The organism is Synechococcus sp. CBW1004 (assembly GCF_015840715.1).
In the GTDB taxonomy this organism is placed as follows: Bacteria; Cyanobacteriota; Cyanobacteriia; order PCC-6307; family Cyanobiaceae; genus Cyanobium.
On sequence record NZ_CP060397.1, the window covers coordinates 1,516,391 to 1,742,719 of the forward strand.

Below are 226,329 nucleotides of genomic sequence, written 5' to 3' on the forward strand. Positions count from 1 at the left end.
TGACCGCCGCCGTGGGGCACCTCGACCTGATAAGCACCGATGTGCTGCGTGATGCCACCGGCCTCGCCGGCCGCCACCCGTGTCTTGCGGATCGCGTCGAGCAGGCTCGTCTTGCCGTGGTCGACATGGCCCATCACCGTGACCACGGGCGGACGTCGGATCAGGTGCGCGAGATCGCTCTCCTCGATCATCTCCACGGTCTTGGCCGCAGCGGACTGGACGTCGTCCTCGAGGACCGGCACACCGAATTCGTCAGCGACGGTCTCGATGGTCGGCAGATCAAGCGTCTGGGTGACGGTGGCGCTGATCCCCTTGAAGAAGAGGGATTTGATGATCTCGGAACTCTCGACACCGAGACGGTCAGCCAGCTCCTGCACCGTGAGGTTGCCCTCCGGCACGATCAGCATCTCGGGCCGCTGGGCCTTGAGCTCGCGGGCCGCCCGCAGCTCCATGGCCCGGCGACGCTGGCGCTGGCGGGTGGTCTCCTTCTTGCGCTTGCGCACCGCGACGGTGGGCTTGGTGCCACTGGGCTGGGAGGCGCGGGGCTTGGCGGGCCGAGCCAGGCTGGCCTGGAGCACGACCGCATCGTGCTCGCCGGCGTAGCCGCTGGTCTCGGCCGTGAGCGCGTCATCGTTCTCGCCGATGATGTGCACCTTCTGGCGCTGTTTCTGCGGCGTGCGGCTGCGCAGGGCCTCGAGCTTGGCGCTGTCGTCCCAGTCGGGGCGGCGGGCACGGGCCGGGCCGGTCGGGGGCTGTGGCGCCCGGAAGCCTGGGCGACGCGGAGCCGTGGCCGTGGGCCGAACGACCGCTTCGGTCTCGCGGGTGGGGGTTTCTCCCTCCTCACCGGGACGGCGGGGCGGCGGCGCGGTGGGGCGGCCGGGCGGCTTCTGCAGCTGCATCAGCTCGCCGGGGGCCATCGGCTTGCGCATGCCCGACGGCATGCCCGGGCGTCCCGGCGCAGCAGGGCGTCCGGCGGACGGGGTGCCCGGGCCGGCGGTGTCGCGGCGGATCGGCTTGCCGACCAGCTCCAGGGGCGTGGCCGCCGGGCGGCCGCCACTGGCGGGACCACGGCCGAAGGGCGGGGTGGGGCGACCGGCACCGGGACGCACGGGAGCCGGGGCACCGGGGCGCTGCGGGCGCGGCGTCGGCACCGCCGGACGGTTGGCGCCACCGGCGGCCGGGGCCGCGGGCTGGGGACGCCCCACCAGCTGAGGGCGACCGGCGGGGGCGCCGGCCGCCGGGCGAGCCGGCTGCGCGGGCCGGGAAGGGCCACCGCGCTGCGGCGCCTGAGGCAGGCGGGTGATCGTGGGGCCACCCGGACGGGTGGGAGCGGCACCGGAGGTGCCACCCTGAGCCCTGGCTGGAGGGGCGGACGGACGAGGGGGTGGGGCCACGGGTTTGGCCACCGGTGGCGTCGGGCGGGAGGCGGGCACCGACCCGGCGGCAGCCGGCTTGGACGGGGCTGCCGTCGGCTTGCTGGGCGCGGGGGCGGCGGGCTTGGCCGAGGTGGGAGCCGGACGGGCGGGAGCCGAGGCCGCGGGCTTGGCCGCGGGAGCGGACGGGCGCGGCGCCGGCCCACCGGTGGCGATCACCACGGGCTTGGAAGGTGCGCTGGCGGCCCGCGCCACCGGGGCAGCGGGCCGGGCCGGGGCTGCGGCCGCTGGGCTCACAGGCCTGGGTGCGGCGGCTGGGCGGGGCTGAGCCGGAGCGGCCGCCGGCTTGGCGGGCGTGGCAGCGACAGGCCTGGCGGGAGCGGGAGCAGCGGGCTTGGCCGGCCCCGCCACCGGACGGGGGGCTGGGGCGGCAGGGCGGGCGGGAGAGGCCAGCGCCGGGGCCTCGGCCTCGGTGGTGGCCTTCTTCACCGACAGAATCGCCTTGGCGGGCTGGGCGGGAGCGGCAGGAGCCGCGGCGGAGCGGACCAGCACCGCCCGGATCCGGGCGGCTTCGTCGTCGCTGATCGAGCTGCTGTGGCTCCGGACCGCGATCGACAGCTTCTCAGCGGCATCGAGCACGTCCTTGTTGTCCAGTCCCAGGTCCCGGGACAGCTCATAAATTCTGACTTTGCCGCTGCTGGTCATTCAGGTCTCCAATGGAACGGGGCCGCGACTCGCATCCGACCGGGGATCCCGAAGGAGACCACCGTTCGGGGCAGCGACTGCCACCGGGCCGCACGCACACGGCGACCAACATTCATCTTGCCTCAACGCTTGCGCCCCCCGCCTCCGCCAGGCGGGCAGCGAGGCCGTCCAGGACGGCCTCGGGGACGGGACAGCGCAGACCCTTCTGCAGCCGCTTGCGGCGGCGCGCTTCCTCCAGACAGTCCCGGCTGGGGCAGAGATAGGCGGAGCGGCCCATGCCCCGATCCAGGGCCAGGCCCCCCTGCGCCAGGCGGATGACCCGCCAGAGCTCACTGCGATCCCGCAGGACCCGGCAGGCGACGCAGCGACGCAGAACCGGCCGTGCTGCGACGGTGCGGCTCACCCCTCGGCCGCCTCCCCGCTCTCGGCCTGGGTCTCCTCCACGACGACCTCCTCGCCTTCGGCGGCCCCGTCAGCAGCCTCTGCGGAGGGCTCTTCCGCATCCTCGGTCAGCGGCCCGTCAGCCTCCTCCAGGTACTCCTCCTCGTCCTCGGGCAGCGGATAGAGCTCGCGAAGGCGGGCGTCCTCCTCGGCACGGGCGGCCTGCTCGGCAGCCAGGCGCGCCTCGGCCTCGGCCTGCAGGGCCTCCTCCTCCTGGCGCTGAGCGATCAGGCCGGCGACCACACGATCCTCGGACTCCTGGTCGTACTCCTGGGAGTTCTTGATGTCGATCTTCCAGCCGGTGAGGCGGGCCGCCAGGCGGACGTTCTGCCCCTCACGGCCGATCGCCAGGCTGAGCTGATCGGGCGGCACCAGCACGTGGGCGTGGTGTCCTTCAGGATCCACCAGCCGCACCATCTCCACCCGCGCCGGGCTGAGGGAGTTGGCGATGTACTGCCCCGGATCGGCGGACCAGCGAATCACATCGATCTTCTCGCCACGCAGTTCGTTGACCACCTGCTGGATGCGGGAGCCGCGAGCGCCGATGCAGGCGCCCACCGGATCCACCTCGCGCTCGACCGAATCGACCGCCACCTTGGTGCGGGGGCCGACGGCGCGGGAGGGGGGATTGGCCTCGCGGGCGACAGCGACGATGCGCACCGAACCCTCCTGGATCTCGGGCACCTCGTTCTCGAACAGATACACCACCAGACCGGCGTTCGAGCGGGAGACGAACAGCTGCGGACCGCGGCGGGCCACCTCGCTCACCTCTTTGAGGAACACCTTGAAGGTGGCGTTGGCGCGGTAGTTGTCGTTGGGCAGCTGGTCGCGGCGGGGCAGCTCCGCCTCCACCTCAGGCCGGCCCAGGCCGGAGCTGACGCCCATGATCACGCTCTGGCGCTCGAAGCGGATGACCCGTGCCGTGAGCACCGGATCCTCCAGGTCTGCGAACTCCTCCTGGATCATGCGGCGCTGCTGATCGCGCAGCTTCTGAGCCAGCACCTGCTTGGTGGTGGCGGCGGCCATGCGGCCGAAATCATCTTTCTCCGGGGTGACATCGAGCACCACGGTGTCGCCGATCTGGGCGTCCTCGGCCACCTGCCGCACCTCCTCGATCGCGATCTGGTGGTCCTCGCTCTCCACCTCCTCGACGATGATCTTGGAGGCGAGCACCCGGTAGCCCTCCTCCTCGAGGTCGAGGGCAACATCGAAGTTGCTGAAGTAGTCCTCCTCGAACGGATCCTCGCTGATACCCAGATAGAGGGTGCGGCGATAGCGCTCGTAACCCTTCAGCAGCGCCTCACGCAGGGCCGCCTCCACCACGGCGGGAGGCAGTTTCTTTTCTTCGCTGATGTCCTCGATCAGGTTGTTCAGACCGGGGAGCAGAACCAGGGCCATGGGCGGGCGTGAATGAAGAGAACGGAGAGGGGAAAGGAACGGCCCTACAGGCCGGTGGCAGGGTCAGACAGGCGGCGGGGAACCGGCGCTCAGGCTTCACCAGCCGGGGTCACGAGGCGCACCTGCTGCACCTCCGGCCGGGGGATGCGCACGGTTCGGCCGCGCACGTTGAGCAGCACCATCTGCTCGTCGCGCCCCAGCAGCAGCCCCTCGCGGCGCTGTTCGGGGCCTTCGGCAGGTCGCCACACCACCTCCACAGGGAAACCACGGAAGCTGGTGAAGTCGCGATCGCTGCTCAGCTGCTCCGCGATTCCTGGGCTGCTGATCTCGAGCACATAAGCGCCGGAGAGCAGCGCGGCGGCCTCGAGGGCCTCGCCCAGAGGTCCGCTGAGGGCGGCGCACTGATCGAGGCTGACATCGCTGCCGTCGCCTCGCTGCACGAACACCTGCACGGTGAGCGGCAGGCGATGCGAGAGCAGGTGCACGCCGAGCACCTCCAGACCGGAGGGCTCGGCCACCTGACGGGCCAGCGATTCGATCGCTTCGGGAGCGGGGAGAGACACGGCGACAGGGCCGGGATGGACGGGGAAGCATCCCGCCGGTCCTGCAGTTGTGGAACTGCTCCTGCCTGAAGGGATCACCCGCCTGAACGGGGATCGGGCCGGGACGATCAGGGTGTGATCGCCGGAACCTTCGAGAAGGGCTGGTGCCCGCGGGGCACTGAGGTCACCCTACAGCCCGGGCCTCCACGGGTCCAAGGTTGAGAGGAGACCGCCTCCGCCGTTCACCCACCGGTTCACAGCGCACCGCAGCGGGCCAGCCAAGACCGCTCAGAAACTGGGCGCCACCGGCCCGTCGGAGGCCTGGGCGCACCAGAGGGTGTTCCGTCGCGGGGAGCCGGTCAGGGGGGAGTCTCAACCCCAGTCGGCCAAAGGGACAGTGGCGCAGGCCCGCTGGACTCCGTGACGGTCTCGGGCGCCGGGATGGGGTTCAGCGGTCAACCGCACCGGCCGATCGAGGACGCGCACCGCAGGGCAGTGCCCTGCAGCCTCAGCCCTGGGCTTCGCCGCCGCCTGCAGCCCCACCAAGGCCGGCCCCACCGAGGCCCGCAGCCACATCCACCTGCGGCGCTTCGGCGTAGTAATCGGTGCTGCGCACCTCTCCGCGCAGGGCAGCGTCCTGGTTGAGGCACTGGCCGGTCTGTTCGGGGGTGCGCAGGTACTGGCACACCCGGGCCCACAGCTTGGCGCGGGTCCCCGGGGCCCCCATGCTGAAGTGCACCAGATCGGCGCCGCCCACCATTCCCTGGATCTCCACCTTGCAGAGGCTGCAGCGCTGACGCGTGCCGGGGGGAATGGAAGCCATGGCCGCTCGCGGGTACTGGGGGCAACTTAGGCGGAGCTGTCGGCCCGGATGCCCCTTCGGGCAGGAACGCAAAACGCCGGTCACAGGAGCCGCCCCCGCAGATCCTGCTCCCGTCCCACCCAGGCACCTGCAACGACCGGGAGCGTCGGTTGCCCCTGAGTCGACGCCGCGTGGCCCCGAGGAGCCGACTGCCATGGCGATGGTCGTTGGTGCCCGCCACCCCGGTTGCCGGACCGATCGTCGACTGAAGGCGCGGCCGGAGATCTGCAGCAAGCCATCAGCGCTGGCCAGGTGGAACCATTGACGAGACGATGGGGGCCGACGCAACAGGCTTCCCGATCGCCATGCGCCTGCTGCAGCTCAGCGACCCGCACCTGCTTGGCGATCCCAACGGGCTCTGCCGCGGCCGCCCCCCCCTGGCACTGCTGCGCCACGCCCTGCGCATGGCCCACGACCAGCTGCAGGCCGCAGACCAGATGCCCAGTCGGCTGCTGATCAGCGGCGATCTCTGCCAGGACGAGAGCTGGGGCGGCTACCGACGCCTGGCCGAGGCGCTGGCGCAGTCCCCCTTCGCGGCGCTGGAGCCGCCCCTGCTGCTGGCCGGCAACCACGACCACGCCCTGGCGCTGCGTGCTGCCCTGGGCCGCCAGGCCGTTGTCGCGCCGGCGCTGCTGAACTGGGGCTCCTGGCAAGTGCTGCTGCTGGACAGCCATGTGCCAGGGCAGGTCGGGGGCCGCCTCGGGCCGCACCAGCTGGCCTGGATCGCAGCCCAGCTGCCCCGCTCGGAGCAGCCCCTGCTGGTGGCCGTGCACCATCCACCCCTAGCGATCGGCGATCCCGGGCTGGACGCCATCGCTCTGGCGGATGGCGAGGCGCTGCTGTCGCTGCTGCGTCGCTGCGGACGCTGGCGCGGCCTGGTGTTCGGCCACATCCACCAGCACTGGAGCGGCTCGCGGCCGGGGGCGGATGGCCACCGGGCGATTCCGCTGCTGGGCTGCCCTTCGACGCTGGCGCCCTTCGCCGCCGTTCTGCCCTGTCCACTGGGCCGTGAGCAGGATCCGGGGGGGCGCCTGCTGGAGCTGGGCACGGACGGCGAGCTGCGCCACCAGCTGCTGCGCTGGAGCGCGCCAACCGCCCACGGGACGGCTGCCACCGGCTTCTCCCTAGCGTGAGGGCCGTGAGCTGGTTGGCGCCCTGAACCCCCGACGTCCTCGCCTGCTGAAACAGGTCCCGGCCGCCCGCATCCCAGTGGCCCTGGCCGCGGCGCTGCATCGCTGGCTGGCTCCGGCCCTCGTGGCACTCAGCCTGCTGCTGATGCCGTTGATGGGTCCAGCCGTGGCCGCCGCCGCTTCGGTGGATCCGCCGCGCGACGCCCCGGCGCCATCCAGCGCCGATGCCACGGGCAGGCCAGGCGAGGGCAGCGCGGCCTCTGCGGCGGCTGAAGCCACCCTCGAGCGGAGCGGCCTCACGGCCAGCGGCGCACCGGCCGCGGATTCCCAGGTCACCGCCGGCGGGCTCGCAGCAGTCACCCCGACGCCCAGCGCCTCCGGCCTGGAGGCGGTTCTGCCCCTGGCCACAGCCGTCCCCGGGGCGGTGCCCCACAGCTTCGTGGCCCAGGCTGTGCGCCGGGTGGCGCCGGCGGTCGTGCGCATCGACACCGAGCGCACCGTGGGCCGGGATCCCTTCGATCCGTCCATCCTCGATCCGCTTCTGCGCGAGCTGTTCGGCGATCCCGGCCAGGGCCTCAGGGAGCGCGGCCAGGGCTCCGGCGTGGTGTTCGACGCCCGCCGCGGCCTGGTGCTCACCAACGCCCACGTCGTCGATCAGGTGGACAAGGTGGCGGTGACGCTCGCCGACGGCCGCCAGCTCGACGGCAGCGTCATGGGGGCCGATCCGGTCACCGACCTGGCCCTGGTGCGCCTCACCGACCGCTCCGCCCTCAAGGCGGCGCCGCTGGGAGATTCCGAGGCCCTGGAGGTCGGCGACTGGGCGATCGCCCTGGGCAGTCCCTATGGCCTCGAGCGCACCGTGACCCTGGGCATCGTCAGCAGCCTGCACCGCGACATCAACAGCCTGGGTTTCGCCGACAAGCGTCTCGACCTGATCCAGACCGACGCGGCGATCAACCCCGGCAACTCCGGAGGGCCACTGATCAACGCCGGCGGCGAGGTGATCGGCATCAACACGCTGGTGCGCTCCGGCCCCGGCGCCGGACTCGGCTTCGCCATTCCGATCAACCTGGCCCGCCGGGTCGCCGATCAGCTGGCCGATGGCGGCACCGTCGTGCATCCCTATCTGGGCCTGCAGCTGGTGCCGCTCACCGCCCGGGTGGCACGCGAGAACAACCACGACCCCGACGCCCTGGTGCAGCTGCCCGAGCAGGACGGCGCGCTGGTGCAGCGGGTGCTGCCGGACAGCCCGGCCGAGAGCGCCGGGCTCCGCCGGGGCGATCTGGTGATTCAGGTGGCCGAGGAGCGGGTGCGCACCCCCGCGGCCCTGCTGCAGCAGGTGGAACGCTCGCAGGTGGGCCAGCCCCTGCCGCTCACGGTGCTGCGCGGGCGCAAGGAACTGCAGCTGTCGATCAAGCCGGCGGCCCTGCCCCACCCAGGCTGATCGGCGTCGGCAGGGCCGGCTGAGCCGGGGCGAGGAGCGGCGCCTCCGGCGAACCGCTGCGGTGCACGCGAGCCATGGGAGGTCGCTGTCGGCTGAGCTACGGTCACTCCCCTTCCCAGGACAGACGCGGATGTCGGATCTGCAGGATCAGATGAAGCAGGCCGTGGCGGCCGCCGCCACCGAGCAGATCGAGAGCGGCATGATCGTCGGCCTGGGTTCGGGCTCCACCGCCGCCCTGATGATCCAGGCGCTTGGCGCCAAGCTCAGGAGCGGCGAGCTGCGCGACATCACCGGCGTCACCACCTCCTTCCAGGGAGAGGTGCTGGCCGCTGAACTGGGCATCCCCCTGCAGAGCCTCAACGCCGTCGATCGCATCGACCTGGCGATCGACGGAGCCGACGAGGTGGATCCCGCCTTCCAGCTGATCAAGGGCGGTGGCGCCTGCCATGTGCAGGAGAAGCTGGTGGCGGCGCGGGCGAAGCGCTTCGTGGTGGTGGTGGACGCCAGCAAGCTGGTGGACACGCTCAACCTCGGTTTCCTTCTGCCGGTGGAGGTGCTTCCGGGGGCCTGGCGTCAGGTGCAGGGCCAGCTGAAGGAGATGGGTGGCGAGGCCGCCCTGCGCATGGCCGTGAAGAAGGCCGGCCCGGTGGTGACCGACCAGGGCAACCTCGTGCTGGATGTGAAGTTCGCCGGCGGCATCGCCGATCCGGAGGGCCTCGAGAAGGCGATCAACAACCTGCCGGGCGTGCTGGAGAACGGCCTGTTCGTCCATCTCACCGACCAGGTGCTGGTGGGCGAGATCATCGACGGCCAGGCCCGCGTGCGGGACCTGGTGCGCCGCTGAGCGGCGCAGGCGCGAGGAACCGGTCGATCCCCCTGGAGGAGACCTCCTCGCGCAGGCGTCCAGCCCACGGCCGCCGCTGATCAGCGCGGCAGAAACACCAGCGCAACGCCGTTGTTGCAGTAGCGCTTGCCGGTGGGCCGGGGGCCGTCGTTGAACACGTGCCCCTGATGGCCGCCGCAGCGGCGGCAGTGGTATTCGGTGCGCGGCACGATCAGCTTGAAATCCAGCTTGGTGGCCACCGCGTTCGGCAGGGGCTGCCAGAAGCTGGGCCAGCCGGTGCCGCTGTCGTACTTGGCCTTGGAATCGAACAGCGGCAGCCGGCAGCCGGCGCAGGCGAAGATCCCGGAGCGCTTCTCCTTGTCCAGCGGGCTGGAGAACGGCCGTTCGGTGCCCTCACGGCGCAGCACGGCGTAGGCGGCAGGACTGAGCCGGCGTTTCCACTCGGCATCGGAGAGATTCCAGGCAGCCTCGCCGGCCGGGGAGGCGGCAACGGCCTGATCGGCGCGCAGCCATGGAGCCAGAGCGACCAGAGGAGCCGGGAGGGCGCTGAGCAACTGGGTGAACAGGCGGCGACGCGGCAACGCCATCAGCGGGGACCTTCGGGGTAGGGAGCGGAACCGGCGGACTCAGCCCACCCAGCCCGCGCTGAGCACCACGGCCAGGCCGAGGAACAGGGCCAGCAGCGTCCAGCTGATGCGGTTGAGCGTGGCCTCGGCGCTGCGGGCGCTGGTGAACATCGAACCACCGCTGGCGGCCAGGCCACCCATGCCATCTCCCTTGGGGCTGTGGAGCAACACACTGATGATCAGCAGCACACCGCTGAGCATCCAGATCGAAGAGAGGATCGTCTTGAGCATCCGCAGGGCCCTGATTGCGTGAGGCTAGCGGGGAGCCGTCAGGCAAGTGGGGCAGGCGGCACTCAGGTGCCGGCCACCTGGGGGATGCAGCCGCTGCCGGCTTCCTGGCTGACGGGCATCACCAGGGACAGGCCACTCATCCGCTCCGGCTTGGGGAGGCCAAGGATCTCCAGAAGGGTGGGGGCGATGTCAGCCAGCCCACCTCCCTCACGCAGGCTGGCGTGGGCACCGTGCCCGGGGAGCTTGCGCTTCTCGCCCTCCACCAGGATCACCGGCACCGGATTGGTGGTGTGGGCCGTCCAGGGGCGCCCATCAGGGGCCTCCATCACCTCCGCGTTGCCATGGTCGGCGGTGATCAGCAGCGTGCCGCCCATCCGGTTGGTGGCCTCCACCAGGCGACCGACGCAGCGATCCACCATGGCGATCGCCTCGGTGGTGGCCTGCATGCGGCCAGTGTGGCCGACCATGTCGGGATTGGCGTAGTTGATCACCACCAGCGAATAAATGCCCTTCCGGATCGCAGCGATGCAGCTGTCGGTGAGCTTGCCGGCCGACATCTCGGGGGCCTGGTCGTAGGTGGCCACCCGTGGCGACGGCACGAGGTGGCGGTCCTCACCGGGGAAGGCCTGCTCGATGCCACCGTTCATGAAATAGGTGACATGCGGGTATTTCTCGGTCTCAGCGGTGCGGAACTGCCGCAGACCGTGCTGGGAGACCACCTGCCCCAGCAGCCCGTCAAGCGACTCGGGAGGGAAGGCCACCTGCACCGGCAGGCCCTGCTCGTACTGGGTGAAGGTGACGACCTGAAGGGGATCGATGCGCTCCCGTGGAAAACCCTGGAAGTCGTCAACCACGATCGCGCGGATCAGCTGCCGCACCCGGTCGGGGCGGAAGTTGAAACAGATCAGCCCGTCGCCAGGCTTGAGATGGCCGGGGGCCAGGCGCACAGGCTCGAGGAATTCATCGTTGATCCCCTCCTCGTACGACTGCTGCAGCACCTCTTCTGGGGTGAGATCGGCGAGGGGGCCGTCTTCGCTCAACAGCCGATAGGCCTTCTCGGTGCGATCCCAGCGGTTGTCCCGGTCCATGGCCCAGTAGCGGCCGCAGAGGGTGGCGATGCGGCCCACCCCGGCCTCCTGGATCTGCTGCTTCAGCTGCTCGAGATAGACCGGCGCCGCATTCGGGGGAGTGTCGCGGCCATCGGCGATCGCATGAACGGCGACATCGCCCAGACCCCGGGCCTGGGCCCAGCGAAGCAGGCCACCGAGGTGGTCGAGATGACTGTGGACGCCGCCATCGGAGCAGAGGCCCACCAGATGCAGAGTGCCACCGCCGGCGATCAGCACATCCGCCAGCTCGTTGAGCGAAGGATTCGCGGCCAGACTGCCGTCGCGCACGGCCTGACCGATGCGCACCAGCTCCTGGCGGATGATCCGTCCCGAACCGATGGTCAGGTGGCCCACCTCCGAGTTGCCCATCTGATCGTCGGGAAGGCCGACGGCACCACCGCTGGCCTGGATCAGGGTGTGGGGATAGGCCTCCCAGAGGGCATCCATCACCGGCGTCTCAGCCGTACGAATGGCGTTGTGGGTGACCTCAGGGGAATAACCCCAGCCATCGAGGATAACAAGAACGACCGGGGCGATCGAACCCGAATCGGCAAGACTTGCGGGACTGGGGGGAAGGCTCTCGCTGCGTTCCCGGGAGGCAATCGGGCCGGAGGCGGCCTTCTGGGAGGAGGAAGTGGCAGTCACACGATCATCCCGGAATACATGCTGGCTTCACTGCCGGCTCCATGCCGAACTTCGGCCGTGCCATCTACGCGGCGACGACCTGATCTGGTCAACTTACAGCGTCCCGGCACATATCCCCCCGAGCTGGACGCAGTGGGGTCAGCTTTCGAGGACACACCGCATCCAGCCGCCTCTCCGTAGCATCGATGCACCTGCCGATGCTCCATGGCCGGCCACGGCGGTGACACCATTCCGCAGCTCCCGGCCGGGGCCGGCCCATCAGCGGACGACGACACCGGTGCTCCGGGGGCGCAAGGCTGGCCAAGGCCACGCCTGGAACTGCTGGGGGCAGAGGATCTGCGACGCACGATCGATCGCCTGGCCTCCCAGGTGCTGGAAAAGGTCCCGGCCAGCTCGACGCTCGTGCTCCTGGGCATCCCCACCCGCGGCGTGGCCCTGGCGCGGGTACTGGCGGAACGGCTCGAGCGCCTCTGCCGCCATCCGATCGCCTGCGGCAGCCTGGATCCGACCTTCCATCGCGATGACCTGGCGCGGGTGGGCACACGCATGGTGGAACCCACCCAGCTGCCCGTCGGGATCGACGACGCCGAGGTGGTGCTGGTCGATGACGTGATCTTCACCGGACGCACGGTGCGTGCCGCCCTGGAAGCCCTGCAGGCCTGGGGACGGCCGCGCCGGGTGCATCTGGTGGCCATGGTGGATCGGGGCCACCGGGAACTGCCGATCCAGCCCGATTTCTGTGGCCGTGTGGTGCCGACGACCCGACAGGAGAGCATCCAGGTCTGCCTGCAGGCGATCGACGGGGAGGAGGGGGTGTTTCTGCTGCGTCCGGGCGGAAGCGATTCGAGCGCCATCCATGGCAGGGCGTCAGCCTGATGCCCCAGGCCATCGACGCCCGTTCGCATGGCGCCTGCGTGGTTCCCCGAACCGCGCGGGGGATTCGCCTGCCGAGCTCGTTGAGAGCGAGCGCCCGCTCTCGGTCCCGATCGCCTCAGACGGCCTGCAGCTCGTCGGGACGGAAGTGAGCCCGGAACTTTCCGAAGGCCACCACCACCGGCAGGGTCGGGCTAATGGTGCGCCCTTTCCAGTCATGCAGCACCTGGAGCACCTCGCCCTGTTGCCCCTTGAGATCAAAGGCCTCACCACGGTGCTGGGGATGGTGGTACACCACCACGCTCTCGCTCACCGTCACCTGATCGCCTGGTTGCATGGACATCGATCTCGCCTGGCGGGCAATCCTGTCACGCGCCCCGATCGATCGGCGGGAAGGGTCGAGCGGCGTCCTCAGCGCTGGCAGGCGCTGTCCGGACCGGCCTCCACCACCCTGCCACCCAGCTCGCGGCACGACTCCTCGAAGGCCTTCCACTCCTCCATCCCGGCGGCGATGCGGCGCTGCACCAGGCCATCAAGGCGTGCCATATCCACGGAATGGGGCAGAGCACCATGCACGTCGTGCTCCTTGTGCCTGGCCTCCAGACTGGCGACCCCCTTCTGCACACGGTCGCGCACGGCGGCGCTCCGCTGGCGCCACCAGGGATGATCGATGCGGTTGAGGGCATCGAGGGCCTCCCACCAGCGGGCCTGACGGCTGAGCCGCTCGGCGCGCTGCAGCTGCAGCCGATTGCGCTCCCAGATCTGGCGCAGCTCATCGGCGAGACCGCCGCGGCCGCCGGAGGCGGGTGAGACGGCAATCGGCTCGAGACGCCGCAGGGCCCCTTCGAGATCACCGGCACGGAACCGGGAGATCGCCTGATCCCGCAACGTCTCCTGCCACTCGTTGAGGCGCTGGCGATCCGCAGGTTCACCGGCGGGGGACTGGACCAGCTGGCGCTGCAGCTTCAGCGCCTCTTCCCAGCTGTCGCCCTGCCAGAGCTGCTGGGCCCGCTGGCGGCGGCAGCGGCCCTGCTCCTGGGGCACCCCACCCGGCAGCCAGCTGAGGGCGGACAACTGATCGCCGTAGCGCAGGCAGTCCTCGAGCCGGCCGGCTTCCACCGCCTGCTGGATCCGGGCCGGCAGCTGTCGTTCCCACCAGTACACCAGGCCCACCAGCAGCAGCACCGGGCCAAGGGTGAAGGCCAGCCAGAAGCGGGGCAATCGGTGCCGGCGCAGGGCCACGGGCGGGGACGTCAGCGAAGCGATCCCCCCTCTTTTACAGGCACAGAGGGGGTGACGCGACAGGGGGCGGCCGGTTTGGTGCCCAGGCTGTGCGGGGATGGTTCACCCCGCCGAAGGTGCGCACCGGTGGGAGGGGCCGCGGACGGGCCCGTGAGGTCGGCCGGGGCAGGCGTCGCTCAACGAACGGGACCAAGATTGAAGGGCCCGATGGGCTCTCCATCGCGAAGGTCCTCGCCATCCAGGATCAGCTGGCCGCCGGGATCGATGCGGAAGCGCAGCCGCAGGGTGTCCTCGCCGGCGCGGCCGGGTGATCGCAGGGGAAGGGGCGGCAGCGGAGTGGTCCAGGGCTGGACGGCGGCTGAACCGGCCGGGCGGCGCCGCAGCACCGGCAGACCGCCCTGAAACACCACCTCCCCCCGCTCCTCCGGCAGGGGCTCGCCGAGCACCAGCTCCAGTGCCTCCTGCCCGTCGCGGCTGCAGGCCAGCAGCAGCTCGAGGGGCCGCTCGGTGGGCCAGGTCTGTCCCGCAAGAAAGAGTGAATGCCAGTGATGGTGAGAGCTGCGCCGGTCCCAGCAGCGCAGCGAAACGCCCCGGGCCAGCACGTCACGCAGCTGCACCCCCGGCGTCAGGGCGAGCGCCCCGAGGGCCACCGCCTCCACGGGGCGCTCCCCGCGCAGGGGCACCGCCGGCAGGCGCTCGCTCAGCCAGCGGCGAATCAGGGGGATCCGGCTGCTGCCGCCCACCGGCAGCACCGCATCGATCCGCGCGAGGTCCACCCCCTCGCGGCGCGCCGCGGCGGCCACCGCCTCCAGCAGGGCATCGAGCTCCACCAGCAGCCCCCGCTGGTGCAGCAGCGCTTCGAGGCGACGGCGGTCGAGGCGCAGCTCCAGGGGGACTGATCCGCCCCCGACACTGACCAGTTCGAGCAGCTCTTCATCGTCCCGCTCGCAGGCGCTCAGGCGGCACTTGAGCCGCTCCGCGGCCTGCAGCAGGGGCGCATCCGGAGGCTGCTGGGGCGCCAGGGCGGCCGCGATCCAGCGATCGAGGTCGCGGCCACCGAGCGGCAGCCCCGCCTTGCCGATCACCCGGGCCGTGCGCAGGGCCTGACGGTCCGGCTCCAGGTCGCGGCCCGCGAAGCGCAGCAGCTGGGCGATGGGCGCCGCACGCCCTTGTCCCCCCTCCAGGGCCACCAGGGAGAGGTCGATCGTGCCACCACCCAGATCGACCACCAGCACGCGGCTGCCCGCCGGCAGGCCGGCCCCGATCGCGGCCGCCGTGGGCTCATCCACCAGCGCCACCTCCGGCACGGGCAGGCTGCGGCTCATCTCCTGCAGCCAGGCCCGGTAGCCCCGATAGGTCTCGATCGGAGCGGTGAGCACCAGCCTGGCGGGCTGCACATCGGCGGGCAGGGCCTGCCAGAGACGTTGCACCAGCAGGGCGGCCGCGGCCTCAGGAGCCAGCCAGGCCCGGTCGGCCCGATCGGGGGCCTCCTCCGCGGTGGCACCGATGCGGCGCTTGAAGTCGCGGCAGAGGCCTGGCCCCGCGTGCTCGAGGAGGTCGGCATCCAGCACCTGCTGACCGAGCAGGGGACGGGGATCATCCGGGGCCCGCAACCAGAGAACGCTGGGCACCAACGCCGGATCGTCAGCGCTGTAGGGAGGAAGTGCCAGGAGTCGCGGTGCCTGATCCGGAGCCTGCCAGGCCACCACCGTGGTGCTGCTGCCCAGATCGAGGGCCAGGGTGCCGTTCATGCCGGAAGGCCCATCGCCGCGCGCCGCCGGGCCGTTCTAGCGGTCGCCGGGCATCGCGGAGCGGCCCTGACCTAAGCTGGCCTTTCGGATTCATCCGTTCGTGAAGGCCAGGTTGCTGCGGTCGTGCAGTCCTGCCGGACCCGCCGTCCTCATTCGGCGCTCCATGTGTCATCTCGACGGAGCCTGCGGGCTGTCTCCATCCCATCAGGGTCATCACCCCGATGGCATGAGGTCCACCCCCGCAAGCCTGACCGGGCTTCCCAATCGTTCCGCGACGCCACCATGATCAGTCCCTTCGACCTGCAAGGCCGAGCCGGTCTCAGCGCCAAGGAGCTCGCCCAGCGCGCCGAAAGCCTGATCCGCCAGTCGAGCAACCGCTATCTGACCACCGTGCGCATCGCCTACCGGGCCAAACAGCGCCGTTTCGATGATTTCGACGGCCTGCTCGAGGACTCCCCGATCAAGCCGGTGCAGCGGGCGGTGATCGAGCTCAGCGACGAGCAGGATCAACCCGATCTGCTCCCCGGCTGACGCTGAAATCCCGCCAGGCTCCTCTGGACCGTTTCAGGCCGCGATGCAGATCAGTGAGGGCGACGGCTGGCGTCTGCAGCTGGCTCCCGGGCGACGCCCCTACAGCGCCCTGATCGGCGGCATGGGCTGGGCGGTGGAGCTCGATCCATGCGAGCTCAGCGCCCTGCGCCACGGTGTGGTGACGCTGCTGGCCCAACGACGCCAGCTGCTCGATGGCCTGATGCCGGAGGAGGAGCTGGATCTGGAGCTCGATCTGAGTCTGCCCGCCACCGATGGCGACATCCGCGCCGCGGGGAGTCTGTTCGTGGCCCTCAGCGGCAACGTCAAGCAGTGGACGCTGCGCTTCGTGCTCACCCCCGGGGATGGATCCCGCGCCGCCGAAGGCGCCTGGTCAGCGGCGGCCAGCCCACCCCTGGCGGCAGCCCTTGAAGGACTGGCGGACCGGTTCGCAGAGACCCTCTGAAGGCACCCAGGGGGCTGCTCCCTTCTCAGCGGCTTTCGCCGAGGAGATCGAGGATGCGTTCGGCGCTGGCGTCCGGGAGCGGCAGGATCGAAAGACGATTGCCACGCCGCAGGACCGGCATGGTGTCGGGATCGAACTGCTCACGCAGGTCATCCAGACTGAGCATGCGCCCGAAGGTGCGGCGATAGCCCATGCGCACACAGTCCCAGCGAGGGGCCTCCGGCTTCGAGGCCGGATCGTGATACTTGCTGGCTGGATCGAACTGACTGGGATCGGTGAGACCGGTCTCCAGCACCTCCATCAGCCCGACGATGCCTGGGGGTCTGGCGTTGGAGTGGTAAAAGAAGGCCAGCTCACCGGGCTGCATCGTGCGCATGAAATTGCGCGCCTGGTAATTGCGAATCCCATCCCACAGGGTGCTGCCCTCCTGCTGGAGATGGTGGATGCCATAGACATCCGGCTCGCTCTTCATCAACCACCAGGTCATCGTTCAGCCCGGGTCGGCACCCACTCGGCCGGAGCCTACCGGTGCGCCGGCAGGCCTGGATGACGCCATACAGACCGCGACCCCGGCATCGCAGGCGGACCTGCACCGTGGCCGCGAGAGCATCCAGCGACCCGCGACTCACCCTCCTGCCGCGCCCGGGAATCAGTCCTCCGCCGGCAAGGCCAGCACCAACTGGCGGAAGTGATCGCCACGGGCCTCGAAATCCCGATATTGATCGAAGCTGGCGCAGGCGGGTGAGAGCAGCACACCACGGGCGCCGCAGGCCGAAGCCAGGGAAGCCGCCAGCGGCACCCCCTCATCGAGCCCCTGGCAGCGTTCCAGCGGACCGCCGTAGCCACCCTCGCGGAGCAGGGCCGCGAAGGCCTCCTGCGCCGCTCCGTAGAGCACCACAGCAGAGGCCTGCCTCCGCAGCTGCTCCAGCCAGCCACTGGCGTCTCCCTGCTTGGCCTCACCGCCGGCCAGCACGACCAGCGGGCCGTGGAGCGCCTTGAGCGCCACCTCGGCGGCGTCGTAGTTGGTGGCCTTGCTGTCGTTGAACCAGGCGATCCCGCCACGCTCACGGATCCGCTCGAGCCGGTGCGGCACGCCGGGGAAGCCGCGCAGGGCCGCTTCGATGACGGCGGGCTGGAGGCCGGCCTGCAGAGCCACGGCCGTGGCCATCAGCATGTTCTGGAGGTTGTGGTCACCCGGCATCGCCAGGGCATCGGCGGCGAACAGGGGCCCCTCCGGTCCCTGCACCTGCCCCTGCTCGATCCACAGGCGAGGCCTCAATACCGGCGGCAGCTCCGCCTGCGGTCGGGCGGTGATCCACTCGGCCGCATCCCAGCTGCCGGCACGGGATCGGAGGTCGGGGTCGTCACCATTGAGTATCCGCACCGCAGCGTTCTCGAGCAGACGGCGCTTGATCGCCCGGTAGTGATCGAGGGTGCCGTGCCGCTCCAGGTGGTCCGGCGTGAGCGTGGTCCAGACGCCGATGGCGGGGGCCAGCTCGGGGGACTGCTCGATCTGATAGCTGCTCAGCTCGACCACCAGCCAGTCGGGGATGGCGCCCTCACCCCGCAGGCTCTGCTGGGCCACTTCCGCGGCGGAGATGCCGACGTTGCCGCACAGCGGCGCCTGCAGACCGCCCTGGCTGAGCAGGTGATGCACGAGATGGGTGACGGTGGTCTTGCCGTTCGTGCCGGTGATGCCCACCCAGGGGATGGCGCCCGTGGCCCGGGCCGCCACCGTCATCTCACCGAGAACGACGATGCCCGCCGCGCGCATCCGCTCCAGTTCCGGATGGTCCCAGCGGATGCCCGGGCTGACGACCACGGCGGCCGGTCGCGGCTCAGGCAGCGCGTCGAGCGTCAGGGGGACCCCCAGACGTACAGCGATGCCCTCAGCCTGCAGGGAGGCGGCTGCGACCCGCTGCTCGGAGCCATCACGGCTTTCCAGAAGCGTCACCGGATGCCCCTGGCTGTGGAGGAGCCTGGCCACACCGATGCCGGTGCGCCCGAGACCGACGATCGCCACCGGACTGCCGGCGGGAAGCGGCACAGAGGGGGGAACCGGGATGGCGCGCAGTGAGTCGCTCAAGCCGGCAGTTGCCATCACAAAATGGGCGATACTGGAATCGAACCAGTGACTCCTACCGTGTCAAGGTAGTGCTCTACCTCTGAGCTAATCGCCCTCAGAGCGAACCGCAACCGCAAAGTGTCGCGGCCGTGGCGAGGCTTGAACTTAGCAGCCGACCGGACGGCGCCCCGCAGGCGCGCTGCGATCGACAGGCACCACCACAGCCAAGTCCACCGGCGCCTCGCAGGGCTGGCGGCGCGAGCCTGGGGCATCAACCGCTCAGCGCCGGCTCATCTCCACCCGCCAGCGGCCGCGCTGGGTCGGATGGATCGCCTCGATCGTCAGTTCACCGCGCCCCTCCAGCTGCACCCGCTCCCCCTCGGCCAGCTCGCGGCTGGGGCTGGTGACCGGCTGCCAGTCGATCCGCACCGCCCCCTGGCGGATGCGCTCGGCCATGCGGCTGCGCGACAGACCGAAGCCCGCCGAGCCCACGGCATCGAGGCGCAGCGAGGCCTCCACCGACTGCAGCCGTTTCGGCAACCGTTGCGCCGGCAGCTGCAGCTCGGCGATCGGGCGCGCCGCGAAACGCACCGGCACCGTGCGCACCAGGCCCTCCCGGGCATCGAGGCGGCGAGCCAGGGCCGCATCCACCAGTCCCTGGCCGCCGCGGTCGCCGCGCATCCAGAGATCGCCGAGCTCTCCCTCGGCAGCCCCCGCAGCCTCCAGGCCGGCGCGCAGATCGGCCGCCTCCGCAGGGTCGAACAGGAAGTTGCCGCTGATCTCCAGACCCAGCAGGCCCGCCTCCAGGGCCTCCAGCGGCAGGGCGGCCTCGCGACGCTGCAGCAGCAGGCGCCGGCGCTCGGCCCCCGGGTGGCCTCCCCAACTGACCAGTTCCAGCTCACTCAGAGCCCCCAGCCGTTGCTCCGCTTCCTCGCGCAGGGGTGGATCCAGCAGCGCCGTCCATTGCGGCTCCCAGGTGCGCAGGGCCGCTTCGGCAGCGGCGATCACGGGCCTCAGCTCAGCGCGGCGCTGGCTGCCCTCCAGCAGGGCCTCTTCCGGCAGCAGGCTCATTCCTCGCCCAGCCGCACCACCGCCTTCGGACGCGCCTGCTGCACCAGCGGCCAGGGCATGGACTCGGAGTCCGCCGGCTCCACCAGCAGCAGCCAGTTGCCCTCCTCCAGCCGGTTCCGCAGGATCCGCAGCCGGTCGTCCTCCTCGGAGGCGACGCTGGCGGCCGCCGCATAGCTGCCCATCAGGCCGGAGACCATGCCCAGCAGCCCGCCGACCACCGGCTCCCCCCAGGGGCCGAGGGCAGCGAAGGTCTGCAGGTCGGTCATCTGGGTGAAGGTGAGGCCGGCCAGGAAGCCGAACGGCATCAGCCAGCGGGCCATGGCCTTCTGGCGGCGGCGGCGGGCGGTGGCTGGGTTGAGGCGATCGACCGCCGCGAAGGCCGTCTCCCCCTCGCCGATCAGCACCAGCGTGGCCGGGGCGGGCTGGTGCTCGGCCAGACGATCGCGCAGCTGTAGCAGCCGCTTGCGGTCGTCCAGCACCACCACCACGTTCAACGTCACCTGCGGCCTCCGGGAAAGGGCTTCATCGTCGCTCTATACACTGCACCTCCGGCCTTCCCTGCGCGTGCCCTTCTGCCGCCGCCGCAGGGCGCTACCTCCATCCAGCGCCAGCGGGGCGCCTCTTCACACGCCGGGTTCATGACGAAGGTTCTGGTTTCCGATCCCATCGATCAGACGGGGATCGACATCCTCTCCCAGGTGGCCCAGGTCGACGTGCGCACCGGGCTTTCGCCTGATGAGCTCAAGGCCTGCATCGGCGAGTACGACGGTCTGATGATCCGCTCCGGCACCCAGGTGACCGCCGACGTGATCGAAGCCGCCACGAAGCTGCGGATCATCGGCCGCGCGGGCGTCGGCGTCGACAACGTCGATGTGCCGGCCGCCACCCGCCGCGGTGTGCTCGTGGTCAACTCACCCGAGGGCAACACGATCGCCGCGGCCGAGCACGCCCTGGCGCTGATGCTGTCGCTGTCGCGCCACGTGCCCCACGCCCACGCCAGCACCATGGCCGGCGGCTGGGACCGCAAGACCTACGTCGGCAACGAGCTCTACAAGAAGGTGCTCGGCGTCGTCGGCCTCGGCAAGATCGGTTCCCACGTGGCCCGCGTCGCCCGCGCCATGGGCATGGATGTGGCCGCCTACGACCCGTTCGTCTCCCCGGAGCGTGCCCAGCAGATGCAGGTGCGGCTGCTGCCCCTGCCCCAGCTGTTCGCCGAGGCCGACTACATCACCCTGCACCTGCCCCGCACCCCGGACACCGAGAACCTGGTGAACGCGGAGCTGCTGCGCACGATGAAGCCCACAGCCCGCCTGGTGAACTGCGCCCGCGGCGGCATCGTCGACGAGGCAGCCCTGGCGGAGGCGGTGGAGAACGGCGTGATCGCCGGCGCCGCCCTCGACGTGTTCTCGAAGGAGCCCCTGGTGGCCGATTCGCCGCTGCGCACGGTGAAGGAGCGCCTGATCCTCACCCCCCACCTCGGAGCCTCCACCGAAGAGGCCCAGGAGAACGTGGCCATCGACGTGGCCGAGCAGATCCGCGACGTGCTGCTCGGCCTGCCGGCCCGCAGCGCCGTCAACATCCCCGGACTCAACGCCGAGCTGATGGAGCAGCTCAAGCCCCATCTGCAGCTGGCGGAAACCCTCGGGCAGCTGATCAGCCAGCTGGCGGGCGGCCCGATCAACGAGCTGGAGGTCCGCCTGCAGGGCGACTTCGCCGCCCATCCAGCCCAGCCCCTGGTGGTGGCCGCCCTGAAGGGCCTGCTCTCCACCGCCCTGGGGGACAGCATCAATTACGTCAATGCCGGCATCGAGGCCAAGGAGCGCGGCATCCATGTGCTGGAGGTGCGCGACGACGCCAGCCGCGACTTCGCCGGCGGCTCTCTCCAGCTGGTCTGCAGCGGGACCAAAGGCAAGCACAGCGTCACCGGCGCGGTGTTCAGCGACGGTGAGCTGAGGATCACCACGATCGACGAGTTCCCGGTGAACGTGGCGCCGAGCCGCCACATGCTGTTCACCCGCCACCGGGACATGCCCGGCATCATCGGCCAGCTGGGCTCGGTGCTCGGCGAGCACAACGTCAACATCGCCTCGATGCAGGTGGGTCGGCGCATCGTGCGCGGTGACGCCGTGATGGTGCTCAGCCTCGACGACCCGATCCCGCCGGCCCTGCTGGCGACGATCCACCAGATCAACGGGATCCAGGAGGCCCACCCGGTCACCCTCTGACCAGAACAGGTCACTGGGCACCCTGGTGCTCCGCCCGGTGCGCGTGCTGCCACCTCCGTGCCATCGGGCCGATCTCCGGGATCCACCGGACACGTCGGTGCGAGCCACCCCGGGTCCCGGCCAGGCGGCGCATCGGTACAGCGCAGGCAGCTCCCTTCAGGCTGCCGCTGCCCCTGGATGCGCCCGCAGCCGGCGGGCACCGGCAACGCCCTGCCGCCCCTCTCCTCTTCTTCCCCCTCGCCGGCGGCGGCGCCGCCCCTCCCCCATGACTCTCGCCTGGTGGCGCCTCGAGCTGCTCTCCCTGCCGGAACTGGAGGAATCGCTGCTCTGGAAGCTGGGAGACCTCGGCATCCCACGGGTGGCGGTGCGGCACCGGCCGGAGTGCCCCGAGGAGCGCCAGCTGGTGGCCTGGCTGCCTCAGGCCGACTGGCCGGAGAGCGACCTGTCGCGCCTCCAGGCCGCCCTGGAGCCCCTGGCAGCCACCTTCGGCCTGCAACTGCCGCCCCTGAGCTGGCAGGCCCAGGACGATGAGGACTGGAGCCTCAGCTGGAAGCAGCACTGGCAGGCCGACCCGGTGGGCGAGCGACTGCTGGTGCTGCCCGCCTGGCTGCCCTGTCCGCCTGACCATGCGGACCGCCTGGTGATCCGCATCGACCCCGGCAGCGCCTTCGGCACCGGCAGTCACCCCACCACCCGCCTCTGCCTTGAAGGCCTGGAGCGGCTCGCGGCCGCGCCCGGCGGCCTGACGGGGCTGCGGGTGGCAGACCTCGGGTGCGGCAGCGGCCTTCTGGGCCTGGCGGCACTGCGGCTCGGCGCGGCCTCGGCCTGCGGCGCCGACACCGATTCGCTGGCGGTTCGCGCCACAACCGACAACGCGGCACTGAATGGGCTGCCCCTGCCGGTGCGGCAGGGCTCCGTGGAGGCGCTCGCGGAGCTGCTGGAGAACCGCCCGGCGGATCTGCTGCTGTGCAACATCCTGGCGCCGGTGATCGAGGCGCTCGCCCCTGACTTCGTGCGGCTCCTCGCCCCTTCCGGCGTGGGCCTGCTCAGTGGCCTGCTGGTGGATCAGGCGCCCACCCTGGCGCGGGCGCTGGCGGCGGCAGGCTGGCAGGCCGAACTCAGCGCCCAGCGCGATCCATGGGGACTGATGACGATCCGCAGGGGCTGACTTGTTGCATAAGGCACACTGATCTGTGCCCTCGGTTTGATTGGCCTTCCCGGGCCGGAGCCCTGAGAATCGTTGGAACGGCCCCTGTCGGATGTAGGACAGGCGAGTCCTGCAGGTCCCTGGAAACGGGGGTCCCTGTGAGCCCCAATCTCTTCCATGGCTTCCTACAAGGTCACCCTCATCAATGAGAGCGAAGGCCTCAACAAGACGATCGAGGTTCCTGACGACCAGTACATCCTCGACGCCGCCGAGGAGCAGGGCATTGATCTGCCCTATTCCTGCCGCGCCGGCGCCTGCTCCACCTGTGCCGGCAAGATCACCGCTGGCACCGTGGACCAGTCGGACCAGAGCTTCCTCGATGACGACCAGATCGAAGCCGGTTTCGTGCTGACCTGCGTCGCCTACCCCACCTCCGACTGCACCATCAAGACTCACGCCGAAGAGGAGCTCTACTGAGCCTCTTCCGCTGGGCCGCCCAGGGCCCTTCGGTCGATTTGTCCCTGTACCCTGTCTGCCCCTCGGGCCCAGGGCCATTTCTCTCCACGCCACCCCCCGGGGTGGCTTTTTGATGACCCACCAGGTGCACACCGTGCTGGCCTGCGGCAGCGAGCAGACCAGCCCCGGCGGTCAGTACAGCTATCGCATCCTCGGGCCCTGCTGCCGCCTGTTCGACCGTGAGGAGCTGCCCTGGCCCTGCTGCCGGCTGGCCTGGCGCAGCAAGGAGCCGAGCTGGCGACGCATCGGACGACGCTTCGTGCCCGACCTGGCCTCGCGCCGCTGCCCCTCCTACGCGGTCGAGCTGCTGCAGCCCGGCGCCCGTCCCACCCGCACCGTGATCACCCTGTTCCCCCAGCGCCTGGCGCCCGCCCTGCAGGAGTGGTGGTACAGCAAGCAGCCGGCCTCTCTCGATCCCGCCAACGCCCAACCGCCATCGCCCCCTGAGGCCGACTGAACCGCCAGCACGCCCAGCCGAGAGGCATGGGCTCAGGGCCAGGCGGCACCTGTGGGTCCATTCCACCCATCCCCCCAGAGAGGTCTGCACTCTCCTCTCAGGCCTGGGGGCGGGGCCCATCGCGGAGCTCCGGAGATCTGCCCCCGGCAGGTCTGCGACGGCCTGGAGGCCAAACCGCAGCCCGAAGCGCCTCCTCTCCAGGTGAACTGCAGGGTGCGGCACGGCGGCAACGTAGCCAGGCCCGCGACGAACTCTCGGAGGGGCACCGGAACACCCCCGGAGGCCGCCGTAACGGGACTGGGCAACGGCTCCATCGTTCCCGGCGAGAGCAGCGGCAATCCGCTCGCAGACCTGCCGCGGGGTGAAGGCGGTCGGCTGATCAGGGCGTGCTGCGAGACGCACCACGATCAGCGACAAAGTCAGACAAAAAAGCCCCCCTCTGAGAGGGGGGCCGCAGAGAGACGCTGCAGAGGTTGGTGCTATCAGAAGTAGATCTTGCCACCACCCCACTGCTGGCCCTGCACCTTGGGAGCCACCAGGATGTAGCCGGCCATCAGACGCAGATCCTCATCATCGAGATTGCGCATCTGCACGAACACGTCGCTGCTGCGCAGGCTGGGGTGCACATCGGCGATCGAATATTCACCGTCATAGGAGGTGGGATCCTTCAGGTAATCCACCAGGGCCGAGACGGAATCGCGGGGAGGGGTGGCCAGGGCCAGGGTTTCGGGGTCGAGGCCGACGTTCTGGTTGGTCTTGGTGATGCCGCCGGCGTGGCAGGTGCCGCAGCTGGTGTTGAACAGCTTGCGACCCGCCTTGATCTCCTGCTCGCTGAAGGTGACCAGCGCACCGTCGGGGCTGGCGGGCACGGTGAGCTGCTCGCTGGTCCACTGGGCGGCCTGGGCCGGTCCGGCGAAGCAGACCAGCCACGCCAGAGGCAGCACCAGCAGAGTCCGGACGGCGACGCGAAGGGCGGAGCGGAGGAAGGGGGCCATGGAGGAAGCCGGCGAAATGGCGGTGAGACCGCGACTGAGACCTTGTATCACGGCCAAAGGGCCCCACGGTGCGGAATCACGCGAACTGTTGCAGGCCCGGACGGCCCTTCAGGCAGCGCTGTCCGGTTCCTCCGGGAGCACATCGATGGCGAGAAAATCACGGGCCACGTCGGTGGCCGGGAAGATGGCGCGCGCCTCCGCCAGCAGATCATCGGGAGTGATGGGGTTCCCCGGCAGGTAGCGGGGACTGAGATGGGTGAGCATCAATCGCTTCGCCCCGGCCTCAAGAGCGGTCTGGGCCGCCATCGTGCTGGTGGAATGGCCGCGGGCGATCGCCAGCTCCGCCTCTCCGTGGCAGAAGGTGGACTCGTGGATCAGCAGGTCGGCGCCACGGGCCAGCTCCACCGCCGCCTCGGTGAACACGGTGTCGGTGCAGTAGACGACGCTGCAGCCGGGCCGCTCCGGCCCGCACAGGGCCTCACCACGAATGATGCGGCCATCCTCGAGGGTCACCGTGCGGCCGGCCTTGAGCTCCGCATAAACAGGCCCGGGCGGAATGCCGAGGGCGCGGGCCTGTTCGACATCGAAACGACCGGGGCGCGGTTTGCGCTCCACCCGGTAGCCGAAGGCCGGAACCCGGTGGGTGAGCGGGGCGCAGCGCACCAGCAGCTCGTCGTCCTCATGGATCGGCGCGCCGCTGCGGGCCGCCTCCTTCACCTTGTGGATCTGCAGGGGATAGCCGATGCGCGTGGAGGAACTGTGGAGCGCACCCTCGAGGAAGTTCCGCAGCGGATCCGGGCCGTACAGCGCCAGCCCCGGGCAGGTGCCTGCCAGGCCCAGGCTGGCCAGCAGACCCGGCAGGCCGAAGACATGGTCACCGTGCATGTGGGTGACGAAGATGCGGCGCAGCTGCGAGACGCGCAGCTCGCTGCGAAGGAACTGGTGCTGGGTGCCCTCGCCACAGTCGAACAGCCAAAGCTCCGAGCGCTGAGGCAGGCGCAGGGCCACCGCCGAGACGTTGCGCGCCCGGGTGGGAACGCCCGAGCTGGTGCCCAGAAAGGTGACCTGCACGCCCGCGGCGACGACTGGGCCGCATGCTGCCACGGCCCTGGGGCGCCGCCGGGATCCGGCATCGTGCGGCCGATCAGGGGGTGCGAGCGCTCCTTCCGGCCCCCTCCATCAGCCTGCCACCGTCAGAGCGGGAAGCGTCCCCACCCCGCCTGGCGCACCTCAGGCACGCTGGTCACAATGATGCGCCCCGGTCCCGATCGGCCGTGTCTCCTGCCCCGCGCCGCGTCCAGTCCTCCACGCTCCTGAGCGCCTTGATGGCGCCCCTGCTGCTGACCGGTGCCGCAGCGCCGGTGATCGCCCAGATGGGGCGCACGGGGCTCAAGGCCCTGCCGGCGGCACCGACGGGCGGACCGACGGTGCGGGTGCTGCTGGCGGCCGGTTCGAACTGGGCACTTCCGGCCCAGGCATTCCCACTGCGCCTGCTGGATAGCCGCGAGCAACCGCTGCGGCGTCTGTCTCCGGACGAACGCCTCCGCCTGACCACCAATGCGGCGGGCGTGGTGGCGGAGGTGGTGTCCCCGGACGGGGCAACCCGTCGCCTGCCGGTCCAGGCCGGCGGCCTGTGGCTGGAACCGCAGGCGGAGAAGGGGGAACAGTCCTTCCTCGCCTTCGGCAAGGAGCGCTATCGCGGCCGCGTGCAGATCCGCCTCAACCAGGCAGGCAGCCTGATGGCGATCAACCACCTGCCCCTGGAGACCTATCTGGCCAGCGTCGTGGGCAGTGAGATGCCCGCCAGCTGGCCGCAGGCGGCGCTGCAGGCCCAGGCGGTGGCGGCCCGCACCTATGCCCTCAGCCATCTCAAGCCAGCTGCGGCCTACGACGTCAAATCGACCGTCGCCAGCCAGGTCTACCGGGGCCTGGCGGCCGAGACCGACTCGACCCGCGCCGCCGTCGCCGCCACCACAGGGAAGGTGCTGATGCAGAACGGCAAGCTGATCCTGGCGGTGTTTCACAGCAGCAGCGGCGGCAGCACCGAGGACAGCGGCCAGGTGTGGAGCCGCCAGCTGCCCTATCTGGTGAGCGTGCCCGATTTCGACAAGGACTCGCCGGTGAGCCGCTGGAACCTGCGGCTTGAACCCGATCAGCTGCGCAGCCTGTTTCGCGAAACCGGGGGGGTGCGCCGCATCGATGTGCTGGCCACCAGCAACACCGGCCGCATCAGGCGGGCGCGGGTGATCGGCCCGGCCGGCTCCCTCGACCTGAGCGGGACCGAGCTCCGGCAGCGGCTGGGCCTGCGCAGCACCCTGGTCAGCTTCTCGCTGCAGCCGCTGGGCCCCGGCAATCAGACGGGCGTGATCGATCAGGCCGTGCGCGGATCCCTGAGCGCACCGGCCCTCAGCCGTGGCTGGAGCCAGCCGGCCGCCACGGCTGCCGCGGCCCCACGCCCTGCACCGCCCCCCTCCCGAACCGAGCCGCTGGTGGACTCCGCCACAGGCGCCGTGATCGGGGACGACGACGATGGGCCGGAAACCACCACCGCCGCTGCTCCCACGCCCCAGCCCGTGTTCCGGCTGCCGGCCGCTGCCACCCCCCCTGAACCCCGCTACGCCCTCCTGGTGGAAGGGCGCGGCTTCGGCCACGGCGTCGGCATGAGCCAATGGGGCGCCTACGCGATGGCCCAGCAGGGCCGCAGCTATGAGCAGATCCTGCGCCACTACTACCGTGGCGTCGAGCTGTTGTCCTATCCCAGCCCTTGAGCCCGGCCGCTGATCCTCCCGCAGCTCCCCAGACGAAGCAATCCGGCTGGACCTTGATCGAGCTCCCGGATGCGGCAAGCGTGAGCGAGCAGGTGGCAGCCCGGCTGCTGACGGAGCGGCGTTTCCGGCCCGAGCAGCCCCTCGGGCTGGCCACGGGCCGCACGATGGAGCCTGTCTACGCCTCCCTGGTGCGCCAGCTGGCCCTGCTGCCGGAGGCCGAGCAGGAACGTCTGCGGGAGCGCTGGCTGAGTTTCAACCTCGACGAGTACGTGGGGGTGCCGCCCGGCACTGCAGGCAGCTTCCGCCGCGTGATGCAGGAGCAGCTGGTGCGCCCGCTGGGACTGGATCCGGAGCGGGTGCGCCTGCCCGACGGCCTGGCCGCCGACCCCGACGCCGAGGCACGGCGCTATGGCGAAGAACTGGCGGCAGCCGGCGGCATCGGGCTGCAGCTGCTGGGTCTTGGGCTCAACGGGCACGTGGGCTTCAACGAGCCTCCCTGCGAGGCGGACGTGGCCTGCCGCTGCGTGCCGCTGTGCGCCACGACGCGGCAGGCCAATGCCTCAGGCTTCAGCGGCGACCCGGGGGCGGTGCCACGGCGAGCGATCACCCTGGGCCTGCGGGAGATCCTGGCGGCCCGCAGCATTCTGCTGGTGGTCACCGGCACCAGCAAGGCCGGAATCCTCAGGCGGCTGCTCTCGACCTCTCCCAGCCCGCAACTGCCGGCCAGCTGGCTGCGGCACCACCCGGATGTGACCGTGTTCGCGGACCCGGAGGCATTGGGGTAAGAGCCGGCGGCAGGCGGGGATCACGCCCTGCGGGATGCATCGCCGGCGGATGCCCCTGGAGCATGGGGATGCATCCGGCACAGGCTGGCCAGGCAAGGCTCTGCGACCTCCATGGCTGCCGACCCCAGTTTCAGCAACGACATCCCTCTGGACGGTGACAAGGCAGGCAAGCGTTGCCCCTTCACCCCATCACCGCCTCCATCAGCGCCTCATCCGCCTCCAGATTCGCCGTGACGCTGCGCACGTCATCGAGCTCCTCGAGCACATCGAGCATGCGCAGGCAGCTGCGCAGCAGCTCGGGATCCTCCAGGCGGCAGCTGGTGGAGGCGATCCAGCGGTGCTCCCACTCGCTGACGTTCAGGCCCTGGCGGCGCAGACCGTCCTGCAGGGCTTCCAGATCGGCATAGGCGCCGACCACCTCGGCGCCGGCCGGATCGAGGCTGTAGCTGAACACAGTCGGGCCGCCCTCCTCCTCCAGGGCCAGCAGCCGCTCCAGCAGGGCCTCCTCCTCAAGGCCCGGCTGTTCGATGCGCACCACCGAGCGCTGCTCGAACAGATAACTGACGCAGCCGGTCTCGCCGAGGTTGCCGCCGTGCTTGCTGAACGCCAGCCGGATCTCGGCAGCGCTGCGGTTGCGATTGTCAGTGAGGGCCTCCACCAGCACGGCCACGCCACCGGGGCCATAGCCCTCGTAGCGGACGGCCTCGAAACGATCGGCCTCCCCGCCCCCCTGACCGGAGCCCTTGGCGATCGCCCGATCGATGTTGGCGTTGGGCACACCGGCCGCCTTGGCCTTCTCGATCGCCGTGCGCAGCTGGAAGTTGCCGGCGGGATCGGCACCGCCCCGGGCCGCCACCATGATCTCGCGGCCCAGGCGGGTGAACACCGCACCGCGTCTGGCGTCGACAACGGCCTTGGTGCGCTTGATCTGAGCCCATTTGCTGTGGCCGGCCATCGGGAATCAGGACAAAAGCGAAAAGATCGTCACCAGCGTGAGATGGAGCCGGAGTGCCTGGATCACGCGGCCATCGGCTCGGCGAACAGCGGGCTCAGCCGGCGGGATCGAGCACCAGCCGGGGCTGGAGCTGACCGGCACCGTCACTGCGGGCCAGACCCGCCAGAGCCCCGTCGGGATCCAGGATCACCACCGCCTGCTCCGCAGCGGCGCCGGTGTCGTCCGGCAGACGGCGACCACAGCGCCAGGACGGCCATTCATCCTCGCGGAGCAGACGCTGCGGCAGGTGGCCGAGGACTTCGAGCGGATCCCGCAGCGGCGGGAGCGGCTGACCTTGCAGAGCCTCCAGCCCGCAGGCCTGGTCCAGACGGAAGCCGAGGGCAGCGGTGCGGCGCAGGCTGGCCAGGGCACCGCCGCAACCGAGGGTCTGACCGAGATCCCGGGCCAGGGAGCGGATGTAGGTGCCGGCGGAACAGTCGATGTGCAGCTCCAGCTGGCCCGTGGCCGGATCCCAGCCGAGCAGCTCGAGTGCCTCGATCGTCACCTGACGCTCCGCCAGCTCGAGCGCCTCGCCGCGGCGGGCGCGGACATGAGCCCGCTCGCCGTCGACATGCACGGCCGAGACCTGGGGTGGACGCTGCAGGATCTCGCCCCGGAACGGCCCCAGGGCCTGCTCGAGGCCGGCCGCATGGAGCCGAGGCACGTTCTGGCGCTCCAGGACCTCGCCCTGCAGATCGTCGCTGGCGGTGCGAACCCCCAGCTGGATCACCCCCCGGTAGCTCTTGCCGCCGCTGAGATAAGGCAGCAGGCGGGTGGCGGGCCCGAGCGCGATCGGCAGCACACCGGTGACCGCTGGATCGAGGGTGCCGCCGTGGCCAACCCGACGCAGGCCGTAGGCCCGCCGGACACGGCTGACGCAGTCGTGGGAGGTGAGCCCGGCGGGCTTATCCAGCACGAGAAAGCCAAATGGAGTGTCCCCCACGCCACGCGGAGCGGGCGCAGGGGACAGACCGGTGGACACCGTCATCGCCGACGACAACCGCCCGTCGTCAGGCGACGGCGATGTTGATGCGTTTGCGGTTGCGCAGGCCGCGCTTGATGCTCTCGAAGGTCACTACACCGTCGACCAGGGCGAACAGGGTGTCATCGGAGCCGCGACCCACATTCACCCCGGGGAGCACGGAGGTGCCGCGCTGACGGATCAGGATCGAACCGGCGCTGACGGTCTCGCCGCCGTAGCGCTTGACGCCAAGGCGCTTGGAGTTCGAATCGCGGCCATTACGGGTGGAGCCTGTGCCTTTCTTGTGGGCCATGGGAACGAAGGGGAAGGAGGGGAGGACGGGTCACCCCGGCGGGATGCTTCCAGAGGGCGCCCGGCGGAATGGCCCTGATGACGGCAGTCTGCCGATGCTCAGGGGTGGATTCAGGAAACGGCCTTGCCGTTCAGCTGGATCGACTGGACCATCACCCGGGTGAGCTCCTGGCGATGACCGTTCTTGCGGCGCGTCTTTTTCTTGGGGCGCATCTTGTACACGATCAGCTTGGGACCGCGGCGGTGAGCCATCACCTTCAGCTCGACGGTGGCGCCTTGAACGAAGGGCTGGCCAAGGGTGGTGCCCTTGGAATCCTTCACCAGCAGAACCGAGTCGAGGGTGACGGTTTCACCCTCCTCGGCATCCAGCCGGTCGAGATCGACATAGCGATTGGGCTGCAGCCAGAACTGCTGGCCGGAGGCGGCAACGATGGCGTAGGGGCCGGCAGCGGTGTCGGCGCTGGTGGCGGGAGAGGCGGTCATAGGCGCTGGGGCACGGCCAGGCTGGCGCTCGGAGAGTTGCGGTGTCGGCTCCAGGCAGGGCACCCGCCTGGAGCGTTTCGGCAAACCCGAACAGCCATTGCGCCTGGCGCGCGGCAATCGAAAGACAAACAAAGACTTTGCACGCGCAGCCTCACTTCCGTCAACATTCAGCCAGTCCCGGGGTCCCCCCCACCAGCCAGGCTCGATGCCCGAACCGGTCCTCCAGATCGCCAGCCTGATCCAGGATCCACGCCTGACGGAGGCCTGTGGTCAATGGCTGCGGGGAGGCCGCTATCTGCTCGTGCCGATCGCTCCGGATCAGGATCCGGTGGCGGCCCTCGACGGCCGCCGCGAGGACTTCGACGCCGTGCTGCTCGAGCAGGGCGCCCTGGCCCAGGAGGTCTACGCCGGTCTTCAGGAACGGGGTCTGCTGCTGCCGGCGGTGGTGATCGGTGAGGTCACAGGCCGCACGGAGTACCACGACGCCGAGGTGCATCTGCCGCCGGACCAGCTGGAGCAGCTCAGCTACAGCTTCGATGCGGCGCTCTCCCGCTTCCTGCGCCGCGGCCTGCAGGGGAGCGGCACCCCGGGGGCGTCCGGCGACCCGGAGGTCGCCGACCGCTGGAAGCTGGCCAACCGCCTGCAGGGCCGCCTCGGCTACCTGGGGGTGTACTACAAGCGGGACCCGTCCCGCTTTCTGCGCAACCTCGTTCCCGCTGAGCGGGACGATCTGGTGCGGTCGCTGACCCGCACCTATCGCGATCTGCTGCTGAGCTATTTCCGCGATCCGGCTGCGGCGAACCAGGCGCTGGAGAGCTTCGTCAACACAGCCTTCTTCATCGACCTGCAGGTCACCAGAATCGTCGAAATCCATGTGAACCTGATTGACGACTTTTCCAGCCAGCTGAAACTGGAGGGCCACAGGATCGAGTTCCTGCAGGACTACCGCCTCGCCCTGATCGATGTGATGGCGCATCTCTGTGAGATGTACCGCCGTTCGATCCCACCTGACCCTCCCATCAGTCCAGGCGACAGTCCACCTGCACGTTCGCCGGCGACCACGAACCTCTCGATCACGCACCCCGCCCCTCCCATCCACTCCAGCCCAGTCACCCGATCGACGCCCAAGGACACCTGAGATGGCCTACCGCAAGACCTACATCCTCAAGCTCTACGTGGCCGGCAACACGCCCAATTCGATGCGGGCGCTCAAGACCCTGCGCAACATCCTCGAAACCGAATTCCGGGGTGTCTACGCCCTCAAGGTGATCGATGTTCTCAAGAATCCCCAGCTCGCCGAGGAGGACAAGATCCTGGCCACCCCGACCCTGGCCAAGATCCTGCCGCCGCCGGTGCGGCGGATCATCGGCGACCTCTCCGACCGCGAACGGGTGCTGATCGGCCTCGACCTGCTCTACGGCGAACTGAGCGAGGAGGGCTTCGAATTCAACGAGCAGGACGAGGACTTCGACGCGACAGACGCGGGCGCCGGCAACGACCCGACAGGTGACAGCTCAGGTTCCTGAACCGTCTGCAGAGGCTGGTCTCTGCACCCCATGCCCCGCGAGCCTTCCCGCGAGCCTTCCCACGATCCTTTCCCTTCCCCGTTTCCCCCGCCCACCCCTTCGATGCAGGACTCCAGGCTCAGCAGCAGCGCACCGATGCAGGTGCAGAAGCTCCCGACCGGGATGGAGGGCTTCGACGACATCCTGCACGGCGGCCTGCCGATCGCCCGCTCGACCCTGATCAGCGGCACCTCCGGAACCGGCAAGACGGTGTTTTCGCTGAATTTTCTCTACAACGGCATCCGCGACTTCAACGAACCGGGGATCTTCGTCACCTTCGAGGAGTCGCCGCTCGACATCCTGCGCAACGCCGCCAGCTTCGGCTGGAATCTTCAGGAAATGGTGGAGCAGGACAAGCTGTTCATCCTCGATGCCTCACCGGACCCAGAAGGCCAGGATGTGGCCGGCAGCTTTGATCTGTCAGGCCTGATCGAGCGCATTAACTACGCCATCCGCAAGTACAAGGCTCGCCGGGTGGCGATCGATTCGATCACGGCTGTCTTTCAGCAATACGACGCGGTCTCAGTCGTGCGCCGCGAGATCTTCCGCCTGATCGCCAGGCTCAAGGAGATCGGCGTCACCACGGTGATGACAACCGAGCGCATCGATGAATACGGCCCGATCGCCCGTTACGGCGTCGAGGAGTTCGTCTCCGACAACGTCGTGATCCTGCGCAATGTTCTCGAGGGCGAGCGGCGCCGGCGCACGGTGGAAATCCTCAAGCTGCGCGGCACCACCCACATGAAGGGGGAATTCCCGTTCACGATGGGGGCCCATGGCGTCAGCATCTTCCCGCTGGGCGCCATGCGCCTCACCCAGCGTTCGTCGAACGTCCGGCTCAGCTCCGGCGTGCCGCGCCTGGACGCCATGTGCGGCGGCGGCTTCTTCAAGGATTCGATCATCCTGGCCACCGGTGCCACCGGCACCGGCAAGACGCTGCTGGTGTCGAAGTTTGTGGAGGATGCCTGCCGTAACAAGGAACGGGCGATTCTGTTCGCCTACGAGGAATCACGTGCCCAGCTGCTGCGCAATGCCACGAGCTGGGGCATCGATTTCGAGCAGATGGAGCAGGACGGCCTGCTCAAGATCATCTGCGCCTATCCGGAATCGACCGGCCTCGAAGATCACCTGCAGATCATCAAGACCGAGATCAGCCAGTTCAAGCCCTCACGCATGGCCATCGACTCGCTCTCGGCCCTGGCGCGGGGAGTGAGTCACAACGCCTTCCGACAGTTCGTGATCGGCGTTACGGGCTATGCCAAACAGGAGGAGATTGCCGGCTTCTTCACGAACACCTCCGAGGAGTTCATGGGCAGCCACTCGATCACCGATTCGCACATCTCCACCATCACCGACACCATCCTGCTGCTGCAGTACGTGGAAATCCGCGGCGAGATGGCCCGCGCCCTGAACGTGTTCAAGATGCGCGGCTCCTGGCACGACAAGGGCATCCGCGAGTTCGTGATCACCGGCAACGGCCCTGAGATCAAGGACTCCTTCTCGAATTTCGAGCGCATCATCAGCGGCGTGCCTCATCGCATCAGCGACGAACGCAGCGATCTGGCCCGCATCGTGCGCGGCGTCAGCAGCGAAGAGAACCTCTGAGGCGGGGACAGGCTGAAGCCGGGTGCTTCCAGGGGGGTACCGCCTGGCAGCCCCAGGGAGTCGAGCGGCGCTCCGGCGGACCGGCCCGAACGGGCGGTCAGCTCAGCCGATCGTCAGCAGATCGGCTGAGCTGACCTGAGCGGAGCGACTGCGTTGTTCCGCCTGCCAGCGCTCATCAGCCAGCCGCAGCTCGTCCTCGTCGGCCTGCTCCAGCGGCAGATCGAACCAGAAGGTGGTGCCCACCCCCGGTTCGCTGGCCATCCGGGCCGTGGTGCCGTGCTTCTCGAGGATGCCGCGCACGATCGAGAGCCCAAGGCCGGTGCCCACTTCCGTGTGGACCGCATTCTCGACGCGGTAAAAGCGCTCGAAGATGCGTTCCTGATCCGCCTCGGAAATGCCGCAGCCGGTGTCGGCGATCTCCACCCGCAGACGGGGCAGCGGCGCCGTGAGAGAACAGGTGGGGTTCTCGTCATTGGGGCAGGTGCCGGGATCCAGCTGACAGATGTCGGGCCACGGGTAGGCGCGCAGCACCAGCTGACTGCCCCGGCCGGAGAACTTCAGGGCGTTGCCCACGAGGTTGTCGAAGACCTGCAGCAGCAGATCCCAGTTGCCGCGCACCTGAGGCAGCTGTTCCTCGACGTCGAGGTGCAGCTGCACTCCCTTGTCCTCCGCGTTGAGGCGGTAGGTGCGCAGGGTCTGCTCCATCGCCGGCCGCAGATCCAGGGGCTCCATCGTCCAGATCCGGTCACTCTCCAGCCGGGAGAGATCGAGCACGTCGTTCACCAGGCGGGTCAGTCGATCGGTCTCGGCGTTCGCGATGCCGAGGAACTCCCGCTTCTCCGCCTCGCTGAGCTGGTCGCCCAGATCGTGGAGGGTCTCCACATAGCTCTTGATGTTGAACAGCGGCGTGCGCAGCTCATGCGAGACGTTGCTGATGAAGCGGCTCTGGGCGGCATTCAGCTCCACCTCGCGCGTCAGGTCCTGCACGGTCACGGCGATGCCCTTGAGCGTCTCTCCGCTGGCGTCACGCACCGACTGGAGGACGATGCGCAGGGTGCGAGGAGGCTCACCGCAGCTGCAGCGCACATCACTGCCATCGCGCTCGCCGCTGAGCAGGGTCTGGAGAACGGGCTGGAGCTCCTCGCTGAGGGCCTCCGGCAACTGATCGGCCAGGGGGGTTCCCTCCAGATTGCGCCCCTCCCAGCGGAACAGCCGCCGGGCGGTGGGGTTCACCAGCACGATGCAGCCGTCGGCATCGAGCAGCACCGCCCCGTCGGCCATCGTGGCGATCAGGGTCTGCTGCTTCACCTGAGCCGCCTGCAGCTCCTCGATGTTCGCCTCGTCGTAGGCCTCCAGCCGATCGGCCATGGTGTTGAACCCCTCCAGGAGCTCGCCGAGCTCACCCCCCACCGGCAGAGCGATGCGGGTCCCGAAGTCACCGCCGGCGATCTGGCGCACCCCCCGCAGCAGTTCCTTCACCGGCCGGGTGATCGTGAGGGCATTGAACACCGAGCCCAGGATCACAAGCACCCAGATCGAGATGAACACCGCCACGGTCACCTCACGGCTGAGGGCGGCACTGGCCAGCACCGTCTCATTCGGGTTGACGCCCAGCGCCACCACTCCGAGATAGCGGTCGCCGCTGAGCAGCGGCACGAAGACATCGGTGACCTGGCCGTCGGGCGTCAGGTGCTTGCGGATCAGCGGGTTGTCGGGCCGCCGCTGCAGGTCGGCCGGCAACTCCAGACGGCGGCTGAGCAGCTCCTCTCCACCATTGCCGCTCCCCCCCTGGCCCATCGGAATGCCGAGATAGATCACCCCCTCGGCGTCGGCGAACACGATGTAGCGGAGGCTGCGGCTGGAACGCCAGAAACGCTCCGCCACCGCCGCAAGCTCACGGTCGTCCCCCTGAGCCACCAGGGGCGTCACGTTGGCCGACAGCAGCAGACCCAGATCGCGGGCGTAACGGGTGTCGCTCTGCTGCACATCCCGCTGGATGCCGCTGAGGGCGACGAACGTGATGCCGGTCATCAGCAGGCTCACCACCAGGGTGGCCACCGCCAGCAGTTTGGTCTGCAGGCTGAACTCGGCCCACCAGCGCGCCAGGCGCCGGCGCCAGTCCAGCCAGGGGGCGGTGGCGGCACTCATGGCCGCATCCCCGGCGCAGGACGGCGGCGCACCTGGTGGCCGATGTCACGGCGGTAGGTGATCCCCTCGAAGCGCACCTGCGCCAGCCCCTCATAGGCCCGCTCGAAGGCGGTGTCGAAATCCGGCGCCTGAGCCACCATCGCCAGCACCCTGCCACCGGCGGTGCGGCAGACGCCCTCCTCATCCAGACGGGTGCCGGCATGGAACAGCTGCCGGTCGTCGCCGGACTCCAGGTCGATCTCGATCGCGTCGCCGCTGCGGGCGCTGAGGGGATAGCCCTCGGCGGCGGCGATCACGCAGGCGCTGCAGCCCGGCAGGGTCGTCAGCGGCGGGGCATCGCCCAGGCGTCCGCGGGCGCAGGCCAGCAGCACCTGCGCCAGCTCCGGCCCGAGCAGGGGCATCAGCGTCTCGCACTCCGGATCACCGAAGCGGCAGTTGAACTCGATCACCTTCAGGCCCGACTCGGTGAGCATCAGACCGGCGTAGATGACGCCGCGGTAGTCGATGCCCCGCGACTGCAGGGCCTGGAGGGTGGGCTCCAGCACAAGCCGACGTGCCTGCTCCAGCCCCTCGGCATCGAGCAGCGGCGCCGGCGCATAGGCACCCATGCCACCGGTGTTGGGTCCGGTGTCCCCCTCCCCGATGCGCTTGTGGTCCTGGGCCGGCGGCAGCAGCACCAGCTGGCGGCCGTCGCACAGGGCGAACACCGAGACCTCCGGACCGCTGAGCATCTCCTCCAGCACCAGCGAGGCACCGGCCTCGCCGAAGCGGCCGGCGAACACCTCGGTGATCGCGGCCCGGGCCTCCTCCATCGTCTCCGCGACGGTCACCCCCTTGCCCGCCGCCAGGCCATCGGCCTTCACCACCAGCGGCCTGCCATGGGCCTCCAGGGCCGTCAGGGCCTGCTCCTCGCTGGAGGCGCTCCAGTGCTCGGCGGTGGGGACACCGGCCTCGCGCATCAGCTGCTTGGCCCAGCTCTTGCTCGCCTCCAGGCGGGCACCGTCGCGACCCGGACCGAACACCGGCAGACCGGCCGCCCGCAGCGCGTCGGCCAGACCGGCGGCCAGAGGGGCCTCGGGTCCGATCACAACCAGCTCGATGGCGAGACGCGCACAGGCCTCTGTCAGCCCCTCCGCATCGCTCTCCGCCAGGGGCAGCCGTTCGGCCCCGGGGATGGCCGTGCTGCCGCCGTTGCCGGGCGCGATCCACACCCGCTCCACACCCGGGCAGCGGGCCAGAGCCCAGGCGAGCGCATTCTCGCGGCCGCCACCTCCGACCACCAGGATCCGCGCCGGGCCGGAGGCAGGGGAGGGGGAGGCGTTCATGGGCGGGTCAGAGGCGGCGCGGACAGCGGGGGACGGCAACGGCTGCAGCCCCGGCGACGGCACCGCCGGTAAGTTGAGCGACGTGCCGTCAACCCTGCCATTGTCCGTGACCGGCTCGAACGTCGCGATGCCGCCGGCACGGCGCAGGTCTTCGCGGGCCCTCCTGCCGCTTGGAGCCACCTTCCTGGCCACCTGGCTTCTGCCGGCCGCCGGGACTGTCGCGCCGGCTGCCGAGCGGCAACCCTCCGGCGCGGCCCTGACCGCGTCATCCGCACCGGCGATCAGCCCCTCCCGGTCAGCCGAGGGTCCTGCTCAACCGCCAACCCCTGCGGGGCCTCAGGAGCCTGGCAGCCTGACTCCGGACGCTTCTGGCGCCGTGCCTCCCCCGCTCATCAGCGAACCGGAATTCCAGGAGCTGCTGCGCACAGCCGGCCTGGACCGACTCAATGTGCTCTGCCGCCAACTCGTCGATGCCGGCGATGACATCCGACTGCGGCAGCTCCGGGAGCGCCTGCTGACGATCCATCCGGCTCCGCAGCCGCTGGCGGTGGTGCTCGCCAACGCCGAGGTGATGCTCAGCTGCCGCATGCCCGACGGCGCCCTGACCGTGCTCGATCGCATCGGACCGGCCCGCGGCGCCGAACGGGTGCAGTGGCTGACCCTGCAGTGGCGGGCAGCCAACGCCGCCCTGGATCACCGCCGGGCGGCCCTCGCCCTGGAGCGCCTGGCAGCGGAACGCCCCGCACGGCTGGAGACCCTGCTGCTGCCTCTCCAGCAGCGAACCGACGGCAGCTGGGCCACTCGCTCAGCCCTGGAGGTGCTCGCCTCCCATCTCGAATCGGCCGGCCAGACCTCCGAGGCGGCCGGCCTGCTGCTGCTCTCCCGCAACAAGGACGCCCCCGCGGCGGAGCGGCTGGCCCAGGCTGCGCGCCTGCTGGCCGGCCTGCCGCCTGAGCAGCGTGAGCCGCTGTTCGAGCGGGCACTCGAGCAGGCGGCGGCGGCAGGCTCCTGGGGCCTGGTGGGCGAACTGCTCGCTGCGCAGGCCTCGCTGCCGTCCAGCCCCGAAACGGCGGCCCGCACGGCGGAACGGCGTCTCCGCCTCAGCCGCCGCCTCGATGACGCCTACGGCGAATGGGGCGCCCTGCGGGATGCCGCCGACCCGGCCAGCGCCGAACGGCGCCAGGCGCTCCGAGGGCAGCTGCGCTCGCCCCGCAGCCCGGGGGGACATGCCGAAGGCCTGCCGGCACCGGCGCCGCTGCCACCTCTGTATTCCGGCCGTCCCGGCCGATCGGGGAACGCGCGCACCGGCGCACCTCCCGCTACCGCCCCGACCCCGGGACCAGCGCCCCTCCCCTCATCCGGCCTCCCCGTTCCTTCCCAGCCATGACCGCTCTTTCCATCGGCGCGCTGCTCCATGAGGGCAAGGCGAAACGGGTCCACGCCACCGACCGCCCCGACGTGGCGGCGGTGGAATACAAGGACGACGCCACGGCCTTCAACGCCCTCAAGAAGGCAAGCCTGCCCGGCAAGGGAGCGCTCAACTGCCGCATCTCAGCCCTGCTGTTCGAGCATCTGGCCGGCCGGGGCGTGCCCACCCATTTCCTGGGCGTGCTCGACGAGCTCTGGATGGTGGTCCGACCGGTGCGGGTGATCCCGGTGGAGGTGGTGGTGCGCAACATCGCCGCCGGCTCGCTCTGTCGCCAGCTGCCGCTCGAAGCCGGCACGCCCCTCGATCCGCCCCTGATCGACCTCTATTACAAGGACGACGCCCTGGGGGATCCGCTGCTGAGCGAAGCGAGGCTGGAGCGCCTCGAGCTGGTGAGCGCCGAGCAGCTGGCCACCATGCGCGATCTGGCCCTGACGGTGAACCGAGAACTGCGCGAGCTGTTCGCCGCGGTGGGGCTTGAGCTGGTGGATTTCAAGATCGAACTCGGCTTCGATGCCGAGGGGCGCATCCTGCTGGCCGACGAGATCAGCCCCGACACCTGCCGCCTGTGGGACCGGGCCACGGCGGATCAGCAGGAGCGGATCCTGGACAAGGACCGCTTCCGCCAGGACCTCGGAGGCGTCATCGAGGCCTACGGGGAGGTCCTCAAACGGGTCCAAGGGGTCTGCCCGCCGCCCCGGGTCTACGGGTAAGGTCGGCGCACCTTGCGGCGCGGCCGCTCCACCGACGATTCCCATGGTTGGCCCTGGTTCGCGCAGGTCATACAACGCCTCCAACCTTGCCCTGCCCTTCCTGGCCGGAGCCCTGCCGCTGGGAGCCCTGACCCTGCTGGTTCCTCCCGCGCGGGCGCAGGACTCCCCCCCACCCGGTCGCGACGCCATCGCGCTGGCCGCCGGTCCGGTGGCGCCGCGATCGACCACCGGCCTCAGCTGGCCTGAGCTGACCGCCCTGCCGCCCCTCCCGTCGGAATCGGCCCCATCAGCGTCAGCCTTCGCCATGCCCACGGCGGACCCCGATGCTCAGGCGCTTCTGGCGGCACTCCCCGGGGACGGCACCTCAAACGTCACCGCCAGCAGCTCCACCTCCATCGGCGATCTCGCCCAGGCAGCCCCTGAAGCCGCTCCCCCCACCGATCCGCAGAGTCCAGCCGGCGATCCCCTGAGCCCTGCCGGCGATGCGCCGGAGGCAACCCCCACCCCGGCGCCGACTCCCGCTCAGCCCTCTCCCTCCCCGTCGCTGGAGCCGCAGGCGGCCCAGGAGCCGAAGGTGCTGATCAGCGAGGTGGTGATCGAAGGCCTCGATGGCCATCCCGAGAAGGAACGGCTGGAAATCGCGGCCTACGCCGCCATGAGCGTCACCCCCGGCAGCGAGATCACCCGCAGCCAGCTGCGCAACGACCTGGCGGCGGTCTATGCCACCGGCTGGTTCGCCGATGTGCGCATCGAGCCGGAGGACAGCCCCCTCGGGGTCCGCCTGAAAGTCCAGGTGGTGCCCAACCCCGTGCTGACCTCGATCAGCCTCGATCCCGCCGACGCCGAGGTGCCGAAGCAGGTGGTGGACGACACCTTCGCCCCGGATCTGGGCAAGACGCTCAACCTCAACACCCTGCAGACCCGCATGCAGGAGCTGCAGAAGTGGTATGCGGATCAGGGCTACTCCCTCGCCCGGGTGACTGGACCGGGACGCATCAGCCCCGACGGCAACGTGCAACTGGTCGTCCGGCAGGGAACCGTGGCCGGCGTCGAGGTGCAGTTCGTCAACAAGGAAGGCTCCACCACCAACGACAAGGGCCAGCCGATCAGAGGCAAGACCAAGCCCTGGGTGATCAGTCGCGAGATCTCGATCAAGCCCGGACAGGTGTTCAACCGCCGCAACCTCGAGGAGGATCTCAAGCGGCTCTACGGCACCGGGCTGTTCGCCGATGTGAAGGTGACCCTGCGCCCGGTGGCCGACAACCCCGGCGAGGTGACGATCGTGCTGGGGGTCGTCGAGCAGTCAACCGGCTCTCTGTCCGGGGGCCTCGGCTACAGCCAGAGCCAGGGTGTGTTCGGTCAGATCCAGGTGCAGGACAGCAACCTGCTCGGACGGGCCTGGGACCTGGCCACCAGCTTCACCTACGGCCAGTTCGGGGCCCTGGCGGACATCACCTTCACCGATCCCTGGATCAAGGGAGACCCGTTCCGCACGGCCTTCCGGCTCAAGGCGTTCATCAGCCGTGATGTGCCGCAGATTTTCCAGAGCCAGGACAACGGCAGCATTCTGACGGCCACCAATTTCTACGAAGCACCAGGCACGAGTGTCGCCTACAACATCAACGCGCTCAACAACCCTGAGGGCAAAGTCTTCGGATCGGTGCAGGAGGCTCAAAATGCCAACAGCAGCCTCAGCTGGTTTGACTACAACGGCAACTCCGTGGTGATCCAACGGGTGGGAGGCAACCTTCAATTCGTCCGGCCTCTCAACGGCGGCAACCCCTACAAGCGCGTGCCCTGGAGCGTCATCGTCGGCCTCAGCGGCCAGCAGGTGACACCGATGGATTTCTCCGGACGTTCCAATCCCTTCGGCATCGCCAGCAACAACTTCAACTTCAGTGGCTCTGAGGTCCCGATCAATTCCGTGATCTGCCTCGCCTACAACTGCGCCACCAATAACCAGTTGTTCGGGGTTCGCGTCGCGGCCACGATGAACAACCTCAATGACCCCCGCAACCCCACGCAGGGCAACTTCCTCAGCGTTGGCACCGAGCAATTCTTCTCGGTGGGCCCCGATTCGCCCACCTTCAACCGGATGCGGGCCAGTTACACCCACTACATTCCGGTCAACTGGCTGAAGTTGTACAAGGGCTGTCGCCCCAAACCCGGCGAGACCGCCGACTGCAAACAGGCGCTGGCCTTCCAGGTGTCGGCGGGGGCCAATGTCGGCCAGCTTCCGCCCTACGAGGCCTTCTGCCTGGGGGGCGGCAACTCGGTGCGCGGCTACTACGACTGCGATCTCGGGGTGGGCCGCAGCTTCGGCGAAGCGACGATCGAATACCGCTTCCCGATCTTCAGCATCATCAGCGGCGAGCTGTTCATCGACGGCGGCACCACCTTCGGCAGCCAGGCCAACGTGCCCGGCAACCCTGGCGGCCTGTTGCTCAAGCCCGGCCAGGGCTTCTCGGTGGGCACCGGTCTGATCGTCACCACCCCTGTGGGGCCGCTGCGGCTTGAAGTGGCCAGCCAGGACTTCACCGGCAACTGGCGCTTCAACCTCGGCGTCGGCTGGAAGTTCTGAGCCGATGCGCTGGCCGAGCGACTACAGCCGCGCCTGGACCCTGTCGGGCACCGTGGAACGCAGCGGCGTGGGGCTGCACAGCGGTGCTTCCGCCCGCGTCAGCCTGCGGCCCGGCGCCAGATCGGGGTACTGGGTGGGCTGGCTAGACGATCCCGCGCTGCCCCTGCAGCGGCTGGAACCCGGCCAGGTGAGCGAGACACGTCTGTGCACCGCCCTGCAACTGGCCGAACGCCGGCTGGCGACCGTGGAGCACCTGCTGGCGGCCCTGGCGGGCAGCGGCGTCAGCCAGGCCGAGATCTGGGTGGAGGGCAGCGAGATTCCCCTGCTCGACGGCTCAGCCCTGCCCTGGGTGGAAGCCATCGCCGAAGCCGGCCTGGACGAGATCGGGCCCCGTCCCATGCCGGTCCTGCACGGTGAGCCGATCACCCTGCGCCACGGCCAGAGCTTCGTGATGGCGATGGCCGGTGAAACCCTTCAGCTGGGCGCCGCGATCGAATTTCCCCAGGCCGCCATCGGTCGTCAGCTTCACTCCCTGGAGCTCACCCCGGAGCGCTTCGTGCGGGAGATCGCCCCGGCGCGCACCTTCGGCTTCCGCGATCAGGTGGAGGCCCTGCTGGCCGCCGGACTCATCCGCGGCGGCGCCCTCGAGAACGCCCTCGTCTGCGATGGCGACCGCTGGCTCAACCCACCGCTGCGTTTTGAGGACGAACCGGTGCGCCATAAGCTCTTGGACCTGATCGGAGATCTGGCATTGGTGGGCCTGCCTCAGGCTCAGGTCTTTGCCTATCGCGGTTCCCACGGCCTGCACACGGCCCTGGCAACTGCCCTCCAGCGACAGACCGGAGCTGCTGCCCCCCTGTCCACCAACACGTCCGCCGCCACCACTCCTTCAGCATCCGTCCGCCGCCCTTGACCGCCACCACCCTCTCCTCCACCGGATCCCCCGCGCCCGAATCCGGGGCCGCCCAGGCCACCACCACCGTCGCGGCGGAGGCTCCGGCAGCCGCCTTCGGCAGCGGGGCCAGCGTCGAACCGGCCGTCCTGGCCTGCGAACAGATCCTCAACCTGCTACCCCATCGCTATCCCTTCGCGCTGGTGGATCGGGTGGTGGCCCATGAGCCCGGCCGCATGGCCGTGGCGATCAAGAACGTCACCTTCAATGAGCCTCATTTCCAGGGGCATTTCCCCGGAAGGCCCCTGATGCCCGGCGTGCTGATCGTCGAGGCGATGGCCCAGGTCGGCGGCCTGATCGTCACCCAGATGCCGGATCTGCCCAAGGGGCTGTTCGTGTTCGCCGGCATCGACGGCGTGCGCTTCCGCCGGCCTGTGGTGCCCGGAGATCAGCTGCGCATCCGCTGCGAACTGCTCAGCCTCAAACGCAGGCGCTTCGGCAAGGTGCAGGCCGAGGCCACCGTGGCAGGTGAGCTGGTGTGCTCCGGCACGCTGATGTTCTCCCTGGTGGACTGAGCCATGACCTCCGCAGCCATGGCTCCCACGATCCACCCCACCGCGGTGGTCGATCCCCAGGCGCGCCTCGCCGATGGCGTGCAGATCGGCCCCTACGCCGTCATCGGTCCGGAGGTGGAGATCGGCGAAGGCAGTCGCATCGGCCCCCATGTGGTGATTGACGGCCGCGTGCGCATGGGACGAGGGAACCGCATCTTTCCGGGTGCCTGCATCGGCCTGGAGCCCCAGGATCTCAAGTACAGCGGTGCCCCCACCGAGGTGATCCTCGGCGATGAGAACACCATCCGGGAGTGCGTCACGATCAACCGCGCCACCCATGACGGGGAACAGACGAGCCTCGGCAGCGGCAACCTGCTGATGGCCTACAGCCACATCGGTCACAACTGCCATCTGGGGGATCGCATCGTGATCGCCAACGGCGTCGCGGTGGCCGGCCATGTGGTGATCGGCGATCGGGCCGTGATCGGCGGTGTGCTGGGCATCCACCAGTTCGTGCAGATCGGCACCCTGGCGATGGTGGGCGGCATGAGCCGCATCGACCGGGATGTGCCGCCGTTCCTGATGGTGGAAGGGCACCCCGGGCGGGTTCGTGGCCTGAACCGCATCGGCCTGCGCCGCAGCGGCCTGGCGGAGCGGGACGGCGGCGCCCAGCTGCGCCAGCTGCAGGAGATCTGGTCGTTGCTTTACCGGAGCGATCTGGTGCTGGCCGCAGCTCTGCAGCAGGCTCGCCGCCAGCCCCTGCTCGATGCCGCCGAAGAGCTGGTGGCCTTCCTGGAGGCCTCCCTGGCGCCCGGCCGGCGCGGTCCGCTGCCGGCCGGGCGCTGATGGTGCGCCTGCTGATCAGCACCGGCGAGGTCTCCGGGGATCTCCAGGGTTCCCTGCTGATCCAGGCCCTGTTCGCCGAGGCCCGCAGCCGCGGCCTGGAGCTGGAGGTGGTCGCCCTCGGCGGCGAGCGGATGCGTCAGGCCGGAGCCACGCTGCTGGCCGACACGCTGGGGATGGGAGCGATCGGGCTCTGGGAGGCCCTGCCGCTGGTGCTGCCCACCCTGCGGCTGCAGCGCCGGCTGCGCCGCTGGCTGGACCTCCATCCTCCGGATGGTGCGGTCCTGATCGACTACATGGGCGCCAACGTCAACCTGGGCCTGCGGCTTCGCCGGCGCTTCCCGCAGCTGCCGATCCTCTATTACATCGCCCCGCAGGAGTGGGCCTGGCGCCTGGGTGAGGGCGGCACCACCCGCCTGATCGGCTTCACCGATCTGATCCTGGCCATCTTCCCGGAGGAGGCCCGCTTCTACGGCTCCCGCGGTGCTGCCGTCACCTGGGTGGGGCACCCTCTGCTCGACACACTCGCCGATCTGCCCGACCGGGCCGGGGCGCGCCGGGAGCTGGGGCTCGATCCTGACGTCCCGGTGCTGCTGCTGTTGCCGGCCTCGCGCACGCAGGAGCTGCGCTATCTGCTGCCGCCGATGCTCGAGGCCGTGGCGCGGCTCCAGCGGACGCTTCCGGCCCTGGAGGTGCTGCTGCCCGCCGCCCAGCCCGGCTTCCGGGAGCGGCTGGAGTCCGCCGGCGCCGAAGCGGGGGTGCGACTGCGGGTGATCCCCGCCGATCAGGCCGACGCGCGCTGGCCTCTGCTCTGCGCCGCCGCCGATGCCGCCCTCACCAAGTCGGGCACCGCCAACCTGCAGCTGGCCCTGCGCGGGGTGCCGCAGGTGGCCGGCTACCGCGTCAGCCGTGTCACGGCCCTGGTGGCGCGCCACCTGCTGCGCTTCGCCGTCGATCACATCTCACCGGTGAACCTGATCCTGCACGAACGTCTGGTGCCGGAACTGCTGCAGGACGACTTCCAGGCCGAAGCGATCGTGGCGGCCCTGGAGCCCCTGCTGCAACCGGGGAGCACCGCCGCGGCCATCCAGCGGGAGGGTTACACGCGCCTGCGCCAGCGGCTCGGTGAGCCGGGCGTCACGCGACGGGCGGCCTGCGCCATTCTCGACCAGCTGCAGATGGCCTGTGGCAACGCGGCCGCTCCCCTGGCGGTCTCCTGACTCCCAACACCATGCGCTGCTTCGCCCTGCTGCTCAGCCTGCTGCTCCTCCTGTTCGGACCGGCCCCGCAAGCCCTGGCCGCCACCGAGGAGGCTGTCCTGGCGGGCGGCTGTTTCTGGTGCCTGGAGCACGACCTGGAGGAGCTGCCGGGGGTCCTGGACGTGGTCAGCGGCTACAGCGGCGGCAGCCTCGAGCGGCCCAGCTACCGCCAGGTGTCCGCCGGCGGCACGGGCCATCAGGAGGCGGTGCGGGTGCGCTTCGACACCGAGAAGATCCGCTACGCCACTCTGCTGCGCGCCTATTGGCGCAACATCGATCCCTTCGATGGCCGCGGCCAGTTCTGCGACAAGGGAGACTCCTACCGGCCGGTGATCTTCACCGCCAATGCCCAGCAGATGGTGGAGGCCCGCAACAGCGCCGTGGCGGCCGCCCGGGAGCTGGGACGGCCCGTCTCGGCTCTGAAGGTGGCGATCAAGCCTCTGAACCGCTTCTGGCCGGCGGAGACGTACCACCAGGACTACGCCGAGCGAAACGCGCTCAAGTACCGCTACTACCGCTTCGCCTGCGGCCGCGACCGCCGCCTCGATCAGGTGTGGGGCGCGCGCGCCCGCAGCGACCAGCCCTGGAAAGGCAAGGTCTGACGAGACAACGCTCAGGCGCGGTGATGTCGCCTCGAGCGGACCGGATCCAGGCCAGTCTCCACGTGAGGGCGGCTGGCAACCGGCATCCCCGGCGCCCTGCTCCCAGGACAGCCTGGAAGGAGCCCTCCCGACGCAGGCACACGCCCCCCGGGAAGGCGACACCCCAACCGAACCGAAGCACCACAACCACACGGGAGGGGCTCGGGTGGGCAATTCCGTCTGAAGGTCCTAACCTGGACTCTGCCAGAGCCCTGTGCGTGTATGTATCTGCTGACCATCCGGGACGGTCTCCAGACGCGTCACATCGGTCCCTACGACAGTCCAGCCCACGCGGCGGCTGATCTTGACACCCTGCTCGGCCCCAACCGGGAGCGGGCGCGCTGGTGGATCCACGAGCTCGAATCGCCTGCCGACGCTGGCCGCAGCGAGGAAACGGAGCAACGCAGCGATCGGCCTGCGGCGCTGGCAGCCTGAACAATCGACAGATCGTGCCCTCAGAGCTTCGGCTGGCGCGGGTAGCCGCGCAACAGCCCGCTCTCGATCATCAGTCCCACACCGGCATTGATCAGAACGAGCCCCAGGGTGCCGTACCAGAACCAGGGCCCCGCCTGGGGAGCCCCCCCACTCCCTCCCTGGGCGGCCGCCAGGCTCGCCCACTGCTGCAGGCCCTTGCGGATCACCGCCTCACCGAACAGACAGAGGCCTGCAGGCAGCAGCAGGACCCCCAGCTGTGCCTTCACATACCAGCGGATCTTGGGAACAGCCATGGCGCTCCGGGCAGGGGACCAACCTAGGCGGCGGCGCCATCGACGATCCAGTTGACCAGCGTGGCCACGCCGAAACCCGTGGCGCCGGCAGGGTGCTGACCCCGCTCCTTGTCCGCCCAGACGGTGCCGGCGATGTCGATGTGGGCCCAGGCGATGCCCTTCGCGACGAAGTCCTGGAGGAACAGGGCGGCGGTGATCGAACCACCCGGGCGGGGGCCGGTGTTCTTGAGATCGGCCAGGGTGCTCTTGAGACCACTCTTGTAGGAGGCCTGCAGCGGCATGCGCCAGAGGCTCTCGCCGCCGAGTCGGGCACCGCTGAGCAGGCCATCGGCCAGCAGGTCGCTGTTGGCCCACAGACCGGCGATCTCCTCACCCAGCGCGATCACGCAGGCACCGGTGAGGGTGGCGAGATCGACGATGGCGTCGGGCTCGAGCTTCGAGGCGTAGACCAACGCGTCGGCAAGGGTGAGGCGCCCCTCGGCATCGGTGTTGTTGATCTCGATCGTGGTGCCGTTGGAGGCGGTGAGGATGTCACCGGGATGGATCGCCCCGCCGCTGATCATGTTCTCGCAGCTGGCGACGATCACGTGCACCTCGACGCCCTCGGGGCGCCGCTGGCCGATAGCGCGGGCAGCCCCCAGCACCGCCGCGCTGCCACCCATGTCGTACTTCATCATCTCGATCTGGGAGCCGGCGGTCTTGAGGTTGTAGCCGCCGGAATCGAAGGTGAGCCCCTTGCCGACGAGCACCACCCGACGCTTCACCTCACCGGAGGGCCGGTAGGTGAGATGGATGAACCTGGGCGGCAGGTCGGAACCCTGGGCCACTCCCAGATAGGCCCCCATGCCCAGCGCCTCGCACTCGTCACGCTCGAGCACCTTGAGCTCCAGATCGAAGCCCTGGGCAATCGCCGCCGCCACATCGGCGAGGGCCTGGGGGGTGGCGATGTTGGGGGGAGCGGCCACCAGCTGGCGGGCCAGCTCGACGCCACAGCAGAGCGCGTCGTGATGGAGCAGCCCCTCCCAGCCGTCCTCGCCAAGGCCCAGCAGGGCGATGTCCTCGGGCAGCCGCTGCGGTTCGGGCTCGCTCTTGAAGCGCTGATCGGCGTAGAGGGAGAGCCGGGTGGCCTCGGCCATGGCCGCTGCCGCCGCGGCGCCACCGAAACCCTCCACCGGCATGCGCAGTCCCAGCTGCTTCACGCCGAGCTGGGAGGCGCGCCTGGCCACCTGACCGCAGGCCTGCCGCAGGGCACTCAGATGGAAATCAGCAGCTTCACCCAGCCCCACCAGGATCAGCAGCGACGGACTCTGATCGAGCCGTTCGATCGTGACCAGATCACCCGGCCTGGCCTGGAAGCGCCGCTGCTCAAGGTGGGCATCGAGGGCGGAACCGAAGCGCTCGCGCAGCTGGCGCCGACCGGGATGCTCCTCGTCGCTGAACAGACCGATGGCCAGCCCATCGCCACTCCAGCCGGCCAGCAGATCGTCTCCGGTGGACGGCACGCAGCGGAATTCCATCAGCCCGGTTCAGGAAGGGGCGATCGTAGCCATCCCCTTCGCCCTGTCCCGGAGGCTTGCCTCAGTCGGGGTCAGCCGTGAACGGCGTTGCCCAGCGCTCACGCGTCTCCTTGTTGAACGGCGGCCACCAGCGGCGGATCAGCGCCTGCTCCAGGGCGCGGCGCTGCCCGATGGCCAGCGGCACATCACACCAGAAGCGGATGCTCAGGGCCATCGGCAGGGAGGCCTTGCGCAGGGCCTCGCCATAGGCCGCCAGGTAGCGCTTGCAGTCGTGGTCGCCCTTCCAGCGGCGGTCGGCCCGGCCGGTCTCGCCCACATAGAGCAGCAGAGGATCGGCATCCGGAGCGGAGCGATCGATGACGAGATAGATGGCGGCACCGCGGTGGGGAGCCTCCGGCCAGCGCCAGAAGGAGAGGCTCTGGGGCTGCAGCGACAGCGGGTCGAGGGAGACGGCTCGCTGGAGCGGATCCTGCGGCTCCGTTGCGGAAAACAGGCTGGCCTGGGCCGCGCCGGCGGCCTGGCCGCGGAAGAGGGGCCCCTGATGACTCCGGAGCCGCTCCTGCCACGCGAGCAGCTGACCGCGCAGCAGCGGCGGCGGCGGCGGTGACGGCCCGGAGAGGCCGCTGAGGTCACCGCCCGAGCCGAACAGCTCGCCCTGGCGCTGGGAGAGCTTCGTCATCGGCCCGGGCGGCGGGCCGCCCGCGGCAGGCGCGGCCCCGGCGGCGGCGGGTCGAAGCTCACCCTGCCGATCCAGCTTTCGATCACGGCGGCCGGCAGTGCCAGCCGCTGCTGCAGATCGGCCAGATCACGGAACGGCCGGCGGATCCTCTCCTGGAGCAACCGAGCCAGCTGGGCCTCTCCCAGCCCCTGGAGGCGGCGCAGCTGCTCGGCCGGAGCGCCATTGACCGCCACCGGCGCCGGAGCCGCGGCGGGCGGTGAGCCGTACCAGCGGAACTCCAGAAGCGGAAGCCAGCCGCGCAGCCGCTGCGGATCGATCTGCAGCACCCGTTGCAGATCCTCAGGACCGCTCAGCTGCACCCCGCCGGCCTGCAGGCGCTGCAGCAGATCCGCCTGATCCGGGCTGCAGCCCGGCAGACGCAGCCAGTCGGCGGCCATGGCGCGGTTGACATCCAGACGCCAGCCCAGGGCGGCGGCACGCGCCACCTCCTCGGCACTATTCAGACGCCGGCCGGGCTGCTGGGCCAGCTGCAGGGCCAGCAGCTCACGCTCGATCGCCTCCTGCTGCTCCCCTTCCGCAGCCAGGGGATCAGCGGCCGCCGCCGCAGGGGCGACCCTGCCGCTCTGCCACCAGCCGTGCCGGAGGGCGGGAGTGGCAGCCCCATCCTGCTCAGAAGCCTGCTCCGGCCCGGACACCGGGCGCTGAGGGCGGGGCAACTGCCCGGTGGCGATCAGCAGCTGGCGGGCCAGCGGATCCAACCAGTGCCGCTGAGCCATCGCCGATCCGGAGCGTGCGCAGGACGCCACGGAACCTAGCGGCGGTCGCGACCGCGGGGAGCCGGCCCGGCAGCCAGCGGCAACCTGCCTCGCAGCCGGGAGGCCGTGGGATCCGCACCCGCGAAAGAGCCGGCGGGCGGCTCAGAATCGTCGTCGTACGCCGCCTGCCGCTGCTGCGCCATGGCCTTCTTCGACTCCGAGATCGTCCAGGACGAGGCCCGAAGCCTGTTCGGCGACTACCAGAACCTGATGAAGCTGGGCAGCGACTACGGCAAGTTCGATCGCGAGGGCAAGAAGCTCTATATCGAACGCATGGAGGCGATGATGGATCGCTATCGGGTGTTCATGAAGCGCTTCGAACTCTCCGACGATTTCCAGGCCAAGCTCACGGTCGAGCAGCTGCGCACCCAGCTCGGACAGTTCGGCCTGACGCCCGAGACGATGTTCGAGCAGATGCAGCGCACCCTGGATCGGATGAAGGGCGAACTCGAGAAGACCGCCTGACGACCCACACCGGGCCGGTCGGGAGCCTCCGCCCATCACCGCTGCGTACGATCCGGCATCCCGCCCCTGAGGCCTCGGCGCCCCCATGGTTGAGCAGCCCAGCTCCGCATCCCCCTGCCCCGAGCTGCCCGCCTGGCTGAGCCGCGGCCTGGCCGATCTCTTCCCTGCCGGCAGCGGACCCGCCGATCCCGATCAGCAGCTGGCGGCCCGCCTGGTGGAGGCCGCCGATCAGGTCCGGCCGCTGCGGGTGAAGCTGGGCATCGACCCCACCGGCTCCGACATCCATCTGGGGCATTCGATTCTGTTCCGGCGCCTGCGCGCCTTCCAGGACGCGGGGCACACCGCCGTGCTGATCATCGGCGACTTCACCGCCCGCATCGGCGACCCCACCGGCAAGAGCGCCACCCGCGTGCAGCTGAGCGCCGCCGAGGTGGAGGCCCACGCCGAGACCTATCTGGTGCAGCTGGGGCTGGGGCAGGCGCCGGAGCGGGCCCTGCTCGACTTCGAGACGCCGGGGCGGCTGGAGGTGCGCCGCAACAGCGAATGGCTGGCGGGACTGGATCTGCCCCAGGTGATCGACCTGCTCGGCACCAGCACGGTGGGCCAGATGCTGGCCAAGGAGGACTTCGCCAACCGCTACGGCTCCGGCACGCCGATCTCTCTGCACGAGTTCCTCTACCCACTGCTGCAGGGCTACGACTCGGTGCAGGTGCAGGCGGACGTGGAGCTCGGCGGCACCGATCAGAAGTTCAACGTGGCGATGGGCCGCGACCTGCAGCGCCATTTCGGCCAGCGCCCCCAGTTCGGGATGCTGCTGCCGATCCTGCCCGGCCTCGACGGCGTGCAGAAGATGAGCAAGAGTCTCGCCAACACCGTGGGCCTGAGCGAAGACCCGCTCTCGATGTATTCGAAGCTCGAGAAGGTGCCCGATGCGGTGGTGGACGACTACCTCACCCTGCTCACCGATCTCGATCTGGCGGCCCTCCCTGCGAATCCGCGCGAGCGCCAGAAGGCGATGGCCCTGGAGATCACCCGTCAGCGCCACGGCGAGGCGGCCGCCCGTCAGGCCCAGGCCGATGCGGCGACCCTGGTGGCGGGCGCCAGCGGCAGCGCCGAGGCCGAGGTGCCGGAAGCCTCCCTGGCGGGGGTGAACTTCCCGGCGAAGGCCTTCTACCTGCTGAGCGCCGTCAAGATCTGCGCCAGCAGCAGCGAGGCGCGCCGCCAGATCCAGGGCGGCGGCGTGAAGCTGGATGGCGAGAAACTGCTGGACCCCAGTCAGGAGTTCGCCACCGCCGCCGAGCTCGATGGCAAGGTGCTGCAGCTCGGGAAGAAGACCTTCCGGCGGCTCGTGGCTGGCTGAGACCCACGCTTGTGTGCGAAGGAGGGCAGGCGATTCTGGCCTCCCTGACTTGTGTTGCGCAACGAAACGGCTCCTCAGGATGAGCGATGGCGGGCGGACATCAGAGACTGCGCAACACCTCCAGATCTTCGTCATCCAGCGGTGCCGGAATACCACGCTCAAGCATCTCCGAGAAGCCCGCATCCCGGCTCAGCACCGTGAGCAGATAGAGGCGCCCCGGACCTGGATTCTGCAGATCGTGGATGGCATCCTCCGGCACCACCACAAAATCGCCCCCGCAGGCTGTGATCGTGCGATCACCCACGTGAAAGATCACCTGTCCACGCAGCACGAAATAGAGCTCGGCAGCGTTGTGATGGGCATGCAGAGGCACCTGCTCCATGGGGTCATGAACCTCCACGAAGATGGTGAGCGGCGTGGAGGCGGGGCCGACATCATCGCGCCGATCTGCATCGCGGGGCGACGACAGCAGTGCCAGGCGGCAGTGATCGCCCTCACTGAAGCGGAACCCGTGCAGATCCTCGGGTCTCAACAGGCGAGGCAGCATGCGGGGCAGGGCAATCTCCTGGCATCCTGCCGGCAACCAGGACGCCGGCAACGCTGGGGCGGAGTCTGGCCACCGGCGGCCCGGGGACGTCACCAGCCGGATCGCCGCATCGCCGGCCTTGCGCCTCCGGCGCTCCCTCCCGCACCCTGGGGGAACGACGGTCCCGCCGATGGACTCCCTGGAGCTGCGCTTCCGCCCCAGCGGGGCCGGCCGCTGGATCGAGGCCACCTTCCTCTCGGTGTGGCTCCTGGGCTGGGCCGCCGCCGAGATCATCGTGCTTGGGCTGCTGGGTGGCGGTGCCTGGGCCTGGCTGCAGGGGCGTCCCCTGCCGGGCCAGCCCCAGGCGCTGGTGGCGGTGCTGCCGGTCGCGGCGTTCCTGGTGGTCTGGCTGAGCTTCTGGACCCTGGGCGGAGTGCTGGCGCTGCGGCAGTGGCTGCGCTGCTTCTGGGCGGAGGACCGGCTGACGCTGACGGCCACGGACCTGGAGTGGCGGCAGCGGCTGGGTCCCTGGGTGCGGCGGCGGACGCTGCCCCGCCGCGCGATCCAGGCGGTGCGACTGGCCCAGCGCCGCAGCGACCGGTCCGGCCCCCTGATCGCCCAGCTGGAGGATCGTCAGCTGGAGCTCACCCAGCTGGGAACCCCTGAGCAGCGCCGTCAGGCGGCCGAGCGGCTCAGCGAAGCGTTGGAGAGCCAGGCGATCAGCCCTCCTGCCGAGGAGCGGGCCGCCCTCCCCCGGGAGTGGGAGTGCGTGAAGATCTCCTTCGACTGTGCAGTGCTCGTGCCCAACCGGCGGATGCGCCGGCGGAGCGGGCTCGCGATGGCTCTGATCGCCCTGCCTGTGGATGCAGGTTGGCTGCTGTTGCTGACTCAGATCGGTCCCCGGCCGGAGCAGCTGCCTCTTCTCCTGATGCTGACGCTGATCGCCACAGCCGCGAGCTGGAGCGCGCTCTAGCTGGGCCTGGGTCGACGGGAGTGGCGCCTCGACCGCGGCGAGCTGGTGGCGCAGCGGCGCTTCGCGGGCAGGGTGACACGGCTGTTCGCCGCCCGGGCCCTGGAGCTGCGCGAAAGCAGTGATGAGGATGGCGATCTCTGGTACTCCCTGCAGGCCACCGAACTGCGCTCCCTCGGCGCGCGCATCGGTGCCCCGCAGGTGCTCTGCCGCAGCCTGCACGACCCCGATGAGCCCAGGGCCCTAGGACGGTGGTTGATGCAGCGCACCGGCATCGCCTTCCGGGATCAGGTGCCCAGCGAGGCCGAGCGGCAGGCCATCCGACAGGAGGCGCTGGAGCACCTGCGCACCCAGCTGCGCAGCAGCGGCCGACTCGGCCGCTGGGTGGCCGATCGGATCGAGGATCGCCGCTGAGCGCCGTTCACCGCGTGCCACCGCGCCCGTGCAGAGCGGTGGCCCATCCCGCCGGCCGGCCGTGGACGGAGCTGCCGTCGTCGGCGACGCTGGAGAACGGAAGCGACGGAGGCGGGGGCATGACCCAGCGGGCAGCACAGGTCGACCGCGGAAGCGAGCAGCCCGCGGAGCGCGTCATCCTGGCCCTCGATCGCCCTGACGTCGCGTCAGCCCTGGCTCTGGTGGAGGCGATCCCCGAGCTGCGCTGGGTGAAGGTGGGGCTGGAGCTGTTCAGCGCCACCGGCCCCGAGGTGGTGTGGCGCCTGCGGGAGCGGGGCCTGCAGGTGTTCCTCGACCTGAAGTTCCACGACATCCCAGCCACCATGGCCGGGGCCTGCCGCAGCGCCGCCCGGCTGGGGGCCGGGCTGATCACCGTGCACGCCTGCGCCGGCGCCGAAGCGCTGCGGGCCGCCCAGGATGCCGCCCAGGACGCCGCCGCCACGGCCGGCCTGACCGCGCCCACCCTGCTGGCAGTGACGGTGCTGACCAGCTGGGACGCGGCCCGCTTCGCCGGTGAGCTGGCGATCGCGGAACCGATCGAGCACTACGTGCCCCGGCTGGCGGGCCTGGCGGCGGCGGCCGGCATCGGCGGCTGTGTGTGCTCGCCGCTGGAGGTGGCCGCCCTGCGGGCTGCACACCCCGAGCCCTTCGCCCTGGTCACGCCCGGCATCCGTCCCGCCGGGGCGGCGCGGGGCGATCAGCAGCGGGTGATGTCCCCCGCCGAGGCGATCGCAGCCGGCGCCAGCCAACTGGTGATCGGCCGACCGATCAGCGCCGCCCCCGATCCGGCGTCGGCCTTCGCCGCCTGCTGCGCCGAGCTGCCCTGAAGCCTCATCCGTTGCGAGGCGATCGCCTGTAGAACCCATGGGCTCCCGCTGGCGTCGGCCGCACCCATGGATCCCAACGCGCCACCCACCGCTTCGCTGACAGCCACGGTTCGCCAGCACCGCAGAAGGGCGCTCATCCTCCGCGTCGGCATCACGGCCGTACTCAGCCCGATCGGTGTGGCCACGGCTCCGGCGCACTCCGCTGACAGCGCGCCGCAGAAGCCGCCGGCCGCGATCGCTCAACAACAGGCCGAAAGCCCGTCGGGCTCAACGACCGAAGCCGGCCCCGTCGCCTCCCCATCACCAGCCGGCACCATCCCGGCCGCATCGGCCGCGCTTCCACCCCAGGCACAGCCACAGCCCGAGGGGAGCGAGCCAGAGCGGGGCCCCTATCTGCGTCTGGGGGGCGGCCTGGACTGGTCCGACCCCAGCCGACTGCGCGACCGTGACTGCGCGTCCTCAGCACCTCCGGCCCTGTTCGGCTGCGGGATCGGTGACAACGGCCGCAGCCTGCAGGCCCTCGGCTCCTTCAGTCAGACCCCGGTGCTCGATGGGGCGGTCGGCTATCGCTTCACCCCCTGGCTGCGGGCCGAGGCGCTGCTGAGCTGGCGCCCACACCTGCAGTTCGACGGCCGCAGCAACTTTCTCGGCGCTGGTCCAGGCCAGAGCGTGAGCGGCAGCGGCAGCTCGCTGGCGGGCTTCGCGGTCGCCTACGTCGACCTGCCACGCGTCGCCGGGGTGCGTCCCTTCCTGGGAGCGGGCATCGGAGCCGCCCGCAACCGGTTGGAGGGCCTTGACTTCCGCTTTCCGGCGATCGCCGCGGACGCCACGACACGCACCACCGGCGGCAGCAGCAGCGGCCTCGCCACCCTGCTCACCGCAGGAATCGCAGTGCCGCTGAGCGAGCGTCTCAGCCTCGATCTCGCCTACCGCTTCACTGATCTGGGAACGGTGAGCGGCAGGTCGGGCAAGGCCACGGTGGTTCGCCCGCGGGGCACCCGCAGCCTCACCATCGCCGGCACCGAAACCGAACTGCAGACCCAGGGCCTGCAGATGAGCCTGCGCTACTCCTTCTGACCCCCATGGCCTCCGCATCCGCTCAACCCCCTCCCTCGCAGGAAGCTGCACCCCAAGGAGCCGATCCAGCGAGGCCTCCCTTGCAGGAGGCCGTCGATGTGGTGGTGGTGGGGGCCGGCCTGGCGGGCCTCACGGCAGCCGGCGCCCTGCAGCGCGCGGGCCTGAGCGTGCGGGTGCTGGAGGCGGCGCCGCGGGCCGGTGGCCGGCTCCGGCGAACCCGGCTGGAGTGGCCGGGGGGCAGGGCCTGGGTGGACCTCGGCGGCCAGTGGGTGGGGCCGACCCAGACTCGGATGCTCGCCCTGCTGGATCGCGCCGGCCTGGAGCGCTTCCCCTCGCCCCACGGCGGGGAGACCGTGCTGCACTTCAGCGGGGAGCGCTGCACCTTTTCCGGCTTCTTCCAGGGATTCCCGGAAGGGCAGCCGCCGGCGGTGCCGCAGGAGGACTGGGACGACGCCATGCAGGCCCTGGAGCGGTTCAACGCCCTGGCGGCGGCTCTGCCCGCCGATGGGCATCCCCACAGGGCGGCCGGCGCGGCCGAGCTGGATCGCCGGAGCTTCCAGGAGTGGATCGACGCCAACACCCGGACCCCCTTCGCCCGCTGGTATTTCGCCTATTTCTGCCGCGCCGTCGGCTTTCTCGGGCCGGCCGAGCCGGAGCAGGTGTCGCTGCTGCACGTGCTCTGGGGCCAGCGCAGTGCTCCGCAGGCCGAGCACCCGGAAGAGGAGCTGATCCACGGTGGCGCCGGTGCCCTGCTGCCCCATCTGCTCGGGGAGCTGGGCGCCGAGAGCGAGTTGGACGCAGGGACGGTGCGGCTGGAGGAGCCGGTGCAGCGGATCGTGCAGGACGACGCCAGTGCCGCTGGCGACGCCAGCCCGGCAGCGGCCTGGCCGGTGCGGGTGGAGAGCAGCCGGGCCAGCCACCCCTGCCGGGCGGTGATCGTGGCCATGCCCCCCTCCCAGGCCAGCGCCATCGCCTTCACCCCGGAGCTTCCCGCCGATCGCCGGGCGCTCCAGGCCGGCATGGCCATGGGGTGTTGCGCCAAGGTGCTGATCGCCTATGCCAGTCCCTGGTGGCGCGAGCAGGGGCTCTCGGGCATCGGCATCGGCGACCTGCCGACCCTGGAGCTGTGCGCGGACAGCAGCGATCCGCGCAGCGGGGCGGGTGTGCTGGCCACCTTCGTGGTGGGCCATCGCCACGGCGTCTGGTCGGTGCTCGATGCGGAGCGGCGCCGGCAGGCGGTGCTCGACGACCTGGTGGCGCTGTTCGGCCCCCGGGCCGCCTCACCCCTCGCCTACCAGGAACAGGACTGGCCAAGGGAGCCCTTCGTGGGCGGCGCCTACGCGGCCTGGATGCCCCCGGGACTCTGGAGTGCGGCGGGCGAGGCCCTGCGGCGCCCCCATGGACGGGTGTACTGGGCCGGCACCGAAACGGCGACGCGCTGGGCCGGCTTCTTCGACGGGGCCGTGCGCAGCGGTGAGGCGGCCGCTGAGGCGGTCAGGCAAGCCCTGAGCGACAACGGCCAGCGGATGGCCTCGGGGTGAAGGGCGGCAGCCCCAGGCGCCGTGCCTCTGTCCCAGCTGCCGGACTGGCAGGAGCCGGCGGGCGTGACCAGTCCCGTCGTGAGACGTTGGGGCGACGATTCAGGCAGGTGGCCCGTGGACGAGAGCCGAGCCGCGTTGATCCTGACGCCGACGCAGAAGTCGGTCGATCCTGAACTCCTGGAGATTGCCGGATCCTTCGCGCTGCCCGCACCGGTGCGATCGATAGCACCACTGGGGAGCGGCAACGTCAACGACACTTGGCGCGTGGATCTGCCCCCCGCCTCCGAAGGCCCTCAGGCACTGGTGCTGCAGCGCCTCAACACCCGCGTGTTTCCCCGGCCCGACCTGGTGATGGCCAACATCCGGCGGCTGGGCGAGCACCTCGACCGCCCCGGCGCCCTGGCCGCCGCCGGCGGACGCTGGGAGCTGCCCCGGGTCGTGCCGGTGCGCGGCAGCGGTGCCCCGTGTCTTGAGCAGGGTGGCCAGGTCTGGCGGCTGCTCACCTTCATCGCGCGCTCCCGCTCGGTCGACACCATCACAGGCCACCGCCAGGCGCTGCAGGTGGGTCGTGCCCTGGGCACCTTCCACAGCCTCATCCACGACCTGCCCACCGCCGAGCTGGCCGACACACTCGAAGGCTTCCACGTCACCCCCGGCTATCTGGCCGCCTTCGAGCGGGTGCTGCGCCGCACCGAGGTGCCGCTCACACCCCAGGCCCAGCACTGCATCGCCTTCATCCGCGACCGTGAGGCCTTCATGCCGGTGCTGGAGGAGGCTCAGCGTTCCGGCAGGCTGCGCCAGCGGCCGATTCACGGCGATCCGAAGGTCAACAACATCCTGTTCGACAGCGACAGCGGCGACGCGATCGCCCTGGTGGATCTCGACACCGTCAAGCCTGGCCTGATCCACTACGACATCGGCGACTGCCTGCGCTCCGGCTGCAACCGGCTGGGCGAAGAGACGGATGACTGGCGCTCGGTTCGGTTCGACCTGGAGCTGTGCGAGGGGGTCCTGGAGGGTTACATCAGCCGGGCCCACCGCTTCCTGGAGGACGCCGACTACGACCACATCCCCGACGCGATCCGGCTGCTCAGCCTGGAGCTGGGGCTGCGCTTCTTCACCGATCACCTGGCCGGCGACGTCTACTTCCGCACCAGCCGGCCGCGCCACAACCTGCAGCGCGCCCTGGTGCAGTTCCGCCTCACCGAGAGCATCGAGACACAGCAGGGGGAGATCCGCTCCCTGGTCGAGCGCCTGCGCCGGCAGGCGAGCGCGGCCTGATCCCGATGCCGACGCCGGATCCTGCCGCCGCCACGGTTCCCTACGAGCTGAGTCCCTTCCCGGGGGAGCCGGCGCCGGAGGGCCTGGGGATCCGCGGCAGTGCCGGCCGCGACGGTGAGTGCCTCACCCTGCGCTACACCCTGAGCGGTCCGCTGCAGCAGCTGCGGATCCCGGAGCGGGACGCCACCCCAGGGCGGCTCGATGGGCTCTGGCAGACCACCTGCCTGGAGTGCTTCCTGGCCCTCCCCGAGGATCCGGGCTACTGGGAGCTGAACGTCTCTCCCACGGGCGACTGGAACCTCTATCAGCTGGACGCCTATCGCGAGGGACTCCGCCCGGAACCCGCCTGCCCCGAAGCCCCCCGGCTGCAGCGCAGGGATCACTCCGGGGTGCTGGAGTTCGAGGTCTGCCTGGTCCTGCCGCCGCCGCTGGCGATGGCGCCCGCTCTGGAGCTCGCGGTCACCGCCGTCGTGGCGAACCGGGATGCTGCAATCAGCTACTGGGCCCTGCGCCACCCCTGCCCGCAGGCCGACTTCCACCATCGGGGCGGCTTCGCCCTGCGGCTCTGAGCCCGCACACGCAGGCAAGCGCAACCAGCGGCGCCACACCCCATCGTCCTGTCGTCGGCCGCCAGGGCCTCAGGCGTCCAGGCCCCCGGGAGTGGGGGAAGGACCGCGCAACGCCTCCGCCAGCACCTGCCGGCGGCAGAAACTGCAATGGCCCCACCGAGCCATCTCGCCGGCGGGGGCGGGGCGGCCGCAGGCGGGGCAGTCAGCCAGGCCATGCACATCCACGCGGCTGGGATGGAGGGCCCAGGCCTCCTCTTCCTGGCTGCTGCCCGGCGGCGGCAGCGGCGTGGCATGCACCTGGCGGAAACGCAGATCACGCAGGCTGAAGCCGGCACCGCGCAGGGATCCCAGCAACTGGTGGCGGTTGTACTGCAGGGCCTGCAGCCAGGGGCCGGGGGCGGCCCCCACCGTGAGCAGATCCCCCTGCAGCTGCAGCGGCCGGCAGTGGGGCGCCAGCTGGGGGCCGGCGATCGTCGGCCAGGCCTGCCACAGCGCCGCGATCCGCCCCTCCTGCTTCCACTCCTGCTGCAGCCCGTCCAGGCAGGCGGCCAGGGGGGTGGCGGGGGCCCGTCGCGGCGGCAGCAGCAGCGACAGGTTGCCGAAACGACGGTTTTCCGCCCCCGTCTCGCCTCCGCGGCGACGGCCGGCGGCGATCCGGCGCGGACGACCGGACGGGCCGGAGACAGGCTGGTCTGAGCGGCCGGGTCGGTCCATCGGCGCAGGCTAGGGCGCCCCCCCGGCCAGGGGCGGCAAACCGCTGCAACCCGCACCGGCCGCTGCCCGCCTCGGTGGCTACTGTCGGGGCCTCGCCCCAACCCTCGACCATGGGCTTCTTCGATCGGCTCAGCCGCCTGCTGCGCGCCAATCTCAACGACCTGGTGAGCAAGGCCGAGGACCCGGTCAAGATCCTCGACCAGTCCGTGGTCGACATGCAGGAGGACCTGGTCAAGCTGCGCCAGGCCGTCGCCACCGCCATCGCCAGCCAGAAGCGCCTGCAGAACCAGGCGGAGCAGGCCGAGGCCCAGGCCGGCCAGTGGCAGCAGAAGGCCGAGCTGGCGGTGCGCGAGAGCCGCGACGACCTGGCCCGCGAGGCCCTCACCCGCCGCAAGACCTACGCCGACACCGCCGCCTCGCTGAATGCCCAGCTGACAGCCCAGGCCGGCCAGGTGGACACGCTCAAGCGCAGCCTGACGGCGCTCGAAGGCAAGATCGCCGAGGCCAAGACCAAGAAGGACATGCTCAAGGCCCGCGCCCAGGCGGCCCAGGCCCAGGAGCAGCTGCAGAGCGCCGTGAGCGGCCTCGGCACCAACAAGTCGATGGCCGCCTTCGAGCAGATGGAGGAGAAGGTGCTGGCGATGGAGGCCCGCAGTCAGGCGGCCGCCGAGCTGGCCGGCGCCGATCTGGAGAGCCAGTTCGCTGCTCTGGGCGGCAGCAGCGTCGACGACGAGCTCGCCGCGCTCAAGAACCAGCTCGAGGGCGGCAAGCCCCCCATCGCCCTGCCGGCTGACAACGCCCCGGTGGCTCAGCTGGAGCCCGCCAAGGCCGCCGAAGTGGATGCCGAGCTCGAAGCGCTGCGCCGCTCGATCGACAAGCTCTGAGCCACGAACCGGGGCCTGCGCCCGGGCACTGGTCCCCGGACGCACCCCCGCCGCGGCTGCGGGCCCCCGGCAACAGGCCGTTCGGGCGGCGGCTGCGCCCGCCCCATCCCGCTCCATACAATCGGCCCCACAGCAACCGGGAACGCCGTGTCGAGCGACAGCAACACCGCCCAGGGCTCAGCCGTTCTGACGCTGAGCGACGCCAGCTTTCCCACCGACGTACTGGCCGCTCCCGGCACCGTGCTCGTCGATGTCTGGGCCCCCTGGTGCGGGCCCTGCCGGCTGATGGCTCCTCTGATGGACTGGGCCGCCAGCACCTACGGCGAGCAGCTGCGGGTGGGCAAGCTCGAGGCCGACCCCAACCCCGCCATCCGCGACACGTACAAGATCCAGGGCCTGCCCACCCTGATCCTGTTCCGGAACGGCGAGGAGATCGCCCGCCACGAAGGCGCCATGGCCAAGCCCCAGCTGCAGGCCTTCCTGGATGCCCATCTCTGAGCGCGTCTCCCAGCGGGTGAGCGGGCGGGTCGCCCGACTGGGAAGCGGCGTCTTCGCCCGCAACGACCTGCGCAAGCTGGCCTACCGCCAGTCCTGTGAGCGCAACGGCCTGCCGCCGCTGCTGGATCTGTCGCTCGGCTCCACCGATCTGCAGCCGCCCAAGGTGGCCCTCGACGCCATCGCGGCAGCCCTGAGCGAGCCCGCCAGCGCCTCCTATTGCCTGCATGGCGCCACCCTGCCCTTCCGCAAGGCCGTGGCCGCCTGGGCCCAGCGGCGCTTCGGGGTGCAGGTCGATCCGGAGACGGAGGTGCTGCTGCTGGTGGGCTCCCAGGAGGGGACGGCCCACCTGCCCCTGGCGGTTCTCGATCCCGGCGACGCGGCCCTGCTGCTCGATCCCTACTACCCCTCGCACATGGGCGGCCTCCATCTGGCCTCGGCCCGGCCGGTGCTGCTGCCGCTGGAGGCCGATCAAGGCTGGCGGCCGGATTTCGGGCGTGTGTCAGACGCCGACTGGGACGCGATTCGGCTGATGGTGCTCGGGTTCCCCCACAACCCCACGGCCACCACCGGCGAGCAGGCCTGGGTGGATCAGGCCGTGGAGCGGGCCCTGCGGCACGGCGCCGTGCTGGCCCACGACAACCCCTATGTGGATCTGGCCCTCGAGGGCGAGGCGCCGGCCCTGCTGCGCCACCCGGCCTGGCGGGAGTGCGGCATCGAATTCTTCTCCTTCTCCAAGAGCTGGTGCCTGGGCGGCTACCGGCTCGCCTTCGCCATCGGCGCCCCCTGGCTGATCACTGCCCTGCGCCAGCTCAAGGGCGTGGTCGATTTCAACCAGTCGCTCGCCCTGCAGGCCGGCGCCATCGCCGCCCTGGAGCAGGCGGCCGACTGGCCCGCGATGCTGCGCGGGGTGTACCGCGAGCGGCGCGACCGGATGGCATCGATCCTCGAAGCCCTGGGCTGGCCGGTACCGCTGCCCTCGATGGCGCTCTATCTGTGGCTGCCCGTGCCGGAGCGGGCCCGCGGCATGGATTCAGAAACGTTCTGCGCCGCCCTGCTGGAGGGCACGGGGGTGTGCCTGACGCCGGGCAACGGTTTCGGACCCGGCGGCGAGGGCTGGCAGCGGCTGGCCCTGGTGCACCCGATCGAGCAGCTGGAGCAGGGCGCCGAGCGGATCGGCCAGTGGCTGCGGCAGCTGTGAGGCCAGCAGGATGAACGGGGCGCTGGCGCGCGAGCGGCGGCGCCTGCGCCATGGGCCGGACCATCGGGCCGACGTGACGCTGCAGCCGGCACCGGCCTGCCCATCGGCGACGCCGGTTACCTGGCGGCTGCGAAGCCTGCCGGTGTGCGCCAGCACCGAGATCGAGCTGGACCGCTGGCTGCACCGGCTGACACCCGACCCGGACGATCCGTTGCCCGGCCCGCTGGCGGTGATCGCCCGGCGGCAGCGCTTCGGCCGCGGCCAGCAGGGGCGCCACTGGAGTTCGCCGGCCGGAGGCGTCTGGCTCAGCGCCGCCCTGCCCTGGCCGAGCCATCCATCCCTCGCGGCGGCCCCGGGGCTGGCGGTGGCGGTGGGCCTGGCGCTGCAGCTCGAAGCGCTCGGGCTGGAGCTACGGCTGAAATGGCCCAACGATCTACTGCTGGCGAGCCCGGACGGGCGGCCGGCCAAGCTGGCCGGCCTGCTGCCGAGGTTGCGTCTGCGGGGAGGCACGATCCGCTGGGCCCGCATCGGCATCGGCCTCAACGGCTGCAACCCGGTGCCGGCGGGCGCCACGAACCTGCGATCGAGCCTCGGCCTGAGGCGGGCCCAGCCGCACCGTCTGGCGACGACTGTGCTGATGGCTCTCGAGTGGGCGATGGCTGCGGCGGCGGAACCCACCTGGGTGCGGCAGCTGGCCGAGCAGCGCCTGCTGGTCACCCCGCAGAGCTGGCAGGCAGCCGGCGACGGGTGGCAGCCCCACGGCCTGGCCGACGACGGCGCCCTGGTGCTGGCCCGCGGTGACGAACGGCAGCGTCTGCACCGGCGGTTTGAACCGGACTGACCTCCGGCCGAGCTGCGGCCGCCACGGGCCGGTGGCGGCACACCTCCGGCGCGCCATCATCACCCCGGTTCCGGGCAGCCTCCGCGCGGCCAACGGGGAGGGATCGCGCTTCGGCACCGACGTCACACCCAGGGCTGGCCAGCGCCGGTTGCCCCTCCGGCGGCCACCCGGGCCGGATCCGGGGACCATTCCTTAAATTGCGTGTCACATCTCGCCGGCAGACTGGCGGCGCCTGTTCCGTCACCCACCAGCCTTCCTTCGACCGATGCCAGCCAACCCCCGTACGCTCCTGCCCGCTCTGGGGGCCCTGGCGATGGGCCCCGTTCTCTCCGGTGGCCTGGTGCTCGCCCAGAGCGAATCGGCTCCGCTGATGCCGTCTGCCCCGTCGCAGGAGCCTGCCTCAATCTCCGCGACGGAGCCCGCCCTCAGTGCCCCCACCCCGGCTCCCGCCCCACCGCCGGCTCCGGTGACGGCCGCTCCCGCAGCGGTTCCCGCACCCTCGCCGCTGCGACCCGGCGCGGAGCAACGACGGGCTCAGACGCCCCAGCGTTTCGACGCTTCCCTCGATGCCCTGGTCCGCGAAGGAATCGTTTCCCCGAATGAGCGCGTGCGGGTCCACCGCGGTCTGCTGGGGCCGATGAACGCCCAGCGCCGTGAAGCCTGCAGCAGTGGTGCTCTCTCCCAGCAGGAATGCAGCACTGGCGTGGTGATGCGCGGCCGCGGGCGCGGCGACCTCCCCGGCGGACTGGAGGGTGGTGATCTGCCCGGGTCCTCCGGCACCCTCACCGCCGCCGGGTTCCGCACCGACGCGGCCCCCCTGCCCCCGATCTCGGTGCCGGTGTCGGCGCTGCTCTCGGGGGCCGCTGGCAGCTTCCGGCTCACCGATGTGTTCGGCCGCACGCCACGGCCGGCGCCGATCGCCGGGAACGGCAACCTGGGACTGATCTTCCCGCTGATCGGCTCGGCGGTCACCAGCAGCGAGTTCGGCTGGCGCCTGCATCCGGTGCTCGGAAGCTGGCTGATGCATGCCGGCAAGGATCTGGCGGCCCCGGAAGGCACCCCGGTCGTCGCCGCCCTGAGCGGGCGTGTCGTGATGAGCGGACTTGCCGGCGGCTACGGCCTGGCAGTCGAGGTCGAACACGCCAACCCGCGTCGCCGCACCCTCTACGGCCACCTCTCGGAGCTCTATGTCCGTGAGGGGCAGGTGGTGCGCCAGGGCGAGGTGATCGGCCGTGTGGGCAGCACCGGCCTGAGCACCGGCCCACATCTGCATTTCGAGCTCAGACTGCCCCAGCAGGGCGGCTGGGTGGCGGTGGATCCCGGCCCGCTGGATCCAGGTGGCATGTTCCCGCCCGGGCAGCCGGGCCTGCCCGGGGCGATGCCCAACGATGCAGTGGCCATGCTCGTGGGTCAGCTGGTGCAGACCCTGGAGCGACCACGCAGTCCCCTCGGCAACGCCGCCGCCGCCCCGAGCCCCAGCCAACCGCTGCCACCGCAACGCAGCCTGCCGGCGCCTGCTCCCCTGCCGCCCCGGAGCCAGGGCTGATCCGGGCTGTGGCCGTCCAGGGCCCCGTCAGCCCTTCGCCGCCGTCCCCAGGGAGAGGAAACGGCCTGGAGACTCATCCAGGGCGTGCGCGACAGCGACCGGGATGGGGGGAGCGGACGCCGCTCCTCAGACCGTGCGCAGCCAGTCCCCCAGGGCTTCGGTGATGCGGCCGTCGCGGAACTGAATCACCCGCTGAGCGCGATCGGCGACATCCTTTTCATGGGTCACCATCAGGATCGTCATGCCCTGATCGTGCAGTTCGTCGAACAGATCGAGCACCTCACGGGTGGTGCTTGAGTCCAGCGCTCCGGTGGGTTCGTCGGCGAGCAGCAGGACGGGCTGATTGATGATGGCCCGTGCCAGGGCCACCCGCTGCTGCTGGCCACCGGACAGCTGATTGGGGCGGTTGTCGAGACGCGCCGACAGTCCGACACGGATGAGAGCTTCGGTCGCCCGTTCCCGGCGCTCCTGGCGGGGAACATTGGCATAGATCATCGGCAGCATCACGTTCTCCAGAGCCGTGAGCTGGGGCAGCAGATGGAACTGCTGGAACACGAACCCAAGATCCTGATTACGCAGATCGGCCAGCTGGTCCTCGTTGAGATCCTGGACCGGCGTGCCGTTCAGCAGGTAGGTACCGCTGGTCGGACGGTCCAGACAGCCCAGGATGTTCATCGCGGTGCTCTTGCCCGAGCCCGACGATCCCATCATCGCCAGGTAATCCCCACGGTTGACCCTCAGCGACAGGTGGTCGAGAGCACGCACCTCCGTGGGACCACTGCCATAGACCTTGCAGATGTCGCGCATCTCGGCGACGGCAGCCGCTTCCTGAGCGTTGCTGTGGTGTTCAGGCTGCTCCTGCCTGGATGCAACAGCGGCAGGGGCGGAGCCGGCCGAGCGGATTGACAGGGGTTCCTTCGGCTCTTGCATCGAGAATCAGCCCACAGGAAGCGAGGGGATGTTGGCCAATGCCTGCTGGAGAATCGGTGTCCCGGCAACCGTGGAGCTGGCCCAGTCGAACAGAGGGCTCGAGAGGATGCCGCCAACGGCGGTCACCACGACACAGGTGACAAGGCCGGCGCGCAGAGGCTGCATGCCAGCGAGATTCCAGGTGATCGCGGGATAGTTCTTGACAGCGTCGGATGCCTCCTGAGGCTCCTTGACCACCATCATCTTGATCACCGAGATGTAGTAGTAGATCGAGACCACCGAGGTGATCAGGCCAACCACGACAAGCAGATACTGATGATCGGCCCAGCCGGCGAAGAAGAGATAGATCTTCCCGAAGAAACCGAGCATCGGCGGGATGCCACCGAGCGAGAGAAGGCAGAGGCTCAGACCGAGGGTGATCAACGGATCCTTCTGATAAAGGCCGGCGTAATCAGCGATGCGGTCACTGCCGGTTCGCAGCGAGAACAGGATGATGCAGGCAAACGCCCCCAGGTTCATGAACAGGTAAGCCGCCATGTAAAGCACCATGGCGGCGTATCCCTCTTCCGTGCCGCAGACCAGACCGATCATCACGAAACCGGCCTGACCGATGGAGCTGTAGGCCAGCATCCGCTTCATCGACGTCTGAGCCAGAGCCACCACGTTGCCCAGCACCATGCTCAGCACGGCGAGCACGGTGAACAGAAACTTCCACTGCTCATCAAAGCTGGAGAAGCAGCCCACCAGGATGCGCAGGGCAAGGGCGAAACCGGCGGCCTTCGAACCCACCGACAGAAAGGCGACGACGGGTGTGGGCGAGCCCTCGTACACATCCGGCGTCCACTGGTGGAACGGCACGGCTGCGATCTTGAAGGCCACCGTGGCCAGCACGAACACCAGGGCCAGAGCCGTGATCGGGGTATCGGCGGTGCGCAGGGCAAGACCGATCGTCTCGAGGCTGGTGGAACCGCTGACCCCGTAGAGGAGGGAGGCGCCGTAGAGGAACACGGCGGCAGCGGCGGATCCGACCAGCAGGTACTTGAGCGCTGCCTCGGAGCTGCGGGCGTCGCGCTTCATGTAGCCCGCCAGCAGATAGCTCGAGACCGAGAGGGTCTCGAGGGAGATGAAGATGCTCACCAGGTCTGTGGCGCCGCAGAGAATCATTCCTCCGAGGGTGGCCGCCAGCAGGATCGCCGCGTATTCGCCCACCGGCGTGCCGCTGCGCTCCACATAGCGCCAGCTCAGCAGCAGGGATACAAGCGTGGACGCAGCCACCACCGCCCGGAACGCGATCGCGAGGTTGTCGGCAAGGAAGGAGCCGAGGAAGGCCGCCTCGGGCTGGACGTTCCATTGCAGCGCCAGCAGCACCAGGGCGCTGCCGAGGCCCGCGTAACAGATGGGAGGCACCCAGCGGCTGGCCACCTGCTCGCCGGCCAGATCCACCAGCAGGCAGATCAGCAGGGCCACCAGCACAGCCCCCTCCGGCGCGATCGCGGCCGCGTGCAGGGAAAGGTTCAGGCTGCCGGTGCTCAGACCAGCGGCAATGGCGGCGCTGGCTTCGGCGGCCGTGGTGGCAGCCAGGGGCAGAACGGCCACTTGGGGAAGGGCTTTGGTGGGCGCGACTGTAGCGACCCCAGCCGGAGGGGACGGGTGCGCGCGGCGACCGCCTTCCACACCCCGGCAGCCGGTGCGATAAAGAAGGAAGCGGTAACGCCCCTGCCCGTGGCCCACACACTGGTCATCGTCGAGAGCCCTACGAAGGCACGCACCATCCGGGGGTTCCTGCCGAAGGATTACCGCGTCGAGGCCTCGATGGGTCACGTCCGCGATCTGCCCAACAACGCCAGCGAGATTCCCGCCGCCCACAAAGGCGAGAAGTGGGCCAACCTCGGCGTCAACACCGCCAACGACTTCGAGCCCCTGTATGTGGTGCCGAAGGACAAGAAAAAGGTGGTGAAGGAACTCAAGGACGCCCTCAAGGGAGCCGACCGGCTGCTGCTGGCCACGGACGAGGACCGCGAGGGCGAATCGATCAGCTGGCATCTGCTGCAGCTGCTCCAGCCGAAGGTGCCGGTGAAGCGGATGGTGTTCCACGAGATCACCAAATCGGCGATCGGCCGTGCGCTCGAGGAGACCCGCGACCTCGACATGGAGCTGGTCCACGCCCAGGAGACGCGTCGCATCCTCGACCGGCTGGTGGGCTACACCCTTTCGCCACTGCTCTGGAAGAAGGTGGCCTGGGGCCTCTCCGCCGGCCGTGTGCAGTCGGTGGCGGTGCGGTTGCTGGTGCAGCGCGAGCGGGCGCGCCGCGCCTTCCGCAGCGGAACCTACTGGGATCTCAAGGCCCGCCTGGAGCAGGCCGGCAGCAGCTTCGAGGCCAAGCTCACCCACGTCAACGGCAGCCGCATCGCCGGCGGCTCCGATTTCGATGAGAACACCGGCGCCCTCAAGGCCGGCAGCAAGGTGCGCCTGCTCGCCGAAGACGAGGCCCAGACCCTGCGCCAGGCGATCGAGAGCGGCAGCTGGACCGTGGCGGCGGTGGAGGAGAAGCCCACCACCCGCAAGCCGGTGCCGCCCTTCACCACCAGCACCCTGCAGCAGGAATCGAACCGCAAGCTGCGCCTCTCGGCCCGCGAGACGATGCGCTCCGCCCAGGCGCTGTATGAGCGGGGCTTCATCACCTACATGCGCACCGATTCGGTGCACCTCTCCGACCAGGCGATCAACGCCGCCCGCAACTGCGTCAGCGAGAAGTACGGCCAGGACTTCCTCAGCCCGGCGCCCCGCCAGTTCTCCACCAAGGCGCGCAATGCCCAGGAGGCCCACGAGGCGATCCGGCCCGCCGGCGACAGCTTCCGCACCCCCGCGGAAACCGGCCTCGATGGCCGTGAACTGGCGCTATATGACCTGATCTGGAAGCGCACCGTCGCCAGCCAGATGGCCGATGCCCGGCTGACGATGCTGGCAGTGGATCTGGAGGCCAGCGCCCCGGGCTCGCCTCTCGCCCCGGCCACCTTCCGGGCCAGCGGCAAGCGCATCGACTTCGCCGGCTTCTTCCGCGCCTATGTGGAGGGCAGCGACGATCCCAACGCCGCCATCGAGGGCCAGGAGGTGCTGCTGCCATCGCTGAAGGTGGGCGACAGCCCCGCCTGCAAGGCGGTGGAGGCCCTCGGCCACCAGACCCAGCCGCCGGCGCGCTACAGCGAGGCCGCCCTGGTGAAGATGCTGGAGAAGGAAGGCATCGGCCGCCCCTCCACCTACGCCTCGATCATCGGCACCATCGTCGACCGCGGCTACGCCACGCTCCAGAACAACAGCCTCATCCCCAGCTTCACGGCCTTCGCCGTCACAGCCCTGCTGGAGGAGCACTTCCCCGATCTGGTGGATACCAGCTTCACCGCCCGGATGGAGAGCACCCTCGATGAGATCTCCCATGGCAAGGTGTCGTGGCTGCCCTACCTGGAGGCCTTCTACAAGGGCGAGAAGGGCCTGGAGACCCAGGTGCAGCAGCGCGAGGGTGACATCGATCCCGGCGCCTCCCGCACCGTCGCTCTCGACGACCTGCCCTGCGTGGTGCGCATCGGCCGCTTCGGCGCCTACCTGGAAGCCAAGCGCGTGGCGGACGACGGCAGCGAGGAGCTGCTCAAGGCCACCCTGCCCCAGGAGATCACCCCCGCGGATCTCGACGCCGAGAAGGCCGAGCAGATCCTCCGCCAGAAATCCGATGGCCCCGAAGCGCTCGGCGAGGATCCGGAGACCGGCGACGCCATCTACCTGCTGTTCGGCCAGTACGGCCCCTACCTGCAGCGCGGTCAGGTCAGCGAGGAGAACCCCAAACCCAAGCGCGCCTCGCTGCCCAAGGGCGTCAAACCCGAAGATCTCACCCTCGAGGATGCCCTCGGCCTGCTGCGGCTGCCCCGCCAGCTCGGCGACCATCCCGATGGCGGCAGGGTGGAGGCCGGGCTGGGGCGCTTCGGCCCCTACGTGGTGCATCACAAGGGCAAAGGCGAGAAGGACTACCGCTCCCTCAAGGCCGAGGACGATGTGCTGGTGATCGGTCTGAGCCGCGCCCTGGAGCTGCTGGCGACACCCAAACGGGGCCGCGGTGGTCGCACGGCGCTGAAGGACCTGGGCACCCCCGAGGGCGGCAGCGAAGCGATCCAGCTGTTCGATGGCCCCTATGGCCTGTATGTCAAACAGGGCAAGGTCAATGCCTCCCTCCCGGAGGGCAGCACCGCCGAGACGATCACGCTGGAACAGGCGGTGGAGTTGCTGGCGGCCAAGGCTGCCAGCGGCAAGGGGAAAGGTCGCGGCACGAAGACCGCCGGCACCGGTAAGGCGACCAGCGCCGCCGGGAAGACAACGGCCGGCAAGACCCCTGCTGCCCGCGCCAGCAAACCGCCGGCCACCACGAAGACCGGCCGCCTGCGCGCCAGCGCCGTGCGGGTGATCAAACCCGCGGGCAGTTGAGCAGCCCCCCACCGCCCGCCGCGTCACGCCCCAGCCCTTCGGCCCGCCGCCGGGGAGCCTGCCTTCTGGCGCTGTTGTTGCTGCCGGGCCTGGCGGGATGCAGCGGCACCCGCTTCGGGGATGCGCTGTCGCGCAGCTTTTCCAGCGCCCCTGCCGCCGATCCCCCCACAGCCGCGCCCTCCGGCACCAGCTCCCCGGCCCCGGCAGGAACGGCCACACCCCAACCCGCCGCCTCCACCGGGCCCACCTCGACGGGTATTGGGAATGGGGCGACAGCGGCCGCCGGCACCTCTACCAGCGGGGCCGGAAGCGACAAACCCGACGGCACCGCCGCCTCCAAGCCCGTCCCTGCAGCAGGCCCTGCCCAAGGCTCCCGCCCATCGAGCGGCAAGCCCGGCGCACCCGCCGCACCCCCGTCATCGAGCCAGCCTCCCCGGCCTGCCCCCTACCGGGTGACGATCCTGCTGCCCCAGGCCGATTCCGCCGCCCCCGCCGAAGTAGTCACCCAGGCCCTGCGCGCCGCCGGTGTGCCCTTTGAGGTGGAGACGATCGAACGGCTCGGGCGCGAGGGCACTCCCTCCGTCCCCCAGGCGCCCGTCAGCCGGCCGGCTCCGGAGCCCCGCTGAGCCATGCCGCCCCACCGTCCCGACCGTCAGCTCAGTCCCCGCCAGGCGCGCCAGCTGATGGACACCGCCTACCTGGCTGCCGCCACCGCCCTGCTCTGGCTGGCGCTGTACTACCTGCCGGTCGGCGGCCCCCTGTTCCGCCTGGCCCTGCCGTTGCCCCTGGCGCTGCTTCAGCTGCGCCACGGCTGGCGCTGCGCCGTCGAGGGAGTGCTGGTGGCGTCCCTGCTGCTGCTGGCGCTGATGGGTCCGATCCGCGGGCTGCTGATGCTCTTCCCCTATGGCTGTCTGGCTCTCTGGCTGGGCTGGGGGTGGCGGAAAGGGCTGAGCTGGTGGCTGACCCTGTCGCTCGGCGGGCTGATCGGCGCCCTCGGCTTCCTGGTGCGGGTGGCGGTCTTGTCGCTGCTGCTGGGTGAAAACCTCTGGGTGCTGGTCACCACCGCCGCCGCCGGTCTGCTCGAACGGCTGCTGTCGCTGCTGTCGCTGGGCCCCGGCTTCGATCTGGGCCAGGTGCAGCTGATGGCCCTGGCCCTGGTTCTGGTCCAGAACCTGCTGGTGGTGCTCTGCCTGCATGCGGTCGCCTACTGGATCTTCCCGCGCCTGCAGGCGCCGATTCCTCAGCCGCCGCGGGCGCTGGAGGCCCTGGTGGCACTCGATCCCCTGTGACATCGGAGCGTCCATGAGCGCGGCGCGCCGCCTCTGTGGCCCCATCGACGTCGCCACCGCCTGGCAGCGGGCCTGGGCACCGGACAGGTCGCTGCCGCTGCCCCTGCTGCTGCTGGCGGCCACGGAGACCGCCGCGGTGGAGGGGATCTCGGCTGCCGGCTCCACACCCGAGAGCCGTCGCCGCACCGCCGCCGCCGATGCCGAGCTGCTGCTGTACGGCCCCCTCGCCCCCCGGCCCCATGCCCTTCCCCCCCTGCCGGCGGGCGTCAGTCCCGCCCTGATCAGCCATGTGGTGATCGAGGCCCTGGGGCTGGAGCCTCTGGTGATCGACCTCGGCTGCAGCGAGGCGCCGGCCGTTCCCCATCTGCGGCCGACGGGCGCTGCCGGCGGCGGCGTGGCCGCCTGCCTCAGCGGCGGCGCTGCCCTGCCACCCCAGCGGGTGGAGGCCCTGCTGCAGCTCGGCCGCCGCTGGGGACAGCGGCTGGTGGCTCGGGGACGGCCGCTGCTGCTGGCCGAATGCGTACCCGGCGGCACCAGCACGGCCCAGGCGCTGCTCAGCGGCCTGGGGCTGGAGGTGGAAGGGCTGGTGAGCGGCAGCCTGCGGGAGCCGGCCCATGGGCTCAAGAGCATGCTGGTGCGCCGTGGCCTGACGGCCGCCCGGCTGCCAGCCGAGGCGACGCCCGCCGCCGTGGTGGCCGCCGTCGGGGATGCGATGCAACCCCTGGCAGCGAGCCTCACCCTCACGACCGCCGCTGCCGGCCTGCCGGTGCTGCTGGCCGGGGGCAGTCAGATGGCCGCGGTGCTGGCCCTGGCCCTGGCCCTGGCACCGGCCGAGCAGCGCCAGGCCCTGAGCCGCCATGCCGCCGTGGTCACCACCGCCTGGGTGGCGGAGGAAGCCGGCAGCGATCTGGAGCGGCTGCTGGCACGAATCGGGGAGCGCTGGCAGGTGGAACCGCTGGCCTTCGCCGCCGGACTGCGCTTCGGCGCCGGCTGCCATCGGGCCCTGCGCGACTACGAGCGCGGTTATGTGAAGGAGGGGGTGGGTGCCGGCGGCCTGGCACTGCTGTGGCAGCTGCGCGGCGGCAGCCCGGCGGATCTGGCGGCGGGCTGCGACCGGGCCTGCCGGCAGCTGCTGGGCGAATGACCACGCCGTGGGGAGGGACCCCAGCGAACGATCCGCACAACCTCCGTCTGGGCGGGGAAGGCGGCAACCGATGGAAGGACCCCGCCGAGCGGATCCAGCCCGGCTGGTGAGCCGCCGCGGCTCCGGTGAGGAAGCGCCGCCGCTGAACCGACGGCGCGCCCAGGCCGTGGCGACCTACGGTCCGGCGATGGCCGTTTCCCCCCTGCCCCGCCGCCAGCTGCTCCAGCTGGGAGCCGCAGCTCTGCCGCTGCTGCTGGGCGGCTGCCGTCAGGACCGCCATCGCCTGGCGGCAAGCCGCAGGGACCTGCCGGCGCTGTGGACGGCTCGGCTGCCGCGCGACTGGACCCTGCAGACCCTGGAGGAGCCGGCGGCGGTCAGCCGCAGCGTGCTTGGCGCGGCGACAGCACGTCCGGATCTGGCGCAGCTCTGGGATGGCTGGGCCACCGCCCTGCCCGCCTCCGTGCTTCAGCCGTTCGGCGCACCCGAGCTGCTGAGCCGCCTGGCCCCCCTGGCGGGCCCGGTCAGCCGCCTGTTCGCTCCGGAAGGCGCCCCGGCTCTGGCCTTCCCGTGGGCGGTGGATCCATGGGTGCTGCTGCTGCGCGACCGCCCCGACCTGGCCCGGCGCCATGAGGAGGGCTGGGGCCTGCTGCTGGACCCCAGCCTGCGCGGACGGCTCGTGATGCCCTCCAGCCCGCGCCTGACGATCTCGCTGGTGGAGGCAGACCCCCAGAGACTGCGCCAGCTGCGCCGCGCCACCCTGGCCAATGACGAGCGCGACGGCCTCAGCCTGCTGCTCACAGGGGAAGCAGAGGCCATGGTGCTGCCGCGCCGCCGGGCGGTGCCACTGCTGCGCAGTGATCCACGCCTGGCCGTGGTGCTGCCGGTCCAGGGTGCCCCTCTGGGCTGGAATCTGCTGCTGCGACCCGCCGGCTCCTCGGCACCATCTCCCCTGACCTGGCTGGAGGCGGCACTGCAGCCCCCCCTGTTGCCGCGCCTGCTGGCCGCAGGCTGGGTGCCCCCTTTGCCAAGGCCGCAGCTGGAGGCTGCGGCCGCTTCCCTGCCGGGCGAGCAACGGCAGCTGCTGGTCCCGCCCGATGCCGTGCTGCAGCGCTGCTGGAGCCTCCCGCCGCTGACGGAGCAGGAACGCCGGAACCTGCAACAGCTCTGGGATGAAGCGGCACCATCCCCGCCCTGAGCCTCCTCCGGCCCGCCGTGCCCCCTGAGCGAGCGATTCGGGCAGCACAGGACCGTCCGCCGGAGAGCAGCGGGGGCGTTGCCGGTGAGCACCATCAAGACGCCCTCGGCCCCCGGAGCCGGCGGCGCCAGGACGGGAACCGGGCCCGGGCCAGCCCGACCGGGACGCAACCCTGGAGGCCGACGGAGCGACTCAGGTCACACAACCCCGAAGCGGCTCACCCCCAGAGACGTCGCCGGGGCGGTGCCGCCAGGAGGCGATGGGTGTCGGCCAGCAGCTCGGGAATCGGCAGCTGCAGCGGACAGCGCGGCAGGCAGTCGCCACACCGCTGACAGGCGCTGGCATCGACCTGCTCCCACCAGTGACCGGCACGGCCGATCAGGCTGTAGCGCTCGCTGGTGAACGGCACCATGCCATGCCCCACCGCGAGATTGCGCAGCCGCAGCAGCGACGGGATCGGCACCCCGTTCGGGCAGGGGAGGCACCGGCGGCACTGGCCGCAGAGGCTCTCCCCCAACCGCTCGCGGCCGGCCGCCGCGAGACGCTCCAGGGCGAGGCGCTGCTCCGGGCTCAGCCAGGCCCCTGGCGCGGCAGGAGTGGCCGTGATTGCCCGGGCCCAGGCCAGATCGGCGGGCTGGGCCGCACCCAGGGTGAGGGTGGAGATCCCCTGATCCAGCAGGAATCGGTAGGCCAGTTCGAGGGGATGGAAGGGAGCGCAGTCGGCCAGCAGCTCCGCCGGAGGGTCGTAGAGACGCCCCCCCTTGTCGGCCGGGGAGATCGCCATCACGCCGATGCCCTGCGTCAGCGCGGCACGGGCCAGGGGCAGCCGTTCCTGGTCGAACAGATGCAGATGCAGGCTGCAGAAGCGGAAGCGCCCGGAGACCAGCGCTTCCTCGATCAGGGCCGTGGCGCCGTGGCTGGAGAAGCCCACCTGGCCCACCAGCCCCTCGCCTTCGGCCCAGGCGAGCAGCTCGCGGCCATCGCCCCGCAATGTCCACTCCAGGTGCTCCGGAGTGTTGAGGCCATGCACGGCCAGGTTGTCGAGGCGGGGGATCGCGAGCCTGGCCAGCAGGGCCCGCAGCTGCTCGCGCGCCGACTCCACGGCCGTGCCGGGCAGCAGCTTGCTGGTGAGCACCAGAGCGCGCCGGCCGATCAGATCGCGCTGGGCCAGTCGCTGCAGGGCAGCACCGAGAAAGACCTCCGCAGGGCCGTAGGCAGGGGCGGTCTCGACGTGGTTGATGCCTGCGCAGACGGCAGCGTCGAGCACCGCCGCCATCTGCGCTGGACTGTCCAGCGCCCGCATCGTGCCCAGGGTGAAGGGGCTGACCGGAGGCCCCGCCCCGAAGGGACGCGGCTCGGGTCCTGACACCTGACTCCCCTCGCCGGGCTCCGCAGCTCCGCTGTGGTCACCGCCCTCGGGGGCGGCAGTGCGGTGGTCTTCAGGCACCCTCAGGACACGTCCGGGGCACCGCTCTCCCCCTCCTCTCCACCGGGCGGCTCCTGACCGCCGGAGCCGGGTTCGGCATCGACATCCGGTCCGGCCTCAGCTCCGCCGCTGCTGCGCAGATGCCGGATCAGCTCGGCGGGGCTGGTGCGTTCGAGGAAGCGGCGGAAGTCCTCCTCCTCCTCGGCATCGGCCTCGGCATCGACGGGCATCGAGGCGTCCGCCACCACCTCCTCCAGCATCCAGATGCCGCTGCCGGTGCGCAGGGCCAGGGCGATGGCATCGCTGGGGCGGGCATCCAGCTCCTGCGGCTCATCAGCCGCATTGCGCAGCTTGAGCACGGCCCGGAAGGTGTTCTCCTCGATCGTGTGAATGATCACCCGCTCCAGCGTGAGCCCACCGGCCTCCAGCAGGCTGACCATCAGATCGTGGCTGAGGGGGCGGGGGGGGCGCTCATGGTCGAGCCCGGCGAGGATATTGTGGGCCTGGGCCTGATCGATCCAGATCGGCACCTGACGGCGCCCGGAGGGGTCGCGCAGCAGCACGATCGGACTGCGGCTCGCTGCATCCAGGGCGATTCCCGCCACCCGCATCTCGACCATGGTCGCTTCGCTCCTCGGCGGTGTCGCAGCGCGTACGGTGATTATGGCCAGAGCGGATGGCACGGCGGATGTTCACCGGTCTGGTGCGGGCTCTCGGGCACCTCGAACGCTGCACCGGTGGCGTGCGGGTGCGGCTGGAGACCAGCGGCGCACTCGGAGCGATCGCGCTGGGGGACAGCATCGCGGTCGATGGCATCTGCCTGACCGTGGCCGAATGCCTTCCGGCGGGGGATGGCGGGGTGGCCGGCTTCCGGGCCGATGTGAGTGAGGAGACGCTGCGGCGCAGCGCCCTGGCGCAGCGGGCCGCCGCCGGCAGCCGCGTCAATCTCGAACCCGCCCTGCGCCTGGCCGACCGGCTCGGTGGCCATCTGGTCAGCGGCCATGTCGATGGACTGGGGGTCGTGAGGGAGATCCGCCGCGAGGCGGGCTCCTGGCGGCTGGGCCTGGCCTGGCGCGATCCCTCCTTCGGCCGCTACATCTGTTCCAAGGCCTCGGTGGCGGTGGACGGCATCAGCCTGACCGTGGCGGGCTGCGAGCCGGATGGCGGCGCGTTCTGGATCGCGGTGATCCCCCACACGTGGGCGAGCACGACCCTCACGGATCGCCGCGAAGGCGATGCGGTGAACCTGGAGGCCGACCTGCTGGCCAAGTACGCCGAACGGCTGCTCGCCGATCGCCTGAAAGGAGCTGAGACCAGCGCAGGGGAAGGGGATCTGTCCGCCGGCTGGCTGGCGGAGCACGGCTGGGGCAGCTGACACCCCTGACAGGAACCGGAGGCGCACAGACCCCTCCCCTGCTCATGGCTGAACAGCAGGACCGGCGGCGGGAGCAACGGCGCCAGGACCGCTCTGCAGCTGATCACCGCCGGAAACGGCACGGCCTGCACCGGTGGAGCACGGCCGTTCCATCGCGGCATCGATCCCTCCCAAGTGACCGTTCCAAGCCGCCATCCATGGACGGGGCGCCCGATCCGGACGCACCAGGCCGGGGTGGCGCCGGATCACCTCCAAGCCCCCCGGCGAGGCCCTCGCGCAGCGGAGCGCAACAGCGGCGTTGCCGCTCAGCCCAGTCCTTGTCAGCCTGTCGGCAGCTGTTGCCGGGCGCCATGAACGCCGAACTCCCAGACCCGAGGGCCAACGCCGAAGACACCCTGGCCGGCCTCACCCTGGCCGAGGGCATCCTGCTGCTGGTGCTCGGGGTGCTGGCGCTCGCCTGCCCGGTGCTGGCCTCGAAATGGATCGCCGCGATGCTCGGGATCGCCTTCCTGGTCGGTGGACTGGTCAGCTGGGTGAGCACCCTGGCTCGCGCCAGCCGACTGCAGAAGCTGGTGTGCTTCTGGCGGCTGGTGGTGGCCACCCTGTTCGTGATCACCGGCTCCTGGATCGTCACCCAGATCGCCTCCGGTCCGGAGGGCGCGGCCCGACAGGTGGCCAGCCTTGCCCTGGCTCTGGGGGTGGTGTTCCTGGTCGAGGGGCTCGTGGCCTGCGTTGTCGCCCTGGGCAACCGTCAGGTCAGAGGCTGGGGCTGGGGACTCACCAACGGCATTGTCACCCTGATCCTCGGCCTGCTGATCCTGACAATGAAGCCGCTTGCCCTGATGGGGGTCCTGGGTCTGCTGGTGGGCATCAGCTTCCTGTTCAGCGGCATCGATCTGCTGGTGTTCAGCGCCAGCTTCCACCGCCGCAGTTCCTGAACCGGTGGGGTGAAGGATCCGGGGGGCAGGAATCCTGTGAAAGCCCTGCCCGTCCGGGCGGACGACCAGCTCCCTCTCAGTCCTGAGATCCGTTGTCCTCGAGCGGGAGCAGCCAGATGGCGCCTGTCTCGTGGTGGATCTCGATGCGGAACTCCTGGCCAGGTTCCAGACCCATGCGACGGGTGTAGGCCTGCCCGATCAACAGATTGCCATTGCCGTGCACACGGGTGCGGAACTCGGCCTGGCGCCCCTTGCTGAAGCCTCCCCCGGCCAGGGTGCTGGGGAGGGTGTAGCCCTTGGCCGCGACCAGGGCCCTGTAGAAGCTCTTCTTGAGCACCCGGCCGCTGGGGCCGACGTACCCGCAGGCCCGGGCGATCTGGTCCTCGGGACGATTGCTCAGGGAGCGTGCCTTGTCGAGCAGGGCCTTGCCTTCAAGCATCGGGCCCGCCCCGTCCGCGCTTCTGCCAGCAGCCATGGGTCGGTGGCGACAACTGCCGGATTGTGGCGGAGAACGGCGCGGACCGCCAAGGTTTGCCGTGCGCTGGAAACATGGAACCGGCCGGGGCATCGACGGCGCCAAGCCTGAAGCGGCTCAGAGCAGATAAAGGATGCCGTAGAGGACAACCCAGATCCCATCGACAAAGTGCCAGTAGAGCTCAGCTGCCTCAAGGCCGAAGTGCTCGGAGGCAGTGAGACGACCACCTGGCCGCGCCTGCCACCAGACGATCAGGATGCAGATCACACCAAGCGTGACGTGCAGGCCGTGGAAACCGGTGAGTGCGTAGAAGGTACTGGCGAAGAGGTTGTCGGTGAGCCCGAAGGGAAGGTTGAAATACTCCACCATCTGACCGGCCAGGAAGGCAGCCCCGAGGCCGACGGTCAGGAGCAGCCAGGTGCGGCAGCCCGAGGACTCCCCACGCCGCAACGCCGATCCGGCCCGATGGAAGGTGAGGCTGCTGACCAGCAGCAGAACGGTGTTGATCGTGGGCAGCAGCAGCTCCCGATCGAAATTGGCGCCCTCGGGGAGCGGATTGACCGCGCGGAAGGTGAGATAGGCCGCGAAGAAGCCGGCAAAGGTCATCGCGTCGGCCATCAGGAAGGTGGCGAGGCCGAACATGCGGGCGTCGACGTGTTCTTCAGCGTGGCCGGCTGCATGGGCCGGAGCCAGGGCAGGGTCGCTGGCAGCCAGGGGGGCGGAGGTGGATCCCGGGGTGGTGGTGCTCATCGCTGATCTCCGCTCCAGATCTGTTCGGCGCTGGCGGCACGGATGTCGAGCGCCGCGGCGGTTTCGCCATAACCGTAGGGATGCTCCACCAGGGGCGCGGCACCGATCCAGTTCTCGACCGGGGGCGGTGAAGTGGTGAGCCATTCAGGCGTACGCGCCTTCCAGGGATTGTCGCCGGCGACAGCGCCGTTGAAAGCGCTGACGATCACATTGATCAGGAAGGGCAGGGTGCTCAGGGCCATCAGCAAGGCACCGACGCTGCTGACCTGGTTGAGGGTGGTGAAGCTGGGGTCGTACTCAGCGACGCGGCGCGGCATTCCGTTGAGACCCAGCCAGTGCTGGGGAGCAAAGCAGAGGTTGAAGCCGATGAAGGTGAGCAGGAAATGAAGCCGGCCAAGGGATTCATTCAGCATGCGGCCGGTGAACTTGGGATACCAGTGATAGATGGAAGCGAAGATCACGAAGACCGTGCCGCCGTAGACGATGTAATGGAAGTGCCCGACCACGAAGTAGGTGTCATGCACGTGGATGTCGAACGGCACCTGGGCAAGGGCGACACCGGTGATGCCACCGAACACGAAATTGACGATGAAGGCACAGGAAAACAGCATCGCGCTGTTCAGTGCCAGCTTGCCGCCCCAGAGTGTGGCCAGCCAGTTGAAGAATTTGATGCCCGTTGGAACGGCAATGAAGGAGGTGGCGATCGTGAAGAACAGGCGCATCCACGGCGGCGTGCCGCTGGTGAACATGTGATGCGCCCAGACGATCAGGCCCAGCACGACGATGCCCATGATGGAGTAGACCATCGTCGTGTAGCCGAACAGCGGCTTGCGGGCATGCACCGGCAGGATCTCACTGACCAGCCCGAAGGCGGGCAGGACCATGATGTAGACGGCTGGGTGTGAATAGAACCAGAACAGGTGCTGATAGACCACCACATTGCCGCCTAGCGCCGGATTGAAGAAACCGGTGTGGGCGATGATGTCAAAGCTCAGCAGCACCAGCGTGCCGGCCAGAACCGGCGTCGACAGCACGGCCAGGATGCTGGTGCCGAGCATGGCCCAGCAGTACATCGGCAGCTGCATCATCTTCAGGCCAGGACGCCGCAGCTTGAGGATGGTGGCGATGAAGTTGATCGCGCCGAAGATCGAGCTGCCGCCGAGCAGCAGCACACTCAGAATCCAGATCACCTGACCCAGCGCCGGCGTGGTCAGGCTCAGCGGTGGATAGGCCGTCCAGCCGGACTGGGCGGCTCCGCCCGCCAGGAAATAGCTGCTGATCAGCAGCAGCCCGGCAGGAGGAATCAGCCAGAAGGCGACGGCATTGAGCCTCGGGAAGGCCATGTCCCGGGCGCCGACATAGAACGGGATCAGATAGTTGCCGAAAGCACCGTTGACCACCGGCACGATCCACAGGAAGATCATCACCGTGCCGTGGAGGGTGAGCACCTCGTTGTAGGTGTCGCGGCTGACGAAATCACTGATCGGACTCGCCAGCTCCGTGCGGATCACACCGGCCAGCGCACCACCGAGGAAATAGAAGAGAAAGCCGGTGACCAGATACTGAAGGCCGATCACCTTGTGATCGAGGCTGAAACTGAAGTAACGCAGCCAGCCCTGCGGCTGCAGGCCTGGGCCTTCGAAGCTGCCGGGAGTGGCGACGGTCATCGGAAAGTTGTGTGTACGACAGGGAAGGATTCGGGAGAGCTGCCCGGGCGGGCTCAGGCCACGGGAGCGATGGGCGCAGCGCTGGCCACGGTCGCCGGTGGCGGGGGGGCCGGGGCGTTGCGCTGCACCCAGGCATCGAACTCATCGGGCTCATGCACCACAACGGTGGAGCGCATCCCTCCGTGATAAGGGCCGCACAGCTCTGCGCAGACGATCGGATAGCTGCCGGGCTTGGTGGGCGTGAAGGTGAGCACGGTGGTCTGGCCGGGGATCACGTCCTGCTTGAGCCGGAACTGGGGCACCCAGAAGGCATGAATCACATCCTTGGCCTCCATGCGCAACTCCACGGGCCTGTCACTGGGGACGTGAAGTTCACCGCTGATGATGTCCGAACCGGGATAGTGGAACAGGAAGGCGAACTGCATGGCGGTGACGTCGACAGGCAGCGCCACCTCACCCGGATCCAGCAGTCCGATCCCGCCCCAGACGCGGGGCTCTTCCCCACCCTCGGACGCGGAGACGGAGGCCTGCTGAGCGGCCATCGCCTGCACCTGATGAGCCATGTGGGCGGAGTGATCATTGAGGGGAGCCATCCCCCCCATGCGCTCATAGATGTCGTAGCTGTAGATACCGACGAACAGCACAACGATGGCCGGGATGGCCGTCCAGACGATTTCCAGGGGCAGATTGCCCTCGATCGGCAGGCCGTCACCGTCATCGCCCTGCCGACGACGGAAACGGATCAGGCTGAACACCACCAGCCCGACAATGCCGATGAAGAGGATGGTGCCGATGACGAACAGCACCCGGAACAGATCGTCGTAGACAGGGGCGTTGCTGCTGGCATCCAGTGGCAGCAGATTCACGTTCTGCCCCACCCAGAAACCGATCAGCACCAGGGCCATCCCCAGCAGCAGGGTGATCAGGGAGGAGGGGATCGCCATCAGGAAAGCGTCGACCGACCTAAAGGGTATGGGGGTGGACGCGGCGGCGAGAGCGGCTGCCAGCCCATGCGGACAAACGGCGGGAAATGTAACAATCAGCTCCTGAGATGTGCGGGATCGCCCATCAGCACAAACTCGCTACCTTGTGACCCCGTTCGGTTGAGGCGTCACCAGTGGACTTCGCACCGGCAGGCACGTCTCAGGCGCATGTCACAGCGCCTCCCACCGGGGACAGCCTGACCGCGGCCCCGGCCGGAGTCCGCCGGGCGCTGACCCTGCTCAGCTCCCATCTGGTCGTCGCCGTGGTGGCGCTTGTGGTCATCGGCGGAGCCACCCGGGTGATGGAGGCGGGCCTGGCCTGCCCTGACTGGCCCCTCTGCTATGGGGCCCTGCTGCCAGGCCGCCAGATGAACCTGCAGGTCTTCCTCGAGTGGTTCCACCGGCTCGACGCCTTTCTCGTGGGGCTGGCACTGATCGCTCTCCTGGCCGTCAGCCTGCGCTGGGCCGCCGTTCTGCCCCGGTGGCTGCCCTGGCTCAGTGGCCTGGCTCTCCTGCTGGTGGCCGCTCAGGGTGCCCTGGGCGCCCTGACTGTGATCCAGCTGCTGGCGGCCGGCACCGTCACCGCCCATCTGGCCACGGCGCTGCTGCTTCTGCTGGTGCTCAGCAGCCTGCATCAGCTGCTGACAGCACCGGTTGCGGCTGTCAGACCACCGCTGTGGTGGGCTCTGCTGTGTGGGCTCGCAACCCTGTTGCTGCTCGGCCAGTGCGTGCTGGGAGCCTCGATGGCCAGCCAATGGGCCGCTGATCTGTGCCTGCAGGCCGGCGAAGGCTGCCGTTGGCTGCTGGCCCATCGGCTCGGCGCCTATCCCGCCGCCCTCGCGATTCTCACCCTCGCGGTGGGCTCGCTGTTCACCGGACCGGCTGCACCAGGCCCTCGCCCCCTGGCGCTGACCTCGGGCCTGCTGGTCATGGCCCAGGTCGTGCTCGGTGTCCAGACCCTGCGCCTGCAGCTGCAGGTTCCGGCCGTGACGATCGCCCATCAGCTGCTGGCGGGGCTTCTGGTGGCCCTGCTCGGCGCCCTGCTGGGGCGCTGCCTGCTGGGGCTCGCCCCGCTGCGTCAACCCACCCTGGAGGCTGTCCATGGTTAGCGCCACCGCCCTCAGTCCCGACCGCGATCAACCCATTTCCCCGCCTGCAGCCGGCTCCGCTGCCGGCTCGATCCGCCCCTCCGTGCGCCTGCCTGCCTGGCTCGAGGTGGCGAAACCCCGGCTGATCCCCCTGCTTCTGGCCACCACCCTGGGAGGCATGGCCCTGAGCGCCGGTCCACCCCCGAGCCCCGGCACGGTCATGGCCACCCTCACCGGGGGTGCGCTGGCCGCCGCGGCAGCAGGCGTTCTCAACTGCCTCTGGGAAGAGGAGCTCGATGGCCGCATGCAGCGCACCAGCCGCCGTGCCCTGCCCTCCGGCCGCCTGGCCAGGCGTCAGGCCTTCGCGCTGGCGGTGCTGCTGACCCTGGCGGCCACCTCCCTGCTGGTGCTGGTGGTGAATCCGCTGGCCGCCTCCCTCTCCCTGCTGGGCCTGTGCAGCTACGTGCTGCTGTACACCGCCCTGCTCAAGCCCCGCACGCCGCAGAACATTGTCATCGGCGGGGTGGCCGGCGCCATCCCCCCCCTGGTGGGTGCAGCGGCGGTCAGCGGCGTCCTGGGCTGGTCGGCCTGGTGGCTGTTCGCCCTGGTCATGGTCTGGACGCCACCCCACTTCTGGTCCCTGGCGCTGCTGCTGCGCGAGGACTACCGCTCGGTGGGCATCCCGATGCTGCCGGTGGTGCACGGCGTGCCGCTCACCGTGCGTGAGATCCAGCGCTACAGCTGGGTGACAGCAGGCCTCAGCCTGCTCGGGGCCATGGCCCTGCCGGCGGGAGGACTGCTCTATGCCCTGCTGGCGATCCCCTTCAATGCCCGCCTGCTGCAGCTGAGCGGCCGCCTGGCCGACGATCCCCACGACAACCGCCGGGCCCGCGATCTGTTCCGCTGGTCGATTCTCTATCTCTTCGGCCTCTGCCTGCTGCTGCTGCTGGCGCGGCTGCCCCAGGCCCAGGAGCTGGGCCTGTCCTTGCTGACCTCAAACTGGCCCCCGCTCCCGGCCGGCATCGCTGCCTAGATTGCGGCCCCCGCCGCTCAGGAGAACTCCCGGCTTGATCGAGCTGCAGCACCTCAGCAAGCGTTACGGCGGGCGCAAGAGCCAACCGGTCCAGGCCCTCGACGACCTGTCCCTCAGCGTTCCCGCCGGCTGTCTCTACGGCCTTCTCGGTCCCAACGGTGCCGGCAAGACGACCGCCCTGCGCATCCTCTGCACCCTGCTGGCACCCGATGCCGGCTCGGTGCGGGTGGCGGGGCTCGATGCCCTGGACGCCCCCCGCGGCGTGCGCCGTCTGCTGGGTTATGTCGCCCAGGAGGTGGCCCTCGACAAGATTCTCACGGGCCGGGAACTGCTCTCCCTCCAGGGCGATCTGTATCACCTGCGCCCGGCCGAGCGGGACCGCCGCATCGCCGAACTGAGTGACCTGCTGGGGATGGGCGACTGGATCGACCGCCGCTGCGGCAGCTATTCCGGTGGCATGCGCCGCCGCCTCGATCTGGCCGCAGGCCTGCTGCACCGGCCCCAGGTGCTGGTTCTCGACGAGCCCACCGTCGGCCTCGACATCGAGAGCCGTGCCGCCATCTGGCAGGTGCTCAGGCAGCTGCGCGACCAAGGCACCACGGTGCTGCTCAGCAGCCATTACCTCGAGGAGGTGGATGCCCTGGCCGACCGCCTGGCGATTCTTGAAGCCGGCCGCGTCATCGCCGAAGGCACGCCGGCGGAGCTCAAGGCCGACCTGGGTGGGGACCGCGTCACCCTGCGGGTGCGCGAGTTCAGCGATGAAGGCGAGGCCACCCAGGTGCAGAACCTGCTGCGCAGCTGTCCTGGGGTGCGCGAAGTGGTGATCAACCGTGCCCAGGGCCATTCGCTCAACCTGGTCGTGGAGAACGGCGAGGCGATCGAGACCCTGCGGCGCCAGCTGGCGGAAGCCGATCTGCCGGTGTTCTCGCTGGCCCAGAGCCGCCCCAGTCTCGATGACGTCTACCTGCGGGCCACCGGCCGCACGCTGATGGATGCCGAGCTGTCGGTGGCCGGCCTGCGCGACCCGAAGACCGAACGCAAACAGACCATGCGCTGAGACAGCCTGCCGAGACACCACCGAGACGGTTCTGAGACAGCTGACTGGACGGGGCCTGCCGGTGTGAACAGCGCGGCGTGACCGGTCAGAAGCAGGGCAGCCCCAGGCCAGGGGCTGTCCCCGGGCCTCCCGGAAGGCCACCGCCCACGCCCAGAATCGGAGCCACCCCGTGCAGCGTCCCCAGCAGCCCGGCCGAACCGGTCCCTCCACAGGACGGCTCCGGCCCTGAACGCCTGCCTTTCGCCAGATCCGATCGCCTGCCATGACGAGCGCCTCCCCCAGCCTTGCCCCCCTGTCGGACGCCGCAGAGCTGCCGCAGTCGGCCTTCGCGGAGATCAGCCAGGAAACGCTGGCACTGACGCGCAGGCTCTTCGTCCAGCTCGCACGGCGACCCTCGACCCTGGTGGCCGGCGTGCTGCAGCCGCTGATCTGGCTGATCCTGTTCGGCGCCCTGTTCGCCAACGCCCCGGCCGGTCTGCTGCCCGGCGGCATGAGCTATGGACGCTTCCTCGGGGCCGGCGTGATCGTGTTCACCGCCTTCAGCGGCGCCCTCAACGCCGGCCTGCCGCTGATGTTCGATCGGGAATTCGGCTTCCTCAACCGGCTGCTGGTGGCGCCCCTGCGCGCCCGCAGCTCGATCGTTCTGGCCTCGGTGCTCTACATCACCAGCCTCAGCCTGGTGCAGAGCCTGGCGATCCTGCTCACCGCCGCCGCCCTCGGCTACGGCTGGCCAGGGGCCGCCGGGCTGGTGCTCGTTCTGGTCACCCTGCTGCTGCTGGTGTTCGCCGTCACCGCCCTGAGCCTCGGTCTGGCCTTCGCCCTTCCGGGTCATATCGAACTGATCGCGGTGATCTTCGTGGCGAACCTGCCCCTGCTGTTCGCCAGCACCGCCCTGGCGCCGATTTCCTTCATGCCCCCCTGGTTGGGCTGGCTCGCGGCCCTGAATCCCCTTACCTTCGCGATCGAACCCATCCGCGCCGCCTACAGCGGTCCGTTCCACCTCAGCGATGTGGTGCTGAACGCCCCGTACGGCGACCTCACGGCCGCCACCTGCCTCGGCATCCTGGCGTTGCTGGCCATGGGCCTGTTCCTCGCGATCCGCCCCCTGCTGGACCGCAAACTCTCCTGAGCCGACACCGTGCCCCAGCCCCCCCTGCCCGCTCCGCTCGCCCCTCGCCCCGAGCCGGGCGCCCTTCTTCTCGAAGCGGTGCGGCAGCGGCACTCCCAGTGCTGCCTGCAGCTGGCCCAGCAATGGGTGCACCGTCGCAGCGTCGGTGACCTACGGCGGTTCTGCAGCACCGAGCTGGTCGGCAGCCTCGACGTTGAAGCGTCCACCTGGCTTCAGAACCTGCTGGCCCTCGAGGGGCCCGGTGACACTCTCCCTGCCACCGCCTCCACTGCGACGTGCGCAGCAGAAGCCGGCTCCATCAACCTGGCGGACGCCGCGGCCGCAGGGAACGCGAGCCTCGTGATGACTGACGCTGCACCGGAGGGCGAGACCACAGCCGCGGTCCTGACAGCCTCCAGCATCGGCGGGGTGCCCCCGGTCGACGCCTCCGAGCTGCTTTCCTCGCCGCTGACCGCCTCGGAGTCCTCATTCCTGCAGGAATCGCCGGCCCAGGAGCAGGAGCTGCAGACCCGGGCCGTGGCAGCGGTGGATGAGGCCTTCGCGGCGCTGGCTGAGTCCTTCGAGAAACCGGAGCAGATCAGCGCGCCGGCACCACTGCCGATCACCGACGCGTCATCGTCGGCAGCGTCCGGCGTTCCGGAGCCACTGCCGGTCCGCGGCGGCCTGTGGCCCAGCCTGCGGACCACCGCAGCCAGCCTCAGCTCGGCCTTCAGCCCGGCCGGCGCCGACGGCGGGAGCAGCCATGCCGCCGACGCACAAAGCGACCCGATCCCCACACCACGGGGCGAACAGGCCCCGATCCTCGAGACACACCTCTGCGAAGCGGAGGCGGTGGCAGTGGCGGTGGCGGCGCCGGGCCTGACCATGCAGGACGACCCGACCATCCCGGAGCTGCACCCAACCCTGCCCAGCAGCGGCGAGGACGGGGCAGCGGCAGACCCAGCGACCACGAAGCCGGGTGAGACCAGCAGCACCCCGGCGGCGGCTGCCGGTGAGAACGCCACCGAAACCACGAGCCAGGACGGCCTCCTCCAGCGTCTGCGGGGACGGATCGAGACAGGCCGCCTGCCGCGGCTGTCCCGCCTGCGCGCTGTGATGCGTGACTGCGTCGAAGAGACGGTGGCACTGCTGCGCACCCCTGAGGCGGAACACCACGAGGAGAACGGCGGCTTCGCGACCAACCAGTCCCTGGAGGCGGCCCCACCGACCCAGGCAGCACCCGACTTCTCCTGGACCCTCGATCCGTTGCCCTCCCCCGCAACCGGCCCCGCCACCAGCAGCAGCCCCTCCGTCCCAGCCGCCACGGGTCAGGCCACCACAGCCGATGCGGCCAGCGGCGCTCCTTCGCCTTCCCGGCAGGCCCCATCCTCCCGACTGCGGTTCGGACTCCCTCCTGCCAAACCGGCCGTCGGCGATCGGCCCGCACCGACCCCTGCCGCCCTTTCGGACCTGCGGGCCTGGCTTCCGGACTCGGGCGATCTGCCCCGGGCCTCCTGAGCGGACCTCAGCGATGCCGACACACTCCACCCGGCTCAGCCGTGAGCAGCTCAGGGGCGGCCTCATCGTCTCGGTCCAGGCCCCGGAGGGTTCGCCGATGCGCGATCCCGAGGTCATCGCCGCCATGGCCCAGGCCAGCCTGAACAACGGCGCCGCCGGAGTGCGCCTGGAAAGCCCCGAACACATCGCGGCGGTCCGACGCCGCTGCCCGGAGGCCCTGATCGTGGGGCTGTGGAAGCGCACCTATCCCGAGAGTTCCGTCTACATCACCCCCGGCTGGGATGAGATCCAGGCCGTGTGGTCAGCGGGGGCCGATGTGGTGGCCCTGGATGCCACCGAGCGCCCGAGGCCGAACGGTGAGACGCTGGCGGATCTGATCGGACGGGCCCGGGGAGAGCTCGGGGCGGTGCTCATGGCCGACGTGGCCAGCGTCGCGCAGGGCCTCCAGGCAGCCGAATGGGGCTGCGACTGGGTCGGCACCACCCTGTTCGGCTACACCGAATCCACCCGCACGCTCCGACCGCCGGCCTGGGAGCTGCTGCAGCCGTTGCGCCAGAATCTTCCCGGGGCGGTGACCCTGATCTGTGAAGGGGGGATCGCCTCGGCCCAGGACGCCCGACGCGCCCTTGAGAGCGGCGCCGATGCTGTGGTGGTGGGCACGGCGATCACCGGAGTGGATCTGCAGGTGGCTGCCTATCGGAGCGCGATGGACGTTGCGGGGGCCTGAGCGGCGCCACTCCTGGAAATTTTGTTTGCGGCCGCCGATCAGCCCGGCACAGGCGTGCAACATAAGACCAGCGATGCAGCAAGGCCATGCGGTGCGGTTTGACCTCTGTCACACCAGCCTCCCGGCCCCATCCAGTGCCGCCGCTGTCGCCTCAGGCCGGTGTCCGGTCAGGAACGGCGGCGCCAGCGGCAGGCATCCCCGTCCCTGCACCCTCGACGGGCCGACTCCCGAATCCCGCCATCAGGGGTTCCGCCAGGCCGTCCTCCCGACTTGTCCAGCTTCGTGACTGGTTTCAGGGTCGGCGCAATGCCCTGACGGGGGGTGGGGTGCTGCTCTTCAGCCTGTCGCTGTTCGGGATGCCGATGAGCGGCCTGCACCTGTCCCAGATGCAGGCCCTCAATCGTGAGCTGGGAAAGCTCTGCAGCGATCCCCCCCGTCAGGCCCTGAACGTCTGCCGATTGCACGCCCAGCTGGTGCGCAGCCTCTGAGTCGCAGAGCGACATCCCGAGGTTGTGAGCGCGGGGAGGAAGGGATCACATCATGCCGGGCATGCCCATGCCACCCATGCCACCCATGCCTCCCATTCCACCCATCCCTCCCATGCCGCCATCGGGGGCTGCTGGTGCCGCCGGCTCGGGATTGTCAGCGATGACGCACTCCGTGGTGATCAGCAGCGACGCGATCGAGACCGCATCCTGGAGACCGAGGCGCACCACCTTGGCGGCATCGACGATCCCTGCGGCGAGAAGATCCTCGCAACGGCCGCTGAGGGCGTTGAAGCCCTGACCGCTCTGACGGATCTGCTCGACGACGACATCCCCGTTGGCGCCGCTGTTGTGGGCGATCTGCCGGACCGGGGCGCTGAGGGCGCGCTGAACGATCTCAACACCGGTGCGCTGGTCACCGTGCAGCTCCTGGGCGAGGGAGCCCAGCCCATCGGCCAGCTGCAGCAGGGTGGTGCCGCCACCGGCGACGATGCCCTCCTCGACGGCGGCCCGTGTGGCGTTGAGGGCGTCCTCGATACGCAGTTTGCGGTTGCGGAGCTCGGTCTCGGTGGGGGCCCCCACCTTGATCACCGCCACACCGCCGGCCAGCTTGGCGATGCGCTCGCTGAGTTTTTCGCGGTCGTAGTCCGAGTCGGTGTTGTCGCGTTCGCGCTTGATCGAGGCCACCCGGTCGGCGACGGCGGCGCGGCGGCTGTCATCGGCGACGATTGTGGTCTCGTCCTTGCTGATCGTGATCCGGTGGGCGCTGCCGAGGTCGGCCAGGGTGGCCTTCTCCAGGGTGAGAGCGCGATCCTCGGCGATCACCTGGGCACCGGTGAGCACGGCGATGTCCTCAAGCATCGCCTTGCGGCGGTCGCCGAAGCCCGGGGCACGGACGGCGGCCACCTGGAGCACGCCGCGGGTCTTGTTGACCACCAGGGTGGCCAGGGCCTCACCCTCGATCTCCTCGGCGAGGATCACCAGCGGCCGGCCGCTGCGCGAGACCGCCTCCAGCACCGGCACCAGATCGGCCACAACACTGATCTTGCGGTCGGTGATCAGCAGCAGCGGGTTGTCGAACACGCACTCGCGCCGCTCCTGGTCGGTGACGAAATAGGGGGATGCGTAGCCACGATCGAAGGCCATCCCCTCGGTGATCTCCAGCTCGGTCGCCAGCGAGTTGGACTCCTCCACGGTGATCACGCCATCGGCGCTCACCTTCTCCATGGCGGCGGCGATCATGCGGCCCACCTCCTCGTCGTTGCCGGAACTGACGGTGGCCACCTGCCGGATCGCGTCACCGGCGACGCTGACGGAATGCTCGGCGATGCCCGCCACGACGCGGGCGGCCGCCCGCTCCATGCCGCGGCGCAGCTCGACGGGATTGGCGCCGGCTGCCACATTGCGCAGGCCCTCCTGCACCATCGCCTGAGCCAGAACCGTGGCGGTGGTGGTGCCGTCACCGGCGCTGTCCTTGGTCTTGGAGGCCACCTGCTGGATCAGCTTGGCTCCGAGGTTCTCGAAGGGATCCTCCAGCTCGATCTCGCGGGCGATGGTGACGCCGTCGTTGACGATGTCGGGGGCGCCGTACTTCTTCTCGAGCACCACGTTGCGGCCGCGCGGGCCGATCGTCACCTTGACCGCCTCGGCCAGGGCATTGACGCCCTTCTCAAGGGCATCGCGCGAGTGATCGGAGAAGCGGATCAGCTTGGCCATCGGGGCGAAGGCGACAGAACGAGGATCGGGGCACCCTCCCACAGCGGCCCGGTGAGCGTCATCCGCGAGCCGGTGGGGAAAGCCGAATGGCCGGCCACGGCACGCCCATCGACGGCTGCGCACGGCGGAGCGGCTCGATAGGGTCCGCCCATGGACGACCTCCTGCAACAGACCCTCGACACGGCCGCGGCCAGTGCCGCCGCGGAGGCGGGCCTGGGACCGGCCACCTCCGCCAACGGCATGGTGTTCCTGCTGATCGCCTGCCTCGGCCTGGCGATGGCACTGGTGTACGTGCCGATCCGTGTGTTCCTGACGATCACCGAACGCAGCCGCAGGCTCCGCCTGCTGCAGCAGATCCGCCGCACCCGTGAAGCGCTGACAGCGCCTCTGATCAACGAGTGAGGTGAGGCCCGCGACGATGGGCAGTCCTCAGCGCATCACCATGCCGCCATCCACCTGCAGCACCTGCCCGGTGATGTAGGCCGCCGCGGGATCGGCCGCCAGGAAACGCACGGCGCCCGCCACCTCAGCGGCGCTGCCCATTCTCCCAAGGGGAATCGCGGCGAGGATCGGCTCCTTGTCGAGCTCGGCGGTCATGTCGCTCTCGATGAAGCCGGGAGCCACCGCGTTGACGGTGACACCGCGGGAGGCGAACTCGGCGGCATTGCTGCGGGTGAGTCCCAGCAGGCCCGCCTTGGCGGCGCTGTAGTTCGCCTGGCCGGCATTGCCCATCAGGGCCACCACCGATGTGATGTTGATGATGCGGCCGCTGCGCGCCTTGAGCATCGGCTTGCTGACGGCCCGGGTGCACAGGAAGACGCCGGTGAGATTGAGATCGATGACGCTCTGCCAGTCGGCGGTCTTCATCCGCATCAGCAGGCCATCGCGAGTGATGCCGGCGTTGTTGACCAGCACATCGATCCGGCCTTCCCGCTCGAGCACCGCCCTGACCATCGCCTCGACCTGGACCTCATCGGCCACATCGGCGCGATGGCTCCAGGCCTGGCCGCCGGCGGCCTCGATCGCGGCGACCACCTCGGAGGCCGCCTGCTCGGAGCTGGCGTAGTTCACCACCACCGTGAATCCAGCCGCCGCCAGGGCTTCGGCGATGGCCCGGCCGATGCCGCGGCCGGCCCCTGTGACCAGGGCCACCTTGCCCTGGGCGCTGGAGTGGGACGCATCGGAGGGCGGGGGGGGCATCGTCACAAGCCTCTGGGGAGGGACCGGGGAGGTCCGGCGGCGGTGATCGTATGGCGGCGCCGGAATGCCCCCGCCTCAGGCCAGCATCGGCTTCTCCTCCACCACCGCCGGACCGAGCAGGGCGCGGAAGCGGGCCAGTTGTTCCTTGCTGCCGAGCACCACCATCAGCTGGCCCGGCATCACCCTGACGTCACCGCCGGGATTGGCGATCAGTTCGGGGCCCGTCTTGACATAGCTGCTGCCCCGATAGGAATAGGGATTGGCCGGGGCCGGCTCCGGATTGCGGACCGCCAGCACCAGGGCACCGGTGTGGCGCTTGAGATGCAGCTCCTGCAGGGTGCGTCCATTGATCGCCCCCAGCCTGGCGGGATCTTCGCTGAGCTGGAACTCCTCCACCTCACAGTCGGAGCCGGCCAGCAGATCCATGAAATCCACCGACAGGGGCCTCAGAGCGGTGGCGGCCATGGTGCGCCCTCCGGCCACATAGGGGCTGATCACCCTGTCGGCACCGGCCTGACGCAGCTTGCGCTCCGCCTCCTCACTGTCCGAGCGGGCGATCAGGCGGATGGCAGGGGCAATCGAGCGGGCGCTGAGCACCACGTAGAGGTTGGAGGCGTCGTTGGGGAGGGCCGCCACCAGGCTGCGACAACGCAGGATGCCGGCCTCCAGCAGGGTCTCATCGAGGGTGGCGTCCGCCATCAGCACCGGCAGGCCCTTCTCCTCGGCGGCATCCCGCCGCTCCGGATCCATCTCCACGATCAGCAGCGGCACACCCTCGCGGGTCAGCTGGCTGGCGATCTCACGGCCGATGCGGCCGTAGCCGCAGAGAATCACATGGTCCTGCATCGTGCGTAACCAGTCGAGAAAACGGCGCTGACGGAGCCGCCGGAAATAGCCCGTCTCCGAAAGTCCCAGCAGGCTCTGAATCGTGAGCTGCACCACGAACAGACCACCCACCACCGAGAACACGGTCACCCAGCGGCCGGCGTGGGTGAGCGGTTGCACCTCGCCATACCCGATGGTGGGGATGGTGATCGCCACCATCCAGTAGCAGTCCCCCCAGTCCCAGCCTTCGGTGATCCGGTAGCCGAGAGCGCTGAGGTTCACCACCAGGGCCAGGGCCGCCAGCGGCATCAGCCATGGGCGGCGGGAGCGGCTGGTCGGCGGGGGCCTGCGGGGGTTCCAGCGGCGCGTCAACCGCGTCATCGAACTCCCCGGATGCGCAGATGGCAGGCCTCCCCAGGGGGGGGAGGAAGCCGCCGCCACCGGCGCGACCGCTCAGGCCAGGCCGAGGGCGGCGAGAACGTCGTCGCTGCTGAGGGCACCCAGGCCACTGCGGGATGTGAGTCCTTTTACTCCGTCCCGACGCGGGAGGCTGTCGTCCTCGCGGCCCAGGGCCACCAGCGGCACACCACAGAGGAGGGCCAGCTCCTCGCTGAGCGGATCGCTGGCGAGCACCACATCGCTGGCCGCCACCAGGGCGGCACGGCGCAGGGCCGTGGCGGCCGTCGCCGGCGGCAGCTCCAGGCTGCGCAGCCCCGGCAGGGTGGAGCGGATGCGCTGCGGGAGCCGCTGCCATTGCTCCGCCGGCCAGTCGCCGGGCACGCCGGCGGGGGCGAGCAACAGCATCGGCCCGTCGCCGGCGGGCAGGCTGGCCTGGGCCTCACGCAACAGTTCCGGGGGCAGCGCGAGGCGAAAGGCGTCGGCCGCCAGGGTCACGCCGATCGGCTGCAGATAGGCCTGCAGGGCCTGGGCCGGCCATCCCGCGTCGGTCGGAGCCACCCTGCTGGTGGCGGAGAAGCCAGCGGCGGCGATGCGGGTGGGGATATGGCTCATCGAGAGCATCAGATCCACCTGGCGGCCACGGGCCAGATTGATGCAGACCTGAAAATCGGGCTCCCGGACCGAGCCCAGCAGGTTGGCCCAGTCGGCCAGGCTGGCGTTGCGGAAGTCGAAGGGAATGGTCTTCTCGACAGCGGGAAGCAGCTTCCACAGCGGCGCCAGCGCCGGCGCACAGGCCACCTGCAGCGCGAAGCCGAGCTGGCTGGCCACCGCCGCGGCCGCGGGCAGGGCCTGCACCTGACTGAGCTCATCTCCCGGGATCAGAAAGAGCGCACGCATGCCGGGAGGGAGTGTCTTTTGCCTGGGCTGATTGTATGGAAGGGTTCTGAAGGCTCCCCCGCAGGAGAACGCGAGTTGTGCATCTGCTGATCGTCGCCGCCGGCAGCGGCCGCCGCATGGGTGCGGCCGCCAACAAGCTGCTGCTGCCGCTGCTGGGCCGCCCCGTGCTGGCCTGGACCCTGGAAGCCGCCCTGGCCAGCGAGGCGATCCGCTGGATCGGCATCGTCGGCCAGCCCGTGGATGAACAGGCGGTGGCGGCGATCGTGGCGGCCTCCGGTGCCGACAGGCCTGTGCAGTGGATCCTCGGCGGAGAAACGCGCCAGGAGTCGGTGCGCCGCGGTCTGGCAGCCCTGCCGGCACAGGCCGCTGGGGTGCTGATCCACGACGGCGCACGCTGCCTGGTGGAACCCTCTCTGTTCGCGCGCTGCGCCGAGGCGGTGGCCCGGGGCGAGTCGGTGATCGCCGCCACCCCTGTGACCGACACGATCAAGCAGGTGGATGCTGACGGCAGGATCCACGCCACGCCGGATCGCCAGGGTCTGTGGGCGGCACAGACCCCCCAGGGCTTTCCGGTCGAGGCTCTCGTCGACGCCCATGCCCGGGCCGAAGCCGAAGGCTGGAGCGTCACCGACGACGCCTCCCTGTTCGAGCGGCTGGGGCTGCCGGTGCGGGTGCTGGAGGCGCCGCCGTCCAACATCAAGCTCACGACACCGATCGACCTGACCCTCGCCGAGGCGGTGCTGACGGTCCGAAACGAGATCACAGCAAGAGACTGAGAAGCTCATGCCAATACAAGCACTGGCACAGAAGCGAGGCCGACCGATGCTGGCTCGGTGATATTACACTTCAAAATAAAGCTGCTAATGATTAGCTCACTTCCAAATCACTTCCGTCGCCAAGCAGGTGATAACCAGAATTTCACTTCTCTCTCCGGCCCATTCCGGATCCGCAAGAGCGCCGATCTGACCGCGCTCCTCTCTCTGCCGGTGCTTGCGGCATTTGCGCTGTTCGCCTCACCGGCCCGTGCCCTGCCAGCGGCCTCCCTGCAGCTGTTCCGCCTTGACGGCCAGGGGATGAAACCGATGCCTGCGGTCAGCGCTCTGCTCAACGCGACGACCCAGTCCCAGCGGCCTGCCGCCGCCACGAGCGATGTGGCACCGCAAGCCTTAACCCCATCTCAGAGCCAGGGGCAGATTTTCGTTCCTGCTGAAGCAGCTGATCGGCAGCGGAGCGCAAGCAACCCATCCGTCCTGGCGGTTTCCACCCTCTCAACGACGACCCGCACAGGGGTCTCCCAAGACACAGCCCTGAGCCCCAGCAGGGCTGACGAGGGAGGTTCTTTGCAATTGATCGCCCAGGCCGACGGCAGCCTGTCCGATCCCAAGGTGCTGGAAGTCGACCAGGCTTTGAAGGTGGAAGTCAACCCTCAGGGAGGGCAACTGACCGCCAGCCTGGATCAGAACAGCCTCACCCTTCGTTTCAACAAAGCGATTCCGACAGATCTCAAGGGTCCCATCACGGTTCGCTTCATCAATTCGGATGACACTCTCGGCGAGACCCAACAGCAGATCAGTAAATACACCGTTTCGCAGGATGGTCTGGAGGTCACCCTGAGACCGGGTACCGATCTCCCAGCCGGCACCAATTTTGCCTTTCAATTCCCGAGCACCTGCGATCAGGGTCCCTGCGTCTATCCGAGCCAGCCTGTGGGCCAACCGCTCTATGTGGGCTTCAATTCGCCTCAGGTGATCGGGCCGGCAGTGCTGGCTGGGGCCGCCGCCTCCACCATCCCGACCTGGGCCGTGATCCTCGGTGTCGTCGTGGTGGGCTTCGGGGTGGCCGCCGCCAGCGGTGCCTTCAGCAGTGGCGGCGGCGGCGGCACCAATCCCAGTTCGCAATGATCGTGGGCCGGCACACCTGATCCCTTCGTTGTCAGCCCCGTTGCCATCGGGGCCATGGAGGTTCTCCACAGGAGCTGCCGATGACGATCTCGGGTGACCTCACGGCTGCATCAGCTCAGCAAGGACAGCACGCCCCGGTCTCCGTCGAGGCATGCCGGCACGGCAAGCGGCAGAGCCGCATTTCCCGGGGTATGGCCCACCGGCAGCCCCGCCACGACAGGGATACCCAGATCGCTGCTGCGTTCGCGCAGCACCTGCTCGAGGCTGAAGCGGCGTTCAGCGGGCCGATCGTCCTCCGGGTCATCACAACCGCTGAAGCTGCCGAAGGCCAGACCCGCCAGCTGCTGCAGAGCACCGCAGAGACGCCAATGGGTGAGCATGCGCTCGATCCGGTATGGAGCCTCGCCCACGTCCTCAAGCACCAGGATCGCCCCGGCCAGCGGCGGCAGATGGGGCGTTCCGAGCAGATGGGTCGCCACCGTGAGGTTGGCCACCAGCAGCGGACCCTCGGCGACTCCACCGCACCAGCTCTCGCCCTGCAGCGGCGGCAGTGGCTCGCCGAACAGCAGCGCCCGCAGCCGCTCCTGACTCCACTCCGGTTCAGCGGCCAGGGTGGTGAGCAGCGGACCGTGGACGCCGCCACCGCGGCCCTGGGCGACGCGGTCGAACAGCAGCGAGGTGACATCGGAGAAGCCCAGCAGCCAGTTCGCCTCGGCCGGCGGCCGCCGCTCCAGCAGGCGGGCCGCTCCCCAGCCGCCGCGCACGCAGGCCAGCAGGGCCGGTGGCTCCGATCCGGACGGGCTCAGATCAGCCAGTCGCTCGCGGTCTTGCCCCGCCAGATAGCCCCAGCGGCGCTCCAGCAGGGCCTCGGGGTCCCCGTCGGTCTCCAGCCCCCAGGAGCGCAGCAGCTCCAGACCCGCCAGCAGCGCCTCACCGCTCTGCAGGGCGGAGCTGGCGGCCACGAGCCCGACGCGGTCGCCGCGTCGCAGGGGGCTGGGCAGGGGCAGCAGCGGAGCGTTCACAACTGAGGGAGGATCAGGGCCAGCAGCAACAGGGCCCCCAGCCGCACCTGGTTGGCGAAGTGGCGGCCGTAGGCGCTGCGGGGCAGATCGGAACGGTGCAGCTGCCAGGCCTCCCACTGCATCGCCAGCGCGGCCAGGGCCCAGGGCAGCCAGAACGCCGGCGTGGCGACCTGGCGCAGCAGGGCCGCCCCAGCCAGGGCCGCCACCGTGACGCCATAGGAGAGCGCCACCGCCAGAGGCGCCTGGTCGCCGAGGCTCAGGGCACTGCTGCGCACGCCGACGCGCCGGTCGTCGTCCCGGTCGGCCATGGCGTAGACGGTGTCGAAGCCGAAGGTCCAGCTCAGGACCGCCAGCCAGGTGAGCGCCAGCGGCAGGCCCTGCAGGGTGCCGCTGGCCGCCGCCCAGGGGATCAGCACCGCGAACCCCCAGCAGAGGGCCAGCACCAGCTGGGGATAGGGGAACCAGCGCTTGGCCGAGGGATAGAGCAGCACCGGCGGCAGAGCCGCCACGGCCAGCGCCAGGCAGAGCCCCAGGTGGGCCGGAGGCAGCGCCAGCACCACCAGCAACGCCGCCAGCAGGCAGAGCAGCATCAGGATCCAGGCGGTGCCCACGGCCACCCGGCCATCGGCCAAGGGACGGCTGCGGGTGCGCTCCACGAGCGGATCGATGCGGCGGTCCCAGAGATCATTGGCGATGCAGCCGGCGGCGCTGACCGCCAGGCCTCCCAGCACGATCCAGCCCACGAGGGCTGCCGGCGGCGGCGACTGGGGCTGCAGCCACAGGGCCCAGCCCGCCGGGATCAGCAGGATCAGACGACCGCTGGGCTTGTGCCAGCGCACCAGTTCCAGCCAGGCGAGCGGGCCGCCCTCGCGCCTGGCCGGGCGCCCATCGCCGCTGTCCGTCATGCGCTGCTGGAGCTTCTGCGCAGGCTAGGGGCCGGCCGGACAGGCGCCGAACCCGGGCTGGGCCGGGTTCCATCGACCGGTCTGCGGGTCGGTGGGGTTGGCGCCGGCCCAGGGCAGCTCAGCAGGGAACGGGATCGTCCCGAGGCGGAGCCGTGGCACGCCGGAGCCGTTGTCGTGGCACCTGGCGCCGGCGCCTCCCTGCCGACGGCAGCGGTGGCAAAGTGGCGCCGCCTGGCCAGCGAGCCCCCATGGACCCGACGCCCATGGATTCCACGCCAAAGGATCCCCCGCCAAAGGATTCCAGGCCCGAGGATCCGTCCGCCCAGGCGGTGCGCTCCGGCGGTGAACGGCGGGTGGCGGCGATCGACATCGGCACCAACTCGATCCACCTGCTGATCGCGGCGATCGATCCTGGGCTGCATTCCTTCCGCGTGCTGCTGGCGGAGAAATCCACCACCCGGCTGGGCGAGCGCGATCCGGAGACCGGTGACCTGAGTGCCGAGGCGATCGAACGGGGCTTCCGCACCCTGCGTCACTGCCGCGATCTGGCGCTCAGCCACGGCGTGGAACAGATCGTCACCGCGGCCACCAGCGCCGTGCGCGAAGCGCCCAATGGGCGCGATTTCCTGCTGGCCCTGCAGGAGCAGCTGGACCTGGAGGTCGATCTGGTCAGCGGCCCGGAGGAGGCGCGCCTGATCTACCTGGGCGTGGTCTCCGGCATGGCCTTCGGGGAGACGCCCCACTGGATCCTCGACATCGGCGGCGGTTCCACCGAACTGGTGCTCGCCGACGGCCGCGATGGCCGCGCCTTCACCAGCACCCGCATCGGGGCGGTGCGCCTGCAGCGGGAGTTCTGCCAGCAGGATCCGCTGCCGGCCGAGCGGCGGCGCTTCCTGAAGGCCTACATCCAGGGCGCCCTCGATCCGGCGGTGGCGGAGGTGCGATCCGCCCTGCGCCCGGGAGAGTCTCCGGTGATGGTGGGCACCAGCGGCACCGCGATGGCCCTGGCGGCCCTGGCGGCCGCCGACGACGGCAAACCGCCCCTCAGGCTCGGCGGCTACCGCCTCAGCCGGGAGCGCATCCACCAGCTGGTGGAGCGCCTGGTGCTGCTCACCCCCGAACAACGCCGCGCCCTGACCGCGATCAACGACCGGCGGGCCGAGATCATCGTGCCCGGTGCCCTGATCCTCCAGACCGCCATGGAGATGCTCGGGGCGCGCGAGCTGGTGGTCTGCGACCGGGCCCTGCGCGAGGGCCTGATCGTGGACTGGATGCTGCGCAACGACCTGCTGGGTGATCGCTTCGCCTTCCAGAGCACGATCCGCGAGCGAAGCGTGCGCCATCTGGCCCGCATCTACGGGGTGGATCAGGCCCGCGCCGATCGGGTCTCCAGCCTGGCCCTGAGCCTCTACGACCAGAGCCGGGGCCTGCTGCACCACGACGACGGCAGCGGCCGCCTGCTGCTCTGGGCCGCCGCCCAGCTGCACGCCTGCGGCAAGCACATCAACAGCGCCGCTTATCACAAGCACACCTGGTATCTGATCCGCCACGGCGAGCTGCTCGGCTACTCCGAGCTGGAGCACCTGATGGTGGCCGCCATCGCCCGCTACCACCGCCGCGGCCTGCCGAAGAAACGCCACGAGTCGTGGCAGCTGATCGAGGGGCGGGAGGAGAAGCGCACCGTGGCCAACCTGGCACTGCTGCTGCGTCTGGCGGCCGCCCTCGACCGGCGCCCGGCAGCGGTCCTCGATCGCGTCAGCCTGGACGCCGTGGGAGCCCGCAACGACGCCAGCGGTCTGCGCATCGTGCTGCATCCGGTGGCGGACTCAGCCGAACAGCCCACCACGGACCTCAGCCTGGAATGCTGGAGTCTGCGCTCCTGCACCGATGCCGTGCGCGAAGCCACCGGCCTCAGTCTCGAGGTGGCTTCCGCTGCGGAACTCAGCGGTCAGCCGGCAGCGAACGCCAGCGCACGTCGCTGATCGGGCCGAGCACGCGGGCCGGTTCGGAGCCGACGCGGCTGGTCACCAGATCAGGGCGTCCCGCCAGCACCTCGAGGCCGTCGGCGAGCGGAAACACACGAGCCCCCTGCAACAGGCCACGGAATGCGGTGCTGCCATCCGGGCGACGCACCTCGACCCAACTGGGTTCGCGGCTGGCGAGAACCACGGTGCCCGCTTTGGCAACGGGCTCAGCGGTGCCGCCGGGGCTGGCCGAAAGGCCCTCCGCCGTTGGGATCACCGCCCTGTCGCCTCCGCGCTCACCAGAGGCCGCAGGCAGAGCCGTTGCGCCGGGGGCAGGTGCTGCAGCAGGCTGATCCGAGCGTGCCGGAACCACCGCCGTGCGCAGCCGCCAGCCGACCCCGACGGCCGCCAGCAGCAACACAACCGCAGCGGCCCACCACCAGGGCCGGACGGACGGACGGACCCGAGGGGCGGAAGCGGCCGAGGTGCTGGGCGCCGCAGGCGCAGGGGAGGGCCGCAGGGGCGCACCCGACGCCGCATCCAGATCACCGGAGGCACGCAGGGCCTGCAGTTCAGGCCCGATATCCAGCTGCAGGGCCCCGGCGACACGCCGCGCCTGGGCGATCACGAACACGGGCTCCGGCAACCGCGAACGATCTCCCGCTTCCAGAGCCTCCAGCTGCTCGACACCGATGCGCAGCCGATCGGCCAGCACCGATGCCTCCTGGCCGCTGGCCTCCCGGGCCTGACGCAGGCGACCTCCCAGGGCCACCAGTGCCTTTGTACCGCTGGCGGCAGGGGAACGACCCTCAACGGCCGCTGCGGCCTTCCCATTGGCGGAGGCGAACGACACAGTCGGAGAGGGGAGAGGGTGTCGGCAGTATGGCCAGTCCGCCCGAACGGGGCCAGCGCGCAGTCAGCGGCGGCTGAGCAGGATCGGCAGGGCCATCAGCAGCAGGGTCAGCCCGATGCGCAGCAGCGGAGCCGAGACCAGGAACGGCAGCACCAGCAGGGCGAAGCCGCTGAGCAGGGCCGGCGGCGAGGACTGGCGGCGGCCATAGACCAGGTAGCCACTGGCGATCGAGCTGATCAGCAGGGACAGCAGCAGCTCAGTGGTCGAAGGCACAACGGGGCCACAAGGAAACGGACAGAAACACGCCGATCAGAGCAGGGGATGCCAGTGGCAGAGAGGTCCCTGGCCGGCTCCGATCGCCAGGGCATGGCGCAGGCCTCCCTCCACGAAGCTCTTGCCGGCCTGCACCGCCTGACGCAGTGGCAGGCCGCGGGCGCGCGAGGCGGTGATCGCCGCCCCCAGCGTGCAGCCACTGCCGTGGGTGTGGGGGGTGTCGACGGCGGGATGCACCACCCAGAGCCCCGCGCCACCGGCCACCTGCAGAAAGTCGCGGCCGCGCAGCTCCGCCAGGCCGCCACCCTTGATCAGGACCGCCCCGGGACCCATCTCCAGCAGCCGCTCCGCCGCCCGTTCGACGCCCTCGGCGCCCTCGATCGCGACGCCGCTGAGCAGGGAGGCCTCCTGCAGGTTGGGGGTGAGCAGCTCGGCCAGGGGCAGCAGCAGAGCCCGGTAGGCCGCGAGCGCCTCCAGCTCGAGCAGCAGCGAACCGGCCTGCGACACCATCACCGGATCGATCAGCCGCGGGATCGTGAGGGGCCCCAGCGCGGCGGCGGTGGCCTCGATCAGAGCGGCGTTGAGCAGCATGCCGGTCTTGAGGGCCGCCACCGGCAGATCGCTGAGCACCGCCTCGATCTGGGCTGTGAGCGCCTCGGGCGGCAGGGCATCGACGCGGCTGACCCCGCAGGTGTTCTGGGCGGTGACGCAGCTGAGCGCCGAGCAGCCATGCACACCGAGCGCGGTGAAGGTCTTGAGGTCGGCCTGGATGCCGGCGCCGCCGCCGGAGTCGCTGCCGCCGATGGTGAGCGCAATCGGGATGGTCATGGAGGGGCGCGTCAGAAGGCCAGGGTGCGATCGAGCTGCTGAGCCCAGGAGGCAGGAACCCCCGTGGGGGACGAAGCCGTTGCATCCCGCTTCAGCGTGGCCCCAGCGGCCGCCGGTGTTGCATCGGGGTGACGGCGATCTCGCCAGGCATGCCCAGATAGGGGTCAACCACCCAGGTGCCTGGCAGGCTGCCCAGCACGACGCGCGGATCCCGAGTCCTGATGGAGCCCAACGAGCAGCAGCTGGCACTCCTCGGCGCCCTGGAGGCCCTGGGGGGCTCCGCCGGCAACGGCAGGCTGCGCGAGCTGCTGGGCTGGGATGAGCCCACCTATGAGGCGGTGAAGGGGCCCCTCGTGGCCTCCGGCCAGCTGGTGCCAGGTCGCGGTCGCGGGGGATCGGTAAGCCTGGGCAACGGGAATGAGCAGCCGCCTCCGGCTCGATCGACATCCGTGAACGGCAGTCGGGGTCCATCAGCCCCGCAAGCGGCTCCTCCCCCTGGCCCCCAGCCCACCGGCAGACAGAACCTCTCGGCCTTCATCTGGGGCGTCGCCGACCTTCTGCGGGGCGACTACAAGCAGAGCGACTTCGGCAAGGTGATCCTGCCGTTCACGGTGCTGCGCCGGCTCGACTGCGTGCTGGAGCCCACCAAGGAGGCGGTGCTGGCCGAGAAGGAGCTGCGCGAGAGCCAGGGCCTGGATCCCGAGCCGTTCCTGCTGCGGGTGGCGGGGCAGGCCTTCTGCAACACCTCGGCCCTGAGCATGAAGCGGCTGATGGGCGATCAGGACAACATCGGCGAGAACCTGCGCAGCTATATCCAGGCCTTCACGCCGGAGGTGCGTGACATCTTCGAGAGCTTCGAGTTCCACCTGCAGGTGGACCGGCTGGAGAAGGCGGGGCTGCTCTACATGGTGAGCGAGCGCTTCGCCCAGATCGACCTGCACCCGGAGACGGTGAGCAACGCCGAGATGGGCCTGGTGTTCGAGGAGCTGATCCGCAGGTTTGCTGAACTCTCCAACGAAACGGCAGGGGAACACTTCACGCCGCGCGAGGTGATCCGTCTGATGGTGAACCTGCTGTTCATCGAAGAAGACGCGGCGCTCACCCAGCCCGGCATCGTGCGCAGCCTTTACGACCCCACGGCGGGCACCGGCGGCATGTTGAGCGTGGCCGAAGAGCACCTGGTGGGCATGAATCCCTCAGCCCGGCTGGTGCTGAGCGGCCAGGAGCTCAACCCCGAGAGCTACGCGATCTGCAAGGCCGACATGCTGATCAAGGGGCAGAACATCAAGAACATCCGCTTTGGTAACACGCTCTCGGACGATCAGCTGGGCGATCAGAAGTACGACTACATGCTCTCCAACCCACCCTTCGGCGTGGAGTGGAAGAAGATGCAGAAGGAGGTGCAGCGCGAAGCCGACACCCTCGGCTATGCGGGCCGTTTTGGCCCTGGCCTGCCCCGCGTGAGCGATGGGTCATTGCTGTTCCTGCTGCATCTGATCAGCAAGATGCGACCCGCCAAGGATGGCGGCAGTCGCTTCGGGATTGTGCTGAACGGCTCTCCCCTGTTCACAGGCGGGGCGGGCTCCGGCGAAAGCGAGATCCGCCGTTATGTGCTGGAGAACGATCTGGTGGAGGCGATCATCGGCCTGCCCACCGATATGTTCTACAACACGGGCATCAGCACCTACATCTGGATTCTCAGCAACCGCAAACCGGCAGAGCGCAAGGGCAAGGTGCAGCTGATCGATGCCAGCAGCTTCTGGCAGAAGATGCGCAAGAGCCTGGGCAGCAAGCGCAAGGAGCTGAGCCCCGAGCACATCGATGCGATCACACGCCTGTTCGGCAACTTTGAGGAAGCCGAGCAGGACGGCAAGCCGATCAGCAGGATCTTCCGCAACGAAGACTTCGGCTACCGCACGATCACAGTGGAACGCCCGCTGCGTGATGAAGCCGGCAACGTGGTGCTCGGCCAGCGCGGCAAGGCCAAGGGCCAGCCCCAGGCCGACAGCAGCCTGCGCGACACCGAGAACGTGCCGCTCTGCGAAGACGTGCAGACCTACTTCGAGCGGGAGGTACTGCCCCACGTGAGTGATGCCTGGATCGATCACGACAAGACCAAAGTGGGCTATGAGATCCCTTTCAACCGCCACTTCTATGTGTTCACGCCACCCAGACCACTTGAGGTGATTGATGCCGAGCTAAAGCAAGTGACAGATCGGATTCTGGCGATGATCGGAGGGCTGTCGGCATGAGCTTTCCCCGTTACACGGCCTGCAAAGACAGCGGCGTGGAATGGTTGGGGAAGGTGCCGGAATATTGGGAGGGCCTTAGGCTTCGATTTGCAGCCACCCTGAATCCATCCAAACAGGAGGCAAGATCGTATGCGGATGATGATCTTGTCACCTTCCTTCCGATGGAGGCGATTGGCGAGGATGGAAGCCTCAACCTTGAACAGGTGAAGGAGGTTGGCGAATGCCTGAATGGCTACACCTACTTCAAGGAAGGTGATGTATGCATTGCCAAAATTACCCCATGCTTTGAAAACGGGAAAGGGGCCATTCTCCGAGGATTGAAGGGAGGCATCGGATTCGGAACAACGGAGCTGATCGTCGCTCGGCCAACAACACATCTCTTATTGGCTAAGTTCCTTGACTATCTTTTTAGGTCCAATCCCTTCAGATCCCTTGGTGAAGCGGCGATGTATGGGGCTGGCGGCCAAAAGCGGGTTCCAGAAGCCTTTGTCCGTGATTTCAGATCATTCATTCCCCCGCTTACCGAGCAGCAACAAATAATCAGCTTCCTCGACTGCGAAACCGCCAAGATCGATGCCCTGATCGCCGAGCAGCAACGCCTGATCGAGCTGCTGCAGGAAAAGCGCCAGACCGTGATCTCCCATGCCGTTACCAAGGGGCTGAATCCAGATGCGCCGATGAAGGATTCGGGGGTGGAGTGGCTGGGGGAGGTGCCTGAGCATTGGAGGGTAAGAAAGCTATCTCAGCTATGCAAGGAAATTGGAAGCGGGACCACGCCAAAAAGTGATATGCCTGAATTCTACGAGGATGGGGCAGTTCCATGGGTGGTCACGGGTGATCTGAACGACTCCGTTTTGGTGGCTTGTTCGAATCATGTCACCGAAGCAGCAGTCCATCAACATTCGGCCTTAAAATTGCATGTGGTGGGCTCAGTGGTTGTGGCGATGTACGGTGCCACAATTGGCAAGGCAGCAATCCTTGGAGTAGAGGCGACGGTCAATCAGGCTTGCTGTGTTCTTCCTCCTGGCACAGAAATCATCGGCGAGTTCTTGCTGCTCTTTATCTTGGCAGCCCGGAGTCATCTGCTTTCCTTGGCAACGGGTGGTGGCCAGCCGAATATCAATCAAGAGATAGTTCGATCTCTCAGGCTTCCTCTGCCTCCGCTTGCAGAGCAGCATGCAATCGTCCAGAAAGTTGAGGCCAGTCTTCAGTCTCTTGATTCAGCTGCTTCCTTGGGGCTTCCTGAATAAGGGCAGATCCACTGCAGTGCAATGGATCTCGGCAGTTTCTGACGGTAAAATGTGCGTGAAAGGGCTGATCTGAGCCCAAAAGCGGTCCGGAGTTTTCCACATGTATCGGCGTGAGCATCGTTATCAGCTCTCGTTCGAAGACTTCTTCCTGCCGTTTGGCGGCAAACTCTCCGGTGATAATCGGTGGATCAAGCTGGCTGAGCTCATTCCGTGGGATGAACTGGAGGACGACTACGCAGCGCAATTCTGTAAGGGCTTTGGAGCACCGGCAAAACCCTTTCGCATGGCACTGGGTGCCTTGATCATCAAGACCCGTCTCGGGCTCACGGATGAAGAACTGGTGGAGCAGATCAAGGAAAACCCCTATCTCCAGTTTTTCATTGGCTTGGAAGCGTTCCAGTCTTCGGCGCCGTTTGATCCATCGATGATGGTGTATTTCCGCAAGCGCTTGCCAGAAGCGATTGTGAATGAATGCAATGAAAGGATTGTGCGCCACGGCCTGAAAATGATTCGCTCATCAGATCCCCAGGGCACAGGGGATGACGACGGCAGTGGCGGATCGACCAGTCCTCCCGACCAACCAAAGCCATCCTTGCAGAAGCAGCCGAATCAGGGTTCACTCTTGATCGATGCCACCTGTGCGCCGGTGGATATCCGTCATCCCACCGATCTATCCCTGCTCAATGAAGCCAGGGAGGTGACTGAGATCCTGATTGATGCGATGCATCCCCAGGTCAGGGAACGCTTCGGCTACAAGCCGCGTACACACCGCAAAAAGGCGAGGCAGCAGTTTCTTGCAGTGGCCAAAAAGAAGAAGCCAAGGATCAGCAAGATCCGCAAAGCGATCAAGCAGCAGCTTGGTCACCTCAAGCGGAATCTGGCAAGCGTTGACGCCCTGATCGCCTGTGGTGGCAGCCTTCTGGCCGCCGGACGGCATATCTACCGGAAGTTGCTGGTGATCAGCGAGCTGGTCCGCCAGCAGACTATTCTCTATCACGCAGACAGCAGAAGCATCCCAGATCGCATCGTCAGCCTCTGCCAGGCACATATCAGGCCGATTGTCCGCGGGAAAGCTCGTTGCAATGTTGAGTTCGGAGCCAAGATCTCAATCTCTGTCACCGGCGAGGGATTCACCTTCCTCGATCGCCTGAATTATGACCCCTACAACGAAGGAGAAGACCTCAAGGGTCAAGCGATTTCCTATCGGCGTCGCCATGGTCACTATCCGATGGTGATTTGTGCTGACCAGATCTACCGCACAAGATCGAACCGTGCCTTCTGCCAGCGCCATGGAATCCGTTTGAGTGGCCCGCGACTTGGACGGCCGAAGAACGATCCTGAATTGGTGGCTGCCGAGAAGCAGCAGTTCATCGATGACCAGCGCCAAAGGAATGCCGTTGAAGGCAAGATCGGCCAAGGCAAGAGGCGTTTTGGACTGGGCCTGATACGTGAGAAGCTCGCTGTGACCCAGGGTTCAACCATCGCACTCAATATTCTGGTGATGAACCTCGAGAAGCTGCTGGAGCTTCTTTTTGTTCTTTTTGCGTCCTGGCTGCAACTTCTCCTGTGCAATCAACCAGGCAAGGGGTCACCATTCGTGTGTGTGAGCACTCATCTCAGCCCCACATGAACGGCCAGTCTCCGCCTCACTCAGGCTCGGCTCTTTGACAGCTTGACCTCCCTCTCACTTTCTCAGGAAGCCCTCCTTGGCCGCAACACAGGTGGGTCTCCTCCAAGAACGTCGCTCCGCCCTGATCTCCGCCGCCGTCACCGGCCAGATCGATGTGCGGGGTCTGGTGCCTGAGGCCAGCGCTGCCTGAGCAGCACCCCTAAGACCATTCTGATTGTCCTGCCCAACGGTGAGTCCCACGCGCGTTCTGTCACCCGGGAAGGGTGACGCGGATCCTCCTTGAGCAGGGCATAGGCCCGATCGGCTTGCTCCTGCACGGCCTTGGGCAGCGCGTCGTAGCAGCGCCAGAGGCGAGGACTGGCCTGATGCTTCAAAGCTGCCTGCAGCGTCCCGCCTTCAGGTCGGCCAATGCTTCCTCCGCCAGCCAATCCAGCGCGCCGGCTTCCACGTCGTTCTCCAGCTGCTGATCCCAGTCCTCTGCGTCAAAGCGCTCGTACCAGGCGCGAAATCGGGCTCGGCCTGCGGGATCCAGTTGCTGCACAGCAGCCTCAATGGCTTGGAGACTTGTCATAGGGGCACTTTAGTTGGACTTCCAGGCCACGCCCGTTGGCTGGGAGAACCCACTCGCCCCGCTCGGCCCATCGGGCTGGCAGAGGCCATGGGCCTGCTTGGGCGTGGCCGATGGGACACCAGGCCGTATTGGTGGCACTTGAGGAAGGGGGATCGGCAGCGACTCCCGGTTCGCGACCCCGTCCCTGCCTCAGCCTCCAAGCCCATGCCCGACCCCGAGAGCCCTGCCCGTCAGCCGCCTGCGGCTCCGCCAGAATCGATGGACTCCCTTCGCCCCTGGCCTGGCCTCGATCGGCTCGTCTTCCTCCAGTCCATCGGTGGCCTGCTGCTCGGTCTGATTGCCCTGTTCTCCTCCTATGACCACATCACCCTCGCCGGTCGAAGCCTCCCGCTCCCCCAGCAGTGGGGAATCCCTCTCATCGCTGCCTCGGTGGCGACAGTTCTTGTCGACTCTCAACTGGCGACCCGTGCGCGAGATCGAGCGGCGTACGAGGCTGATCGAGGAGCGTACGAGGCTGATCGAGATCGAAATCGAGCAGCTGAGAGCCGAGAACGCCAGGGAAAGAGCCTTGGACGCCTCCATACAGCGGCTGTGCTTTCCGCCCGAGTCCAGCTCGACCCCTCCGCCACCAACCGAGCCCGATTGCGGGCCTTCCTCGCCCTGATCAGCGGCGAGATCCCACCGGAGCCTGGCGAGACCGATGCGTGACTCAATCATCCGCCCTAGCCTGCTAGCAGCCAGCAAGCAGCCCCCGGTCTTGGCTCGAACCCTCTACATCCGCCACGTGCCCGAGGAGGTGGCCGCCCGCCTCGAGAAGCTCGCCGCCCGGGCCGGCCTGCCCCTGAGCACTTTCGCGCTGCAGGAGCTCACCGAGACCGCCCGCCGTGCCGACAACGCCGAGCTGTTGAACGCACTCCCGTCGCTGTCGATCGACCACAAGACCATCCTCGAGGCCCTGCAGGACAGCCGAACCGAGCGCTGATGGTGGTGATCGACGCCTCGGCATTGGTGGATGCCCTGCTGGTGGCCGGTGCCGCCCGAGAACGGCTGGCGAGCGCCAACCTGCAGGCACCGGAGCTGATTGACGCGGAACTGCTCTCGGTGCTTCGCCGCCTGGTGCTCGCCGGAACCCTGGCGGAGACGCATGCACTGCAGGCCCTGGCCACGGCCTCGCAACTGGGGCTGCGTCGCCACCCCACTCGCATCCTCTGGCCGCGGGCCTGGGCGCTGCGCGCCAACCTCTATGCCTACGACGCGCTGTATGTGGCCCTGGCTGAGCAACTCGACGCGCCGCTGCTCACCGCCGATGCCCGCATCGCCAGGGCCCCCGGCCTGCGCTGCTGCGTGGAAGTGATTCAGCCATGAGCCATCGACTGAACGATGGGATCTGGGCGAGGTGATGCAGCCATCGCATAGCTGAGACGACGGGACTTGTCTCCATTCAGCACGGCCTAGGCTGGGTTGCGTGAGTGGCGCTTCCTCAGGCCCTGAGTCCATGAGCCTCCATCACGAGAGCGCCTTCGAGCAGGAGATCTGCGACCACCTCGGCAGTCACGGCTGGCTTTACGAAGACGGCGCCGCCTCTGCCTACGACCGTGAGCTAGCGCTTTACCCGCCGGATCTGATCGCCTGGGTGCAGCAGGCCCACCCCGAGGCGTGGGAGGTGCTGCAGAAGAACCATGGCAGCAAGGCCGAATCCACCCTGCTGCAGCGGGTGCGCAAGCAGCTCGATCAGGTGGGCACCCTCGATCTGCTGCGTCATGGCGTCGAGGTGCTCGGCCTGCCCAAGGCCCTGAAGCTGGCGGAGTTCAAGCCGGCCTTCGGGCTCAACCCACAGATCCTGGCCCGCTACCGCGCCAACCGCCTGCGAGTGCTGCGCCAGGTGCGTTACTCCACCCACAACCAGAACTGCCTCGATCTGGTGCTGGCGCTCAACGGCATCCCCGTCGCCACCGTTGAACTGAAAACCGACAACACCCAGTCGATCGCGGATGCCGTCTGGCAGTACAAGAGCGATCGCCACCCCAGGCCCGCCGGCCAGGCTCCCGAACCGCTGCTGCACTTCCCCAGTGGTGCCCTGGTGCACTTCGCCGTCAGCAACCGCGAGGTGCAGATGACCACCCGGCTGCAGGGCCCCCAGACCCAGTTCCTGCCGTTCAACCAGGGCAGCGATCCCGGTGGGGCCAACTGCGGCGCCGGCAATCCGCTCGGCGACGGCCATCCCACGGCCTACCTCTGGGAGGAGGTGTGGGAGCGAGACAGCTGGCTGGAGATTCTGGGGCGCTATTGCATCGCCGAGCGCGACAGCAAAAAGCAGATCCGCCGCCTGGTCTTTCCGCGCTACCACCAGCTCAAGGCCACCCGGCTGCTGATCCGCGCCGTGCTGGCGGAAGGCCCCGGCGGGCGCTACCTGATTCAGCACTCGGCAGGGTCCGGCAAGACCGCCTCGATCGGCTGGAGCGCCCACCTGCTCGCCGATCTGCACGACGAACACGACCGCAAGCTGTTCGACACCGTGCTGGTGGTGAGCGACCGCAGCGTGATCGACAGCCAGCTGCAGGAAACGCTGGAGAACTTCGAGCGGCGCAAGGGCGTGGTGGCCTCGATCACCACCGAGAAGGGCATCAAGAGCGAGCAGCTGGCTGCCGCCCTCAGCGGTGACAAAAAGATCGTGGTCTGCACGATCCAGACCTTCCCGGCCCTGATCAAGAAGATGCAGGAGCTCACCGCCACCAGCGGCAAACGCTTCGCGGTGATCGCCGATGAGGCCCACAGCTCCCAGACCGGCGAAGCGGCCCAGAAGCTCAAGCAGGTGCTCGCAGCCTCCGAGGCGGCGGACCTGGCCGATGGCGGTGAGCTGGACACCGAGACCCTGCTGGCGGCCACGATGTCCAGCCGCGCCAACCAGAGCGGCATCACCTATGTGGCCTTCACCGCCACACCCAAGGCCAAGACGCTGGAGCTGTTCGGACGGCGGCCCAACCCCAGTGAGCCCGCCGGGAAGGGGAATCTGCCGGCCCCGTTCCATGTGTATTCGATGCGGCAGGCGATCGAGGAGGGCTTCATCCTCGATGTCCTGCAGAACTACACCTCCTATTCCCTCGCCTTCCGCCTGGCCCAGCAGGGGCAGAGCTATAGCCGCGAGGAGGTGGAACGCAGTGCCGCCCTCAGGAAGCTGATGGGCTGGGTGAAGCTCCACCCCCACAACATCGCCCAGAAGGTGGAGATCATCGTCGAGCACTTCCGTCAGCACGTCTGGCCGCTGCTCGATGGCAAGGCCAAGGCGATGGTGGTGGTGGGCTCGCGCAAGGAGGCCGTGCGCTGGAAGCTGGCGATTGACCGCTACATCGCTGAGAAGAACTACCCGATGGGTGCCTTGGTGGCCTTCAGCGGCGAGGTCAACGATCCCGAGAGCGGGCCGGAGGCCTTCAGCGAGCGCAGCCAGAGCCTCAACCCCGGCCTCAAGGGTGACATCCGCGAGGCCTTCAAGGGCGACGACACCCAGATCCTGCTGGTGGCCAACAAGTTCCAGACCGGCTTCGATCAGCCGCTGCTCTGCGCCATGTACGTCGACCGTCGTCTCGACGGCATCCAGGCGGTGCAGACCCTCTCACGCCTGAACCGCTGCCATCCGGGCAAGGACACCACCTACGTGGTCGATTTCGTCAACGAACCTGATGACATCCTGGCGGCCTTCAAGACCTACTACGAAACCGCCGCCCTGGCGGAGGCCACCGATCCGGCCCTGATCCTCGATCTCAAGACCAAGCTCGATGCCCAGGGCCACTACGACGCGTTCGAGATCGACCGGGTGGTGAAGGTGCTGCTGGATCCCACCAGCAAGCCCAGGCAGCTGAGCGCGGCCCTGGAGCCGGTGGCCCAGCGGCTGATGAACAGCTACCGAGAAGCACGTCTGGCCCACCGCCACGCCGAGGAGAGCAACGATGCCGATCAGCAGAAGCAAGCCAAGGAGACGCTCGATGCCCTGACGCTGTTCCGCAGCGACATGGGCACCTATGTCCGCTTCTACACCTTTCTCTCGCAGATCTTCGACTACGGCAACACGGCCCTGGAGAAACGCTGGCTGTTCTACAAACGGCTGCTGCCGCTGCTGGAGTTCGAGCGCGAGATCAACACGGTGGATCTCTCCAAGGTGGTGCTCACCCACCATCACCTGCGCAAGCTCGGCAGCAACAACCTGGATCTCAAGAAGGGCGACGCCGTCGCCATCCCCGGCATGGCCCCCGGCGGTGGTGGCGTGCAGGAGAAGGACAAGGTGCAGCTGGAGGAGATCATCTCCAAGCTCAATGAGCTGTTCAGCGGCGATCTCAGCGACAGCGACAAGGTGGTCTATGTGCGCTCGGTGATCAAGGGCAAGCTGCTCGAGTCCGAGACCCTGCGTCAGCAGGCCGCCGCCAACAGCAAGGAGCAGTTCGCCAACTCACCGGATTTCGGCACCGAGCTGATGGATGCAATCATCGGCGCCCTCGATGCTCACAAGGCGATGAGCAGCCAGGCCCTCAATTCACAGGAGGTGCGAGAGGGGCTGAAGGACATCCTGATCAACCAGACCAGCCTCTACGAAGACCTGCGCGATCAGGCTCAGCACCATGACCCCTGATCCGCTCACCATCGCTGCTGCCGAACAGGCCCGCACGGTGGTGCTGCAGATGATGGCGGAGCGCGGTCGCGGCGTCGTGCTCGTCGGCGCGGCCCGGCTCGATCTGGCTGTGGAGCATCTGCTCAAAGCCGTTATGGCTCCCAGCCAGGACACCGATGACCGCCTGTTCACCCCGGAGCGCTCCCTCGGCAGCTTCGCCGCCAAGATCACCCTGGCGGCCCGGCTCGGTCTGATCGACAGCTCCATCGAGGCTTCGTTGCACGCCGTCCGCAGCGTCCGCAACGACTTCGCCCACAGCGCCGGTGAGCCCTCCCTGGCGGATGCGCGCCACCAGAAGCGGCTGCGGCGGGTCTATCCCGAAGCGGAGGCGTCGCCGCTGTGGCTGGCCCTGGCTCCCCTGTTGGCACAGCAGTCAGGGCTCAGCTCCCATGAGCAGGCGTTCATCCTGCTGGTGACGATCCTGGTGGCCTCGATCGAGGCCTGTGTGCTGCTGCAGGTTCCGTTCACCCCGCGGGCCACGGTGCGCTTCAGGACCAGCTGAGACAAACCATCAGGCTCAGGGTTGCCGGATCACAACCAAAGCGCTGCTTCATTCTGACCATCAAATGGGCGATACTGGATTCGAACCAGTGACCCCTTCCGTGTGAAGGAAGTGCGCTACCGCTGTGCTAATCGCCCGTGTTTCGTGATCCTGGATCACGTGATCAGCTGGATCTCGGAAGGCTGCCTTGCTGAAGCAGCACCGATCGGCCGTTGGCGGAGGGGAGTGCCCGCAGAGGCAACCGTTCCGCTGACGCCGGCTGACGTTGTGGCGATCGTACCCCACAGGTGATCCCGCCTCCTGGGCGGCACGCCGCCCGCCAACCTGGGGCCATCCCGCCGCGGCCACCGCCTGTGCCCCTCTGGTCCCTGCTGGCCCTGGGCGCCGCCGCCTGCACCACCGCCGCCGACCTGCAGTTGCGCTCCCTCCTGCGCCACGGTCTCACCGCCCGCCTGGCGATGGGGGCCAGCTGCTGCATCACCACCCTGCTGGCCGTGCCGCTGATCCTGCTGCTGCGGCCCGCCATCCAGCCGGGCGCCCTGCTGACGGCCCTGGCAGCCACCGCCCTGATCAACGGGGTGGCCTTCTGGTCCTATGGCCGTGCCCTCGCCCGCGGCGAACTGAGTCTGGTGCTGCCGCTGATCAACCTCTCCCCCCTCGTGCTGCTGCTCAGCGGCTGGCTGGTGCTGGGTGAGCGCCCCAGCGGCCTGGTGGTGGCCGGGGTGGCGCTGCTGGTGGGAGGGGCGATTCTTCTGGGCCGCAGCGACGCCCTGAGCCGGGGCCTGCTGCGGGCCCCCGGAGCCCGGGCGATGCTGCTCACCGCCGTGCTCTGGGGCATCGGCGCCAGCATCGACAAGCTGGGCGTGCAGGCCGGCGGCAGCCTGCTGTGGGTGGCCGGCCTCAACCTGGTGGTGGGCACGCCGCTGCTGCTCGGCGCCCTGGCGGCCGGCGATCCCCATCAGCTCATCGCCAGCCCCGAAGGGCCTGCCCGCGAACTGTTCGCCGGTCCCGAGGGGCGACGGCGCCTGCAGCAGCTGCTGGCGGTGGGCCTGCTGGCCCTGGTGGGCACCGCCCTGCAGATGGAGGCGCTGCGGCTCACCGCCGTGGTGCACGTGGTGGCGATCAAGCGGCTCAGCACCCTGTTCGGCAGCGTCATCGGCGTGCTCTGGCTCGGGGAGTACAGCGGCTCGCTGCGGCTGCCCGCGGCGGCGCTGATGTCGGGCGGGGCGGTGCTGGTGCTGCTGGCGGCGCGCTCCTGAGGCCCGGGCCGGCCACCGCCATCGGTCACGATGGGGTTTCCCTGACCACGATCCGGCCCTTGCCCGCCCCGTCCGACTCCGCCCCGTCCGAGATGCCGATCTCTGCCGCGGCCGGCTCTGACGCCTCCACCACGAACGGAACACCGGCGACGATCCCCGGGACCGACGTGCTGATCGTCGGCGGCGGCGTGTGCGGCACCGCCCTGCTGTTCGTACTGGCCCGCTACAGCGACCTCGGCCACCTCACCCTGGTGGAGCGCTACGACGCTCTGGCGCAGGTGAATTCCAAGGCCACCAACAACAGCCAGACGATCCACTGCGGCGACATCGAGACCAACTACACGCTCGAGAAGGCGGTTTCGGTGAAGCGCACCGCCGACATGATCGGCCACTACGCCGAACTGCTGGAGCCCGAGGAGGCCGGCCGCTGTGTGTTCCGCACCCCGAAGATGGTGCTGGCGGTGGGAGAGCAGGAGTGCAGCTTCCTGCGCCGGCGCTTCGAGGCCTTCTCGCCTCACTTCCCGGCGATGGAGTGGCTGGAGCGCGAGCAGATCGCCGAATGGGAGCCCGCCGTGGCCCTGGTGGACGGCCAGCCCCGGCCCGAGCCGATCGCCGCCATCGGCATCCGTCGCTCTCCCACCGCCGTCGACTACGAGGCCCTGGCCGAGTCGTTCGTGGGCCAGGCCCGCGCCAGCACCGACACCCCCGGCCGTCAGCTGGACCTGCGCCTGGGCACCACCGTGCGGCGGATCACGCCCGAGGGGGAGGATCCGGCCCAGCCCTCCTCGTTTCTGGTGGAGCTGGAGGGGCCTGAGGGCCTGCAGCAGCTGAGGGCGCGCCACGTGGTGGTCAACGCCGGCGCCCACAGCCTGCTGATGGCCCAGCAGCTGGGCTTCGGCCTGCAGTACTCCTGCCTGCCGGTGGCAGGCAGCTTCTACTTCACGCCCGATCTGCTGCGCGGCAAGGTCTACACCGTGCAGAACGACAAGCTGCCCTTCGCCGCCATCCACGGCGATCCCGACGTGCGCGCCCCCGGCAAGACGCGCTTCGGCCCCACCGCCCTGCTGCTGCCGCTGCTGGAGCGCTACAGGCCCGCCTCGTTCTGGGAGTTCCTCAAAGTGCTGCGGCTCGACTGGTCGGTGCTGGCCGTGTTCTGGCAGCTGTTCGGCGTCGCCACGATCCGCAACTACATCCTGCGCAACCTGCTGTTCGAGGTGCCCTGGCTCAGGCGCCGCCTGTTCCTCGCCGACGCCCGCAAGATCGTGCCCGGCATGCAGCTGTCGGATCTGCGCTTCGCCGAGGGCTACGGCGGTGTCCGCCCCCAGCTGATCGACAAGCAGAACCGCCGCTTGATGCTGGGCGAGGTGAGCATCCCGGCCCTGCCGGGGCTGGTGTTCAACGTCACCCCCTCACCGGGGGGCACCTGTTGCCTGGGCAACGCCTGCCGCGACCTGGAGGGGATCGAGCGGCGCCTCGGCTGCCGCGTCGATCACGCGCGGCTGGAGCGGGATCTGCTGCGCCGCAGCGCGGCGCCCGTGCCGCTGGACGCCGCGGCCTGAGCCGCGTTCCCGGCACCGGCCCCGGGTCCCCCTCCAGCCAACCCATGCGTGCTGCCCAGCGGCAGCCTGACGGCCTCACGTCGCAGGCCGCCCGGCCGGCCTGGTCGCCGCGTAGCGTTGCAGCGCCCGGGTTCAGCACCGGGATCCCATCCCCACCACCATGACCCTGGAACGGCTCGATCCGGCCGACCCCGTGGCCCTGGAGCGGTTCGAGCGGGCCTTCCACGCCGCCTTCTCCCGCGCCAAGGGCAATCGCCTGGCGCGGCGCCTCTGGCACTGGGATGACGCGGCCGGCCGCACCCGCCCCCACATTCCCTACGCCGACCAGCACGTCTATGTGCGCTGGCAGGACGACGGCGCTGTGGACACGGCCGGCGCGGTGAACTGGCGGCTGGCCGACTACCAGGCGGCCCGGCTCGGCTTCCCCCCACCGCCGCCGGATCTGAGCGGCCACTGCGAGATCCTGGCCCTGTTCTCCCAGCGCGATGCCGATCTGGTGGGGCTGCGCACCTTTCTGGTCGAGGTGGCCGGCACCCTGCTGGCGCACGGATTCCAGAGCGCCGACGCCACCAGCACCGATCGGCTGCTGCCCGTCTACCAGCACATCGGCGGCCGGCCGCTGGAGCGGCGCAGCCTCGACGGCGAACACCGCACCCTGCTGCGCTTTCCGCTGCAGGAGGTGGCGCAGCTGCAGGCGCTCACCTGAACCCTTCTGCGGAGCTCCCCGTGGCCACCGGATACCACGACTGGGATGGCCAGCCCCCCCGCTCAGCGGCGCTGGGGGACCATGACGTGCCGGCGGAGTCGGCCCATCTGCAGGGCCGCCGCATCGCCCTTGTGGTGACCGGCGGCATCGCCGCGCTGCGCACACCGGATCTGGCCCGGGCCCTGCGCCGCCGCGGCGCCGAGGTGACCGCCTTCTGCACGGCTGACGCCCTGCCGTTCGTGGGACGCCAGGCCCTGGAATGGGCCACCTGCCGGCCGGTGATCACCTCGCTGGGCTGGCGTGCCGAGCACCTCAGCGACGGTGAGGCCTTCGATGCCTGGCTGGTGGCCCCCGCCACGGCGAACACCCTGGCCAAGCTGGCCTGCGGCATCGCCGACACGCCCGTGAGCGCCGCCCTGGCCTCAGCCCTGGGGCGCATGGAGCGGGGGCAGACCCAGCTGCTGCTGGCGCCGACGATGCATGGGTCGCTGCACACGTCGATCCTCACCGGCCACGCGCAGCGCCTGGCGCAGCTGGGGGTGCATATGATCGCCCCGCGCGACGCCTACGGCAAGCACAACCTGCCCGATGCCGCCGTGCTGGTCGCCTGCGTCTGCCGGGCCCTGGCGACAGGTCCGCTGCGCGGCCGCCGCATCCTGGTGACCGGCGGCCCCACGCCCGTGCCGATCGATGGGGTGCGGCGGATCGTCAACCGCTTCAGCGGCCGGCTGGCGACCGCGATCGCCACGGAGCTGCTGCTGCGGGGAGCCGATCCGGAGCTGCTGCTGGGGGAGGGCTCCAGCCCGCCTCCGGCCTGGCTGCCCCACGAGTGGGTGTCCACCTACGAGGCCTACCGCGATCGTGTGCTGGAGGCGGTGGGCGCAGATGAAGCCCCGACGGCGCCCAACCGGCCGCCGGCCGCCGCGATCCTCTCGGCTGCCGTCTCCGACTACCAGCCGCGTCAGGTGCATGCCGGCAAGCTGGCCAGCGGCCAGCCCCAGCTCCACCTCGAACTGGAGCCCACCGCCAAGGTGATCGATCGGGTGCGCCAGGCCGCCCCCGATCTGCCGATGGTCACCTTCAAGGTGCTGCAGGGCGCCAGCGAGCAGGAGCTGCTCGCCGAGGCGCGCCGCCGCCTGGAGCGCTTCCAGCTGGTGGTGGCCAATCACGCCGAGGAGGTGCAAGGCAGCGAGCAGCGCGCCTGGCTGGTCAGCGCCGGCGGAACCAGCCGGCATGAGGGCAAGGCCGCCATCGCCGCCGCCATCGCCGACTGGCTGGAAGGCCATCTCGCCGCCGAGACCTGATCGGACGCATGGCCTCTTCGCCCAGGGGCAGAGGCACCGCCGGCAGTCGGGGCGGCGCTCAGTTGCGTCAGGCAGGCATCAGGCCGGAGTCGCCGGACAGCGGTTGAGCCGCTCCAGTTCCTGCGGCTTCACCTCGATGCTGGTGGGACCGGTGAACAGGCCGGGGTAGCGCTTCTGCAGGCGCTGGGCCTGACGGTCCAGCCGCTGCTGGGCCTGGGTGAGGCGCAGGCGCTGTTGGTCGATCTCGGCGCGGCGCTCGGCCCGGAGCTGTTTCCAGGCCGCCAGCTCCTGCTCGTAGCGCTGGCGGTCCAGCTGCTGATCCACCTTGCTGAAGCGCTGCTCGGCGGACTCATCCCAGATCGGTGGCGCCGGGAGGGGCGACAGGGGCACGGCGCGCTCCTCGGCCAGGACAGCCTCGGCACGGCGCAGTTCGGCCAGATCCTGCTGCAGCTCCTGCCGTCGTTTCCGGCACTGACGTGCCGCCAGCTCCTGCTGCCTGTTCTGCTCCCGCAGGGCCTCGGCCTGGGCGGCCGGGGAAGGCGTCCCGGGAGGTGGAGTGGTTCGGCAACCCAGGGCACAGCTGGCGAGGAGGCCGAGGCTGATCAGCAGCGACCAGCGAGGCGGGCGACTGCGCAGCGGGCGTGCGTCGAAGGCGGGGGCGGATGGGGGGAAGGGAAGCGGCATCGGCGACGGCCTGGCGGCTGAACGGCCAGGGGAGCTCCATTCTCCCGACCCAGGCGCCGGATGCGAGGGCCAGCGGAAGCGGAGTCCCTCACCACGCTGTGGCGGTCGATCACCTCGGGAGTGGCTCGACCGGCTGGCCTCAGTCGGCGCCGCCGCGGAACAGATGGTGGTGATCGGCGGAGTAGAGCCTGGAGCGGGCCTCTCCCGCAGACGCCAGGGCAGGGCTGACCACATAGAGCGTGGTGCGGATCAGCTGCCGCTCGCGGCTCACGGCCGCCATCTCGCGGAGGGGAACCACGGTCAGCCACTGGTCGGGCCAGCTGACGCGGTAACCGATGGCCACCGGCGTGTCGGCCGGATAGTGGCGCAGCAGCTCCGCCTGCACCTCCTCGACGTGACGAGCGCTGAGGTAGAGGCAGAGCGAGGCCCGCAGAGCGGCGAGGCGCTCCAGCGATTCGCGCTCCGGAACGCCGGTGCGGCCGCCGGCACGGCTGAGCACGATCGTCTGCACCACCCCGGGGATGGTGAGCTCGCGGCCGAGGGCGGCGGCAGTGGCCTGATAGGCGCTGATGCCCGGCACCACCTCCACCGCCAGGCCGGCGTCGGCGAGACGGCAGATCTGCTCCTGAAGGGCGCCGTAGAGGCAGGGATCACCGTCATGCAGGCGCACCACCCGGCGGCCGTCACGGGCGCGCTGCACCACCACCTCGAGCACCTCCTCGAGGGTGAGGGTGCTGGTGCGGATACGCTCGCAGCCCTCCGGGGCCAGGGCCGCAATGGTAGGGCTGACCAGCGAATCGGTCCACACCAGGACCTCGGCGGCCTCGACCGCACGGGCGGCCCGGAGGGTCATCAGATCGGGGGCGCCGGGGCCGGCCCCGACGATCATCACAGGCGAGGGCATACTCGGATCGGCGGTCACGGCATCGCGGCAGGGGACGGGAGAATCGCTCAAGCCGGAACCCCGCTGGGGTCGGGGAGCGGACGGCGTCTGATCAGCAACCACCACAACCCGAGGCCTCCGAGGACGATCAGCAGCAGGCTCATCAGCTGGGCCATCCGCAGGCCCCCGGCGCAGAACGGGGGCAGACCCACCAGGCAGAGCGGGTCGAGACGCAGGGCCTCGATCCAGACGCGGCCGCTGCTGTAGGCCATCAGGTAGACGCAGCTGAGCGCCCCATCGGGCAGCCGCAGGCGCCCCCGGGCAGCCTGGCGGATGAGCAGCAGCAGCAGCGCACAGACCCCAAGATTCCAGATGGATTCGTACAGAAAGGTGGGGTGGAAGGTGCTGCGATCCAGGAACTGCAGCGGCCGGCTGGCGGGCGGAATCGTCAGCCCCCAGGGCAGGTTTGTGGGCAGGCCGAAGGCCTCGGAGTTGAAGAAATTGCCCCAACGGCCGATGGCCTGGCCCAGCGCCACGGCGGGCACCAGCACATCAAGCAGCGGCCAGAAGCGCTGGCGGCGCCAGCGGCAGAACAGGATCGTCACCAGGGTGCCGCCGATCAGGGCGCCATGAATGGCGATGCCGCCCCTCCAGATGGCGATCAGATCGATCAGCCCAGCCCCGCGGAACTGATGGTTCCACTCCAGCACCACGTAATAGGCGCGGGCTCCGATCACGGCGCCGAGCACCATCAGCGGCAGCAGATCGGCGATCAGCGCGGGATCGACGCCCCGCTGGCGCCCGAGGCGCATCGCCAGCAGCAGGCCGAGCAGCACCGCCGTGGCGATGAGCAGGCCGTACCAGCGCAGGGAAAAGGGGCCCAGCTGAACCAGCACAGGCCCCGGAGAGGTGAAGGTGGCCAGCAGCATCGACTCGCCGCAGGACAGAGAAGAAGGAATCAGACGCCCTCCGCAGCCTGCACCTTCTCGATCTGACGCTTCTTGAGCACCAGCATGATCTGGGCGAGGGCCACGGCGGCGAAGAAGGCGAGCAGACCGTAGATGCGCACCGGGTTCTGAAGAACCACCTCGGCATCGAGCTGGCCGAAGCCGCCGACGTTGGGGTCGTTGGTCAGGGGTGCACCGGCGGCAACCTCATCACCCACGGCAACCTCCAGGGTGGGGCCGGCCGGGATGGTTTCGCTGACGCTGCCATCGGCCGTCTGAATCTCGATCACGCTAGCGCCGTTGTCGCCGGCGTTGATGGCCGTGATCGTGCCGGCGGCCGAAGCGGTGAAGACGGTGTTGTTGCTCTTCTCACCGGTGGGATACACCTGGCCGCGGCCACGGTTGCCACCGACGTGCAGCTGGTACTTGCCGAAGTGAATGGAGCTGTCCTCGGCCGGATCGGGCGAGAGGATCGGGAAGACGATCTTCTGGTGCTGATCACCGGGCAGAGGACCCACCAGGAGAATGTTGGGGTTGTCCTCGTTCCAGGTGGTGACGTAGACGCCGGCGGTCTCCTCCTTGAGCTCATCGCTGAGGCGATCGGCCGGAGCGAGCTTGAAGCCGTCGGGCAGCATCACCACGGCACCGACGTTCAGACCGGTGGAGCTGCCGTCACCGGCCACCTGCTGCACGGCGGTGTCGTACGGGATCTCGACCTCGACCTTGAACACCTCATCCGGGAACACGGCCTGGGGGAGCTCCACGTGGGTCGGCTTCTTGGCCAGGTGGCAGTTGGCGCAGGCCAGCTTGCCGGTGGCTTCACGCGGATAGTCGTAGTTCTGCTGCGCCCAGAAGGGATAGGCCCAGCTGGGGGTGGCGCCCAGCAGCAGGACCGAGATCGAGAGCAGGCTGCCGAAGAGCAGGGAGAGGGTGCGGCGCATGGGGAAGGCGGCAGGCGTTGGCGGGAACTGGCGGATCAGACGGCAGGACTCAGGCCCACCAGGGCTTGTCGCCGGTGCGGAAATCGGTTTCGGTCCACTGGCTCAGGAAGACGTTGTCGTTCTCGACCGAGACGTGGGCCAGGGCCAGGGAGAGAGGGGCGGGACCGCGGACCACCTTGCCCGTGGCGTCGTACTGGGAGCCGTGGCAGGGGCACATGAACTTGTTGGCGGCGGCATTCCAGGGCACCACGCAGCCCAGGTGGGTGCAGATGGCGTTGATGCCGTAGTTGCCGATGGCATCGGAGCCCTCGACGAGCAGGTAGGTGGGGTCGCCCTTGAGGCCCTGGACCAGGTTGCGATCGCCCTCCTTATGGGTGGCGAGCCAGCCGCTGGCGGTGACGGTGTTGCCCAGCTCATCCTTGGCGGTGGTGCCGCCACCGCCGCCGGCGGCACGCGGCGGGATGAAGTAATTGACCACCGGATAGAGCGCCCCGAGGGCCACGCCGGTGACGGAACCGAAGGTCAGCAGGTTCATGAACTGCCGACGACCCATGCCGGGCACATCACCGCTCGAAGAGGCCGCAGGGAACTGGGTCATGGGCAGCGTTCCGGCATGTCCGGCGCAACGTGGCGCCCACATTAAATCCCGCCGTTCCCGGCCCGTGCCCAGGCCACGCCGGCCCGCCCGCCGCTGCAACATGCTGTTGTGCTGCGATTCCGCCCGGCGTGCTCCGCTTCGATTCCCCCGCGAACGAAGAGCCAGCCCCGCCGCTGCAGGCGGACGAGGTGCTGGCGCTGCTGCGTGCCCGCTGGCAGGCCTCCCACGGTCTGCAGCTGGTCCAGCGCAACGGCCGCCTCTATTTCCAGGTGATCTGGAACCACCTGGAGCAGCAGTCCTTTCCGCTGAGCGAGGCCGACTACCGCGAGGCGCTGGAGGAGATCGTCGCCAGCCTCAACGGCCTCGGCGTCGCCGATCAGGTGCGCAGCTGGCTGCAGACCACCCGGGACAGACCGCGGCTGGGCCGGGCCCTGTCGCTGCCCCTGGAGCTGCCGGCGGGCCGGGCCAGCGAATTTCTGCTCTGAGGGTCACGGGAACAGCGGGGATCCGATGACACGACACAGTCGGCTGCCTGCGGAGCGGCGGCCGTCAGCCCGCCAGCAGTTCGGCCAGGCGCCGCTCCACGTCCACGCGCTGCTCTGGATCGCCCACAAGGCGCAGCGCCCCGGTCTCCGGCCACCAGTTGAGCTTGAGGTTGCTGACGCCATCATCGAAGACGCACAGCTCGAACGCCCCCTTGTGCTCCCAGTGGCATGGCAGGCCCAGCTGCTGCACCAGAGCTGAGAGCTCCTCGAGGGAACCACTGAAGGTCATCCTGGCACCGGCCGCTTGCACGGACGCTAGTCAGGCCTGGCCGAAGCGCTGCTTCGGACGCGACACAACCGCCACCAGGCCCACACCGATCAGATAGAGGGCCGTGATCGCCCCGCTGAGAAGCAGCATCGTCACCGGATCGGTGGAAGGGGTGAGCACCGCCCCGGCCAGGGCGCTCACCAGCACCACCCAGCGCCAGGCGCCGAGCATGCGGCGGGCATCCACCAGCCCGAGAGCCCCGAGCAGCAGCTGCAGCACCGGCAGCTGGAAGGCCAGGGCCGTGGCCACCATCAGCAGCAGCACGAAGTCGAGATAGCGCTCGATCGACCAGATCGGCTCCACCACATCGGCGCCATAGCTGACCAGAAAGCGCAGGGCCGCCGGCACCAGCGCCCACCAGGCAAAGGCCAGCCCGGCCGCGAACAGGACGGTGGAGCCCGCAACGGTGGGAGCCACCAGGCGACGCTCCTTTCGCGTCAGGCCGGGCAGCACGAAGGCCAGCCCTTCGAACAGAATCCAGGGAATCGCCAGGGTGAGGCCGGCGTAGCCCGCCACCTTCAGCGACACGAACAGGAACTCGCCGGGGGCCAGCTGCAGGAAGCGGATCCCCTGAGCCGGGGCCTCCAGCAGCTTCACCAGCGGCCGCACGAACACCAGGCAGCCGGCCGCCGCCACCACCACCGCCAGCAGGCTGCGCAGCACCCGCCGGCGCAGCTCTTCGAGGTGGTCCACCAGGGGCATCTCCACCTCCCCCGGGAACTCGTCATCGGGCGAGAGGAGAGCGGGGGGATCCCCGCCGCCGCCATCCCCTGTTCCCTCGCCCTGCGCCGGTGAGGTCTCGTGCCGGAGGCTGTGGTCGGCAGCGGGGCCGGGTTCGGTCGGGGGCTCGGCGGCGGCGGGCGCTTCGGCGTCCGCAACGACCGTGGATGAGCCCTCACCCGCAGCGTCCACGGCGGCACCGTCGGCCAGCTCCGTTGCGCTCATCGAGGCGGTCGGCTCTGAGCCGGCGCTGGCCGCATCGGCCAGCACAACGGCGTCCGCCGTGTGCTCGGACATGGGCGTGGCCGCGACTGCAGCGGCATCCCCCGGACCCGCGACAGCCAGAGGACCGGCAGCCTCGCCGTGGAGGCCGGCCGCGGGCGCTGTCCGCTCAGGGGAGGACGCGGCGGCGGCATCGAGATGCCGGCTGCCGCTGGCTTCGCTCTCCAGAGTGCTGGGGTCCACGGCTGCTCCCGGTGGGGCTCGATGCTCCTGCGGAGCGGCTGAAGGTCGAGGTTAGGAGGCGCCCGCGGCGGACGGCCCCGTTGGCGCCTCTCCCTGCAGGGAGGTGGCCTTCGGTTCGGCTCGCGGCGTCTCGCTCCCGGGCTCGGCCGGCCGGTCCGCCACCTGCAGCAGTGCCTGCGCCCGCTCCGGTTCGCCCCACAGCACCTCACCACCGCGATGGCGCACGGTGCCGGGCTCGGCGCCGGGGATGCGCTGCAGCGTCTCGGCCGCCACCATCAGCACCGGCACCCGACGGTTGCCACGGCCGCGGCTGAAGTGGGCCGCCAGATCGGCCGCGGCCTGCAGATCAGCCTCGCCGGGCGGTGCTTCCGAACCCTTGAGCACCACATGGCTGCCGGGCAGCTCCTGGGCGTGGAACCAGAGATCGCCGCGGCGGGCCTGGCGCAGGCTGATCCACTCGTTCTGGCGGTGGTTGCGGCCCACCTGCAGCCTCAGGCCACCGGAGCTGCGCAGCTCCAGGGGCTGGGGCTCGCCCTGCCCCCCCTGCCGTCGCCGCCCCCGGCTGCGGCCGCCCGCAGGCTCGCCGGCCCCCCGGGGCCGCAGCCGCTCCAGCTGCTCCAGCAGCTCCTCCTCCAGGGGCGCCAGCTCGGCATCCCGATCGAGCTGGTCCAGGAAGGTGAGGCTGGTCTCCAGCCCCTCCAGGTGCTGGCGGTGCAGAGCGATCCTGGGGGTGATCGCCGCCACGGAGCGCCGCAGCTTGCGGGCCCGGCGGTACAGGCCCTGAGCCTCGTCGATCGTCTCGCGCGTGGGCTCGGGCAGGCAGAGCAGGCCGTCGGCGCGCCGCTGCAGCTCCTCGGCAGCGGGCACAGCGTCCAGCAGAGCCTGCTGCTGCGCCAGCAGCTCCAGCTCCCGGGCCATGGCGTTGCGCAGCCGGGTCTCCAGGGTCTGGCGGCGCTGGCGCCAGGTCCGCTCCGCCAGCCGCGCGCCGTAGTACTCGGCCAGGCCCCGGTTGATCGGCAGGGAGGCGTCAGCCGCCGCACTCCTCACCGCCGACGCCGAACGACCGCGGCCGGATCCGTCCCGCTCGACCGCAGCGGGAACCGTGGCTTCGCCCGCCGCAGAGGCGAAAGCGCCGCCGGAGCCGATCACCCCCACAGCAGGCGCCGCACCGGCGACGACAGCCGATGGCTGCGCATTCGAGCCGCAGGATGCGCCGTCTGGCGGCTCGCCGCGGAACCCTGCGTCACGGCATCGTTCCTGGCCGAACAGCCCGGGAGGCGCCGATGCCCCGGCGAGCGATTCGGGCCTCGGGCCCGGCAGCCAGCAGCGGAAGCTGCGGCAGGGCCCCCACTGCAGCTCAAAGCACGACCGCTCCAGGCTGTCCAGCCATTGCCGCCAGCGCTGCCAGAGGGCCTGCCACTGGCTGTCGGAGAGCGCATGCACCGGCAGGGCGGCCCAGGAGGGATCCGCCAGGAGCTGGCGCACGAGGGCCGGGCTGGTGCCCTGATAGGCCCCCAGCAGGGCCTTGCCCAGGGGCAGGGGCAGCAGGCTGAGCCGCTGGCGCCAGGACTCGAAGCTCTCCTGCGGCCGCGGCGGCTCTCCCGCCTGGGAGGGAGGCGGCTGATAGGGGTCGCCGGTGCCGATCGGCCGCAGCCGCGACTGGCGGTCACGCACCTGACGGGCCAGGGCGATCACGCGCCGCTCGCCGTCGAGCAGGAACAGGTTGCTGTGGCGGCCCATCAGCTCCAGCAGCAGGGAGCGCTCGACGGGCTCGCCGGGCCTGGGCGCGAAGCGCAGCTCCACCACCCGCTCCCAGGCGGGCTGATGCAGCGCCACCAGCGCCAGGCCGCGCAGGCCGTGCTGCAGCTGCTGGGCCAGGGTGCTGCCGTCTCCCTGGCGCGGCGGCGGTGGAATCGCCAGCAGCCGCGGTGCCTCCGCCAGCCAGCTCAGCTCCAGCCACTGGGTGCCCTGCAGGCCACGCAGACCCAGCTGCAGGGTGTGGGCATCGCTCTGCTGCGCCTTCTCGAAGCGGCTGGGCACCACGACGGGCTCCAGCTCGGCAAGCACCGCCCGCAGGCTGGTGTAGTCGAGCGGCTGCAGGGTCGGCGTGCCGGAAGGCGTCGCCGACGGCGAGGCAGGGATCGCAGCGGTGGGGACCGGGTTGTGCATGGCCTTCGGTTCCGCGCCGGCGTCGCTGTCGAGACCGTCCAGGGTTCGGCCGGCGATCACTCGCCTGAATCTGTCAGGTCGGCCCCGGAGGGTCCTGCAGGCCTGCCGGCAGGCCCATGCCCCGGCCGCCTGAAGGGGCGGATGGAGGCTGCACCCTCAGACGGCCGATCCGAGGCCGATCGGGGACCATGGCGCCACGCGAACAGGCCGGCCAAACGCTTCGGCAGCCTGCGTGATCGATCGCAGCCGGCTGCAGTGACCGGGCTCCGAGCCCCAGCGGCGGCCCACGATCGAGCCATCCAGGCCGCAGGGCCTGCCCCCGCTGGCTCCTGCCTACTGTGCAGCCGCAGCCTCGAGGTCCCTGCCCCACCATGACCAGCGCAACGCCTCCCGCCGGCGGCCGGCTGACGGTGCTCACCGGACCGAGCGGCGTCGGCAAGGGCACCCTGGTGAAGCTGCTGCTGGAGCGCCACCCCGAGATCTGGCTGTCGGTGTCGGCCACCACCCGCACGCCCCGCCAGGGGGAGGAGGAGGGTCGCAGCTACTTCTTCCTGTCGCGCCAGGCCTTCGAGCAGCGTGCGGCGGAAGGGGGCCTGCTGGAGTGGGCCGAGTTCGCCGGCAACCTCTACGGCACCCCGCGCCAGCCGGTGGAGGAGCACCTCGCCGGGGGCCGGCCGGTGCTGCTGGAGATCGAGCTGGAGGGGGCGCGCCAGGTGCGCCGCAGCTTTCCAGCCGGCTTTCAGGTGTTCCTGGAGCCGCCGTCGTTCGAGGAGCTGGAGCGCCGCATCCGCGGCCGCGGCACCGACAGCGAGGAGGCGATCAGCAGACGGCTGGAGCGGGCCCGGGTCGAACTGGACGCCGCGCCGGAATTCGATGCCCGTCTCGTCAACGGCGACCTGGAGACCGCCCTGGCCGAGCTGGAACGGTTGATGGGCCTGAACGGCTGATCAGCCAGGGAGCGAGGCCGTTCACGACACCACGGCAAGCAGCCTTCCCTGGTCCTGGGCCCATCGATCCAGAACGGAACAACCGCCAACAAAAAAGGCGGCCCTTCGGCCGCCTGAAAACCCGACAATCGAGACTGCGATTCAGAGGGGGTGAAACAGCAGATCGGGGAAGAACCGGTTGAACTCGATCATGATGCCGGCGGTCACGGTGAACCAGATCGCGGCGAACACGGGAGCAGTGGTCAGAAACTTCTTCATGGCCAGAGGCAGTGACGAGGTGAGCTTGGAGAAGGATGTTCGCTTCCTGGAATGAGCGGAGGCGGCTCTACCGAATGAACCGGGATTGTTCCGGCCGAATCAACAAGCCGGAACAACCCTGTTGCGTTCGATCAGCGAGGGGACACGGTGATCTTGGTATCGGCCTCGGTGAGCTTGCCGGTGGTCAGCTCCTTGAAGGCAGCAAGGGGCCAGGTGGCGGAAGCGATCGTGGCCTTGAGGGCCAGGGGCACGTCAATCTGGATCTCGTGCATGGTGGCGTCCTTGCGCTTGGCCACCTCCTGGAGATAGCCGCGGCCGGCCCAGCCGATGCAGCCGGCGATGTAGAGGAAGGCGATGCCGGGGATGATGAAGTCACCGGCGTGGCTCCAGCGACCGTCGACGATCAGGTGGGGCAGCCCGTCGGTGCCGCAAAGGGCCTGGCTGTACATCTCGAAGCGGGCCTTGGCCTGCGGGGTGGAGGCCGTGGCGGCCCGCTGCTGGAAGCGGGCGTTTTCAGCGCAGGGGGTCAGGCCGCCGATGTCGGCGTGCGCCGTCGAGGCGAAGCCGAACAGCAGGAAGGCGGACAGAAGAACGGCGAAGAGACGGCGCATGGAGAGGGGGCCGGTATGGAGGTCTGCCGTAGCGGCAGGATGTCACCAGCGGACAGTAGGGGAGGCGTTTCAGGCTCATGTCCACCGTTCTTGCCCTCGAAACAAGTTGTGACGAGTCCGCCGCCGCGATCGTGCGTGACGGGCGTGTGCTCGCGAGCGCCATCGCCTCCCAGATGGAGGAGCACGCCCGCTGGGGCGGCGTGGTGCCGGAGATCGCCTCGCGCCGCCATGTGGAGGCCCTGCCCGGGCTGATCGCCCAGGTGCTGGCAGGCAGCGGTGTGGCGATGAGCGATCTCGACGCGGTGGCGGCCACGGTGGCGCCGGGCCTGGTGGGAGCGCTGCTGGTGGCCTCGGTGACGGCCCGCGCGCTTGCACGACGCCACGACCTGCCCTTCCTCGGCATCCACCACCTCGAAGGCCACCTCTGCTCCGCCGCCCTGGGGGACGAGCCACCACCGCACCCGCACCTGGTGCTGCTCGTGAGCGGGGGGCACACCGAGCTGGTGCGGGTGGATGCCCCCGGCGTCTACCGGCGCCTGGGCCGCAGCCACGACGACGCGGCCGGGGAGTGCTTCGACAAGGTGGCGCGGCTGCTGGGGCTGGGCTATCCCGGCGGCCCGGCGATCCAGGCCGCCGCCGAGGGGGGCGATCCGCAGCGCTTCCAGCTGCCCAAGGGCCGGGTATCGCGGCCGGAGGGTGGCTTCCACCCCTACGACTTCAGCTTCAGCGGTCTCAAGACGGCGATGCTGCGCCAGGTGCAGGCGCTGCGGGCCGAGGCCGCACCCTTCCCTCTGGCCGATCTGGCCGCCAGCTTCGAGCAGGTGGTGGCGGAGGTGCTGGTGGAACGCAGCTGCCGTTGCGCCCGGGATGAAGCGATCGACACGCTGGTGCTGGTGGGTGGCGTGGCCGCCAACCGCCGGCTGCGGCGGCTGCTCGAGCGCCACTGCCAGGCCGGCGGCCTGCAGTGGCGGCTGGCGCCGCTGGCCTGGTGCACCGACAACGCCGCGATGATCGCCGTGGCAGCGGAGCGGCGGCTGCAGGCAGGGTGCCGCAGCCCCCTGGACCTGGGGGTGGCGGCCCGGCTGCCGCTCGAGCAGGCCGACCGTCTCTACGAGGCCCGGGCCTGCTTCTGATTGCCATTAGGGTGTCAGCCACGGCCCGCCCGGCTGTCCCACGCATCCCATCCTGCTCCCCGAGGACCATGACTGAGGCGAACCAGACCGGGGTCAACGGCTCGGCGGCCGGCGCACCTGAACCGGTGGTGGAGCCGGTATCCCAGGAGGAGCTCAACGCCTGGCGGCGGGGCTTCACACCCCAGGCCGAGATCTGGAACGGCCGACTGGCCATGCTCGGCCTGTCGGTGGGCCTGGGGGTGCTGCTGCTGGTGCGTCTGGCCGCCGGCGGCCACAGCTGAGCGGCGCAGCCACAGGCCTCTACACCCGGCCGCGCAGGGCCTGGGCCAGTTCGCCCGGTTTGGCGCTCTGAGCCAGGGCATCCTCGGCCTCGACCCGCCCCGCCAGCACCAGGGCCGCGAGCGCCTGGTTGCTGGTCTGCATGCCGTCGAAACTGCTGCGCCGCATGATCTCCTCGATCTCGTCGAGGGCGCCGCGCTGGATGTAGTCGCGGCAGGCATCGGTGTTGACGAACAGATCGTGGTAGCCGCAGCGCTTGCCGTCGGTGGTCCTGATCAGCCCCTGGGAGACGACCGCCAGCAGGGTTTCGGAGACGGCGCGACGGATCTGCTCCTGCTCCTCAGGCTTGTACATGCCGAGGATGCGCTCCACCGTGCGCACGGCCGAGTTGGTGTGCAGGGTTCCGAAGACGAGGTGTCCGGTCTGGGAGGCCTCCATGGCGGTGCTGAGAGTTTCCTGGTCGCGGATCTCACCGATCAGGATCACATCGGGATCCTCCCGCAGGGCGGCGCGCAGGGCATTGGCGAACAGCCGCGTGTGCTGATGCACCTCCCGTTGACGGATCAGGGACTGCTGGCTCTGATGCACGAATTCGATCGGATCCTCGATTGTGAGGATGTGACGCTTCATCGTGCGATTGATGTAATCGATCATCGCCGCCAGCGTCGTGCTCTTGCCCGATCCCGTCGGTCCGGTGACGAGGATCATGCCCTTGGGTCGCTCGGCCAGCTCGGCCAGCACCGGCGGCAGCGCCAGCTGCTCCATCGTCAGGATCTTCTGGGGGATCAGCCGCAGCACCATCGCCGGACCGCGCAGCGTGTCGAGCAGGTTGATGCGCACCCGCACGAAGCCGAAGTCGAAAGCGCCGTCGTATTCCTTCTCGCGCAGGAAGCTGTCGATCTCGGCGGGGCTGAGCATCTCGCGCACCCAGTCGCGGAAGCGGATCGTGTCAGTGACGGACCAGTCGGTGCGATGCATCTCGCCCCGATCGCGGAAGCGTGGCTGCTCACCGACCCCGATATGGATGTCGGAGTACTTGTTGTCGTGGGCGATCGCCACGATCTCCTTCAAGGTGGCAGGCCCGACATGAGCGGTGGCTGCAGCGGGTGCAGCGCTGGCCGCCGGGGGCGGGGGCGGGCTCCCGTGCCCCTGGGGCGGGGGCGGCGGCGGCACGACAGCGGCAGGTCCGAAGGGCAGTTCCGCCATGGGACCGGGGATCAGGGCAGTGGTGCCCATGCTGACACCGCCTCCCGGGAATGGGAGCGGCGCGGCGGGGCCGCCTGCCTAGGATCCGCCCGGTCCGTGTCGCGGCCTTGACCTCACTTTCCGGCGCTGTGCCCTCGCCCTCTGAAACCCGCACGGGCCGGGACACGCCAGCGATCCCTCTGGTGACGATCGTGCTGGGCACCCGACCGGAGGCGATCAAGCTGGCGCCGGTGATCCGCGCCTTCCAGGCCGCCCCCGACTTCCGCACCCGCGTGGTGCTCACCGGCCAGCACCGCGAGATGGTGAGTCAGGTGATGGAGCTGTTCGGCCTGAGCGCCGATCACGACCTGGCCCTGATGGCGCCGAAGCAGACGCTCACCCACATCACCTGCGCCGCCCTGCAGGGCCTCAAGGAGGAGTTCGCCGCCCACCGGCCCGACCTGGTGCTGGTGCAGGGCGACACCACCACCGCCTTCGCCTCGGCTCTGGCCGCCTTCTACGAGCAGATCCCGGTGGGACACGTGGAGGCGGGCCTGCGCACCGACAACCTGTTCGATCCTTTCCCGGAGGAGGCCAACCGCCGCCTGATCTCGCAGCTGGCCCAGTTGCACTTCGCCCCCACCGAGGTGTCGGCGGCCAACTGCCGCGCCTCCGGCGTGATCGGCGAGGTGCTCACCACCGGCAACACGGTGATCGACGCCCTGCTGCTGATGGCCGAGCAGGCGCCGACCTACGAACAGCCCGGCCTCGACTGGCAGAGCCAGCGGGTGATCCTGGCCACGGTGCACCGCCGCGAGAACTGGGGCGACCGCCTCGCCGACATCGGCAGGGGCGTCCTGGAGCTGCTGGAGCGCTTCCCCGACACCGCCCTGCTGCTGCCGCTGCATCGCAACCCCATCGTGCGCGAGCCGCTGCAGGCGATGCTCGGCAGCCATCCGCGCGCCTTCCTGACCGAACCGCTCGACTACGACCAGCTGGTGGCGGCGATGCGCGGCTGCACCCTGGTGCTCACCGATTCCGGCGGCCTGCAGGAGGAGGCGCCGGCCCTCGGCAAACCGGTGCTGGTGCTGCGCCGCACCACCGAACGGCCGGAGGCGGTCAGCGCCGGCACCGCCAGGCTGATCGGCACCGACAGCGCCGACATCGTCGCCGAGGCGAGCCGGCTGCTCAGCGATGCGGCGGCCTACGAGGCGATGGCCCGGGCCCACAACCCCTTCGGCGATGGCAGGGCTTCGGGGCGGATCGTGACCGCGGCTCGCCGGTTCCTGGGCCTCACCGTTGCAGAAGCCGTCAACGCCTGAGCAGCGCCTGAACGTGCTGCGCCTCTGCGCAAGGAACAGGCCCTGACCGACGCGGCCCGTCCCGGCTCTGGCGCGGGCAAAAAGAACGGATCGGCGCTGGGTGATGACACGACACCACCCGCACCCCGTGCGCCCATCAGGAGCTAGCTCTTGCGCTTCTTCGCCCAGGGGGGCTGGTCGATGAAGATGCGGGTATCCGGGTCGAGCCCCTTGAGAATCTGGGTGTCGCGACCGCTGCTGGCCCCCAGTTCCACCGGCCGGAACTCGGGCTGCTGGTCGCGCCCCACCACGAGCACCCCCGGACGCCCCTCTTCGGTGACGATCGCCACGGTGGGGATCACGGTGCGGGCCTGCAGCTGACCGGTGCTGAAGTCGATGTCGGCAGTCATGCCGATGCGCAGCTCCGGTGCCGGCTCCTGCAGGGCCAGCTTCACCTCGAAGGAGGTGACGTTGTTGGTCTTCACCGCCCGTGGGGCGATCTGACGCACCGTGGCGGCATAGCGCCGGTCCGGGAAGGCATCGACGCGCACCGTCGCCGGCATTCCCACCCGCAGGCGGCCGATGTCGCTCTCGGGCACCTTGGCGACCACCTCAAGGCCCCTGGCCACCTCGACGATCGAGGAGCTGGTGGCGCCGAGGCTGGTGGAGGCGGAGGTGGTGGGAGTCACGAAGGCGCCTGGATCGGCATAGCGCTGACTGATCACCCCATCGAAGGGGGCACGCACCACCAGCTCCTCCCGCTCGACGCGCCGCTGGGAGAGCCGCTCGGCGGCCGCCCGGGCCGCCATGCGCTTCACCTGGTAGTCGGCCCGGAAGCGGTTGATGTCACTGCGGCTGATCGCCCCCTGGCGGAACAGGGGTTCGTTGAAGCTGAGCTCGCTGCGGCTGCGCTGCAGCTCGGCCTCGGCGGAGCGCAGGTTGGCCTCCAGCTCCTGGAAGCGGTCGAGCAGGTCACTGCTGTCCATCACCGCCAGGGCCTGACCGGCCTTCACCGGCATTCCCTCATCGACGTAGATGTCCTTGAGCACCCCCTGGCGCTTGGGGCTGACATTGACGCGCACCATGGCGTCGAGTTCACCGGTGGCCGAGACCACCCCGGGCAGCACCCCGGACCGGGCCACCACGGTGAAGGGAGTGACATCGCGGCGGACGGCACTGCGCTGACGCTGCCACAGGCCGAGGCCGCTCACCAGGACGGCGGCCACGAGCAGACCGATCCAGAGGGGGCGGCGCGAACGACCGCGGATCGGCGGGGAGCCGGGCAGTGGCGTCAACGGCCTGGGTTCAGGGGAAGGGGACACAGCCGGCTCGGCCGTGTCGGCGGGTCTGGGCCGCAGGGGGGACAGAGCGGAAATGGCTGACCTCAGTGCTGTTACAAATTGTCGCCGGTCCGGCGCCCGGTTGGGCCGGATCGGGGGCCCCCTAGATTCCGGCCATGCTCAAAGCCGGAATCGTCGGCCTGCCCAACGTCGGCAAGTCGACCCTGTTCAACGCCCTGGTGGCCAACGCCCAGGCCCAGGCCGCCAACTTCCCCTTCTGCACGATCGAGCCCAACACCGGCGTGGTGGCGGTGCCCGACCCGCGCCTGGAACGGCTCTCGGCCCTGTCGGGGTCAAAGGAGATCATCCCCACCCGCGTCGAGTTCGTCGACATCGCCGGCCTGGTCAAGGGGGCCAGTCAGGGTGAGGGCCTGGGCAACAAGTTCCTCGCCAACATCCGCGAGGTGGATGCCATCGTGCATGTGGTGCGCTGCTTCGAGGACGACGACGTCATCCACGTGTCGGGCTCGGTCGATCCGGTGCGCGACGCCGAGGTGATCAACCTGGAGCTGTCCCTGGCCGATCTCGCCCAGGTGGAGAAGCGGCGCGAACGCCTCAGGAAGCAGGTGCGCACCAGCAAGGAGGCCCAGGCCGAGGACAGTGCCCTCGAGCGCATCCAGGCCGTGCTCGAGCAGGGCGGTGCCGCTCGCAGCGTCGAGCTCACCGACGAGGAGGCCGCCTTCGTCAGGCCCCTGGGGCTGCTCACCGCCAAGCCGATCATCTACGCCACCAACGTCAGCGAGGATGACCTGGCCTCCGGCAATGCCTTCTGCGAGGCCGTGGTCGCCCTGGCGGAACGGGAGGGAGCGGAGACGGTCCGCATCTCGGCCCAGGTGGAGGCCGAGCTGATCGAACTGCCCGAGGAGGAGCGCGCCGAATTCCTCGCTGGTCTGGGCGTTGAGGAGGGCGGCCTGCAGAGCCTGATCCGCGCCACCTACAGCCTGCTCGGCCTGCGCACCTATTTCACCACCGGCGAGAAGGAGACGCGCGCCTGGACGATCCGCGCCGGCATGACCGCCCCCCAGGCTGCCGGCGTGATTCACACCGACTTCGAGCGCGGCTTCATCCGCGCCCAGACGATCGGCCAGGAGCAGTTGCTGGAAGCCGGCTCCCTGGCGGAAGCCCGCAACCGCGGCTGGCTGCGCAGCGAGGGCAAGGAGTACGTCGTGCAGGAAGGCGACGTGATGGAGTTCCTGTTCAACGTCTGAACGGTTGCACCCGGATGGCCGCTGACGGCCTCAGGTCCGGCCCGGCGGCAGGATTCCCCGCCTCGCCGGACTCCGGGGCCCACTCAGCGGCAGTACACGGAGGTTTCTTCGAGAGCGCTGGCCTGGCGAGCGGGATCCGGCGCCCCCAGCCTCACCTTCGCCACGTTCGCCTCCAGCGCCAGGAGAGCGGTGTAGCAGCGCAGCTGATTGCTCTTGTCGGCCCGCTGCTTGAGCTCGGCGGAGAGATCCCAGAGGCCATCGCAAAGAGCCGCCGAGGGGCTCTCAAAACAGCGGCGGGCCGCCTGCTGCAGTCCGGTGAACGAACCGGCGAAGGCGGGAGTCGCCAGACCGAGCAGACCGGCGAGGACTGCGGCACGCGCGGCACGGACCATGGCGGCAGAGCGGCAGGAGGGACTGGAATCACACCAGCCTGGCGCAACGTCGGGCCGGCCGCACCCCGTCAGGCGGACCGACCGGCCAGGGTCGGTCAGGTCCGGCGGATTCAGGGCTTCCGGGAGAGCGAGATCAGTCGGTCGGCCTCCGCCACCCGGGCCTGCTTGCTGCGGGCGTCATAGAGGCAGAGCTCCAGACCCCGGCGACCGGCCATGTGGGGCTGCGGGTAGGTGCCCTCCAGCAGGAGTGCGCTCGTCAGCGCATCGCTGCCACCCGGCAGGTCAACCCGCTCGCCGACGGGCTTCGGGTTGCGCAGGCCGCTGGCGGCGAGACAGGCCTTCACCACCTGCTGGCCATAGGCAGACCACGCCTGAGGGCTGGAAGCGCTGGCCGGCAGAGCCGCAACCGCCAGGGACAGGCCCAGCAGAGAGGCGGACAGACGGAGAAAGCGGGCCATCAGGGTGCGGACCAGGCAAGACGGCCCTGACGCTAAGGCGATGGGTCACGGTCAACAGGAGCGGACAGGAGAACCAGGGACGCTCCGCGACGGCAGCGGGGGATGGGCCCCGCCCGCCCTGCCGGGTCGCCCAGCGCCGTTGTTCAGAGAAGGGCTGACAGGGGAGACAATGGCTCCATTCCGCCGCCTGGGCCATGACGTCTGACGAGTCCCGTCCCTCCGCCGGCACGCCCGCCGATCCCGCCGACGCCGGGGCGCATCACAACTTCGACATCCAGAAGGAGGAGCATCGCCGCATCCGCAACGACCCCGACTACGACGACTGGGAGTACGGCACCGAACCTCTGCCCCATGAGGCCTGGCTGACCGCGCAGCGGGCCAGCGGCCGCAAAGCCGCAGCGAGTGGGGAGAACGCCTCCGCCTGAAGCGCGACCTCCCCTGGCCGTGGGGGCAGCGATCGAGCGTCGCCCCCGCCAACCAACGCCATGGGCCTCAGTCCGATGAGGCATCACCTGGAGCACCAGACGCATCACCTCCCGGATCCGACACCTCAGGCGCCGCTCCCCGCTCCCCGGCAGCGGAACCCAGCGGGAAGCGGTACAGAATCTTCCGCTCGCCGCCGGTCCCCCCGCGGCCGGTGAGCACCTGCAGCAGATTGCGGCGCTGGAAGCGCTCCAGCCGCGCCACCAGCGGCAGACCCAGCAGCGACAACGCCGCCATGCCCAGCCACAGCCCGACACCGTGGCCCTGGCTGTCGAGCAGGCGACCGGCCACCAGGGGAGCGCTGAAGGCACTGATCGCGAAGCACTGGGAGAACAGAGCCATCGCCAGGCCCTGACGGTGCAGCGGGCTGAGCTCCACCACCGCCTCGGTGGCGGTGGGCAGGAAGGCCGCCGCCCCCAGGGCCACCGGCACCTGCGCCAGCAGGAGCACGGGCAGGCCATGGGGGGTGAGCGCTGAGAGGGCCAGCAGGCCGCCACCCACCGCAAAGCAGATCAGGCTGAGCGTCAGCCCCGTTCCCACAGGCCGCTTCGCCAGAGCCTGCCCCACCGGCCACTGAAGCAACAGCAGCAGCCCGAGCTGCAGCCCCACCGTGAGGGCCCCGAGCGCCTCCGGCAGCGGCGGACGCTGCAGACCGCCCCGCACCAGATCGAGCGGTAGCGCTCCCTGCATCAGAGCCGGGATGGCGGTGGCGATCACCGTCACCGCGAGCAGGGGCAGCAGCGGTGGCAGCCACCGGCCTGGAGGCAGCCCGGCGGCGGCGGCGGAATGGGTCCTGCTGGGGCTGGCGGGCAGGGGCCGCAGCAGCACGAGGGCCAGCATCGTCAGCACGCAGGCGATGTCCACCAGATAGATGGCCCGCAGCCAGCCCAGGGCCGCCAGAAGGGCACCGATCAGGGCACCGGTGACCACGCCGAAGGCGTCGGCGCTGCGCACCAGCGCGAAGCCGCGTGCGGAGGGAAGCGCCCCGCAGCAGAGCGGCACCGCCAGTTCGATCGCGGGCCAGTAGAGGCCCGCCGCCAGGCCCAGCAGCAGCTGGCCGGAGACATAGCCCCCGAAGCCTTCCGCGGACAACAGACTGCTGTCGCCCAGCAGGGCACAGACCGCCGCCAGCGCCACCGGCAGCGAGGCGCGGCGGCCGCGATCGAGCAGGAGGCCGCTGAACAGACGCCCACCGATCCCGGCCAGGGCGGCCAGGGCGAGGCCGTCGCCGACACTGCTGGCGCTGAATGCCTCCCGATGGAACACCATGGGCGTCAGGTACAGCACGCCGCCGGCGCCCACCATGGCGATCGTGCGGATCGAGGCCAGAGCGCGCAGCGGCGCGGGAAACTGGAACCACCAGGCCTTCATTCCGGCACCCGCCTTTGCCTGCGTCACGACCCAGCTTCCGTCATCGCCCATCCAGGCCCCTGCTGGGCGGGGCATGCCTGGGGCTCGGTCTGCTGAGCAGCGCGCTGCTGCTGCTGTGGACGGCCCGACCGGCCTCGGCAGCCGAACTGCTGGTGATCCAGCTGGAGGATCTCGAGATCCCGGTGCGGCTCGACCAGCTGGAGGCCTGGAGCCGCCGCGAGCCATCGCTGCCGCCCTGGGATGGCGCACGCGCTTCCGGAGAAACGCCACTGCCGGCCTCCGCGACAGGCCCTGGCCCAGCCCATTCCCTGGTCTCCGGCACCGACTCGCATGCCATCACGACTGCGGACCAGGGCCCGTCCGCAAGCGGCTTCCCGATCGCCGGCGATGCCCGCCTGACCGGCGAGAGCGGGACGCTCAACCCAGACACAGCGCAGACGGGGAGCGATCTGGAGGTGTGGCTGAACCTGCTGGAACCCCAGAGCCGGCGCGGCGTGGCGCGCCTGCTGCAGGCGCCCCTGCTCCGGGAGCAGAGCTTCGGAAGCCAGCTGCTGGACAGCTGGGCCGGCGGCCAGATGCTGGCTGAGGTCGGCGAGCTGCTGACAACCCCCGAGGGACGGAGCACCGCCCCGGAGCTGCAGAGCACCCTGCGTCGCCTGCTGCGCGAGCGTCGTGAGGTGACCACCCTCGCCCTGCTGCGCTCCCTGCCGGTCTCCCAGGTGCGGCTGCGCCTGGACAGCCTGCTCGACCTGGCGGAGCAGTGGCGACGGCAGATCAGACAGCAGAGCAACGCGCTGGCGGCCCTGCAGACCCTGGCGCTGCCGAAACGCAACGCCCGAGCGCTGCTGCCGGCCGAAACCCAGCTCAGTCCGCGGCGGGTGGAACTGACGGTGGCGCATCGGAGCGAACCCCTGCCGGTGGATCTCTGGCCGGGCCAGGGGCCGGAAGCCAGCCGTCTCCCCTGGCTGCTGGTGCTGCCGGGGCTCGGCGGCAATGCCGATCAGCTCGGCTGGTTCGCCGGTGCCCTGGCCCAGCGGGGCTGGTCGGTGGCGGTGCCCCAGCATCCCGGCAGCGACGGGCGCGCCCTGCGCGATGCCCTCGACGGACGCACGCCCCCGCCCGGGGCCGCGACCCTGGCAACCCGGCTGCGCGATGTCGCCGCGGTGCTGGCGGCCCGCAGGGATGGCCGGCTGCCCCTGAGCGGCGACGGAATGGTGCTGGTGGGGCACTCGCTCGGTGGGCTGACCGCCCTGCTGGCGGCCGGCGTCGAGCCGGAACCGGGGCTGGCCCGGCGCTGCAGCCAGGCGATCGAACGGCTGCCGATCGGCAATCCCTCCCGGCTGCTGCAGTGCGAACTCGTGACCACAGGGCTGCCACAGGCCCTGCCACGCCCGGCCGACCTTCGCGGCCTGGTGCTGTTCAACGGGTTCGGCAGTCTGCTCTGGCCCGATGGCGCCACCGCCTCCCTGCCGGTGCCGGTGCTGATGGTGGGCGGCAGCCTGGATCTGGTGACCCCGCCGCTGCAGGAACAGCTGCAGCTGTTCCTGCCCGCCGGCGATCCCCGCAGCCGGCTGGTGCTGGTGGAGGGGGGAAGCCACTTCTCACCGGTGCGCCTGGCGGAGCGCCAGGAGGCGGTGCTGCAACTCGGCCGCGAATGGGTGGGGGTGGATCCGGCGACGGTGCAGACCCTGCTTCTCGGGCTGGGCAGCGAATTTCTGCACAGCCTGAAGCTGCCGGTGCTTCTGCCGGCCCAGGTCCGACTGCAGCAGGGCGTGCGGGCCTATGTGCTCGATCCGGCGGCGGCGCGACGCTGGCGGAGGCGCCTGAAGTCCTGAGGTGTTCGACCAGGGCCCGTCGCCATCGTCCGTAGCCTGGATGGAGCTGAGGTCTGCCGCTGGGCAGCGGCCGGCATTGGCGGCATTCAGAAGCGGATGCGCGGATCGAGAAGCGCCACCAGCAGATCGACCGCCACGGTGACCAGCACCACCAGCGCCGCCACCACCACCACGATCCCCTGCACGAGCGGATAGTCGCGCTGGGCGATCGCCTCCTGCAACCGATAGGCGATGCCGGGCCAGGAGTAGGTGACCTCGATCAGGAGCGCGCCACCGATCAGGGAAGCCACGGTGATGCCGGTGATCGTCAGCACCGGCAGCAGGGCATTGGGCAGGGCGTGGCGCAGCACCACCCGCGTCTCGCTGAGGCCGCGGCTGCGGGCCGCCTCGACGTAGTCGGAGCCCAGGGCGCGGCGCAGGTTCAGACGCAGGGCGTTGGTGAAGATGCCGCTGAGCAGCAGCGCCAGGGTGGAGGCGGGCAGCACCAGATGGCGCAGGGCACCGCTGAACTGCTGCCAGTCGCCGCTGCGCAGGCTGTCGAGCAGATAGAAGCCGCTGCCGCTGGGGGGCACCAGCGTCGGCGGGAAGCGGCCACCCACCGGCAGCCAGCCCAGCCAGACGGCGAACACCAGCTGCACCACCATCGCCGCCCAGAATGGCGGCAGGGCGTAGGTGCCGATGCCATAGAGGCGGCCGGCCAGATCAAGCTTCCCCTCGGGCCGCGCGATGCCGCTGAAGCCCACCGCCAGGCCGAGCACCGCGGCCAGCAGCAGGGCCACCACCCCCAGCTCCAGGCTGGCGGGCAGGCTGTCCTGGATGATTCCGAGCACCGGCTGCTTGCTGGCCTGGGACAGGCCCAGATCGCCGCGCAGCAGATCGCCTAGGAAATGGCCGTACTGCACCGGCAACGGCTGATCGAGGCCCAGCTGGGCGCGCAGGGCGGCGCGGGCCGCGGCCGGGGCCTTGGGGCCGAGCAGCGCGTCGATCGGATCGCCGGGAGCCACCCGCAGCAGCAGGAACACCAGCGTGGCGATCAGCCACAGCATCAGCGGCGCCAGGGCGAGGCGGGCGGCGAGATAACGGAGCAGGTCGCTGCGGCGGCTCATCGGCGGCTCCCTCCGGAATGGGACTGGCTGTGCAGATCGGCGAGCACGAGCCAGCCGGCACCATCGAAGCGGGGCGGTGCGAGCGACGGCCGCGCCCACGCCACCGGCGCCATCAGCCAGACAGGCAGATAGGGGCTGGCGGCGGCGGTGCGCCGCTGGATCTGCCGCAGCAGCCCTTCGCGCTCCGGGCCCTCCAGGCTGCTGCTGCGGATCAGCAGCTGCTCCAGGCCGGGGGCGCTCCAGAAGCTGCCGCTCAGGGCAGCGTTGCCCTTGAGACAGCGGTCGCCCTCGGCCTTCTCACAGCCCAGCAGCGGCACCAGGAAGTTCTCGGCGTCGGGATAGTCGCCGCTCCAGTCGTAGAAGAACAGCGGCAGCGTTCCCTTGCCGAGCTGGTCGTAGGCGGTGGTGGATTCCATGCCGCTCACCTCCAGCTGCAGACAGTCACCCAGATCGCGGCGCACCTGCGCCTGCCAGGTGAGGGCGAACAGGCGGTCGCTGGGGATGTCGGAGCGGAAGGTGAGCGGCAGGTTCAACGGCTTGCCCTCGCAGTAGCCGGCCTGGCGGAACAGGGAGCGGGCGCGAGCCGGGTCGTAGGCGGGCCAGGCAGCCGGATCGGAGCCGGGCAGCCCCGGCGGCACCAGCTGGCGCAGCGGCGGGCGCACACCGAGGCTGACTCGCTCGCTGATCGTGCGGCGATCGAGGCTGTGGGCCAGGGCCAGACGCAGGCGGCGATCCTGCAGGGGCGGCTGGTCGCTGCGCAGCGACAGCAGGCCGATGTTCAGCGACGGGCCCACCGCCTCATGCAGACGGCCGGCGCGGGCCTCGCGGTGCAGGGCCTGCTGGTGGTCGATCTCAAGGCCGCTGGAGAGCAGCAGATCGATCTCGCCGCTGCGCAGGGCGCCGTACAAGGCGGTGGAATTGCTGAGGCTGACGATCACCAGCCCGCTGTTGCGCGGGCGGCGGCCCCAGTAGCCGCTCCAGGGCAGCAGGCGCAGCTGCTGGCCGCTGGTGGAAGCCAGCCGGTAGGGGCCTGTGCCCACGAAGCGCTCCGCCAGGGGCTTGCCCTGATGGGCGCGGTAGGCACTGGGCGAGACGGGGGTGAGAAAGATCGCGCTCAGCAGCCGCGGCAGCGGGCTGAACGGCTGCCTGAGCTCCAGCTCGATTTCGAGTGGCCCGGTGGCCCGCACGCGCTTCACCCGATCGCTGAGCTGATAGCCGAGGGTGCCGATCGCCATGAAGCGCTCCAGCGAGAACACCAGCGCCGCGGCATCGAACGGCGTGCCGTCGTGGAAGCGGACGCCCGCTCGCAGCGGGATGCGGGCCCGCAGGCCGTCAGCGCTCAGTTGCGGCAGAGCGGTGGCCAGGCGGGGCTCGAGGCGGCCCTCGCTGGAGATGGCATAGAGGGGATCACCCAGGGCGCTCAGCACCTGCAGCACACCCACCCGCGAGGCGGCAGCGGGATCGAGGGAGTCGATGCGGCTCTTGCCCGCCAGGATCAGCAGGCCGGCAGGGCGGCGGGGCTGGCAACCGGCCAGCAGCGGCAGCAGCAGCGCGGCAATCAGGGACGCAGCCGCGGCGATTCTGCGGCGGCTCGGGCGATGAGAGGGGGCCGGAGCAGGCAGCGACAGCGGCAAGGGGAGCGCCCGGAGCGCCCCCATTCAACCCGGCGACGGAGGCCGGTGCAGCACCTCAGTGGCGCTGGGCAGGGGGATGGGGGCGATGGCGGCGGTGGGCCTGCACGTGGTGGAGGGGCATCTCCAGCACGGGCGAGCCGTGGCGGGCCAGGGGCCAGCGGCGCAGCCAGCAGCGGTCACCGCGATCGTCGACGCCGATCACCTGATACAGCTGCTCGTCATCGCCGAGCCGGATGCAGTCGCCCTGAAGAAGAGTCATGGGGGCTGGTCTCAGAGAGGGGCCTTGGGCCCCGAGTTCACCTTATGCCTTAAGGATTCCTTCCGCCCACGGACGCAAGTGTTCGCGCCGCTACACAAGTAATCCCGGGTCAGGGAACGGCGACGGCGGGAGCAGGGCCAATGCCTGTCACCGCAGTGGCTGACGCCCACACGGCCAACCTGGATGGGGATTCCCACACCACCTGTACAGCTCAGCCGTCGTGATCGCCGGGATCAGCAGCCCTGATTCCAGCCGTCTCAGAGGGTGCGCAGGCAGGCGGCGATCGCCTCCACCTCGTGGAGGGCGCGGATCGCCTCCAGAGCCTCCTGGAAAGCCGACTCCCTGACCTCATGGGTGATCACCACGATCTCAGCGCCCGCTTCGCTGCTCTCGAACTGCACGATCGACTGGATCGACACGCCGGCCTGGCCGAAGCAGGTGCCGATGCGGCCGATCACTCCGGCCTCGTCGCAGGTGCGCAGGCGCACGTAATTGCGGTGGCGGGTGCTGGCGCCATCCACGAGCCGGCACTGGCGCCAGCTGCTGGCGGCCAGCAGCGGATCGAGCCCCGCCTCCGGCCCACCGACGCGGCGGATGCCGGCGATGTTGAGGATGTCGGCCACCACGGCCGAGGCGGTGGGGCCGGCGCCGGCACCCGGGCCGTAGAACATCACCTGCCCCACCGGATCTCCCTCCACCAGGATCGCGTTGTTGACCCCATGCACCCCGGCGAGCGGATGCTGACGGGGCAGCAGCGTGGGGTGGACCCGCACATCCAGGGGCAGAGCCTCACCGCCGGCCCCTTCGCCCAGCCGCTCGGCCACGGCCAGCAGCTTCACCACATAGCCCAGCTGGTTGGCATAGGCCACGTCGCGGGCCTGCAGGCGGTCGATGCCCTCGGTCGGGATCGCCTCGCGCGCCACGGGGCCGCCATAGGCCAGGCCCGCCAGGATCGCGATCTTGTCAGCGGCATCACCGCCCTGCACATCGGCGGCCGGATCGGCCTCGGCGTAGCCCAGCCGCTGGGCATCGGCGAGGACCGCCTCGTAGGCGGCGCCCTCATCGGCCATGCGGCTGAGGATGTAGTTGGTGGTGCCGTTGATGATGCCGCTCACCCGCTGGATGCGGTTGCCGCCGAGCGACTGCTTGAGCGGCTCGATGATCGGGATGCCGCCGCCCACCGCGGCCTCGATCAGCACGTAGACGCCGCGGGCGGTGGCGGCGGCGGCGATCTCCTGGCCGTAGCGGGCGATCACGGCCTTGTTGGCCGTCACCACCGGCTTCCCGGCGGCGATGGCGCGCAGGATCAGGGAGCGGGCCGGCTCCAGGCCACCCATCACCTCCACGACGATGTCGACGGCCGGATCGTCGACGACGGCCTGCGGATCGGTGCAGAGGAGCTCAGGGGCGAGATCGACCGGCCGGGGCCGACTGAGATCGCGCACGGCGACGCGCCGCAGGGCCAGATCGGCCACCAGCGGATGGCGCCCCTCCGGCTGCGCCAGGATCGCCGCCACGCCGGCTCCCACCGTGCCCAGCCCGAGCAAGCCGATGCCGATGGTCATGCGCTGCCCCATGTGCAAACGGGGATCCTAGAAATCCGTCGGCAGAGGTGCCCCGCGAGCCGCCAGGCCCCGGGCCATCCGGCGCTCAGGCCTCGGCCAGGGCGGCGGCCTGGGCCTGCATCAGGCGCAGGATGTTGAGGAAACCGTTGGCGCGCGACGGGGTGAGGCTGGCCTGCAGGCCGGTGCGGGCCAGGAAGGCCGGGTCGACAGCCGCCGCCTGGGCAGGCTCCAGCCCCTCGAGTCCTTCGATCAGCAGGGCAAGCAGGCCCTTGGTGATCGCCGCATCGGAATCGCCCAGCCAGTGCAGGCGACCGTCCCGGAGAGAGCCCACCACATACACCTGGGACACGCAGCCCTTCACCTTGAACGCGTCCTGGCGCAGCGCATCCGGGAAGGGCTCGAGCTTCTTCGCCAGCCAGAGCACGTATTCGTAGCGACGCTTCGGGTCGGCGGTGGTGGCCAGCCGCTCGACGATGCGATCAAGGGCGGGACTGCCGGTGCTCGCCGCCGGGGACGGGGACTCAGGCACGGGGCCGCCGCATGAGCAGGCCACCCATCAGTCCGGAGAGGCCCAGAGCGCTCAGGGCCAGGGCGTTGGAGAACTTCCCGTGCAGGGGCCCCTTGCTGGTGCTCACCGCAGCCTGCTTGCCAGCCGTGACGTCGGGAACCTCCAGATAGTCCCGGTGGCCGGGACCGGCATCCACCTGGATCTCCCAGTCAGGGGTGGCCTGGGAGGGCAGACGGAAGCTGAGGCGGCCCTGGCTGTCGGTGTGGCCCAGGGCGATCGGGTCGCCGCCGCCTGGAGGGACCAGGCGCACCTCGGCGTCACTGGCGGGTTGTCCGCTCGAGAAGCTGCTCTCAAGCTGAGCGCTCAGCCCACCGAAGCGCTCCAGGCTCGATTCGATGCCATGGGCGCGGGCGGCGCCGGGGGCCAGCAGCAGGGTGCCGGCGGCGATAAAAACCGGCAGCAGCGGGAAACGGGTCATCTGAGGATTCAGATCCTGGGATCAGGAGGCTTTCCAGCGACTATCGCTGCTTTTTCCGGCCTGCACCATCCGGGCGATCGAACTGACCATCATCGAGAGGGCATCGGAGTCGTCACCTCGGGCCTGCAGCTCGGCCGCCAGCACCTGCTCGGCGGCGGTGCGGGGGCGGCCATGGTTCTCGAAGCCGCGGCGATCACGGGCCTCAGGAGCTGACGTGGCGCTTGGAGTGGCGCTGCGGGTGGCCTGGTTCTGCAGCGTGGTCAGGTCCAAGGGATGACGTTCCGTAGGTGGCGATCCTGGCAAATCCTGCCCGCCGGCGAGAGAGGTGCCCACCGGCGCCACGGGCTTGCAATCTGCTGTTACGCGACCGGAGCAGCACCGACCGCGTGGATGCCCTGTTCATCGAGCCAGCCACTGAAGGGCACATCCCAGGGATCACGGGGCAGCTGAGCGACCACGCAGGCCGCCGGCAGCACGGCCAGGGCCGGCACGGCTCGCCAGGCGGGATCGGCGCGCAACCGGTCGTACCAGCCGCCGCCGGAGCCCAGGCGGATGCCTGCACGATCGACCGCCAGGGCAGGGACCAGCAACAGGCCCAGCGCCTCAGGCGGCAAGGCGCCTGGAGCCAGAGCCTCAGGAGGGAGCCCTTCAGGATGCAGGCACCCGGCCCGGGAAACAGCGCCAGGCGGGGCATCAGGCGGCTGAGCCTCCAGGAGCAACCGCTGCATGCGCTCGCCTTCGGGCGGCAGCGGCGCCGGGATGCCACAGGCGTCGGGCCCCAGCGGGCTCTCCCGCCGCCAGGGGCGATAGATCAGCCGGCCCTGCGGCTCACCGGGCTGCGGCGGCAGCACCACCGGCAGGGCCAGCCGAGCCGCGCCCCCGACGCGCACCAGCCGTTCGGCCAGGCCGCCCGGCGCCCAGGGATCGAGATCGGGTTCGCTGCCCACGGCCCAGTACACACCGAGCCACCGTCCCGGCGGCGGCAGCTCCGGCAGCCGGGCGAGCGCGGCCGCCCGCAGAGCCGCCGTCGCCCCAGCCAGGGCCTCACGGCGCACGGCACGGAAGTGACGCCGCAGGGCTGGCTTGTCGTCTTGCGGCGTCATCGCTGGAACCAGCCTGTCAAGGCCACCGCCAGGGCATCGGCGGCGTCATCGGGGCGCGGGGGATGCTCCAGCTCCAGTTCGCGCATCACTGCATCCAGCACCATCTCCTTGTCGGCGTGGCCGTCGCCGGTGAGCGCCTGCTTGATCTGCATCGGCGGGAACTCCACCACCGGGATGCGAAAGCGGGCGAGGGTCATGATCAGCACGCCGCGGGCCTGCACCACGGCGATCGTGGTGCTGGAGCGATAGAAGAAGAACTTCTCCACCGCCGCCAGATCGGGGCGCCAGGCGCGGATCAGCTGGCGCAGGTCGGAGGCGATCTCCACCATCCGATCCCCCTCGCTGCGACCGGGATCGCTGCGGATCATGCCGCAGTCGAGCAGGCGCTGGCTACCACCGGCGGGTCTGCCCTGCGGGCCCTCGGCCACCTCGATCACGCCGTAGCCGACGCGGGCCAGGCCGGGGTCGATGCCGAGGATGACCAAGAACCGCGCGTCGGTGGGGGCGCCCTGGACGATGACACGCCCGCCACTTGGCGGGGAGGGCCCAGCTGGCAGGCCCGGCGCCCCCTCAGATCAACGGGACCTGCAGCCCATGGATCCACGTGACGATGTCGTTGAAGTCCCCGTCACTACGACCTCCGTTCACATCGAGGTCCTCGATTCCCAGCACCATCCCGGTGCTGTCACTGCCCAGGCTCACCATCTGGGCCGCTCCGCCGCGATTGGCCGCCGCGAATGAGGAGATCAGATTGGTGCGACTGCCATCCACCAGCAGCAGCACCCCGTACTGCCGGTTGGGATCGAGCGCCAGATCCAGGTAGCTGCGCTTCTCCCCGAAGCCCGGCAGCGCATCAGCCCCCAGGAGCAACCCGGCCTGCTCGGCACGCGCCAGCGCCGCATCCAGGTAGCCACCGTCGCCCGGATTCAGCCCATCCACCTGCCCGGTGATCGTATCCACTGCATAGAAGCCCAGACCGTTGTTCTGGCCCGCCAAGCGCTGGATATCCACCTGAGGCCGGACCGAGACGGCACTCGAGGTGCTGGTGATGGTTTCGAGGAACAGCTGCAGGGTCACACCGCCCTCGAACGCCGCCGTGATGCGACTCCCGTCGACCTCCACGCCCTGCAGCCCCAGTTGCCGGCCATCCAGGCTGGCAGTGGGAGTCCAGCTGACGTCCGTCAGATCGAGGTTGGTCAGCGCCGCCTGGCCGCCGACCGCCAGACCCTCTGTCGCACGCCAGCCACTGCTGGGGTCCGGGTTGAGGGCAGACTCGGGCGTGATCGCACCCGCCACGCCACCGCTGGCGTTCTGCAGCAGAGACACGCTGCGCCCGCCACTGACCAGAGCGAAGCTCACCGCGCCGCTGCCCTGGTCAGCACGCCAGGCCGAGAGGCTCACGTTCTGGTCAAACACCAGCGCGCTGCCATTGGGACTGGAGGCCGGCGAGCTCCAGACCAGATCAGGGCCCGACAGGAACAACGCCGGATCGTTGCCGCTGGCCATCAGATCCAGCGTCAGCTGACTGCGCACCTGGGCGTTGGTGCTGCCGTCGGTATCGAGGGCCAGGCCATTGGGATCCTGGTTGTAGGCCGGTGGGGCGGCGTCCGGCGCGAGCCTCACGGCATCGAGAATCGCCACGCTCTGTCCGCCAGTTGGGGCCGCGTCAGCAGCGCTGCGCTGGGCGATGGCGAAGGACAGGCTGGTGGAGGCATCCCCGGCATTGTTCGCGTCGGCGCGGAAGCTGAGCGTGGCCTTCCGGCTGGAGGGATCGACGGCGAACCCGAAGCCCGACAGCACCGGAAGGCTGCCACGACCATCGGCAGCGGGCTCGAACAACAGATGGCGCTCCTGCATCTGCCCCAGATCGGGCAGCTCCTCGACCTGAAGCGACAGGCGGGCGCCGCGCAGGCGCTGGAAGGCCTCAGAGTTGATCGGCACCGTGATCTCCTGACGAGCCTCGCCAGGCTTGAAGATCACCAGTCCGGCCACCGGCGTGTAATGACGACCGGCTTCTGCGCTGCTGTTCGCCGGAGTCGAGGCGTAGGCCACCAGCTGACGACTGCTGGTATCGAACCGCTCAACGACGAAGCGGACACGATCGCTGGCGTCGAAGGTCTTGTAGGACAGCAGGCGCAGGCCCCTGCCGAAATCGACCTCAGAGGAGATGGCGCTGGGAAGCAGTGGGTCGGCAGGCTCGCTGCTCGCCGACGGCTGCGAGGAGAGCGCAGCAGCCGCAGCCTGCGACCTAACAGCACTGACGTGGCTCGCCAGCCAGGCGTTCTCACCCGAGGGGGTCAGGGCGGTCTCTGAACTGGGAACAGCAACGTAGAGAAGGGCTGCGGTGGTGGAGCCGGAGAAGGCATTCCAGCGCAACCCTGCGTACACCGTGTCACGGGAGGAATCGCGCTGCAGGTCGCCGCTCAGCAGGATGCTGTCAGTGGCGTCAGGCGTGAGGAAAAGGGTGTGGTTGTTGTTGATCGCATTGATAGCTGCTGCATCAATCTGCAGGGTATTGGCGCCATATCCCTGACTGGAGATCACCTCGATTGAACGCAACTGATTACCCGGACGAATCGAAAAAGCTGCAGGATTGATCGCAGCCGTGTTGAGACTGAAGTTCCAGTCCTGATTCACCTGCCCTTCGAGCTGGAGGCTGTCTACGCCGATGCCACCATCAACGCGGCGGAAGCGTGCATCGATGATGCTGATCGCGTCGTTACCGGATCCAGCCAGGATCAGATCACGACCTCCATGACTGATGATGACATCGGAACCCTCCAGTGCATAGATCACGTCACCAAGAGGGGTTCCAATCTGCGTGTCATCGGCGGGCGTGCCGATGAGCGTGCCGATATCGAGGAAGTCGCCACCAAACAGCGCGTATTGATTATCGAGGCCAAGCGAGGGGTTGCTGGGATCGCTGATCAGCAGATCCTGGAAGCCATCGCCATTTATGTCGAGATTGGCATCGATAGAGTATCCAGCCAATGACTGCTGGGCAGCCGGAGCGAGGCTGGGATCGAGCGTGACGGCGTAGGTTTTGTTATCCGCAGAGACAACCGAAAAAAGGCGGCCACCTACAGTTGCCAACTGAGGGATCCCGGCAAAGCTGGTGGTATTAAACCCGGTGAACGCTTGCCCCGAGGACCAGTTCAATACAGGAGCGCCGCTGTTATTGGAACGGGTGGCGCTTGCCGTGTACAGCCGTGGGGAAGCCTTTGGAACGTTTGCCGTGAGGTAGAGCTGGGTGGAGGTGGCAGCCAAGGCCAGGTCCCCACTCGAAGTGGCTGTGGCACTGACAAACTGCACGTTGCCCCAGTTGTTGTCGAGCCAGGGAGTAGCCGTAGGCTGCATCGTGATGCCGATGCCGGCTTCCGGATTTTTACTGGTGCCGCTGAAATAGGCCAACACCGTTCGCCCCTGGAAGCGCACGGCACTCAGCTGGCCGGAGCTGGTCTGCACACCGCCGCTATACAGAACCACACCACTGGTGCCGACAAAAGCGTCATCCGAACCCGCGCTTCCCGCCTGGAGGGAGCTGCCCCAAGACGAGCCCGTGCTGCCACTGCTCGACTGGGCCTGACTGGAGGGATCGCTGGAGAAGAGATAGTGAATTTTACTATCGGTACCGACAAAGTAGAGGGCCAGATACGATCCCTCATTCACAAGCACTGGCGATGACAGGGCCTTCTCACCGTTGAGCGTGCTGACGACCGTCCAGACAGGATCGACAGCCGTGGGATCAGAGCAGTAGGCAAAGCCGATCACATTGTCTTCGGCACTCTTGCCACTACCAGTTGTGCTGGTGAAGGCAGCGTAAAGCCTGCCCTCGAACCAAGCAAAATTCGAAGCGGTCTTACCAGAGAGAATTGGCTGACTCCTGAACTGCCAACTGGAGTCAGCAAGCGTCCCGAAGTAATAGCTCCCAGTCAAGCTATTTGTCGAGGGAGCAAAAATCAGCCCTGAGCCATCGCCTGCCAGGGCCACCATGCCACCACCACCGTTAATTTTCGCACCTGTTGCCAGGGTCGGCGCTGCCGTCAGGCTGCTCGCTCCCTGGTAGCTCTGGATCCCTTCAAACCAGGTCTGCAGGCTGGGGATGCTGTCGCCGCCGGTGGGATCGTTGTAGGCATAGGTGTAGGGATCGAGCGCTGCCTTCAGGCCTGGGGTCGTCCAGATCGCTCCACTGCTGCTGCTGCTCAGGCCGGCCTGATTGAGGCTGAACTGGTTGTCGACCACATGGAACAGGGCCCCATCCACGAGCACCGACTGGATGAACTGACCAGCGGTCTCCACTGGACTGAGGGCCAGGAAGACATCGTCGCAGCCATTGCCGTTGACATCGCCTGCAGCGCGGATGCTCCAGACGCCATAGCCGCTGCCGGCGGGGGCATAGGGATTGAGCAGGCCATCGGCGGCGAGGTAATCGGTATAGCCATCGCCATTGAGATCTCCATAGCCTGCGGCACTGTTCAGCCCCCCCTGACCAGTACTGGCGGCAGCCGGTTCCGGCAGCATCACGCCACTGGGAAGCAACAGGTTGCTGACCGTGAGCAGGGAGGCAGGATCGCTCGCCTTGGCCAGCATCTCGGCCTCCGTCACGGGCCATGACGGACTCAGCAGATTGCCTGCCGGGGTGCGCTGGGCAAACGCCAGTGCGGTCGCCACCTGCAGCGGCTTGGCGGCCGGAGCCGGCGCTCCGGTCGGTCGCAGCTGGGGCGCCTCCGTGCCCAGGGCGGGCGCCTCGAACGCCTGAATCAGAGCCTGGCTGGCACCCACCTGAACCTGGGCGGCCAGGTCCGTGGGCGTGGGGGCACCGAGCAGCAGCCGAGCCGTGCTGAGCGCCCTGGCGTCAGGGCCAGTGAACTGGCCGCTGCCGGTGGGGTCGTAGGCCACGTTGGCGGCGGTGACCATCAGATCGTCGTAGCCGTCGCCATTGACATCGCCGACTGCCTGCAGACTGGATGCGACCTGGCTGGCGCTGAGGCTGGCGGTGTTCGGCGCCCCGAAGAACTGGATCGCTTCCGAGGAGTTGATCCCGGCGGCCACCAGGGAAGGGGCCCTGGCGCCGGCGGCCTGGCTGTAACCGAGGGCGATCGCTGCGTTGGAGTCAAACGCGGCCAGACTGCCGAAATCAGCCACCCAGTTGGCGCCATCACCGCTGCGGAGCAGCTGCGTCTTGTTGCCAGTGGCCGTGTCGGCATAGCTGAGCACGAGGTTCGTCCCATCGCTGGTGAGCGCCAGGCCCAGGCCATTCGCCAGCACCGGCGGTGTGGTGCCCTCGTTCAGGGTCGATGGGAATTCCCAGGCAGCACTGCTGTCAACCTGGCTGTCTGGGGTGGTCGTGATGAAGATTCTGCTGCTGGGGTTGCTGCTGGTGCCGCCGAAATAGGCGAGGTAGGTCTGGCCATTGAAACGGGTGGCGGCAATCGCGGAGCTGGCCGTCTGGGGGAACGTCTGCGTGCCATTGGCATAGTTGATAGCCGTGGTGCTCCAACCGGAACTGCTGGCTGGGGAGGCGCTGTAGGCCTTGAGGATCAGATCGCGGGAATCGTTGGCGGTGAAGTAAACCGCCAACTTGTCGCCCTCGGTCAACAGCGTGGCCGCGGTGGCCGATTGGCCAGGAATCTGATACTGCGTGACCCAGGATCCATTGACATAGCGCGTGATATTGATCAGATTGTTGCCTTCCCCCAGATAGCAGAGATAGAGCTCACCGTTGAACACAGCAATCGAGGGGCTCTTGTAGGTGGTCATGCCAGACGGCAACGCCTCCCACCCGCTCCAGGTGCTGCCGGCATCGGTGCTTTGGTTCCAGTAGATCCGGTTGTCGGTACCCTGCACCGCGAGGCTGATCGTGCTGCCGCTGGTCGCCATGCTTGGCGCCGAGGGGGAAGCACCGCCGATGGCACCGCTCCACACCGGCTGGTTGACGGGATTGGCCACGCCGGCCCGCTGGCTGAGGCTCTGGCTCTGGCCGGCACCCAGCTCGGCCGTGGTGTTCAGCCAGGTGACGCCACTGCTGGTGCCGATCGCGGTGAGCTCAACCGCATCGTTGGAAGCGAGGCTGCTGTTGATCAGCAGGGCCCCTTGGTGGAAGAGCGGCGTGGTGGCCAGCTGGGTGTTCAGGCCTGCCACGCTGGCGAAACTCCAGAATGGCTCTTCGCCGGAGATACTGGCCGCAGCCAGATCCAGAGTTCCCAGCTGCACCGTGCCGGCGTTGGTGGTGTAGGTGAGGGCAGGGCCAGTGCTGGTGAGCGTCAAGCCCGGCGCCTGGTCTGCGACCCGATCGGCACTGAGCAGCGAGTCCAGACTGGTGTACGCCAGATCACTCGGCGTGGAGGCGATCAGTTCAACGGTGGGCTGGCCGAGGCTGGCGGCATCTGCGCTGCTGCCGCCATAGGCGAGGATCGTGCGACCGCCGCTGACGACACCGGACAGAGCCGTGAGGCTGGTGATCGGCTCTCCGGTGGGCGTGGTGATCGCCTGGGGGCTGGTCCAGTTGCCCTGGGGACCGTCGGAAGGGGTGAAGAAGGCCTGCTGGATGGTGCCAGCCTCCCCCAGCCAATAGAGGGCCAGCCGCGATCCCTCATCCAGGAGCAACGGTGGGGCGCTGGTGGTGAAACCAGGGAGGCGCTGCGGCACACTCCAGCCATCAGCCTCACCATCGGGATTGAGGCTGGTGAGGCAGATCGTGCCCGTCGTGGCGTCCACATAGGCCAGCTGCAAGAGGCCATCGAAGTAGGCGATTGAGGCACCAAGCTTGGTGGCCACACCCGCCTGACTTTCAGTGGTGATGTCAAACCAGGCCTGCCAGGTGTTGCCACCATCACTGCTGCTGTTGATATAGAGATTGGTGTTAGCCAGGCCCTTGACGACGCTGTAGAGGGTGTCGCCCACGGCCGTCATCGCCGGGGCCTGATCTGTGAGGCCATCACTGATCTGCTGAGCCAACGGTGCGCTGTAAGGATCAACCAGCAGGCCAGCATTCTCGCCCAGCTGGAGAGAGCTGCTGACATCGCCAAACAACAGACCGGTGAGGCTGCCGGCGCCGGGGGAGTTGTCGCCCGGCACATCCACCTGGCGGAACAGAGCCAGATCGGAAAGGCCATCCCCATTCACATCGCCGGCGGCCAGCACCTGGGTGTCACTGCTGACACTGAAGCTGATGAAGCTCTTGGCGGCCTGAGCAAGAATGTCCTCGGTGGAGGCCCCCAGCTCAATGCGGATGGTGCTGGTCAGGGCGCCATCCTGACGGGAGAAGAAATCCCCATAGCCGTCACCGTTGATATCACCGATGGAACGCAGAGAACCCTGCGCTGTACTGGCCAGGCCCTCGAGAATGAAGCCATTATTGCTGGCAAGCTTGTTGAGCTGGAAGCTGCTGATGTCGGCGAGATAATCCTTGCCGTAGGTGATATAGGCACTACCGGCACCACGGGCGCCAAGCAGGATGTCCGGGATACCATTGCCATCCACATCCTTGATGTTGAAACTGCCACGTCCGGTCTCGGCGTTGGCCACGGCATTGGACTCCACCAGCACATCCAGCGCCAGGCTGCCGGCGTTGTTGCTGACCGAGCCGATGCCGCCCGCACCGATCGTGCCGGTGTAGGGGCCATCGCCAGCGAGAAAGGCATTGGCGTAATCGATGCTGTCGGTCCCAAACACCAGATAGCCAGCACCCTGGCTGCTGCCGGCATTGGGGGCCTGAATCAGCACATCGTCATAGCCATCGTTGTTGACATCACCACTGGCAAGTCCATAGCCGAATTGGTCTGTGGTGTCGTTGCCATAGAGGGTGAGGCCGGCACTGAGATAGGCCAGATACTGGGGGCTGCCGCTGCTCGCATCGACCAGGGCCGTTGCGGGAAGCTTCTCCGGGGCGATGAAATAGGTGGCGCCCGGCCCACCACTGGTCCCCGCACCGATCACCAGAGTCTTGGTGTTGGTGTTGTTGGGATCGGCAAAGGCCAGACTGGAGCCGAAGCCAGTAGGGCCGGTGTTCCAGGGCGAGGGTCCATAGAAGGTGGCCGTGGGCTGACTGACGGCAGACGCGGCGGCGTAGTAGTAGACCGCACCCACTGCATTGGCGGTAAGACTCTGATCGACGTAGGAAGTGGCTTTGGCGATCGGATCGGTCATCAACGCCTTGAGCCGCTGCATATAGCCGCTGGCTTCCGCACCGTTGCCCTGGCTGGCGTTGGCGACATCCGCATAGCTGCCACTGCCCGCCGTGGTGTTGAGCGCGGAACCAAGCTGCAACTTCAGCAGCGCGCCATCGCCAAAGGATCCTGGGCTGGAGTTGGCGTCCAGCTCGTTCTGCACGACCTGCTTGCCGCTGTACTGGAGCGCAGCGGTATAGCCACTGGCGGCGATCGCCACCTCGCCGGTCTCCGGCGAGGCCGTGATGGCGCTGCCGAGCTGCTCACCCCAGTAACTGTTGACCGTTTCGCCGAGGGGATTGAGGGATTTGAGGCTGCCGCCAGTCCCCAGCTGCTGACTGAGGCTGGGGTTTGGGCTGCCGAGAGCCTGAACCTTGGCGTTGAAGCGATAGACGGCGCCGATGCTGACCGCCGTGCTGCTATCGCCGTTGACCAGCTGCCGTCGATAGCCAGGCGCACCGATGATCAGATTGGTGCCATCAAAGGCCAGTGCTGTGCCAAACAGGGCATTGCTGTTGTCGTCACCAGCCGGCAAGCCACCGGCCGCATCAGGTGTGAGCACGGTGACAACATCCCCGAGGTTTTCGGGATTGCTGAGATCAAGAATCTCGGGGTTGGTGGCGAGATTTGCCTGGATCCAGCTGCCGTCGATGATATAAACAGTGCCGCCGAGATTGGTATTAGGTGCGGCAACGATCAACTCATCATGGCCATCGCCGTTGAGGTCCGCTACCAGCATCGTGTTGCCGATGTTGCCGCCCCAGCCAGCGGTGGGATCCGCCTGGATCAGCAGGCCGCCACCACTGCTGGGGTTGCGGGCATCGTTCAGCAGGGGCAGATTGGGCACCGCATCAGAGAAACTGCTGCGAGCCAGCGCATTCAGCCAGGTGATCGGTGATTCAGCTGTGCTGGGATTGCCGCTGCTGGGATATTGGCCGGTGTACTGAATCCAGATCCGGCCGGCCGGATTGCTGCCGGCTGTGGGGGTGAAGGGCTGGGCAATCGCCAGCCAGCCGGAAGGGGTACTGGTGTCGCTGTTGAAGCGTCCGGCCATGGTGGAGTAGCCGAATCCCTGGATCGGCGTGGGCAGAGCGGGATTGGAAGCTGATGGCACACTCTGGCGTTGGATCACAACGCCGCTGTCGATGTACTGCAGCTGACTGGTGGCCTGCTCAAGCACATCGGCTGTGGCGATGGCTCTCGGGAAGAAGGACTTTTTCTGCAGCGCGGATGGATTGAGTTGCTGCCGCACCGGCAGCAACCGCGAAGGCGTCACCGTGCCCGACAACACCGTGGGTGGAGGGGTGGTACTGGTGAGGTTGGGCGCGAAGTTGAGGTTGTAGCGAACGGCATAAGCGTTGCCTGATTGCCGCTGCTGCAACGCCAGCTCCTCGCTGAGGGGAACCAGCAGGTTGAGTTCCGGAGTATTGCTGAGGAAGGTGTAGCTGAGGTTGGTGTCGCTGCCGGCGGGCTGCAGCTGCTGCAGGGTGCTGTTGCCCAGCAGGATCTGGTCGGGAGCCAGGTTGAAGGCGCTGCCAACGGGCGTGAAGGCACCGTTGACCACCGTGCCGTACTGGGCGGTGACCGAAGCGAGAGTGCGCTGGGCAGGGTTGAAACTGCTCCAGTCGTCGCCGGAGACCGTCACGATCGCCAGATCTTCAGCCAGCGTTGGCCGCGTGGCACTGGGCAGGGTGGCGATGGGGGCGGCCTGCAGGTTGAGGGGCCGGGCCTGCGTCCAGACCGCATCACCACTGGCATCCGTGGCGTAGGTGGCGGTGAAGGTGGCATTTTCAGCGCCGTTTGGATCCACACTGCGTGCCTGCCAGTGTTGATTGATCGCGCCGATCTCAACACCGGGATTCTGATTAAGCTGGGCGATGTCGTAGCCCAGTGCCTGCACCAGCTCCACAGCCTCCCGCCCGGACATCATCGGCCAGGGATTCTGGGGATCGAAAACGGCTGGCTTGGCTTCCACCGCCGTCAAGGCAGTGGTGTAGAAAGCCACTTCATCGATGCTGCCACCGGCATTTCCATAGAGAAGCAGGGCTGATTCGGCCTCCGTGGTGGGGGAGAACACATCATCGATCGACAGCGGCGCGGCTGCAGCCTTGCCGTCGATGTAGAGCGAAGCCGTACCGGTGAGCAGCGGAACCTGATATTGCCTGTCAGCTATCGTTGCCAGGGCATAGTCTGGCAGGTAGGTGGCAACGACATAGTGCCAGTTACCATCATTGATGGCGGCGTCACTGAGCAGGCTGGAAGCGGCCCCCACATCAAAGACAAGCTTGCCGCTGGCGTTGATGGAAACGGCCGTGGATTGATTGAGCTGGAAGTTGAGCGCGTAGGCCGCGTATTGTTCCTGGGCGGTGGCGGATGGGGTCGAAGCAGAAGGCGCGGAGCTACTGGCAGGATCAAGGGTGAAGTTCACCTTGGGCTTGCCATAACTCTGCTGATAAGCCCACAGATTGGCGAACAGACTTTGAAGATTGGCGTTGTCTGTCCAGCTGCTGCTGTCGGCAGTGACCACGCCGGAGTTGATCAGGGCCGAACTGGTGTCAACAGCAATGGCATTGAGGCTGGAGCTGGGATTGCCATCGACGAGGGCGGTGTTGAACTGCAGCTCTGTGACTGGCACTGTGGCCAGAAGGCTGGCACTGACCCCGGAGCTCCCCGTCAGCACATCGCTGCTGAGGCCGTAGCTGGCCAGAAACTGGGCCATGCCGGGCAGGGCATTGCCAGCCACCAGGTTGGTGATGCTGAGAGCGTTGCTGTAAAGGTTGCTGCCGCCAGGATTACTGGCGCCGCTGGCGGTGCTGTTGGCGCCATCAGCCACCAGGCCCCAGATGTAGCCATAGAGGTCGTTTTCCTGACCGCTGGGGATGGCGCTGCTGGCGATCAGTCCCTGGGCGGCGGCCTGGGCCCAGGTGAGCTGCTCCACCACAAAGCTCGAGGTGAGCGACCAACCCTGGGGCAGCACGGCGGCGCCCACGGCTGCTTCGGAGGGTTGCCCCAGCGCCAGCAAGCCTGCGCCCTCGGGGTTCGTGCCGGCGGGGGCCTTGACCCAGAACTCCAGGCTGTAGGGACTGCGGGGCAGGGCTTGGCCGGCTGTGGTGCTGGGCACGCCGGACTGGGCCGCCAGTGCCTGCTCATAGCCGTTGAGGGAGCCCACGCCGATGCTGAGCACACCGGTGCCATCGCTGTTCTGCACGGCGGCATCACTGTTGATCTGCAGGGCGCCGGCGACGCCGAATTGCAGACCGGTGCTGGAGGCGCTGGTGAGAGTCAGGGGGGAATTGGCGAGGTTGCCGAGGTTGTTGTTGCTCAGTCCGGGCCCCTCCAGATTCAAGGGGTCGTAGACGACGGGGCTGCTGTTGAGCACCGACTGCTGGTAGGGCGTGGCGACGTACTGGCTCCAGCTCAGCGAGGGCGTCTGCACCAGACTGCCGTCGGCCGCCAGGCTCCAATGGGAGCTGAGGTTGAGATCGGTGACGCCCAGCCCCACCTCGGTGCTCGGATCCCAGGGCACCTCCTGGGGGGTGGAGAAGCGGCCGCTCAGGGGGTCGAACAGGGCGGATTTGATCACCGTGGGGATGAAGCCGTTCTGCAGGCTGGAGAGCTGGGGCTTCAGCCCCTGCATGGCCTCAATCGAGGTTTCCGTCCACACCATCAGCACTTTGGGGATGCCGGAGCCCACGGGGGTGGTGTCGACCACCTGGAGGTTCTGGATGATCGCGCCGTCAGCGGCGATGTAGTAGAGCGGATTGGTCTCCCACTCGCCGCGCCGATTTTTGTAAGAGTAGGCAATTCGCTGATTGCTGTAGACATCCCCGATAAATGACTGATAGCTCTCCAGGCCATTGGCCCCTGAATAGGGTATGGCGCGTTGCACAACCCCTTGGCTGGTGAGATTTTCCACCCAGGCCACCAGTGGCTCCCCGGTACTGCTCACCTGAGTGGAAACCGGCTGACTGGCGAGGGAGAACTCCGGCAGGGTGGATTGATAGCCATCCACCGGCAACACGGCGCGGTTGTTGGTCACACCCCAATACGCTGGCTGCGTTGGGGTGGCCGCCATCCAGCTGATGGCATTGAGGTAGGTGCTGTTGCCATCGGAATCGCGGTAGACAACGCGGCTCTGCAGCGGCAGCGCCTGCTGATTGGCATACAGGGGAGCGCTGTCGGTGTTGCCCGCAGCGATGTAGACGCCGGCGCCGGTGGGCTCGCTGCCAGGGGCGAAGGCCTGGGCAGAAAAGCTGCCGTCATCAACAAAGTTGTTGTAACTGGCGCTGGATGGTGTGAGGCTGAGGCTGGCGGCAGCCGTAGGCAACACACCCTCAGGAAGCTGCAGATCAAGGCTGTAGCCAGCCGCACTAGCCACGGCCGTGGTGTAGAACGGCTGATCAAGGATCACCTTCTGGATCTTGCCGCCCACCAGCACCACCGTGGCGTAGGTGCTGGTGGCACCCTGCAGATCGGTGATAGGCCCTGAACCATCGGCCGCAGATATCGTGCACAGCACTCGGCTGTAGGTGTAGGGGGTGTTGTCACCGGGCACGGGGGCCGTGGCGGTGGCGGTACTGGCATCCCAGAGGGGATAGCCCGAGCCACCGGAGGCCACCGTGACCTGGCTGAACACGGAGATCGGCGTCTTGCTCAGCTGGGCAGGCGGATCTCCAGCCGGAGGGTTGGTGGTGACCAGAATGGTGGGCAGCACGACACTGCCCTGGGCCACGGCAGCCGGGTCGGCAAGGCTGGTGCCGGTGGCGGGATTGACGGTGTAGAACTCTGGCACCAGCACCACTTCGCCAGCGGAGTCGGTGTTGCCGATGGTGCTGTAGGGGGGCAGGTAGAGATAGGTGCCCGTCTTGGTGATCACCACACTGGTGATGGCGCCACCCGTCACCACGATGCTGGCTTCCGCATAGCTGTTGCTATCCTCCGGCACGACACCCAGCAGGCGCACATTCGTGTAGCTGCCATCATTCAAGCCACGGCCGCTGCTGCCACTCAGCTGGAACAGTCGGGTGCCGACCAGATCAGTGGGCCCTGCAGACACCACCAACGAATAGAGCGTGCTGACCGTGCTGCTCAGCGTGGAGGCACCCGCCCCATCACTGGCCGTCGATCCGAGGCTTGGGTTGTAATAGAAAGGCGAAGGGTCCGTGCCTTCGACCGGCTGCGCAGCACCCACACCCTCCCCGGCAAGCCCGGGAGACCCTTGCGGCGCCGATGTGGACGGCGGCGCTGGGGTGACGGTGGGATCGCCCGAAGCAGTGTAGCTGGTGGTATAGCGAAGAACCGGCTGGAAGGCGCCTAGCAGACTGAAGCCGACTTCTGCGAGAAACCTGTCATTAAAAAAGGCGTTATTACTGGCTCCAAGCAAGCCAGCACTGAAGCTGATAACATTGAATAAATTAGCCTCAAAGCCCAGTCCATTCCAGGTGATACCGGCACTCAGCGCTGTGGCGTTGTAGAGGCTCTGCTTGCTCTCCAGATTGGCCGGCTGCCGCACGGCCACACCCACTGGAGCGAGCAGGGACGAAGCTGTACCAACCAGGGCAAGCGCATAATTGATATAGGCCCCAGCGCGGGCATCAGGGTTATTGAGAGCACTCTGTTCCTCAAGCGCTGCTCCACGGAGGTTCACCCCATTGAACCCATTATACCCACGAGCAAGTGGCTTGTATATCCCAGCACTGGCCAGAAAGCGAAGCGCGGTGGCGCTGTCTGCCGCCAACCCCACCACTTCGGGCAGGATTCCACCTGCGCCGGGGATGGGCAACCCATTATTGGAGAGCGTTTGCACCCACTGATAACCAAAGGAATCAGCGGCCTTGATATTAAAGACTTGAAGGACCGGAAATCCAGCGTCTGCCTTGAGCAGCTTTCTCCGGGTATAGAAGGCACCCAGGTCGAAGGAAACTGCCTCCCGACTGGCGACCTTGATCGGGAGCTTTGGCTGGGCGCTCAGACTGGAATAGAGAAATTCCGAGCCAACTGATCCCGCAGCCCCAAATGCATAATTCTTGGAGACTTTAGCCTCCCCTGCAAGCAAAAACCTCACTTGATCATTAAGAGATCGCACTGCATCCGTTGTCGAATTAACGAATGCCAACTTCGCAAAGCTATCAAATGCCGGCCCCTCTCCCGTGTTCAACAAGCCAAACGATCCCCTCACGTAAACGCCCCAGCGCCAGTCGCCACTACCACTACTCGCCCTGCTGACATCACCTCCAATGAACGCAGAGTTTCCGCCTGTGAGAACAATGGGTCCCAGGCCCTTGCTGAGAAAGGATGATGACTGGCTCCGCGGCCGTTCGAAATCGTTACTAAGAACGCTAAGCCTGTTGCTCACTCTCCGGCCATCTTCGAGAATGACAACCGGCTCACCAGCGGCGGAGGCGAAGGAGCTGGAGCGCGATGAGATATCGTCGCTGACGAAATTTTTATTCTGTGCAGTATATGTAGGGAAACTGATCTGCCACTTCACAGGCCGCCCCAGCGCGCCAAAGTTCAGAAAGCCATTGCCGCCCGTGGTCGTCTGGCCACCCAGGAAGGTTCCACTTGCCTCCACGCCTCCCAAGCCGCTGCCCGGCAGCGCATTGTTGCCGCTGAAGACCAGAGTGCTGCGGTTGAACTGGATCCCCTCCCCCGTGGCCACCCTCGGCGCCGCCAGGGGCGCGCTGGCGGGATTGAGCACCAGGTCCTGCAGGCTGCTGCCGCCCGCCGCCTGCAGGCCATAGCCGCTGGGGCTGTCGGCATCGCGCTGGAGAGCGAAGTCTTCGCGATACAGCTCGGTGTCGGGCCTGGCGATCCCCAGGACAGTGGCCGTGCCCTCGCCTCCAGGCCGTTCCTCCTGCTTCTGGCTCACCAGCGAAAAGCCGCCGTTCAGCCCCGCCACCAGGCTGTACTCCTTCTCGTTGACGCCATTGCTGGTCAGTGGCTGCGGAGCGCTCCACTGCAGCTCGCCGTCGCTGCTCCACTGCCCGAACACCGCCTGGATCTCACTGCCATTGCCGCGGCCGGTGCGGTAGGCCACCACCAGGCCCGGATTCCAGGTGCCCGAACTGGAGCTGGAACTCGTGGGCCAGAGCTTGTCGAGGTAGAGCACGCTGAGGCTGTCGCCTCCCACCGCGCCGGGCACCACCTCGCCCTGCTCCCAGCGCCCCGCTTCAGGATTCCACTGGCACTGCAGCAGCAGGCCGTTATCCACAAGGAAGCCATGGCTGGTGCCGTTGGCATCGATGACGGCCTGAAAGGAGCTGGTGGTCGGCATGACAGACGCCCCCTTCTGGAGGCGCGGATCAGGTGATCCTTCGATCCTGCGCTGGCTGCAGCGCTTTGCCATTCCTACAAATGTCGGGTCTGTGGGCTTCCGTCACCACCGCTGCAGCGGCTCTGCACGAATGGCCGCGCAGTCGCGATGGCGGCAAGCTCCGCCAATCCAGGCTCGCCTGGGGCGGCATCGGCAAGAACTCGAGCGCCCTCCTGGAAGACGGAGCGACCCATCGCTGCGGCGGGGGCTCCTGTCGCGCGCGTTTCAGCGCCCGACGCCCCGTTCGCGGATCAGGCCCAGGGCCAGAGCCCTGGCCAGAACCTCGGTGCGGTTGCAGACCCCCAGCTTGCGGATCAGGCTGCTGACGTAGTCGCGCACTGTCGTGGTGGCGATGCCGCTCTCCTGGGCGATCGCCTTGTTGGTGAGCCCGCGCGACAGACCGACCAGCACCTGCTGCTCGCGGCCGCTGAGGACGATGGCGGCCTCCTGCTGCAGCCGCTCGCCAAGACGCGGGTCGAGGAAGGTCTGCCCATGGCGCAGCGCCTGCAACGCCCGGATCAACGTGCCGCTGCCGAAGCTCTCCACATGCACGATCGCCTGGGCCTGGCAATCAGCCAACGACTCGGCCGTCAACCAATGATCCTGCTGCACCAGCAGCAGGATCAGAACCCGGAACTGGCTGCGCCGCAGGCGGCGGATCAGCCGACGGCCCTGATCGGCGGCGATGCTGTCGGTGAGCATCACCAACACGTCGCCGCCCTCAGCGGCCTGCTGGTGCACCAGATCCCACACCTCCTGCTCGTTGATGCCGCTGCCGCAGAAATTCGGCACGCGCGCCGTCAAGGCCAGCCGCGCCACCAGATGGGCCTCCAGCCACGAGCCGGTGCCGGCCACGATCGGCCAGCTGCCCAGCAGCGCATTCACCAGCCGGGTGCGGCGGATGAAGCCCGGGCTGGTGGGCACGAAGCGCAGCGCATGGCTGCTGGTGAACGGCGGGAGGTCGGTTTCGACGATGGGAGCAACCCCTGAGCCTGGAGGGGGACATCATCCTCGCGTCCTGTCAATCCATCCACCGACAGAGTCCCCACCCTGACGCCACCCCTGCGCAGGCTGCGCTCCAGCAGGCGCTGCTGGGATGGCACCACCTCAGGTCGCCCTGCCCAACCGTTCGAGAATCTGGTGGCGCAGGGCCAGGGCCTCGGTTTCGATCGAGGTCTGATCCAGGGTCTGCAGCTGGCGATCACGCAACAGAACCCGGCCCTCCACAAGCACCGAGGCCACATCACTGGCCTTGGTCGCGTACACCAGTGCCGAATAGATGCTGCTGAGCGGAATCTGATTCATCGCTTCCATCTCCAGCACCACCAGATCCGCCCGCTTCCCCACCTCCAGTGAACCGATCTGATCGTCGAGGTGCAGAGCCCGGGCGCCGCGGATCGTGGCCAGCTCAAACGCCTCCTGGGCAGAAACCACCTTGGGATCGGCCGCGATCAGCTTGTGCAGCTTGGCGGCGGTATCGATCTCCTCCCAGAGGCTCAGGTCGTTGTTGGAGGCGGAGCCATCGGTGCCCAGCCCCACTGCAAGATCCCGCTCCAACATCGCCGGCAATGGAGCCACCCCTGAGGCCAGTTTCATGTTGGACTGCGGGTTGTGCACCACGCCCACGCCATGGTCGCGCAGCAGATCGAGCTCGTGGGCTTCGGCCCACACCACATGGGCCGCCACCATCCGCTCACTCAGTAGCCCCAGGCCCGCCAGATGCTCCACCGGCCGGGCGCCCTTCAACCGCTGGCTCTCCTGCACCTCATGGCGCGTTTCAGCCAAGTGGATGATCAGCCGGCAATCGCGCCGCTCAGCGAAGGCCTGGGCTTCACGCAGATGCTCATCGCCCACCGTATAAGGCGCATGGGGGGCGATCGCCGGGATGATCAGGGCATGGCCCTGCCAGCGCTCCACAAAGCGCTCGATGCAGGCCATGGCAGCATCATGGTCGCTCGCGTCGGGGGCTGGGAAGTCGATCAGGGCTTGACCCAGCAGGCCGCGCAGCCCGGCGGCCGCCAGCTCCTCGGCCACCGCCATCTCGTAGTAGTACATATCGCAGACAGTGGTGATGCCGCCACGAATCAACTCAGCGGCGCCCAGGCGGCTGCCGCAGCGCACGAAGGCCTCATCCACGTTCATGGCCTCGGCCGGGAAGATCGTGTGCTGCAGCCAGTCATCGAGGTCCTGATCGTCGGCCAGGCCGCGGAACAGGGTCATCGGTAGATGGGCATGGCCGTTGATCAGGCCCGGGATCACAGTGCGGCCGCTGGCATCGAGGCGCTCAGCCGCCTGGAACATCGCCTCCACCCGTTCGCGACTGTCAACCGCCACGATCCGTCCCTCAGCGATCGCCACCGCCCCATCGGCGATCACCCGCCGCTGCGGATCCATCGTGACCACCAGACCGCCGGCCACGATTCGATCCACCGGGCGACGAGGGCCGGCGTCAACGGGACGAGGAAGAGTCATGGGTCAGCGGCAGCAGACTGCGGCGCCAGTCTCGGCAGAGCGCACGACCAGCGCCACCGATCCACCGGAGGCTTCGTTCACGGGAGTGCTGACAGAAGGAGACCCGCCATGCGGCGGGCCCAGCCAAGGCCTGCACCCGACAAGCAGCGGCACCATTTCTGCCGGGTCCAGGTTCTGCTCCAACGTCGGTGGGCGATCGATGGCCACACCAGGACGTTCAGCCCGGCCTTCGTGTGGCGACCACGACCGGAGCACACCGCTGCACTGGAGTGACGGCAGAGCCCCCGGGTGATCAGTCGCGACCGGCAGACTCCTCAACGTCGGTCAGCAGCACGCGCCGCAGGCCACGCCCCAGCGTCCACAGCACGGCCGCCGTGGCGACCAGGCCCAGCAGCCAGGCGGTCAGGGCCAGGGGTGAAAGGCCACCACGACCCACCTCGCCCCCCAAGGCGCCGGCCAGCACCATCAGCGTGAAGCGCGGCAGCAGGGCCAGGCTGCCCAGGGCGTAGGTCCGCAGCGGTGTGGGCGACAGCGCGCAGCTGGCATTCACCAGGTTCATCGGCAGCAGCGCCAGCCGAACCATCACCATCAGTCGCAGCGAAGCAGGCTGCTGCAACAACCGCCTGAGCCGCCGCCCGCGACGCCGCCGCTCCAGCCAGGGCTGCAGCCGCGGCCGCAGCACACCACGGCAGAGCCGCCAGTTGAGCGTCAGCCCCAGCACCTCGCCCGACAGCACGGTGACGAGTCCGACCCAGGGACCGAACAGCACACCGCCTCCCACCACAAGCGCACCGGCAGGCAAACCGAGCCCGACCGCCAGGGCCACGAGCAGTAGGTAGAGAAGCGGGTGAATGGTGAGCCCTCGTCAGAACCCAGCGGCCCTCGTTGTCATCACAGGGCTTCAGATCGGGCGAGACCCTAGCTGACAGAACACCTCATGACTCCTCCCCGGCACAACACCCAGTGACGCGCAGCTTGCTGCAGGAGCGATGCCCCCACCGTTGCGTGTCGGATCCGGAAGTCGTTGTGTGCGCCGGCTTCGCGGCGCACACGGAGATCGGGCAGGCAGAAACTCTCCGCGACCTCGCCCCTCGGATCAGGCCTGTGATCGGTTCTCCAACAGCCGATCAAGCCACGCGATCATCATCGCGAACACCCGTTGCCGCTCCGGATCGCTGTGCAGTTCGTGGCGGAATCCCGGCCACAGCTTCAACGTCACCCGCTCCGCCGGAGCGGCGGCGGCGAAACGCTCACTGCCGCAGGGATAGGCGATCGCATCGTCTGTGCCATCCAGCAGCAGCAACGGCACCGGGAACTGGCTGGCCTGGGCCTCCACCAGGGCGATCGCCTGCAGCATCGCCAGCCCCCAGGCGGGGGCGCCAGGCGCGGATCAGCTGGCGCAGGTCGGAGGCGATCTCCACCATCCGATCCCCTTCGCTGCGGCCGGGATCGGTGCGGATCATGCCGCAGTCGAGCAGGCGCTGGCTGCAGCCGGCAGGCCTGCCCTGCGGGCCCTCGGCCACCTCAATCACGCCGTAGCCGACGATGGCCAGGCCGGGGTCGATGCCGAGGATGACCATGGGCGGAACAGGCGGCGTTCAGGCGATGACGACCGCAATGCAGCACCACCCGCAGCCATCCTGCTGCGACAGGCGGCGGCGGGGCCGATCCAGCGCAGGCTGGCTCCAGGCCTGACCCAGCCTGCGCTGCCCACCATCAGGCCCCGATGGCGCCTGCGGCACTGTGATGGCGATCCCCGGCGCGCTGCGCGAGCGTCGCCAGGCCGGGAGCCAGGGCCAGGCCCCGGAATCCGTCACGCAAGGAACGTGATGCCCCTCGAGGCAGGGCACCTGACGAACGGGGCCCCGTGCGTGCTGCCGATGCGCAGCCGGGAGCCGGCGAACCCCCCGGCCATGCGGCGGGCAGCGCCACGGACAGCGGCCGAGTCAGGCCAGCAACAGAACGGAGCGGAAATGGGAACAAGGCACCGGCCGCCATGCTGAACTCACCACACCCGGCCGCTGCCCATCCGGACAGCCCGCAGATCAGAGAGCAGATTGCAGCAGAGGCGATACCGCGGGCCGGCCATCACCGCTCAAAATCCCGACGCACGATCGCATCGACCACGCCGGGCAGCACCAGTTTGAGCCACAAGCCGATCTTGCCTTGCAGGGTCACCACAACCTGACGCTTGCGATGAGCCACTGCGTTGCGGATGATGCGGGCACAGACATCAACGCGCATGCCATTGATCTCATGCTTCGAGATCGTTCCCAGTGGCGTTGAGTCCGCCTTGAGCGCTCTGCTGGTGATGCCGGAGCGCACCCAGCTGGGGTAGATCATCGTGACACTGACACCACTGCCCTGCAACTCAATGCGCAGGGAATCAAAGAAGCCTGCCATCGCATACTTGCTGGGTCCATAGGCATCCGCAATCGCAGATGGATACAAACCCCGCAGACTGGACACCCCTGCCAGCCGGCCGCGAGTCTGACGCAGATACGGCAAGGCATAGTGGGTGCAATAGACGCTGCCGAAGAAGTTCACCCGAAACACCTTCTCAAACAGAGCGAGATCCTCCAGGTCGCCGAATTTCGTGACCGAGCCGACGCCGGCATTGTTGATCAGGGTGTCAACCCGGCCATACTCGCCAACGGTTGCCATGATCAGGCGTTCACATTGGCCAGGATCAGAGATATCCGTCGGCACAACGAGCGCCCTGCCGCCAAGACGCAGGCATTGATCGGCCAGCTCAGCCAGGGGCTCAGGGCTTCGGGAGGCCAGCGCCAGCCAGGCCCCTTCCCTGGCCAGCTCCAATGCCAACTGCCTGCCGATCCCATAGGACGCGCCGGTCAGGATGACAACATTCTCCCGAAAGGTCCTGTTCACGGCCGCAGACCCTGTGTGGAAACGGTTGAAGCATACAGGCCTCTTCTTAGGCCAGATTTCTGCGCATCATTGGCGACGAGAGAGCAGGCGGCAAGCGCAATCAGCAGAACAGCTGACGCAGATCGGTGACGATCTCAACCAGGGACTCCACTTCGCTGCGCACGGGGCCTGCGACCATCTGAAAAGGCCCAGCTCAGGCAGAAGTCGCAAAGGGGCCTCGCGCCACCAGCGCCGCGATCCCCAGCTGCTCACGCCACTGCGCCAACGGCCGCTCCCAGCCCTGCTCCCAGCGCTGGGCCAGCAGCGGTGCGCACGTCGCCCCCAGTTGCAGGCCATAGGCCACCGCCAGGCCGATGTCGGGCTCACCGGGAGTGGCGCCTTGCAGGCAGCGATGCATCAGATCGGCCCCCAGCAGCATGGCGCTGCCGGGCCAGCGCAGCTGCATCACATGGATGGCGCTCAGGGCCGCCTCGCCGGCCGGGGTGGGCGGGCAGCCACTCACCACATGCCAGAGGTCGTGGGTGTGGCGCACGCGTTGATGCAGCCAGGCCTCATCCCCTGCCGTGTCCGGCTCCAGCACCGGATCGGGCAACGGCTGGCCACCGGCGGCGGCGAACCAGATCGCATAGCGATGACCGAGGCTGTCGGGCGGCAGCTGGAGCAGCTCCTGAGCACTCGGCCAGGCCCCCCAGTAGCGCTCCTTCAGCAACGGCTGGATGGCGGGGTCGGCCCGCAGGCTGGCGCGGGCGGCGTCGGCGGCTGGGGTGGTGTAGCTGCGGGTCAGCAGATCGAAGCCGTGGTGAAGATCGCCGGGGTCCTCCACCAAAGCCGAGAGATCGGCCGCGAAATGCAGCAACTGGCGGCGCAGCGAGGCACGCATGAAGGAGTCACGACTTTCGTCAGCTTGTCTGGGCCCGAGGGCCTCAGCCGGACGGAAGTGGCTGGCCGGCGCGGATCCAGGTCAGGCGTGCAACAGCCCATGGGGCCTGGCATGACCTGGAACAGTCCATCCCGGGACGTCCCCGAGCGAAGGTGATAACGGTGGCGATGCCCGGGCTGCCTTGAAGAACAGGCAGGCAGAAATGGTCTGGGGCCTCGCCGCCTGGATCACGGCTGCGATCGGTTCCCCAGCAGCCCATCCAGCCACTCCACCATCCGCGCGAACACCAGCTCTCGCTCCGGATCGCTGTGCAGTTCGTGGCGGAATCCCTGGAAGAGCTGCAACGTCAGCCGCTCCGCCGGGGCGGAGGCAGCGAAGCGCTGGCTCCCGCAGGGATAGGCGATCGCATCGTCTGTGCCATGCAGCAGCAGCAACGGCACCGGGAACTGGCTGGCCTGGGCCTCCACCAGGGCGATCGCCTGCAGCAGTGCCAGCCCCCAGGCGGTGGTGACCCGCCGGTGGCAGAGGGGATCGGCCTCCACCAGGGCCTGCACCGCCGGATCGCGGCTGAGCTGGGAGAGATCGAGACCGTTGTCCAGCGACAGGGTGGGCAGCAGCCGCCCGAACAGTCGCACCAGCAGCAGCTTGCAGCGCTGCTCGGCCACCCGGCTGCTCAGGGCGGGCGACGTGGCCATCACACCAACGACTGCCGATCGGCGCATCAGCGTGAACGCCAGGGCCAGAAGCGCCCCCATGCTGTGGCCGTAAAGCACCTGGGGCAGCCCTGGCCAGCGCCGGCTCAACTGGGCCAGAAACGCCGCAATGTCCTCGAGATAGGCCTGCAGCGACGGGGTGTGTCCACGCCGGCCCTGGGAGCGGCCGAATCCCCGCTGGTCAAAACCGGCCACGGCATAGCCGGCGACGCACAGGGCTCCGGCCACCGCCGCATGGCGCTCCACATGGGAGCCGAGGCCATGCAGCAGGGCGATCACCGCTTTCGGCGGGCCTGAAGGGGTCCATCTCCTGGCAACCAGACGCAGACCGTCGGCGGTCGTCCAGATCCAGGTGTCGGTGGTCATGCGGCGGGCAGGGGCGGCAACCACAGCCGCCGGAACCTCAGGCCGCCAGCGCCAGCTGGAAGGCGCTGCGGTCCGAGGGCTCGCCGCGCTCGAACACCTTGCAGAACACCTTCACCACCCGGTCGCCCGAGTCGATCGTCTCGAGCGGGTCCTTGCGCAGGCGATGGCGCAGACAGCAGGCCACCACCCGGGCCACGTCGTCCTCGGTCACCTCGGTGCGGCCCTCGAACGCCGCCAGGGCCCGGGCGGCCCGGTTGGTGACGATGTCGCCGCGCAGGCCGTCCACATCGAGCTCGCCGCACACCGCCGAGATGCGGATGCGCAGGTCGTCGTCGATCTCCACCTGCGGCAGCCGCTGCTGGGCCTCTACCACCCGCGCCTGGAGTCCGTCCTGGATCTCCTGCACCTGGACGCTGAAGCCCTCGGGGTCGTCGTCGAAGGCGGTGCGCTGATCCACCACCTGCACCCGCAGCTGAGGATCGCGCACGGTGCGCACCTCGACGCTCATGCCGAAGCGATCGAGCAGCTGCGGCCGCAGCTCGCCCTCCTCCGGGTTGCCGGAGCCGATGAGCACGAAGCGGGCCGGGTGGCGCACGCTGACGCCCTCGCGCTCCACCGTGTTCCAGCCCGAGGCGGCCGAATCGAGCAGCACGTCCACCAGGTGGTCGTCGAGCAGGTTCACCTCATCGACGTAGAGCAGGCCGCGATTGGCCTTGGCCAGCAGGCCGGGCTCAAAGGCACGCACGCCCTCACTGAGCGCCTTCTCGATGTCGATCGTGCCGCAGAGGCGGTCTTCGGTGGCGCCCAGGGGCAGGTCCACCATCGGCACCTGCCGCTGCTCGATCGGCAGCGTCTCGCCGTGCTCAGCCCGGCTGCGCACCTCGGCGCTCTGGAGGTCGGGGTCGCTGGGGGAGCTGTTGTAAGGGTCGCCGGCCACCACATCGATCTCGGGCAGCAGATCGGCCAGAGCCCGGATCGTGGTGCTCTTGCCGGTGCCCCGGTCGCCCATGATCATCACGCCGCCGATGCGTGGATCGATCACGTTGAGCAGCAGGGCGAGCTTCATCTCCTCCTGGCCGACGATGGCGGTGAAGGGGAAGACCCTGCGCGTCCTGGACTGACTCACGGAGCGGGAACCGGCGGTGTGGGCGATTGTTTCACAGGCCCCCGGCCGGGCCGTGCGTCTGGCGGAGGCACCCCCAGAGGCGCACCTCAGCAGGCAAGCCCGAGCTGCTTCAGGGCCTGGCCGTGGAGGCTGATGGAGCCGGAGATGGCGCCGTCAGCGGCAGCAGGGTCAGCACCTGCGGCGGCGTCGCATCGGCCGGGTAGATCAGCCGCACCCGCACCTCGCGCCGGGCGCCGGGATCGAGCGTCACCGTGCCCAGCACCGGGCCGCTCTGGCCGCTTCGCAACACCACGTGGAAACTGCGTCGCCCCTGGGCCCGGCCGTCGGGGCCGTCCAGCCCGCTGACCTCCACCGTGCCGCGGAAGGTCACCCCCGGGCCGGGAGTCGGCAGGAAGCGCAGGCCGCCCTGGGCGGCATCGGCCTTGAGCGGCGATTCAAAGGCCACCTGCACACCGCTGCGGCTGCGGCCGTCATTCACCAGCGGCAGCGTCAGGTCGTATTCGACGCCGTAGTTGCCGTGGGCGGCCCAGGCGGTGCCCGGGTAGAAGGCCGTGAGCTCGGCGGTCTGCACCTGGGCCGTACCGAGGCTGCCGCGTTCCAGGGAAGCGATCGGCCAGGAGATCGGCGCCCGGATCAGCGGCAGGCCGGCGGGGCCCGGATCGCCGAGGCGGGCTCGCCAGACGCTGCCCTGCTGGATGCCGCTGACGCGCGAGTAGATCATCCCGCCGCTGGCGCCCCTGGGCGTGGGGGCGTGCTCGCGCGAACTGAGCCCTCCCTGCAGCAGTGGCGCCCAGCTGGCTGGGGAAGGCGGCTGGTCATTGGGGCCGAAGGCCGCCAGGGTGGCCACATCCAGCGGTCCATCGCTCTGCAGGCGCAGCTGCAGGTTGAGGCCGTTGAGCAACGGGTCGAGACCCCGCACCGGAATCGGGAGCACCAGCAGCGTGCTCAGCTGCCCCGCGGGCAGGGTCCAGCTGGCGGGGATCAGAGGGCTGCGCTGCCGGCGCAGCAGCTCGGTGGCCACCCGGCTGCCCGGGCCCGCCCACACCGGCGTGGCGCCTTGCTCCAGCAGCGTCGGCAGCGGCAGGAACGGCGCGGAGGGCTGCTTGCCATCGGGGGACTGGGACAAGGCCGTGGACCCGTTCAGCAGCCGCAGGGTCACGGGCCTGCTGCCACGCGGCGCCGCCACCACCGCCAGCCACAGCGTCGAATCGAGCGTCTCGGGCTTGCCGGCATAGACATGGTGACTGAACAGGCCGAAGACCCCGTTGACGGGACTGTTCAGGTGGGCGCCGGCCACCGGCAGGGGCTGACCGTTCCAGCCGGTGGCCGGATTGAACGTGGACAGCAGGATCCCCGGCTCCTTGATCAGCTCGGGGTTGTTGTCGTTGATCAGCGGCACCGCATCGAGACTGCCGCTCAGGGGGGCCACAGCCTGCTGGCGCAGCTGCGGCTGTGGGCGGGCTGCAGGCGCGGACGGCGCCGGGGTGGGTTGGGCGGCGGGAGCCGGAGCCCCATTGGCCACGACCGCAGGCGATGCCGCCATCCGCCGTGGGAACGCGGGGCTCTGGTTCGGCAGAACTGCCGCCGCGGCCAGGGCCAACGGCAGCAGAGGGAGAACACGACAGCGGACGGAGCGACTCATCCCTTCACCACCAGTGTTTTGGCGACGGCACCGGCCATCTTGCGGATCAGCTCGGCGGAGCGTGGGTCGTTGAACGGGCCCTTGACCATGAAGGCCGCCACCGCCCGCTGTCCGTTGGGCAGCTCGATCAGGGCGGCGTCGGCGTAGGCGATGCCGATGTCACCGGTCTTGTTGAGCACCGTGATGCCCAGGGGCAGCAGCTCACTGTCGGGATCGGAGGAGTCCTTGCCGAGGCCCATCAGCATCCCCAGCGGGATCAGCGTGTTCGTGCCGGAGGTGCCAAGGATGCCGCGGAACAGGTCGCGGGCCCGGGGGCTGAGCTTCTCGCTGGTGTCCACCAGAGCGATCGAGCGGGCCAGGTCGCGGCTGCTGGTGGTGTTGGTGCCATCAAGATCGGGCAGCCAGTTCTTCACCTCGGTCGAGGGCAGGCCCAGGGCACGGAAGCGGGCGTTGATGGCCTGCTTGCCGCCGAGGCGCTTGATCAGCAGGTTGGTGGCGCTGTTGTCGCTCACCCGGATCATCTCGGTGGCGGCCTCGAAGAAGGGGAAGCGCGTTCCCACCGGCTTGTTCGCCATCCAGCCGGCGCCGCCTCCGACCAGCTCCTTCGTCATCGTCAGGGGCTCGTTCCAGCGCAGCTTGCCGGCATCGAGATCCTCCAGGCCCACCAGCAGGATCGGCGTCTTGATCGCACTGGCGGCGGGCAGGGGCAGATCGGGCTGCAGCTGGGCGTAGCGGCCGTCATCCAGCACCAGCAGATAGCCGCTGGCGGTGAGGCCCTTCTGGGCCGCCGCCAGCTTCTTCCAGGTCTCGCTCAGCCCCGCCAGCTCCCGTCGCGGCTCGAAGCGACCGCTCGACAGGCCGCCGCTGGGGCGCAGATGGGGCGTGGGATCGGCCTTGGGCACCCCCACCGCCCCCTGGGCCAGACGCGGTGCCAGCAGCTTCAGGCCCGTACCTGCGATCACCCCCAGCCCCAGCCCCATCACCGCCAGCCGTAACAGCAGCAGCAGCGGGGCAATCCAGGGGCTGCGGCGGGAGCGGGGCGGGCGGCCGGTGGTCACGAGCGAGCAGGAGGGAACTCGGAGCCCGACGCTAGTGGCGTGCGTCGTCAGCACAAGGGCGGCGGCTTGCCCAGCGCAACTGGCACACCATGCCGCGCAGCAGAGCCACCTCCGGCGTGCGGATGCGAGCCCGTTGCAGCAGCGCCCGCAGCTTGGCCATGCGGGCCCGGGCGGTGTGGGGATGGAGGTAGCCCACCTCCAGCAGCAGGGCCTGGGCGTCGGTCAGCGCCGCCTCGAGTTCGCCGCGGGCACAGGGGTCCTCCTCGGATTCGCCCGCAGGCGGCACCCCAGCCGGCTGCGGGGCGGGCGCCGCAGGAGGCCGGCGCAGACGGTGGAGCTCGTGCAGCACCAGCGCCACGGCATGCGAGAGGTTCAGGGAGGTGTAGGCCGGATCGGTGGACAGCGTCAGCAGCCTGCCGGCCTGCAGCAGCTCGTCGTTGCTCAGCCCCCGGTCCTCGCGGCCGAAGACCAGCGACGCCGCCGGCCCGTCGGTTCCCGGGGTCTCCATCCCTGGACCGCCCAGCAACCACGGCAGGCAGGCCGAGGGCTCCTCCAGGGGTAGCGGCGGCCCCTCCAGCCGCCCGGTGCAGGCCACCACGCGGCGGCAGTCGGCCAACGCATCGGCCAGGCTGGCGAAGCGGCGGGCGTTCTCCAGCAGCGGCAGGCCATGCACGGCCATCCGCCGTGCCTCCGCATCGAGCGGATCGCAGCGGGGCGCCACCAGGCGCAGCTCCGTCAGGCCGAAATTGGCGCAGAGGCGGGCGACGCTGCCCACGTTCAACGGCCCGGACGGCTCCACCAGCACCAGATGCAGGCTCATCGGCAGGGGCGGCAGGCGGCGGAGGGCATGGGCCGGATCAGTCCGGCAGGCTGTGCAGGAAGGCCAGAAGATCGGCCATCGCCTGCGGTTCAGGCTGGAAGCGGGGCATCGGCGGCGTGCGGCCGCTCACCACCTGCTGGATCAGCTGGCGGTCGTTCTTGCGATGCACCACCCCGTGCAGATTCGGCCCCACCAGCCCCTGCGCGGCCAGGCCATGGCAGCCGGCGCAGTTGAGCCGGAACAGACGGCCGCCATCGCCGGCCGAGCCCTGCAACGCCAGCGTGGCGCGCGTATAGGGATCGCTGCGCCGCGCCGGCAGCCAGCCCACCAGCAACACCAGGGCCAGGGCCAGCAGGGCCACCAGCAGCAGGGCCCGCGCCAGGGTGAAGCGCCCGGACAGCCCGTCCCCGACCTCGGGGGCAGCGGCCTCCAGGGCGGGTGGGGGGACGGCGCTGGGGGAAGGGCCGGTCACGGTTGGTGGCGAGGGATCGCGGTCACGCTGTTCATCATGGAAGAATGGCGCCACGAAACGAGCTCCCTGCCCTCCGATGATCGAACCCCTCCTCTGCGGCATCGTGCTCGGACTGATTCCGGTGACCCTGGTGGGCCTGTTCGTCGCCGCCTGGAACCAGTACCGCCGTGGCAGCGCCCTGGGCGGCTGATCCGCCTCATACCGGTTCCAGCAGCACCACCGTGCTGCCGCCATAGCGCCGCTGATCCCGCAGTGTCCAGCCGGCCGGCGGCAGCGGCACCGCATCACTGGGGCACTCCCACACCAGGGTGCCTCCGGGCTGAATCCACCCTTCCCGCGCCACCGCCTCTGTGAGAGGTCCGTGCAGTCCCGCGGGCCAGGGCGGATCGCAGTAGATCAGATCGAACGGCCGCTCCTGTTCCCCACGATCCATTGGGCGCCCATCGCGCCCTGTCTGCCTCTCGAACGCGGGTAAACAGTCAGCCTCCCGGCGGCCGCCGACCCCGGAATCGGGCGCGCGACTGGCGAGCCACCGGCGCGCGTCTGCCTGGATCACCCGCACCCGTGGCGCAGGCGTGCCCATCCCGGCGGCCACCGCCTCCAGGTTGGCCCTGGCCACCGACGCCACACGCCGGTCACGCTCGATGGCCACCACCTCGGCGGCACCGCGCTGCAGGGCCTCACACGCCATCACACCACTGCCGCAGCACAGATCCAGCCAGCGACATGCCGGCAGTTCCGCCGCCAGCAGATTGAGCACGGCCTGACGCACCCGCGCCGCCGTGGGACGGGCCGTGTCCCCCGGCGGGCTCTGCAGCCGGCGACCGCCGCTGAGGCGCAGCGTCACGGCTTGAGAAGCGTCTCGCGCTGCGCCAGCCATCCGAGCCAGCGGTGCAGCAGCGCCTCCCCCACCGGCCCCGATTTCTCGGGATGAAACTGACAGGCGGCAATGGTTCCCTGCCACACCGCCGCCGTCACCGGCACGCCACCCCAGTCCACCCAGGCGGTGACGATCGCGGGATCCCGGGGATCGGCGGCATAGGAATGCACGAAGTAGACCCAGTCCTCCCGGTGATCCGCCGGCAGCAGGGGCGAGGGAGTGGCGGGCAGCAGCGGCGCCCAGCCCATGTGGGGAATCGGGTGGTGCGGCACCTTCGGCAGCGCCCGCACACGGCCGGCCAGCAATCCCAGTCCGGTCTCCTGCCCCTCCTCACTGGCCTCGAACAGAAGCTGCAGCCCCAGGCAGATGCCGAGCAGCGGCCGGCCGGCGGCGCAGGAGGCGAGCACACCCTGATCCAGGCCACTGTCCCGCAGCCGCTGCATCGCCGGGTCAAAAGCCCCGACCCCCGGCAGCACCAGCGCCGCGCAGTCCTCCATCGCGGCGACGTCCGTGACCGGAAGCACCTCGGCACCGAGCCGCTCGAAGGCCCGCTGCACCGAGTGCAGGTTGCCCATGCCGTAGTCGATCAGGCCGATGCGTCCCATGCTGTGGCGGTGGTTCAGGCTCCGGAGACAGGGCAGGCCTGCCGGTCACAGGAGCGGTCGAAGGCGGCGATGGAGGGCAGGTCCAGACCGTTGAGGTGATCGATGAACTGGTAAAGGCGGCCCACCTTGCGGCGATCCAGGCGCAGTTGCAGGCAGGGATAGAGCAGCCCGTTGTCGTCCACGCTCTCACCGCTGTGGATCGCCCCTTCGCTGAGCATGTCAGCGAAGTCGGAGTTGAGCTCGCTGAGGATCTCCTCCGGAATCGGGGCATGCAGGAGCAGCTCCATCGGCTGCTCGTCCAGCCGGGCCGTGTGGAAGACGCGATAGAAGCGGCGGATCCGATCCACCGCCTCCTCGGCGCTGGTGGCCTCGATCATCAGCGCCATATCCTCCGGTGAAATCAGGGCGCGCTCCACCAGCTGCGCACTCACGCTCTGACGCCACTGCTCCCAGTAGGGATCACCGGGTGGCGCGAGCAGCACGAGCGGGATCGGCGGCGTCCGACCCGTCTGAATCAGGGTGAGGCACTCGAACAGCTCATCGAAGGTGCCGAAGCCGCCGGGCAACACGAGAAGCGCGTCGCTCTCCCGGAGAAAGAACAGCTTGCGGGTGAAGAAGTAGCGGAAGAACAGCAGCCGCCCCTCGCAGTCACTCAGATAGGGATTGGTGTGCTGTTCGTAGGGCAGATCGATGTTGAGGCCAAAGCTGTGGCTGCAACCGGCGCCGCTGTTGGCGGCCTCCATCACCCCACCACCCGCTCCCGTCATCACCTCGAAACCGGCTTCCACCGCCAGCTCGGCAGCTCTGGAAGCGAGTCCGTAACAGGGCTCATCCCGACCGGTGCGCGCCGACCCGAAGATGCTGATCTTGCGGGACGCGCGCACGGGACGGAACACCTGCAGGGCCTCGCTCAGATCCGCGAGCGCACCACTGACCAGACGCCAGGCATCCAGCTCGCGCTCCTCGCGGGCCACGCGCAGCAGAGAAACGAGCGCCCGCTCGATGTGGCGACGCTGCGGGTGCCCCCGGAGTTCGTCAGCCAGGACATCCAGGGGCCTGCGGGCGCCGGTGGGGCCTGTGGAGGGGGCAGTGCTCAGAGGTACTTGGCGATCGTGCCGGAGAGGGTGGTCTTGGGAACGGCACCGACAACGGTGTCGACCTTCTGACCGTCCTTGAACAGCATCAGTGTGGGGATGCTTCGGATGCCGTACTGGCTGGCGACGTTGGGATTCTCATCGGTGTTCAGCTTGAACACCTTGATGCGGCCCTCGAAGTCCTTGGCGATCTCATCGACGATCGGGGCCACCATGCGGCAGGGGCCGCACCAGGGTGCCCAGAAATCGACCAGCACGGGCACGTCGCTCTTGAGCACGTCCTGGTCGAAGGAGGCGTCGGTGACAGCGGCGGCGCTGGACATGCGGGTCCGGAAGTGGAGTTTGGCGGAATCTAGCAACGGTTTTCGCCTTCACCACCGGCTGAGCGGAGGGTGTTGCAGGCCTTAAGGGGCCTGCCCTGAAGCCCCTCGAAGCTGCAGCGCAGGAGCGTCGGCAGCGAGGCCCCTCGGACCTCCGCAACAGGGAGGCCGCTCAGTGGGGAAGCGATCACCGGTGGCTGGGGATGGAGCGGCACACCGGGCGCCCCGGAACAAGACAAAAAGCCCGGGATCTCCGGGCCGGAGGGTGTGAGGAGTGTGCGAGCCGTAGCCCCCACGGCCTGACACTAGCTCCATCTCGGCATGAGGCGGGACCGTCTGGGAGTGAGACAGCCGCACCCGGCGAACCCGTGCGAGCACCCAGCGACAGGCCTTCTGCGCACTGGCATGTGAGCCGGACAGGCGCTGAGGATTCAGGTCCGCGGGGACACCCTCTGAGACAGCATGTGAGACCGGCGCAGCGGTGTGGGCCGGAAAGCCGCCCGGGGCCTATTTGCCCATGCCCAGCTGCTGGGCCTTCTGATACACCTTGCCCTCGGTGAGCAGGGAGGGAGCCACCACCACTTCGACCTGCTGCATCTCCTTGAGAGTGCGGGCGCCCAGGGTGCCCATCGAGGTGCGGATGCAGCCCAGCAGGTTCTGGGTGCCGTCGTCGAGGGAGGCGGGACCGCGCAGGATCTTCTCGAGACTGCCGGTGGTGCCCACCTTGATGCGCGTGCCGCGGGGCAGGACCGGGCTGGGGGTGGCCATGCCCCAGTGGAAGCCGCGGCCGGGGGCTTCGGCGGCGCGGGCGATCGGAGATCCGATCATCACGGCGTCGGCGCCACAGGCCAGGCACTTGCAGATGTCACCACCGGTGACGATGCCGCCATCGGCGATCACGGGCACGTACCGGCCACTCTCCTTCTGATAGTCGTCGCGGGCGGACGCGCAATCGGCCACCGAGGTGGCCTGGGGGATGCCGATGCCGAGCACGCCGCGGCTGGTGCAGGCGGCACCGGGGCCGATACCCACCATCACGCCGGCAGCGCCGGCGCGCATCAGCTTCAGGGCCACGTCGTAGGTGACGCAGTTGCCGATGATCACCGGCACGCCGAAATCGCGACAGAGGGCTTCGAGATCCAGGCTCTCCTGGCCTTCGGGACCGATGTGCTCGGTGCTCACCACCGTGGCCTGGACGAAGAACAGATCGGCGCCGGCCTCGGAGATCGCCTTGCCGAACTTCAGGGCGGCCACCGGCGTGGCGCTCACGGCCGCGATGCCGCCTCGCTCCTTGATCTCGGCGATGCGCCGGCGGATCAGGTCCTCGCGCACGGGCTGGCTGTAGAGCTCCTGCATCAGCGGCACGAACTCCTCCTTACCGACCGAGGCGATGCGGTCGAGCACGGGGTTGGGATCGTCGTAGCGGCACTGAACACCCTCAAGGTTCAGCACGCCGAGCGCTCCGAGCCTGGTGAGCTCCGCACACATGCCCACATCGACGACGCCATCCATGGCGCTGGCGATGATCGGAATCTCGCGCTGCACACCACCGAGGGTCCAGCTGCTGTCGGTGACCGAGGGATCCACGGTGCGACCGCCCGGCACCAGAGCGATCTCATCGATGCCGTAGGCCCGGCGGACGGTTCGGGATCGACCCAGCTGAAGATTCACCGGAGCAACGTTCGCAGTCCGGCCAAGCTATCAACCGGGCTGAAGCGGCCCTCCACACCGCTGGGGCGGGGGGCGGCGGTTCAGTTGCGACCGCGGAAATCGAGCCAGCGCTTCTGAAGCTGGGCGATCACCTCCTGGCGGTCGCTGCTGCGCAGCAGGCGGGTGGCGCCGAACTGCAGAACGACGATCAGACCGGTGAGCTCCAGCAGGCCGGAGACCAGCGGGATGCCGTCGATGGTGCGAACGACCGTGGCATACACCTGCAGAGCCACAAGCACGGCCAGCACGATCGCGACACCCTTGAGAGGGCCACGGATCCGCTGCCACTGTCGATTCAGCTCGCCGGAGTTCCACCAGGTGTTGAACCGCTCGACCAGCAGCTCCCACTCGCCACCGCCTCCGGTGCCGGGATCCTCCAGGGGCGGAACGGTGATCGTGGCCGCCACCCCGGCGGGCTGCTCGGGCTGCGGCGCCGGGGTCGGCTCCGCAGCATCCGCAACCCCCGAGGGCACGGTCTGCGCGGGAGCGGCGCTGAAGGCTGGCGCGGCCGCGACAGGCTCCGGTGGAGCGGCTGGGGCCTCCGGAGCCGCAACCGGTTCGGGAGCGGAGGGCAGCGGATCCCCGGAGACGGCCTCAACGGGGGCGGGCGTCTCGCTCGCCTCCGGGGGGGCCGGCACGGGCTCCGGGTTGAAGCCGGCGGGAGGCTGAACGGGACTCCCCAGGTTCCCGTCCTCGGGAGCCGTGCCGCCGCTGGTGGCTCCGGATTCGGGGGAGAAGGGGGTCTCGGCCATGATCTGGGCGGGCACTGGCGGGAGCTTACGGCCGTTTCCCGGGCCGGACCCGGCGGCGCGCCGAAGCGTCAGGCTTCGAGAGGCAACAGCGAGGGGCGGCTGCTCAGGGGCAGCAGCGGCAGACGCAGGGGGAATCGGTCCTCCCGCAGGCGAACCGCCAGCTCCTCCGCCAGCTCCTCCGCCAGCCGTGGGCTGTGGGCCGGGGCGACTGGCACGGACTGCCCGTTGACCGTGATCGCGCCCGCCTTGAGAAGGCTGTAGGGCACGCCGCCGAAGCCCGGCTTGAGGCGACGCGGAATCGAGAGATCGAGCACCGGCGCCTCCAGCTCGCTGTCGCCCGCCGCCGCCTGGCGCGCAATGGCCGCGTGGACCAGGGGCACCGGCGCGGCGATCGCCACCAGCAGGGCACTGCCGTGGCCCTCGAAGAAGCAGGAGCGGATCCAGCGGGGGTCCAGCTCCTGCCAGTCGACGCAGACCGCCGCCGTGGCGCCGGGGGAGCGGGCATGGCCGCTCGCGAGGCGCCGCACCTGGGGCTGATGGGCACTGCCGCTGCCCACCACCCAGCCGACCGCACCGGCCACCAGCACCGGCGATCCCGGCCCCAGCAGCGACAGGCCCGGCATCGTCAGGCCGATGCTGCCGGCGCCACCGCAGCTGTAGAGGGCACTGGCCCAGGGTCCGAGCAACGGCCCCCAGGGAGTGCGCACCACGCCTTCGGCGCTGCTCACCGCCACCAGGCCGTTCTCCACGATCGCCCGATGCAGCAGCAACCGGCCCTGGCCGATCTGCTGGCGATCCAGCCACAGGTTCAGCTCGCGCCTGGGCTGCAGCGGCGTGGCCTCGCCCGCGGCGCTGAAGGCGACACTGCCGCCTCTCAGCAGGGTCGCCAGCACCTGGGCTCCGCCGCGGCGCTGGCCCTCCAGGGGGCCGCCGGCCAGAGGAAGCACCAGATCGGTGCCGCTGCCCCCGGCCTGGGCAGGCACACCGTCCAGCTGCGGGTCCCGCAGCCGGATCGGGGGATCCGTCGGGCCCAGACCCAGGTGCAGGCTGGCCTGGTCGGTGAATTCGGCATTGGCCGCCACCACCACGTCGGTGTCGGCATAGGCGGCGGCCAGGCCCTGCTCGCGCACCAGCCGGCGGTAGTCGGCCGCCAGCCGCACCCGCAACCGGCCCTGGCGCTGGCGCTGCAGCAGCTCCGCCTCGCCGCGCCCGGGCAGGGACTCAGGCGCGGTGGCTTTCACGGATCGGGGCAGAGAGAAGCGAGGCCAGCACAGGTGGACTTCGGTAGACTCCAATCCTGAACCAGCTGGTCATGAATGGCGGATCCCACCGGACCCAGCGGGCCTGAGGAGGACCCCTCCCAACCGAACGGCCCCGGCGACTCCGACGCACGGATCATTCAGACCGATCTGCGGAATGAGATGTCGCGCTCCTATCTGGAGTACGCGATGAGTGTGATCGTGGGCCGGGCCCTCCCCGACGCCCGCGATGGCCTCAAGCCGGTGCATCGCCGCATCCTGTATGCGATGTACGAACTGGGGCTCACCAGCGATCGCCCCTATCGCAAATGCGCCCGCGTCGTGGGCGAAGTGCTGGGTAAATATCACCCGCACGGCGATACAGCGGTCTATGACGCCCTGGTGCGCATGGCCCAGGACTTCAACATGCGCATGCCGCTGGTCGATGGCCACGGCAACTTCGGCTCGGTGGACGGCGACCCGCCGGCCGCCATGCGTTACACCGAATCTCGGCTGCAGGCGCTCACCACCGATGCGCTGCTGGAGGACATCGAAGCCGAGACGGTCGATTTCGTCGACAACTTCGATGGCTCCCAGCAGGAACCCACCGTGATGCCGGCGCGGATTCCGCAGCTGCTGCTCAATGGCTCCACCGGCATCGCCGTGGGGATGGCCACCAACATCCCGCCCCACAATCTCGGCGAACTGATCGATGGCCTGCTGGCCCTGATCGCCAACCCCGAACTCAGCGACCGCGAGCTGACCTCACTGATACCCGGCCCCGACTTTCCCACCGGCGGCCAGATCCTCGGGCGCCGTGGCATTCGCGAAATGTTCAGCACCGGCCGCGGCTCGGTGACCATGCGCGGCGTCGCCTCGATCGAAACCCTGGAGGTGAAGGGGCGTCCCGACCGGGATGCGGTGATCATCACCGAACTGCCATTCCAGACCAACAAGGCGGCATTGATCGAACGCATCGCCGAACTGGTCAACGACAAGAAGCTTGAGGGCATTTCCGACATCCGCGACGAAAGCGATCGCGACGGCATGCGGATCGTGATCGAGCTGCGCCGCGACGCCTATCCGCAGGTGGTGCTCAACAACCTGTTCAAGCTGACCCCGCTGCAGAACAACTTCAGCGCCTACATGCTGGCGTTGGTCAAGGGCGAGCCGGTGCTGCTCAGCCTGCGGCGGATGCTGGAGGTTTTCCTCGACTTCCGCGTCGAGACGATCGAGCGGCGCACCCGCTATCTGCTGCGCAAGGCCGAAGAAAGGGATCACATCCTGCTCGGTCTGCTGATCGCCCTCGACAACCTCGACGCGATCATCGCCCTGATCCGCGCTGCGGCCGACACCGCAACCGCCCGGATGCAGCTGACCGAACAGTTCGGCCTGAGTGAAGTTCAGGCCGACGCCATCCTGCAGATGCAGCTCAGGCGTCTGACAGCGCTGGAAGCCGACAAGATCCGTCTCGAGCACGAGGATCTGCTCGCCAAGATCACCGACTACAAGGACATCCTCGCCCGTCGCGAACGGGTGTTCGGGCTGATCACCGAAGAGCTCCAGACGATCCGCAGCCGGTACGCCTCGCCGCGCCGCACCGAAATCCTCGACCTTGAGGCCGGCCTGGAGGACATCGATCTGATCGCCAACGAGCGCTCGGTCGTCCTGCTCACCGAGAACGGCTATCTCAAGCGGATGCCGGTGAGCGAATTCGAGGCCACCAGTCGCGGCACCCGCGGCAAGGCCGGCACCCGCAGCCAGGGAGAGGAGGCGGTGAAGCTGTTCATCAGCTGCAACGACCATGATTCGCTGCTGCTCTTCTCCAATCGCGGCGTCGTCTATTCGCTGCCCGCCTACCGCGTGCCGCTGTGCAGCCGCGCCGCCAAGGGCACGCCGATCGTGCAGCTGCTGCCGATCCCGCGCGAGGAGGCGATCACCTCGCTGCTGTCGGTGAGCGCGTTCGACGACGACGTGCAGCTGCTGATGCTCACCAGCGGTGGCTATGTCAAGCGCACGCCCCTGTCCGCCTTCGCCAACATCCGCTCCAACGGCCTGATCGCCATCTCCCTGGAGGAAGGTGATGACCTGCGCTGGGTGCGCCTGGCCCTGAGGGGCGACAGCGTTCTGATCGGATCGCGCAACGGCATGACGATCCACTTCCGCATCAGCGACGAGGAGCTGCGTCCCCTCGGCCGCACCGCCCGCGGCGTGCGGGCGATGCAGCTGCGGCCGGGCGACCAGCTGGTCAGCATGGACGTGCTGCCGGCGGAACTGGCCGATCAGGTGGCCCTCGCCGGCGGCGACGAGGCCGAGGCCGATGGCGAAGGCACTGACGATGTGAGCGGTGGCGAAGGTCCCTGGGTGCTGGTGGCCAGCGCCACCGGTCTGGGCAAGCGGGTCCCTGTCGACCAGTTCCGCCTGCAGAAACGCGCCGGCATGGGCCTGCGGGCGATGAAGTTCCGCCGCGACGGTGATGAACTGGTGGGCCTCAAGGTGCTCGGCGCCGGCGAGGAACTGCTGCTGGTGAGCGAGCGGGGCGTGATCGTGCGCATGCAGGCCGACGCCATTCCGCAGCAGTCCCGAGCCGCCACGGGGGTGCGCCTGCAGCGCCTCGATACAGGCGACCGGCTGGCGGAGGTGGTGCTCGTCCCACCGGCACCGGAGGAGAGCGAGGAGGAGGGAGGCGAGGCCAGCCCCGTTGAGGCGGCCACGGTGCCGGCGGACGGAGGCAGCGACGCCAGCGAGGACCGCGACGCCGCCGCTGACTGAGGCCGCCTCGGTCCACCCCCCCCCATGCCCCGGGTATACCCCGGGTGCTCAGCGTCCCTGAGGTGGCGGCCGCGGCCGTCTGACCATCGGTTGATACCGCTCCAGGGCGGAGTCGGGAAGCCAGCGGGCCCGGAGGGCTGAGCGGAGCGGCGATGGCCAGCCCAGGGGCTGACAGCATCCGCCGCTCCCCAGCTGACGGTCGGACGGTGCAGCATGGGAATGCTCTGCACGCACCCGCCGCACCCGATGCCCACCCAGGAGGTCGTCCGCCAGTACTACGGCCAGGAGCTGCAGAGCTCGGCCGATCTGCGCACCAACGCCTGCTGCGATGCCGATGCGGTCCCCCCGCCGCTGAGGCCGCTGCTGGCACGGATCCACCCGGAGGTAAGCCGCCGCTACTACGGCTGCGGCCTGGTCTGTCCGCCGCTGCTGGAAGGCTGCCGCATCCTCGATCTGGGCTGCGGCGCCGGCCGCGACGTCTACCTGCTGGCCCAGCTGGTGGGAGCGGGAGGCGAGGTGATCGGTGTTGACATGACCCCCGAGCAGCTGGCGGTGGCCCGCACCCACCAGCGCTTCCACGCCGAGGCCTTCGGCATTGACAACGTGCGCTTCCTGGAGGGCACGATCGAGCAGCTGGAGCAGTTGCCGCTCGAGAGCGGCTCATTCGATGTGGTCGTCAGCAACTGCGTGCTCAATCTCTCCACCGACAAGGCCGCGGTGCTGCGGGGCGTGAAGACGCTGCTGCGCAGCGGCGGCGAGTTCTATTTTTCCGATGTCTACGCCGACCGCCGCCTGAATGAGGTGCAGCGCGGTGATCCGGTGCTGTACGGCGAATGCCTGGGTGGCGCCCTCTACTGGCCCGATTTCCTGCGCCTGGCCCGAGAGGCTGGCTTCCCCGATGTGCGCCTGGTGAGCGATCGCCCCCTGGAGATCGGCGATCCCTCCCTGGCGGCCCTGCTGGGAGAGACCCGCTTCCATGCGGCGACGGTGCGGCTGTTCCAGCTCGACCAGCTGGAGGACACCTGTGAGGACCACGGCCAGGCGGTGATCTACCAGGGCAGCCTCCCGGGCCAGCCCCACCACTTCGATCTGGACGACCATCACCGCTTCGAAACCGGCCGGATCGTGCCGGTGTGCGGCAACAGCTTCCGGATGCTGGCCGAAACGCGCTTCGCCCCCCACTTCCACTGCCTGGGGGACTTCAGCCGGCATTTCGGCCCCTTCCCCGGGTGCGGCGGCGGTCTGCCCTTCCGGGCCGGCTCAGCCAGCCGCGGGGCGACCTCCGCGCAGGTCGGCCAGGAGGCCAGCGGCGGATGTGTGCCGGATCCAGGCAGCGGGAGCTCGGGCGGCTGCTGCTGAGTGCCTGGCCACCTCACACCTCACCAACGCAACCTCGATCGGTCGCCCGGACAGGGAGCGCGACCCCGACAGCGGGGATCCGGACGGCGAGAGTGGCAACGCACCGGAGCCTTCAGCCCTGGTGACGCCTTGCATTGGCCGATGCGCCGCCAGCGGCTCAGTTCTCCGGAACGGGCAGCGCCGGCAGGCGCGGCAGCTGGAGCTCGCGCAGGGGCTCCGGGGCATCGGCGATCGAGAACTGTCGTTCCAGCTGGCGCACGCGGCTGGCACGGAGGCAGAACTTGCAGCCGCCCGTGGTCTGGAGGTGCTTCTCCGGAGTGATCACGATGTCGCGCACCGGATGGTCGCGACAGCGGATGCGGATCGGGCTCTTGTAGCTCCGGTAGACGATCTGGGAGTAGTCGTAGCGATCACCGAAGCGGGCCTGCGCCCGCCCCAGAAAGGTCGCGAGATCGATCGGGCTTCCCATCCGGCCGTGGGCTCTGATCGGCAGTCGGTGAGTCCTAGCACCAGTGGAGCGCTCGCGCCCGAGGGAGGCGGCATTCCTTCATCGGCAGCACCAGAACGCGGCTGCATGTCATGAGGAACGCGTGGCCGCCCCCCACAGCCCCTCAGGAGCCGCCCATGCCCAAGGGATCAGGAGTGGAACAACAGCACCAGGCCCGACTTGACCTGATGGAATTCCCGCTCCTCCCGGCTGAGATCGAGGCCCACCTCCAGCCCCTCCTCCAGCGCCACGTCATAAGGCGGGGACGGTGGCGGCACCCCCTCACTCCAGAGAGCGGCGATGCCCACCGGCGTCGCATGCCAGCGGAACCGAGCCGTGCTGGCGATCGAGGGCTCCTGGAGAGCATCTTCGAGGAGTTCACGGATCGCCATCGGTTGCGGTCATTCGCTCCATACCGGGTCCCAGCTTCGACAGGGCGCAGCGGCGGGGCAATCGGCTGAGAGTTTTCGTGATGTAGGCCACGGATCGGCACAGCCGACGGCTGCCTACGGTGCGGCGATGGCCGGCCTCCCCTCCGCAATCGCCCTTGTGCACGAGTGGTTCAGCCCCCGCTCGCGAGGCGGAGCTGAGCTGGTGGTGCGAGAGATCGATGCCCTGCTCGGCCGCCACGGTGTGCCGCCCGCGCTCTACGCCCTGGTGGATGGCGAAAGTGAGCGCGCCGGCAGCTGGCTGGCAGGACGCCGCATCGGCACCAGCTTCATCCAGCGTCTGCCGGGCGGCGTACGCCACGTGCAGCAATATCTGCCGCTGCTGCCGCTGGCGATCGAGCAACTGGATCTCGCCGCCTATCCCCTGGTGCTGAGCAGTTCCCACCTGGTGGCCAAGGGGGTGCTCACCGGTCCGGACCAGCTGCACGTGAGCTACGTGCACACCCCCGTGCGCTACGCCTGGGACCAGATGCATCCCTACCTGGCCAGCTCCTCCCTGGCGCAGGGCCCCCTGGGACCTCTGGTCCGCTGGCAGCTGCACCGGCTGCGTCAGTGGGATGCACTCAGTGCCCTGCGGCCCGACGCCCTGATCGCCAACTCCCGCTTCACCGCGAGCCGCATCCGTCGCTATTGGCACCGCCGGGCCGATGTGGTCCACCCACCGGTGGAGGTGAGTCGCTTCCGCTGGGACCGGCCCCGTGATGACACCTATCTCAGTGTGTGCAGGCTGGTGCCCAACAAGCGCGTCGATGTGGTGGTGGAGGCCTTCAACCGCACCGGCCTGCCCCTGGTGGTGATCGGCGACGGGCCGGAGCGGCGACGACTGCAGGCGATGGCCGGACCCCACATCCGCTTTCTGGGGCGCTGCCCCGACCATGAGGTGAACAACTGGCTGGAGCGCTGCCGCGCCTACGTCTATGCCGGACTGGAGGATTTCGGCATCGCCCCGCTGGAGGCGATGGCCGCCGGCGCGCCGGTGATCGGCTACGGCGCCGGTGGACTGTGCGACAGCGTGCGCTGCCTGGAGGCCGGCGCCTCCCATCCCACCGGCCTGCTCTTCCCCGAGCAGAACGCCGCCAGCCTGGCGGCGGCGCTGGAACAGTTCGAGGCCCAGCGCCTGTGGCGACAGCTGCCCCCGGAGGGGCAGCGCCTGTGGGCGGAGACTTTCGCGCCGGAGCGCTTCGAGCGGCGGATGCTGCCCCTGCTGGAACAACTCTGGGAACGGCACCGGCGGAAGCTGAGGCACCGCCGCTCCCCCCTGCACCCTCCTGTGCCTCTGGACTGAGTGACCTCAGTCTCTGGAGTCTCAGCGAGACATGGCTTTAGATTCAAGTAACTGCGCGGGTGGGCATGGTTGCTTCATACGGAACGTTTGCACAACCCTTCGACGCCGCCGCCCTGGCGTCTGAACCTTCTCCGTTTGAGGCCTCTGCCAACCCCAGCGCCAGCCAGCTGATCGGTCTGCAGTCGCGCCGGTCGCGCACCTTCAAGCGGGCAGGCGACATCATTTTTTCGCTCACGGTGCTCACCCTGGGATCGCCGGTGTTCCTGGCACTGGGACTTCTGGTCAAGCTCACCTCACGCGGCCCCGTCTTCTACGTGCAGCAGCGCGTCGGACGCGACTACCGCAGTTTCGGCTGCATCAAGTTCCGAACCATGCGCCGCGATGCCGACAAGATTCTGAGCGCCCTGCTGTCGAGTTCTCCAGATCTTGAAGAGGAATTCCGCAACGACTACAAGCTCAGGAACGATCCGCGTATCACCCGCTTGGGCAAGTTCCTGCGACGCTCCAGCCTCGATGAACTGCCCCAGTTCCTGAATGTGCTCCGTGGCGAGATGAGCGTGGTCGGCCCTCGCCCGATCGTGCGCAACGAGCTTCCCCGCTATGGGGATCGGATGGAGGAGGTACTGGCAGTGCGTCCCGGCCTCACCGGCCTCTGGCAGGTCTCCGGCCGCAATAACCTCTCCTACGAAGAGCGTGTGCAGCTGGACGTTCGCTACGCCCGCCACCGCAGCGTGCTGATGGATCTCAGAATCATTCTCAAGACGGTGATGGTGGTGCTCGATCCTCGCGACCGCGGCGCCTACTGAGCCCCTCAGCGCGTCAGGACGGTCGCGAGAGCAGCAGAGCCAGAGCACCCGCCAACACCAACCAGAGAACCTCGAGGCGATCGCTGAGCCCCATGATGCGCTTCACCGCTTCCTGATCAGCAGGCGGCCGGCCGGCCGCCAACACGGGCTTGCGCCTCAGCCCGTCCGCATAACGGTTCACCCCTCCCAGGCGCACAGCCGCCGCATGGGCATAGGCCGCCTGGGAGACGCCGGCATTGGGAGAGGGATCGGCCGCACCATCCCGCAGCGCTGCCTGAAACCAGCGACCGCAGGCCCAGGGCCGGCCCGCCGCCCAGGGCAGGCTCAGCGCCACCAGGCGGCAGGGCAGCCAGGTGAGTGCATCATCGAGTCGCGCACCCGCCGTCCCCAGCCAGCGCAGGCGGCCACGCCGGTAGCCGAGCATGGAATCGAGGGTGCTGGCGGCCTTGAAGCTCCAGGCCAGCGCCAACGGACCGGGCACGGCGTCAACACCCGCCCGCAGGCCCCACGCCCACCAGGCGCCCCCCACCAGCATCCAGAACAGGGGCGCGAACAGGCCGTCGACGGCGTTTTCACTGGCGGTCTCCGCCGCTGCCCGCAGGATCTCCGGCTCGCTCAGCCCGCTGACATCGCGGCCCACAATCCACGCCAGGCGCTGACGCGCTTCCTGCAGATCCGGCAGCGCCTCCAGCACCTGATGCACCGCCTCTCGCAGGCTGCCGCCGGCCAGAGCACTCGCCAGGCCGATCAACAAAAGCGGCAAGCCCAGCACGGGTGCCACGAGCGCCAGTCGCTCCAGGCTCCAGCCTGCCAGGGCGCTGCCGAGCACCAGCAGCAACGTGATCCCGCCACCGACCGCCCGCAGCGCCGGCGGCCGATCCCCCGCCCAGGCCTCGGCCCCACCCCGCAACCGGGCGATGCACCAGCCCATCACCTGCACCGGATGGAGCAGACCGTGGGGGTCCCCGACAAGGCGATCAAGACCACAGGCCAGAGCCACCAGCAGCCAGACCTGCAGGCCCGGACCGGAGGCGGCCGGCAGCGGAGGCAGAGAAACGTTCAAACGAGGGCAGCGCAGAACGGGAGGACGCCTCCGGAACCCGCGATCAGGTCATGGGGCGCGGTCACATCGGTGGGTGTGGAGAACACGGCAGTCGGAGCGTGGGCCTGCGATGGGAAGGCAGGGCGCTCCTCCAGGGAGATCCCTGTCTGGGCGAGCGTGATGGCGCGAGGCCAGACCACGAAAAAGCCGCAGGTGCTTCCCGGACGGGAGACCCGCGGCCATGGCACCTTCCACCGGGCGAGGGGTGTCGCGACAAGCCGTTGCGACACCCGTGGAGGCAATCAGGCCTTCAGCCAGCTGAACATCGAGCGCAGTCCCTTGCCCACCTGCTCGATCGGGTGCTGAGAGTCGCGCTGGCGGATCCTGTTCATCTCCGGCTTGCCCGCCTCGCACTCCGCCACGAAGTTGCGGGCGAAGGTGCCGTCCTGGATGTCGGTGAGGATGCGCTTCATCTCCGCCTTGGTGTCGGCGGTGATCAGGCGCGGACCGCTGACGTAGTCGCCGTATTCGGCGGTGTTGGAGATCGAATCGCGCATGGCGGTGAGGCCGCCCTTGACCATCAGGTCGACGATCAGCTTCACCTCATGCAGGCACTCGAAGTAGGCCAGCTCGGGCTGGTAGCCGGCCTCCACCAGGGTCTCGAAGCCGGCCTTGACCAACTCGGACAGACCGCCGCAGAGCACCGCCTGCTCACCGAACAGATCGGTCTCGGTCTCCTCCTTGAAGTTGGTCTCGAGGATGCCGGCGCGGGTGCCGCCGATCGCCTTGGCATAGGCCATCGCCAGGTCACGGGCCTTGCCGCTGGCGTTCTGATGCACGGCGAACAGAGCGGGCACGCCCATGCCGTTCTGGTACTCCCAGCGCACCGTGTGGCCGGGGCCCTTGGGAGCGATCATCACCACGTCAACATCGGCGGGCGGCTGGATCAGGCCGAAGCGGATGTTGAACCCGTGAGCGAAGCTCAGCACCTTGCCGGCGCTCAGATGGGGAGCGATCTCCTTGGCGTAGACATCCTTCTGCACCTCGTCGGGAAGCAGCACCATGATCCAGTCGGCCTTGGCGCAGGCATCGGCGACGCTGAGCACCTCCAGGCCGTCGGCACGGGCCTTGTCGGCCGAGCGGCTGCCTTCATAGAGGCCCACCACCACGTTGACGCCGCTGTCCTTGAGGTTCAGGGCATGGGCATGGCCCTGAGAGCCATAGCCGATGATGGCCACCGTCTTGCCATTCAGCAGGCTGAGATCGGCGTCGGAGTCGTAGAAGAGCTGGGCCATCAGGGCGCGGCGGGCGGAGCAAACAGCGAGCCTACAAAAGGGCCGTTCCCCCCGACTCCCGGCTCAGGCCTCGCTCGGATGGGCGATCACCCGGTCGATCAGGCCGTATTCCACTGCCTCGGCCGCACTGAGGAAGTAGTCGCGGTCGGTGTCCCTGGCGATCTTCTCGAGTGGCTGACCGGTCATGTCAGCCATGCTCTGGTTGAGCATGTCCTTGATGCGCAGGATCTCGCGCGCCTCGATCTCGATGTCGCTGGCCTGGCGCTGGCTGGTCCCCCCCAGGGGCTGGTGGATCATGATCCTGCTGTGTGGCAGGGCCAGACGCTTGCCCTTGCTGCCTGCCGCCAGCAGGAAGGCGCCCATGGAGGCGGCCAGACCGACGCAGATGGTGACGACGTCACTCTTGACGTACTGCATCGTGTCGTAGATGGCCAGGCCGGCGGTCACCGATCCACCCGGCGAGTTGATGTAGAGATAGATCGGCTTGCTGCTGTCCTCCGAATCGAGATACAGCATCTGCGCCACCAGGCTGTTGGCGATGCCGTCGCTCACCTCCTGTCCCAGGAACAGGATCCGCTCGACACCCAGGCGTGTGTAGATATCGACCCAGCGCTCGTACTGGCTGCCGGGAAGGCGGTAAGGAACGCTCGGAGTGCCGATGGGCATGGTTCAGGGGTGGGAAGAACGGACGGGGGTCGTTGATGGGAAAAGGGGCTGGCCAGGGGCCGGAGCCTGCCCTCCTCAGCCGATGCCGGCTGCGGTGGCCACCGGCTGGTGCACGTCCTTGCGGCTGCTGAGCACCCGGTCGATCAGGCCGTACTCGCGCGCCTCCTCGGCGGTGAGATAGGTCATGCGGTCGGAATCGCGGGAGAGCTGCTCGACGCTCTTGCCTGTGTTGCCCGAGAGGATCTCGAGCATGGTGTGCTTGTTGTGCAGCACCTCCTTCGCCCGGATCTGGATGTCACTGGCCTGGCCGCGGGCGCCGGAGCGGGGCTGATGCAGCACGATCGAGGCATGGGGCAGAGCCGCCCGCTGCCCCTTGGTGCCGGCAGAGAGAATCATCGCGGCGGTCCCCATCGCCTGGCCGATGCAGATGGTGTGCACCGGCGGCTTGACATAGCGCAGGGTGTCGCAGATGGCGAAGGCCTCGGTCTCGAAGCCGATCGCATCTCCCGAATACCAGCTGGTGCCCGTGGAGTTGATGTAGAAGTAAATCGGCTTCTCTGGATTGTCGAATTCCAGATAGAGCAGCTGCGCGATGATCAATTCCGTCACATCGATGCCCATCTGCCGCTTGGCATCGTCGTCCGAGAACAGCGGCAGCCCCAGATAGACGATCCGCTCCTTCAGCAGCAGCGAAGGCAGATCGGGGGGAGGGGTGCGGAACACGGCCGAATCGCCGTAGTAGGGGGCCGAAGCCGTCATCCACGCACACTTTGGAGGGAACCCGGAGCCTAGCCGGGTCGGGGAGGCCGCCGTCCGCCGGCTCGGAACGAATGTCCCCTCCGCAGGCGAGAGCCCTGCCGGCGCCCAAGCCACAGCGGCAACCGAGCGAAACGGGCGAGCCGGCCGAGGGGGGCCTGCGGCCCATCAGGCGCGGTGCCACGCGTCCCTGCCGCTGGAGTGCCCGGCAGCGCATCACCAGCGGCAGGGTGTGACCTGCAGATGGGCGGGCACAGCAGCGGTCTCGCCTCAGCGACCGGAGCCTCGCCGTTCACGGCGCGAACCCGGCGCCGAGGCGCCGCGGTCACTGCCCTTGCCGGACCCGGCAGAGCGATCATTCGTGGGCTTCTCCGCGGGGGAAGGCAGCGGCACGGGGCCTAGGGACGTCGCGCGGTCGCTGGCGGCGCCTGAAGTGGTCCGGGCCGCGCTGGGATCGGCAGCGGCAGTGATCTCCGCGGTCGGTTGGGGCTCGGTGCGGGCAGCGTCACGGTCAGAGCCCTTCTCAGGGCTGGCTTTATCGGCGGCCTTCTCGAAGGCCCTCTCGCAGCGAGCGAACACCATCCGACCGGTGGGGGTCTGAAGGGCACCGGTGACGGTCACCGCCAGGCGCTCCCCGATGCGGCGGCGGGCGTCCTCCACCACCACCATCGTGCCGTCCTCCAGATAGCCGATGCCCTGGTCGGCCTCCTTGCCCTCCCGCACGATCTTGAGCTGGAGGTCGTCACCCGGCTGCACCTCGGGGCGCAGAGCGATCACCAGCTCGCTCAGATTGAGCGCCTTCAGATCCTGCACCACCGCCACCTGAGCCAGGTTGTAGTCGGCCGTCAGCAGGGTGCCACCGGTGTCGGCGGTGAGGCGCAGCAGCTTGTCATCGGCGCCGTTCCCCTCGTAACGGGTGGTGTTGACCACCAGGCGGCGGCCATAGCGCTCGCGCAGCTCCCCCAGGAGCTTCAGGCCGCGGCGACCCTTGCCGCGCTTCTCGGCGTTCGAGGAATCAGCCAGGGTCTGCAGTTCGTCGATGACGGCCTGAGCCACGATCACCTGGCCCTCCAGCAGCCCCGAATCGAGCAGACCGCGGATCCGGCCATCGATGATCACGCTGGTGTCGAGGATCTTGGCGCTGGCGGGCTGCAGCACACCCTCAGCCACCAGCAGTGCCTCAGCGCTGGTGGGGTTGAACAGGCGCAGCAGGGTGCGCCCATGCACCTCGGCGAGGTTGTAGCCCAGGACCCCGAAGAAGACGTTGCTGAGCACCGCCGCCAGCGGCTTCACCAGCACCACCTCCCAGGGCAGGGGCAGCAGCAGGATCGGGGCCAGCAGCAGATTGGCCACCAGTAACCCCAGGATCAGGCCAACGGCGCGGCTGATCAGCAGATCGGTGGGCATGCTGCGCACCTGAGCCATCAGGCGTTTGCGCAGCTGCTGGAAGAAGAAGCCCGCCAGCAGGCCGAAGAAGGCACCGAAACCGGCCAGCACGGTGCGCAGACCCTCGGGATTGGTCACCTGCAGCAGCAGCTTCTCGGGCAGCAGATCCACCCCCAGCCAGCCCGTGGCGGCGCCGGAGATCAGGAACAGCACCAGGATGAGGGTGTCCACCATGGCGTCGTCCGGAGGCCCGTCGCGTCAGCATCGCAGCATGCCCGATTCAGCGCCCGTTGCCAGGCCTGGGTTACCGCCCTTGAACCCGCGCTCGGCCTATCTGCACATCCCCTTCTGCCATCGGCGCTGCTTCTACTGCGATTTCGCCGTGGTTCCCCTTGGAGACCGAGCCGATGGCGCGGAGGGCCCCGGGTCCGCGTCGATCGCGAGCTACCTGAATCTGCTGCGACGCGAGATCGCCCAGTCCCCGGATGGCCCCCCTCTGTCGACGGTGTATCTGGGGGGCGGCACCCCTTCGCTGCTCACCCCCGACCAGGTCGGCGGCCTCCTCGAGGCTCTGCAGCGCCGCTTCGGCCTGGCGCCCGGTGCCGAGATCAGCCTGGAGATGGATCCGGCGAGCTTCGATCAGCCGCGCCTGCAGGGCTATCTGTCGGCCGGCATCAACCGCGTCAGCCTCGGCGGTCAGAGCTTCGACGATGCCGTGCTCGCCGACCTGGGCCGACGTCACCGGGCCGCCGATCTGCTGGAGGCCGCCGGCTGGCTGCGGGAGGCACAGCGGCGCGGGGCGCTGCGCAGCTGGAGCCTCGATCTGCTGCAGGCCCTGCCGGGGCAGGATCCGCCGCGCTGGCGGGAACAACTGGCGCAGGCGATCGCCCTGGAGCCGCCCCACCTCTCGATCTACGACCTGATCGTGGAGCCGGGCACCGTGTTCGCGTTCCGCCAGCGCCATGGGCAGCTGAACCTGCCGGAGGAGGACACCGCTGCCGACCTGATGCTGCTCACAGGCCGGCACCTGGCGGCGGCGGGCTACGGCCACTACGAGATCTCCAACTACGCCCTGCCCGGCCATGCCAGCCGCCACAACCGCGTGTACTGGAGCGGGGCCGGCTGGTGGGGCTTCGGCATGGGCGCCACCGCCGCCCCGCACGGCGTGAGGCAGGCACGCCCCCGCACCCGAGAGGCCTATGCCGCCTGGCTGTCTGAGCAGAAGCGGCCCCCGGAGTCCGGGATGGGCTCCGTCGATGCGCCCCCTGCAGGGATCGGCGACACGGAGGAGCCTGGGGTGGACTGGGAGGACCGCTGGCTGGTGGGGCTGCGGCGCCGGGAAGGGGTGCATGCCGAACGGCTGTTCGAGGCGGTGGGGCTGGGTCCTCGGATGCTGAACGGGCTGCGCGAGCGGCTGGCCGCGTTCGAGCAGCAGGGCCTGCTGCAGGTGGAGGGCCCGCGCTGGCGGCTCAGCGATCCCGAGGGGCTGGCCCTCAGCAACGCGGTGCTGCGTGAGCTTCTGGTCTGGTGGGAGGAGCGACAGCCGACAGGCCGCTGATCCACTGACGCAGTGCCGTGGTCGCCAGAGCGCGACCCTCGAGCAGTGGCGGCGAGAAGGGAGGCTGGCGCTCCGTCAGACCGAGCAGGTCGGCCGTGACACGCACCTGCCCGTCGCAGCCGTCGCCGGCGCCGATGCCGATCACCGGGATCCGCAGGCTGCGGCTCACCTCCAGCGCCAGCGTGGAGGGCACATGCTCGAGCACCAGGGAGAAGCAACCCACGGCCTCCAGGCGCTCCGCCTGCCGCCGCAGGCGCTCCTGGGCCAATGGGTCGCGGGCCTGGCGGCGGTAGCCGAGCTGATGCACCGACTGAGGAGTCAGACCGAGGTGCCCCATCACCGGAATGCCGCTGCGCACCATGCGGTCGATCACCGCCAGGGTCTCGGGTTCAGCGCCTTCGAGCTTCACCGCTGCCGCAGGGGACTCCTTCAGCACCCGTCCGGCAGCGGCCAGGGCCTCATCGGCGCTGCACTGATAGGCGAGAAAGGGCAGATCACAGATCAGCAGCGGCGTGCGCGGCAGCGGCCGACGAACCAGCGCATCGGCACGCTCCTCTGCGGTCGCGGGCGGATCAGGGTGGCGCAACCGCTGCAGGGCCCAGGCCTCAAGACCCCGCCCGACGGCGCGGGTGTGATGCAGCATCTCGTCGAGGGTCACCGGCAAGGTGGTGCCATGGCCGAGAACCGTCATCGCCAGGGAGTCCCCCACCAGAAGCGCATCAGCTCCGGCCTCAGCCACCACGGCGGCGGAGAGGGCGTCCCAGGCGGTGAGCACCGAGATCGGCCGCCCCTCCTGCTTCCGGAGCTGTAGATCGGCGGGACGCATCGTCACGACTGGCGGGAAACCGGCAGGGTCCGGTGGGGAGGGGCCATTGCTAGCATCATCGCGACTCGGACCCACGCGGCCCGGACGCCCAAATCTGGTCAGGACCGGAAGGGAGCAGCCACACGGGATGCTCAGGGCAGGCGTGGTCTCCGGGTCACCACATGCAGAGGTGACCGACCCTCACGGGCCGAGTCGTCGCAGTCCGGCTGGTCCGCTGTCGACCAGAGGCCTCTTCTCAGCTAAGGGAGCTCGTCAGCAGCCGCGCCCCCCGGCCCAAGGACGCGGCTGAGGGGAGCGCTCAAGGTCCGGGATGGCGAAGTCCTCCCCGTGCCACTTCGCCGAAGGTGGTGAGTGGGTGTCTTGTGCGATGGGTTTCTTCCGCGATCTTTCCGGAGCCCGGCAAGCCTCAGGAGACCGGACCAATCCCGATCGGATTCGCACAACGTCTGTTCGGAGCGACGGCTTTTCGGCAGGACAGCTGTTCGGCCCGACGCCTCTGCTCCTGTGCTTTGCAATCGCGGTGGACGGCGAACAAGATGGAGAGGCGGCGGACGAACGACCGTCTCAGCGGCTCTCACCGGCGCGGGGCAGGAGCACCCGCCTGGGTTCCAGACTCAACGATCCCACCGGCGAGCCAGGCTCAGGGACACCACTCCATGGGAGGGATGTCCCTGAGCCTGGCTCGGGATCGGGTCTGAAGGGCACAAACAGCCGGTTCAGTCGATGCGGGTCTGACGATTGAGGAGGAAGGGTGGAATCATGGCGCCGCGGTCCTCGCTGGAGGAGGTGGCCGTGAGCGGCTCGGTGAAGCTGCTAGGCCTGGGTTCGGGACGGTAGGTGGCGCCGCTGTCGAAGCCCGTGGCGATCACCGTGACGTGGATCTCGCCCTCGAGCGCCTCATCCACCACCGCACCCACGATGATGTTGGCGTCGGGATCGACCATGTCGTAGATCACTTCAGAGGCCGTGGTCATGTCCTCGAGGGTCATGTCCTTGCCGCCACTGATGTTGATCACGCAGCCGCGGGCACCATCGATCCGGGCCGACTCCAGCAACGGCGAAGTCATCGCCGCCTGGGCAGCCTCGCTGGCACGGGAACGACCGGAACCGACGCCGATGCCGAGCAGGGCGGTGCCGGCATCAGCCATCACCGAGCGCACGTCAGCGAAGTCGACATTGACCAGGCCCGCCTTGGTGATGATGTCGCTGATGCCCTTGACGCCCATGCGCAACACATCATCGGCGGCACGGAAGGCATCCTGAAGCGGGGCACCGGCGATCGCATCCCGCAGGCGGTCATTGGGGATGACGATCAGGGTGTCGACATGCTCCGCCAGCCGAGCGATGCCCTCCTCGGCCTGGCGCAGGCGCTTGCGGCCTTCGAACCCGAAAGGCTTGGTGACGATGCCCACGGTGAGGGCGCCGCACTCCTTGGCCACCTCGGCCAGGATCGGTGCCGCCCCGGTGCCGGTGCCGCCACCCATGCCGGCAGCGATGAACACCAGGTCGGTGCCCTGCAGGGACTGCTGCAGCTCGGTTCTCGACTCCTCCGCTGCCTTCTGGCCGATGACCGGGTTGCCACCGGCGCCGAGGCCGCGGGTCAGCTTCTGGCCGAGCTGGATGCGATTGCTCGCCGAGGACTGGAGCAGAGCCTGGGCGTCGGTGTTGAGCACCCGATAACCCACCCCCTGCAGATCAGAGGCGATCATGCGGTTCACGGCGTTGCTGCCGCCCCCGCCGACTCCAATGACCTCGATGCGGGCCGTCTGACTCGGAACGATCCCGTTGGCGCTGGGCGAGGTCTCGGTCATGTGGTGGGGCTCGTCGTAGGGGGGCGCCGCAGGCTCGGGAGACGGGGGAACGGACACAGCCAGGCCTGGATCAAGGACCTTCGCCGGAGGAAATCCGTTGGACTGCGGTTGCATTATGTCGGGGGGGAGGGCCCAGGCCTGGTGTGAGTAGAACAGATTGTCCCCAAATGCAGCGCCAGGCAATCACCTGTGTGCGATGGCTGGCGGACCGCGGCGAGTTTAGTGGGGGAGTGGGGTGTACTTACTGGCCCCCTGGAGGCCTGCGGGCCGTCGCCGGACTGCCCTCATCGAGGATGCGCACCGCACCGGCCAGGCTGAGCTCAGGCTGTTCAGGGTCGCTGAGATCGATCCACTCCGGCCGCTTGCCGCGGATCTGGGCGGGCAGCGTGCGATTGAGGTGTGAGGCCACCTCCAGGCGTCGTCGCAGCTGCCCGTCGACAGGACCGAGGCGCAGGGAGCCGAGTTCCCTGGTGGTCAGCCACAGGTCACCGCTCTCATCGAAGCGGACCTCCTTGAGACCCGGACCGATCAAGGCTCGGTTAGCCAGCACCGCAGCCAGGGCCGGGCGGTGCCGCTCCTGCCAGCCGATCACCATGATGTCGCTGTGGGGCTGAATCGCCAGCCCTGCGCTCTGGCGCTGATCGATCCAGTTGCCGACGCGATCGATGAAGCCCGGCTCAGGGCCATGGAGACCGCGCCGCTGGGCGCGGGCCAGCGCCTGGCGATCCACCAGTTCCACCCGCAGACGAGGCGGCAGCATCCAGCGGCTGACGCGCACCTGCTCCACCGGCAGAGCGGCCGAAAGCGTGGCTCTCAGTTCACGCGGGCGCAGGGCCAGCAGCGGCAGCGGGAAGCGCAGCTGACCCGCCTGGATCACCTGCTCGCGGCTGACCATGCGGCTGCCGCTGACCTCGACCTGCGACGGGCTCTGCAGCATCCAGCCCTGTCGCAGAAGCACCGTGGCCAGGCCGGCCGAGAGGCCGCTGAAGACCACCAGCCTCCAGAGATTGCGCCACCGCTCGGCCCGGCGCTGCTGGCGGAGCTCCCGTCGACGCGCCGCGCCCGGCGGCAGGGGAACGGTCGCCGCCGGCGTGGCACGCGGGGAGGCTTCCGCCGCCTCAGGGGATGGATCGCTGTCGCTGCCCGTGGTCATGGAGGAGGCACTCATCGTTCCGGGGTGGACATGGCGGTGGGGGATTCAGAGATCGCAGCGGGAGCGGGCCATGAGCTCGCCGATCCACTGGCGGGCACGCTGGGCATCGGCGAAGGGAAGATCCTTCTGCTGGCCGCCGCCCACCAGACGCAGCCGGCAGGCGCCCTGACTCTCCTCGGTGAGGGGCGCCTCCCCGGAATGCAGGGACAGCAGTTCGACCAGTTCCAGAGTCTTGATGACGAATTCGCCCTCCGGCTCGAAGCGACCCGCCGAGAAGCGACTCCAGGTGAGCAGACCATCACGCAGGCGAGCGGCACCGCAGGCATCGAGCTTGGCCAGCTCGGCGCCCTCCGCCCATTCACGGAACAATCGCTGACGCCGGCGCTCCAGCCAGCCCAGGCCGGTGAGCAGAACGAACACCAGCAGCAGCGGCAACCAGAGCAGGCCGTGGCTCATGGGTGGATCTCCCCAGGGGAGTGATGAGGCGCCAGCGATTCTCTCGCTCCCCGCACGAGTTCGTGGACCAGATCGGGGAGCTCCAGACCGCTGGCCTGCCACAGCATCGGATACATGCTCAGGCTGGTGAAGCCGGGGAAGGTGTTGATCTCGTTGAGCCAGAGAGCGCCCGTGGCTTCCTCGTAAAAGAAGTCGACACGCGACAGGCCGCTGGCGGCGACGGCATGACAGGCCTCGATCGCCATGCGGCGCACCCGCTCAGCCACATCCCCGGGAACCTGCGCCGGGATCACGGTATGGCTGAGACCATCGCTGTACTTGGTGTCGTAGTCGTACCAGTCGGCGTCGAAGCGGATCTCGCCCACCACCGACGCCCGCAGCTCGCGCGTGCCCAGCACCGCACACTCCAGCTCGCGGGCCTGCACCCCCTGCTCCACCACGAGGCGCGGATCGAGAGCCGCAGCAGTGCGCAGACCCTGCAGAAGAGTGTCGCGATCGCTCGCCTTGCTGATCCCCACCGAGGAGCCGAGATTGGCCGGCTTGACGAAACAGGGGAAGCCCAGCCGGGCCTCGAGACGATCGAGAAGAGCCTCGGGAGCGGCCGCCAGCTCGGCCGCCTGCACACAGACGTACGGCACCTGGGGGAGTCCGGCGGCCGCGAAGGCCGCCTTCATCGCCTGCTTGTCCATACCGACCGCGGAGCCCAGCACCCCGGAGCCCACAAACGGCACCTGCATCAGGGTGAACAGCCCCTGGATGGTGCCATCCTCCCCATTGGGGCCATGCAGCACCGGCAGCCACACCTCCACATCCAGAGCTCCGGCAGGGAAGCCCTGGAAACCGGGGCGGGACACCGCGCCAAGCTCCTCGGGCCTCGCCGGGGTCCCCGCCTGCAGCACCGCCTGCGCCTCCGGCTCGCCCCACCAGCGCCCCAGCTGATCGATATAGAAGCAGCGCACCAGGTAGCGCTCGGCGTTGGCGCCCTGCCGCAGAGCCCCGAGCACGGTGGCGGCCGAGCGAATCGAGACGGCGTGCTCGCCGGAGGCCCCCCCGAACACCAGACCGACGCAGACGGGAGAGTGGGGCATCCGGACGCGCAGCAGCGCCCTGGGGGAGCGCCATCGAAACGGCGCCAAACGTATCAGTGATCCCGCCGCTGACCAGGGGGCGGCGACGGCTGTCGCGCCGGGATTCAGACCAGCGAGCCGCTGAGGGAGAAGGAACGCACGGTGTCGATCCGCACCTCCACCAGGTCGCCGGGGACGATGGCGGTGCCGTCCGGGCGCCGGGCGGGGAAGAAGGTGAGCCGGTTGGTGCGCGTCCGCCCCATCACCTGCTCGGGATCCCGGGGGTTGCCGCCCTCCACGAGCACCTGCTCAAGCCGATCCTGGTAGCGGGCGCTGCGCAGTCGGGCGACCCGCTCCACCAGGGCGTTGAGCTCCTGCAGGCGCTCCACCTTGACGCTCTCCTCGAGCTGTTCGGGCCAGTCGGCGGCCGGGGTGCCGGGACGGGGTGAATAGGCGGCGGTGTTCACCTGATCGAAGCCGATCTCCTCGATCAGGGCGAGCGTGCGGCGGTACTGGGCATCGCTCTCACCCGGGAATGCCACGATCACATCGGCGCTGATCGCCGCGTCGGGCATGCGCGAGCGGATGCGGTCGATGATGCGGCGGTAGCGATCCACCGTGTAGCCGCGGGCCATGGCGCGCAGGACATCGTCGTCACCGCTCTGGAACGGGATGTGGAAGTGCTCGCAGACCTTGGGCAGATCGGCGCAGGCATCGATCAGCCGCTCGGTGAAGTAACGGGGGTGGCTGGTGGCGAAGCGCAGCCGCTCGATGCCCTCCACCTCATGCACGTGGTACAGCAGGTCGGTGAGCGTGTGGGCGCGGCGGCCCTCCGGAGTGATGCCCGGCAGATCGCGGCCGTAGGCGTCGATGTTCTGCCCCAGCAGGGTGATCTCGCGGTACCCCAGCTCCGCCAGCCCATCCATCTCCAGGCGGATCGCCTGGGGCAGACGCGACTGCTCCTTGCCGCGCACCGAGGGCACCACGCAGTAGGTGCAGCGCTCGTTGCAGCCGTAGATGACATTCACCCAGGCACAGACCCGGCTGTCGCGGCGGGCGGTGGTGATGTCCTCAAGGATGTGGTGCTCGTCGGTGGCCACCACCTGCTGGCCCTGTTCGACGCGTTCCAGCAGGGTGCCGAGCCGGTTGGCGTGCTGGGGCCCCATCACCAGATCGAGCTCGGGCACACGGCGCAGCAGCGCCTCTCCCTCCTGCTGGGCGACGCAGCCGGCGACGACCAGGGTGAGGTTGGGGTTGGCGCGCTTGCGCTGCGCCTGGCGGCCCAGGTAGCTGTAGACCTTCTGCTCGGCGTTGTCGCGGATGGTGCAGGTGTTGTAGAGGACCAGATCGGCCTCCAGCTCCGCCGGCGCCTCGCGATAGCCCATCGCCTCGAGGATGCCGGCCATGCGCTCCGAGTCGGCCTTGTTCATCTGGCAGCCGAAGGTGGTGATCCAGTAGCTGCCGCGGCCGGACGGTCCGGGTGAGCCGACCGGATCCGGAACGCCACCGGGCTGCATCGAACCGGGGCCCGTGAAGGCCGCCTCCGGATCGCTGGTGCTGCTGACGTGGGCTGGCGAGGTGATCACCCGGGAGGTGCTGGTCATCGCCTCATTCTCGGACACCGGCCCTGGCAGCCACTCACCCGAGCTCGAGCAGGCAGAGCTGCAGGCTGGCGCGGGCCAGCTTGATGCCGATGTCGGCGGCGATGGCCACCAGCAGCGCGCAGGCCGCCTCGGGATTGTCGCGGCGCAGGTCCTCGAAGTCGTTCCGGCGGAGCTCCCAGCAGCTCCCCCCTCCGAGGCAGACGATGTCGGCGGTGCGGGGGGTGTCGCCCAGGAAGCCGATCTCGCCGAAGCACATGCCCGGGGAGAAGGTGGCGAGCCTGGTGCGTGGGCCGGCGGTGCCGGCCGGGGAGAGACCCAGGCTGGTCTCGTAGAGGCCCTCGCGGGCGATCAGCAGACAGTCGCTGCGCTCACCGCGGCGGATCACCACCTCACCATCGGCGAAGCGGCGGGAGTGCAGCAGAGGTTGAATCACCTCGCGAACCGTCGGATCCAGGCTCTCCACCAGCTCCCCATACCCGTCACCGCTTGCCACCTGATCCATCCGGGGCTGATCGGCGGTCGGTCGTTCCAGCAGCAGGTCCTCGGCGGCCTCCAGGGCGCGATCGAGGCTCTCGAACCAGCGAAGCCCCGCCAGACCGTCGGCCCCGGCGGCGTCGCCGCCATCGGCTCCGAGCAGGTCCACCGGAGTCAGGAGAACCTCCGTTCCGGCCTGCTCCAGCGCGGCCAGCTGGCGTCGCAACAGCGGCCTGCAGCTCACCTGAAGCTCCACCACCCGGCCGAGATCGAGCACCAGCAGATCCGCCGCGGCCGCCGTCTCCTCCAGTCGCGTGAGCAGGACCTCACAGGCTCCGGCATCGAGCACCCCCTGCACCTGCAGCACCCGCAGCCGCTCCCCCGTCGCGTTCAGCTGCCTGAGATCCCGTGCCGGCCTGAGGCGCCGCGACTGCATCCACTCACCGTTGCTGCTGCGATGAATGGGATCGTGGCCCGCCGGGTTCTGGTCGTAGAGGTGCAGCCCCAGACGCTCGGACAGCTCCTCGCACACCGCGATGCCGCGCACACTGTTGCCGAAGCGATCGAGCCTGGGGGACCACACCGCCAGCCCGAACAGGCCCGGGACCACCGCCAGCACCCCACCGGCCACGCCGCTCTTGGCAGGCATCCCCACATCGTGGAGCCAGTGGCCGGCGTAGTCGTACATGCCGCAGGTGCCCATCAGGGCGAGCATGCGGGTGCAGGTGCCGCGGCTGAGCAGCCGCCGGCCGCTGATCGGCTGCACCCCCTGACAGGCCAGGGTCGCCGCCATCAGGGCCAGATCCCGGCAGGTGACGGAGATGGCGCACTGGCGGAAGTAAAGATCCAGCGACGGCTCGGGGTCCTCCTCGATCACACCGGCATTGCGCAGCAGATGGCTGATGGCCCGGTTGCGGTGGCCCGTGTCGCGCTCCGAGACGTACACCGCCTGATCGATCTCCAGGGGCCGGCCGGCGAGCCCCGAGAAGTGATCCAGCAGCAGATCGATGGCCCCATGGCCTGCCAGCTGCTGCACCTGGGCGGTGGTGGCGATGGCGCCGGCGTTGATCATCGGATTGCGGGGAATGCCGCTGTCCGGATCGAGGCTGATGGCGTTGAAGGCCTCCCCTGAAGGCTCCACACCCACCTTGCGGCGCATCCACGCCTCGTTGCGCTGCTCCAGGGCCAGCCCATAGACGAAGGGCTTGGAGATCGACTGGATCGTGAAGGGCACCTCCGTGTCGCCGACGCTGTAGACGCGGCCGTCGGCGGTGGCCAGGGCGATGCCGAAGCCGTCCGCATGGGCGCGGGCGAGTTCGGGGATGTAATCCGCCACGGCTCCATCGCGCCGCTCCCGATGGCGCTGATGCAGCTCTTCGAGCAGTGCCTGGAAGGCGGAGGCCCCACTCGGGACAGCGGTCGCCGGATCGGACGGCACGGCGGAGGAGATCACGGAGATGGGGGATGAAGGGGCGCTGGTGCGGCGAGGACGGGACGCGGGGCCACCGCGGCGCGGGCTGGTGACGACGAGACGTTTGGGCCCGGACCTCAGGAAAGGAGCCCATGGGATCCTGAGACCCGTTCATCTCATGTCACAGGCTGCGTCTCCGCCGTCGCCGCGGCTACCGCTTGCCCTGTGGCAGCGTGAAGGGATGGATCTGCAGCTGCGCCGCTTCCCGCTCACCAAGGCCGTGCCTCTGGCGATCAGTCGCGGCACCACCGCCTCGGTGGAGCATCTGCTGGTGGAGGTGATCCACGACGGCATTCGCGGCATCGGCGAGACCGGCGGCTTCGACACCGGCCACCGCCGCTACGACACCGCCGAACTTGAGGCCGAACTGGCGGCCCTGCGGCCCCACCTGTCGGGCCCGGCCCCCCAGCCCATGCAGTGCCTGGAGCCGCTGCTGGCCCAGCTCTCGCCCCCGGCGCGCTGCGGGCTGGATCTGGCGCTGCACGACTGGCTGGGGAAACGGTCCGGGATGCCCCTGCATCACCTGTGGGGTCTGGATGGCAGCCGCGGCAGCGCCACCAGCGTGACCCTGGGACTGGGCACGGTGGATGAGGTTCTGGCCCGCCTCGAGCGCTGGTGGGAGCAGCTGCCGGCGACGCGCATCAAGCTCAAGCTCGGCAGCCCCGAGGGCCTGGAGCACGACCGCTCCCTGGTGGAGGCCGTGAGCGGAGCGCTGGAGGCGCGTCGGCAGCGACTCGGCCAGAACCTGGAGCTGCAGGTGGACGCCAATGGCGGCTGGGACAGCGACGGAGCGAGGGCGATGGCCCAGCTGCTGGCCGTTCACGATGTGGTGCTGCTGGAGCAACCCCTGGCGGCCCTTGAGGATCCCGAGGCGGACTGCGCCGCCTTCGCCTCGCTGGATCTCGACTGTCCGATGCCGCTGGTGGCCGATGAGAGCTGCTGGAACCTGCAGGACCTGCTGCGGTTGGCGCCCTACGTGGACGGGGTGAACATCAAGCTGCTCAAGAGCGGCGGCCTCAGCGAAGCGCTGCTGATGGCCCGCACCGCGCGGCGCCTCGGCCTGGAGGTGATGGTGGGCTGCTACTCCGACAGCGCCCTGCTCAACGGCGCCGCCGCCCAGCTGCTGCCGCTGGTGCGGTGGCCCGACCTGGACAGCCATCTGAATCTGGTGGACGACCCCTTCGAGGCCCCGCCCCTGGAGGGCGATCAGCTACGGGCCGGTTCGGGTCCCGGGCTTGGGGTGTCGCTCCGCCCGGGCGCCTGGCCCAGCGCCTCGGCTGCAGGAGGCCCCGGATGCTGACCCCCGACACGCCGGTGGTGCTGTTGCAGCACGGCGGCCTCGACAACCTCTCCGGCAAGACGGGTCTGGCGATGCTGCGCCATCGCGGCGGTCCGATCGTGGCCGTGATCGATCCGGCCCATGCCGGCGCGGATCTCAGGGCTGTCACCGGCATCGACCGCGACGTTCCGGTGGTGGCCGACATGACCGCGGCCCTGGCCTGTGGGCCGAAGGCGGCGGTGGTGGGGCTGGCGCCTTCGGGCGGGCGCCTGCCGGAGGAGATGGAGGCGGATGTGCTGCTGGCCCTGGAGGCAGGCCTGAACCTGGCGAGCGGCCTGCACAGCCGCCTCGCCGACGATCCCCGCTTCGCCGCCGCCTGCCGTCGGCCGGGCCAGTGGATCTGGGATCTGCGCCGCGAGCCCGAGGGGCTGGAGGTGGCCACGGCCCGCTGCGCCGCCCTGCCCTGCCGGCGGCTGCTGGCGGTGGGATCCGACATGGCGGTGGGCAAGATGAGCGCCTGTCTGGAGCTGGCCGCTGCGGCCCTTCAGCGAGGCCTCGATGCCCGCTTCGTCGGCACCGGACAGGCCGGCATCCTGATCAGCGGCCAGGGGGTGGCGCTCGACGCGGTGCGCGTCGACTACGCCGCCGGGGCGGTCGAGGCGGCCGTGCTGCAGGCCGCCGAGGGCGCCGGCCCCGGGACGCTCATGCTGGTGGAGGGCCAGGGATCCCTGTGCCATCCCGGATCCACAGCCACCCTGCCGCTGCTGCGCGGCAGTCAGCCCACGGATCTTCTGTTGGTGCACCGCGCCGGCCAGAGCCAGGTGCGCACCCGCCCAGGAGCGGCCCCGGTGGCGATCCCGCCGCTGCCGGAGGTGATCGCGGCGCTGGAAGCGGTCGCGGCCCAGGGGCGGCCTGATGGAGTGCGGCCGCGGGTGAAGGCGGTGGCGCTGAACACCGCCCTGCTGAGTGACGCCGCAGCCGAGGCGGCCATCCAGCAGACCGTTGAACTCACGGGCCTGCCCTGCGGCGATCCCGTCCGTCAGGGGGGAGATGGCCTGCTGGCGGCCCTGGTGGGTGCCTTCGCCTGAGGTTGCCGATCCTGGGCGTCATGGCCTTCCTCCGGGCAGCCGGGCATGTCGCCAGCACAAAAAAGCCCGGCGTGAAGATCACGACCGGGCAATCCTTAAGGATGGGATGAGAAGGGCGAGCGAGGGGACTCGAACCCCCGAATGGTGGCGCCACAAGCCACTGCCTTAACCACTTGGCGACGCCCGCCGCGCAAGCCAGACAGTACAACATGGCAGCCCAGGGCGGCCTTTGCCATGGTGGATGCCCCTGCCGGCCATCTCTTGGCTCCCCCCCGCCCGGTCCGCTCCCCCGTCCTGCTGGGCTGGGGCCTGCTGCTCGGTGCGATGGGAGTGGGTCTGATGCTCACCAATCCCGGGCCGGCGGCCTTCGAGGAGTTCGCCGGTGGACGCCTGACGGCCCTGCTGCGCGACGAGCTGTGCCGCGAGGACGGCCTGCCCTTGATGCTGCGACTCGTGATCCAGGACTGTCCGGCCATGGTGGAAGCACAGCGGCCGGTGCTGGGACGTCTGGCGGCCCTGCAGACCCGGCGCCGCAACCTCGGACTGCTGAGCCTGTACAGCACCAGTCTGGGGGGCCAGCAGGTGCTTCCCCGCTGGCGCCTGCCGCACTACGAGGCGCTCACCCTGGCGGTGGCGGGACGGTTCGTGGTGCTGAGGGCCAGTGAGAACAGCCCGGATGGAGATCGGGAGCGCCAGGCCTGGATGCCCGGAGGAGGCCCATGAGCGGCGGCGCCTGGCTGCCCCCGCTGCGTCTGCCAAGGGCGCTGCTCGATCCACGGCTTGCGGATCTGCCGGCCGCTGACCACGAAGGGCTGGTGACGATCTCCCTGCTCCATCAGGAGGGGCTCGTTCGCGAGATCCGGCCGGCAACAGCCGTGGGCCCGGCACCGCTGGCCCTCACCCCGCTGGTGGAACCCCACGCCCACCTCGACAAGGCGTTCACGGCGGCGGCCTTCCCCAACCCCGAAGGCACCTTCGCCGGTGCCTTCGCCGCCAACAGCCAGGAGCACGGCAGCCGCAGCCTGGAGCGTGTCCGCCAGCGGGGCGCCCAGGCGCTGGAGCTGGCCTGGCACCACGGTCTACGGGCGGTGCGCAGCCACATCGACAGCCTCGGGCCCGCCGCGGCCCTCAGCTGGCAGGCCCTCGAGGAGCTGCGCCGGGAATGGCGCGGACGGGTGGAGCTGCAGCTGGTGGCCCTGGTGCCGATCCGGCACTGGCTCACACCGGAGGGAGAGCGCCTGGCCGCGCGGGTGGCCGCCGCCGGCGGGGTGCTGGGCGGGGTGGTGGGTCCGCCGTTCGCCGCCTCCGGCACCGACGGACGCGCCCTGCTGGCGCTGCTGCGACTGGCGGAACGCCACGGCTGCGGCATCGACCTTCACATCGATGAAGCCAGCGACCAGCCGGGCAGGGGGCTGCGTCTGCTCACGGCCCTGCTGCGCCGGCACCGCATCCGGGTGCCGCTGGTCTGCAGCCACGCCAGCAGCATGGCCCTGCTCTCCCCCCAGGCCTGCCGGCGCCTGGCGGAGGATCTGGCCGAAGCGGAGGTGGGTGTGGTGGCCCTGCCGACCACCAACCTGTGGCTGCTGGGCAAGCGTCAGGCCCACACGCCCCTGCTGCGCATCCAGGCCCCGTGGCAACAGCTGCAGTCGGCGGGGGTCACGGTGGCGATCGGTGGCGACAACGTGCAGGACCCCTGGTATCCCGGTGGGACATTCGATCCGATCGAGCTGCTGCGCCTGTCGGTGCTGATCAGCCACGGCCAGCCCTGGCGGCGCCTGGGGCTGGCACCGTTCAGCAGCGCCGCCGCGAGGCTGCTGGGCCTCCCCTGGGATGGCGTGCTGCGTGTGGGGGGCCCGGCTGAGCTGGTGGTCCTGGGTGCAGGCAGCTGGTCGGAACTGCTCACCACTGCGCCCCAGCGTCGGGTGCTGCGGGCCGGGAGCTGGCTGGAGCCACCGGTGGCGGAAAGGCCCTCGCCGCTGCTGGCGGGACTCGGCAGGCTCTCCGCCTGAAATCCTCAGGGTCGCTGCGGCCCCGCAGGCGCGGGAGACTGCCGGGAGCCGCAAGCGGCACCTTGCCCGTTCCGCCCCTCTCACGATGGTGATCCGTTCCCTCCCCGTCCTGCCGCCGCCGGTCGACGATGCACGGATCGCGTCGCTGGCAGAGGAGCTGAGCGCCCTGAGCCCGATCCGGCAGGGCGAGGAACTCGCGCGGCTCTCCTCGGATTTCCATGCCTATTCCCCGGTGCTGGAGCCGCTGCTCGCCCCCTGCCGCGCCCAGCTGGCGGTTCGGGTGCACAGCCTGGACGCATTACGGCAGGTGGTCTCAGCCTGTGCCCGCCATGCCGTGCCGCTCACCCTGCGCGGCGCCGGCACCGGCAACTACGGCCAGTGCGTGCCGCTGGCGGGGGGCCTGGTGATCGATCTCAGCGGTCTGCGGCAGCTGCGCCAGCTCGATCCGATCAGCGGCGTGTTCACCGCCGAGGCAGGCATCACCCTGGCCTCGCTCGATCTGCAGCTGACGGAACGGGGCCGCGGCCTGCGGCTGGCGCCCAGCACCCTCCGCAGCTCCAGCCTGGGGGGCTTCATCGCCGGCGGCGCCGGCGGTGTGGGCTCCCTCCGCTGGGGCTTCCTGCGCGATGCCGGCAACCTGCTCGGCCTGGAGGTGATGACGGTGGAACCGGAGCCCCGACTGCTGCAGCTGGATGCCGAAGCCAGTGCGCCGCTGAACCATGCCTATGGCACCAACGGCATCCTCACCGCCCTCACCCTGCCCAGCTGCGCCGCCGTGGACTGGCAGCAGCTGGTGGTGGGCTTCATGAGCTGGGAGGCCGCCCTGGACACCCTGCAGGAGCTGAGCCACACGGCGCTGCTGCTCAACAACGCGGCACTGCTCGAGGCACCGGTGGCCGCAGCGCTCCCCTGGCCGTCAGGCTGCACGCCGCCCCGGGCGGGCGAGCACCGCCTGCTGCTGCTGGCCGCCCCCGATGCGATGGCGGTGCTGCCGGCCTGGCTGGCGACCCGGGGCGGAACCCTGCAGTGGCAGGAGCCCCAGGCCGGAGGCCGGGGTCTGCCGCTGCGGGAACTCTGCTGGAACCACACCACCCTGCACTGGCGCGGCTCCCATCCCGACTGGACCTATCTGCAGCTGCTGCTGCCCGCCGACCCGCAGCCGGCCATGGCCTCCCTGCGCCAGCGCTGGGGTGAGGATCTGCTGTGGCATCTGGAGGCCGTGCGCCAGGACGGTGCCGTTCGCCTGAGTGGCCTGCCGCTGGTGCGCTTCCGTGGCGTCGAGGCGCTGGCGGATCTGATTGATCACTGCCGCGGTCTGGGGGTGCTGGTGTTCGATCCCCACGAGTGCAGCGTCGAGGACGGCGGCATGGGCCAGATCGATCCGGCCCAGGTGGCCGCCAAGAGCGCTCACGACCCGGCCGGACTGCTCAACCCGGGCAAGCTCCGCGGCTGGCTGGAGCGAGCCGGCCAGAGCTGAGAGAGCCGCTCAGCCACAACCGAGGCTCTCCCGCGTCGCCACGCCGGTGACCGGGTTCGTGCCGCTGGCCTCACGGCAGAGGGCGCGCACATCCTCACGATCGAGCAGTGCATCACTGAAATCAGCTCCGGTGACGGTGGCGCCGCGGAAGCTGGCGCCGGAGGCGATCACACCCCGCAGCAGGGCCCCCGTGAAGTCCGCGCCACTGAAATCCACCTTGTCCATCAGCACATCGCTGAGATCGGCGCCACTGAAATCAGCCTCGGGGAAGGCCGCCTGGGTGAGGATCGCCCCATGCAGGTCGGCCCCTTGGAAACGGCTGTGGCGCCCCTGGGCACCGGCGAAGGAGGTATGGGCCAGGTCCTGGCCGCTGAAGTCCTGCTCGTTCTGGTTGGTGAGCGTGTAATCGACACCGCTGAACTCGGCCCGCAGCGGCAGAGGAGCGACCAGCAGGAACACCGGAACCAGCGCAAGAAGCAGCCAGCGACCGAAGCGGGCATGCCAGGAGGCGGCGCGCACGGGCTGATGCGGCCGTGCGCAGGGCGAATCGACCGGGTCCGGGGCGCTGGTGGAGCTGTTCATCGACGCCTCGGGACACAGGGATCACCCTCAGCCTGACGCCCCGGGCAGCACTCTGCAGGGGGCGGACCGATGGTGGGCGATCGGCAAGGCTGCCCCACTCCGCGGCAGAAGCGAATCCTCCCGCCCCTGGCAGCGCCACTTCACCGACCTGCGCCTCAGGGCTCCGGATCCAGAAGGGGGATCATCTGTCCCAGCAGATGCAGCGAACCGGCCACCACCGGCAGGGGGCCATCCATGTCCGTCAGCCAGGCCAGATCCCGCTCGAGGCCGTTGTCCCCCTCGCTGCCGGGCTCCAGGTGACCGGCCTGCCCGGGCAGGGCCGCCGCCAGCGAGGCCGCATCCCAGCAGCGGTGACCGGGAATCGGCACGATGCGGGCCCGGTCGGCCGGTCCCAGCAGGGCCTGCAGCATCTCCGGGGCCTGCTTGTGGCGCTGCATCCCCAGCAGCCAGCGCCGCCCGCCGGAGCCTCCCATGGCCTGAAGCCCGCCCGCCAGAGCCAGAGCCGCGGGGGGATTATGGGCGCCATCAAGGAGCAGCTCCCGCCCCCGCCAGCGGCGCCGCTCCAGCCGCCCCGGCCAGCGGGCCGCGGCCAGACCGGCCTCGATCGCAGGCTCCGGAATCGTCCAGCCCTGGCGCGCCAGCGCCCGCGCCATCGCCACGGCCACCGCGGCGTTGCGACGCTGCCAGCCACCGTTCAGGCCGAGGATGGGACCTCCGGCGCTCACCTCCGCCAGGGGTTCGAGCCATTGCAGGCGACTGCCGCAGCGCCGCGCCTCGGCCTCGAGCACCGCCGCCACCTCTGGATCCTGGGGGCCGCTGAACACGTGGGCGGCCTCCGTCATCACGCCTGCCTTCTCAGCTGCGATCGCCGCCAGGGTGTCGCCCAGATGTTCGCGGTGATCGAGGCCGATGCTGGCCAGCCCGATCACGGGCCGCCGGGGATGGGCTGTGGTGGCATCGAGGCGGCCCCCCAGGCCCACCTCCAGGATCACCAGATCGAGATCCGAGCGGGCAAAGCGATCGAAGGCGGCCGCGGTGAGCAGCTCGAAGGGGGTGAGGGCATGGCGGCGACCGATCGCCTGCCAGCGCCGCAGGTCGTCCCGCAGTTGCTCCGGGGTGATCCAGGCATCGCCGAGCTGGATGCGCTCGCACCAGCTGACCAGATGCGGCGAGCGGTAGGTGCCCACCCGCAGGCCGGCCTGCCGCAGGATGCTGTGCAGGAACGTGCAGATCGAGCCCTTGCCGTTGGTGCCGGCCACCTGCACGGCGGCGAAGCGCTCCTGGGGGTTGCCGCCCTCCTGAAGGGCGGCGCGCAGGCGATCGAGGCCGAGATCCACGCCGCGGCGGCTGAACGGCTCGAGCAGATCATCCAGATCAACGGGCGTGGGCAGCGGAGGAAGCAGCACTCCCTGGCTCCGCTGCGGCGCCCCCGACTCAGCCGACACGCTCCAGGGCCCGCCCCAACCGCTTCACCAGGGTGCGGAGGTGGCGCGGCCGGATCACCAGCGGCGGCACGATGCGCACCACACGGGTGCCCGCCGGTACCAGCAGCAGGCCTTCGTCCATGGCGGCCTGAACCACCTGGGGCGCCGTGGGGCCTCCCTCCCGCAGCACCACGCCGCGCAGCAGACCCCAGCCGCGCACCCCTTCGATCAGGGTCGGGTGGGAGGCCTGCAGCTCCGCCAGCAGATGCTCCAGCCTCTCGCCCATCCGCTGGACATGGGGCAGCAGCTGCCGCTTCTCGATCTCCTCGATCACGGTCAGGCCGGCGCGGCAGGCAAAGGGATTGCCGCCGAAGGTGCTGGCATGCTCGCCGGGCCGCAGCAGATCAACCGCGTCCTTGACGGCCAGGGCACCGATCGGAATACCGCCACCCAGCCCCTTGGCCAGGGTGAAGGCATCGGGCTCGACCCCGAGCTGCTCGTAGCCCCACCATCTGCCGCTGCGGCCGACGCCGATCTGCACCTCATCGAAGATCAGCAGGATGCGGCGCTCATCGCACAGCTGCCGCACACGCCGGAAGAAGGCAGGATCGCCGGGGATGACGCCGCCCTCGCCCTGGAGGGGCTCCAGCAGCACCGCCGCCACCCGTGGCCCCTCGGCTTCACACTGCTTCAGCAGCGCTTCGAAAGCGACGGTGTCGTTGTAGGGGAAATAGCGGAAGCCCTCCACCATCGGCTCGAAGCCCTGGTGGTACTTGGGCTGACCGGTGGCGGTGACCGCCGCCAGGGTGCGGCCATGGAAGCTGGATTCAGCGGTGAGGATCAGCGGCCGCTCGATGCCGCGGACGTCATGGCCGTGCTTGCGGGCCAGCTTGATCGCCGCCTCATTCGCCTCGGCGCCGGAGTTGCAGAAGAAGACACGATCGGCACAGCTGCGCGCGGCAATGGCGGCGGCCAGCTGCTCCTGCTCTGGAATCCGATACAGATTCGAGACGTGCTGCAGCTTGCGCAGCTGCCGGCAGAGGCGGCGGCGCAGCACCGGATCGCTGTGACCGAGGGTGCACACAGCAATGCCGGCCACCGCGTCGAGATAACGGCGGCCATCGCGGTCGGTGAGCCAGACCCCCTTGCCCCTGACCAGTTCCAGCGGGAAACGGCCGTAGGTGTTCATCACCGCTGAGGCGGCGGCAGGGGATGGGGTGGCCAAGGCCGTCGAGGGGATGGGAGCGGTGGGACTCGAACCCACATGCCCGAAGGCGCTCGATTTTGAGTCGAGTCCGTCTACCAATTCCGGCACGCTCCCTCTGGCAGGACTTTATCCGTCAGTGCCCTCCGGGGCGCCGCAGTCGCGCCCCGGGACCGGGACCGAACGTCAGGAGGCCACAGGCTCGTCATGCACCCGCCGGATGCGGGCGCCGACACCATTGAGCTTGCCCTCCAGATCGGCGTAACCCCGATCGAGGAACTCCAGGCCCCGGACCGTGGTGGTGCCCGAAGCGGCCAGGCCGGCCAGCACCATGGCGGCGGAGGCACGCAGATCGGTGCCGCGCACCGGGGCACCGCTGAGCTGGGGGACGCCCTCGAGGAAGGCGGTGTTGCCCTGCATGCGGATCGCAGCGCCCATGCGCTGCAGCTCAGCCACATGCTGGAGACGGTTCTCGAAAATCGTCTCGACCACCATGCTGCTGCCTTCGGCGGTGGCCAGCAGGCTCATGAACGGGGCCTGCAGATCGGTGGGGAAGCCCGGGAAGGGCTGGGTGCGCAGATCGACGCCCCGGATCTGTCTGGCATCGATGATCAGCCCGTCTCCATCCACCTTGAGCTCACAGCCGGCCTCTTCCAGCTTGGTGAGCACGGCCCCGAGATGCTCGGGGATCAACGGAGCGACACGCAGGCGCGAGCGGGTGATGGCGGCGGCGAGCAGGAAGGTGCCGGCTTCGATCCGGTCGGGGATGACGGCGTAGTCGGCGCCATGGAGCTCGGAGACACCCTGGATCGTGATCGTCGGGGTGCCGGCACCGGAGATGTGGGCGCCCATCGCGATCAGCAGATTTGCCAGATCACTCACCTCGGGCTCCTGGGCGGCGTTGTCGATGGTGGTGTCGCCGTCGGCCAGGGCCGCAGCCATCATCAGCGTCTCGGTGGCGCCGACACTCGGGCAGTCGAGGTGGATGTGTCCACCGCGCAGGCGGCCCCCGCCGGGCACGGCAGCGGTGACAACCCCATGCTCGATCGTGACCTGGGCGCCGAGGGCCTTGAGCCCCTTGACGTGCTCGACCACGGGACGGGTGCCGATCTGACAGCCGCCTGGAAGAGGGATCTGGGCCATGCCGGTGCGTGCCAGCAGGGGGCCGATGCAGAAGAAGCTGGCGCGCAGACTGTTCACCAGCTCGTAGGGAGGAGCGGTGCGCTGGATGGTCTCGCCGTCGAGATCGAGGCTTTCGCCCTGACGCAGCACCCGGACACCCAGGGCAGCGAGGATCTCCCCCATGGCCGTGATGTCGGTCAACGGCGGCACATTGCGCAGACGCAGGGTCTCCTTCGTCAGGAGGGATGCCGCCATCAGCACCAGGGCCGAATTCTTGGCCCCGCTGACACGGATCGTGCCGGAGAGGGAATGCCCCCCCTCGATCTCCAGACGGGGCTGACCGCGCAGGGAGGGCGCGGTGGCGCCCGGCGGCGCGTCGACCCCGGCGAGCGGGGCGGCAGCCGACAGGACGGATTCGTCCTGAAGAGCGGTGTGCGTGGGGATGGCGGTGCTGATCATGGAGCGGAATCCCCCACACGAGTCTCGAGGCCGAATCTTGACAATGATTCCTGCCATCGTCTAGGCGTCCGCCGCTGGAACTGGCTCCGCGACACCAAGGGCCGGCGCGATCGTCCGAGGGGGTGATGGTTTAAAGTTCCCTTGCCGAGCGCTTCGAGCGGCGGCCTTACGCCCGCGGATGTGGCGGAATTGGTAGACGCGCTAGTTTCAGGTACTAGTGGCAGCAATGTCGTGGGAGTTCAAGTCTCCCCATCCGCATTTCATTCTTATGATTGTCCTCAACATCACCAACGCCTCCGAAGTGATGGCGTCGAAGATGGGCAAGTTTCTCGAAAGCCTGACGCCTGATTCCTTTGATCAGACCATGGTCGAGGATGCGGTTGTGAAGGCCTTGATTGACAATCTGCGTGAGCAGGGCCTGCACGGTGACGTGGCGGCGGTTCGAGGCCTTGATCTCGGCGACAAGGAGCTCGTGTTGCGCGACGGCTGTCACGTCCGCACGCAGCACACGTTCTGAGCCCTGGCGACCAACCTGAAAGGGTGTCGCCAATGGATGCAATGGGCCCAACCGATCCGGACAGACGCACGGGCTCCCGCCCGCTGCCGATGCCATTGCGTCTGGGAAACGGTCAGGCACGGCCCACCGCAGGCGGTCAGGACTCCGAGCTGATCACCAGCCGACGCAACCCGTTGGTGCGCCAGCTGCGCGCCCTGCATGAACCACGGGGCCGCCGCGAGCAGGGCCTGCTCCTGCTGGAGGGACGCCATCTCCTGGAAGAAGCGCTGCGACTGCAGCTGATTCCGGATCTGGTGGCGGCCACGCCCACCTGGATCGCACGCCACGCCGACCTGTGGGCCTGCCTGCCCGCTGCCACCCGCAGGCAGCCGCTGGCGGATGAGGCCCTGGCGCTGGCGGCCAGCACCAGCCATCCCGACGGGGTGCTGGCCACCCTGCAGCCACCGGAGCCGGATCCGGCGCGGCGCCCCGGCTTCGTGCTCGCCCTCGACGGACTGCAGGATCCCGGGAACCTCGGCACCCTGCTGCGCACCGCCCTGGCGGCCGGCGTGGAGGAGGTGTGGCTGGCGGAGGGTGCGGACCCCTACGCACCCAAGGTGCTGCGCGCCTCCAGCGGTGCGGCGCTGGCCCTGCCGCTGCGACGGCTGGAGCGCCAGGAGCTGCTGGCATGGCTGCAGGGTCAGGAGTCGGAGGGTCTTCAGCGGGTGGCAACGCTGGTGAGCGGCGGCCGGCCCTACTGGGACGTCGACTGGACCCTGCCCACCGTGCTGCTCCTGGGCAACGAAGGAGCCGGCCTCGATCCGCAGCTGGCGGCGCTGGCCGATGCCCGCGTCACCATTCCCCACAGCCCGGCGGTGGAGTCGCTGAACGTGGCCGTGGCGGCGGCGCCGCTGCTGCTGGAACGCTGGCGGCAGAGCGCCATCCCCTCAGGGGGGAGAATGCCCGGCATCCCGCACAGCAGTACCCGGTGACCGCAGCTCCTGGTTCCCCCGCCCCGACCCCAGGGGCCTCGGGCGGCTTCGATTTTGACGTCATCGTCATCGGTGCCGGCTACGGCGGCTTCGATGCGGCCAAGCATGCGGCGGAGCACGGCCTCAAGGTGGCGATCGTCGAGAGCCGCGACATGGGCGGCACCTGCGTCAACCGCGGCTGCGTGCCCTCCAAGGCCCTGCTGGCCGCCAGCGGCCGCGTGCGCGAACTGGCCGATGCCGAGCACCTGGCCGGCTTCGGCATCCATGCCGCCCCGGTGCGCTTCGAGCGCCAGAAGATCGCCGATCACGCCGCCCAGCTGGTGGCGACGATCCGATCCAACCTGACCAAGACGCTGGAGCGCGTCGGCACCACGATCCTGCGGGGCAAGGGCCGGCTGGCCGGTCCCCAGCAGGTGACCGTGCGCGAGAGCGGCAGCGGCATCGAGCGCACCTACTGCGCCCGCGACGTGATCATCGCGACGGGGTCCGATCCATTCGTGCCGCCCGGCATCGAGACCGACGGCCGCACCGTCTTCACCAGCGATGAGGCGATCAACCTGGAGTGGCTGCCGCGCTGGATCACGATCATCGGCAGTGGCTACATCGGCCTGGAATTCGCGGATGTCTACACAGCCCTGGGCTGTGAGGTGACGATGATCGAGGCGCTCGATCGGGTGATGCCCACCTTCGATCCCGACATCGCCAAGATCGCCGCCCGCAACCTGATCGACGGTCGCGACATCGACGCCCGCTCCGGCGTGCTGGCCCAGAAGATCACCCCCGGCTGCCCGGTGAAGATCGAGCTGGTCGACATGAAGACCCGCGAGCCGGTGGAAACCCTCGAGGTCGATGCCGTGCTCGTGGCCACCGGCCGGGTGCCCTGCAGCCAGGAGCTCAACCTGGCGTCGGTGGGTGTGGAGACCAACCGAGGCTTCATCCCGGTGGATGACCGCATGCGCGTGCTCGTGAACGGCACACCCGTGCCCCACCTCTGGGCCGTCGGAGATGTCACCGGCAAGATGATGCTGGCCCACACCGCCGCCGCACAGGGCGCCGTAGCGATCGACAACATCCTCGGCCACGGCCGCGAGATCGACTACCGCTCGATTCCCGCCGCCACCTTCACCCACCCCGAGATCAGTTCGGTCGGCCTGAGCGAGGCCGATGCCAGAACCCTGGCCGAGAAGGAAGGCTTCGAGCTCGGGGCTGTGCGCAGCTACTTCAAGGCCAACTCCAAGGCCCTCGCCGAACTGGAAAGCGACGGCCTGATGAAGCTGCTGTTCAACAAGGCCACCGGCGAGGTGCTCGGCGCCCACATCTACGGCCTCCATGCCGCCGACCTGATCCAGGAGATCGCCAACGCCGTCGCTCGCCGCCAGAGCGTGAAGCAGCTCGCCAACGAGGTGCACACCCACCCCACTCTCAGCGAAGTGGTGGAAGTGGCCTACAAGCAGGCGGCCATGGCCGTCGCCGGCTGATCCCGACTCCGAACACCCCACGAGCACCCGCATGGAGATCCGTCGCCGCCCGCCCAATCCCAAGGTGAAGGTGGCCCACCTCGAATACGCCATTCCCCATCCGGAGGAGGCACCGCGCCACATCCTCGAGCAGATCGTCTGGGAGAAGGACCGCGAGGTGGCCTCGGCCCGGGAGCGGGTGCCGCTGCAGAAGCTGAAGGAGCAGGTCGCACGGCTGCCCGTCCCCCGCGATGTCATCGCGGCCCTGCGGGCCGCCTGCCGCAAACCGGCCGTGATCGCCGAGGTGAAGAAGGCCAGCCCCAGCAAGGGGGTGATCCGCGAGGACTTCGATCCGGTGGCGATCGCCCAGGGTTACGCCGCCGGTGGCGCCAGCTGCCTGTCGGTGCTCACCGATCGGCGGTTTTTCCAGGGCGGCTTCGAGGTGCTGATCGCCGTGCGTGAGGCGGTGGAGCTGCCGCTGCTGTGCAAGGACTTCATCCTCAGCCCCTATCAGCTGTATCAGGCCCGCGCCGCCGGCGCCGATGCGGCCCTGCTGATCGCCGCGATCCTCACCGATCAGGACCTGGGCTACCTGCACAAGGTGGCCCGCAGCCTCGGCCTGACGGTGCTGGTGGAGGTGCACGACGAGCAGGAGCTCGAGCGGGTGCTGGCGATCGATGGTCTGACGGCGCCGGGAGCCGGCACGGTCGTGGGCATCAACAACCGTGACCTCACCACCTTCGCGGTGGATCTGGCCACCACCGAGCGGCTGATGCAGCGCTTCGGCGACACCCTGCGGCAGCGGGGGCTGCTGCTGGTGAGCGAATCGGGGCTGTTCCGCCGTGACGATCTCGACCGCGTCCAGAGCGCCGGCGCTGATGCGGTGCTGGTGGGCGAGGCGCTGATGCGTCAGCCGGACGTGACGGCCGCCCTCGAGACCCTGATCGGGGGGTGAACGGGTGGCCAACCGCGCCGGTGACTGGCTGAGCCGGGCCAGCCAGGATCTGGTGATGGCGGCGATGAGTGCCAAGCATGGCCACCACGAGTGGACCTGGATGCCCTCTCCAGCCCCACCCGCTATCCCGATAGCCAGCCGGATGGGGCCACGGCGGCAGAGCATCGTCAAGGCGCAGCACAGTGATGGCCGCTGGATCTGGAAGCGGTGAGGTTGAGGCGAGGCACCAGGCAGCGAGCACCGGCGACCCGGCCCAGAATCGGTCTGGAGACGCGAAGGCGCTGACGTGATCCGGTGGAGTGCTGTGCTGGCGATCACGTGCGCCGCCGCCCTCGGGTCCTCCGCGGCGGCAGCGGCCAGCCCGGCCCGGCCCCTGGCCCTCCAGACGGCGAGGATCCCGTCGCCTGCCGCCACGCCGAGCGCAGAGGGGTTCGGGTATCCCAGCAACGCCGACGGGCGCCATGCGGCCGATCCGCGGGTGCTCCGACTGGTGAACGTGGCCGGCACACCCGGCCGCTTCCTGGCCTGGCCAGCCAATCACGGTCTCTGGAGTTGGGATGGCGGTCGGGAAATCCTGGTGGGCTTCGGCGAGGGCCCCTGGCTCGACCGATCGGGCCACAAGGTCGGCGACCCCCAGGAACCACGCCTGGTTCGCTCACGCGATGGCGGGCACAGCTGGCAAACGCAGATCTCCGACCCCTTCAAGGGCCGGGTGCAATCAGCGAGAGTCCTGGTCCAGCCGATCCGTTTCGACGCTCCTGGTCTGGCGGTGCGGGTGATGGCCGACGGCAGGGTGGACGCGCCACTCGGCAGCTTCTTCCTGTCTGTGGATCGAGGCCACCGCTGGCAGGGCCCCTTTCGCTTCACGGGTCTGGAGCGCGCTCCTGAGCTCCGGGGCCTGCTCCTGACCTCGCGCACCTCCTACCGCATCACCGGGCCCTCCTCTGCCCAGTTCCTGCTGTCAGCCCGGGATCCACGTCTGGGTCCGCACAGCTCCCGTCTCGACAAGACCTTCGTGGCGGAAACACGCGATGGTGGCCGCAGCTGGCGCTTCCTCAGCTGGGTGGTTCCCTGGAGCGATCCATACCGGGCGGTGATGCCGTCGCTGGTGGACCTCGGTGGGGGGCGGCTGGTGGCGGCATTGCGACGCCGTGATCCACGCCGGCACCCGGAGACTCCGAGCTGGATCGATGCCTACGCCTCGGACGACGGGGGGCGCAGCTGGCGCTTCCTCAGCTGGGTGGATGAGACGGGTGTTCCCAACGGCAATCCACCGGCGCTGACACGGCTGCCGGACGGCAGGCTCGCCTGCGTGTATGCCAACCGAACGCAGCGGCGCATGCTGCTGCGGCTGAGCCGCGACGACGGCCGCAGCTGGGGACCGCCCCTGGCGATCCGGGCCAATCCCTTCGAGCAGGACATGGGCTATCCCCAGCTGACGGTGAATCACCGGGGCGAGCTGGTGGCGATCTACTACCTGGCGACGGAGAAGCGACCCCACAGCCACCTCGAAGCTGTCCTGCTGCAGCTCTGAACGATCCCAGGCCCTGCAGCCCGGCGGCGGAGCTGGAAGCGCATGGGCGTGCACAGTCGCAAGCCCAGAAACCGGCAACGAAAAGCCCCAGCCGCAGGGCAGGGGCCATGGAGAGGGCCTGAGGCCCGACGCTGACAGGAATCCTCAGACCTTGCGGCTGTAGAACTCAACCACCAGCAGTTCGTTGATCTCGAGGGCGACCCATTCGCGCTCGATCCTGCCGAGCACCTTGGCGGTCATCTTGGCCTTGTCGAACTCCAGATGCGGCGGCACGTTGGCCAGGCCGGGGAATTCGAGGTTGCCCTCGGCGAGTTTCTTGGAGGCCTTGCGTTCGCGGATGGCCACCACATCACCAGCGCGGCACTGGTAGCTGGGGATGTCGACCACCCGTCCATTGACGGTGACGTGGCCATGGTTCACCAGCTGGCGTGCACCGGGAACGGTGGGGCCGAAGCCGAGACGGAAGCAGACGTTGTCGAGCCGGTTTTCCAGCAGACGCAGCAGGTTGGTTCCGGTGGAGCCTTCCTGGGCGCGTGCCTTCTTGACGTAGCGGACCAGCTGACGTTCGGAAATGCCGTAGTTGAAGCGAAGCTTCTGCTTTTCTTCGAGACGGATCGCGTATTCGGAGCGCTTGCGACGGGCCTGGCCGTGCTGACCGGGGGGATAAGACCGCTTGGCGGCCTTACGGGTGAGACCGGGGAGGTCTCCCAAGCGCCGCGTGATCCTCAGGCGAGGGCCGCGGTAGCGGGACATAAGGAGTTGTGGAAAAGGGTTGAGTGCTGCCCGGAGGCAACGGCATCCGCATCGCCGATGGGCGACGGGCCCGGCGAAGCGCAGGTCTGCGGCATGCTGGAAATCCAGTCAGCGCTCGCCATGCGTGGCCGATCGCCGACTCTAGACCTCGACCCCCATCCCTCTCTGATCCCTGATTCCTCAGCATGTCCTGAAGCCGGCGAGCGGCCCGAGCGGCCGCTGCTCCAGGAAGGAGCGAGCGGGAGAACGGCCGGCCCCAACGGAGCACTGTCGTTGTCGGTGGGGCCGGAAGCTCTCGGTTTTGCCTCCCTCCCCACCCCTCCCCCGCCTTCCGAGGCCGTTCCGCTGCCCTGGCGGGAGCGGCCCCTGGCGGCCCTGCTGCTGCTGCTGATCCGGCTCTACCGGCGCTGGATCTCGCCGCTGCTGGGTCCCCGCTGTCGCTTCATCCCCAGCTGCAGCGCCTATGGCGATGAGGCGATCCGGCGTCATGGACCGTGGCGGGGGGGCTGGCTCACCCTCCGGCGGCTGCTGCGGTGCCACCCGTTCACACCCTGCAGCTGCGATCCGGTGCCGGATTGAGCGTCGGCCGGAGGCTATCCCGGGATGCCAGAACGGGTCGAGGAGTCCCGGCCAGCGGGCCCCGGCGCCGCTTCCGGCCAGCGCTCTCCGGATGCTGCATCAGAGTGAGCCCGAGCGGAAACGCTCCCCACCGGCTCACGCACCGACCCGCCCATGGCCTCCGCTGCCGCGACCTCCGAGGCGTCCCACACGAGCCTGCTGCTGTTCACTCGGCAGGGCTGCTGCCTGTGTGAAGGACTGGAGGAGCGCCTGCGGGATCTGGGCCTGACGGCGGTGGGAACCGCGCCGCAGCTGACCCTGATCGATGTCGATGAGGATCCGCAGCTGCAGAGCCGCTATGGCCTGGAGGTTCCCGTGCTGGCCGTTCGCAGCGCCGAGGCAGCCTGGCGCGAACTGCCGCGGGTGCCGCCGCGCCTCTCCGGTGAGCGGCTGGCGCAGTGGCTGGAGCGCCAGGGTGTGGCGCTCCCAGCCGTGGACACCGACTGAGCGGACCCGCAGGGGGGCAGGAGAGCCGCCGGCCGTCCTGGACTGTCCCGCACTGGCCCCACGGCTTAGAACGGGCTCCAGTTCACCTGGGGCCCCCGGGGCCGCCATCGCCATGGTTCAGCTGCTGCATCCGCTGCTCCATGAAGTGGGGCTGACACCTCCGGAGAGTCTCCCGAACGGCGAGATCAGTGCGATCAGCTGCGATTCGCGCCGCATCGGCACCGGAAGCCTGTTCATCGGGCTGCCCGGCACCCGCGTCGATGGAGGGACCTACTGGCCCGAAGTGCTGGCCGCAGGCGCCGCCTGCGCCCTGATCAGCCCCGAGGCGGCCCGGCAGCACCCCCCGGAGGAAGCCACACGTGTGCTGGTGGTTCCCGCCGATGAACTGAGCCGGCTCGCCGGCGAACTGGCCGCTGCCTTCTGGGGGCATCCCAGTCAGCGCATCGAACTGTTCGGGGTGACGGGCACCAACGGCAAGACCACGACCACCCATCTGATCGAACATCTGGCGGCCTGCACGGGCCGCCCCTCCGCCCTGTTCGGCACCCTGGTCAACCGCTGGCCGGGCCACAGCGTCACCGCCCAGCACACCACCAGCTTCTCGGATCTTCTGCAGAGCCAGCTGGCCCAGGCGGTGGCCGCCGGTGCGGGCGTCGGGGCGATGGAGGTGAGCTCCCATGCTCTTGAACAACAGCGCGTCGCCGGCTGCCGCTTCGCCGGCGCCGTCTTCACCAACCTCACCCAGGACCACCTCGACTACCACCCCTCGATGCAGGCCTATTTCGAGGCCAAGGCGCTGCTGTTCAGCCAGCCGCTGCTGCGCGGCGGAGCCGTGGTGAACGTGGATGATCCCTGGAGCCGGCAGCTGGCGGAACGGCTGCAGGCGGAGGGGGTGCCCTGCTGGCGCAGCTCCCTCAGCGATGAGGCCGCCGAGCTGCGCATCAGCGATCTGGCCATGGGATCCGAAGGGGTGTCGGGCACGCTGCACACCCCGACCGGCAGCGGCAGCTTCCGCTCTCCCCTGGTGGGCCGCTTCAACCTGATGAACCTGCTTCAGGCGGTGGGGGTGCTCGTGCAGCAGCAGCTGCCCCTGTCTCAGCTGCTCGAGGGGCTGGCCAGCTTCCGCGGAGTCCCCGGTCGCATGGAGCGGGTGCGCCCCTCCGTCACGACCCCGGCTCCAGCGGTGCTGGTGGATTACGCCCACACCCCCGACGGGCTGGAGAACGCCCTGGCCGCCTGCCGGCCGTTCACCAGCGGCCGGCTGATCTGCGTGTTCGGCTGCGGCGGCGACCGCGACCGCGGCAAGCGTCCCCAGATGGGTGCCATCGCCGCGCGGCTGGCGGACGCGGTGGTGGTCACCTCCGACAACCCGCGCACGGAGGATCCCGATCAGATCCTGGCGGACGTGGTGGCCGGCATCCCGGAAGGCACCGACCTGCAGGTGGAGGGAGACCGGGCGTGCGCCATCGCCGGCGCGATCGCGTCGGCCGCGCCGCAGGATCTGGTGCTGATTGCCGGCAAGGGCCACGAGGACTACCAGATCCTCGGCACCACCAAGATCCACTTCGACGACCGCGAGGAAGCCGAGAAGGCGCTGCGGAGGCGGGAGAGCTGAGGCGCCGCAGGCCCATCGGCACGCCACGTCTCTCCCTGGCTTCACGGGCCGATCCGACCGGGGCTACGGACGATGCGAGGTGTTGGTCAGGGGGTGACCGCCGGTCTGGGCCATGCGCCCCAACGACTCGCCCATGCCGGTCCTGACCTTCCCCGGGCAGGCCACCCGAGGTCGTCAGGCTGCCGTCAGGAGCTGGCGCAGCGCCAGCAGCAACTGCTCCACGTCATCCTCGGTGGTGGTGATGTGGGTGCAGGCGCGCACGCAGACGGGATCGGCAAGGGTGCGCAGCCACAGGCCTCGTTCGCCCAGCTGGGCCACAAGATCGGCGGCGGACCGGCCAGCGGCCGTGAAGCTGACCAGGCCCGCCGGTGGCTCCACCGGCAGCAGCCGTTGCACCCCAGGAATGGCCCCCAGCCCCTGCCAGAGCTGGCTGGAGCGGGCGCGGATCCGCTCGAGCCTCTGCTCAGCGCTTCCCTCCGCCTCCAGCAGACGGAGCGACTGGTCCAATCCTGCGAACAGGGGGGTGCAGGAGGTGGCCACCTCGAAGCGACGGGCATCGCCGTGGAAGCGGCTGTTGGCGGGGCTGGAGGCGAGGGCGTTCTCATCGGCGAGGCTGCGCCAGCCGATCAGGGTGGGGCTGGCCTGCTCCAGAAGCCGCTCCGAAAGCGCCACCACCCCCAGCCCTTCAGGCCCACAACACCATTTGTGGCCGGTGCAGGCGTAGATGTCGGCGGCGGCGGCGGCCTCCGCCACGGGGATCGATCCCAGCGACTGGGCCGCATCCACCAGCAGCCAAGGCTGCGTGGAATGGTGATGCAGCCGCTCCGCCAGCGCGGCGATCGGCATCACCTGCCCGGTGTTCCAGAGCAGATGCGACAGCACCACCAGCCGGGTGCGGGGCGTGCAGGCCTGCTCGAAGCGCTGCAACACGGCCGTCTCGGTCTCGCTGTGGCTGCCGCGCAGATCGACCACCGGAACGAACTGCAGCTCCAGGCCCTGCCGGCGGGCCAGCTCACGGCAGGCAGCGACGACACCGGGGTGCTCCGCATCGCTGAGCAGCAGCTGATCACCTCCCTGCCACGGAAGTCCCCAGAGCGGCAGCACGCAACCCGAGGTGACGTTCTCGGTGAACGCGAGCCGGCCTGGGCCCACTCCCAGCCAGGCGGATGAACCGAGTCGCCGGCGCAGGGCATCGATGATGCGGCCCACTTCAGGCCAGACGGGACCCGCGAAGGGCCCCAGCGCCTGAATGGTCTGGAAGGCAGCCTGGATCGCGTCCAGGGCACTCGCGGGCATGGGTCCCTGGCCGCCGTAATTGAAATAGGTCTTGTTTGCCAGGGCCGGCATCTGCAGGCGCAGGGCACCGGAACCGGCTGCCTCTTCCATGGTGTGGACCGGCGTCATGACAGCACTCCCAGCCGGCGCATCAGGGGTACCGTGCGTTCGCGGAAAACCGTCACCATCTTCTCCAGCACCACCTCACGCTCCCTCCCCGCCAGCGGCTGGCCGTCGCGCATGGGCCGGCGACCGAGCGCCTCGAGAGCTCTATCCAGAGCCTCCGCCAACCCCTCCTGCGGACAGCCCTGCTGCAGGGCATGGAACGACAGGAGGTCAAGATCTTGGAAGGGTGCACATTGCCGCTCACAGGGCATGCCAGCTCGCGGTATGGGCCACCGGCTGCAACCCCTTTGTGCGACCAGACGATTGAAGGGATGGGCCGGGGCAGGATCCCGTTCCGGGGGCACAAGACGAGGTGGCGTGGGCGATGTGATCAGAGTCGAAGTCAATGCCCACGAGCCAACCTCAATCGTTGCCGAACCACGGCATCAGCGCGGGCGCGAAGCACAACCCGACCGATCGGATGAGGCGGGTCAGAGCACCTGACCGACAGCCACGGCCGCAACGGCTGAAAACAAGGTGATGCCTAGAGCCGTAAGAGGATTCTGCCCCTGGGCGACCGCCACGCTGGTGATCACACCCGCTCCGAGACAGGCAACCGCCAGCTGGGTCGTCAGTTCAGAGCGCGACTGGGGATCAGGACTGGGCAGCACGGCGATTCGGGACGTGGCTCGCTGAAGCTAGGGAGGGTTTCGGGCCGCCCCCATCCAGGCGGCGCCAGTCGTTACCGCCTGTGGCGCTTCGTCAAGGGGCTTTACACACGAGCCCCGGCGCATCGTGAACCGCCCCCCCGGCTCACAGTGGGCTCAAAGTGCGACACGCGCAAACAACGCTTGAAACGCCCCCTGTTGGATTCGAACCAACGACCGGCTGCTTAGAAGGCGGATTAGCGATGCTGAGAAAGCCTGCAGGAACTGAGTCTGGAGCGACCAGCGCCGCACCCTGCGTGAAAAAGGCGTGAAGTCATGGCCCTTGCAGGGACTTGTGGCGCCATGCTGGGCCCACAGCAAGCCACCTCAACAAGATGCCGCCCGGCCCCCGTCTGACCGCCAACGAGCTTGCCAAGGTGTTGAACCGCGATCCACGGAACATACGGGAGCTGGCAGAGGAGGCCAAGGACAGAGCTGATGGGGTCGACTGGCCGGTGTTGAGGAATCAGTCCACCGGGGAGCCGATCACAGACAAGGACGGATGGGCCTATGCGCTAGTCGCCTCAAGCCCTGGTCGGCGCGGCCGACCGGCCACCAGTCGTGGTGAGACCCCCTGGTCTTTCCAGCAGGTGATACCGCCGCAGGGAAGTGCCACATTGGCGCAGCGGTTTCTACAGCCTGGAACCACAGTGGGAAGAAACCACAAGATCATCAACGCCATTGCGGCCGCTGCCGGCATCGCTCCAGGGACCCCGGTTCGGGAACTGGCTGGTGCCAGGCAAGTAGATCCACCGCAAGTGATGGCGAGCGATGGCCCTGAGACCATCCTTGGGATACTCCTGCGACCTGAGGACTCGGAACTGGGCTGGCAGACCAACATGGGCGATCGCGTGGAGGTGTTGGTGCGGGGAAAGCTGCTCCTTCCGTCAGCGGGGCCGATTGGGAATGGGCCAAGTTGGGACCGATTGCTCTGGGACCCGGAAAACCTGTGCTGGCATGGCGAGCCGCTGGATGGGACGATCCTTCTTGAGCTGCTCGGCAGCTGGGGACTGGAACACAGCAGTAATGGCGAAGAGCCGCCAGCAGTGTTCATCGACAGCGAAAAGGGCCTAAGGAACCCCTGAAAAACCCGATAGAATCAGTACAGTTCCAATAATGAGACTGGCAGCGGATGGCGGCCCCCCTCCAGTTGGGTTTCACGGACTACGAGCAGACCTACGCCAAGAAGAAAACGCGCCGGCAGCGCTTCCTCGATGAGATGGAAGCCACAGTGCCCTGGGATCCTTTCCTGGCCTTGATTTCGCCTGTGTACCACAGGCCTTCTGCCAAGGGCGGGCGCCCACCGTTTCCGCTGGAGGTGATGCTGCGCATCCACCTGCTGCAGCAGTGGTTCACGCTTTCCGATCCCTTGATGGAGGAGATGCTGATCGATACCCCCTGCTTCCGCCGCTTTGCTGGGATCGACATGGTTGAGGACCGGATCCCTGACGAGACGACGATCCTGAACTTCCGCCACCTCCTGGAAGAGAATCGGATAGCAGAGCAGATCCTGGAGACGGTGAACCAGAGCCTGCGGGAGAAGGGCGTGATGCTTAAGGAGGGTACGATCCTCGATGCCACAATCATCAACGCTCCCAGTTCAACCAAGAACAAGACGGGCGAGCGGGATCCTGAAATGCACTCGGTGGCCAAAGGCAACCAGTGGTTCTTTGGGATGCGGTGCCACATCGGTGTGGATGCAGCCTCGGGTCTGGTCCATTCCGTGGTGAGCACGGCTGCCAACGTCCATGAGCTGAACACGGCACCCGATCGCGTCCATGGCGAGGAACGCGTGATCTACGGCGACTCTGGCCACATCGGCATCGAAAAGCGTGAGGCGTTCAAGGACTGCGAAGCAGAGATGCGCATCGCCATGAAGCCCGGACAGCGCCGAGTTCTAGCGGACACCCCAGAGGGAAGACTGCTGGATCTGATGGAGGCGGCGAAAGCACATGTCAGGGCAAAGGTGGAGCATCCATTTCGGATCATCAAGTGCCAGTTTGGATTTCGGAAGGTCTTCTACCGAGGCATCCGCAAGAACAACCTCAAGCTGACGATGCTGTTTGCCCTCGCCAATCTCTGGATGGTGCGCGAACGTTGTCCTTCTACAGCGTAAATGACAGAATAAGTGTGCCATCTTGAGGGTGAGCAGCCAAAAATGATCGGGGAACTCACGAGAAATAAGCCAGTCAGGCCCTGGATTGGAGCACCTGGCGAGTAGCCAAGGACAAAATACCCCACTTGTGTCTCATTGACGAGAATGAGACACGCTTGCGCTCAATTCCCGGTCTTGATCAGAGCTTCCCTAAGAGTTTGCGGAAAAACCGTCAGAAACGCCGCGTTCCTCCCTCGCGTGATCTGATTACGCGCTGTTCGGGCTGGATTCGTTGATTCAGCGGTTCAGAACGCCAGATTTCAGGCGTTTTGCCCCGTTGGGGCTTCCTGGAAGCCGCCTCGTTGGCACACCTCTGGGGGGGCAACCACCTGTTCATGCCGCCGCCATCGCCGGTTTGAGCAGGTTGCCCAGCCGGATCAGGTTGTAGGCGATCACGTGCAGGCCAAACACTGCACCCACCTTTTCGGTGCCGCGCAGCTTGAACTGACGCAGACCGCCCCACTGCTTGATCCAGCCAAACACCTTCTCGATGCC

The 226,329-nt window shown here is 69.1% G+C and carries 210 protein-coding genes, 5 tRNA genes, 1 other RNA gene and 3 pseudogenes (2 of these 219 only partly in view); 99 read left to right on the plus strand and 120 right to left on the minus strand.

Annotated features, from left to right (window positions below; all coding sequences use genetic code 11):
- From infB to H8F25_RS07370, 5 genes are all read right to left on the minus strand, one after another.
- Positions 1-2,078 carry the 5' portion of a translation initiation factor IF-2 gene (gene infB, locus H8F25_RS07350; protein ID WP_197212873.1) on the minus strand. The gene continues 1,372 nt to the left of window position 1, outside the view, so the window shows 2,078 of its 3,450 coding nt (coding positions 1-2,078); its start codon is at positions 2,076-2,078; its stop codon lies off the left edge, out of view.
- A gap of 112 nt (positions 2,079-2,190) precedes the next feature.
- A complete protein-coding gene (locus H8F25_RS07355) occupies positions 2,191-2,481 on the minus strand; it encodes a YlxR family protein (protein WP_197212874.1) in 291 nt (96 codons plus the stop codon).
- A complete protein-coding gene (gene nusA / locus H8F25_RS07360) occupies positions 2,478-3,917 on the minus strand; it encodes a transcription termination factor NusA (RefSeq protein ID WP_197212876.1) in 1,440 nt (479 codons plus the stop codon). The genes H8F25_RS07355 and nusA overlap by 4 nt, the downstream gene beginning before the upstream one ends.
- Before the next feature lie 89 nt (positions 3,918-4,006).
- On the minus strand, positions 4,007-4,480 hold the full coding sequence (locus H8F25_RS07365) for a ribosome assembly cofactor RimP (protein WP_197212878.1): 474 nt from the start codon (positions 4,478-4,480) through the stop codon (positions 4,007-4,009).
- A 487-nt stretch (positions 4,481-4,967) separates the two neighbouring features.
- Positions 4,968-5,282 carry a hypothetical protein gene (locus H8F25_RS07370; RefSeq protein ID WP_197212880.1) on the minus strand — a complete coding sequence of 105 codons (315 nt, stop codon included), beginning with the start codon at positions 5,280-5,282 and terminating at the stop codon, positions 4,968-4,970.
- 311 nt (positions 5,283-5,593) lie between these two features.
- Here H8F25_RS07370 and H8F25_RS07375 point away from each other — a divergent pair, with 311 nt between their 5' ends.
- The 3 genes from H8F25_RS07375 to rpiA all read left to right on the plus strand — a co-directional run bounded on the left by H8F25_RS07375 (position 5,594) and on the right by rpiA (position 8,739).
- Positions 5,594-6,454 (plus strand): metallophosphoesterase, encoded by an 861-nt coding sequence (locus H8F25_RS07375; RefSeq protein WP_231597248.1) that lies wholly within the window; start codon positions 5,594-5,596, stop codon positions 6,452-6,454.
- A gap of 76 nt (positions 6,455-6,530) precedes the next feature.
- Positions 6,531-7,895: a trypsin-like peptidase domain-containing protein gene (locus H8F25_RS07380; protein WP_231597249.1), complete on the plus strand. Its 1,365-nt coding sequence runs from the start codon at positions 6,531-6,533 to the stop codon at positions 7,893-7,895.
- Positions 7,896-8,025: 130 nt separating this feature from the next.
- Positions 8,026-8,739: a ribose-5-phosphate isomerase RpiA gene (gene rpiA, locus H8F25_RS07385; RefSeq protein WP_197212882.1), complete on the plus strand. Its 714-nt coding sequence runs from the start codon at positions 8,026-8,028 to the stop codon at positions 8,737-8,739.
- Positions 8,740-8,819: 80 nt separating this feature from the next.
- Here rpiA and msrB read toward each other — a convergent pair whose 3' ends face one another.
- The 3 genes from msrB to gpmI form a co-directional block, all read right to left on the minus strand.
- Positions 8,820-9,326: a peptide-methionine (R)-S-oxide reductase MsrB gene (gene msrB, locus H8F25_RS07390; RefSeq protein WP_197212883.1), complete on the minus strand. Its 507-nt coding sequence runs from the start codon at positions 9,324-9,326 to the stop codon at positions 8,820-8,822.
- Positions 9,327-9,365: 39 nt separating this feature from the next.
- Complete coding sequence (secG, locus tag H8F25_RS07395) at positions 9,366-9,596, minus strand: preprotein translocase subunit SecG (RefSeq protein WP_197212885.1); 231 nt, start codon at positions 9,594-9,596, stop codon at positions 9,366-9,368.
- A 62-nt stretch (positions 9,597-9,658) separates the two neighbouring features.
- Positions 9,659-11,242 (minus strand): 2,3-bisphosphoglycerate-independent phosphoglycerate mutase, encoded by a 1,584-nt coding sequence (gene gpmI / locus H8F25_RS07400; protein ID WP_197213566.1) that lies wholly within the window; start codon positions 11,240-11,242, stop codon positions 9,659-9,661.
- A gap of 312 nt (positions 11,243-11,554) precedes the next feature.
- Here gpmI and pyrR point away from each other — a divergent pair, with 312 nt between their 5' ends.
- Positions 11,555-12,226 (plus strand): bifunctional pyr operon transcriptional regulator/uracil phosphoribosyltransferase PyrR, encoded by a 672-nt coding sequence (pyrR, locus tag H8F25_RS07405; protein WP_197212887.1) that lies wholly within the window; start codon positions 11,555-11,557, stop codon positions 12,224-12,226.
- Between the two features lie 115 nt (positions 12,227-12,341).
- Here the strand turns inward: pyrR and H8F25_RS07410 are convergent, their stop codons facing one another.
- From H8F25_RS07410 to H8F25_RS07420, 3 genes are all read right to left on the minus strand, one after another.
- Positions 12,342-12,560 carry a ferredoxin-thioredoxin reductase variable chain gene (locus H8F25_RS07410; RefSeq protein ID WP_197212889.1) on the minus strand — a complete coding sequence of 73 codons (219 nt, stop codon included), beginning with the start codon at positions 12,558-12,560 and terminating at the stop codon, positions 12,342-12,344.
- A gap of 74 nt (positions 12,561-12,634) precedes the next feature.
- Complete coding sequence (locus tag H8F25_RS07415) at positions 12,635-13,465, minus strand: hypothetical protein (protein ID WP_197212890.1); 831 nt, start codon at positions 13,463-13,465, stop codon at positions 12,635-12,637.
- A gap of 176 nt (positions 13,466-13,641) precedes the next feature.
- The gene (locus tag H8F25_RS07420; RefSeq protein ID WP_197212891.1) at positions 13,642-15,216 is read right to left on the minus strand and encodes an Hsp70 family protein; all 1,575 of its coding nucleotides are present in this window, start codon (positions 15,214-15,216) and stop codon (positions 13,642-13,644) included.
- A 282-nt stretch (positions 15,217-15,498) separates the two neighbouring features.
- Here H8F25_RS07420 and H8F25_RS07425 point away from each other — a divergent pair, with 282 nt between their 5' ends.
- Both H8F25_RS07425 and H8F25_RS07430 read left to right on the plus strand, forming a co-directional pair.
- Positions 15,499-15,747, plus strand: a complete 249-nt coding sequence (locus H8F25_RS07425) for a DNA-directed RNA polymerase subunit omega (protein ID WP_197212892.1) — start codon at positions 15,499-15,501, stop codon at positions 15,745-15,747.
- Between the two features lie 43 nt (positions 15,748-15,790).
- Positions 15,791-16,210, plus strand: a complete 420-nt coding sequence (locus H8F25_RS07430) for a DUF1818 family protein (protein WP_197212893.1) — start codon at positions 15,791-15,793, stop codon at positions 16,208-16,210.
- Positions 16,211-16,235: 25 nt separating this feature from the next.
- On the opposite strand, the gene H8F25_RS07435 is transcribed toward H8F25_RS07430, so the two are convergent.
- The 5 genes from H8F25_RS07435 to H8F25_RS07455 form a co-directional block, all read right to left on the minus strand.
- Positions 16,236-16,697 carry an EVE domain-containing protein gene (locus H8F25_RS07435; protein ID WP_197212895.1) on the minus strand — a complete coding sequence of 154 codons (462 nt, stop codon included), beginning with the start codon at positions 16,695-16,697 and terminating at the stop codon, positions 16,236-16,238.
- Positions 16,698-16,859: 162 nt separating this feature from the next.
- The gene (gene murD, locus H8F25_RS07440; RefSeq protein ID WP_370525842.1) at positions 16,860-18,296 is read right to left on the minus strand and encodes a UDP-N-acetylmuramoyl-L-alanine--D-glutamate ligase; all 1,437 of its coding nucleotides are present in this window, start codon (positions 18,294-18,296) and stop codon (positions 16,860-16,862) included.
- Between the two features lie 22 nt (positions 18,297-18,318).
- Positions 18,319-18,390 (minus strand) — tRNA-Val (locus H8F25_RS07445).
- Between the two features lie 164 nt (positions 18,391-18,554).
- The gene (locus tag H8F25_RS07450; protein WP_370525843.1) at positions 18,555-19,346 is read right to left on the minus strand and encodes a photosystem II S4 domain protein; all 792 of its coding nucleotides are present in this window, start codon (positions 19,344-19,346) and stop codon (positions 18,555-18,557) included.
- The gene (locus tag H8F25_RS07455) at positions 19,343-19,846 is read right to left on the minus strand and encodes a hypothetical protein (protein WP_197212897.1); all 504 of its coding nucleotides are present in this window, start codon (positions 19,844-19,846) and stop codon (positions 19,343-19,345) included. The genes H8F25_RS07450 and H8F25_RS07455 overlap by 4 nt, the downstream gene beginning before the upstream one ends.
- A gap of 138 nt (positions 19,847-19,984) precedes the next feature.
- Here H8F25_RS07455 and serA point away from each other — a divergent pair, with 138 nt between their 5' ends.
- The 4 genes from serA (at position 19,985) to H8F25_RS07475 (ending at position 23,691) form a co-directional block, all read left to right on the plus strand.
- Positions 19,985-21,571, plus strand: a complete 1,587-nt coding sequence (serA, locus tag H8F25_RS07460) for a phosphoglycerate dehydrogenase (protein ID WP_197212898.1) — start codon at positions 19,985-19,987, stop codon at positions 21,569-21,571.
- Between the two features lie 265 nt (positions 21,572-21,836).
- Positions 21,837-22,739, plus strand: a complete 903-nt coding sequence (gene prmA / locus H8F25_RS07465; protein WP_197212899.1) for a 50S ribosomal protein L11 methyltransferase — start codon at positions 21,837-21,839, stop codon at positions 22,737-22,739.
- 156 nt (positions 22,740-22,895) lie between these two features.
- Positions 22,896-23,195: a ferredoxin gene (locus tag H8F25_RS07470; protein ID WP_007101676.1), complete on the plus strand. Its 300-nt coding sequence runs from the start codon at positions 22,896-22,898 to the stop codon at positions 23,193-23,195.
- Between the two features lie 112 nt (positions 23,196-23,307).
- Entirely contained in the window at positions 23,308-23,691 is a 384-nt protein-coding gene (locus H8F25_RS07475; protein WP_197212900.1) for a hypothetical protein, read from the plus strand.
- A 482-nt stretch (positions 23,692-24,173) separates the two neighbouring features.
- Here the strand turns inward: H8F25_RS07475 and psbV are convergent, their stop codons facing one another.
- Together psbV and rnz are read right to left on the minus strand one after the other, a co-directional pair.
- Positions 24,174-24,686 carry a photosystem II cytochrome c-550 gene (gene psbV, locus H8F25_RS07480; protein WP_197212902.1) on the minus strand — a complete coding sequence of 171 codons (513 nt, stop codon included), beginning with the start codon at positions 24,684-24,686 and terminating at the stop codon, positions 24,174-24,176.
- Between the two features lie 108 nt (positions 24,687-24,794).
- Positions 24,795-25,757 carry a ribonuclease Z gene (gene rnz / locus H8F25_RS07485; RefSeq protein WP_197212904.1) on the minus strand — a complete coding sequence of 321 codons (963 nt, stop codon included), beginning with the start codon at positions 25,755-25,757 and terminating at the stop codon, positions 24,795-24,797.
- A gap of 203 nt (positions 25,758-25,960) precedes the next feature.
- Between rnz and H8F25_RS07490 the strand changes: the two genes are divergently transcribed.
- Both H8F25_RS07490 and H8F25_RS07495 read left to right on the plus strand, forming a co-directional pair.
- Complete coding sequence (locus tag H8F25_RS07490) at positions 25,961-27,454, plus strand: SpoIID/LytB domain-containing protein (RefSeq protein ID WP_231597250.1); 1,494 nt, start codon at positions 25,961-25,963, stop codon at positions 27,452-27,454.
- 53 nt (positions 27,455-27,507) lie between these two features.
- Positions 27,508-28,239 (plus strand): glucosamine-6-phosphate deaminase, encoded by a 732-nt coding sequence (locus H8F25_RS07495; RefSeq protein WP_197212906.1) that lies wholly within the window; start codon positions 27,508-27,510, stop codon positions 28,237-28,239.
- Between the two features lie 181 nt (positions 28,240-28,420).
- Here H8F25_RS07495 and H8F25_RS07500 read toward each other — a convergent pair whose 3' ends face one another.
- The 4 genes from H8F25_RS07500 to rplU all read right to left on the minus strand — a co-directional run bounded on the left by H8F25_RS07500 (position 28,421) and on the right by rplU (position 30,989).
- A complete protein-coding gene (locus tag H8F25_RS07500) occupies positions 28,421-29,194 on the minus strand; it encodes a YebC/PmpR family DNA-binding transcriptional regulator (protein WP_197212907.1) in 774 nt (257 codons plus the stop codon).
- A 94-nt stretch (positions 29,195-29,288) separates the two neighbouring features.
- A complete protein-coding gene (gene truB, locus H8F25_RS07505; RefSeq protein WP_197212909.1) occupies positions 29,289-30,221 on the minus strand; it encodes a tRNA pseudouridine(55) synthase TruB in 933 nt (310 codons plus the stop codon).
- A 22-nt stretch (positions 30,222-30,243) separates the two neighbouring features.
- The gene (gene rpmA / locus H8F25_RS07510) at positions 30,244-30,507 is read right to left on the minus strand and encodes a 50S ribosomal protein L27 (RefSeq protein WP_197212910.1); all 264 of its coding nucleotides are present in this window, start codon (positions 30,505-30,507) and stop codon (positions 30,244-30,246) included.
- 110 nt (positions 30,508-30,617) lie between these two features.
- Complete coding sequence (gene rplU, locus H8F25_RS07515) at positions 30,618-30,989, minus strand: 50S ribosomal protein L21 (RefSeq protein WP_197212912.1); 372 nt, start codon at positions 30,987-30,989, stop codon at positions 30,618-30,620.
- Between the two features lie 205 nt (positions 30,990-31,194).
- Between rplU and H8F25_RS07520 the strand changes: the two genes are divergently transcribed.
- From H8F25_RS07520 to kaiC, 3 genes are all read left to right on the plus strand, one after another.
- Positions 31,195-32,127, plus strand: a complete 933-nt coding sequence (locus H8F25_RS07520) for a circadian clock protein KaiA (protein ID WP_197212914.1) — start codon at positions 31,195-31,197, stop codon at positions 32,125-32,127.
- Position 32,128: 1 nt separating this feature from the next.
- The gene (kaiB, locus tag H8F25_RS07525) at positions 32,129-32,515 is read left to right on the plus strand and encodes a circadian clock protein KaiB (protein WP_231597251.1); all 387 of its coding nucleotides are present in this window, start codon (positions 32,129-32,131) and stop codon (positions 32,513-32,515) included.
- A 102-nt stretch (positions 32,516-32,617) separates the two neighbouring features.
- The gene (gene kaiC, locus H8F25_RS07530) at positions 32,618-34,159 is read left to right on the plus strand and encodes a circadian clock protein KaiC (RefSeq protein ID WP_231597252.1); all 1,542 of its coding nucleotides are present in this window, start codon (positions 32,618-32,620) and stop codon (positions 34,157-34,159) included.
- A gap of 102 nt (positions 34,160-34,261) precedes the next feature.
- Here the strand turns inward: kaiC and H8F25_RS07535 are convergent, their stop codons facing one another.
- The gene (locus tag H8F25_RS07535) at positions 34,262-36,307 is read right to left on the minus strand and encodes an ATP-binding protein (RefSeq protein ID WP_197212916.1); all 2,046 of its coding nucleotides are present in this window, start codon (positions 36,305-36,307) and stop codon (positions 34,262-34,264) included.
- Positions 36,304-37,632 (minus strand): phosphoribosylamine--glycine ligase, encoded by a 1,329-nt coding sequence (purD, locus tag H8F25_RS07540; RefSeq protein WP_197212918.1) that lies wholly within the window; start codon positions 37,630-37,632, stop codon positions 36,304-36,306. Before purD ends, H8F25_RS07535 begins: the two co-directional genes overlap by 4 nt.
- 376 nt (positions 37,633-38,008) lie before the next feature.
- On the opposite strand from purD, the gene H8F25_RS07545 reads away from it, so the two are divergent.
- From H8F25_RS07545 to H8F25_RS07585, 9 genes are all read left to right on the plus strand, one after another.
- Positions 38,009-39,019, plus strand: coding sequence for a hypothetical protein (locus H8F25_RS07545; protein ID WP_197212920.1), 1,011 nt, complete (start codon positions 38,009-38,011; stop codon positions 39,017-39,019).
- Complete coding sequence (purC, locus tag H8F25_RS07550; protein WP_197212921.1) at positions 39,016-39,771, plus strand: phosphoribosylaminoimidazolesuccinocarboxamide synthase; 756 nt, start codon at positions 39,016-39,018, stop codon at positions 39,769-39,771. The genes H8F25_RS07545 and purC overlap by 4 nt, the downstream gene beginning before the upstream one ends.
- A gap of 43 nt (positions 39,772-39,814) precedes the next feature.
- Positions 39,815-42,352 carry a BamA/TamA family outer membrane protein gene (locus H8F25_RS07555; protein WP_197212923.1) on the plus strand — a complete coding sequence of 846 codons (2,538 nt, stop codon included), beginning with the start codon at positions 39,815-39,817 and terminating at the stop codon, positions 42,350-42,352.
- Positions 42,353-42,356: 4 nt separating this feature from the next.
- Positions 42,357-43,265 carry a UDP-3-O-acyl-N-acetylglucosamine deacetylase gene (gene lpxC, locus H8F25_RS07560; protein ID WP_197212925.1) on the plus strand — a complete coding sequence of 303 codons (909 nt, stop codon included), beginning with the start codon at positions 42,357-42,359 and terminating at the stop codon, positions 43,263-43,265.
- Entirely contained in the window at positions 43,262-43,819 is a 558-nt protein-coding gene (gene fabZ, locus H8F25_RS07565; RefSeq protein WP_370525845.1) for a 3-hydroxyacyl-ACP dehydratase FabZ, read from the plus strand. The genes lpxC and fabZ overlap by 4 nt, the downstream gene beginning before the upstream one ends.
- 3 nt (positions 43,820-43,822) lie before the next feature.
- Positions 43,823-44,644, plus strand: a complete 822-nt coding sequence (gene lpxA / locus H8F25_RS07570) for an acyl-ACP--UDP-N-acetylglucosamine O-acyltransferase (RefSeq protein ID WP_231597253.1) — start codon at positions 43,823-43,825, stop codon at positions 44,642-44,644.
- Complete coding sequence (gene lpxB, locus H8F25_RS07575; RefSeq protein WP_197212932.1) at positions 44,644-45,861, plus strand: lipid-A-disaccharide synthase; 1,218 nt, start codon at positions 44,644-44,646, stop codon at positions 45,859-45,861. The genes lpxA and lpxB overlap by 1 nt, the downstream gene beginning before the upstream one ends.
- 11 nt (positions 45,862-45,872) lie before the next feature.
- Entirely contained in the window at positions 45,873-46,502 is a 630-nt protein-coding gene (gene msrA / locus H8F25_RS07580) for a peptide-methionine (S)-S-oxide reductase MsrA (protein ID WP_197212934.1), read from the plus strand.
- Positions 46,503-46,763: 261 nt separating this feature from the next.
- Complete coding sequence (locus H8F25_RS07585) at positions 46,764-46,976, plus strand: hypothetical protein (protein ID WP_197212935.1); 213 nt, start codon at positions 46,764-46,766, stop codon at positions 46,974-46,976.
- Positions 46,977-46,996: 20 nt separating this feature from the next.
- On the opposite strand, the gene H8F25_RS07590 is transcribed toward H8F25_RS07585, so the two are convergent.
- The 4 genes from H8F25_RS07590 to H8F25_RS07605 form a co-directional block, all read right to left on the minus strand.
- A complete protein-coding gene (locus H8F25_RS07590; RefSeq protein WP_197212937.1) occupies positions 46,997-47,269 on the minus strand; it encodes a hypothetical protein in 273 nt (90 codons plus the stop codon).
- A 23-nt stretch (positions 47,270-47,292) separates the two neighbouring features.
- Positions 47,293-48,786: a leucyl aminopeptidase gene (locus H8F25_RS07595; RefSeq protein WP_197212939.1), complete on the minus strand. Its 1,494-nt coding sequence runs from the start codon at positions 48,784-48,786 to the stop codon at positions 47,293-47,295.
- Positions 48,787-48,847: 61 nt separating this feature from the next.
- Positions 48,848-49,465, minus strand: coding sequence for a GIY-YIG nuclease family protein (locus H8F25_RS07600; protein WP_197212941.1), 618 nt, complete (start codon positions 49,463-49,465; stop codon positions 48,848-48,850).
- Positions 49,462-50,241, minus strand: coding sequence for a hypothetical protein (locus tag H8F25_RS07605; protein WP_197212943.1), 780 nt, complete (start codon positions 50,239-50,241; stop codon positions 49,462-49,464). Before H8F25_RS07605 ends, H8F25_RS07600 begins: the two co-directional genes overlap by 4 nt.
- Before the next feature lie 180 nt (positions 50,242-50,421).
- Here H8F25_RS07605 and H8F25_RS07610 point away from each other — a divergent pair, with 180 nt between their 5' ends.
- Both H8F25_RS07610 and tyrS read left to right on the plus strand, forming a co-directional pair.
- A complete protein-coding gene (locus H8F25_RS07610; RefSeq protein ID WP_197212945.1) occupies positions 50,422-50,745 on the plus strand; it encodes a DUF1825 family protein in 324 nt (107 codons plus the stop codon).
- 85 nt (positions 50,746-50,830) lie between these two features.
- Positions 50,831-52,105, plus strand: a complete 1,275-nt coding sequence (gene tyrS / locus H8F25_RS07615) for a tyrosine--tRNA ligase (RefSeq protein ID WP_197212947.1) — start codon at positions 50,831-50,833, stop codon at positions 52,103-52,105.
- 100 nt (positions 52,106-52,205) lie between these two features.
- Here the strand turns inward: tyrS and H8F25_RS07620 are convergent, their stop codons facing one another.
- The gene (locus H8F25_RS07620) at positions 52,206-52,703 is read right to left on the minus strand and encodes a cupin domain-containing protein (protein WP_231597254.1); all 498 of its coding nucleotides are present in this window, start codon (positions 52,701-52,703) and stop codon (positions 52,206-52,208) included.
- A gap of 118 nt (positions 52,704-52,821) precedes the next feature.
- Here H8F25_RS07620 and H8F25_RS07625 point away from each other — a divergent pair, with 118 nt between their 5' ends.
- The 7 genes from H8F25_RS07625 to H8F25_RS07655 all read left to right on the plus strand — a co-directional run bounded on the left by H8F25_RS07625 (position 52,822) and on the right by H8F25_RS07655 (position 59,349).
- A complete protein-coding gene (locus H8F25_RS07625) occupies positions 52,822-53,604 on the plus strand; it encodes a hypothetical protein (RefSeq protein WP_197212950.1) in 783 nt (260 codons plus the stop codon).
- 45 nt (positions 53,605-53,649) lie between these two features.
- Positions 53,650-54,015: a hypothetical protein gene (locus tag H8F25_RS07630; RefSeq protein ID WP_231597255.1), complete on the plus strand. Its 366-nt coding sequence runs from the start codon at positions 53,650-53,652 to the stop codon at positions 54,013-54,015.
- Between the two features lie 119 nt (positions 54,016-54,134).
- Positions 54,135-54,881: an orotidine-5'-phosphate decarboxylase gene (gene pyrF, locus H8F25_RS07635; protein WP_197212954.1), complete on the plus strand. Its 747-nt coding sequence runs from the start codon at positions 54,135-54,137 to the stop codon at positions 54,879-54,881.
- Positions 54,882-54,947: 66 nt separating this feature from the next.
- On the plus strand, positions 54,948-55,958 hold the full coding sequence (locus H8F25_RS07640) for an outer membrane protein (RefSeq protein ID WP_197212956.1): 1,011 nt from the start codon (positions 54,948-54,950) through the stop codon (positions 55,956-55,958).
- Positions 55,959-56,038: 80 nt separating this feature from the next.
- A complete protein-coding gene (locus tag H8F25_RS07645; RefSeq protein WP_231597256.1) occupies positions 56,039-57,499 on the plus strand; it encodes a flavin monoamine oxidase family protein in 1,461 nt (486 codons plus the stop codon).
- A 114-nt stretch (positions 57,500-57,613) separates the two neighbouring features.
- Entirely contained in the window at positions 57,614-58,780 is a 1,167-nt protein-coding gene (locus H8F25_RS07650) for a phosphotransferase enzyme family protein (RefSeq protein ID WP_231597257.1), read from the plus strand.
- Between the two features lie 5 nt (positions 58,781-58,785).
- Complete coding sequence (locus tag H8F25_RS07655) at positions 58,786-59,349, plus strand: DOMON-like domain-containing protein (protein ID WP_197212960.1); 564 nt, start codon at positions 58,786-58,788, stop codon at positions 59,347-59,349.
- 69 nt (positions 59,350-59,418) lie between these two features.
- On the opposite strand, the gene H8F25_RS07660 is transcribed toward H8F25_RS07655, so the two are convergent.
- A complete protein-coding gene (locus H8F25_RS07660) occupies positions 59,419-60,063 on the minus strand; it encodes a DUF721 domain-containing protein (RefSeq protein WP_197212961.1) in 645 nt (214 codons plus the stop codon).
- Between the two features lie 110 nt (positions 60,064-60,173).
- On the opposite strand from H8F25_RS07660, the gene H8F25_RS07665 reads away from it, so the two are divergent.
- The 5 genes from H8F25_RS07665 to H8F25_RS07685 all read left to right on the plus strand — a co-directional run bounded on the left by H8F25_RS07665 (position 60,174) and on the right by H8F25_RS07685 (position 65,030).
- Positions 60,174-60,947 (plus strand): PspA/IM30 family protein, encoded by a 774-nt coding sequence (locus tag H8F25_RS07665; RefSeq protein WP_197212963.1) that lies wholly within the window; start codon positions 60,174-60,176, stop codon positions 60,945-60,947.
- Between the two features lie 147 nt (positions 60,948-61,094).
- Positions 61,095-61,445: a co-chaperone YbbN gene (locus tag H8F25_RS07670; protein ID WP_197212965.1), complete on the plus strand. Its 351-nt coding sequence runs from the start codon at positions 61,095-61,097 to the stop codon at positions 61,443-61,445.
- Positions 61,432-62,643 carry an aminotransferase class I/II-fold pyridoxal phosphate-dependent enzyme gene (locus H8F25_RS07675; RefSeq protein WP_197212967.1) on the plus strand — a complete coding sequence of 404 codons (1,212 nt, stop codon included), beginning with the start codon at positions 61,432-61,434 and terminating at the stop codon, positions 62,641-62,643. The genes H8F25_RS07670 and H8F25_RS07675 overlap by 14 nt, the downstream gene beginning before the upstream one ends.
- 10 nt (positions 62,644-62,653) lie before the next feature.
- Complete coding sequence (locus H8F25_RS07680) at positions 62,654-63,484, plus strand: biotin--[acetyl-CoA-carboxylase] ligase (protein WP_197212968.1); 831 nt, start codon at positions 62,654-62,656, stop codon at positions 63,482-63,484.
- A gap of 265 nt (positions 63,485-63,749) precedes the next feature.
- Complete coding sequence (locus tag H8F25_RS07685) at positions 63,750-65,030, plus strand: M23 family metallopeptidase (RefSeq protein ID WP_197212969.1); 1,281 nt, start codon at positions 63,750-63,752, stop codon at positions 65,028-65,030.
- Between the two features lie 126 nt (positions 65,031-65,156).
- Here H8F25_RS07685 and H8F25_RS07690 read toward each other — a convergent pair whose 3' ends face one another.
- Together H8F25_RS07690 and H8F25_RS07695 are read right to left on the minus strand one after the other, a co-directional pair.
- Positions 65,157-65,837 (minus strand): ABC transporter ATP-binding protein, encoded by a 681-nt coding sequence (locus H8F25_RS07690; protein ID WP_231597331.1) that lies wholly within the window; start codon positions 65,835-65,837, stop codon positions 65,157-65,159.
- Positions 65,838-65,966: 129 nt separating this feature from the next.
- Positions 65,967-67,505: an NAD(P)H-quinone oxidoreductase subunit N gene (locus tag H8F25_RS07695; protein ID WP_231597332.1), complete on the minus strand. Its 1,539-nt coding sequence runs from the start codon at positions 67,503-67,505 to the stop codon at positions 65,967-65,969.
- 177 nt (positions 67,506-67,682) lie between these two features.
- On the opposite strand from H8F25_RS07695, the gene topA reads away from it, so the two are divergent.
- The 5 genes from topA to H8F25_RS07720 all read left to right on the plus strand — a co-directional run bounded on the left by topA (position 67,683) and on the right by H8F25_RS07720 (position 74,058).
- A complete protein-coding gene (topA, locus tag H8F25_RS07700; RefSeq protein ID WP_197212972.1) occupies positions 67,683-70,430 on the plus strand; it encodes a type I DNA topoisomerase in 2,748 nt (915 codons plus the stop codon).
- Positions 70,427-71,056: a hypothetical protein gene (locus H8F25_RS07705; protein WP_197212973.1), complete on the plus strand. Its 630-nt coding sequence runs from the start codon at positions 70,427-70,429 to the stop codon at positions 71,054-71,056. Before topA ends, H8F25_RS07705 begins: the two co-directional genes overlap by 4 nt.
- Before the next feature lie 3 nt (positions 71,057-71,059).
- Complete coding sequence (locus H8F25_RS07710) at positions 71,060-71,719, plus strand: DUF2232 domain-containing protein (RefSeq protein ID WP_231597258.1); 660 nt, start codon at positions 71,060-71,062, stop codon at positions 71,717-71,719.
- A 13-nt stretch (positions 71,720-71,732) separates the two neighbouring features.
- Positions 71,733-72,863, plus strand: coding sequence for a nicotinate-nucleotide--dimethylbenzimidazole phosphoribosyltransferase (locus H8F25_RS07715; RefSeq protein WP_197212974.1), 1,131 nt, complete (start codon positions 71,733-71,735; stop codon positions 72,861-72,863).
- Positions 72,864-72,933: 70 nt separating this feature from the next.
- On the plus strand, positions 72,934-74,058 hold the full coding sequence (locus tag H8F25_RS07720) for a twin-arginine translocation pathway signal (protein ID WP_231597259.1): 1,125 nt from the start codon (positions 72,934-72,936) through the stop codon (positions 74,056-74,058).
- Positions 74,059-74,275: 217 nt separating this feature from the next.
- Here H8F25_RS07720 and H8F25_RS07725 read toward each other — a convergent pair whose 3' ends face one another.
- Both H8F25_RS07725 and H8F25_RS07730 read right to left on the minus strand, forming a co-directional pair.
- On the minus strand, positions 74,276-75,361 hold the full coding sequence (locus tag H8F25_RS07725; RefSeq protein ID WP_197213592.1) for an aldo/keto reductase: 1,086 nt from the start codon (positions 75,359-75,361) through the stop codon (positions 74,276-74,278).
- Positions 75,362-75,507: 146 nt separating this feature from the next.
- Entirely contained in the window at positions 75,508-76,104 is a 597-nt protein-coding gene (locus H8F25_RS07730) for a bifunctional nuclease family protein (protein ID WP_197212976.1), read from the minus strand.
- A gap of 68 nt (positions 76,105-76,172) precedes the next feature.
- Between H8F25_RS07730 and H8F25_RS07735 the strand changes: the two genes are divergently transcribed.
- Together H8F25_RS07735 and H8F25_RS07740 are read left to right on the plus strand one after the other, a co-directional pair.
- On the plus strand, positions 76,173-76,859 hold the full coding sequence (locus tag H8F25_RS07735) for a riboflavin synthase (RefSeq protein WP_197213594.1): 687 nt from the start codon (positions 76,173-76,175) through the stop codon (positions 76,857-76,859).
- A 350-nt stretch (positions 76,860-77,209) separates the two neighbouring features.
- The gene (locus H8F25_RS07740; protein WP_197212977.1) at positions 77,210-77,797 is read left to right on the plus strand and encodes a DUF308 domain-containing protein; all 588 of its coding nucleotides are present in this window, start codon (positions 77,210-77,212) and stop codon (positions 77,795-77,797) included.
- Positions 77,798-77,873: 76 nt separating this feature from the next.
- Here H8F25_RS07740 and H8F25_RS07745 read toward each other — a convergent pair whose 3' ends face one another.
- From H8F25_RS07745 to H8F25_RS07760, 4 genes are all read right to left on the minus strand, one after another.
- Entirely contained in the window at positions 77,874-78,236 is a 363-nt protein-coding gene (locus H8F25_RS07745; RefSeq protein WP_197213596.1) for an AbrB family transcriptional regulator, read from the minus strand.
- A 153-nt stretch (positions 78,237-78,389) separates the two neighbouring features.
- The gene (locus H8F25_RS07750; protein ID WP_231597333.1) at positions 78,390-78,914 is read right to left on the minus strand and encodes a cytochrome c oxidase subunit 3; all 525 of its coding nucleotides are present in this window, start codon (positions 78,912-78,914) and stop codon (positions 78,390-78,392) included.
- A 104-nt stretch (positions 78,915-79,018) separates the two neighbouring features.
- Complete coding sequence (gene ctaD / locus H8F25_RS07755) at positions 79,019-80,689, minus strand: cytochrome c oxidase subunit I (protein WP_197212979.1); 1,671 nt, start codon at positions 80,687-80,689, stop codon at positions 79,019-79,021.
- A gap of 53 nt (positions 80,690-80,742) precedes the next feature.
- The gene (locus tag H8F25_RS07760; RefSeq protein WP_197212980.1) at positions 80,743-81,633 is read right to left on the minus strand and encodes a cytochrome c oxidase subunit II; all 891 of its coding nucleotides are present in this window, start codon (positions 81,631-81,633) and stop codon (positions 80,743-80,745) included.
- A gap of 173 nt (positions 81,634-81,806) precedes the next feature.
- Between H8F25_RS07760 and H8F25_RS07765 the strand changes: the two genes are divergently transcribed.
- The 7 genes from H8F25_RS07765 to H8F25_RS17965 all read left to right on the plus strand — a co-directional run bounded on the left by H8F25_RS07765 (position 81,807) and on the right by H8F25_RS17965 (position 88,691).
- Positions 81,807-82,781 carry a heme A synthase gene (locus H8F25_RS07765; protein ID WP_370525848.1) on the plus strand — a complete coding sequence of 325 codons (975 nt, stop codon included), beginning with the start codon at positions 81,807-81,809 and terminating at the stop codon, positions 82,779-82,781.
- Positions 82,774-83,793, plus strand: a complete 1,020-nt coding sequence (locus tag H8F25_RS07770; protein ID WP_197212981.1) for a heme o synthase — start codon at positions 82,774-82,776, stop codon at positions 83,791-83,793. The genes H8F25_RS07765 and H8F25_RS07770 overlap by 8 nt, the downstream gene beginning before the upstream one ends.
- Before the next feature lie 34 nt (positions 83,794-83,827).
- Positions 83,828-84,850, plus strand: coding sequence for an ABC transporter ATP-binding protein (locus tag H8F25_RS07775; RefSeq protein ID WP_197212982.1), 1,023 nt, complete (start codon positions 83,828-83,830; stop codon positions 84,848-84,850).
- Positions 84,851-85,112: 262 nt separating this feature from the next.
- On the plus strand, positions 85,113-85,979 hold the full coding sequence (locus tag H8F25_RS07780; protein ID WP_197212983.1) for an ABC transporter permease: 867 nt from the start codon (positions 85,113-85,115) through the stop codon (positions 85,977-85,979).
- A 9-nt stretch (positions 85,980-85,988) separates the two neighbouring features.
- The gene (locus H8F25_RS07785; protein WP_197212985.1) at positions 85,989-87,476 is read left to right on the plus strand and encodes a hypothetical protein; all 1,488 of its coding nucleotides are present in this window, start codon (positions 85,989-85,991) and stop codon (positions 87,474-87,476) included.
- A gap of 13 nt (positions 87,477-87,489) precedes the next feature.
- Positions 87,490-88,203: an N-acetylmannosamine-6-phosphate 2-epimerase gene (locus H8F25_RS07790; RefSeq protein ID WP_197212986.1), complete on the plus strand. Its 714-nt coding sequence runs from the start codon at positions 87,490-87,492 to the stop codon at positions 88,201-88,203.
- A gap of 362 nt (positions 88,204-88,565) precedes the next feature.
- On the plus strand, positions 88,566-88,691 hold the full coding sequence (locus tag H8F25_RS17965) for a hypothetical protein (protein ID WP_255518319.1): 126 nt from the start codon (positions 88,566-88,568) through the stop codon (positions 88,689-88,691).
- A gap of 45 nt (positions 88,692-88,736) precedes the next feature.
- Here H8F25_RS17965 and groL read toward each other — a convergent pair whose 3' ends face one another.
- Positions 88,737-90,404 (minus strand): chaperonin GroEL, encoded by a 1,668-nt coding sequence (gene groL / locus H8F25_RS07800; RefSeq protein WP_197212988.1) that lies wholly within the window; start codon positions 90,402-90,404, stop codon positions 88,737-88,739.
- 150 nt (positions 90,405-90,554) lie between these two features.
- Here groL and H8F25_RS07805 point away from each other — a divergent pair, with 150 nt between their 5' ends.
- Entirely contained in the window at positions 90,555-90,806 is a 252-nt protein-coding gene (locus H8F25_RS07805) for a hypothetical protein (protein ID WP_197214090.1), read from the plus strand.
- Between the two features lie 27 nt (positions 90,807-90,833).
- Here H8F25_RS07805 and fabG read toward each other — a convergent pair whose 3' ends face one another.
- The 3 genes from fabG to H8F25_RS07820 all read right to left on the minus strand — a co-directional run bounded on the left by fabG (position 90,834) and on the right by H8F25_RS07820 (position 93,725).
- Positions 90,834-91,604, minus strand: a complete 771-nt coding sequence (gene fabG, locus H8F25_RS07810) for a 3-oxoacyl-[acyl-carrier-protein] reductase (RefSeq protein WP_197212990.1) — start codon at positions 91,602-91,604, stop codon at positions 90,834-90,836.
- Positions 91,605-91,679: 75 nt separating this feature from the next.
- Complete coding sequence (locus tag H8F25_RS07815) at positions 91,680-92,810, minus strand: potassium channel protein (protein ID WP_197212992.1); 1,131 nt, start codon at positions 92,808-92,810, stop codon at positions 91,680-91,682.
- 72 nt (positions 92,811-92,882) lie between these two features.
- Positions 92,883-93,725: a glycosyltransferase family 9 protein gene (locus H8F25_RS07820; RefSeq protein WP_197212993.1), complete on the minus strand. Its 843-nt coding sequence runs from the start codon at positions 93,723-93,725 to the stop codon at positions 92,883-92,885.
- A 77-nt stretch (positions 93,726-93,802) separates the two neighbouring features.
- On the opposite strand from H8F25_RS07820, the gene ispD reads away from it, so the two are divergent.
- Complete coding sequence (ispD, locus tag H8F25_RS07825) at positions 93,803-94,501, plus strand: 2-C-methyl-D-erythritol 4-phosphate cytidylyltransferase (protein ID WP_197212995.1); 699 nt, start codon at positions 93,803-93,805, stop codon at positions 94,499-94,501.
- 57 nt (positions 94,502-94,558) lie between these two features.
- Positions 94,559-95,626 (plus strand): hypothetical protein, encoded by a 1,068-nt coding sequence (locus tag H8F25_RS07830; RefSeq protein ID WP_197212997.1) that lies wholly within the window; start codon positions 94,559-94,561, stop codon positions 95,624-95,626.
- Between the two features lie 110 nt (positions 95,627-95,736).
- On the opposite strand, the gene H8F25_RS07835 is transcribed toward H8F25_RS07830, so the two are convergent.
- Entirely contained in the window at positions 95,737-96,648 is a 912-nt protein-coding gene (locus H8F25_RS07835) for an LD-carboxypeptidase (RefSeq protein WP_231597260.1), read from the minus strand.
- Positions 96,645-97,553 carry a 4-hydroxybenzoate polyprenyltransferase gene (locus H8F25_RS07840; RefSeq protein WP_197212998.1) on the minus strand — a complete coding sequence of 303 codons (909 nt, stop codon included), beginning with the start codon at positions 97,551-97,553 and terminating at the stop codon, positions 96,645-96,647. Before H8F25_RS07840 ends, H8F25_RS07835 begins: the two co-directional genes overlap by 4 nt.
- A 263-nt stretch (positions 97,554-97,816) precedes the next feature.
- Here H8F25_RS07840 and H8F25_RS07845 point away from each other — a divergent pair, with 263 nt between their 5' ends.
- Positions 97,817-99,535, plus strand: coding sequence for a Ppx/GppA phosphatase family protein (locus H8F25_RS07845; protein ID WP_197213602.1), 1,719 nt, complete (start codon positions 97,817-97,819; stop codon positions 99,533-99,535).
- On the opposite strand, the gene H8F25_RS07850 is transcribed toward H8F25_RS07845, so the two are convergent.
- The 3 genes from H8F25_RS07850 to thiD all read right to left on the minus strand — a co-directional run bounded on the left by H8F25_RS07850 (position 99,495) and on the right by thiD (position 101,471).
- Entirely contained in the window at positions 99,495-100,370 is an 876-nt protein-coding gene (locus H8F25_RS07850) for a helix-turn-helix domain-containing protein (protein ID WP_197213000.1), read from the minus strand. The genes H8F25_RS07845 and H8F25_RS07850 overlap by 41 nt on opposite strands.
- A gap of 63 nt (positions 100,371-100,433) precedes the next feature.
- Entirely contained in the window at positions 100,434-100,643 is a 210-nt protein-coding gene (locus H8F25_RS07855; RefSeq protein ID WP_197213002.1) for a hypothetical protein, read from the minus strand.
- 36 nt (positions 100,644-100,679) lie between these two features.
- A complete protein-coding gene (gene thiD / locus H8F25_RS07860) occupies positions 100,680-101,471 on the minus strand; it encodes a bifunctional hydroxymethylpyrimidine kinase/phosphomethylpyrimidine kinase (protein ID WP_197213004.1) in 792 nt (263 codons plus the stop codon).
- A 221-nt stretch (positions 101,472-101,692) separates the two neighbouring features.
- Here thiD and H8F25_RS07865 point away from each other — a divergent pair, with 221 nt between their 5' ends.
- The 3 genes from H8F25_RS07865 to H8F25_RS07875 all read left to right on the plus strand — a co-directional run bounded on the left by H8F25_RS07865 (position 101,693) and on the right by H8F25_RS07875 (position 106,603).
- Complete coding sequence (locus H8F25_RS07865; protein WP_231597261.1) at positions 101,693-103,723, plus strand: class I SAM-dependent DNA methyltransferase; 2,031 nt, start codon at positions 101,693-101,695, stop codon at positions 103,721-103,723.
- Positions 103,720-104,973 carry a restriction endonuclease subunit S gene (locus tag H8F25_RS07870; RefSeq protein ID WP_197213005.1) on the plus strand — a complete coding sequence of 418 codons (1,254 nt, stop codon included), beginning with the start codon at positions 103,720-103,722 and terminating at the stop codon, positions 104,971-104,973. The genes H8F25_RS07865 and H8F25_RS07870 overlap by 4 nt, the downstream gene beginning before the upstream one ends.
- Positions 104,974-105,073: 100 nt before the next feature.
- Positions 105,074-106,603 carry an IS5 family transposase gene (locus H8F25_RS07875; RefSeq protein WP_231597262.1) on the plus strand — a complete coding sequence of 510 codons (1,530 nt, stop codon included), beginning with the start codon at positions 105,074-105,076 and terminating at the stop codon, positions 106,601-106,603.
- A 370-nt stretch (positions 106,604-106,973) separates the two neighbouring features.
- On the opposite strand, the gene H8F25_RS07880 is transcribed toward H8F25_RS07875, so the two are convergent.
- Positions 106,974-107,174, minus strand: coding sequence for a hypothetical protein (locus H8F25_RS07880; RefSeq protein ID WP_197213007.1), 201 nt, complete (start codon positions 107,172-107,174; stop codon positions 106,974-106,976).
- Positions 107,175-107,363: 189 nt separating this feature from the next.
- The gene (locus H8F25_RS07885; protein WP_197213009.1) at positions 107,364-107,756 is read right to left on the minus strand and encodes a hypothetical protein; all 393 of its coding nucleotides are present in this window, start codon (positions 107,754-107,756) and stop codon (positions 107,364-107,366) included.
- Between the two features lie 175 nt (positions 107,757-107,931).
- Here H8F25_RS07885 and H8F25_RS07890 point away from each other — a divergent pair, with 175 nt between their 5' ends.
- The 4 genes from H8F25_RS07890 (at position 107,932) to H8F25_RS07905 (ending at position 112,336) form a co-directional block, all read left to right on the plus strand.
- Complete coding sequence (locus tag H8F25_RS07890) at positions 107,932-108,156, plus strand: hypothetical protein (protein ID WP_197213011.1); 225 nt, start codon at positions 107,932-107,934, stop codon at positions 108,154-108,156.
- Positions 108,156-108,539, plus strand: coding sequence for a type II toxin-antitoxin system VapC family toxin (locus H8F25_RS07895; RefSeq protein ID WP_197213013.1), 384 nt, complete (start codon positions 108,156-108,158; stop codon positions 108,537-108,539). The genes H8F25_RS07890 and H8F25_RS07895 overlap by 1 nt, the downstream gene beginning before the upstream one ends.
- Before the next feature lie 130 nt (positions 108,540-108,669).
- Positions 108,670-111,795: a type I restriction endonuclease subunit R gene (locus H8F25_RS07900; protein WP_197213015.1), complete on the plus strand. Its 3,126-nt coding sequence runs from the start codon at positions 108,670-108,672 to the stop codon at positions 111,793-111,795.
- A complete protein-coding gene (locus H8F25_RS07905; RefSeq protein WP_197213016.1) occupies positions 111,785-112,336 on the plus strand; it encodes a DUF4145 domain-containing protein in 552 nt (183 codons plus the stop codon). Before H8F25_RS07900 ends, H8F25_RS07905 begins: the two co-directional genes overlap by 11 nt.
- 65 nt (positions 112,337-112,401) lie before the next feature.
- Here the strand turns inward: H8F25_RS07905 and H8F25_RS07910 are convergent.
- A tRNA-Val gene (locus tag H8F25_RS07910) sits at positions 112,402-112,473 on the minus strand.
- Positions 112,474-112,689: 216 nt separating this feature from the next.
- On the opposite strand from H8F25_RS07910, the gene H8F25_RS07915 reads away from it, so the two are divergent.
- The 4 genes from H8F25_RS07915 (at position 112,690) to H8F25_RS07930 (ending at position 117,164) form a co-directional block, all read left to right on the plus strand.
- The gene (locus H8F25_RS07915; protein ID WP_197213017.1) at positions 112,690-113,595 is read left to right on the plus strand and encodes an EamA family transporter; all 906 of its coding nucleotides are present in this window, start codon (positions 112,690-112,692) and stop codon (positions 113,593-113,595) included.
- A 92-nt stretch (positions 113,596-113,687) separates the two neighbouring features.
- Positions 113,688-115,154: an FAD-dependent oxidoreductase gene (locus H8F25_RS07920; protein WP_197213606.1), complete on the plus strand. Its 1,467-nt coding sequence runs from the start codon at positions 113,688-113,690 to the stop codon at positions 115,152-115,154.
- Between the two features lie 160 nt (positions 115,155-115,314).
- A complete protein-coding gene (locus tag H8F25_RS07925) occupies positions 115,315-115,860 on the plus strand; it encodes a hypothetical protein (protein WP_197213018.1) in 546 nt (181 codons plus the stop codon).
- A 20-nt stretch (positions 115,861-115,880) separates the two neighbouring features.
- A complete protein-coding gene (locus H8F25_RS07930; protein WP_197213019.1) occupies positions 115,881-117,164 on the plus strand; it encodes a phosphopantothenoylcysteine decarboxylase in 1,284 nt (427 codons plus the stop codon).
- 78 nt (positions 117,165-117,242) lie between these two features.
- Here H8F25_RS07930 and H8F25_RS07935 read toward each other — a convergent pair whose 3' ends face one another.
- From H8F25_RS07935 to petC, 5 genes are all read right to left on the minus strand, one after another.
- Positions 117,243-117,848, minus strand: coding sequence for a hypothetical protein (locus tag H8F25_RS07935; protein ID WP_197213020.1), 606 nt, complete (start codon positions 117,846-117,848; stop codon positions 117,243-117,245).
- Positions 117,849-117,987: 139 nt separating this feature from the next.
- Positions 117,988-118,752 carry a precorrin-4 C(11)-methyltransferase gene (gene cobM / locus H8F25_RS07940; protein ID WP_197213608.1) on the minus strand — a complete coding sequence of 255 codons (765 nt, stop codon included), beginning with the start codon at positions 118,750-118,752 and terminating at the stop codon, positions 117,988-117,990.
- 47 nt (positions 118,753-118,799) lie between these two features.
- Complete coding sequence (gene lgt, locus H8F25_RS07945) at positions 118,800-119,660, minus strand: prolipoprotein diacylglyceryl transferase (protein WP_197213021.1); 861 nt, start codon at positions 119,658-119,660, stop codon at positions 118,800-118,802.
- A gap of 29 nt (positions 119,661-119,689) precedes the next feature.
- Complete coding sequence (gene petA, locus H8F25_RS07950) at positions 119,690-120,619, minus strand: cytochrome f (RefSeq protein ID WP_197213022.1); 930 nt, start codon at positions 120,617-120,619, stop codon at positions 119,690-119,692.
- Between the two features lie 49 nt (positions 120,620-120,668).
- Positions 120,669-121,217, minus strand: coding sequence for a cytochrome b6-f complex iron-sulfur subunit (gene petC, locus H8F25_RS07955; RefSeq protein ID WP_197213023.1), 549 nt, complete (start codon positions 121,215-121,217; stop codon positions 120,669-120,671).
- Positions 121,218-121,345: 128 nt separating this feature from the next.
- On the opposite strand from petC, the gene H8F25_RS07960 reads away from it, so the two are divergent.
- Positions 121,346-121,702 (plus strand): DUF3067 family protein, encoded by a 357-nt coding sequence (locus tag H8F25_RS07960; protein ID WP_231597263.1) that lies wholly within the window; start codon positions 121,346-121,348, stop codon positions 121,700-121,702.
- A 64-nt stretch (positions 121,703-121,766) separates the two neighbouring features.
- On the opposite strand, the gene H8F25_RS07965 is transcribed toward H8F25_RS07960, so the two are convergent.
- The 3 genes from H8F25_RS07965 to H8F25_RS17670 all read right to left on the minus strand — a co-directional run bounded on the left by H8F25_RS07965 (position 121,767) and on the right by H8F25_RS17670 (position 125,384).
- On the minus strand, positions 121,767-122,012 hold the full coding sequence (locus H8F25_RS07965; RefSeq protein WP_231597264.1) for a hypothetical protein: 246 nt from the start codon (positions 122,010-122,012) through the stop codon (positions 121,767-121,769).
- A 9-nt stretch (positions 122,013-122,021) separates the two neighbouring features.
- Complete coding sequence (tatC, locus tag H8F25_RS07970; RefSeq protein WP_197213612.1) at positions 122,022-122,732, minus strand: twin-arginine translocase subunit TatC; 711 nt, start codon at positions 122,730-122,732, stop codon at positions 122,022-122,024.
- A 534-nt stretch (positions 122,733-123,266) separates the two neighbouring features.
- Complete coding sequence (locus tag H8F25_RS17670; RefSeq protein ID WP_370525881.1) at positions 123,267-125,384, minus strand: NFACT family protein; 2,118 nt, start codon at positions 125,382-125,384, stop codon at positions 123,267-123,269.
- Positions 125,385-125,755: 371 nt separating this feature from the next.
- Here H8F25_RS17670 and gmk point away from each other — a divergent pair, with 371 nt between their 5' ends.
- Complete coding sequence (gmk, locus tag H8F25_RS07980; RefSeq protein WP_197213026.1) at positions 125,756-126,331, plus strand: guanylate kinase; 576 nt, start codon at positions 125,756-125,758, stop codon at positions 126,329-126,331.
- 141 nt (positions 126,332-126,472) lie between these two features.
- Here the strand turns inward: gmk and psaJ are convergent, their stop codons facing one another.
- Together psaJ and H8F25_RS07990 are read right to left on the minus strand one after the other, a co-directional pair.
- A complete protein-coding gene (gene psaJ / locus H8F25_RS07985; protein WP_011935127.1) occupies positions 126,473-126,589 on the minus strand; it encodes a photosystem I reaction center subunit IX in 117 nt (38 codons plus the stop codon).
- Between the two features lie 131 nt (positions 126,590-126,720).
- Complete coding sequence (locus tag H8F25_RS07990) at positions 126,721-127,200, minus strand: Photosystem I reaction center subunit III (protein WP_197213027.1); 480 nt, start codon at positions 127,198-127,200, stop codon at positions 126,721-126,723.
- 77 nt (positions 127,201-127,277) lie between these two features.
- Here H8F25_RS07990 and tsaD point away from each other — a divergent pair, with 77 nt between their 5' ends.
- Both tsaD and H8F25_RS08000 read left to right on the plus strand, forming a co-directional pair.
- Positions 127,278-128,333 carry a tRNA (adenosine(37)-N6)-threonylcarbamoyltransferase complex transferase subunit TsaD gene (gene tsaD / locus H8F25_RS07995; RefSeq protein WP_197213028.1) on the plus strand — a complete coding sequence of 352 codons (1,056 nt, stop codon included), beginning with the start codon at positions 127,278-127,280 and terminating at the stop codon, positions 128,331-128,333.
- Between the two features lie 68 nt (positions 128,334-128,401).
- A complete protein-coding gene (locus H8F25_RS08000) occupies positions 128,402-128,614 on the plus strand; it encodes a high light inducible protein (RefSeq protein ID WP_231597266.1) in 213 nt (70 codons plus the stop codon).
- A gap of 19 nt (positions 128,615-128,633) precedes the next feature.
- Here the strand turns inward: H8F25_RS08000 and H8F25_RS08005 are convergent, their stop codons facing one another.
- Complete coding sequence (locus H8F25_RS08005) at positions 128,634-129,848, minus strand: type IV pilus twitching motility protein PilT (RefSeq protein ID WP_231597267.1); 1,215 nt, start codon at positions 129,846-129,848, stop codon at positions 128,634-128,636.
- A gap of 152 nt (positions 129,849-130,000) precedes the next feature.
- Here H8F25_RS08005 and wecB point away from each other — a divergent pair, with 152 nt between their 5' ends.
- A complete protein-coding gene (wecB, locus tag H8F25_RS08010; protein WP_304623268.1) occupies positions 130,001-131,119 on the plus strand; it encodes a non-hydrolyzing UDP-N-acetylglucosamine 2-epimerase in 1,119 nt (372 codons plus the stop codon).
- Between the two features lie 143 nt (positions 131,120-131,262).
- On the opposite strand, the gene H8F25_RS08015 is transcribed toward wecB, so the two are convergent.
- Positions 131,263-132,393, minus strand: coding sequence for an efflux RND transporter periplasmic adaptor subunit (locus H8F25_RS08015; protein WP_231597268.1), 1,131 nt, complete (start codon positions 132,391-132,393; stop codon positions 131,263-131,265).
- Positions 132,394-132,554: 161 nt separating this feature from the next.
- Between H8F25_RS08015 and ychF the strand changes: the two genes are divergently transcribed.
- Positions 132,555-133,646, plus strand: coding sequence for a redox-regulated ATPase YchF (ychF, locus tag H8F25_RS08020; RefSeq protein ID WP_197213031.1), 1,092 nt, complete (start codon positions 132,555-132,557; stop codon positions 133,644-133,646).
- 83 nt (positions 133,647-133,729) lie between these two features.
- Here the strand turns inward: ychF and H8F25_RS08025 are convergent, their stop codons facing one another.
- Both H8F25_RS08025 and H8F25_RS08030 read right to left on the minus strand, forming a co-directional pair.
- The gene (locus H8F25_RS08025) at positions 133,730-134,038 is read right to left on the minus strand and encodes a hypothetical protein (protein WP_197213033.1); all 309 of its coding nucleotides are present in this window, start codon (positions 134,036-134,038) and stop codon (positions 133,730-133,732) included.
- A gap of 110 nt (positions 134,039-134,148) precedes the next feature.
- Positions 134,149-134,496, minus strand: a complete 348-nt coding sequence (locus H8F25_RS08030; protein WP_197213035.1) for a hypothetical protein — start codon at positions 134,494-134,496, stop codon at positions 134,149-134,151.
- 194 nt (positions 134,497-134,690) lie between these two features.
- Between H8F25_RS08030 and H8F25_RS08035 the strand changes: the two genes are divergently transcribed.
- Complete coding sequence (locus H8F25_RS08035) at positions 134,691-134,921, plus strand: hypothetical protein (RefSeq protein ID WP_197213036.1); 231 nt, start codon at positions 134,691-134,693, stop codon at positions 134,919-134,921.
- A gap of 67 nt (positions 134,922-134,988) precedes the next feature.
- Here H8F25_RS08035 and H8F25_RS08040 read toward each other — a convergent pair whose 3' ends face one another.
- Positions 134,989-136,377, minus strand: coding sequence for an MFS transporter (locus tag H8F25_RS08040; RefSeq protein WP_197213038.1), 1,389 nt, complete (start codon positions 136,375-136,377; stop codon positions 134,989-134,991).
- Between H8F25_RS08040 and H8F25_RS08045 the strand changes: the two genes are divergently transcribed.
- The gene (locus H8F25_RS08045; protein WP_231597269.1) at positions 136,365-138,185 is read left to right on the plus strand and encodes an alpha/beta fold hydrolase; all 1,821 of its coding nucleotides are present in this window, start codon (positions 136,365-136,367) and stop codon (positions 138,183-138,185) included. The two genes, H8F25_RS08040 and H8F25_RS08045, sit on opposite strands and share 13 nt — an antisense overlap.
- A gap of 86 nt (positions 138,186-138,271) precedes the next feature.
- On the opposite strand, the gene H8F25_RS08050 is transcribed toward H8F25_RS08045, so the two are convergent.
- The 23 genes and pseudogenes from H8F25_RS08050 to H8F25_RS08160 form a co-directional block, all read right to left on the minus strand.
- The gene (locus H8F25_RS08050) at positions 138,272-139,291 is read right to left on the minus strand and encodes an ABC transporter permease (RefSeq protein WP_197213040.1); all 1,020 of its coding nucleotides are present in this window, start codon (positions 139,289-139,291) and stop codon (positions 138,272-138,274) included.
- Positions 139,288-140,925: an ABC transporter substrate-binding protein gene (locus tag H8F25_RS08055; protein WP_370525849.1), complete on the minus strand. Its 1,638-nt coding sequence runs from the start codon at positions 140,923-140,925 to the stop codon at positions 139,288-139,290. The genes H8F25_RS08050 and H8F25_RS08055 overlap by 4 nt, the downstream gene beginning before the upstream one ends.
- 55 nt (positions 140,926-140,980) lie before the next feature.
- Positions 140,981-141,184: a hypothetical protein gene (locus H8F25_RS08060; RefSeq protein ID WP_197213044.1), complete on the minus strand. Its 204-nt coding sequence runs from the start codon at positions 141,182-141,184 to the stop codon at positions 140,981-140,983.
- A 257-nt stretch (positions 141,185-141,441) separates the two neighbouring features.
- On the minus strand, positions 141,442-142,749 hold the full coding sequence (locus H8F25_RS08065) for a homoserine dehydrogenase (RefSeq protein WP_197213045.1): 1,308 nt from the start codon (positions 142,747-142,749) through the stop codon (positions 141,442-141,444).
- Between the two features lie 85 nt (positions 142,750-142,834).
- On the minus strand, positions 142,835-143,278 hold the full coding sequence (locus tag H8F25_RS08070; protein WP_197213046.1) for a SufE family protein: 444 nt from the start codon (positions 143,276-143,278) through the stop codon (positions 142,835-142,837).
- Positions 143,271-143,735, minus strand: coding sequence for a hypothetical protein (locus H8F25_RS08075; protein ID WP_197213047.1), 465 nt, complete (start codon positions 143,733-143,735; stop codon positions 143,271-143,273). The genes H8F25_RS08070 and H8F25_RS08075 overlap by 8 nt, the downstream gene beginning before the upstream one ends.
- A 21-nt stretch (positions 143,736-143,756) precedes the next feature.
- The gene (locus H8F25_RS08080; protein WP_197213048.1) at positions 143,757-144,005 is read right to left on the minus strand and encodes a hypothetical protein; all 249 of its coding nucleotides are present in this window, start codon (positions 144,003-144,005) and stop codon (positions 143,757-143,759) included.
- A gap of 89 nt (positions 144,006-144,094) precedes the next feature.
- Complete coding sequence (locus H8F25_RS08085; protein ID WP_197213049.1) at positions 144,095-144,838, minus strand: 5-formyltetrahydrofolate cyclo-ligase; 744 nt, start codon at positions 144,836-144,838, stop codon at positions 144,095-144,097.
- On the minus strand, positions 144,835-145,323 hold the full coding sequence (gene ruvC / locus H8F25_RS08090; RefSeq protein ID WP_197213050.1) for a crossover junction endodeoxyribonuclease RuvC: 489 nt from the start codon (positions 145,321-145,323) through the stop codon (positions 144,835-144,837). The genes H8F25_RS08085 and ruvC overlap by 4 nt, the downstream gene beginning before the upstream one ends.
- 85 nt (positions 145,324-145,408) lie before the next feature.
- Complete coding sequence (locus H8F25_RS08095) at positions 145,409-160,282, minus strand: Calx-beta domain-containing protein (protein WP_197213055.1); 14,874 nt, start codon at positions 160,280-160,282, stop codon at positions 145,409-145,411.
- A gap of 264 nt (positions 160,283-160,546) precedes the next feature.
- Positions 160,547-161,245, minus strand: a complete 699-nt coding sequence (locus H8F25_RS08100; RefSeq protein ID WP_197213057.1) for a response regulator transcription factor — start codon at positions 161,243-161,245, stop codon at positions 160,547-160,549.
- A gap of 183 nt (positions 161,246-161,428) precedes the next feature.
- Positions 161,429-162,793, minus strand: coding sequence for an amidohydrolase family protein (locus H8F25_RS08105; RefSeq protein WP_197213059.1), 1,365 nt, complete (start codon positions 162,791-162,793; stop codon positions 161,429-161,431).
- A 292-nt stretch (positions 162,794-163,085) separates the two neighbouring features.
- Positions 163,086-163,619, minus strand: coding sequence for a VTT domain-containing protein (locus H8F25_RS08110; RefSeq protein ID WP_197213061.1), 534 nt, complete (start codon positions 163,617-163,619; stop codon positions 163,086-163,088).
- Between the two features lie 270 nt (positions 163,620-163,889).
- Entirely contained in the window at positions 163,890-164,150 is a 261-nt protein-coding gene (locus H8F25_RS18135; RefSeq protein ID WP_370525851.1) for an alpha/beta hydrolase, read from the minus strand.
- A 4-nt stretch (positions 164,151-164,154) separates the two neighbouring features.
- A pseudogene (locus H8F25_RS18140) lies at positions 164,155-164,373 on the minus strand (crossover junction endodeoxyribonuclease RuvC); the annotation flags it as partial.
- 508 nt (positions 164,374-164,881) lie between these two features.
- Positions 164,882-165,682 carry an SDR family oxidoreductase gene (locus tag H8F25_RS08125; RefSeq protein WP_197213066.1) on the minus strand — a complete coding sequence of 267 codons (801 nt, stop codon included), beginning with the start codon at positions 165,680-165,682 and terminating at the stop codon, positions 164,882-164,884.
- A gap of 193 nt (positions 165,683-165,875) precedes the next feature.
- Positions 165,876-166,562 carry a Coq4 family protein gene (locus H8F25_RS08130; protein WP_197213068.1) on the minus strand — a complete coding sequence of 229 codons (687 nt, stop codon included), beginning with the start codon at positions 166,560-166,562 and terminating at the stop codon, positions 165,876-165,878.
- Positions 166,563-166,789: 227 nt separating this feature from the next.
- Positions 166,790-167,641, minus strand: a complete 852-nt coding sequence (locus tag H8F25_RS08135; RefSeq protein ID WP_197213070.1) for an alpha/beta hydrolase — start codon at positions 167,639-167,641, stop codon at positions 166,790-166,792.
- A 37-nt stretch (positions 167,642-167,678) separates the two neighbouring features.
- Positions 167,679-168,767: a magnesium chelatase ATPase subunit I gene (gene bchI / locus H8F25_RS08140; RefSeq protein WP_197213072.1), complete on the minus strand. Its 1,089-nt coding sequence runs from the start codon at positions 168,765-168,767 to the stop codon at positions 167,679-167,681.
- A 109-nt stretch (positions 168,768-168,876) separates the two neighbouring features.
- The gene (locus H8F25_RS08145; protein ID WP_197213620.1) at positions 168,877-170,310 is read right to left on the minus strand and encodes a DUF3370 domain-containing protein; all 1,434 of its coding nucleotides are present in this window, start codon (positions 170,308-170,310) and stop codon (positions 168,877-168,879) included.
- A gap of 95 nt (positions 170,311-170,405) precedes the next feature.
- Positions 170,406-171,467: a serine hydrolase gene (locus tag H8F25_RS08150; RefSeq protein WP_231597270.1), complete on the minus strand. Its 1,062-nt coding sequence runs from the start codon at positions 171,465-171,467 to the stop codon at positions 170,406-170,408.
- A gap of 31 nt (positions 171,468-171,498) precedes the next feature.
- The gene (locus H8F25_RS08155; protein WP_197213074.1) at positions 171,499-172,287 is read right to left on the minus strand and encodes an RNA methyltransferase; all 789 of its coding nucleotides are present in this window, start codon (positions 172,285-172,287) and stop codon (positions 171,499-171,501) included.
- Positions 172,288-172,324: 37 nt separating this feature from the next.
- Positions 172,325-172,759: a c-type cytochrome gene (locus H8F25_RS08160; RefSeq protein ID WP_370525852.1), complete on the minus strand. Its 435-nt coding sequence runs from the start codon at positions 172,757-172,759 to the stop codon at positions 172,325-172,327.
- A gap of 76 nt (positions 172,760-172,835) precedes the next feature.
- Here H8F25_RS08160 and petG point away from each other — a divergent pair, with 76 nt between their 5' ends.
- Positions 172,836-172,949 carry a cytochrome b6-f complex subunit V gene (gene petG, locus H8F25_RS08165; protein ID WP_015110794.1) on the plus strand — a complete coding sequence of 38 codons (114 nt, stop codon included), beginning with the start codon at positions 172,836-172,838 and terminating at the stop codon, positions 172,947-172,949.
- Positions 172,950-172,955: 6 nt separating this feature from the next.
- Here the strand turns inward: petG and H8F25_RS08170 are convergent, their stop codons facing one another.
- From H8F25_RS08170 to H8F25_RS08200, 7 genes are all read right to left on the minus strand, one after another.
- Positions 172,956-173,606 (minus strand): RsmD family RNA methyltransferase, encoded by a 651-nt coding sequence (locus H8F25_RS08170; RefSeq protein ID WP_197213076.1) that lies wholly within the window; start codon positions 173,604-173,606, stop codon positions 172,956-172,958.
- Positions 173,603-174,244, minus strand: coding sequence for an imidazole glycerol phosphate synthase subunit HisH (gene hisH, locus H8F25_RS08175; protein ID WP_197213078.1), 642 nt, complete (start codon positions 174,242-174,244; stop codon positions 173,603-173,605). Before hisH ends, H8F25_RS08170 begins: the two co-directional genes overlap by 4 nt.
- Before the next feature lie 14 nt (positions 174,245-174,258).
- The gene (locus H8F25_RS08180; RefSeq protein ID WP_231597271.1) at positions 174,259-175,218 is read right to left on the minus strand and encodes an LOG family protein; all 960 of its coding nucleotides are present in this window, start codon (positions 175,216-175,218) and stop codon (positions 174,259-174,261) included.
- Between the two features lie 119 nt (positions 175,219-175,337).
- Positions 175,338-175,661 (minus strand): thioredoxin, encoded by a 324-nt coding sequence (trxA, locus tag H8F25_RS08185; RefSeq protein ID WP_197213079.1) that lies wholly within the window; start codon positions 175,659-175,661, stop codon positions 175,338-175,340.
- Positions 175,662-176,165: 504 nt separating this feature from the next.
- Complete coding sequence (locus tag H8F25_RS08190) at positions 176,166-177,329, minus strand: GuaB3 family IMP dehydrogenase-related protein (protein ID WP_197213080.1); 1,164 nt, start codon at positions 177,327-177,329, stop codon at positions 176,166-176,168.
- 80 nt (positions 177,330-177,409) lie between these two features.
- The gene (locus H8F25_RS08195) at positions 177,410-178,120 is read right to left on the minus strand and encodes a CAAD domain-containing protein (RefSeq protein WP_197213082.1); all 711 of its coding nucleotides are present in this window, start codon (positions 178,118-178,120) and stop codon (positions 177,410-177,412) included.
- Between the two features lie 68 nt (positions 178,121-178,188).
- Positions 178,189-179,361 (minus strand): homocysteine biosynthesis protein, encoded by a 1,173-nt coding sequence (locus H8F25_RS08200; protein ID WP_197213083.1) that lies wholly within the window; start codon positions 179,359-179,361, stop codon positions 178,189-178,191.
- 75 nt (positions 179,362-179,436) lie between these two features.
- Here H8F25_RS08200 and gyrA point away from each other — a divergent pair, with 75 nt between their 5' ends.
- Together gyrA and H8F25_RS08210 are read left to right on the plus strand one after the other, a co-directional pair.
- Positions 179,437-182,130, plus strand: a complete 2,694-nt coding sequence (gene gyrA, locus H8F25_RS08205) for a DNA gyrase subunit A (protein WP_197213087.1) — start codon at positions 179,437-179,439, stop codon at positions 182,128-182,130.
- A 246-nt stretch (positions 182,131-182,376) separates the two neighbouring features.
- Positions 182,377-183,489, plus strand: a complete 1,113-nt coding sequence (locus H8F25_RS08210; RefSeq protein WP_197213089.1) for a methyltransferase domain-containing protein — start codon at positions 182,377-182,379, stop codon at positions 183,487-183,489.
- A gap of 157 nt (positions 183,490-183,646) precedes the next feature.
- Here H8F25_RS08210 and H8F25_RS08215 read toward each other — a convergent pair whose 3' ends face one another.
- A complete protein-coding gene (locus H8F25_RS08215; RefSeq protein WP_197213091.1) occupies positions 183,647-183,958 on the minus strand; it encodes a hypothetical protein in 312 nt (103 codons plus the stop codon).
- A gap of 167 nt (positions 183,959-184,125) precedes the next feature.
- Positions 184,126-184,368 carry a hypothetical protein gene (locus H8F25_RS08220; RefSeq protein WP_197213092.1) on the minus strand — a complete coding sequence of 81 codons (243 nt, stop codon included), beginning with the start codon at positions 184,366-184,368 and terminating at the stop codon, positions 184,126-184,128.
- Positions 184,369-184,495: 127 nt separating this feature from the next.
- On the opposite strand from H8F25_RS08220, the gene H8F25_RS08225 reads away from it, so the two are divergent.
- Together H8F25_RS08225 and H8F25_RS08230 are read left to right on the plus strand one after the other, a co-directional pair.
- Positions 184,496-185,710 carry a glycosyltransferase gene (locus H8F25_RS08225; RefSeq protein ID WP_197213093.1) on the plus strand — a complete coding sequence of 405 codons (1,215 nt, stop codon included), beginning with the start codon at positions 184,496-184,498 and terminating at the stop codon, positions 185,708-185,710.
- A gap of 65 nt (positions 185,711-185,775) precedes the next feature.
- Positions 185,776-186,516 carry a sugar transferase gene (locus H8F25_RS08230; protein WP_197213094.1) on the plus strand — a complete coding sequence of 247 codons (741 nt, stop codon included), beginning with the start codon at positions 185,776-185,778 and terminating at the stop codon, positions 186,514-186,516.
- A 13-nt stretch (positions 186,517-186,529) separates the two neighbouring features.
- Here the strand turns inward: H8F25_RS08230 and cbiB are convergent, their stop codons facing one another.
- From cbiB to H8F25_RS08255, 5 genes and pseudogenes are all read right to left on the minus strand, one after another.
- Positions 186,530-187,579: an adenosylcobinamide-phosphate synthase CbiB gene (gene cbiB, locus H8F25_RS08235; protein WP_370525853.1), complete on the minus strand. Its 1,050-nt coding sequence runs from the start codon at positions 187,577-187,579 to the stop codon at positions 186,530-186,532.
- Between the two features lie 281 nt (positions 187,580-187,860).
- Positions 187,861-188,853 carry a ketol-acid reductoisomerase gene (ilvC, locus tag H8F25_RS08240; RefSeq protein WP_197213095.1) on the minus strand — a complete coding sequence of 331 codons (993 nt, stop codon included), beginning with the start codon at positions 188,851-188,853 and terminating at the stop codon, positions 187,861-187,863.
- A 63-nt stretch (positions 188,854-188,916) separates the two neighbouring features.
- On the minus strand, positions 188,917-189,519 hold the full coding sequence (locus tag H8F25_RS08245) for an ATP-dependent Clp protease proteolytic subunit (protein ID WP_197213096.1): 603 nt from the start codon (positions 189,517-189,519) through the stop codon (positions 188,917-188,919).
- Between the two features lie 75 nt (positions 189,520-189,594).
- On the minus strand, positions 189,595-190,278 hold the full coding sequence (locus H8F25_RS08250) for an ATP-dependent Clp protease proteolytic subunit (RefSeq protein ID WP_197213097.1): 684 nt from the start codon (positions 190,276-190,278) through the stop codon (positions 189,595-189,597).
- A 555-nt stretch (positions 190,279-190,833) separates the two neighbouring features.
- Positions 190,834-191,895: pseudogene (locus H8F25_RS08255) on the minus strand (PIN/TRAM domain-containing protein); the annotation flags it as partial.
- Positions 191,896-191,932: 37 nt separating this feature from the next.
- Between H8F25_RS08255 and hemW the strand changes: the two are divergent.
- On the plus strand, positions 191,933-193,219 hold the full coding sequence (hemW, locus tag H8F25_RS08260; protein WP_197213101.1) for a radical SAM family heme chaperone HemW: 1,287 nt from the start codon (positions 191,933-191,935) through the stop codon (positions 193,217-193,219).
- On the opposite strand, the gene H8F25_RS08265 is transcribed toward hemW, so the two are convergent.
- Positions 193,155-194,045, minus strand: a complete 891-nt coding sequence (locus tag H8F25_RS08265; RefSeq protein WP_197213102.1) for a 3-methyl-2-oxobutanoate hydroxymethyltransferase — start codon at positions 194,043-194,045, stop codon at positions 193,155-193,157. The two genes, hemW and H8F25_RS08265, sit on opposite strands and share 65 nt — an antisense overlap.
- Before the next feature lie 62 nt (positions 194,046-194,107).
- Here H8F25_RS08265 and ffs point away from each other — a divergent pair.
- Positions 194,108-194,204, plus strand: an RNA gene (ffs, locus tag H8F25_RS08270) — signal recognition particle sRNA small type.
- 557 nt (positions 194,205-194,761) lie between these two features.
- Here the strand turns inward: ffs and ftsZ are convergent.
- The 6 genes from ftsZ to glsA all read right to left on the minus strand — a co-directional run bounded on the left by ftsZ (position 194,762) and on the right by glsA (position 202,063).
- A complete protein-coding gene (ftsZ, locus tag H8F25_RS08275; protein WP_197213103.1) occupies positions 194,762-195,856 on the minus strand; it encodes a cell division protein FtsZ in 1,095 nt (364 codons plus the stop codon).
- A gap of 241 nt (positions 195,857-196,097) precedes the next feature.
- A complete protein-coding gene (locus tag H8F25_RS08280) occupies positions 196,098-197,024 on the minus strand; it encodes a cell division protein FtsQ/DivIB (protein WP_231597272.1) in 927 nt (308 codons plus the stop codon).
- A gap of 30 nt (positions 197,025-197,054) precedes the next feature.
- Positions 197,055-197,465: a hypothetical protein gene (locus tag H8F25_RS08285; protein WP_197213104.1), complete on the minus strand. Its 411-nt coding sequence runs from the start codon at positions 197,463-197,465 to the stop codon at positions 197,055-197,057.
- Positions 197,462-198,553 carry a D-alanine--D-alanine ligase family protein gene (locus H8F25_RS08290; RefSeq protein WP_197213105.1) on the minus strand — a complete coding sequence of 364 codons (1,092 nt, stop codon included), beginning with the start codon at positions 198,551-198,553 and terminating at the stop codon, positions 197,462-197,464. The genes H8F25_RS08285 and H8F25_RS08290 overlap by 4 nt, the downstream gene beginning before the upstream one ends.
- A 104-nt stretch (positions 198,554-198,657) precedes the next feature.
- Positions 198,658-200,049 carry a tRNA (N6-isopentenyl adenosine(37)-C2)-methylthiotransferase MiaB gene (gene miaB, locus H8F25_RS08295; protein WP_197213629.1) on the minus strand — a complete coding sequence of 464 codons (1,392 nt, stop codon included), beginning with the start codon at positions 200,047-200,049 and terminating at the stop codon, positions 198,658-198,660.
- Between the two features lie 121 nt (positions 200,050-200,170).
- Positions 200,171-202,063 carry a glutaminase A gene (glsA, locus tag H8F25_RS08300; protein ID WP_197213115.1) on the minus strand — a complete coding sequence of 631 codons (1,893 nt, stop codon included), beginning with the start codon at positions 202,061-202,063 and terminating at the stop codon, positions 200,171-200,173.
- Between the two features lie 199 nt (positions 202,064-202,262).
- Here glsA and H8F25_RS08305 point away from each other — a divergent pair, with 199 nt between their 5' ends.
- Both H8F25_RS08305 and H8F25_RS08310 read left to right on the plus strand, forming a co-directional pair.
- Positions 202,263-203,381 carry a dipeptide epimerase gene (locus tag H8F25_RS08305; protein WP_197213117.1) on the plus strand — a complete coding sequence of 373 codons (1,119 nt, stop codon included), beginning with the start codon at positions 202,263-202,265 and terminating at the stop codon, positions 203,379-203,381.
- Positions 203,375-204,448, plus strand: a complete 1,074-nt coding sequence (locus tag H8F25_RS08310; protein ID WP_197213119.1) for a DUF1611 domain-containing protein — start codon at positions 203,375-203,377, stop codon at positions 204,446-204,448. The genes H8F25_RS08305 and H8F25_RS08310 overlap by 7 nt, the downstream gene beginning before the upstream one ends.
- A gap of 114 nt (positions 204,449-204,562) precedes the next feature.
- On the opposite strand, the gene H8F25_RS08315 is transcribed toward H8F25_RS08310, so the two are convergent.
- Positions 204,563-204,635 (minus strand) — tRNA-His (locus H8F25_RS08315).
- Between the two features lie 74 nt (positions 204,636-204,709).
- On the opposite strand from H8F25_RS08315, the gene H8F25_RS08320 reads away from it, so the two are divergent.
- From H8F25_RS08320 to H8F25_RS08330, 3 genes are all read left to right on the plus strand, one after another.
- A complete protein-coding gene (locus H8F25_RS08320) occupies positions 204,710-205,171 on the plus strand; it encodes a DUF4359 domain-containing protein (RefSeq protein ID WP_231597273.1) in 462 nt (153 codons plus the stop codon).
- Positions 205,168-206,457 (plus strand): cytosine deaminase, encoded by a 1,290-nt coding sequence (locus tag H8F25_RS08325; protein WP_197213122.1) that lies wholly within the window; start codon positions 205,168-205,170, stop codon positions 206,455-206,457. Before H8F25_RS08320 ends, H8F25_RS08325 begins: the two co-directional genes overlap by 4 nt.
- Before the next feature lie 85 nt (positions 206,458-206,542).
- The gene (locus H8F25_RS08330; protein WP_197213123.1) at positions 206,543-207,934 is read left to right on the plus strand and encodes an FAD-binding oxidoreductase; all 1,392 of its coding nucleotides are present in this window, start codon (positions 206,543-206,545) and stop codon (positions 207,932-207,934) included.
- Between the two features lie 9 nt (positions 207,935-207,943).
- Here the strand turns inward: H8F25_RS08330 and H8F25_RS08335 are convergent, their stop codons facing one another.
- From H8F25_RS08335 to murA, 5 genes are all read right to left on the minus strand, one after another.
- The gene (locus tag H8F25_RS08335; protein WP_197213124.1) at positions 207,944-208,516 is read right to left on the minus strand and encodes a pentapeptide repeat-containing protein; all 573 of its coding nucleotides are present in this window, start codon (positions 208,514-208,516) and stop codon (positions 207,944-207,946) included.
- A gap of 155 nt (positions 208,517-208,671) precedes the next feature.
- Positions 208,672-209,922, minus strand: a complete 1,251-nt coding sequence (locus H8F25_RS08340) for a folylpolyglutamate synthase/dihydrofolate synthase family protein (RefSeq protein ID WP_370525855.1) — start codon at positions 209,920-209,922, stop codon at positions 208,672-208,674.
- 28 nt (positions 209,923-209,950) lie between these two features.
- Positions 209,951-211,129: an aspartate aminotransferase family protein gene (locus tag H8F25_RS08345; protein ID WP_197213633.1), complete on the minus strand. Its 1,179-nt coding sequence runs from the start codon at positions 211,127-211,129 to the stop codon at positions 209,951-209,953.
- Positions 211,130-211,179: 50 nt separating this feature from the next.
- Positions 211,180-211,261, minus strand: a tRNA-Leu gene (locus H8F25_RS08350).
- Between the two features lie 69 nt (positions 211,262-211,330).
- Positions 211,331-212,725 (minus strand): UDP-N-acetylglucosamine 1-carboxyvinyltransferase, encoded by a 1,395-nt coding sequence (gene murA, locus H8F25_RS08355; RefSeq protein WP_197213129.1) that lies wholly within the window; start codon positions 212,723-212,725, stop codon positions 211,331-211,333.
- Positions 212,726-212,899: 174 nt separating this feature from the next.
- Between murA and H8F25_RS08360 the strand changes: the two genes are divergently transcribed.
- The 7 genes from H8F25_RS08360 to H8F25_RS08390 all read left to right on the plus strand — a co-directional run bounded on the left by H8F25_RS08360 (position 212,900) and on the right by H8F25_RS08390 (position 218,159).
- Positions 212,900-212,983 (plus strand) — tRNA-Leu (locus H8F25_RS08360).
- A 10-nt stretch (positions 212,984-212,993) separates the two neighbouring features.
- Entirely contained in the window at positions 212,994-213,242 is a 249-nt protein-coding gene (locus tag H8F25_RS08365; RefSeq protein WP_197213131.1) for a hypothetical protein, read from the plus strand.
- Between the two features lie 89 nt (positions 213,243-213,331).
- Positions 213,332-214,213 (plus strand): RNA methyltransferase, encoded by an 882-nt coding sequence (locus tag H8F25_RS08370; protein WP_197213133.1) that lies wholly within the window; start codon positions 213,332-213,334, stop codon positions 214,211-214,213.
- Positions 214,210-215,691 carry a dihydrolipoyl dehydrogenase gene (gene lpdA / locus H8F25_RS08375; protein ID WP_197213135.1) on the plus strand — a complete coding sequence of 494 codons (1,482 nt, stop codon included), beginning with the start codon at positions 214,210-214,212 and terminating at the stop codon, positions 215,689-215,691. The genes H8F25_RS08370 and lpdA overlap by 4 nt, the downstream gene beginning before the upstream one ends.
- Before the next feature lie 31 nt (positions 215,692-215,722).
- Positions 215,723-216,625: an indole-3-glycerol phosphate synthase TrpC gene (gene trpC / locus H8F25_RS08380; protein WP_197213137.1), complete on the plus strand. Its 903-nt coding sequence runs from the start codon at positions 215,723-215,725 to the stop codon at positions 216,623-216,625.
- Positions 216,626-216,629: 4 nt separating this feature from the next.
- Positions 216,630-216,836, plus strand: coding sequence for a hypothetical protein (locus H8F25_RS08385; RefSeq protein WP_197213139.1), 207 nt, complete (start codon positions 216,630-216,632; stop codon positions 216,834-216,836).
- A 93-nt stretch (positions 216,837-216,929) separates the two neighbouring features.
- On the plus strand, positions 216,930-218,159 hold the full coding sequence (locus tag H8F25_RS08390) for a sialidase family protein (RefSeq protein ID WP_231597275.1): 1,230 nt from the start codon (positions 216,930-216,932) through the stop codon (positions 218,157-218,159).
- Positions 218,160-218,303: 144 nt separating this feature from the next.
- On the opposite strand, the gene rpsD is transcribed toward H8F25_RS08390, so the two are convergent.
- Positions 218,304-218,912, minus strand: a complete 609-nt coding sequence (rpsD, locus tag H8F25_RS08395) for a 30S ribosomal protein S4 (protein WP_197213143.1) — start codon at positions 218,910-218,912, stop codon at positions 218,304-218,306.
- Between the two features lie 345 nt (positions 218,913-219,257).
- On the opposite strand from rpsD, the gene yidD reads away from it, so the two are divergent.
- From yidD to H8F25_RS08410, 3 genes are all read left to right on the plus strand, one after another.
- Entirely contained in the window at positions 219,258-219,491 is a 234-nt protein-coding gene (gene yidD, locus H8F25_RS08400) for a membrane protein insertion efficiency factor YidD (protein WP_197213635.1), read from the plus strand.
- A gap of 153 nt (positions 219,492-219,644) precedes the next feature.
- Complete coding sequence (locus tag H8F25_RS08405) at positions 219,645-219,977, plus strand: glutaredoxin family protein (RefSeq protein ID WP_197213145.1); 333 nt, start codon at positions 219,645-219,647, stop codon at positions 219,975-219,977.
- A 112-nt stretch (positions 219,978-220,089) separates the two neighbouring features.
- The gene (locus H8F25_RS08410) at positions 220,090-221,592 is read left to right on the plus strand and encodes a UDP-N-acetylmuramoyl-L-alanyl-D-glutamate--2,6-diaminopimelate ligase (protein ID WP_197213147.1); all 1,503 of its coding nucleotides are present in this window, start codon (positions 220,090-220,092) and stop codon (positions 221,590-221,592) included.
- 174 nt (positions 221,593-221,766) lie between these two features.
- On the opposite strand, the gene H8F25_RS08415 is transcribed toward H8F25_RS08410, so the two are convergent.
- From H8F25_RS08415 to H8F25_RS17675, 3 genes are all read right to left on the minus strand, one after another.
- Positions 221,767-222,996: an aminotransferase class V-fold PLP-dependent enzyme gene (locus H8F25_RS08415; protein WP_231597276.1), complete on the minus strand. Its 1,230-nt coding sequence runs from the start codon at positions 222,994-222,996 to the stop codon at positions 221,767-221,769.
- Positions 222,993-223,244 (minus strand): hypothetical protein, encoded by a 252-nt coding sequence (locus H8F25_RS08420; RefSeq protein WP_231597277.1) that lies wholly within the window; start codon positions 223,242-223,244, stop codon positions 222,993-222,995. The genes H8F25_RS08415 and H8F25_RS08420 overlap by 4 nt, the downstream gene beginning before the upstream one ends.
- Positions 223,245-223,463: 219 nt before the next feature.
- Positions 223,464-223,643 carry a hypothetical protein gene (locus tag H8F25_RS17675; protein WP_231597278.1) on the minus strand — a complete coding sequence of 60 codons (180 nt, stop codon included), beginning with the start codon at positions 223,641-223,643 and terminating at the stop codon, positions 223,464-223,466.
- Between the two features lie 371 nt (positions 223,644-224,014).
- Between H8F25_RS17675 and H8F25_RS08425 the strand changes: the two genes are divergently transcribed.
- Both H8F25_RS08425 and H8F25_RS08430 read left to right on the plus strand, forming a co-directional pair.
- Positions 224,015-224,764 carry a hypothetical protein gene (locus tag H8F25_RS08425; RefSeq protein ID WP_197213151.1) on the plus strand — a complete coding sequence of 250 codons (750 nt, stop codon included), beginning with the start codon at positions 224,015-224,017 and terminating at the stop codon, positions 224,762-224,764.
- Positions 224,765-224,811: 47 nt separating this feature from the next.
- Positions 224,812-225,795, plus strand: a complete 984-nt coding sequence (locus H8F25_RS08430) for an IS5 family transposase (protein ID WP_197212525.1) — start codon at positions 224,812-224,814, stop codon at positions 225,793-225,795.
- 372 nt (positions 225,796-226,167) lie between these two features.
- Here H8F25_RS08430 and H8F25_RS08435 read toward each other — a convergent pair.
- A pseudogene (locus H8F25_RS08435) lies at positions 226,168-226,329 on the minus strand (transposase); its annotated part runs 354 nt beyond the window's last position; the annotation flags it as partial.

Coding starts and splice junctions, on each gene's coding strand:
- nusA (WP_197212876.1), bottom strand. CDS start 3,917: ATGGCCCTGGTTCTGCTCCCCGGTCTGAACAACCTGATCGAGGACATC.
- H8F25_RS07370 (WP_197212880.1), bottom strand. CDS start 5,282: ATGGCTTCCATTCCCCCCGGCACGCGTCAGCGCTGCAGCCTCTGCAAG.
- H8F25_RS07375 (WP_231597248.1), top strand. CDS start 5,594: ATGGGGGCCGACGCAACAGGCTTCCCGATCGCCATGCGCCTGCTGCAG.
- rpiA (WP_197212882.1), top strand. CDS start 8,026: ATGTCGGATCTGCAGGATCAGATGAAGCAGGCCGTGGCGGCCGCCGCC.
- msrB (WP_197212883.1), bottom strand. CDS start 9,326: ATGGCGTTGCCGCGTCGCCGCCTGTTCACCCAGTTGCTCAGCGCCCTC.
- secG (WP_197212885.1), bottom strand. CDS start 9,596: ATGCTCAAGACGATCCTCTCTTCGATCTGGATGCTCAGCGGTGTGCTG.
- pyrR (WP_197212887.1), top strand. CDS start 11,555: ATGGCCGGCCACGGCGGTGACACCATTCCGCAGCTCCCGGCCGGGGCC.
- H8F25_RS07410 (WP_197212889.1), bottom strand. CDS start 12,560: ATGCAACCAGGCGATCAGGTGACGGTGAGCGAGAGCGTGGTGGTGTAC.
- H8F25_RS07420 (WP_197212891.1), bottom strand. CDS start 15,216: ATGAACGGCACCCTGGCCCTCGATCTGGGCAGCAGCACCACGGTGGTG.
- H8F25_RS07425 (WP_197212892.1), top strand. CDS start 15,499: ATGATCAGTCCCTTCGACCTGCAAGGCCGAGCCGGTCTCAGCGCCAAG.
- H8F25_RS07430 (WP_197212893.1), top strand. CDS start 15,791: ATGCAGATCAGTGAGGGCGACGGCTGGCGTCTGCAGCTGGCTCCCGGG.
- H8F25_RS07435 (WP_197212895.1), bottom strand. CDS start 16,697: ATGACCTGGTGGTTGATGAAGAGCGAGCCGGATGTCTATGGCATCCAC.
- H8F25_RS07450 (WP_370525843.1), bottom strand. CDS start 19,346: ATGAGCCTGCTGCCGGAAGAGGCCCTGCTGGAGGGCAGCCAGCGCCGC.
- serA (WP_197212898.1), top strand. CDS start 19,985: ATGACGAAGGTTCTGGTTTCCGATCCCATCGATCAGACGGGGATCGAC.
- prmA (WP_197212899.1), top strand. CDS start 21,837: ATGACTCTCGCCTGGTGGCGCCTCGAGCTGCTCTCCCTGCCGGAACTG.
- H8F25_RS07470 (WP_007101676.1), top strand. CDS start 22,896: ATGGCTTCCTACAAGGTCACCCTCATCAATGAGAGCGAAGGCCTCAAC.
- H8F25_RS07475 (WP_197212900.1), top strand. CDS start 23,308: ATGACCCACCAGGTGCACACCGTGCTGGCCTGCGGCAGCGAGCAGACC.
- psbV (WP_197212902.1), bottom strand. CDS start 24,686: ATGGCCCCCTTCCTCCGCTCCGCCCTTCGCGTCGCCGTCCGGACTCTG.
- H8F25_RS07500 (WP_197212907.1), bottom strand. CDS start 29,194: ATGGCCGGCCACAGCAAATGGGCTCAGATCAAGCGCACCAAGGCCGTT.
- truB (WP_197212909.1), bottom strand. CDS start 30,221: ATGACGGTGTCCACCGGTCTGTCCCCTGCGCCCGCTCCGCGTGGCGTG.
- rpmA (WP_197212910.1), bottom strand. CDS start 30,507: ATGGCCCACAAGAAAGGCACAGGCTCCACCCGTAATGGCCGCGATTCG.
- rplU (WP_197212912.1), bottom strand. CDS start 30,989: ATGACCGCCTCTCCCGCCACCAGCGCCGACACCGCTGCCGGCCCCTAC.
- H8F25_RS07520 (WP_197212914.1), top strand. CDS start 31,195: ATGCCCGAACCGGTCCTCCAGATCGCCAGCCTGATCCAGGATCCACGC.
- kaiB (WP_231597251.1), top strand. CDS start 32,129: ATGGCCTACCGCAAGACCTACATCCTCAAGCTCTACGTGGCCGGCAAC.
- kaiC (WP_231597252.1), top strand. CDS start 32,618: ATGCAGGACTCCAGGCTCAGCAGCAGCGCACCGATGCAGGTGCAGAAG.
- H8F25_RS07535 (WP_197212916.1), bottom strand. CDS start 36,307: ATGAGTGCCGCCACCGCCCCCTGGCTGGACTGGCGCCGGCGCCTGGCG.
- purD (WP_197212918.1), bottom strand. CDS start 37,632: ATGAACGCCTCCCCCTCCCCTGCCTCCGGCCCGGCGCGGATCCTGGTG.
- purC (WP_197212921.1), top strand. CDS start 39,016: ATGACCGCTCTTTCCATCGGCGCGCTGCTCCATGAGGGCAAGGCGAAA.
- H8F25_RS07555 (WP_197212923.1), top strand. CDS start 39,815: ATGGTTGGCCCTGGTTCGCGCAGGTCATACAACGCCTCCAACCTTGCC.
- lpxC (WP_197212925.1), top strand. CDS start 42,357: ATGCGCTGGCCGAGCGACTACAGCCGCGCCTGGACCCTGTCGGGCACC.
- lpxA (WP_231597253.1), top strand. CDS start 43,823: ATGACCTCCGCAGCCATGGCTCCCACGATCCACCCCACCGCGGTGGTC.
- lpxB (WP_197212932.1), top strand. CDS start 44,644: ATGGTGCGCCTGCTGATCAGCACCGGCGAGGTCTCCGGGGATCTCCAG.
- msrA (WP_197212934.1), top strand. CDS start 45,873: ATGCGCTGCTTCGCCCTGCTGCTCAGCCTGCTGCTCCTCCTGTTCGGA.
- H8F25_RS07585 (WP_197212935.1), top strand. CDS start 46,764: ATGTATCTGCTGACCATCCGGGACGGTCTCCAGACGCGTCACATCGGT.
- H8F25_RS07590 (WP_197212937.1), bottom strand. CDS start 47,269: ATGGCTGTTCCCAAGATCCGCTGGTATGTGAAGGCACAGCTGGGGGTC.
- H8F25_RS07595 (WP_197212939.1), bottom strand. CDS start 48,786: ATGGAATTCCGCTGCGTGCCGTCCACCGGAGACGATCTGCTGGCCGGC.
- H8F25_RS07600 (WP_197212941.1), bottom strand. CDS start 49,465: ATGACGAAGCTCTCCCAGCGCCAGGGCGAGCTGTTCGGCTCGGGCGGT.
- H8F25_RS07605 (WP_197212943.1), bottom strand. CDS start 50,241: ATGGCTCAGCGGCACTGGTTGGATCCGCTGGCCCGCCAGCTGCTGATC.
- H8F25_RS07610 (WP_197212945.1), top strand. CDS start 50,422: ATGGCCTTCTTCGACTCCGAGATCGTCCAGGACGAGGCCCGAAGCCTG.
- tyrS (WP_197212947.1), top strand. CDS start 50,831: ATGGTTGAGCAGCCCAGCTCCGCATCCCCCTGCCCCGAGCTGCCCGCC.
- H8F25_RS07625 (WP_197212950.1), top strand. CDS start 52,822: ATGGACTCCCTGGAGCTGCGCTTCCGCCCCAGCGGGGCCGGCCGCTGG.
- pyrF (WP_197212954.1), top strand. CDS start 54,135: ATGACCCAGCGGGCAGCACAGGTCGACCGCGGAAGCGAGCAGCCCGCG.
- H8F25_RS07640 (WP_197212956.1), top strand. CDS start 54,948: ATGGATCCCAACGCGCCACCCACCGCTTCGCTGACAGCCACGGTTCGC.
- H8F25_RS07655 (WP_197212960.1), top strand. CDS start 58,786: ATGCCGACGCCGGATCCTGCCGCCGCCACGGTTCCCTACGAGCTGAGT.
- H8F25_RS07660 (WP_197212961.1), bottom strand. CDS start 60,063: ATGGACCGACCCGGCCGCTCAGACCAGCCTGTCTCCGGCCCGTCCGGT.
- H8F25_RS07665 (WP_197212963.1), top strand. CDS start 60,174: ATGGGCTTCTTCGATCGGCTCAGCCGCCTGCTGCGCGCCAATCTCAAC.
- H8F25_RS07675 (WP_197212967.1), top strand. CDS start 61,432: ATGCCCATCTCTGAGCGCGTCTCCCAGCGGGTGAGCGGGCGGGTCGCC.
- H8F25_RS07680 (WP_197212968.1), top strand. CDS start 62,654: ATGAACGGGGCGCTGGCGCGCGAGCGGCGGCGCCTGCGCCATGGGCCG.
- H8F25_RS07685 (WP_197212969.1), top strand. CDS start 63,750: ATGCCAGCCAACCCCCGTACGCTCCTGCCCGCTCTGGGGGCCCTGGCG.
- H8F25_RS07690 (WP_231597331.1), bottom strand. CDS start 65,837: ATGCGCGACATCTGCAAGGTCTATGGCAGTGGTCCCACGGAGGTGCGT.
- H8F25_RS07710 (WP_231597258.1), top strand. CDS start 71,060: ATGCCGCCCCACCGTCCCGACCGTCAGCTCAGTCCCCGCCAGGCGCGC.
- H8F25_RS07715 (WP_197212974.1), top strand. CDS start 71,733: ATGAGCGCGGCGCGCCGCCTCTGTGGCCCCATCGACGTCGCCACCGCC.
- H8F25_RS07720 (WP_231597259.1), top strand. CDS start 72,934: ATGGAAGGACCCCGCCGAGCGGATCCAGCCCGGCTGGTGAGCCGCCGC.
- H8F25_RS07725 (WP_197213592.1), bottom strand. CDS start 75,361: ATGCGGGCGCTGGACAGTCCAGCGCAGATGGCGGCGGTGCTCGACGCT.
- H8F25_RS07730 (WP_197212976.1), bottom strand. CDS start 76,104: ATGGTCGAGATGCGGGTGGCGGGAATCGCCCTGGATGCAGCGAGCCGC.
- H8F25_RS07735 (WP_197213594.1), top strand. CDS start 76,173: ATGTTCACCGGTCTGGTGCGGGCTCTCGGGCACCTCGAACGCTGCACC.
- H8F25_RS07740 (WP_197212977.1), top strand. CDS start 77,210: ATGAACGCCGAACTCCCAGACCCGAGGGCCAACGCCGAAGACACCCTG.
- H8F25_RS07745 (WP_197213596.1), bottom strand. CDS start 78,236: ATGCTTGAAGGCAAGGCCCTGCTCGACAAGGCACGCTCCCTGAGCAAT.
- H8F25_RS07750 (WP_231597333.1), bottom strand. CDS start 78,914: ATGTTCGGCCTCGCCACCTTCCTGATGGCCGACGCGATGACCTTTGCC.
- ctaD (WP_197212979.1), bottom strand. CDS start 80,689: ATGACCGTCGCCACTCCCGGCAGCTTCGAAGGCCCAGGCCTGCAGCCG.
- H8F25_RS07760 (WP_197212980.1), bottom strand. CDS start 81,633: ATGGCGATCCCCTCCTCCCTGATCACCCTGCTGCTGGGGATGGCCCTG.
- H8F25_RS07770 (WP_197212981.1), top strand. CDS start 82,774: ATGGTTAGCGCCACCGCCCTCAGTCCCGACCGCGATCAACCCATTTCC.
- H8F25_RS07780 (WP_197212983.1), top strand. CDS start 85,113: ATGACGAGCGCCTCCCCCAGCCTTGCCCCCCTGTCGGACGCCGCAGAG.
- H8F25_RS07790 (WP_197212986.1), top strand. CDS start 87,490: ATGCCGACACACTCCACCCGGCTCAGCCGTGAGCAGCTCAGGGGCGGC.
- H8F25_RS17965 (WP_255518319.1), top strand. CDS start 88,566: ATGAGCGGCCTGCACCTGTCCCAGATGCAGGCCCTCAATCGTGAGCTG.
- groL (WP_197212988.1), bottom strand. CDS start 90,404: ATGGCCAAGCTGATCCGCTTCTCCGATCACTCGCGCGATGCCCTTGAG.
- H8F25_RS07805 (WP_197214090.1), top strand. CDS start 90,555: ATGGACGACCTCCTGCAACAGACCCTCGACACGGCCGCGGCCAGTGCC.
- fabG (WP_197212990.1), bottom strand. CDS start 91,604: ATGCCCCCCCCGCCCTCCGATGCGTCCCACTCCAGCGCCCAGGGCAAG.
- H8F25_RS07815 (WP_197212992.1), bottom strand. CDS start 92,810: ATGACGCGGTTGACGCGCCGCTGGAACCCCCGCAGGCCCCCGCCGACC.
- H8F25_RS07820 (WP_197212993.1), bottom strand. CDS start 93,725: ATGCGTGCGCTCTTTCTGATCCCGGGAGATGAGCTCAGTCAGGTGCAG.
- H8F25_RS07840 (WP_197212998.1), bottom strand. CDS start 97,553: ATGACGGACAGCGGCGATGGGCGCCCGGCCAGGCGCGAGGGCGGCCCG.
- H8F25_RS07845 (WP_197213602.1), top strand. CDS start 97,817: ATGGATTCCACGCCAAAGGATCCCCCGCCAAAGGATTCCAGGCCCGAG.
- thiD (WP_197213004.1), bottom strand. CDS start 101,471: ATGACCATCCCGATTGCGCTCACCATCGGCGGCAGCGACTCCGGCGGC.
- H8F25_RS07865 (WP_231597261.1), top strand. CDS start 101,693: ATGGAGCCCAACGAGCAGCAGCTGGCACTCCTCGGCGCCCTGGAGGCC.
- H8F25_RS07870 (WP_197213005.1), top strand. CDS start 103,720: ATGAGCTTTCCCCGTTACACGGCCTGCAAAGACAGCGGCGTGGAATGG.
- H8F25_RS07875 (WP_231597262.1), top strand. CDS start 105,074: ATGTATCGGCGTGAGCATCGTTATCAGCTCTCGTTCGAAGACTTCTTC.
- H8F25_RS07880 (WP_197213007.1), bottom strand. CDS start 107,174: ATGACAAGTCTCCAAGCCATTGAGGCTGCTGTGCAGCAACTGGATCCC.
- H8F25_RS07885 (WP_197213009.1), bottom strand. CDS start 107,756: ATGGAGGCGTCCAAGGCTCTTTCCCTGGCGTTCTCGGCTCTCAGCTGC.
- H8F25_RS07895 (WP_197213013.1), top strand. CDS start 108,156: ATGGTGGTGATCGACGCCTCGGCATTGGTGGATGCCCTGCTGGTGGCC.
- H8F25_RS07900 (WP_197213015.1), top strand. CDS start 108,670: ATGAGCCTCCATCACGAGAGCGCCTTCGAGCAGGAGATCTGCGACCAC.
- H8F25_RS07905 (WP_197213016.1), top strand. CDS start 111,785: ATGACCCCTGATCCGCTCACCATCGCTGCTGCCGAACAGGCCCGCACG.
- H8F25_RS07920 (WP_197213606.1), top strand. CDS start 113,688: ATGCCGATCTCTGCCGCGGCCGGCTCTGACGCCTCCACCACGAACGGA.
- H8F25_RS07925 (WP_197213018.1), top strand. CDS start 115,315: ATGACCCTGGAACGGCTCGATCCGGCCGACCCCGTGGCCCTGGAGCGG.
- H8F25_RS07935 (WP_197213020.1), bottom strand. CDS start 117,848: ATGCCGCTTCCCTTCCCCCCATCCGCCCCCGCCTTCGACGCACGCCCG.
- cobM (WP_197213608.1), bottom strand. CDS start 118,752: ATGCCCTCGCCTGTGATGATCGTCGGGGCCGGCCCCGGCGCCCCCGAT.
- lgt (WP_197213021.1), bottom strand. CDS start 119,660: ATGCTGCTGGCCACCTTCACCTCTCCGGGGCCTGTGCTGGTTCAGCTG.
- petA (WP_197213022.1), bottom strand. CDS start 120,619: ATGCGCCGCACCCTCTCCCTGCTCTTCGGCAGCCTGCTCTCGATCTCG.
- petC (WP_197213023.1), bottom strand. CDS start 121,217: ATGACCCAGTTCCCTGCGGCCTCTTCGAGCGGTGATGTGCCCGGCATG.
- tatC (WP_197213612.1), bottom strand. CDS start 122,732: ATGCCCCTGGTGGACCACCTCGAAGAGCTGCGCCGGCGGGTGCTGCGC.
- H8F25_RS17670 (WP_370525881.1), bottom strand. CDS start 125,384: ATGCACAACCCGGTCCCCACCGCTGCGATCCCTGCCTCGCCGTCGGCG.
- gmk (WP_197213026.1), top strand. CDS start 125,756: ATGACCAGCGCAACGCCTCCCGCCGGCGGCCGGCTGACGGTGCTCACC.
- psaJ (WP_011935127.1), bottom strand. CDS start 126,589: ATGAAGAAGTTTCTGACCACTGCTCCCGTGTTCGCCGCGATCTGGTTC.
- H8F25_RS07990 (WP_197213027.1), bottom strand. CDS start 127,200: ATGCGCCGTCTCTTCGCCGTTCTTCTGTCCGCCTTCCTGCTGTTCGGC.
- tsaD (WP_197213028.1), top strand. CDS start 127,278: ATGTCCACCGTTCTTGCCCTCGAAACAAGTTGTGACGAGTCCGCCGCC.
- H8F25_RS08000 (WP_231597266.1), top strand. CDS start 128,402: ATGACTGAGGCGAACCAGACCGGGGTCAACGGCTCGGCGGCCGGCGCA.
- H8F25_RS08005 (WP_231597267.1), bottom strand. CDS start 129,848: ATGGGCACCACTGCCCTGATCCCCGGTCCCATGGCGGAACTGCCCTTC.
- ychF (WP_197213031.1), top strand. CDS start 132,555: ATGCTCAAAGCCGGAATCGTCGGCCTGCCCAACGTCGGCAAGTCGACC.
- H8F25_RS08025 (WP_197213033.1), bottom strand. CDS start 134,038: ATGGTCCGTGCCGCGCGTGCCGCAGTCCTCGCCGGTCTGCTCGGTCTG.
- H8F25_RS08030 (WP_197213035.1), bottom strand. CDS start 134,496: ATGGCCCGCTTTCTCCGTCTGTCCGCCTCTCTGCTGGGCCTGTCCCTG.
- H8F25_RS08035 (WP_197213036.1), top strand. CDS start 134,691: ATGACGTCTGACGAGTCCCGTCCCTCCGCCGGCACGCCCGCCGATCCC.
- H8F25_RS08050 (WP_197213040.1), bottom strand. CDS start 139,291: ATGAGCCGCCGCAGCGACCTGCTCCGTTATCTCGCCGCCCGCCTCGCC.
- H8F25_RS08060 (WP_197213044.1), bottom strand. CDS start 141,184: ATGACTCTTCTTCAGGGCGACTGCATCCGGCTCGGCGATGACGAGCAG.
- H8F25_RS08065 (WP_197213045.1), bottom strand. CDS start 142,749: ATGACCATCGGCATCGGCTTGCTCGGGCTGGGCACGGTGGGAGCCGGC.
- H8F25_RS08075 (WP_197213047.1), bottom strand. CDS start 143,735: ATGACCCGTTTCCCGCTGCTGCCGGTTTTTATCGCCGCCGGCACCCTG.
- H8F25_RS08085 (WP_197213049.1), bottom strand. CDS start 144,838: ATGACGCCGCAAGACGACAAGCCAGCCCTGCGGCGTCACTTCCGTGCC.
- H8F25_RS08095 (WP_197213055.1), bottom strand. CDS start 160,282: ATGCCGACCACCAGCTCCTTTCAGGCCGTCATCGATGCCAACGGCACC.
- H8F25_RS08105 (WP_197213059.1), bottom strand. CDS start 162,793: ATGACTCTTCCTCGTCCCGTTGACGCCGGCCCTCGTCGCCCGGTGGAT.
- H8F25_RS18135 (WP_370525851.1), bottom strand. CDS start 164,150: ATGCTGCAGGCGATCGCCCTGGTGGAGGCCCAGGCCAGCCAGTTCCCG.
- H8F25_RS08130 (WP_197213068.1), bottom strand. CDS start 166,562: ATGCGTGCCTCGCTGCGCCGCCAGTTGCTGCATTTCGCGGCCGATCTC.
- H8F25_RS08135 (WP_197213070.1), bottom strand. CDS start 167,641: ATGACCACCGACACCTGGATCTGGACGACCGCCGACGGTCTGCGTCTG.
- H8F25_RS08145 (WP_197213620.1), bottom strand. CDS start 170,310: ATGGCGGCATCGCCTGCGGTCGTGGCCAATGGGGCTCCGGCTCCCGCC.
- H8F25_RS08155 (WP_197213074.1), bottom strand. CDS start 172,287: ATGAGCCTGCATCTGGTGCTGGTGGAGCCGTCCGGGCCGTTGAACGTG.
- petG (WP_015110794.1), top strand. CDS start 172,836: ATGATCGAACCCCTCCTCTGCGGCATCGTGCTCGGACTGATTCCGGTG.
- hisH (WP_197213078.1), bottom strand. CDS start 174,244: ATGGGACGCATCGGCCTGATCGACTACGGCATGGGCAACCTGCACTCG.
- trxA (WP_197213079.1), bottom strand. CDS start 175,661: ATGTCCAGCGCCGCCGCTGTCACCGACGCCTCCTTCGACCAGGACGTG.
- H8F25_RS08195 (WP_197213082.1), bottom strand. CDS start 178,120: ATGGCCGAGACCCCCTTCTCCCCCGAATCCGGAGCCACCAGCGGCGGC.
- gyrA (WP_197213087.1), top strand. CDS start 179,437: ATGGCGGATCCCACCGGACCCAGCGGGCCTGAGGAGGACCCCTCCCAA.
- H8F25_RS08210 (WP_197213089.1), top strand. CDS start 182,377: ATGCCCACCCAGGAGGTCGTCCGCCAGTACTACGGCCAGGAGCTGCAG.
- H8F25_RS08215 (WP_197213091.1), bottom strand. CDS start 183,958: ATGGGAAGCCCGATCGATCTCGCGACCTTTCTGGGGCGGGCGCAGGCC.
- H8F25_RS08220 (WP_197213092.1), bottom strand. CDS start 184,368: ATGGCGATCCGTGAACTCCTCGAAGATGCTCTCCAGGAGCCCTCGATC.
- H8F25_RS08225 (WP_197213093.1), top strand. CDS start 184,496: ATGGCCGGCCTCCCCTCCGCAATCGCCCTTGTGCACGAGTGGTTCAGC.
- H8F25_RS08230 (WP_197213094.1), top strand. CDS start 185,776: ATGGTTGCTTCATACGGAACGTTTGCACAACCCTTCGACGCCGCCGCC.
- ilvC (WP_197213095.1), bottom strand. CDS start 188,853: ATGGCCCAGCTCTTCTACGACTCCGACGCCGATCTCAGCCTGCTGAAT.
- H8F25_RS08245 (WP_197213096.1), bottom strand. CDS start 189,519: ATGCCCATCGGCACTCCGAGCGTTCCTTACCGCCTTCCCGGCAGCCAG.
- H8F25_RS08250 (WP_197213097.1), bottom strand. CDS start 190,278: ATGACGGCTTCGGCCCCCTACTACGGCGATTCGGCCGTGTTCCGCACC.
- hemW (WP_197213101.1), top strand. CDS start 191,933: ATGCCCGATTCAGCGCCCGTTGCCAGGCCTGGGTTACCGCCCTTGAAC.
- H8F25_RS08265 (WP_197213102.1), bottom strand. CDS start 194,045: ATGCGTCCCGCCGATCTACAGCTCCGGAAGCAGGAGGGGCGGCCGATC.
- ftsZ (WP_197213103.1), bottom strand. CDS start 195,856: ATGACCGAGACCTCGCCCAGCGCCAACGGGATCGTTCCGAGTCAGACG.
- H8F25_RS08280 (WP_231597272.1), bottom strand. CDS start 197,024: ATGAGTGCCTCCTCCATGACCACGGGCAGCGACAGCGATCCATCCCCT.
- H8F25_RS08285 (WP_197213104.1), bottom strand. CDS start 197,465: ATGAGCCACGGCCTGCTCTGGTTGCCGCTGCTGCTGGTGTTCGTTCTG.
- H8F25_RS08290 (WP_197213105.1), bottom strand. CDS start 198,553: ATGCCCCACTCTCCCGTCTGCGTCGGTCTGGTGTTCGGGGGGGCCTCC.
- miaB (WP_197213629.1), bottom strand. CDS start 200,049: ATGCAGCCCGGTGGCGTTCCGGATCCGGTCGGCTCACCCGGACCGTCC.
- H8F25_RS08305 (WP_197213117.1), top strand. CDS start 202,263: ATGGATCTGCAGCTGCGCCGCTTCCCGCTCACCAAGGCCGTGCCTCTG.
- H8F25_RS08310 (WP_197213119.1), top strand. CDS start 203,375: ATGCTGACCCCCGACACGCCGGTGGTGCTGTTGCAGCACGGCGGCCTC.
- H8F25_RS08325 (WP_197213122.1), top strand. CDS start 205,168: ATGAGCGGCGGCGCCTGGCTGCCCCCGCTGCGTCTGCCAAGGGCGCTG.
- H8F25_RS08330 (WP_197213123.1), top strand. CDS start 206,543: ATGGTGATCCGTTCCCTCCCCGTCCTGCCGCCGCCGGTCGACGATGCA.
- H8F25_RS08335 (WP_197213124.1), bottom strand. CDS start 208,516: ATGAACAGCTCCACCAGCGCCCCGGACCCGGTCGATTCGCCCTGCGCA.
- H8F25_RS08345 (WP_197213633.1), bottom strand. CDS start 211,129: ATGAACACCTACGGCCGTTTCCCGCTGGAACTGGTCAGGGGCAAGGGG.
- murA (WP_197213129.1), bottom strand. CDS start 212,725: ATGATCAGCACCGCCATCCCCACGCACACCGCTCTTCAGGACGAATCC.
- H8F25_RS08365 (WP_197213131.1), top strand. CDS start 212,994: ATGATTGTCCTCAACATCACCAACGCCTCCGAAGTGATGGCGTCGAAG.
- H8F25_RS08370 (WP_197213133.1), top strand. CDS start 213,332: ATGCCATTGCGTCTGGGAAACGGTCAGGCACGGCCCACCGCAGGCGGT.
- trpC (WP_197213137.1), top strand. CDS start 215,723: ATGGAGATCCGTCGCCGCCCGCCCAATCCCAAGGTGAAGGTGGCCCAC.
- rpsD (WP_197213143.1), bottom strand. CDS start 218,912: ATGTCCCGCTACCGCGGCCCTCGCCTGAGGATCACGCGGCGCTTGGGA.
- H8F25_RS08405 (WP_197213145.1), top strand. CDS start 219,645: ATGGCCTCCGCTGCCGCGACCTCCGAGGCGTCCCACACGAGCCTGCTG.
- H8F25_RS08410 (WP_197213147.1), top strand. CDS start 220,090: ATGGTTCAGCTGCTGCATCCGCTGCTCCATGAAGTGGGGCTGACACCT.
- H8F25_RS08415 (WP_231597276.1), bottom strand. CDS start 222,996: ATGACGCCGGTCCACACCATGGAAGAGGCAGCCGGTTCCGGTGCCCTG.
- H8F25_RS08420 (WP_231597277.1), bottom strand. CDS start 223,244: ATGCCCTGTGAGCGGCAATGTGCACCCTTCCAAGATCTTGACCTCCTG.
- H8F25_RS08425 (WP_197213151.1), top strand. CDS start 224,015: ATGCCGCCCGGCCCCCGTCTGACCGCCAACGAGCTTGCCAAGGTGTTG.
- H8F25_RS08430 (WP_197212525.1), top strand. CDS start 224,812: ATGGCGGCCCCCCTCCAGTTGGGTTTCACGGACTACGAGCAGACCTAC.